The organism is Phaeovulum sp. W22_SRMD_FR3, assembly GCF_052113705.1.
Lineage (GTDB): Bacteria > Pseudomonadota > Alphaproteobacteria > Rhodobacterales > Rhodobacteraceae > JBGQOG01.
Window position 1 is genome coordinate 112157 of the sequence record NZ_JBGQOG010000003.1, and the last position, 226962, is coordinate 339118.

Annotated in this window: 199 protein-coding genes and 2 pseudogenes (2 of these 201 only partly in view); 90 read left to right on the forward strand and 111 right to left on the reverse strand. The window is 64.3% G+C overall.

Features of this window, described 5'->3' with window-relative positions:
* The 8 genes from ACEN2S_RS04990 to hmgA form a co-directional block, all read right to left on the reverse strand.
* Nucleotides 1-1151, reverse strand: the 5' portion of a protein-coding gene (locus ACEN2S_RS04990) for a TRAP transporter large permease (RefSeq protein WP_441863188.1). 160 nt of this gene lie to the left of the window's left edge; 1151 of the gene's 1311 nt are visible here — the first part of the coding sequence; its start codon is at nt 1149-1151; its stop codon lies off the left edge, out of view.
* Nucleotides 1148-1594, reverse strand: coding sequence for a TRAP transporter small permease (locus tag ACEN2S_RS04995; RefSeq protein ID WP_441863191.1), 447 nt, complete (start codon nt 1592-1594; stop codon nt 1148-1150). The genes ACEN2S_RS04990 and ACEN2S_RS04995 overlap by 4 nt, the downstream gene beginning before the upstream one ends.
* Nucleotides 1591-2601, reverse strand: coding sequence for a TRAP transporter substrate-binding protein (locus tag ACEN2S_RS05000; RefSeq protein ID WP_441863194.1), 1011 nt, complete (start codon nt 2599-2601; stop codon nt 1591-1593). Before ACEN2S_RS05000 ends, ACEN2S_RS04995 begins: the two co-directional genes overlap by 4 nt.
* Nucleotides 2602-2699: 98 nt before the next feature.
* Entirely contained in the window at nt 2700-2900 is a 201-nt protein-coding gene (locus ACEN2S_RS05005) for a DUF2783 domain-containing protein (protein WP_441863196.1), read from the reverse strand.
* Nucleotides 2897-4453, reverse strand: coding sequence for an FAD-dependent monooxygenase (locus tag ACEN2S_RS05010; RefSeq protein ID WP_441863199.1), 1557 nt, complete (start codon nt 4451-4453; stop codon nt 2897-2899). The genes ACEN2S_RS05005 and ACEN2S_RS05010 overlap by 4 nt, the downstream gene beginning before the upstream one ends.
* Nucleotides 4454-4474: 21 nt before the next feature.
* Nucleotides 4475-5425 carry an MBL fold metallo-hydrolase gene (locus ACEN2S_RS05015; protein ID WP_441863202.1) on the reverse strand — a complete coding sequence of 317 codons (951 nt, stop codon included), beginning with the start codon at nt 5423-5425 and terminating at the stop codon, nt 4475-4477.
* A 3-nt stretch (nt 5426-5428) separates the two neighbouring features.
* The gene (fahA, locus tag ACEN2S_RS05020) at nt 5429-6670 is read right to left on the reverse strand and encodes a fumarylacetoacetase (RefSeq protein ID WP_441863205.1); all 1242 of its coding nucleotides are present in this window, start codon (nt 6668-6670) and stop codon (nt 5429-5431) included.
* The gene (gene hmgA, locus ACEN2S_RS05025; protein ID WP_441863207.1) at nt 6667-8031 is read right to left on the reverse strand and encodes a homogentisate 1,2-dioxygenase; all 1365 of its coding nucleotides are present in this window, start codon (nt 8029-8031) and stop codon (nt 6667-6669) included. Before hmgA ends, fahA begins: the two co-directional genes overlap by 4 nt.
* A gap of 169 nt (nt 8032-8200) precedes the next feature.
* On the opposite strand from hmgA, the gene ACEN2S_RS05030 reads away from it, so the two are divergent.
* Nucleotides 8201-8650, forward strand: coding sequence for a MarR family winged helix-turn-helix transcriptional regulator (locus ACEN2S_RS05030; RefSeq protein WP_441863210.1), 450 nt, complete (start codon nt 8201-8203; stop codon nt 8648-8650).
* A complete protein-coding gene (maiA, locus tag ACEN2S_RS05035) occupies nt 8647-9264 on the forward strand; it encodes a maleylacetoacetate isomerase (RefSeq protein ID WP_441863213.1) in 618 nt (205 codons plus the stop codon). Before ACEN2S_RS05030 ends, maiA begins: the two co-directional genes overlap by 4 nt.
* Before the next feature lie 121 nt (nt 9265-9385).
* Here the strand turns inward: maiA and ACEN2S_RS05040 are convergent, their stop codons facing one another.
* Genes ACEN2S_RS05040 through leuC form a run of 3 tightly spaced genes read right to left on the reverse strand, consistent with a single transcriptional unit; the run spans nt 9386 to nt 12328 of the window.
* A complete protein-coding gene (locus ACEN2S_RS05040; RefSeq protein ID WP_441863216.1) occupies nt 9386-10294 on the reverse strand; it encodes an alpha/beta fold hydrolase in 909 nt (302 codons plus the stop codon).
* Between the two features lie 4 nt (nt 10295-10298).
* Complete coding sequence (leuD, locus tag ACEN2S_RS05045; protein ID WP_441863218.1) at nt 10299-10904, reverse strand: 3-isopropylmalate dehydratase small subunit; 606 nt, start codon at nt 10902-10904, stop codon at nt 10299-10301.
* Entirely contained in the window at nt 10901-12328 is a 1428-nt protein-coding gene (gene leuC / locus ACEN2S_RS05050; protein ID WP_441863221.1) for a 3-isopropylmalate dehydratase large subunit, read from the reverse strand. The genes leuD and leuC overlap by 4 nt, the downstream gene beginning before the upstream one ends.
* Nucleotides 12329-12470: 142 nt before the next feature.
* On the opposite strand from leuC, the gene ACEN2S_RS05055 reads away from it, so the two are divergent.
* The 7 genes from ACEN2S_RS05055 (at nt 12471) to ACEN2S_RS05085 (ending at nt 19644) form a co-directional block, all read left to right on the forward strand.
* Nucleotides 12471-13349 (forward strand): LysR substrate-binding domain-containing protein, encoded by an 879-nt coding sequence (locus ACEN2S_RS05055; RefSeq protein ID WP_441863223.1) that lies wholly within the window; start codon nt 12471-12473, stop codon nt 13347-13349.
* 286 nt (nt 13350-13635) lie between these two features.
* The gene (locus tag ACEN2S_RS05060) at nt 13636-14727 is read left to right on the forward strand and encodes an extracellular solute-binding protein (RefSeq protein ID WP_441863225.1); all 1092 of its coding nucleotides are present in this window, start codon (nt 13636-13638) and stop codon (nt 14725-14727) included.
* Nucleotides 14728-14743: 16 nt separating this feature from the next.
* Nucleotides 14744-15607 carry an ABC transporter permease gene (locus tag ACEN2S_RS05065; RefSeq protein ID WP_441863227.1) on the forward strand — a complete coding sequence of 288 codons (864 nt, stop codon included), beginning with the start codon at nt 14744-14746 and terminating at the stop codon, nt 15605-15607.
* A gap of 1 nt (nt 15608) precedes the next feature.
* Nucleotides 15609-16451: an ABC transporter permease gene (locus tag ACEN2S_RS05070; RefSeq protein ID WP_441863229.1), complete on the forward strand. Its 843-nt coding sequence runs from the start codon at nt 15609-15611 to the stop codon at nt 16449-16451.
* A gap of 12 nt (nt 16452-16463) precedes the next feature.
* Nucleotides 16464-17531: an ABC transporter ATP-binding protein gene (locus ACEN2S_RS05075; protein ID WP_441863232.1), complete on the forward strand. Its 1068-nt coding sequence runs from the start codon at nt 16464-16466 to the stop codon at nt 17529-17531.
* Between the two features lie 20 nt (nt 17532-17551).
* Nucleotides 17552-18616 carry an agmatinase gene (gene speB, locus ACEN2S_RS05080; protein ID WP_441863234.1) on the forward strand — a complete coding sequence of 355 codons (1065 nt, stop codon included), beginning with the start codon at nt 17552-17554 and terminating at the stop codon, nt 18614-18616.
* Nucleotides 18617-18720: 104 nt separating this feature from the next.
* Nucleotides 18721-19644 (forward strand): LysR family transcriptional regulator, encoded by a 924-nt coding sequence (locus ACEN2S_RS05085; RefSeq protein ID WP_441863236.1) that lies wholly within the window; start codon nt 18721-18723, stop codon nt 19642-19644.
* Nucleotides 19645-19660: 16 nt separating this feature from the next.
* Here the strand turns inward: ACEN2S_RS05085 and ACEN2S_RS05090 are convergent, their stop codons facing one another.
* Entirely contained in the window at nt 19661-20119 is a 459-nt protein-coding gene (locus tag ACEN2S_RS05090) for an Lrp/AsnC family transcriptional regulator (RefSeq protein ID WP_441863238.1), read from the reverse strand.
* 185 nt (nt 20120-20304) lie between these two features.
* On the opposite strand from ACEN2S_RS05090, the gene ACEN2S_RS05095 reads away from it, so the two are divergent.
* Genes ACEN2S_RS05095 through ACEN2S_RS05110 form a run of 4 tightly spaced genes read left to right on the forward strand, consistent with a single transcriptional unit; the run spans nt 20305 to nt 28578 of the window.
* Nucleotides 20305-23766, forward strand: a complete 3462-nt coding sequence (locus tag ACEN2S_RS05095) for an indolepyruvate ferredoxin oxidoreductase family protein (RefSeq protein ID WP_441863240.1) — start codon at nt 20305-20307, stop codon at nt 23764-23766.
* Between the two features lie 12 nt (nt 23767-23778).
* Nucleotides 23779-24945, forward strand: a complete 1167-nt coding sequence (locus tag ACEN2S_RS05100) for an isovaleryl-CoA dehydrogenase (protein ID WP_441863242.1) — start codon at nt 23779-23781, stop codon at nt 24943-24945.
* Nucleotides 24942-26549: a carboxyl transferase domain-containing protein gene (locus tag ACEN2S_RS05105; protein WP_441863244.1), complete on the forward strand. Its 1608-nt coding sequence runs from the start codon at nt 24942-24944 to the stop codon at nt 26547-26549. Before ACEN2S_RS05100 ends, ACEN2S_RS05105 begins: the two co-directional genes overlap by 4 nt.
* A 10-nt stretch (nt 26550-26559) precedes the next feature.
* Nucleotides 26560-28578, forward strand: coding sequence for an ATP-binding protein (locus ACEN2S_RS05110; RefSeq protein WP_441863246.1), 2019 nt, complete (start codon nt 26560-26562; stop codon nt 28576-28578).
* 63 nt (nt 28579-28641) lie between these two features.
* Here the strand turns inward: ACEN2S_RS05110 and ACEN2S_RS05115 are convergent, their stop codons facing one another.
* The 7 genes from ACEN2S_RS05115 to ACEN2S_RS05145 all read right to left on the reverse strand — a co-directional run bounded on the left by ACEN2S_RS05115 (nt 28642) and on the right by ACEN2S_RS05145 (nt 35330).
* The gene (locus ACEN2S_RS05115) at nt 28642-29475 is read right to left on the reverse strand and encodes a DMT family transporter (protein ID WP_441863248.1); all 834 of its coding nucleotides are present in this window, start codon (nt 29473-29475) and stop codon (nt 28642-28644) included.
* Between the two features lie 271 nt (nt 29476-29746).
* Entirely contained in the window at nt 29747-30664 is a 918-nt protein-coding gene (locus ACEN2S_RS05120) for a sugar kinase (RefSeq protein WP_441863251.1), read from the reverse strand.
* A 60-nt stretch (nt 30665-30724) separates the two neighbouring features.
* A complete protein-coding gene (locus ACEN2S_RS05125; protein WP_441863253.1) occupies nt 30725-31996 on the reverse strand; it encodes a TRAP transporter large permease in 1272 nt (423 codons plus the stop codon).
* Nucleotides 31997-32018: 22 nt separating this feature from the next.
* Entirely contained in the window at nt 32019-32495 is a 477-nt protein-coding gene (locus tag ACEN2S_RS05130; protein ID WP_441863255.1) for a TRAP transporter small permease, read from the reverse strand.
* Between the two features lie 104 nt (nt 32496-32599).
* Nucleotides 32600-33574 (reverse strand): C4-dicarboxylate TRAP transporter substrate-binding protein, encoded by a 975-nt coding sequence (locus tag ACEN2S_RS05135; protein WP_441863257.1) that lies wholly within the window; start codon nt 33572-33574, stop codon nt 32600-32602.
* Between the two features lie 29 nt (nt 33575-33603).
* On the reverse strand, nt 33604-34314 hold the full coding sequence (locus tag ACEN2S_RS05140) for a FadR/GntR family transcriptional regulator (RefSeq protein ID WP_441863260.1): 711 nt from the start codon (nt 34312-34314) through the stop codon (nt 33604-33606).
* A 113-nt stretch (nt 34315-34427) separates the two neighbouring features.
* Entirely contained in the window at nt 34428-35330 is a 903-nt protein-coding gene (locus ACEN2S_RS05145) for a GntR family transcriptional regulator (RefSeq protein WP_441863263.1), read from the reverse strand.
* Between the two features lie 152 nt (nt 35331-35482).
* Between ACEN2S_RS05145 and ACEN2S_RS05150 the strand changes: the two genes are divergently transcribed.
* Genes ACEN2S_RS05150 through ACEN2S_RS05160 form a run of 3 tightly spaced genes read left to right on the forward strand, consistent with a single transcriptional unit; the run spans nt 35483 to nt 39067 of the window.
* Nucleotides 35483-36475, forward strand: coding sequence for a zinc-binding alcohol dehydrogenase family protein (locus ACEN2S_RS05150; protein WP_441863265.1), 993 nt, complete (start codon nt 35483-35485; stop codon nt 36473-36475).
* Entirely contained in the window at nt 36468-37568 is a 1101-nt protein-coding gene (locus ACEN2S_RS05155) for a mannitol dehydrogenase family protein (protein ID WP_441863268.1), read from the forward strand. The genes ACEN2S_RS05150 and ACEN2S_RS05155 overlap by 8 nt, the downstream gene beginning before the upstream one ends.
* Nucleotides 37565-39067 carry a UxaA family hydrolase gene (locus ACEN2S_RS05160; protein WP_441863271.1) on the forward strand — a complete coding sequence of 501 codons (1503 nt, stop codon included), beginning with the start codon at nt 37565-37567 and terminating at the stop codon, nt 39065-39067. Before ACEN2S_RS05155 ends, ACEN2S_RS05160 begins: the two co-directional genes overlap by 4 nt.
* A 122-nt stretch (nt 39068-39189) precedes the next feature.
* On the opposite strand, the gene metC is transcribed toward ACEN2S_RS05160, so the two are convergent.
* The 6 genes from metC to ACEN2S_RS05190 all read right to left on the reverse strand — a co-directional run bounded on the left by metC (nt 39190) and on the right by ACEN2S_RS05190 (nt 45631).
* Nucleotides 39190-40368 carry a cystathionine beta-lyase gene (metC, locus tag ACEN2S_RS05165; protein WP_441863274.1) on the reverse strand — a complete coding sequence of 393 codons (1179 nt, stop codon included), beginning with the start codon at nt 40366-40368 and terminating at the stop codon, nt 39190-39192.
* A complete protein-coding gene (locus ACEN2S_RS05170) occupies nt 40358-41959 on the reverse strand; it encodes a rhodanese-like domain-containing protein (protein ID WP_441863277.1) in 1602 nt (533 codons plus the stop codon). Before ACEN2S_RS05170 ends, metC begins: the two co-directional genes overlap by 11 nt.
* A gap of 9 nt (nt 41960-41968) precedes the next feature.
* A complete protein-coding gene (locus ACEN2S_RS05175; RefSeq protein WP_441863278.1) occupies nt 41969-42556 on the reverse strand; it encodes a hypothetical protein in 588 nt (195 codons plus the stop codon).
* Nucleotides 42557-42606: 50 nt separating this feature from the next.
* Entirely contained in the window at nt 42607-44136 is a 1530-nt protein-coding gene (locus ACEN2S_RS05180; protein WP_441863281.1) for a tripartite tricarboxylate transporter permease, read from the reverse strand.
* A 7-nt stretch (nt 44137-44143) separates the two neighbouring features.
* Nucleotides 44144-44608: a tripartite tricarboxylate transporter TctB family protein gene (locus ACEN2S_RS05185; RefSeq protein WP_441863284.1), complete on the reverse strand. Its 465-nt coding sequence runs from the start codon at nt 44606-44608 to the stop codon at nt 44144-44146.
* A gap of 63 nt (nt 44609-44671) precedes the next feature.
* On the reverse strand, nt 44672-45631 hold the full coding sequence (locus ACEN2S_RS05190; RefSeq protein WP_441863287.1) for a tripartite tricarboxylate transporter substrate binding protein: 960 nt from the start codon (nt 45629-45631) through the stop codon (nt 44672-44674).
* Nucleotides 45632-45797: 166 nt separating this feature from the next.
* Here ACEN2S_RS05190 and ACEN2S_RS05195 point away from each other — a divergent pair, with 166 nt between their 5' ends.
* Nucleotides 45798-46652, forward strand: a complete 855-nt coding sequence (locus ACEN2S_RS05195) for a LysR substrate-binding domain-containing protein (RefSeq protein WP_441863290.1) — start codon at nt 45798-45800, stop codon at nt 46650-46652.
* A 162-nt stretch (nt 46653-46814) separates the two neighbouring features.
* Here ACEN2S_RS05195 and ACEN2S_RS05200 read toward each other — a convergent pair whose 3' ends face one another.
* Entirely contained in the window at nt 46815-47618 is an 804-nt protein-coding gene (locus ACEN2S_RS05200; protein ID WP_441863293.1) for a helix-turn-helix transcriptional regulator, read from the reverse strand.
* A gap of 130 nt (nt 47619-47748) precedes the next feature.
* Here ACEN2S_RS05200 and ACEN2S_RS05205 point away from each other — a divergent pair, with 130 nt between their 5' ends.
* Genes ACEN2S_RS05205 through ACEN2S_RS05225 form a run of 5 tightly spaced genes read left to right on the forward strand, consistent with a single transcriptional unit; the run spans nt 47749 to nt 52558 of the window.
* Nucleotides 47749-48903, forward strand: coding sequence for an ABC transporter ATP-binding protein (locus ACEN2S_RS05205; protein ID WP_441863801.1), 1155 nt, complete (start codon nt 47749-47751; stop codon nt 48901-48903).
* A 36-nt stretch (nt 48904-48939) separates the two neighbouring features.
* Entirely contained in the window at nt 48940-50094 is a 1155-nt protein-coding gene (locus tag ACEN2S_RS05210) for an ABC transporter substrate-binding protein (RefSeq protein ID WP_441863296.1), read from the forward strand.
* Nucleotides 50095-50111: 17 nt separating this feature from the next.
* A complete protein-coding gene (locus ACEN2S_RS05215) occupies nt 50112-50969 on the forward strand; it encodes an ABC transporter permease (protein WP_441863299.1) in 858 nt (285 codons plus the stop codon).
* 7 nt (nt 50970-50976) lie between these two features.
* Nucleotides 50977-51783 carry an ABC transporter permease gene (locus ACEN2S_RS05220; protein WP_441863301.1) on the forward strand — a complete coding sequence of 269 codons (807 nt, stop codon included), beginning with the start codon at nt 50977-50979 and terminating at the stop codon, nt 51781-51783.
* A gap of 19 nt (nt 51784-51802) precedes the next feature.
* Nucleotides 51803-52558, forward strand: coding sequence for an SDR family NAD(P)-dependent oxidoreductase (locus ACEN2S_RS05225; protein ID WP_441863304.1), 756 nt, complete (start codon nt 51803-51805; stop codon nt 52556-52558).
* Between the two features lie 70 nt (nt 52559-52628).
* Here the strand turns inward: ACEN2S_RS05225 and ACEN2S_RS05230 are convergent, their stop codons facing one another.
* Nucleotides 52629-53105 carry a MaoC family dehydratase gene (locus ACEN2S_RS05230; RefSeq protein ID WP_441863306.1) on the reverse strand — a complete coding sequence of 159 codons (477 nt, stop codon included), beginning with the start codon at nt 53103-53105 and terminating at the stop codon, nt 52629-52631.
* Nucleotides 53106-53249: 144 nt separating this feature from the next.
* On the opposite strand from ACEN2S_RS05230, the gene ACEN2S_RS05235 reads away from it, so the two are divergent.
* From ACEN2S_RS05235 to ACEN2S_RS05280, 10 genes are all read left to right on the forward strand, one after another.
* Nucleotides 53250-54473: a CaiB/BaiF CoA transferase family protein gene (locus ACEN2S_RS05235; protein WP_441863308.1), complete on the forward strand. Its 1224-nt coding sequence runs from the start codon at nt 53250-53252 to the stop codon at nt 54471-54473.
* Between the two features lie 10 nt (nt 54474-54483).
* Nucleotides 54484-55545 (forward strand): acyl-CoA dehydrogenase family protein, encoded by a 1062-nt coding sequence (locus tag ACEN2S_RS05240; RefSeq protein WP_441863310.1) that lies wholly within the window; start codon nt 54484-54486, stop codon nt 55543-55545.
* A complete protein-coding gene (locus tag ACEN2S_RS05245) occupies nt 55542-56696 on the forward strand; it encodes an acyl-CoA dehydrogenase family protein (protein WP_441863312.1) in 1155 nt (384 codons plus the stop codon). The genes ACEN2S_RS05240 and ACEN2S_RS05245 overlap by 4 nt, the downstream gene beginning before the upstream one ends.
* Nucleotides 56697-56829: 133 nt before the next feature.
* Nucleotides 56830-57960: a TAXI family TRAP transporter solute-binding subunit gene (locus ACEN2S_RS05250; protein ID WP_441863314.1), complete on the forward strand. Its 1131-nt coding sequence runs from the start codon at nt 56830-56832 to the stop codon at nt 57958-57960.
* Between the two features lie 114 nt (nt 57961-58074).
* On the forward strand, nt 58075-60033 hold the full coding sequence (locus ACEN2S_RS05255; RefSeq protein ID WP_441863316.1) for a TRAP transporter permease: 1959 nt from the start codon (nt 58075-58077) through the stop codon (nt 60031-60033).
* Nucleotides 60030-60848, forward strand: coding sequence for an alpha/beta fold hydrolase (locus tag ACEN2S_RS05260; protein WP_441863319.1), 819 nt, complete (start codon nt 60030-60032; stop codon nt 60846-60848). The genes ACEN2S_RS05255 and ACEN2S_RS05260 overlap by 4 nt, the downstream gene beginning before the upstream one ends.
* Nucleotides 60848-62041: a CaiB/BaiF CoA transferase family protein gene (locus ACEN2S_RS05265; protein ID WP_441863320.1), complete on the forward strand. Its 1194-nt coding sequence runs from the start codon at nt 60848-60850 to the stop codon at nt 62039-62041. The genes ACEN2S_RS05260 and ACEN2S_RS05265 overlap by 1 nt, the downstream gene beginning before the upstream one ends.
* Nucleotides 62038-62664 carry a carboxymuconolactone decarboxylase family protein gene (locus ACEN2S_RS05270; protein WP_441863322.1) on the forward strand — a complete coding sequence of 209 codons (627 nt, stop codon included), beginning with the start codon at nt 62038-62040 and terminating at the stop codon, nt 62662-62664. The genes ACEN2S_RS05265 and ACEN2S_RS05270 overlap by 4 nt, the downstream gene beginning before the upstream one ends.
* A gap of 6 nt (nt 62665-62670) precedes the next feature.
* A complete protein-coding gene (locus ACEN2S_RS05275) occupies nt 62671-63297 on the forward strand; it encodes a flavin reductase family protein (protein WP_441863325.1) in 627 nt (208 codons plus the stop codon).
* A gap of 8 nt (nt 63298-63305) precedes the next feature.
* Nucleotides 63306-64073: an enoyl-CoA hydratase/isomerase family protein gene (locus ACEN2S_RS05280; RefSeq protein ID WP_441863327.1), complete on the forward strand. Its 768-nt coding sequence runs from the start codon at nt 63306-63308 to the stop codon at nt 64071-64073.
* Between the two features lie 46 nt (nt 64074-64119).
* On the opposite strand, the gene ACEN2S_RS05285 is transcribed toward ACEN2S_RS05280, so the two are convergent.
* The 3 genes from ACEN2S_RS05285 to ACEN2S_RS05295 all read right to left on the reverse strand — a co-directional run bounded on the left by ACEN2S_RS05285 (nt 64120) and on the right by ACEN2S_RS05295 (nt 67824).
* Nucleotides 64120-64872, reverse strand: coding sequence for a GntR family transcriptional regulator (locus ACEN2S_RS05285; protein WP_441863330.1), 753 nt, complete (start codon nt 64870-64872; stop codon nt 64120-64122).
* Between the two features lie 103 nt (nt 64873-64975).
* A complete protein-coding gene (locus ACEN2S_RS05290; protein ID WP_441863333.1) occupies nt 64976-65641 on the reverse strand; it encodes a glutathione S-transferase in 666 nt (221 codons plus the stop codon).
* Nucleotides 65642-65739: 98 nt separating this feature from the next.
* Nucleotides 65740-67824 carry a 3-hydroxyacyl-CoA dehydrogenase NAD-binding domain-containing protein gene (locus ACEN2S_RS05295; RefSeq protein WP_441863336.1) on the reverse strand — a complete coding sequence of 695 codons (2085 nt, stop codon included), beginning with the start codon at nt 67822-67824 and terminating at the stop codon, nt 65740-65742.
* Between the two features lie 312 nt (nt 67825-68136).
* Between ACEN2S_RS05295 and ACEN2S_RS05300 the strand changes: the two genes are divergently transcribed.
* Together ACEN2S_RS05300 and ACEN2S_RS05305 are read left to right on the forward strand one after the other, a co-directional pair.
* Nucleotides 68137-69345 (forward strand): CaiB/BaiF CoA transferase family protein, encoded by a 1209-nt coding sequence (locus ACEN2S_RS05300; protein ID WP_441863338.1) that lies wholly within the window; start codon nt 68137-68139, stop codon nt 69343-69345.
* 135 nt (nt 69346-69480) lie between these two features.
* A complete protein-coding gene (locus tag ACEN2S_RS05305; protein ID WP_441863341.1) occupies nt 69481-70323 on the forward strand; it encodes an alpha/beta fold hydrolase in 843 nt (280 codons plus the stop codon).
* Nucleotides 70324-70770: 447 nt separating this feature from the next.
* Here the strand turns inward: ACEN2S_RS05305 and ACEN2S_RS05310 are convergent, their stop codons facing one another.
* Nucleotides 70771-71238, reverse strand: a complete 468-nt coding sequence (locus ACEN2S_RS05310) for an L-2-amino-thiazoline-4-carboxylic acid hydrolase (protein ID WP_441863343.1) — start codon at nt 71236-71238, stop codon at nt 70771-70773.
* 1001 nt (nt 71239-72239) lie between these two features.
* Between ACEN2S_RS05310 and ACEN2S_RS05315 the strand changes: the two genes are divergently transcribed.
* On the forward strand, nt 72240-72920 hold the full coding sequence (locus ACEN2S_RS05315) for a type 1 glutamine amidotransferase domain-containing protein (protein ID WP_441863346.1): 681 nt from the start codon (nt 72240-72242) through the stop codon (nt 72918-72920).
* Between the two features lie 310 nt (nt 72921-73230).
* On the opposite strand, the gene ACEN2S_RS05320 is transcribed toward ACEN2S_RS05315, so the two are convergent.
* The 9 genes from ACEN2S_RS05320 to ACEN2S_RS05360 all read right to left on the reverse strand — a co-directional run bounded on the left by ACEN2S_RS05320 (nt 73231) and on the right by ACEN2S_RS05360 (nt 82630).
* Nucleotides 73231-74262: a nucleotidyltransferase family protein gene (locus ACEN2S_RS05320; RefSeq protein WP_441863348.1), complete on the reverse strand. Its 1032-nt coding sequence runs from the start codon at nt 74260-74262 to the stop codon at nt 73231-73233.
* Between the two features lie 264 nt (nt 74263-74526).
* Complete coding sequence (locus tag ACEN2S_RS05325; protein ID WP_441863351.1) at nt 74527-75702, reverse strand: iron-containing alcohol dehydrogenase; 1176 nt, start codon at nt 75700-75702, stop codon at nt 74527-74529.
* A gap of 117 nt (nt 75703-75819) precedes the next feature.
* Nucleotides 75820-76515, reverse strand: a complete 696-nt coding sequence (urtE, locus tag ACEN2S_RS05330) for an urea ABC transporter ATP-binding subunit UrtE (protein WP_441863354.1) — start codon at nt 76513-76515, stop codon at nt 75820-75822.
* Nucleotides 76509-77264 carry an urea ABC transporter ATP-binding protein UrtD gene (gene urtD, locus ACEN2S_RS05335; protein WP_441863356.1) on the reverse strand — a complete coding sequence of 252 codons (756 nt, stop codon included), beginning with the start codon at nt 77262-77264 and terminating at the stop codon, nt 76509-76511. The genes urtE and urtD overlap by 7 nt, the downstream gene beginning before the upstream one ends.
* Nucleotides 77261-78382, reverse strand: a complete 1122-nt coding sequence (gene urtC / locus ACEN2S_RS05340; protein WP_441863359.1) for an urea ABC transporter permease subunit UrtC — start codon at nt 78380-78382, stop codon at nt 77261-77263. Before urtC ends, urtD begins: the two co-directional genes overlap by 4 nt.
* Before the next feature lie 3 nt (nt 78383-78385).
* Entirely contained in the window at nt 78386-79279 is an 894-nt protein-coding gene (gene urtB / locus ACEN2S_RS05345) for an urea ABC transporter permease subunit UrtB (RefSeq protein ID WP_441863361.1), read from the reverse strand.
* Nucleotides 79280-79342: 63 nt separating this feature from the next.
* Entirely contained in the window at nt 79343-80587 is a 1245-nt protein-coding gene (locus tag ACEN2S_RS05350) for a transporter substrate-binding domain-containing protein (RefSeq protein WP_441863364.1), read from the reverse strand.
* Between the two features lie 223 nt (nt 80588-80810).
* Nucleotides 80811-81458 (reverse strand): ANTAR domain-containing response regulator, encoded by a 648-nt coding sequence (locus ACEN2S_RS05355; RefSeq protein ID WP_441863367.1) that lies wholly within the window; start codon nt 81456-81458, stop codon nt 80811-80813.
* An 8-nt stretch (nt 81459-81466) separates the two neighbouring features.
* A complete protein-coding gene (locus ACEN2S_RS05360; RefSeq protein WP_441863370.1) occupies nt 81467-82630 on the reverse strand; it encodes a transporter substrate-binding domain-containing protein in 1164 nt (387 codons plus the stop codon).
* 436 nt (nt 82631-83066) lie between these two features.
* Here ACEN2S_RS05360 and ACEN2S_RS05365 point away from each other — a divergent pair, with 436 nt between their 5' ends.
* Nucleotides 83067-84611, forward strand: a complete 1545-nt coding sequence (locus ACEN2S_RS05365; protein WP_441863372.1) for an amidase — start codon at nt 83067-83069, stop codon at nt 84609-84611.
* 132 nt (nt 84612-84743) lie between these two features.
* On the opposite strand, the gene ACEN2S_RS05370 is transcribed toward ACEN2S_RS05365, so the two are convergent.
* A complete protein-coding gene (locus ACEN2S_RS05370; protein WP_441863375.1) occupies nt 84744-85502 on the reverse strand; it encodes an IclR family transcriptional regulator in 759 nt (252 codons plus the stop codon).
* 19 nt (nt 85503-85521) lie between these two features.
* A complete protein-coding gene (locus ACEN2S_RS05375) occupies nt 85522-85920 on the reverse strand; it encodes a RidA family protein (RefSeq protein WP_441863377.1) in 399 nt (132 codons plus the stop codon).
* A gap of 240 nt (nt 85921-86160) precedes the next feature.
* Between ACEN2S_RS05375 and ACEN2S_RS05380 the strand changes: the two genes are divergently transcribed.
* Nucleotides 86161-87225, forward strand: coding sequence for a D-TA family PLP-dependent enzyme (locus ACEN2S_RS05380; RefSeq protein WP_441863380.1), 1065 nt, complete (start codon nt 86161-86163; stop codon nt 87223-87225).
* 10 nt (nt 87226-87235) lie between these two features.
* Entirely contained in the window at nt 87236-88138 is a 903-nt protein-coding gene (locus ACEN2S_RS05385; RefSeq protein ID WP_441863382.1) for a sugar kinase, read from the forward strand.
* Between the two features lie 6 nt (nt 88139-88144).
* On the opposite strand, the gene ACEN2S_RS05390 is transcribed toward ACEN2S_RS05385, so the two are convergent.
* The gene (locus tag ACEN2S_RS05390; RefSeq protein ID WP_441863385.1) at nt 88145-89008 is read right to left on the reverse strand and encodes a MurR/RpiR family transcriptional regulator; all 864 of its coding nucleotides are present in this window, start codon (nt 89006-89008) and stop codon (nt 88145-88147) included.
* Nucleotides 89009-89058: 50 nt separating this feature from the next.
* On the opposite strand from ACEN2S_RS05390, the gene ACEN2S_RS05395 reads away from it, so the two are divergent.
* The 6 genes from ACEN2S_RS05395 (at nt 89059) to ACEN2S_RS05420 (ending at nt 96197) form a co-directional block, all read left to right on the forward strand.
* Entirely contained in the window at nt 89059-89379 is a 321-nt protein-coding gene (locus ACEN2S_RS05395; RefSeq protein WP_441863386.1) for a hypothetical protein, read from the forward strand.
* Nucleotides 89380-89443: 64 nt separating this feature from the next.
* Nucleotides 89444-90925 carry a M81 family metallopeptidase gene (locus tag ACEN2S_RS05400; protein ID WP_441863389.1) on the forward strand — a complete coding sequence of 494 codons (1482 nt, stop codon included), beginning with the start codon at nt 89444-89446 and terminating at the stop codon, nt 90923-90925.
* A 73-nt stretch (nt 90926-90998) separates the two neighbouring features.
* On the forward strand, nt 90999-92522 hold the full coding sequence (locus ACEN2S_RS05405) for an ABC transporter substrate-binding protein (protein ID WP_441863391.1): 1524 nt from the start codon (nt 90999-91001) through the stop codon (nt 92520-92522).
* A 3-nt stretch (nt 92523-92525) separates the two neighbouring features.
* Nucleotides 92526-93476 carry an ABC transporter permease gene (locus ACEN2S_RS05410; RefSeq protein ID WP_441863393.1) on the forward strand — a complete coding sequence of 317 codons (951 nt, stop codon included), beginning with the start codon at nt 92526-92528 and terminating at the stop codon, nt 93474-93476.
* Nucleotides 93473-94315, forward strand: coding sequence for an ABC transporter permease (locus tag ACEN2S_RS05415; RefSeq protein WP_441863395.1), 843 nt, complete (start codon nt 93473-93475; stop codon nt 94313-94315). Before ACEN2S_RS05410 ends, ACEN2S_RS05415 begins: the two co-directional genes overlap by 4 nt.
* A gap of 1 nt (nt 94316) precedes the next feature.
* Complete coding sequence (locus ACEN2S_RS05420; RefSeq protein ID WP_441863397.1) at nt 94317-96197, forward strand: ABC transporter ATP-binding protein; 1881 nt, start codon at nt 94317-94319, stop codon at nt 96195-96197.
* A gap of 198 nt (nt 96198-96395) precedes the next feature.
* On the opposite strand, the gene ACEN2S_RS05425 is transcribed toward ACEN2S_RS05420, so the two are convergent.
* Nucleotides 96396-97304, reverse strand: coding sequence for a LysR family transcriptional regulator (locus ACEN2S_RS05425; RefSeq protein WP_441863400.1), 909 nt, complete (start codon nt 97302-97304; stop codon nt 96396-96398).
* Between the two features lie 158 nt (nt 97305-97462).
* Between ACEN2S_RS05425 and ACEN2S_RS05430 the strand changes: the two genes are divergently transcribed.
* From ACEN2S_RS05430 to ACEN2S_RS05440, 3 genes are all read left to right on the forward strand, one after another.
* Nucleotides 97463-98260 carry an alpha/beta hydrolase fold domain-containing protein gene (locus ACEN2S_RS05430; protein ID WP_441863402.1) on the forward strand — a complete coding sequence of 266 codons (798 nt, stop codon included), beginning with the start codon at nt 97463-97465 and terminating at the stop codon, nt 98258-98260.
* Nucleotides 98261-98321: 61 nt separating this feature from the next.
* Complete coding sequence (locus tag ACEN2S_RS05435) at nt 98322-99509, forward strand: efflux RND transporter periplasmic adaptor subunit (protein WP_441863405.1); 1188 nt, start codon at nt 98322-98324, stop codon at nt 99507-99509.
* A gap of 213 nt (nt 99510-99722) precedes the next feature.
* Complete coding sequence (locus ACEN2S_RS05440; RefSeq protein ID WP_441863407.1) at nt 99723-102932, forward strand: efflux RND transporter permease subunit; 3210 nt, start codon at nt 99723-99725, stop codon at nt 102930-102932.
* Nucleotides 102933-103057: 125 nt separating this feature from the next.
* On the opposite strand, the gene ACEN2S_RS05445 is transcribed toward ACEN2S_RS05440, so the two are convergent.
* Nucleotides 103058-104191, reverse strand: a complete 1134-nt coding sequence (locus ACEN2S_RS05445; protein ID WP_441863409.1) for an alpha-hydroxy acid oxidase — start codon at nt 104189-104191, stop codon at nt 103058-103060.
* A gap of 7 nt (nt 104192-104198) precedes the next feature.
* Entirely contained in the window at nt 104199-104825 is a 627-nt protein-coding gene (locus tag ACEN2S_RS05450; RefSeq protein ID WP_441863411.1) for a helix-turn-helix domain-containing protein, read from the reverse strand.
* Nucleotides 104826-105242: 417 nt separating this feature from the next.
* On the opposite strand from ACEN2S_RS05450, the gene dapA (ACEN2S_RS05455) reads away from it, so the two are divergent.
* Nucleotides 105243-106145, forward strand: a complete 903-nt coding sequence (gene dapA / locus ACEN2S_RS05455; RefSeq protein ID WP_441863413.1) for a 4-hydroxy-tetrahydrodipicolinate synthase — start codon at nt 105243-105245, stop codon at nt 106143-106145.
* An 11-nt stretch (nt 106146-106156) separates the two neighbouring features.
* A complete protein-coding gene (locus ACEN2S_RS05460; RefSeq protein WP_441863416.1) occupies nt 106157-107575 on the forward strand; it encodes an FAD-binding oxidoreductase in 1419 nt (472 codons plus the stop codon).
* Between the two features lie 103 nt (nt 107576-107678).
* Here the strand turns inward: ACEN2S_RS05460 and dapA (ACEN2S_RS05465) are convergent, their stop codons facing one another.
* The 11 genes from dapA (ACEN2S_RS05465) to ACEN2S_RS05515 all read right to left on the reverse strand — a co-directional run bounded on the left by dapA (ACEN2S_RS05465) (nt 107679) and on the right by ACEN2S_RS05515 (nt 118166).
* A complete protein-coding gene (gene dapA / locus ACEN2S_RS05465) occupies nt 107679-108575 on the reverse strand; it encodes a 4-hydroxy-tetrahydrodipicolinate synthase (protein ID WP_441863418.1) in 897 nt (298 codons plus the stop codon).
* 14 nt (nt 108576-108589) lie between these two features.
* Nucleotides 108590-109891: a TRAP transporter large permease gene (locus ACEN2S_RS05470; protein ID WP_441863421.1), complete on the reverse strand. Its 1302-nt coding sequence runs from the start codon at nt 109889-109891 to the stop codon at nt 108590-108592.
* Nucleotides 109892-109898: 7 nt separating this feature from the next.
* Complete coding sequence (locus ACEN2S_RS05475) at nt 109899-110417, reverse strand: TRAP transporter small permease (RefSeq protein WP_441863423.1); 519 nt, start codon at nt 110415-110417, stop codon at nt 109899-109901.
* Nucleotides 110418-110486: 69 nt separating this feature from the next.
* Entirely contained in the window at nt 110487-111527 is a 1041-nt protein-coding gene (locus ACEN2S_RS05480; RefSeq protein WP_441863425.1) for a TRAP transporter substrate-binding protein, read from the reverse strand.
* 568 nt (nt 111528-112095) lie between these two features.
* Entirely contained in the window at nt 112096-112788 is a 693-nt protein-coding gene (locus ACEN2S_RS05485; protein WP_441863427.1) for a GntR family transcriptional regulator, read from the reverse strand.
* A 434-nt stretch (nt 112789-113222) separates the two neighbouring features.
* Complete coding sequence (locus tag ACEN2S_RS05490; RefSeq protein ID WP_441863429.1) at nt 113223-114404, reverse strand: iron-containing alcohol dehydrogenase; 1182 nt, start codon at nt 114402-114404, stop codon at nt 113223-113225.
* Between the two features lie 28 nt (nt 114405-114432).
* Nucleotides 114433-115182, reverse strand: a complete 750-nt coding sequence (locus tag ACEN2S_RS05495) for an amino acid ABC transporter ATP-binding protein (RefSeq protein ID WP_441863431.1) — start codon at nt 115180-115182, stop codon at nt 114433-114435.
* A gap of 10 nt (nt 115183-115192) precedes the next feature.
* A complete protein-coding gene (locus ACEN2S_RS05500) occupies nt 115193-115882 on the reverse strand; it encodes an amino acid ABC transporter permease (RefSeq protein ID WP_441863433.1) in 690 nt (229 codons plus the stop codon).
* Between the two features lie 66 nt (nt 115883-115948).
* Nucleotides 115949-116737 (reverse strand): transporter substrate-binding domain-containing protein, encoded by a 789-nt coding sequence (locus ACEN2S_RS05505; protein ID WP_441863435.1) that lies wholly within the window; start codon nt 116735-116737, stop codon nt 115949-115951.
* 653 nt (nt 116738-117390) lie between these two features.
* Nucleotides 117391-117726 (reverse strand): YnfA family protein, encoded by a 336-nt coding sequence (locus tag ACEN2S_RS05510; RefSeq protein WP_441863438.1) that lies wholly within the window; start codon nt 117724-117726, stop codon nt 117391-117393.
* On the reverse strand, nt 117723-118166 hold the full coding sequence (locus ACEN2S_RS05515; RefSeq protein WP_441863441.1) for a MerR family transcriptional regulator: 444 nt from the start codon (nt 118164-118166) through the stop codon (nt 117723-117725). The genes ACEN2S_RS05510 and ACEN2S_RS05515 overlap by 4 nt, the downstream gene beginning before the upstream one ends.
* A gap of 95 nt (nt 118167-118261) precedes the next feature.
* Between ACEN2S_RS05515 and ACEN2S_RS05520 the strand changes: the two genes are divergently transcribed.
* A complete protein-coding gene (locus ACEN2S_RS05520; protein WP_441863443.1) occupies nt 118262-120487 on the forward strand; it encodes a heavy metal translocating P-type ATPase in 2226 nt (741 codons plus the stop codon).
* Nucleotides 120488-120774: 287 nt separating this feature from the next.
* Here ACEN2S_RS05520 and ACEN2S_RS05525 read toward each other — a convergent pair whose 3' ends face one another.
* The 3 genes from ACEN2S_RS05525 to ACEN2S_RS05535 form a co-directional block, all read right to left on the reverse strand.
* Nucleotides 120775-121932 (reverse strand): YncE family protein, encoded by a 1158-nt coding sequence (locus tag ACEN2S_RS05525; protein WP_441863445.1) that lies wholly within the window; start codon nt 121930-121932, stop codon nt 120775-120777.
* 11 nt (nt 121933-121943) lie between these two features.
* Nucleotides 121944-124118, reverse strand: coding sequence for a TonB-dependent siderophore receptor (locus ACEN2S_RS05530; protein ID WP_441863447.1), 2175 nt, complete (start codon nt 124116-124118; stop codon nt 121944-121946).
* Nucleotides 124119-124403: 285 nt separating this feature from the next.
* Nucleotides 124404-125414, reverse strand: a complete 1011-nt coding sequence (locus tag ACEN2S_RS05535) for a LacI family DNA-binding transcriptional regulator (RefSeq protein ID WP_441863449.1) — start codon at nt 125412-125414, stop codon at nt 124404-124406.
* Nucleotides 125415-125531: 117 nt separating this feature from the next.
* On the opposite strand from ACEN2S_RS05535, the gene ACEN2S_RS05540 reads away from it, so the two are divergent.
* From ACEN2S_RS05540 to ACEN2S_RS05565, 6 genes are read left to right on the forward strand one after another with little or no spacing between them, the layout of a single operon-like run.
* Nucleotides 125532-126545 carry a TRAP transporter substrate-binding protein gene (locus ACEN2S_RS05540; protein WP_441863451.1) on the forward strand — a complete coding sequence of 338 codons (1014 nt, stop codon included), beginning with the start codon at nt 125532-125534 and terminating at the stop codon, nt 126543-126545.
* Between the two features lie 53 nt (nt 126546-126598).
* Complete coding sequence (locus ACEN2S_RS05545; RefSeq protein WP_441863453.1) at nt 126599-127057, forward strand: TRAP transporter small permease; 459 nt, start codon at nt 126599-126601, stop codon at nt 127055-127057.
* Nucleotides 127054-128331, forward strand: a complete 1278-nt coding sequence (locus ACEN2S_RS05550) for a TRAP transporter large permease (protein WP_441863455.1) — start codon at nt 127054-127056, stop codon at nt 128329-128331. The genes ACEN2S_RS05545 and ACEN2S_RS05550 overlap by 4 nt, the downstream gene beginning before the upstream one ends.
* Before the next feature lie 4 nt (nt 128332-128335).
* Entirely contained in the window at nt 128336-128875 is a 540-nt protein-coding gene (locus ACEN2S_RS05555; RefSeq protein ID WP_441863457.1) for a VOC family protein, read from the forward strand.
* 3 nt (nt 128876-128878) lie between these two features.
* Nucleotides 128879-130135 (forward strand): RuBisCO large subunit C-terminal-like domain-containing protein, encoded by a 1257-nt coding sequence (locus ACEN2S_RS05560; protein WP_441863459.1) that lies wholly within the window; start codon nt 128879-128881, stop codon nt 130133-130135.
* Between the two features lie 6 nt (nt 130136-130141).
* Nucleotides 130142-131365 (forward strand): four-carbon acid sugar kinase family protein, encoded by a 1224-nt coding sequence (locus ACEN2S_RS05565; RefSeq protein ID WP_441863461.1) that lies wholly within the window; start codon nt 130142-130144, stop codon nt 131363-131365.
* A 409-nt stretch (nt 131366-131774) separates the two neighbouring features.
* Here ACEN2S_RS05565 and ACEN2S_RS05570 read toward each other — a convergent pair whose 3' ends face one another.
* The 7 genes from ACEN2S_RS05570 to ACEN2S_RS05600 are packed head-to-tail and all read right to left on the reverse strand — an operon-like array spanning nt 131775 to nt 138430.
* Nucleotides 131775-132794 (reverse strand): TRAP transporter substrate-binding protein, encoded by a 1020-nt coding sequence (locus ACEN2S_RS05570; RefSeq protein ID WP_441863463.1) that lies wholly within the window; start codon nt 132792-132794, stop codon nt 131775-131777.
* A 44-nt stretch (nt 132795-132838) separates the two neighbouring features.
* Entirely contained in the window at nt 132839-134125 is a 1287-nt protein-coding gene (locus tag ACEN2S_RS05575) for a TRAP transporter large permease (protein ID WP_441863465.1), read from the reverse strand.
* A complete protein-coding gene (locus ACEN2S_RS05580; protein ID WP_441863467.1) occupies nt 134122-134706 on the reverse strand; it encodes a TRAP transporter small permease in 585 nt (194 codons plus the stop codon). Before ACEN2S_RS05580 ends, ACEN2S_RS05575 begins: the two co-directional genes overlap by 4 nt.
* A gap of 24 nt (nt 134707-134730) precedes the next feature.
* Complete coding sequence (locus ACEN2S_RS05585) at nt 134731-135588, reverse strand: HpcH/HpaI aldolase/citrate lyase family protein (protein ID WP_441863470.1); 858 nt, start codon at nt 135586-135588, stop codon at nt 134731-134733.
* The gene (locus ACEN2S_RS05590) at nt 135588-136046 is read right to left on the reverse strand and encodes a MaoC family dehydratase (RefSeq protein ID WP_441863472.1); all 459 of its coding nucleotides are present in this window, start codon (nt 136044-136046) and stop codon (nt 135588-135590) included. Before ACEN2S_RS05590 ends, ACEN2S_RS05585 begins: the two co-directional genes overlap by 1 nt.
* 11 nt (nt 136047-136057) lie before the next feature.
* Entirely contained in the window at nt 136058-137224 is a 1167-nt protein-coding gene (locus tag ACEN2S_RS05595) for an acyl-CoA dehydrogenase family protein (RefSeq protein WP_441863474.1), read from the reverse strand.
* A gap of 3 nt (nt 137225-137227) precedes the next feature.
* A complete protein-coding gene (locus ACEN2S_RS05600; RefSeq protein ID WP_441863477.1) occupies nt 137228-138430 on the reverse strand; it encodes a CaiB/BaiF CoA transferase family protein in 1203 nt (400 codons plus the stop codon).
* A gap of 126 nt (nt 138431-138556) precedes the next feature.
* Here ACEN2S_RS05600 and ACEN2S_RS05605 point away from each other — a divergent pair, with 126 nt between their 5' ends.
* Nucleotides 138557-139336, forward strand: a complete 780-nt coding sequence (locus ACEN2S_RS05605) for an IclR family transcriptional regulator (protein ID WP_441863479.1) — start codon at nt 138557-138559, stop codon at nt 139334-139336.
* A gap of 55 nt (nt 139337-139391) precedes the next feature.
* On the opposite strand, the gene ACEN2S_RS05610 is transcribed toward ACEN2S_RS05605, so the two are convergent.
* Nucleotides 139392-139943, reverse strand: coding sequence for a LuxR C-terminal-related transcriptional regulator (locus tag ACEN2S_RS05610; protein ID WP_441863482.1), 552 nt, complete (start codon nt 139941-139943; stop codon nt 139392-139394).
* 83 nt (nt 139944-140026) lie between these two features.
* Between ACEN2S_RS05610 and ACEN2S_RS05615 the strand changes: the two genes are divergently transcribed.
* Nucleotides 140027-141187, forward strand: coding sequence for an acetyl-CoA acetyltransferase (locus ACEN2S_RS05615; protein ID WP_441863485.1), 1161 nt, complete (start codon nt 140027-140029; stop codon nt 141185-141187).
* Nucleotides 141184-142719: an AMP-binding protein gene (locus tag ACEN2S_RS05620; protein WP_441863488.1), complete on the forward strand. Its 1536-nt coding sequence runs from the start codon at nt 141184-141186 to the stop codon at nt 142717-142719. Before ACEN2S_RS05615 ends, ACEN2S_RS05620 begins: the two co-directional genes overlap by 4 nt.
* A 105-nt stretch (nt 142720-142824) precedes the next feature.
* Here the strand turns inward: ACEN2S_RS05620 and ACEN2S_RS05625 are convergent, their stop codons facing one another.
* The 4 genes from ACEN2S_RS05625 to ACEN2S_RS05640 all read right to left on the reverse strand — a co-directional run bounded on the left by ACEN2S_RS05625 (nt 142825) and on the right by ACEN2S_RS05640 (nt 147159).
* Complete coding sequence (locus tag ACEN2S_RS05625; RefSeq protein WP_441863489.1) at nt 142825-144099, reverse strand: TRAP transporter large permease; 1275 nt, start codon at nt 144097-144099, stop codon at nt 142825-142827.
* 10 nt (nt 144100-144109) lie between these two features.
* Nucleotides 144110-144619, reverse strand: coding sequence for a TRAP transporter small permease (locus ACEN2S_RS05630; protein ID WP_441863492.1), 510 nt, complete (start codon nt 144617-144619; stop codon nt 144110-144112).
* 21 nt (nt 144620-144640) lie between these two features.
* Nucleotides 144641-145630: a TRAP transporter substrate-binding protein gene (locus ACEN2S_RS05635; RefSeq protein WP_441863494.1), complete on the reverse strand. Its 990-nt coding sequence runs from the start codon at nt 145628-145630 to the stop codon at nt 144641-144643.
* Nucleotides 145631-145767: 137 nt separating this feature from the next.
* On the reverse strand, nt 145768-147159 hold the full coding sequence (locus ACEN2S_RS05640) for an amidase (protein WP_441863496.1): 1392 nt from the start codon (nt 147157-147159) through the stop codon (nt 145768-145770).
* Between the two features lie 281 nt (nt 147160-147440).
* Between ACEN2S_RS05640 and ACEN2S_RS05645 the strand changes: the two genes are divergently transcribed.
* The gene (locus ACEN2S_RS05645; protein WP_441863499.1) at nt 147441-147926 is read left to right on the forward strand and encodes a RidA family protein; all 486 of its coding nucleotides are present in this window, start codon (nt 147441-147443) and stop codon (nt 147924-147926) included.
* A gap of 64 nt (nt 147927-147990) precedes the next feature.
* On the opposite strand, the gene ACEN2S_RS05650 is transcribed toward ACEN2S_RS05645, so the two are convergent.
* From ACEN2S_RS05650 to ACEN2S_RS05665, 4 genes are all read right to left on the reverse strand, one after another.
* Nucleotides 147991-148950 (reverse strand): LysR family transcriptional regulator, encoded by a 960-nt coding sequence (locus ACEN2S_RS05650; protein WP_441863502.1) that lies wholly within the window; start codon nt 148948-148950, stop codon nt 147991-147993.
* A gap of 193 nt (nt 148951-149143) precedes the next feature.
* Nucleotides 149144-150811, reverse strand: a complete 1668-nt coding sequence (locus tag ACEN2S_RS05655) for a BCCT family transporter (protein ID WP_441863505.1) — start codon at nt 150809-150811, stop codon at nt 149144-149146.
* Between the two features lie 323 nt (nt 150812-151134).
* Nucleotides 151135-152316: a formaldehyde dehydrogenase, glutathione-independent gene (gene fdhA, locus ACEN2S_RS05660; protein WP_441863507.1), complete on the reverse strand. Its 1182-nt coding sequence runs from the start codon at nt 152314-152316 to the stop codon at nt 151135-151137.
* 764 nt (nt 152317-153080) lie between these two features.
* A complete protein-coding gene (locus ACEN2S_RS05665; protein WP_441863510.1) occupies nt 153081-153815 on the reverse strand; it encodes a DeoR family transcriptional regulator in 735 nt (244 codons plus the stop codon).
* Nucleotides 153816-153957: 142 nt separating this feature from the next.
* On the opposite strand from ACEN2S_RS05665, the gene deoC reads away from it, so the two are divergent.
* From deoC to ACEN2S_RS05705, 8 genes are all read left to right on the forward strand, one after another.
* Nucleotides 153958-154956, forward strand: coding sequence for a deoxyribose-phosphate aldolase (gene deoC / locus ACEN2S_RS05670; RefSeq protein ID WP_441863513.1), 999 nt, complete (start codon nt 153958-153960; stop codon nt 154954-154956).
* Between the two features lie 3 nt (nt 154957-154959).
* Nucleotides 154960-157332: an aldehyde dehydrogenase family protein gene (locus ACEN2S_RS05675; RefSeq protein ID WP_441863516.1), complete on the forward strand. Its 2373-nt coding sequence runs from the start codon at nt 154960-154962 to the stop codon at nt 157330-157332.
* A 51-nt stretch (nt 157333-157383) separates the two neighbouring features.
* Entirely contained in the window at nt 157384-158331 is a 948-nt protein-coding gene (locus ACEN2S_RS05680; protein ID WP_441863519.1) for a ribokinase, read from the forward strand.
* On the forward strand, nt 158328-159203 hold the full coding sequence (locus ACEN2S_RS05685) for a carbohydrate ABC transporter permease (protein WP_441863522.1): 876 nt from the start codon (nt 158328-158330) through the stop codon (nt 159201-159203). Before ACEN2S_RS05680 ends, ACEN2S_RS05685 begins: the two co-directional genes overlap by 4 nt.
* Nucleotides 159200-160228: a carbohydrate ABC transporter permease gene (locus tag ACEN2S_RS05690; protein WP_441863525.1), complete on the forward strand. Its 1029-nt coding sequence runs from the start codon at nt 159200-159202 to the stop codon at nt 160226-160228. The genes ACEN2S_RS05685 and ACEN2S_RS05690 overlap by 4 nt, the downstream gene beginning before the upstream one ends.
* Before the next feature lie 55 nt (nt 160229-160283).
* A complete protein-coding gene (locus ACEN2S_RS05695) occupies nt 160284-161741 on the forward strand; it encodes an ABC transporter substrate-binding protein (RefSeq protein WP_441863527.1) in 1458 nt (485 codons plus the stop codon).
* Nucleotides 161742-161840: 99 nt separating this feature from the next.
* Complete coding sequence (locus ACEN2S_RS05700) at nt 161841-162929, forward strand: ABC transporter ATP-binding protein (protein WP_441863529.1); 1089 nt, start codon at nt 161841-161843, stop codon at nt 162927-162929.
* A gap of 12 nt (nt 162930-162941) precedes the next feature.
* On the forward strand, nt 162942-163364 hold the full coding sequence (locus ACEN2S_RS05705) for a hypothetical protein (protein WP_441863532.1): 423 nt from the start codon (nt 162942-162944) through the stop codon (nt 163362-163364).
* Nucleotides 163365-163700: 336 nt separating this feature from the next.
* Here ACEN2S_RS05705 and ACEN2S_RS05710 read toward each other — a convergent pair whose 3' ends face one another.
* The gene (locus ACEN2S_RS05710) at nt 163701-164786 is read right to left on the reverse strand and encodes a PLP-dependent cysteine synthase family protein (protein ID WP_441863534.1); all 1086 of its coding nucleotides are present in this window, start codon (nt 164784-164786) and stop codon (nt 163701-163703) included.
* A gap of 187 nt (nt 164787-164973) precedes the next feature.
* Nucleotides 164974-165882, reverse strand: a complete 909-nt coding sequence (locus ACEN2S_RS05715) for an AraC family transcriptional regulator (RefSeq protein WP_441863537.1) — start codon at nt 165880-165882, stop codon at nt 164974-164976.
* Between the two features lie 97 nt (nt 165883-165979).
* Between ACEN2S_RS05715 and ACEN2S_RS05720 the strand changes: the two genes are divergently transcribed.
* Both ACEN2S_RS05720 and ACEN2S_RS05725 read left to right on the forward strand, forming a co-directional pair.
* Nucleotides 165980-166168 carry a hypothetical protein gene (locus ACEN2S_RS05720; RefSeq protein ID WP_441863540.1) on the forward strand — a complete coding sequence of 63 codons (189 nt, stop codon included), beginning with the start codon at nt 165980-165982 and terminating at the stop codon, nt 166166-166168.
* Nucleotides 166169-166205: 37 nt separating this feature from the next.
* Nucleotides 166206-167162, forward strand: coding sequence for an alpha/beta hydrolase family protein (locus ACEN2S_RS05725; RefSeq protein WP_441863543.1), 957 nt, complete (start codon nt 166206-166208; stop codon nt 167160-167162).
* 97 nt (nt 167163-167259) lie between these two features.
* Here the strand turns inward: ACEN2S_RS05725 and ACEN2S_RS05730 are convergent, their stop codons facing one another.
* Nucleotides 167260-168660 carry a hypothetical protein gene (locus ACEN2S_RS05730; RefSeq protein WP_441863546.1) on the reverse strand — a complete coding sequence of 467 codons (1401 nt, stop codon included), beginning with the start codon at nt 168658-168660 and terminating at the stop codon, nt 167260-167262.
* A gap of 478 nt (nt 168661-169138) precedes the next feature.
* On the opposite strand from ACEN2S_RS05730, the gene ACEN2S_RS05735 reads away from it, so the two are divergent.
* Nucleotides 169139-169684 (forward strand): YaeQ family protein, encoded by a 546-nt coding sequence (locus ACEN2S_RS05735; protein ID WP_441863549.1) that lies wholly within the window; start codon nt 169139-169141, stop codon nt 169682-169684.
* 265 nt (nt 169685-169949) lie between these two features.
* On the opposite strand, the gene ACEN2S_RS05740 is transcribed toward ACEN2S_RS05735, so the two are convergent.
* Genes ACEN2S_RS05740 through dapA (ACEN2S_RS05765) form a run of 6 tightly spaced genes read right to left on the reverse strand, consistent with a single transcriptional unit; the run spans nt 169950 to nt 175656 of the window.
* A complete protein-coding gene (locus ACEN2S_RS05740; protein ID WP_441863552.1) occupies nt 169950-171428 on the reverse strand; it encodes an AMP-binding protein in 1479 nt (492 codons plus the stop codon).
* 15 nt (nt 171429-171443) lie between these two features.
* Nucleotides 171444-171854 carry a DUF3830 family protein gene (locus ACEN2S_RS05745; RefSeq protein WP_441863555.1) on the reverse strand — a complete coding sequence of 137 codons (411 nt, stop codon included), beginning with the start codon at nt 171852-171854 and terminating at the stop codon, nt 171444-171446.
* A 15-nt stretch (nt 171855-171869) separates the two neighbouring features.
* On the reverse strand, nt 171870-173156 hold the full coding sequence (locus ACEN2S_RS05750; protein WP_441863557.1) for a TRAP transporter large permease: 1287 nt from the start codon (nt 173154-173156) through the stop codon (nt 171870-171872).
* Nucleotides 173156-173674: a TRAP transporter small permease gene (locus tag ACEN2S_RS05755; RefSeq protein ID WP_441863560.1), complete on the reverse strand. Its 519-nt coding sequence runs from the start codon at nt 173672-173674 to the stop codon at nt 173156-173158. Before ACEN2S_RS05755 ends, ACEN2S_RS05750 begins: the two co-directional genes overlap by 1 nt.
* Nucleotides 173675-173734: 60 nt before the next feature.
* Entirely contained in the window at nt 173735-174727 is a 993-nt protein-coding gene (locus ACEN2S_RS05760; protein ID WP_441863563.1) for a TRAP transporter substrate-binding protein, read from the reverse strand.
* A 38-nt stretch (nt 174728-174765) separates the two neighbouring features.
* On the reverse strand, nt 174766-175656 hold the full coding sequence (gene dapA, locus ACEN2S_RS05765) for a 4-hydroxy-tetrahydrodipicolinate synthase (protein WP_441863566.1): 891 nt from the start codon (nt 175654-175656) through the stop codon (nt 174766-174768).
* Nucleotides 175657-175787: 131 nt separating this feature from the next.
* Between dapA (ACEN2S_RS05765) and ACEN2S_RS05770 the strand changes: the two genes are divergently transcribed.
* The 4 genes from ACEN2S_RS05770 to ACEN2S_RS05785 all read left to right on the forward strand — a co-directional run bounded on the left by ACEN2S_RS05770 (nt 175788) and on the right by ACEN2S_RS05785 (nt 178491).
* A complete protein-coding gene (locus tag ACEN2S_RS05770) occupies nt 175788-176153 on the forward strand; it encodes a tautomerase family protein (RefSeq protein WP_441863569.1) in 366 nt (121 codons plus the stop codon).
* 63 nt (nt 176154-176216) lie between these two features.
* Complete coding sequence (locus ACEN2S_RS05775; RefSeq protein WP_441863572.1) at nt 176217-177359, forward strand: acyl-CoA dehydrogenase family protein; 1143 nt, start codon at nt 176217-176219, stop codon at nt 177357-177359.
* Entirely contained in the window at nt 177356-177817 is a 462-nt protein-coding gene (locus ACEN2S_RS05780) for a MaoC family dehydratase (protein WP_441863575.1), read from the forward strand. The genes ACEN2S_RS05775 and ACEN2S_RS05780 overlap by 4 nt, the downstream gene beginning before the upstream one ends.
* Nucleotides 177814-178491, forward strand: coding sequence for a GntR family transcriptional regulator (locus tag ACEN2S_RS05785; protein ID WP_441863578.1), 678 nt, complete (start codon nt 177814-177816; stop codon nt 178489-178491). The genes ACEN2S_RS05780 and ACEN2S_RS05785 overlap by 4 nt, the downstream gene beginning before the upstream one ends.
* 83 nt (nt 178492-178574) lie before the next feature.
* Here ACEN2S_RS05785 and hydA read toward each other — a convergent pair whose 3' ends face one another.
* The 4 genes from hydA to ACEN2S_RS05805 are packed head-to-tail and all read right to left on the reverse strand — an operon-like array spanning nt 178575 to nt 182826.
* Entirely contained in the window at nt 178575-179981 is a 1407-nt protein-coding gene (hydA, locus tag ACEN2S_RS05790; RefSeq protein ID WP_441863581.1) for a dihydropyrimidinase, read from the reverse strand.
* Between the two features lie 56 nt (nt 179982-180037).
* Nucleotides 180038-181000: a TRAP transporter substrate-binding protein gene (locus ACEN2S_RS05795; RefSeq protein ID WP_441863583.1), complete on the reverse strand. Its 963-nt coding sequence runs from the start codon at nt 180998-181000 to the stop codon at nt 180038-180040.
* A gap of 54 nt (nt 181001-181054) precedes the next feature.
* Complete coding sequence (locus ACEN2S_RS05800; RefSeq protein WP_441863586.1) at nt 181055-182335, reverse strand: TRAP transporter large permease; 1281 nt, start codon at nt 182333-182335, stop codon at nt 181055-181057.
* Nucleotides 182332-182826, reverse strand: a complete 495-nt coding sequence (locus tag ACEN2S_RS05805) for a TRAP transporter small permease (RefSeq protein WP_441863589.1) — start codon at nt 182824-182826, stop codon at nt 182332-182334. Before ACEN2S_RS05805 ends, ACEN2S_RS05800 begins: the two co-directional genes overlap by 4 nt.
* A gap of 293 nt (nt 182827-183119) precedes the next feature.
* Here ACEN2S_RS05805 and ACEN2S_RS05810 point away from each other — a divergent pair, with 293 nt between their 5' ends.
* Entirely contained in the window at nt 183120-183908 is a 789-nt protein-coding gene (locus ACEN2S_RS05810) for an HpcH/HpaI aldolase family protein (RefSeq protein ID WP_441863591.1), read from the forward strand.
* On the opposite strand, the gene ACEN2S_RS05815 is transcribed toward ACEN2S_RS05810, so the two are convergent.
* Genes ACEN2S_RS05815 through ACEN2S_RS05850 form a run of 8 tightly spaced genes read right to left on the reverse strand, consistent with a single transcriptional unit; the run spans nt 183905 to nt 190258 of the window.
* Entirely contained in the window at nt 183905-184837 is a 933-nt protein-coding gene (locus ACEN2S_RS05815; protein ID WP_441863594.1) for a LysR family transcriptional regulator, read from the reverse strand. The two genes, ACEN2S_RS05810 and ACEN2S_RS05815, sit on opposite strands and share 4 nt — an antisense overlap.
* A gap of 26 nt (nt 184838-184863) precedes the next feature.
* Entirely contained in the window at nt 184864-185130 is a 267-nt protein-coding gene (locus tag ACEN2S_RS05820; RefSeq protein WP_441863596.1) for a hypothetical protein, read from the reverse strand.
* A gap of 20 nt (nt 185131-185150) precedes the next feature.
* Nucleotides 185151-186077, reverse strand: coding sequence for a dihydrodipicolinate synthase family protein (locus tag ACEN2S_RS05825; RefSeq protein WP_441863599.1), 927 nt, complete (start codon nt 186075-186077; stop codon nt 185151-185153).
* Nucleotides 186074-187006, reverse strand: coding sequence for a dihydrodipicolinate synthase family protein (locus tag ACEN2S_RS05830; RefSeq protein ID WP_441863602.1), 933 nt, complete (start codon nt 187004-187006; stop codon nt 186074-186076). The genes ACEN2S_RS05825 and ACEN2S_RS05830 overlap by 4 nt, the downstream gene beginning before the upstream one ends.
* Nucleotides 187003-187437, reverse strand: a complete 435-nt coding sequence (locus ACEN2S_RS05835; RefSeq protein ID WP_441863605.1) for a MaoC family dehydratase — start codon at nt 187435-187437, stop codon at nt 187003-187005. Before ACEN2S_RS05835 ends, ACEN2S_RS05830 begins: the two co-directional genes overlap by 4 nt.
* A gap of 3 nt (nt 187438-187440) precedes the next feature.
* Nucleotides 187441-187845 (reverse strand): hypothetical protein, encoded by a 405-nt coding sequence (locus ACEN2S_RS05840; RefSeq protein ID WP_441863608.1) that lies wholly within the window; start codon nt 187843-187845, stop codon nt 187441-187443.
* A gap of 23 nt (nt 187846-187868) precedes the next feature.
* The gene (locus ACEN2S_RS05845) at nt 187869-189029 is read right to left on the reverse strand and encodes an acyl-CoA dehydrogenase family protein (RefSeq protein WP_441863611.1); all 1161 of its coding nucleotides are present in this window, start codon (nt 189027-189029) and stop codon (nt 187869-187871) included.
* Nucleotides 189030-189055: 26 nt separating this feature from the next.
* On the reverse strand, nt 189056-190258 hold the full coding sequence (locus ACEN2S_RS05850; protein WP_441863614.1) for a CaiB/BaiF CoA transferase family protein: 1203 nt from the start codon (nt 190256-190258) through the stop codon (nt 189056-189058).
* A gap of 462 nt (nt 190259-190720) precedes the next feature.
* Between ACEN2S_RS05850 and ACEN2S_RS05855 the strand changes: the two genes are divergently transcribed.
* The 6 genes from ACEN2S_RS05855 (at nt 190721) to ACEN2S_RS05880 (ending at nt 199542) form a co-directional block, all read left to right on the forward strand.
* Complete coding sequence (locus ACEN2S_RS05855) at nt 190721-193510, forward strand: calcium-binding protein (protein WP_441863617.1); 2790 nt, start codon at nt 190721-190723, stop codon at nt 193508-193510.
* Between the two features lie 518 nt (nt 193511-194028).
* On the forward strand, nt 194029-194427 hold the full coding sequence (locus ACEN2S_RS05860) for an RtcB family protein (RefSeq protein ID WP_441863620.1): 399 nt from the start codon (nt 194029-194031) through the stop codon (nt 194425-194427).
* Nucleotides 194428-195066: 639 nt separating this feature from the next.
* Nucleotides 195067-195471 carry a thiol-disulfide oxidoreductase DCC family protein gene (locus tag ACEN2S_RS05865; RefSeq protein ID WP_441863622.1) on the forward strand — a complete coding sequence of 135 codons (405 nt, stop codon included), beginning with the start codon at nt 195067-195069 and terminating at the stop codon, nt 195469-195471.
* On the forward strand, nt 195468-196730 hold the full coding sequence (locus ACEN2S_RS05870; protein ID WP_441863625.1) for an MFS transporter: 1263 nt from the start codon (nt 195468-195470) through the stop codon (nt 196728-196730). Before ACEN2S_RS05865 ends, ACEN2S_RS05870 begins: the two co-directional genes overlap by 4 nt.
* A gap of 116 nt (nt 196731-196846) precedes the next feature.
* Nucleotides 196847-198070: a putative DNA modification/repair radical SAM protein gene (locus tag ACEN2S_RS05875; protein WP_441863803.1), complete on the forward strand. Its 1224-nt coding sequence runs from the start codon at nt 196847-196849 to the stop codon at nt 198068-198070.
* Nucleotides 198067-199542: a UdgX family uracil-DNA binding protein gene (locus ACEN2S_RS05880; protein ID WP_441863627.1), complete on the forward strand. Its 1476-nt coding sequence runs from the start codon at nt 198067-198069 to the stop codon at nt 199540-199542. The genes ACEN2S_RS05875 and ACEN2S_RS05880 overlap by 4 nt, the downstream gene beginning before the upstream one ends.
* Before the next feature lie 206 nt (nt 199543-199748).
* Here ACEN2S_RS05880 and gcvA (ACEN2S_RS05885) read toward each other — a convergent pair whose 3' ends face one another.
* The 10 genes from gcvA (ACEN2S_RS05885) to ACEN2S_RS05930 form a co-directional block, all read right to left on the reverse strand.
* Nucleotides 199749-200645, reverse strand: coding sequence for a transcriptional regulator GcvA (gene gcvA, locus ACEN2S_RS05885; RefSeq protein ID WP_441863629.1), 897 nt, complete (start codon nt 200643-200645; stop codon nt 199749-199751).
* Nucleotides 200646-200800: 155 nt separating this feature from the next.
* Nucleotides 200801-202003 carry a 3-oxoadipyl-CoA thiolase gene (gene pcaF, locus ACEN2S_RS05890; RefSeq protein WP_441863632.1) on the reverse strand — a complete coding sequence of 401 codons (1203 nt, stop codon included), beginning with the start codon at nt 202001-202003 and terminating at the stop codon, nt 200801-200803.
* 93 nt (nt 202004-202096) lie between these two features.
* Nucleotides 202097-204163, reverse strand: coding sequence for an acetate--CoA ligase family protein (locus ACEN2S_RS05895; protein WP_441863635.1), 2067 nt, complete (start codon nt 204161-204163; stop codon nt 202097-202099).
* A gap of 11 nt (nt 204164-204174) precedes the next feature.
* Complete coding sequence (locus ACEN2S_RS05900) at nt 204175-204975, reverse strand: enoyl-CoA hydratase/isomerase family protein (RefSeq protein ID WP_441863638.1); 801 nt, start codon at nt 204973-204975, stop codon at nt 204175-204177.
* A gap of 31 nt (nt 204976-205006) precedes the next feature.
* Nucleotides 205007-206359, reverse strand: coding sequence for an MmgE/PrpD family protein (locus ACEN2S_RS05905; RefSeq protein ID WP_441863640.1), 1353 nt, complete (start codon nt 206357-206359; stop codon nt 205007-205009).
* Entirely contained in the window at nt 206356-207588 is a 1233-nt protein-coding gene (locus ACEN2S_RS05910) for a CaiB/BaiF CoA transferase family protein (protein WP_441863642.1), read from the reverse strand. Before ACEN2S_RS05910 ends, ACEN2S_RS05905 begins: the two co-directional genes overlap by 4 nt.
* 65 nt (nt 207589-207653) lie before the next feature.
* On the reverse strand, nt 207654-208649 hold the full coding sequence (locus ACEN2S_RS05915) for a Bug family tripartite tricarboxylate transporter substrate binding protein (protein ID WP_441863645.1): 996 nt from the start codon (nt 208647-208649) through the stop codon (nt 207654-207656).
* A 152-nt stretch (nt 208650-208801) separates the two neighbouring features.
* Nucleotides 208802-210298 (reverse strand): tripartite tricarboxylate transporter permease, encoded by a 1497-nt coding sequence (locus ACEN2S_RS05920; protein WP_441863647.1) that lies wholly within the window; start codon nt 210296-210298, stop codon nt 208802-208804.
* Between the two features lie 12 nt (nt 210299-210310).
* Entirely contained in the window at nt 210311-210814 is a 504-nt protein-coding gene (locus ACEN2S_RS05925) for a tripartite tricarboxylate transporter TctB family protein (protein ID WP_441863649.1), read from the reverse strand.
* Between the two features lie 857 nt (nt 210815-211671).
* On the reverse strand, nt 211672-213633 hold the full coding sequence (locus tag ACEN2S_RS05930; protein ID WP_441863652.1) for a 3-hydroxyacyl-CoA dehydrogenase NAD-binding domain-containing protein: 1962 nt from the start codon (nt 213631-213633) through the stop codon (nt 211672-211674).
* Nucleotides 213634-214227: 594 nt separating this feature from the next.
* Here ACEN2S_RS05930 and ACEN2S_RS05935 point away from each other — a divergent pair.
* Both ACEN2S_RS05935 and ACEN2S_RS05940 read left to right on the forward strand, forming a co-directional pair.
* A complete protein-coding gene (locus tag ACEN2S_RS05935) occupies nt 214228-215007 on the forward strand; it encodes an alpha/beta fold hydrolase (RefSeq protein WP_441863655.1) in 780 nt (259 codons plus the stop codon).
* Between the two features lie 217 nt (nt 215008-215224).
* A complete protein-coding gene (locus ACEN2S_RS05940) occupies nt 215225-216277 on the forward strand; it encodes an AbrB family transcriptional regulator (protein ID WP_441863657.1) in 1053 nt (350 codons plus the stop codon).
* 151 nt (nt 216278-216428) lie between these two features.
* Here ACEN2S_RS05940 and gcvA (ACEN2S_RS05945) read toward each other — a convergent pair whose 3' ends face one another.
* Together gcvA (ACEN2S_RS05945) and ACEN2S_RS05950 are read right to left on the reverse strand one after the other, a co-directional pair.
* Nucleotides 216429-217340, reverse strand: coding sequence for a transcriptional regulator GcvA (gene gcvA, locus ACEN2S_RS05945; RefSeq protein ID WP_441863659.1), 912 nt, complete (start codon nt 217338-217340; stop codon nt 216429-216431).
* A 299-nt stretch (nt 217341-217639) separates the two neighbouring features.
* On the reverse strand, nt 217640-219325 hold the full coding sequence (locus tag ACEN2S_RS05950) for a glycoside hydrolase family 3 protein (RefSeq protein ID WP_441863661.1): 1686 nt from the start codon (nt 219323-219325) through the stop codon (nt 217640-217642).
* Nucleotides 219326-219579: 254 nt separating this feature from the next.
* Between ACEN2S_RS05950 and ACEN2S_RS05955 the strand changes: the two genes are divergently transcribed.
* From ACEN2S_RS05955 to ACEN2S_RS05975, 5 genes are all read left to right on the forward strand, one after another.
* Complete coding sequence (locus ACEN2S_RS05955; protein WP_441863663.1) at nt 219580-220797, forward strand: CaiB/BaiF CoA transferase family protein; 1218 nt, start codon at nt 219580-219582, stop codon at nt 220795-220797.
* 225 nt (nt 220798-221022) lie between these two features.
* The gene (locus ACEN2S_RS05960; protein WP_441863665.1) at nt 221023-222261 is read left to right on the forward strand and encodes an ABC transporter substrate-binding protein; all 1239 of its coding nucleotides are present in this window, start codon (nt 221023-221025) and stop codon (nt 222259-222261) included.
* A gap of 75 nt (nt 222262-222336) precedes the next feature.
* Nucleotides 222337-223230 carry a carbohydrate ABC transporter permease gene (locus ACEN2S_RS05965; protein ID WP_441863667.1) on the forward strand — a complete coding sequence of 298 codons (894 nt, stop codon included), beginning with the start codon at nt 222337-222339 and terminating at the stop codon, nt 223228-223230.
* Nucleotides 223223-224140 (forward strand): carbohydrate ABC transporter permease, encoded by a 918-nt coding sequence (locus ACEN2S_RS05970; protein ID WP_441863669.1) that lies wholly within the window; start codon nt 223223-223225, stop codon nt 224138-224140. The genes ACEN2S_RS05965 and ACEN2S_RS05970 overlap by 8 nt, the downstream gene beginning before the upstream one ends.
* 4 nt (nt 224141-224144) lie before the next feature.
* The gene (locus tag ACEN2S_RS05975; RefSeq protein WP_441863671.1) at nt 224145-225221 is read left to right on the forward strand and encodes an ABC transporter ATP-binding protein; all 1077 of its coding nucleotides are present in this window, start codon (nt 224145-224147) and stop codon (nt 225219-225221) included.
* 369 nt (nt 225222-225590) lie between these two features.
* On the opposite strand, the gene ACEN2S_RS05980 is transcribed toward ACEN2S_RS05975, so the two are convergent.
* Together ACEN2S_RS05980 and ACEN2S_RS05985 are read right to left on the reverse strand one after the other, a co-directional pair.
* Nucleotides 225591-226295 (reverse strand): alpha/beta fold hydrolase, encoded by a 705-nt coding sequence (locus ACEN2S_RS05980; RefSeq protein ID WP_441863673.1) that lies wholly within the window; start codon nt 226293-226295, stop codon nt 225591-225593.
* A gap of 330 nt (nt 226296-226625) precedes the next feature.
* Nucleotides 226626-226757 (reverse strand): annotated as a pseudogene (locus ACEN2S_RS05985) (IS110 family transposase); the annotation flags it as partial.
* A 90-nt stretch (nt 226758-226847) separates the two neighbouring features.
* On the opposite strand from ACEN2S_RS05985, the pseudogene ACEN2S_RS05990 reads away from it, so the two are divergent.
* A pseudogene (locus tag ACEN2S_RS05990) lies at nt 226848-226962 on the forward strand (hypothetical protein); its annotated part runs 91 nt beyond the window's last position; the annotation flags it as partial.

Genomic DNA, 226962 nt, shown 5'->3' on the forward strand with positions numbered 1-226962 from the left:
GTGATCAGCGAAATCTCGGTCGCCACCACCACGATCACCGCGAACCAGATCAGCGCGGTATCGGGATCGGCCAAGAGACCAGTGCCGAAATCGAGCTGATAGATCAGCGGATAAAAGACCGGCACCGTCAGCAGGATCATCGACAGGCTTTCCAGCACCGTGCCAAGCAAGAGATAGATCACCACGATGATCACCATCACCGTCCAGGGCCCCAGCCCCAGATGATAGACGAGGTCACCGAGTTCATCGGGCAGCCCGGCGAAGGTAACGAAATTGCCAAAGATTTCCGCGCCGATGATGATCGCAAAGATCATCGCCGAGGAAATCGCTGAATCTCGCAAAGCCTGCCAGAGCGCAGAACGGCTCAGCCCGCCGACCACGAGGGCGATCACCACGGCCGCCGCCGCGCCCATGCCTGCGGCCTCGATCGGGGTGAAGAAACCGCCGTAAATCCCGGCCATGATAAAGGTGAACAGCGCCGCCGTCGCCAGCACCCCGATCAGATCCCTGCGCGAGATCGGCAGCGGCGCGGTGACTTCGGGCGCCAGTGACGGATTGACCCGCACCGCCACCACCACCGCCACCAGATAGAGCACGATCCCCAGCACCCCGGGAATGATGCCTGCGATGAACAGCTTGCCAATGTCGCTTTCGGTCAGGAGACCAAAGATGATCATCACCACTGAGGGCGGGATCAGAATCCCCAGCGTGCCGCCCGCGGCAATCGCGCCGGTGGCCAGACTGTCATGATAGCCAAAACGCCGCATCGAGGGCATCGCCACCTTGGACATCGTTGCCGCCGTCGCCAGTGACGAGCCGCAGACCGCCGAGAACCCGCCACAGCTCAGGATCGTCGCCATCGCGAGGCCGCCGCGCATGCGGCCAAAGATCCGGTCCGCCCCGGTGAACAGCCCCTGCGCGATGCCGGATCCGGCCAGAATATTGCCCATGAAGATGAACAGCGGCACGACCGAGAGGGAATAACTCATCCCGGTCTCGAACACCGCATTGCCGACCATCGCCCCGGCGGCATCAACGCCGCGCAAGGCCGCAAAGCCCGCGCCGCCCACCAGCGCCATGGCAAAGGCAATCGGCACCCGCAGGAACACCATCACCAGCAAGACGGCAAAGCCGATCAGTGAAATGGTCATGTCGGTCTCCGAACCACGGCGATCACCGCCGACACCAGACAGCTTGCAATGCCAAGCACACCGAGCCCCCAGAGTGGCAGGCCAAGGCCCGCGGTGCGGGTGCCCGCCGCGAATTGATCCTCGGTCAGGATGACCAGACGAAAAGCGAAATAGAGAAGCACTACCCCTGCCACCGCACCGCCCAACCGCCCCAGCGTCCGAGAAACGCGCTCGGGCAGCAGCGGCACCAGGAGGTCAACCTCAACATGGCCGCCCGCCGCCGTGGTCAGCGGCAGAGCGACAAATACCAGCGCGCCCAACAAAACCTGCGTCACCTCAAAGGCACCGCTCAGCGGGCTGTTGAACAGATAGCGCCCGATGACATCGGTGCAGGTGACGAGGACAAGCCCCGTCACCAAAACCGCTGCGACCAGTTCGAGCGCGAAACGCGCCCGATAGATCATTGCGCGACACCCGTCATCTGGCGGAAGCTGGCCAAGGCGGCGCGCCCGTCATAGCCCTCTCCCAGACTGTCGGCCCATGCGCCTTCAAGCTCTGCCGCCCGGGTACGGATGGCCGCGACCACTTCGTCGCTGGCCGGGTCTACCTCCATCTTGCCCTCGGCGGCTGCCACGCCGATCTCATCGGCTTTGGTCCAGGCCTCGCCCACACGTTTGGCGAAGGACAGCCCGGAGAGGGCGGTGATGGCCGCCTGATCCTCGGGCGAGATCGCATCCCATTTCGCCTGATTGATCACAAAGAACCAGGTGGTGTTGTAGATGCCGCCCGGCAGTTTGGTGGTGTATTTCAGGTAATCCGCAAGCTTGAACGAGGCGATGGCATCATAGGGAAAGGCCACCCCATCGACGACCCCGCGCGAGAGTTTTTCATAGACCTCGCCCGAGGCCATGAACAAGGGCTCGACCCCGAAACCTTTCAGCAGATCAGCCACATAGCCCCCCGGCACCCGGATCTTGAGACCCTCGAGGTCTTTCAGATCTTTGATCGGGCGCTGGTTGTTGTGCAGCATGCCGGGGCCGTGCATGAACAGGCCCAGAAGATGCGTGCCTGCATGTTCCTCGGCGGCGCCCAGCTGTTCGGTGTAGACCGTCCAGAAGGCCTCGGAATTGGTCACCGCATCATCGCCCAGAAAGCTGAACTGGCCGATCCGGGCGCGCTTGAAGCGGTCGTCTTCGGTGAAGGAATGCAGGCCATAGGTGATGTCGGCAATATCGTCGCGCGCCATGTCGAAATGCGCGGGCGGGCTGCCCAAAGGCTTGGCCAGAACCCGGACCGTCACCCGTCCGTCGGTGGCCTTCGCCACCTCTTCGGCCCAGGGCTTGAAGGCATTTTCCACGATCGGGTGCCGGGGCGGCAGCCAGCTCGACAGCACCAGCTCTTCCGCAAAGGCCGGAAGCCCGCTGGCCAGCGCGAACAGCCCGCCGATCAGGGTCGCTTTCAGTTGTTTCATCCTATCCTCCCTCCAGAGTCTACGCACCGGTCTCCCTCCGGGTTGCGTGCCGCGGGGCGTACCCGCTTTATTAACATGTTAAATAGATGCTTTGCCTGTCAAGACGTTTCCGCGCAACGGGCGGCCAGCGCCAATGCCTGCTCAATAACCGTCATTTCGCCGATATGATTCATCAGGATAAGGATCAGCCGGGCATTCAGTGCCTGGCTCTGATCCGGCGTCAGGCCCTTATGGGCGGCGATCAGTGCGGCATAGGCGGCGTCAGAATCGGTGATGTTCTTTGCGGTGATCAGGCTCATGCCCGGCCCTCCCAAATGGCGGTGACCTCGGCGGTGACCGCTGCCGCCTCTGCCCGCTCCCAGCGCGCGGCAATCACCTGATCGGGGCGCACGAGGTAGAGCGCGCGTTCGGCCTCCCCCAGATAGCGGGCGCGGATTTCGGGCGTCAGATCGGGCGCCAAAACCCGCAGGCCGGTGCCCTCCGGCGCTGCCTGACCCAGCGCAAGCAGCACCATCTCACCGCCAAGCGCGCTCAGCAGCCAGTCATTGCCAAGCGGCGCATCGGGTGCCACGGCCCCCGGACGCGCCAGGGGCGGCAAGTCCTCCGCATCCGGCGCCGCGGGCAGCGGATAGACGCAGGGCACCGACAGACGCCCCGAATTCACCATAGGGCGCGCAAAATCCACCCGATTGGCAAGCGCCAGAACCGCATCGCGGAACCACCGCTCTGCCCCCTCTGCCGGTGACATGAAGCGGGTCGAGCGCGCGGAATTCAGGATGTTCTCATCCGAACCATAGGTCCGCTCTGCATCATACCGGCTGAGCAATGCGGCGGGCGCACGGCCCTGCACCACGGCCGCCAGCCGCCAGCCCAAAGCATCCACATCCTGCAACCCGCCATTGCCGCCGCGCGCCCCGAAGGGCGAGACGACATGCGCGCTGTCACCGACAAAGATCACCCGGCCTTGCACGAAATTCTTCAGCCTGCGGCACTGGAACGTGTAGATCGAGGTCCAGTCGAGGGTGAAATTGCGGTGCCCCACGACCTTTTCGATGCGCGGAATGATCCGCTCGGGCCGCTTTTCCACCTCGGGATCGCTGTCCCAACCCAGTTGCAGATCAATGCGGTAGATGTTGTCGGGTTGCTTGTGCAACAGCGCCGATTGCCCGCTGTGAAACTCGGGCTCAAACCAGAACCAGCGCTCTGACGGCATCTCAGCCTGCATTTCGATGTCGGCGATCAGAAAGCGTTCTTCAAACAGCTCCCCCTCAAATTCCAGCCCCAGCATCTGCCGCAGGGGCGAGCGGGCACCGTCGCAAGCCAGAATGTAGTCGGCCTGCAGCAGATAGGTTCCGTCCGGGGTTTCCACCGAGACCTCTGCACCCGCATCGGTCTGCGACACCCCCGTGACCCGGTTCTTGAACCGCAGATCGATCAGCGGGTTGGCCTCTGCCGCCGCCGCCAGATATTCCTCAACATAATATTGCTGCAGATTGACGAAGGCGGGCATCTTGTGGCCCGGCTCCGGCTGCAGATCAAAATTGAACACCTCGGCCGCGCGGTGAAAGGTGCGCCCCACCTTCCAAGTGACGCCCTTCTCCACGCAGGCCGCGCCGACGCCCAGACGGTCGAGGATCTCGAGCGAGCGTTTCGCCCAGCAAATGGCCCGCGACCCCACGGAGACGACATTATTGTCATCGAGCACCACCGAGGCCGTGCCGTGGCGGGCCAGTTCCAGTGCCGCGGCAAGGCCGACCGGCCCCGCCCCGACAATCACCACCGGATGCCGCGGTTCCGGGCCGGTCAGGCCCGGGGGTGCGACATAGGCGAAGGGCTTGTGATCGTAAGGCATGGTCTCCTCCCCTCGCCCGGCTCAGCCCTGCAACGCCGCCCACATGTCCAGATCGCGCTGCGCGGTCCAGACGCGGGGCGTGTCGATGCCGCGCGCCTCGTCATAGGCACGGGCGACGTTGAACGGCAGGCAATGCTCGTAAATTGCGTAGTCCTTGAATTTCGGGTCGCATTCGGCGCGCACCGCATCCCAGGCCTCTTTCAGGCTACCGCCGCGCGCCACCACCCGCGCCACCGGCTTATAAGTCGAGCGGACGAAATCTTCGGTGGCGGCGAGGGCCTTGGCGACCATCTCTTCGCCCACCAGCGCATCGCCCCGGCCCGGCGCAATCGCCTTTGGCTCAAAGGCGGCGATATTGGCCAAAGTGTCGGCCCAATCGCCAAAATGCCCGTCGCCGCAATAGCAGGCCGAGTGATATTCGACGATATCACCGGTGAACATCACCTCCTGATCCGGCACCCAGATCACCGCATCGCCCGCCGTATGCGCCCGCCCCAGCGTCATGATGTCGACCCGGCGTTTGCCGAGATAGACGGTCATGCTCTCGCTGAAAGTGGTGGTCGGGCGGGTCAGGCCGGGGATTTCCTCATGCCCCTGAAACAGGCGCGGAAAGCGGCCGAACTCGCTGTCCCAGTCTTCCTGCCCGCGCTCTTCCACCATGGCGGCGGCCGCGTCAGACATGATGATCTCGCGCGCGCCGTAGGCCGAGGCGCCGAGCACCCGCACCGCATGGTAATGCGTCAGCACCACATGGCTGATCGGCTTATCCGTCACCGAACGCACGCAGTCGATGACCTTGCGCGCCAGACGCGGGGTGGCCTGCGCCTCGACGATCATAACAGACTCGTCGCCGATGATGACCCCGGTATTGGGATCGCCCTCGGCGGTAAAGGCATAAAGCCCCGCGCCCACTTCGGTGAAGCTGATCTTTTTCTCGCTCATATCGCCTTGCGACGCGAATGCCTTGGCCATGTCTTACTCCTTCGCCCAAGCGGGCAGGTCTGCGGCGGGCAGGATCTGCCCCGCACAATTCCCAAATCCGATGCGATAGCCCGGCCCCTCGGCCGCGCCGCGCAGGGTCAGCCTGTCGCCGTCCTGCAGGAAGGTGCGCGTCTCGCCGGTGTCCAGCGTCAGCGGCTCCTTGCCGCCCCAGCTCAGTTCCAGCAGGCTGCCGCGGCTGTCAGGTCTGGTGCCCGAGATCGTGCCCGAACCCAGCAGATCGCCCACCCGCATTGCACAGCCCGAACTGGTGTGATGCGCCAGTTGCTGCGCGGCGGAATAATACATCTCGCGGTAATTGGTGCGCGAGATGACGGTTTCGGCGCCACCCTCAGGCGCAAGGCCCACCTCCAGCGCGATGTCATACAGCATCGGCCCCGGTTCGCGCAGATAGGGCAAGAGCGGCCGCTCGCGGTCGGGCGTGCTCACCCGGAACGGCTCCAGCGCGGCCGTGGTCACGATCCAGGGCGAAATGGTGGTGGCGGTCGCCTTGGACTGGAACGGACCGAGCGGCTGATACTCCCAAGCCTGAATGTCGCGCGCCGACCAGTCGTTCAAGAGCACATAGCCAAAGATCATCGCATCCGCTTCGGCCACCGAAACCATGCCCGTCGAAGGTTGGCCGACAATCGCGCCCATCTCGAGTTCCAGATCGAAGCGGGCCGAGGGGGCGAGACGCGGCAGCGCCTCATCCGGGCCCTTCACCTGCCCCCAGGGCCGGGGGACCGGCGTGCCCGACACCACCACCGAGGAGGCGCGGCCGTTATAACCGATGGGAATGCTCAGCCAGTTCGGCGGCAGCGCATTTTCCGCGCCACGAAACATCGTGCCGACATTCACCGCATGGTTCTTGCCCGCGTAAAAATCGGTGTATTCGGTGACCGTGAAGGGCATCAGCATCGCGGCCCCCGCCTGCGGCAGCAGATGCGGCTCAACACTTGCACGATGCGCCTCGTCCGAAAGAAGCTCGGTCAGCCGCGCGCGCAGCGCCGCCCAGACCTTTGGCCCCGCCGCCATCACCGCATTCCACGACGGATGTGCGAAAAGCTCCGGGTCGAGCCGGTGATCCACCGCCGCCAGATCAAGGATCTGATCGCCGATCGCCACCCCCATCCGCGGGCCCGCCCCCGCATCAAACACCCCATAGGGCAGGTTGTTCAGCGGAAAATCGGTGGTCCCGCTGTTGGCGCTGGCCACCCAGCTGCGCAGAAGAGTCATGGCTTCAACCCCGGGGTTCCGTCAAATTTCTTGTCGAGGCTGTCCCAGCACTCGACATAATCGTCCTGCAGCGGCGCTTCGGTCGCGGCGAAGGCGGTCAGATGCTGCGGGAACCGCGTCTCGAACATGAATTGCATGGTTTCGGCCTGATAGACCGGCACCATCGGCTCGTTCGAGGCATGTTCAAAGGCGTTGCGGTCCGGCCCATGCGGCAACATCATGTTGTGCAGCGAGATGCCGCCCGGCACGAAGCCCTTCGGTTTGGCATCATAGACGCCGTAAATATTGCCCATCATCTCGGACATGATGTTCTTGTGATACCAGGGCGGGCGGAAGCTGTGCTCGGCCACCATCCAGCGGTCACGGAACAGCACGAAATCAATATTGGCGGTGCCTTCCTGCCCCGAGGGCGCGGTCAGGACCGTGAAAATCGACGGGTCGGGATGGTCGAACAGGATCGCGCCCACCGGCGAATAGGTGCGCAGATCATATTTATAGGCGCAATAATTGCCGTGCCAGGCCACCACATCCAGCGGTGAGTGCCCGATAAAGGTCTCGTGGAACTGGCCGCACCATTTGATGACCACCCGGCTTTCCACTTCGCGGTCCTCAAACGCCGCCACCGGGCATTTGAAGTCACGCGGGTTGGCCATGCAATTCGCGCCAATCGGGCCACGCCCGGGCAGATCGAATTTCTGACCGTAATTCTCGCAGACAAATCCGCGCGCCGGACCCTCCAGCACCTCAACGCGGTAGACCAGCCCGCGCGGCAAGATGGCGATTTCCTTTGGCTCGAGGTCGATCACCCCGAGTTCCGTGCAAAACCGCAACCGGCCCTCTTGCGGCACCACCAACAGCTCGCTGTCGGCCGAATAGAAATATTCATCCTCCATCGAGCGGGTGACCAGATAGACATGGCTCGCCATGCCGATTTGCGTGTTCACATCGCCCGCCGTGGTGATCGTGCGCATCCCCGTGATCCAGGTCAGCGGCGCCTCTCCCACCGGGATCGGATCCCAGCGGTATTGCCCAAGGCTGATGACGTCGGGATCAATGTTCGGCGCCGATTTCCAATAGGGCATGTCGATCTTGTGGAACCGCCCGACATGTTTGACCGAGGGGCGGATGCGGTAGCACCAGGTCCGCTCATTCTGGCCGCGCGGCGCGGTGAAAGCGGTGCCCGAAAGCTGCTCGGCATAGAGCCCGTAATTGACCTTTTGCGGCGAGTTCTGCCCCTGCGGCAGTGCACCGGGCAGCGCCTCGGTCTCAAAATCATTGCCAAAGCCGGGCATATATCCCGGATGCGTCCCGGTCCCGTCCGTCGCGCGGATCATGCCGTCCGGCAGCGTCTGATGTGTCATCGGTGAACCTCCGTCAATGCCGCAAATCGTCTGAGCGGCCTTGGCGGTTATTTTTCGTTGCACGTGCAACGATGTCAAGTTATTTATTGCATCTGCAACGAACACCCCCACAATGGCGGTCAGAAATGCCCCGCCCCATACCCCCTTTCACCCCGCGCAAGGATGCCTGATGACCGCCCGAGAGCCTGTTTTACCTGAGTTTGACCTGATGGGATTCACGCCCTACCGCCTGTCCGTGGCGGCGCAGGCCCTGTCAGAGCAACTGGCGCGGCATTACCGGACAGATTACGGCATTTCGATTCCGGAATGGCGGGTGCTGGTGCATCTGGCCCATTCCGGCGATGTCTCGGTGCGCGACATCGAGATCCGGGTGGCGATGGAGAAATCCAAGGTCAGCCGGGCCGCCTCGCGGCTGGAAACGGCGGGCTATATCGTCAAACGGGTGAACGACAGCGACCGGCGGCTGGTGCAGCTGGCGCTGACCCCGAAAGGCCGGGCGCTGATGGCCGAACTCTTGCCCGTCGCTTTGGCGTTTCAGGCGGAACTTGCCGCGCGTCTGGGGCCTGCGCTGGCCATGCTGGAGGTCGGGCTCGATCAACTCCTCAAGGACCAGACATGATCCGGCTGCACGATTATTGGCGCTCATCTGCCAGCTACCGGGTGCGGATCGCGCTGGGGCTGGCGGGGCTGGAGTGGCAGAGCCTGCCGGTGGATCTGGTCAGCGGGGCGCAGAGCACGCCCGACCATCTGACGCGCAATCCGCAAGGGCTGGTGCCGGTGCTGGATATCGACGGGCAGAGCCTGACGCAATCGCTGGCCATCATCGAATATCTGAACGAGACGCGGGGCCTTGGGCTTTTGCCCGAAACGCCCCTCGCGCGGGCAAGGGTGCGCGCGATGGCGCAGGCCATTGCCGCGGATATCCACCCGGTCTGCAATCTGCGCGTGGTGACCTTCGCGACCACACATTCGCAGGGCGCAATCCGCACCGAAGACTGGATGCGCGCCTTTATCGGGCCCGGGCTTGCCGCCATCGAGACGATGGTGGGCGACGGCACCCATTGCTGTGGCGCCGGGGTGACGCTGGCCGACCTCTGTCTGGTGCCGCAACTCTACAATGCCCGGCGCTGGGGGGTTGATCTTTCCGCGATGCCCCGCCTGAGCCGCATCGGTGCCCATCTGGAAACATTGCCCGCCTTTGCCGCGGCCCATCCCGACCGGACACCCCGCTGATACGCGCCCGTTTCCGACGCCCTGCCACCGCCCCCGGGGACCAGCCCGCCAAAGCGCGCGGCTTTGCGCGCCGCGCCGGCTGCCGCATCTTTCGGCATGAACCGGGAGAGCGCGGGGCCGGTCAGCCGCCGAAAAACCGGCGAAACTCCGCGAGCACCGCTTCGGGGCGTTCCTCCTGCAACGTATGCCCGCAGTCGATCGCCCGGCCACTGACCGTCTCCGCCTTTTCCCGCCAGGTCGCGAGCACGTCATAGAGTTGACCGACCGTCCCCTGCGCGCCCCAGAGCGCGAGCACCGGTGCCGCAATGCGCGCCCCGGCATCGGCGGCGTCATGCTCAAGGTCAATTCCCGCCGCCGCACGGTAATCCTCGCAGATGGCATGGCGGGTCGCCGGATCCCGGTAGCAGCGCAGATATTCCTCGAAAGCGGCGGGTTCGGTTGCCCCCGGCGTCCTGTTCTGGCCGTCAATGTGCTTGCGCAGGAAAAATGCCGGATCAGCGCCGATCATCGTCTCGGGCAAGGGGAATGGCTGGATCAGGAAAAACCACCAGAAGTAGCGGGTGGCAAAGACCTTGTCGGTCCGCGCATACATCGTTGCCGTCGGTGCGATGTCCAAAAGCGCCAGCCGCTCGACCGCCTCGGGGTGGTCAAGCGCGAGCCGGTGCGCCACCCGTCCCCCCCGGTCATGCCCGGCCACGGCAAAGCGCCGATGGCCAAGCGCCGCCATCAGCGCGACCGGATCCCGCGCCATCTCGCGCTTGGAATAGGTGACGTGATCCACCCCGCCGCCGGGCTTGTCGCTGTCGCCATACCCCCGCAGATCGGGCACCACCACGGTGAAATCGCGGGCCAGCGCCGGGGCGATCTTGCGCCACGTCACATGCGTCTGCGGATGCCCGTGCAGCAACAAAAGCGGCTTGCCCTGCCCCGCGATGGCAAAGCGGATGCGGGGGCCGCCGTCCGGCTGAAAGTCGCGCAGCGCGAACCCTTCGAGAAAACGGGACGGGCCACAATCCCTGAAATCTGCCATGCGTTCACCTCAGCCATGGCTGTGCGGCGAAATGACGGTCCTGAAAGGCCAGGATCTCGTCGCGCCAGCGCAGCGTCACATCAACCGTATCCTGCCCCCCGAGCAGCTGCGCGCGCAAGCCCGCCTCGATCTCAAAGCGGACATCCCCGCCCCCGTGAGTGATGCGGCAGGCCTCGAGATCGACAGTCAGTTCAAGGCCGGGATGCGCTTCGGCCGCCTGCATCAGACGCGCATGCGCCGCCGCGCCAAGGCTCAGCGCAGCAAGCCCGTTCCGGCCACAATTGTCAAAGAAGATCCCGGCGAAACTCGTGCTGATCAGCGCCCGGATGCCGTATTGCGCCAGCCCCCAGACCGCATGCTCGCGGCTAGAGCCGCATCCGAAGTTCGGCCCGACAATGAGAAAACGCGCGCCCGCCGCCGCAGGAAGGTTCAGCGCGAAATCGGCACGTTCGGCCCCCGCGGGATCAAACCGCAGATCGTGAAAGAGACCATGGTCCAGACCGGTCCGATCAATACCCTTCAGAAACTGTTTCGGCATGATCACATCGGTGTCGACATTGGCCGCAGGCAGCGCGACAGCACCACCGGTCACGCGGATGAAGGGCGTCATCTCACAATCTCCGGGTCAAGGGTGCGGCTGTCGGTGAGATGGCCGCGGATTGCCGCGGCCGCCACCATGACGGGGCTCATCAGATGCGTGCGGGCACCGCTGCCCTGACGCCCCTCAAAATTGCGGTTGGTCGAGGAGGCACAGCGCTCGCCCGGTCCGAGGACGTCGTCGTTCATTGCCAGACACATGGAGCAGCCCGATTGGCGCCATTCGAATCCGGCCGCGCGGAACACGGCGTCGATCCCTTCCGCCTCGGCCATGCGGCGCACGGCGCTTGAGCCCGGCACGACGATGCCGCGCACGCCGGGCGCGATCCGGCGGCCCTTCAGGATACGGGCGGCATCGCGCAGATCCTCGATCCGGGCATTGGTGCAAGAGCCGATGAAAGCATGGCCGATGCTGATCCCCTCGACAGGTTGCCCCGCTTCGAGTCCCATGTAGCGCAGCGCGCGCTGCAAGTCGCCGCGGCGCCCGGCATCGGGCTCATCCGCCGGATCGGGGAGCCTGTCACTGACGGCAACCGCCTGATCCGGGCTGGTGCCCCAGCTGACCATCGGCGCGATGTCCTGCGCCGCCAAGGCGACCTCGCGGTCAAACACCGCATCCTCATCGGTGACCAGACCGCGCCAGACCGCAACCGCAGCGGCGCGCAGAGCGCCCTGCGGCGCATATCTGCGCCCCTCGAGATAGGCGAAAACCTTGTCATCGGGCGCGATCAGCGCGCCGCGCGCACCGCATTCGACCGCCATGTTGCAGATGGTCATGCGGGCCTCGACCGAGAGGGCCGTGATTGCCGTTCCCGTAAATTCAATGGCATAGCCAGTGGCGCCCGCCGCCCCGATCTGGCGGATCAGCGCCATGACGATGTCCTTGGACCGCACCCCGGCCCCCAGATCGCCCGTCACACGAACCCGCATCGTCTTCAGCCGCGTGTAGACAAGCGTCTGCGTGGCGAGGCAATGCTCGATGTCAGAGGTGCCAATGCCGAAACCAAGTGCCCCAAGGGCGCCGTAGGTGGTGGTGTGGCTGTCGCCCGCACCGATGACCATGCCGGGCAGAACCCGGCCGGTTTCGGTCATCACCACATGCTCGATCCCCTGCAGCGGGTGCAGCACATCATATAGCTCAATCCCGAATATGCGGCAATTCTCGGCAAAATAGCGGGCCTGACGCGCGGCGGCTGCGTCTGGCATCGCGGCACCACGATCGGCCCGCGAGGGATTGACATGATCCACCGTTCCCAGCGCCGCAGCGGGCCGCCAGACCGGGCGCCCAGCCGCGCGCAGGCCGGTGAAAGCTTGTGGCGAAGTATACTCATTCAGCACCGTCCGGTCACTGTAAAGCAGGACCCGCCGCCCCGCCGGATCGAGCCGACGCACCGTATGGCTGTCGACGATTTTGTCATATAATGTACGCGGTGACATCGGGTATCCCTTCTTCGTCTGCCCTTGGTGATACCGCAGCGAACAGGTTTTTCATCATGCCGATCCGGCACCAATCAGAACCGATATTGTCCGACACCGGAGACGGAAACCGGCACCCCGCCCGGGCATCAGGGAGCAGGCGATGAACGAGATCTGGATCGCGGATTTCCTGACACTCGCAGAGACGCGCAACTTCTCGCGCGCGGCGGCGCAGCGCAATGTGACCCAGCCCGCCTTCGGGCGGCGGATCCGGGCATTCGAGGCGTGGTGCGGCCATGCGCTGGTCGACCGCACGACACACCGGCTGGAGCTGACCGCCGCCGGGGTTCTGGTGCTTGCGGCCAGCGAAGATCTGCATCGGCGCATCGGGCGGTTGCGCCACGCGCTCGCCGCGCTCGAAAGCCACGCGAACACCTTGACCTTTGCCGCGACCCAGGCGCTGTCCTTCACGTTTTTTCCCGGCTGGATCGGCCCGCTCAGCGCGGGTGCCGCCGTGCACCTGCTGGCCGACAACATGCAGGCCTGCGAGCGGATCATGGAGGCAGGTGCCGCGCAGTTTCTGCTCTGTCACACGCATCCCGCGATGCCTCTCGATCTGCCGGGCGAGCGGTACCGGACCCGCAGCATCGGGCAGGATCACCTCGTGCCCGTGGCCGCCTTGCGCGATGGGGTGCCGCTGCACCGGCTGGAGGCAGAGGCCGCGCCCCTGCTGCGCTTTGACGAGAAATCGGGTCTTGGCCGCATCCTCGGGGCCGCGCTTGGCCCCGCCCTGTCCCAATTCGACCTGCGGCCGGTCTTCACCTCGCATGTGGCCATGGCGCTCAAGCCGATGATGCTGGAAGGGCGCGGGATCGCCTGGCTGCCGCTGAGCCTGTTGCACGATGACATCGCCGCGGGCCGCTGCGCCGTGATTGGCGACGCCGCCGTGCAGATCGGGCTGTCGGTGTCGCTCCTCCGGCCGCGGCACCGCATGGCCCCGCTTGCCGAAGCCTTCTGGTCGCGGATCCGCGAGGCCAGCTGACGCCCCGCTCCGCGCGCCGCGGCCGGAAAGCGCCAGTCTCCGGCTTCCCTGCGCCCCGGGGCAAGAGCCCGCCCTCAGCGCCGCGCCGCACCCCGTGACCCGAACCCGTCTTGCGCGAAACCCGCCGGATCAACCGCGTTGCGAACGGCGGCCCGCACCGGAACGGGCGGGTGTTGATTGTTGCATCCAGATGCAACCAAACATTTTCAATGCGCGATTTTAGGCAACGCAGGAATCCCCACAATGGCCGGACCACCAAAAAGGTGATCCACGGGGAGTTATAAAAATGGCACTGAAACTCACGCGCCGCGGCGCATTGACCGCCGGGGCCGGCATGGCGGCGGCCCTCGCGATGCCCGCGATCCTGCGCGCACAGGGCATGCAGAATTTCGCGGGCAAAGAGCTGCGCCTGTTGACATGGTCGGACAACACCGGGCTGGCCGTGCTGAACCATATCGCCAAACCGTTTGAGGAGAAAACCGGCGCCCGGGTGATTGCCGACCGCACCGGCTCGACCTCCGAAATGGTTGCCAAACTCCGCGCGGCGGGCAGCCGTCCGCAATATGATGTGATCACACTCGCGGGTGTGGGCGCGGTGGAACTGGCGGGCGATGGCCTTCTGGCAAAACCCGATCTGAACAAGCTGCCCAATCTCGCCGATGTCGATCCGCGCTTTCGCACCGGCGCCGAGGGCCATGGCATCGGCTATCTTTTGTGGACCGGCGGCCTGATCTACAACACCAAGACCTTCCAGACGCCCCCCACCTCCTATGCCGAGATGTGGGAGGCCAGCCATGCGGGCCGCGTCTTCTTGCCGCCCGCCACCTGGACCGATGCGCTCGACACGATCTTTGCCACCGGCAAGATGCTCGGCGGCGATGGCACCAATGCCGAGGCGGCCTTTGCCAAACTGGCCGAGCTGCGCGACAACCTGCTGACCTTCGGCGAAAATCCGGCGCAGTTGACGGAATTGTTCCGCTCGGATGCGCTGGATATCGGCGGCGTCTATGCGCCCGCCTTCTTTGCCGATGAGCTGAAAGATCCGGCCAATTCCAACATGGGTGCCACCTATGATCTGGATGAGGGCTTCTATGCCGATCTGATGTACACGATCACCCCCAAGGCGAAACCGGGCGATGACGATCTGGTGCATGCCTTCATCGACTTCACCCTCGACGCGCATGTGCAGGGCGCGATGGCCGAGGCGGTGCTGAACGGGCCGGTCAACCAAAAGGCGGTGATGAGCGAAGCGGCGAAAGCCTCCCCCTTCATCATCAAGCCCGAGCAGATGGGGGCGAAAGCCGTGGTGCAGGACAAGAGTTTCATCGCTGGTGTGCGTGAAAACTGGATTGCGCAATACACCCAAAGCCTCGCCTGAGCCCGGAGCAGACCCCTTGTATACCCTTCTCTCGCGCAAGCGCGCGCTGGCATTTTCCCTGCCAGCGCTGATCGCCCTCTTGCCCTTTCTCGGGGCCTGCCTCTACATCTTGCGTTTCTCGATCTCGGCCGAAAAGGGCGTGATCGAGGGCTATTCCATCGCCCCCTATCTGGATCTGATGACCGGTTTTTTCGGCCGCTCAGTCTGGATCACGCTGAAACTGGCCACCATCGCCAGTGGCATCGCCATGCTGCTGGCGGTGCCCTTGGCCTTTCTCCTCGTCTCGCTGAAAAGCCCGGCGATGCGGCGGGCGCTGACGGTGGTGATTTTGCTGCCGATGATCCTCAACCTGCTGGTGCAGGCCTATGGCTGGATCCTGCTGCTCGGCCCCAGCGGCGTGCTGAACAGCACACTCAAGGCACTGGGGCTGATCGACCGGCCGCTGTTTTTGCTCTTTAACCAGACCGGGGTGCTGCTCGGCCTCGTGCAGACCTCGCTGCCGCTGGCGGTGTTTCCCATCGTAAGCGCGGTGCGCGGCCTCTCGACCGAGCATCTGGAGGCGGCAAGCTCTCTCGGCGCCAGCCATTGGCGGATCTTTCGCGACGTGACCGTGCCCTTGCTGCGGCCCGGTCTGGTCGCGGCGGGCTCGATCATCTTCGCCTATAACGCCAGCGCCTTTGCGATCCCGCTGCTTCTTGGCGGGCGGCGGGTGCAGATGCTGGGCGTCGCCATCCGAGACATGATTTCGCCGATGTTCAACTGGTCGGGCGCGGCGGCGGCGGGGATGATCCTGATCACCCTCACGCTTCTGGTGCTGACCGGCGCGGCCTGGCTGGTACGGATGACGACCGAGACCACCAACCCGAAACGGAGGGGGTAACATGCGCGTCGGATTGTTCCCGAATGAGGGCGGCGGCAGCTACCGCGCCGCGCTCTGGATCCTGGCCACGCTGGGCGTGCTGATCTCGGCGCTGCCGGTGCTGGTGGTGACGCTGATGTCGTTTGCCGCCAGCGGCACCAGCGGCTTCCCGCCGCAGGAGTTTTCGCTGCACTGGTACGCCGAGGTCTGGGCCCTGTTCACCAGCCCCGATGCCAATGCCGCGCAATCGGTGGTGGATGCGACGCTGACCAGCCTGAGCGTGGCGGCCATCGTCATGGTGATCTCCACCCTCGTCTGCATCCCGCTCGCCTATGCGTTGGCGCGCGGCGAGCGGCAGATCCGCGCCGGGATGGAGCTGTTGTTCACCCTGCCTTTGGTGTTTCCGCTGGTCATCCTCGGCATCGCATTCCTGCTGATCGCCGAGGCGTTGCAGCTGAACATCGGCCTCTGGCGCATCGTCATTCCGCATGTGGCGCTGGTGCTGCCCTTCGTCCTGCGCAACTGTCTTGGCGCGATGAGCGGGATCAGCGTCGAGGTGGAGGAAGCGGCGATTTCGCTCGGCGCAGCGCCGCTCCGCGCGCTTTGGGATGTGGTGATCCCGATGATGAAGGCGGGCATTCTGGCCGGTCTGATCTTTGCCCTGATCCTCAGCTTCAACGAATTCACCATCACCTTCTTCATGTACACGATCGACGTCTCGACGCTGCCGATCTGGATGTACAGCCGCACCGTCTCGTCGCTGGACCCCTCAACCCTTGCGCTTTCGGTTTTCATCATCGGTGCCGATGTCCTGCTGATCCTACTTGTGGACAAGCTGATCGCCGGCCGCGCCAACCTGTTCTGAAAGGGATAACCCATGTCGCAAGACACCCATTTGCAGATCGACGGTATCTGCAAGCGTTTCGGCGCCGTCACCGCGCTGAGCGAGATCAACCTTAGCGTCGAGCGTGGCTCATTTGTCTGTTTGCTGGGGCCCTCGGGCTGCGGCAAGACCACCCTCCTGCGCATCATCGCGGGCTTTGAGAATGCGAGCGCCGGGCGGCTCATTCTGGACGGGCAGGACATCACCGCGCTGCCGCCGCATAAACGCGGCTTTGGCATGGTGTTTCAGTCGCTGGCCCTTTTCCCGCATATGAGCGTGGCGCAGAACATCGCCTATGGGCTGAAACTGCGCCGGGCCAGCGCGGCGGAACAGCGCGACCGGGTCGAAGAACTTCTGAACATCATCGAGCTGCCGCATATCGCCGACCGTCCGGTCTCGGCGCTGTCGGGCGGTCAGCGGCAGCGGGTGGCGATTGCGCGGGCGCTGGCGATCCGGCCCAAGCTTTTCTTGCTGGATGAGCCGCTCTCGGCGCTGGATGCCAAGCTGCGCGACGCGATGCAGATTGAACTGCGGCGCCTGCAGCGCAAATTTGGCGTCACCACCGTGCTGGTCACCCATGACCAGACCGAGGCGATGATGCTCGCCGACCGGCTGGTGGTGATGAAAGACGGCCAGATCCGGCAGGCGGCGGACCCCTCGACCGTGTATCAAAATCCCGCCGACGATTTCGTGGCTGATTTTCTGGGGGCGGCGAATATGATCGCCGCACGGGTCGGCCCTGCGGGAGAGGCCGAGTTTCTGGGCGGCAGCCTGCCGATGGCCCTGCGTCAGGCCCCCGGCACCGCACTGACCCTCGCGGCCCGGCCCGAGCATATCCGGCTGGCCCCGATGCAGGGGGCGGTGGCGGGCGCGCCGCAAGGCCGGGTGATCCAGTCGCGCGATCTGGGCGCTCTGCGCGAATGGCTGGTGGAGGCGGCGGGGACCGAGCTGCGCATCCGCGCGGGGCAGGATGATTTTACCGGTCTGGGTGCCGGGGATGCGGTGGCAATTCTGGTGGATGCCACCAAAGTGTCGGCCTTTCCGGCTTCGGCCAGAGCATGAGAGATCTGGGAGGATCAGACATGGTTTCGAGCGATAAACTTCAGGAATTACAACGGCTCTACGGGGCAGCCAGCGGCGGCCAGATGCTGGACCCCGAGTTTCGCGCGGTGGCCGAGGCGCTGTTCACCGGCGACCGCCGTCCGCCGCCCTATTCGGGCATTTGCACCTTCCTTGATGCGCCCTACCGGCCCGATGCGGCGGCGGCGGGCTTTGCCGGGCTCGATGTCGCGCTGATCGGCGTGCCGATGGACCTCGGCGTCACCAACCGCAACGGGTCGCGCTTTGGCCCGCGCGCGGTGCGCAATGTCGAGCGGATCGGCCCGTTTCACCATGTGCTGCGGACCGCGCCGCTGACCACGCTCAGCGTGGCCGATGTCGGCGATGTGCCCTTCCGCAGCCGCTTTGATCTGACGCAATCCACCGAGGATATTGAAACTTATTACCAGCACCTGGTGGCGAGCGGCGTGGCGCCGCTCAGCGTCGGCGGCGATCATTCGATCTCCTATCCGATCCTGCGCGCATTGGGGGCCAAACGCCCGGTGGGGATGATCCAGATCGACGCGCATTGCGATACGGCAGGCCCCTATGAGGGGCAAAAGTTCCACCACGGCGGCCCGTTCCGCAATGCGGTGCTGGATGGCGTGCTTGACCCCGAGCGGGTGGTGCAGATCGGCATCCGCGGCGGCGGCGAATATCTGTGGGAGTTTTCCTATGCCTCCGGCATGACGGTGATCCATGCCGAAGAGGTGCAGGAAATGGGGCTGGAGGCGGTGATCGCCAAGGCGCGCGCGGTGGTGGGGGACGGGCCGACCTATCTCAGCTTTGACGTCGACGGGCTCGACCCCGCCTTCACCCCCGGCACCGGCACGCCGGAAGTGGGGGGCCTGAGCGCGCGCGAGGCGAATATGATCCTCAATGGCCTGAAAGGCGTGGATTTTATCGGCGGTGATGTGGTCGAAGTGGCGCCGCAATATGATCCGGGCACCAATACCGCACAGGTGGGGGCGCAAATGCTGTTCCAGATCCTCTCCCTGATGGCGCATGCGCCGGGGCTGCAGGCCCGCCACGCCGCGCGACTGCGGTGAGAGCAGAGGCCGCTGCCGCATCCACCCTTGCGGCGGCGGGCCCGATCACGCCATCATTGCCCGACCCATCCCCGCTTTTGGGGGTGGCTGTTAGCGGAGCGCGTATGACCCCGACCCCCCGGCTGAACAAACGCAAACCCGCTTTTGGCCGGGTCAGCGACGCCGATATGCATCTGTTCCGGGTGTTTGTGACCGTGGTCGACTGCGGCGGCTTTTCGGCGGCGCAAAGCGAGCTGGGCGTCGGCCGCTCAACCATTTCGCGGCAGATCTCGGATCTGGAAACCCGCATCGGCTTTGCGCTTTGCTACCGTGGGCGCAGCGGCTTTCGTCTGACCCAGCATGGCGAACAGGCGCTGGTGCAGATGAAGCGGCTGCTGACGGCGGCCGAGGAATTCGCCTCCAACATCGCCGCCATCAACGACAGTTTCATCGGCAAGATTGATGTGGCGATGATGGATGCCAGTTTCACCGATCCCCGCAACCCGATGCTGGCGGCCATCCGCGCCTTTCGCCAACTGGCGCCGCGGGTCAAGATCAACCTCGCCGTCGACAGCCCGAGCGAGATCGAGCGCGGCCTTCTGGAGGGGCGCTATCATCTGGGCCTCCTGCCCTCTTACCGGCGGCTGACCGAGCTGACCTATCAGGAGATCTACCCCGAGACGGTCGCGCTCTTCGCCGGTCCCGCGCATCCGTTGCTGGCGGAATTGCAGGCCGATCCGGCGCTGCCGCTGGAACGGATCTTTGCGCACGAGCTGGTCTATCGCGGCTATCTGGAGGGGGACCGGCTGATGGAGATCAAACAGCAGTTTGAGCGCGGCCCGACGGTGCGGGAAACCGAAGCCGTGGCGGCGCTGATCGAGGCCGGGGCCTATCTGGGGTTTTTGCCCAAACACAGCGCCTCGGCCCGGCTGACGCCGATCCTGCCCGAACGGTTTGACTACAGCGTGCCGATCTGCGTGGTGACCAAGCGCGGGCGCGAGCATTCCATCGTCACCCGCGCCTTTCTGGAAGAACTGCGCCGCGACTGACGGCGCGCAGGGTCGGCTAAACCGGCACCATCAGGCTGTGCTTCACCCGCTTGAGCGTGAAGCTGGTGTTGACCGACTGCACGTTCGGCAGCTCGACAATCGCATTCTTGATCGTCGCCTCATAATCTTTCACGCTGGCCGCGATCACCTGCAGCACATAGTCATATTCACCGCTGAGCGAATAGCATTGCATGATTTCGGGCACATGCTCGACCGCATCTTCAAAGGCCTTCAGCCGCTCACGCTTGTGGTGGGTGATCTTCACAAAGCACATCACCAGAATCTCGAAACCCACCTCTGCCGGGTCGATCACGAATTGCCGCGCACTTACTGCCTTTTCGCTTTGCAGCCGTTGCAAACGGCGCCAGCAGGGCGAATGGCTGAGACCGGTCACCTCGCCCAGCTCGCGCATGGTGATGTCGGGCTGGGCCTGAATGGCCCGCAAGATGCGCCGATCCGAATCATCCAGTTCCATGGCTGCCCTATCCAATTACATCTTTGCCTCTGTGATCCACTCATGGAAACAAATTATCACCAGACAGCCAAATGATGGTACAATGTATCCCATACGCAGACAAGCGCCACGACAATAGAGACCCTGTTTCAGCCATGTCGCGCTATCATTTCAGGGGAGGAAGAGGTGTCGAAGGGGGGAACGTGATGACAATCACGCTGGATGACAAATACACTGCCGAGAGCGGCGCGGTCTATCTTACGGGCACACAGGCGCTGGTCCGGTTGCCGATGACGCAGATGCGGCGGGACCGTGCCGCGGGCTTGAACACCGGCGCCTTCATCTCCGGCTATCGCGGCTCGCCGCTCGGGGGGTACGATCAGCAGCTGGTCCAGGCCAGAAAATACCTCGAGCGTCAGGATGTGGTCTTTCAATCCGGCGTGAATGAGGATCTGGCCGCGACCGCGGTCTGGGGCAGCCAGCAACTGCATCTGTCGCCGGGCGCGCGCAAAGATGGCCTTCTGGGCATCTGGTACGGCAAGGGCCCCGGCCTCGACCGCTCGGGCGATGTCCTCAAACATGCGAATGCGGCGGGCACCGCCCGGCATGGCGGGGTCCTGGCCATTGCCGGCGATGACCACACCTGCAAATCCTCCTCGATCCCGCATCAATCCGATCACACCTTCATCTCGGCACTGGTGCCGATGCTCTACCCCTCTTCGGTGCATGAGTTTCTGGAAATGGGCCTGCTGGGCATTGCCATGTCGCGCTATTCGGGCTGCTGGGTCGGGTTCAAGGTGATCTCGGAAACGGTGGAAACCACCACCGTCGTCGATCTGGCGCAGGAGGGGCGCGAGTTCGTGCTGCCCACGGATTTTGAGCTGCCGCCGGACGGTCTGAACCTGCGCTGGCCGGACCCGCCCCTGGTGCAGGACGAGCGGCTGCAAGAGCACAAGGGCTTTGCCGCCATCGCCTTCGCCCGCGCCAATCAGGTGGACCGCGTCACCCTGGATTGCCCCAGCGCACGTTTTGGCATCGTCGCCTCCGGCAAGGCCTATGAGGATGTGCGTCAGGCCCTCACCGAACTGGGACTGGGCCCTGAAGAGCTGCGCCTCATCGGGCTGCGGCTCTACAAGGTCCGCATGCCCTGGCCGCTGGAGCCGGAGGGGATCCGGGCGTTTTCCCGCGGCCTCGAAGAAGTGCTGATCGTCGAGGAACGCCGCGAGATCATCGAGAACCAGATCAAGGAGCAATTGTTCAACTGGCGCGCCGATGTGCGGCCGCGCATCGTGGGCAAATTCGATGAGGCCGGACACCCGTTCCTCTCGCTGTCGGCGGGGCTGACCATCGCGCGGGTTGCCGGGGCGATGGCCGAACGCATCCTGCGCCTTGATCTGCCCGAGGGTCTGGCGGCGCATATCCGCACCCGCGCGGCGGCGCTGACGGCGGCGGAGGCCAAGGGCGACAGCCATGTGCCGCCCCTGACCCGGCTGCCGCATTACTGTGCCGGATGCCCGCACAACACCTCGACCCGGGTCCCGGAAGGCTCGAAGGCGATGGCGGGCATCGGCTGCCATTTCATGGCGCAATGGATGGACCGGCGCACCGAGACCTTCACCCATATGGGCGCCGAGGGCGTGCCCTGGACCGCGATCAGCCGCTTTACCGATGAGAAGCACCGTTTCGTCAATCTGGGCGACGGCACCTTCTTTCACTCCGGTCACCTCGCCATCCGGCAATCGGTCGCGGCGGGCGCAAACATCACCTACAAGATCCTCTATAATGACGCGGTCGCCATGACCGGCGGGCAGCCGCTGGATGGCATGCTGACGCCGCAACAGATCACCCATCAGATGTATCACGAGCGGGTGGCGCGTATCGTGCTGATGTCGGACCATCCCGAGGTTTACAGCGCCGCCGAATTGGCCCCCGGCACCGAGATCCGCCACCGCGACGACATTGACCCGGTGATGCGCGAGTTGCGCGAGGTGCCGGGGGTGACGATCATCGTCTTTGAACAGACCTGCGCCGCGGAAAAGCGGCGCCGTCGCAAACGCGGCAAGATGGTTGATCCCGACATGCGGCTCTGGATCAACCCGGCGGTCTGCGAAGGCTGTGGCGATTGCTCGGAAAAATCCAATTGTGTCGCCGTGGAGCCGCTGGAAACCCCAATGGGGCGCAAGCGGCGCATCAACCAGTCGATGTGCAACAAGGATTATTCCTGTCTGCAGGGCTTTTGCCCCTCTTTCGTCACCGTGCGGGGCGGGATGCTGCGCAAACCCTCCGGCAAGGCTGGCCCCGATGTGGGCACATTGCCAGAGCCGGTCCTGCCGCAGATTGACCGGGCGTGGAACCTTGCGCTGGCCGGCGTCGGCGGCACCGGCGTGCTGACCATCGGCGGCATCCTCGGCATGGCAGCCCATATCGAGGGCAAGATCCCGATGGTGCTCGACATGGCCGGACTGGCGCAAAAGGGCGGCGCGGTGATGAGCCACATCCGCATCTCGCGCCCGGACCGGCCGGTGACCGAGCCGCGCATTGTCGCGGGCGCGGCGGATCTGCTTTTGGCCGCGGATGCGGTGGTTGCGTCATCGAATGAGGCGGCGCGGCTCTGCAGCCCCGACCGCACCGCGGCGGTGCTGAACACCCACACCACCCCGGTGTCGGATTTCGTCCGCCTGCGGGACTTTGATTTCCGCACCGGCGCGGTGGCGCAAAGCGTCACAAAGTCAGTCAGGTCAACCGCGCATTTTCATGACTTCACCGGTCTCGCCCAACGCCTGACCGGCGACGAGATCGGTGCCAATCTGATGATGCTGGGCTACGCCTGGCAATGCGGGCTGGTGCCGGTTGGGGCCGCCGCAATCTTTGAGGCGATTCAGCTGAACGGTGTCGCGGTCAAAGGCAATATCGAGGCGTTCAACTGGGGCCGTCTGCTCGCGCATGACCCGGCGGGACTGACCGCGCAGGCGGCATCGGGCGAAGACGCTGCGCCCGCCCTCGAAACGGAGACCCCCGAGACCATCATCGCGCATCGCAGCAGACATCTGCAGGCCTATCAGAACACGGCGCTCGCCAACCGCTATCAGGCGCGGCTGGATCAGATCGCCAAAGCCGCCGCTGCCGACCGCATCGGCGAGAATGATCTTTTGCGGCAGGTTGCCATCACCTATGCGCGCGTGCTGGCCTACAAGGACGAATATGAGGTGGCCCGGCTTTACGCTGCCCCCGAATTCCGCCGTGGGCTGGCGGCGGTTTTTGACGGTGATTTCCGCATTTCGCTCAATCTGGCACCGCCCTTCCTGAACGCAAAAACCCAGAATGGCCGCCCGAAAAAGCGGGAATTCGGGCCATGGATCTTGCCGCTGCTCCGGGTTCTGGCCCGGATGAAAGGGCTGCGCGGCACCTGGGCCGATCCGTTTGGCCACAGCCATGACCGCAAGCTGGAGCGGCAGTTGATCGCGCTTTACGAAGAGGATCTCACGCTCGCGCAGGCGGTGCTGAGCAGCGCGACAGCGCCGCTGGTGCGGGAATTGCTGGGCCTGCCCTGGCAGATCCGCGGCTTTGGCCCCGTCAAACAGGCGGCCTTCGACACACAGATGCGGCGGCGGGAAGAGATCCGCAGCCAGTTGCAAAGCCAGGGGCCGCTGGCCCTGGCGGCCGAGTGAGGGGGGGAAATCATGTTCACGGCATCCATGAAATTTGATCTGGGCGACGATGTCAGTGCGTTGCGCGACATGGTGCACCGCTGGGCGCAGGACCGTGTCCGGCCGATGGCGGCGGACATCGACAGGCGCAACGCCTTCCCGGCGGAGCTATGGGCGGAAATGGGCGATCTCGGCCTGTTGGGGATCACCGTCCCCGAGGAATTCGGCGGTGCTGGCATGGGCTATCTGGCGCATGTGGTGGCGGTTGAGGAGATTGCGCGGGCCTCGGCCTCCGTCTCGCTCAGCTATGGCGCGCATTCCAACCTCTGCGTCAATCAGATCACCCTGAACGGCACCGAGGCGCAAAAGCGCAAATACCTGCCGAAACTGGTGTCGGGGGCGCATGTCGGCGCACTGGCGATGTCAGAGGCCAGCGCCGGATCGGATGTGGTGGCGATGAAACTGCGGGCTGAGAAGCGCGACGGCCATTACCTGCTGAACGGCACGAAATACTGGATCACCAACGGTCCGGATGCCGATGTTCTGGTGGTTTATGCCAAGACCAATCCCGCCGCAGGCTCCAAAGGCATGACGGCGTTGGTGGTCGAAAAGACCATGCCGGGCTTCAGCACCTCGCCGCATTTCGACAAGCTGGGGATGCGCGGCTCCAACACCGCCGAACTGGTGTTCGACAATGTCGAAGTGCCCTTTGAAAACGTTCTGGGGGCCGAGGACAAGGGCGTCCGCGTCCTGATGTCGGGGCTGGATTACGAGCGGGTGGTGCTGTCGGGCATTGGCACCGGCATCATGGCCGCCTGCCTCGACGAGATCATGCCCTATGTGGCCGAACGGCGGCAGTTCGGGCAGCGGATCGGGGATTTCCAGCTGATGCAGGGAAAAATTGCCGACATGTACACCAAACTGAATTCCGCGCGCGCCTATGTCTATGAGGTGGCGCGCGCCTGCGACCGCGGCGCGGTCACGCGGCAGGATGCGGCGGCTTGTGTGCTCTATGCCTCGGAAACCGCGATGGAGGTGGCGCATCAGGCGGTGCAGGCCATGGGGGGCGCGGGGTTCATGAATGACACCCCTGTCAGCCGGATCTTCCGCGATGCCAAACTGATGGAGATCGGCGCGGGCACCTCGGAGATCCGCCGCATGCTGATCGGGCGCGAGTTGATGGGGGCGATGACCGCATGACTGTTCTGTCCTCTTCTGTCTCGCCCCGCTCGGAGAGCTATCGCCACAATCGCGCCGCGCATCTGGCCCAGATGGAGAAGGTGCGCTATGCGGCGGCCCTCGCGCAGGCCGGGGGCGGCGAAAAGGCCCGCGCGCTGCATCAAAGCCGTGGGAAACTCCTGCCGCGCGAGCGGATCGCCCGGCTTTTGGATCCGGGCGCGCCCTTTCTGGAAATCGGCATGTTCGCAGCGCATGAGCTTTATGACGGCGCCAGCCCCTGTGCCGGGATGATCACCGGGATCGGCCGTGTCGAAGGGCAAGAGGTCATGATCGTGTGCAACGATGCGACGGTCAAAGGCGGCACCTACTTTCCGATGACGGTGAAAAAACACCTGCGCGCGCAAGAGATTGCCGAGGCGAACCGCTTGCCCTGCGTCTATCTGGTCGACAGCGGCGGTGCCAACCTGCCCAATCAGGACGAGGTGTTTCCTGACCGCGACCATTTCGGGCGCATCTTTTTCAATCAGGCGACCATGTCCGCCAAGGGCATTGCGCAGATCGCGGTGGTGATGGGTTCGTGCACGGCAGGCGGCGCCTATGTGCCCGCGATGTCGGATGTGACCATCATCGTCAAGGATCAGGGCACGATCTTTCTGGCCGGTCCGCCTCTGGTCAAGGCCGCCACCGGCGAGATCGTCTCGGCCGAGGATCTGGGCGGCGGCGATGTGCACACCCGCCTCTCCGGGGTGGCAGACCTGCTGGCGCAGGATGATGCCCATGCTTTGGCACTGGCGCGGCGGGCCGTGGCCAATCTCAACCGGTGCAAACAGCCCCGCGTGGTCCTGCAGACACCCGAAGCGCCGCTCTATGACCCCGAGGACATTCTGGGCGTTGTCCCGGCAGAGCTGAAAACCCCCTATGACATCCGCGAGGTGATCGCCCGCGTCGTGGACGGCTCGCGCTTTGATGAGTTCAAGCCGCGCTATGGCACCACCATCGTCTGCGGCTTTGCCCATGTCTTCGGCATGCCCGTGGGGATCATCGGCAACAACGGGGTGATCTTTTCGGAATCCGCACTCAAGGCCGCGCATTTCATCGAACTCTGCGCGCAGCGCAGCGTCCCCCTGGTGTTCTTGCAAAACATCTCGGGCTTCATGGTGGGGCGCAGCTATGAAAACCGTGGCATCGCCAAGGACGGAGCAAAGCTGGTGACGGCGGTGGCCACCGCGCAGGCGCCCAAGATCACCTTCCTGATCGGCGGCTCGTTCGGGGCGGGCAATTACGGCATGTGCGGGCGCGCCTATGATCCGCGCTTTTTGTGGAGCTGGCCGAACAGCCGCATTTCGGTGATGGGCGGCGAACAGGCGGCGGGCGTTCTGGCCACCGTGCGGCGCGATGCGATCGAGCGCAAGGGCGGCAGCTGGACCCCCGAGGAGGAACAGGCGTTCAAACGCCCCACGGTCGAGATGTTTGAACGCCAGTCGCACCCGCTCTATGCCTCCGCGCGCCTTTGGGATGACGGCATCGTCGACCCGCGCCGCACGCGGGAGGTCTTGGCCCTGTCACTCTCTGCCGCTTTGAACGCACCGATCCCGGAGACGCGTTTCGGCGTCTTCCGGATGTGAGGATCTGCCCATGTTCACCAAAATCCTGATCGCCAACCGGGGCGAAATCGCCTGCCGCGTCATCGCCACCGCCCGCCGGATGGGCATCCGGACGGTGGCGGTCTATTCCGATGCCGATACCACCAGCAAACACACCGAATTGGCCGATGAAGCGGTGCATATCGGCCCCGCCGCCGTGTCCGAAAGCTATCTGCGGGGCGAGGTGATCATTGCCGCCGCCCTGCGCACCGGGGCAGAGGCCATTCACCCCGGCTATGGGTTTCTCTCGGAAAATCCGGACTTTGTGGAGGCGGTCGAGGCCGCAGGTCTGGTCTTTATCGGCCCCAAGGCGCAATCAATCCGGGCGATGGGGCTGAAGGATGCTGCGAAAAGGCTGATGGTTGACGCCGGGGTGCCGGTGGTGCCGGGCTATCACGGCGAAAGTCAGGATCCGGCTTTTCTGGCCGCGGAGGCGGAGAATATCGGCTATCCGGTGATGATCAAGGCCCGGGCGGGCGGCGGCGGCAAGGGGATGCGGCTTGTCGAAGACCCCGCGGGGTTCGCGCAGGCGCTGGAAAGCGCGCAGCGCGAGGCGCGCTCCAGCTTTGGCGATCCCGCCTGCCTGATCGAGAAATATGTGACCCAGCCCCGCCACATCGAGATTCAGGTGTTTGGCGATTCGCAGGGCAATGTGATCCACCTTTTTGAACGCGACTGCTCGCTGCAGCGGCGCCACCAGAAGGTGATCGAAGAGGCCCCCGCCCCCGGCATGCCCGAGGCGGTGCGCGCCGCGATGGGCCGCGCCGCGGTCGAGGCCGCAAAGGCGATCGGCTATCAGGGGGCGGGCACGATCGAGTTCATTGTCGACGGCACCGGCACACCGCGCGAGGACGGTTTCTGGTTCATGGAAATGAACACCCGGCTGCAGGTCGAACATCCGGTTTCCGAAGCGATCACCGGGCTCGATTTCGTGGAATTGCAGCTGCGGATCGCGGCGGGAGAGCCGCTGCCGCTCCGTCAGGATCAGCTGCGGATCGACGGCTGGGCCTTTGAAGCCCGCGTCTATGCCGAGGATGTCCCAAAGGGATTTCTGCCCGCCACCGGCACGCTGGCGCATCTGTCCTTCCCCGACAGCGTGACCTTCGCGCAGGGCGCGGTGCGGATCGACAGTGGTGTGCGGCAGGGGGACACCATCACCCCCTGGTATGATCCGATGATCGCAAAGGTGATCGTGCATGGCCCCACCCGCACCGAGGCGCTGCAGCTGCTCTCTGCCACGCTGGGCGGATGCCGTGTGGCGGGCTCGGCGACCAATCTCGAATTTCTGGGCGCCCTGTCGCGGCATGCGGGATTTGCCCGCGGCGAGGTTGATACCGGGCTGATCGCGCGCGATCTGGCCGCGCTGACCGCCCGGCCGGAGATGTCCGCCGAGATACCCGCCCTTGCTGCCCTTGCGGCGCTGCGGCTGCTGCAGGCCCCCGGGATGAGCGACCCTTGGGATCAGCTGACCGGCTGGCGGATCTGGTCGCAGGCCACGGATCATGTGGCCCTTGAAACGGGCGGTGCGCGGCTGGACCTTTGCGTCACGCATCTTGGCGGCGGCGCCTACCGTATCACATTCGGGGAAGTTTCCTGCAATCTCAAGGTCCTGCGCTGCGAAGGGACGCGGGTGCGGCTTGAGATGGACGGGCGGCATTTCAGCGCTGATGTCATGGCGCGGGCGGGATGGATCACCGTCTTTTGCAACGGTTTTGCCCATGAATTTGCCACGGTGGACCCTTTGAATGCGGCCTTGGGCGATCAGAGCAGCGGTGATTGCGTCTTTGCGCCCATGCCGGGACTTGTCACCGCCGTGCGGACCGTGGCGGGGGCCCGCGTCAGCAAGGGCGAGGCGCTGATGGTGCTCGAGGCGATGAAAATGGAGCATGTGCTGACCGCCCCGCGCGACGGCATCGTCGCCGAGGTTCTGGTGACCGGTCAAGATCAGGTCACCGATGGCACCCTCTTGTTGCGGATGCAGGAGGCCGGGGACAAGGACGGCCACGTCTGACACGATGGCCGGCACTTCCTGTGGCGCTGACGGAACTGACGGACTGACGGCTTGGGCCGCAGCCTAGGCCCGCTGTTTCAGCGACAGGGCGATACCGCCCAGCACCAGCAGCGCCGCGACCCAGAACCGCATGTCGGGCAGTTCGCCCAACATCACGGCCCCACCCAGGGTCGCAATCAACGGGACTGAGAGCTGCGCAACCGCCGCGACACTGGCGGCCAGTTGCGGCAAAACCCGGTACCACAGCGCATAGCCCAGCCCCGAGGTCACCGCGCCGGAGAACAGCGCGGGCCAAATGCCCCAGCTCTGCCCATGCCCCGCATCGCCCGCCAGACCCAGCCAGAGAAGCGCCAGCGGCCAGGCCCCGGCAAAATTCAGCGCCGACAGTGCCAAAGGATCACGCGCACCGCGCCCGGTGAGCGAATAAAGGCCCCAGCCAATGCCCGCAAAAGCCATCGCCGTCAGCCCCAAGGCATCAAGGCGCGCCGCACCACCGGGCCACATCAGCACCACGAGCCCGAGAAAGGCCAATGCAGCGCCGGTCCAACGCCAGCGCCCCACCTGCTCGCGCCCGCGCAGGGCACCCGCAAACATGGTGATCTGCACCGCCCCGAACAGCACCAAAGCGCCCACCCCGGCATCCACCCGGCCACTCGCGATGGAAAAGCCGAAGATATAGGCCGAAAGGCTCGCCACGCCCCTGGCCCAGATGCCGCGCGGCAGGCGGGGCAGGCCCCGTCGCAGCATCAAAAGCAGCAGGACCAAGGCCCCGGCCCCCAACCGCAACACGGCAACGAAGGCGGGATCAAGCCCCGCCACGCCCACCGCCATCCGGTTCAGCACCGAATTTGCCGCAAAGGCGACCATGACCAGCGCTGTGAGCATCAAGATCCGCATGCCGCAACCTCGCACGCCACCCCGGGCGGTGCAACGAGCAGATCGGGCCGCGCGGTCCGAACAACGGGGCGCAGCAGTATCGCCATGGCGCGCCGTAGGGACGCCGTCGGGGCGCGGTTTCTGTGATGCCCCCCGGGCAAGCATCCTGTGGCGCGCGGAGCAAAGCCTTGCCCCGCCGCGCGCCGCAGGGCCGCTCCCCCGCGGCTTTCATTGGCGGCACGTCAGGGCAGCCGCGCTGCCAACGCATGCCCGCTGTCTATCCTCTTAGATTTTATTTCAATGCGTTGCGCAGTTTCTCGGCAGGCATCAGCGCACCCGGATGGCAGACCACTTCCATCGCAACCCGGTGCCCCTGCAAGACTGCAGCCTCCGGGTCCTGCCCGCTGAACCGCGCGGCCAGATAGCCACCGTTGAAACTGTCTCCGGCCCCGGTGGTGTCGAGGGGCTGCACATGTGGCAAGGCGGGAAGCACCTGCGGCAGCGCCCCGGCCCGTCCGAGCACCATCTCGGAACCGCCGTTCTTCACCACGACTTCAACGGCCCCGGCGGCCAGATAGCGCAGCGCGGTTTCCCGCGGCGAGGCATCGCCGAAATAGGTGGCCTCGTCGTCATGGCTCGGCAAAATGATGTCGGCATGCGAGGCCGCCTCCAATGTGGCCATGCACATCGTGTCGGCGTCGGGCCAAAGGCGGGGCCGCAGGTTGGGATCAAAGATCACCTGCCGCCCGGCAGAACGCGCTGCCTCCAGCGCTGCAAACAGCCGTCCGCGCGCTTCGGGCGTCAGAATGCCCAGCGTAATGCCCGAAAAATAGACCGCATCCGCCGCGAGACAGGCCGCCTGCAGGCGCGGAGCATCATCGGCCAGCGTGCGGGCCGCCGAACTGTCGCGCCAATAGGTAAAGGACCGCTCGCCTTCGGTGAGCGTGATCATGTAAAGCCCCGGGCTGCGGCTGGGATGGCGCGCAATATTCCCGGTGCCGATGCCCGCCGCAGCGATGAAATCGCACATGTCGTCCGACACGGGGTCCCGGCCGAGCACGGTGAAATAATCAATGTCCCAGGCATCCGGCGCGAGGGCGCGCAGATACCAGGCGGTGTTCAGCGTATCGCCCGCAAAGCCCGAGCGCCACAGACCGTGCCCGGCGCCCGACAGCTCCACCATGCATTCGCCAATCGACAAAAAGCGCATCGTCGTCTCTTTTCATTGCAGTATGCCGGGCCCGGGCGGCCCGGCGGGCGCGCCAACAGATCAGATCAGCGCGGTCGACAGGAAGGGGACGAAGGTCACCGCCAGCAGGGCCACCACCAATGCCAAGAGGAAAGGCCAGCCATCGCGCAGGAAATCGGTGAGTTTGGCCCCAGTCAGGTTGCAAACCAACAGGAGCACGGTGCCCACCGGCGGTGTCAGCGTCCCGATCGAAAGGTTCAGGATCATGACAATCCCGAAATGCACCGGATCAATGCCGAGTTGTAGCACAACAGGCTTCAGGAGCGGCACCAGAATGATCATCAGCGCCGTGCCCTCGATGAACATGCCCAGCACCAGCAAGAGCACGTTCACCGCCAAGAGGAACAGCCAGGGATTGGTGGTCAGCCCGGTGATGAACTCGGCCATGGTGATCCCGGCACGCTCCATCGAAAAGATCCAGGCCAGCGCCGAGGAGGTCATGATGACCAAGAGCACCGCGGCGGTCTGGCGCGCGGTTTCGGTCAGCGCATCGGCCACATCGCGCAGTTTCATCTCGCGGTAGACAAAGAGGCCGATGAACAGCGTGACCAAGGTGGCAATGGCCCCGGCTTCGGTCGGGGTAAAGATCGACAGCCGGATGCCGCCGACGATCACCACCACCAGAAACAGCGCGGGCCAGGCGCCGAGGAACGTGCTCCCCGCCTCTTTCGCCGTGGGCCAGCTGGTGCGTGAGGGTTGCAGGCCCTTTTGCTTGGCCATCGCGTAAACGGCAAAGAGCAAGAGCCCGGCACAGAGGAGCCCCGGCAGGATCCCCGCCGCGAACATCGAGCCGATGGAGACATCGGCGATCAGCGCATAGATGATCAGCGCGATGCCGGGCGGGATGATCGGGGTGATCAGCGAGGCGCAGGCGGTGATCGCCGCCGCCGCCCCCACCGAATAGCCCTGTTTGCGCATCTCGGGCACCAGCATCCGGCACATCATCGCCGCATCGGCAAGGTTGGAGGCCGAAATGCCGCCCATAAGGGTCGAGAGCATGACATTCGTGTGCCCCAGCCCGCCGGTCAGCCGCCCGACCATCAGATCGGCGAGTTTCAGCAGCCGCGCCGCGATGCCGGTCGAACCCAGAAGCGTGCCCAAAAGCACGAAGAACGGGATTGCCAGCAACGAGGGGTTCTGCGTCGGCGAAATGATCCGCTGCACCGCAATCGGCAGCGGCACCGAGGCGAAGAACAGGAAATAGGCCACCACGGCGGCAAACATGGCGAGATAGAGCCGCATGTTCAGCGCGAACAGCGCGAACATCAGGACGATGATGATGAACCAGGTCATGGGGAGGTCTCCGTCCTGTCGGTCAATGCAGGCTGCTGCGCTGGGTCGGCTCGGGGGTATTGGGACGCAGGAGACGCCAAAGCGTCACCACGGCCGTGCCGCCCGCCCCCACCACCACCGCCAGATCCAGCCAGAACCAGGAGATGCCTAATATCTGGGTTTTCTTGAAGGCGGTGGTCTGCCCGAGTTTCCACGCCTGCCAGGCCATGAAGACCAGCAGCGCGATCGAGGCCAGCGCCACCAGAATGACCAAAACCCGGCGCAGGCGCGGCCGCAGCGCCACTTCCAGCAGGTCGATGGTCAGATGCTGCCGGTTCGCCTCGCAGGCGATGGCGCCCACCATGACGATCCAGATCATCAGCAGGCCCGAGACTTCCTCGGTCCAGGCGATAGGCATGCCCAGAATATAGCGGGCAAAGACCGCGGCGGCGGTGATCAGCACCAAAGCGGCCACGCAAAGCCCGCTGAGGGCAGAGGCGGCAAGGAAAAGGACTCTCATGGCGGGGACTTCCACAGGGGTGGGAAACGGGAGGATGGCGCGCGGCGCAGGGGGCCGCGTGAAATTGACCGGCCGCCCCGTTTTGGGGCGACCGGCCGGGGAGGTTACTTCGCCAGTTCGGCCTGGATCTGGGCGTAGAGCCCTTCCGACCATTCCGGGAACTGGGTGTAGAAGGCCTGCGCCTTCTCTTTGAACGGCGCGAGGTCCGGATAGGTAACGGTGACGCCCGCGGCTTTCATCTCTTCGAGGATCTTGGCTTCCTCGTCCTTGGCGATCTCCTGGCTGTAGAGGCCCGCTTCATAGCCCGTTTTGTGAAGCATCTCGACCACGGCGGGGTCCAGTGTGGCGAAATAGGCCTCACCACCCAGCCAGAGCGAGGTGTTGGTGAGGTAGCTGATCATCGACAGCTCCTTCGCCTGCTCATGCAGCTTTTGGCCATAAAGCACCGGCAGCGGGTTCTCGACACCGTCGATCACACCTTGCGTCAGCGCGGGGTAGACATCGCCCAAGGGCATCGGGGTCGGGGTGCCGCCCATCGCCTCGATCGCCTTGATCTGCATGATGTTGTTGGGCACGCGGATCTTCATGCCAGCCAGATCTTCGGGCTTTTCCACCTTGGTTTTCGACAGCAGCTGGCGGGTGCCATAGAGGTAGTTCGAGATGACGATGTGAATGCCCTTGGCGCGCAGTTCTTCCTGCTTGGTCTTGAACCATTCGCTGTCATAGATCTTGAACAGCTGCTCCGGGCTGTCGGTCAGATAGGGGCCAAAGAGAATGCTCAGATCGGCGTCGTAATCCTTGAGGAAGCCGACATCGGCGATGGTGATCACGTTGACGCCGAGGAGCGCCTGCTCGATCACATCCTGCTTCGCGCCCAGCTGCGACGAGGGGTACAGTTCCAGCGCCACTTTGCCGTCCGAGGCTTCCGTGACCAGATCGGCCCAGCGGTGCATGACCATATCCACCGGCTCGCCGGGGTTGTTTTCATAGGCCACTTTCACCACGACATCTTGCGCGGCGGCCGGCAAAATTGCGGCAGCCGACAGCAGAACGGCCAGGGTCAGGGATTTCAGCTTCATATTCGGTCTCCTCCCGAAGGGTTGATGGATCAGGTGTCGGCGCCCGACGCCGCGGGCAGCGCGGTCATCCGGTCCGAGAGCGCGGCCAGAACCGCGCCCGAATGGTCAAAATGACGGTTGAGGGCAGTGGTCAGCCCCGCCGCATCGCCCGCCTTCAGACGCGCAATGATTTCAGCATGTTCCGCCTCGGATTGCTCGGTCTCCGGCGAGCGTGACTTGCCCACTTCCAGATAGAATTTCAGCGGCACCGAGAGCACGCGGTACATGCGGATCAGCACGGTGTTGCCCGTGGCCTCTACCATCGCCATGTGAAAATCATAGTCATGGCCCGCCGCCTCGGCGGTGGTCAGCGCGCGGCACATGCGGGTGTTCGCCTCGCTCATGCGCTGCAAAAGCGCATCCGTGACGCCCAGAACCGCGAGCGGCGCCGCCCCTGTCTCGACGATGCGGCGAAAGTTCAGCACATCGGTCAGGGTTTTGGCGGAATGGTCGAAATGCTGCGCGAAGATCGAAAAGATCGGATCGAAATTGGGCTGGCAGACGCGGGCACCGCGGCGGGTCTTTTCGATCAGCCCGAAGGCTTCGAGATGGATCATGGTTTCGCGCACCGTGTTGCGGGCGACGCCAAACCGCTCGGCCAGCTCGCGCTCGTTGGGCAAGAGATCACCCACCTGCATCCGCTCCACGATTTCGCGGCGCAGGACTTCCCGGATGTCTTCGACGGCTGATTGTCCTGCCATGGGCCTCCCCTCCGCTGGCTGAGTTTGGTCGTATGGTTGGACCAAAGTCAGGGAAACTGTCAACCCGATTTTCCGGGCTGTGCCGGATTGCCGCGCGGGGCCGGGCGAAAAGCTCAGCCGTCGGACCAGATCACCGAGGCCATGAGCGTGCGGTAGGCGGTGGCCAGATGCGCGTCGAGCGCGTCCGTGGCGGTGGCGGAATCGCCCGCCAGAACCGCCTCGATCACCGCCAGATGTTCGGCCACGGCAGCGCGGTTGCGGCGCAGCTCGTCGCGCTTGTTCCAGCGGTAATGGAAATGCACGATGATCGAGATGGTCCGGCTGAAATCCGAGATAAACCGGTTGTTTGCAGCGGCGCAGAGCAGCTGGTGAAACTCGGCATCCAGCGCAGGAAACCCGGCCAATGCGGCATCCGGCCCCGCCGCCAGCCGCAGATGCGCGGCGTGCAGATGTTCCAGCCTCGCCCTTGTGGGGCCCGGCGCGGCGCAGGCCGCCAGCAGACCCGTCAGCGCCCGCCGTTCAAACATGTCGCGCACGGCAAACATTTCTTCGGCAAAATCGCGGGTGAACCCTTTCAAGATCCAGCTGCGGTTCGGGCGTTTCTCGATCAGCCCCAGCGGTTCAAAGCGAATCAGGAACTCGCGCACCGTCGCCACCGGCACGCCCAGCCGCCGCGCCAGCTCGGCCTCATTGATCGTGGTGCCGGGGGGCAGATCGCCCTGCAGCACCCAGTTCAGAAACGGCTCCTCGACCAGACCCGAGCGGGGCTGCGTCTCTTCGGCGTCAAAGCGATCCTCGGGGCGCGGCGCGCGGAGCAGAAGTTTCTGCCGCCCCTCCCAGGACAGAATCCCCGCCTCCGCCAGATGCGTCAGCACCGCGCGCACGGTGGTGCGGCTCGCCTCCAGCGATGCGGCCAGCTCGCCCTCAGAGCCGAGCGCCGTACCCACCGGCACATCGGCCAGACGGTCCAGCATCCGGTTCACCAGCAGTTTGAACAGATTTTTGTCGCGTGCCATCGCCGCCTCCCCGTCTTGCGACGCCCCCATCCGGTCACAGCATGGCGCATTTTCGCAAGGCGCTGCAAAACCGATTGACGGCGATGGTCGTTATTAAATAAAAAACCAACCAAACCGCAATTGCCTTGCCGCAGATCACCGAAAGATTCTCCATGTCCCTCATGAAAACCCTCGTCTGCGTCGAACCCGGCCGGTTCGAGCAGGGCGAAGCCGCCCGCCCCGCCGCCAAACCGGGCCATATCCGGGTGCGCATCGGCCATATCGGCATCTGCGGCACGGATTATCACATCTATGGCGGCCATCAGCCGTTCCTGGCCTATCCGCGCATCATGGGGCACGAGTTGTCGGGCCATGCGCAGGACGACAGCAGCGACGGGCGGATCAAGGCGGGCGATCTGGTGGTGATCAACCCCTATCTGACCTGTGGCACCTGCCACGCCTGCACCCTCGGCAAACCGAATTGCTGCGAGAATATCGCTGTGCTCGGCGTGCATACCGATGGTGGCATGTGCGAAGAGATCGTGGTGCCGGAGGGGAATATCTATGCGGCCGAGGGGCTGAGCGAGAAAGCCGCCGCGATGGTCGAGTTTCTGGCCATCGGCGCGCATGGGGTGCGGCGCGGCCGGGTGCAGCCGGGCAGTTCGGCGCTGATCGTCGGTGCCGGGCCGATCGGCATCGGCGCGGCTTTGTTCGCGGCCATCGACGGCGCGGCGGTGACGCTGCGCGACACGTCGGCCTCGCGGCTGGATCTCGCGCGCAAGGTGTTGCCCGAGGCGCGGTTTGAACTGGTGGGCGATGAGACCCCCGGCGCCTATGACACGGTTTTTGACGCCACCGGCAACATCCATGCAATGAATGCCGGGCTGCGCTATGTCGCGCATGGCGGCAGCTATGTCCTCCTGTCAGTGGTGAAAGGCGATCTGAATTTCGCCGATCCCGAATTTCACAAGCGTGAAACCACGCTGATCGCCAGCCGCAACGCGCTGAAGGTGGATTTCGAACATGTCATCGCGCAGATCCGCGCCGGTCGCGTGCCGGTCGAGGCGCTGGCGACGCATGAGACGAGCTTTGAAGATGCACTGACCAATCTGCCGCTCTGGGCCGGGGACCGCGGCACGCTGATCAAGGCGATCATCCGTGTCTGAGACCCGTACCCCCATCCTGCAATTCGGCACCTCGCGCTTTCTGCAGGCGCATGCCGATCTGTTCTTCGCCGAGGCCACGCCGCCGCGCGCAGTGACCGTGGTGCAAAGCTCGGGCGATCCGGCACGCGCCGGGCGGCTGGCGGCGCTGGCGGCAGCGGAGGGCTATCCGGTGATCATTCGCGGTCTTGAGAACGGCGCGCCGGTGGAGGCCGAGCGCCGGGTGACGTCGGTGCGGCGGACCCTCTCGACCGCGACCGATTGGGCAGCGCTGGAGGCGGTCTTTTGCGACGAGGCCGAAGTGGTCATCTCAAACACCGGCGATGCGGGCTATGCGCCGCAGCCCACCGACCATGACCCCGCCCCGTCGCAGGCGATGAGTTTCCCCGCGAAGCTCTTTCACCTTCTGGCCGCACGTTTCGCCGCCGGGGGCCGCCCGCTGCAGATCATGCCGATGGAGCTGGTGCCGGAAAACGGCCGGGTTCTGCGCGCGCGCCTGCTGGAAATCGGCGCGGCCAATGGTGCCCCGGCGGCACTCTGTGCCTGGATCGCCGCCCTGCCCTTTGCCAACAGCCTTGTGGACCGCATCGTCTCGGAACCTCTGGAGCCTGCAGGCGCCGTGGCCGAACCCTATGCGCTTTGGGCCATCGAAGCGGCACCGGGCATTACCGCCCCCTGCCTGCATCCTTGCGTGCAGATCGTGCCGGATCTGGAAGAGATCGAACGGCTGAAGCTGCATATTCTCAACTTGGGCCACACCGCGCTGGTGGACATCTGGCAGCACGCGGGCGGTGCCACAGGCGCGCTTGTCCGCGAACTGATGGCAGGCCCCGAAGGTGTGACGCTCGCGCAGATCTATCAGACCGAAGTGATGCCCGGCTTTGCCCATAAGGGCCGGGGCGCGGAGGCCAGTGCCTATCTCGCCACCACGCTTGACCGCTTTCGCAATCCGTTTCTGGACCATAAGATCGCGGATATTGCGCAAAACCACGCGCAAAAGGCCGAGCGTCGCATCGCGGCCTATCTTGACTGGCTGGGGACCGATGCCCCCGCCCAGCCCCTGCTGACCGCCATTCTGGAAAGAGCCCGCGCATGAATGCCAGCCGCCCGTCCTTCCTGCATCTGAACCCTGCCGATACGGTAGGGGTCGCCCTGCGGCCCCTGCAAAAGGGCGAGGCGGCTTTGGGGGTCACCCTCGCCGCCGACATTCCGCTTGGGCATAAATTCGCGCTGACCGCGATGCCTGCGGGGGCGCAGGTGGTGAAGTACGGCCAAGTGATGGCGGTGGCCACCGCGGATATCGCGCCGGGCGAGCATGTGCACAGCCATAATGCCGGCATGTCAGAGAGCCATTCCGACCAATCAAGTCAGACCGGCGTCACACATGCTGCACCCGACCGCACCACGTTTCAGGGCTATCTGCGCCCCGACGGCAGGGTGGGCACCCGCAATTTCATCGGCATTCTCGCCTCGGTGAACTGCTCCTCCACCGTGTGCAATGCGATTGCGGACGCCGCCAACCGCACACTCTTGCCGCGTTTCCCCGGCATCGATGGTTTCGCACCCATCGTGCACGATCAGGGCTGCGGCATGGCCAATGCGGGCGAGGGGTTTGACGCGCTGGTGCGGGTGCTCAAGGGCTACCGCGATCATCCGAATTTCGGCGGCGTGCTGATCGTCGGGCTGGGCTGCGAAGTCAACCAACTGACGCTCTATCAGCGCAGCGACTGGACGCGCGAGCGGTTCGGCGTGTTCAACATTCAGGAGGTGGGCGGCTCGGCCTCGGCCGTGCGCCGCGCGCTGGAACTGCTGGAACCGATCTGCGCGGCGGCCGGATCCGATCAGCGCAGCGAGCAGCCGGTGTCGAAACTGGTTCTGGGCATGCAATGCGGCGGCTCTGACGGGTTCTCCGGCATCACCGCCAATCCGGCGCTTGGCGTCGCCTCGGACATGCTGGTGGCGGCGGGCGGCACCTCGATCCTGTCGGAAACGCCCGAGATCTATGGGGCCGAGCATCTGCTGATCGCCCGCGCTGCCCCCGAAACCGGCGCCAAGATCCGCGCGATGATCGATTGGTGGCGCGATTACACCGACCGCAACGGCGCCTCGCTCGACAACAACCCTTCGCCGGGGAACAAGCGTGGCGGGCTGACGACCATCCTTGAAAAATCGCTGGGCGCGGTGGCCAAGGGCGGGCTGTCGCCGCTTTCCGGCGCCTTTGCCTATGCCGAGCCGATCCGGATTCCCGGCTTTGTCTATATGGACAGCCCCGGTTATGATCCGGTGGCGGCCACCGGGCAGGTCGCCTCGGGGGCAAACCTCATTGCCTTTACCACCGGGCGCGGTTCGTGCTTTGGCGCGAAACCCGCGCCCTCGATCAAGCTTGCCTCGAACAGCACGCTTTACCGCTCGATGCCGGAAGATATGGACATCGATTGCGGCGTGGTGGTCGAAGAAGGGCTGTCGCTGGAAGAAATGGGCGCGCAGATCTATGATCTTCTGCTCGACACCGCCTCGGGCAAAAAGTCGAAATCAGAGGAGTTCGGCTATGGCGACAATGAATTCGTGCCCTGGAAAATCGGCGCGGTTCTGTGATCCAGATATGCTGAGGGCCGGCGAAACCCGGCCCTTTTCTTGTGCCGCATAACGTCTGAAATGCACCTTTGGCCCTTGCCAAACAACGCCTTGCGGATGGGCTACCGCTTCACCGGGTATCGTCAGCCCGTCCCCGCGCATTGGTGGTCAGCACCCGCCACCGCCTCAAAAGCTGCCGTCATATCGGCGATGAGGTCCGAGATATGCTCCAACCCGGCGTGAAACCGTGCCATCGGCCCAGCCGGGGCCGTCTCGAACTGGCGGCCACTGGCGGGTGAGACCGGCATCGCGAGGCTCTCGAACCCGCCCCAGCTGCTGCCTATGGCAAAGAGCTGCAGGTGGTCCAGAAACGGCTCCAGCGCAAAACCGGGGGTGAATTCGACGCTGAAAAGACCGTTGCAGCCCCGCGCATCGCGCCGCCAATGGTCGGCACCGGGATGCCCCGGCAGGCCGGGATGCAAGACGCGCGTCACCTCGGGGCGCGCGGCGCACCATGTGGCCAGCGCCAGCGCATTCTCGCCATGCCGCTCCAGCCGCAGCCCCAGCGTGCGGATGCCGCGCAGGCAGGCATAGGCTTCGTCCGGTGCCAGGGTCTGGCCGCTGATATGCGCCTGTGCGCGCAGCGGTGCCACCGCCGCGCCGCGTGCGCAGGCCGCCCCCATCATCACATCCGCATGGCCGCCCAGATATTTCGTCCCCGCGATCACCGAGACATCACATCCCAGCGCCAGCGGCTGATAGAGCCAGCCCGAGCCATAGGTGTTATCCGCCATCACGATCACCCCCCGGACATGGGCATCCGCGCAGAGTGCGGGCAGATCCATCACCTCAAAGCTTTGCGAGGCGGGGCTTTCGACCAGGACCAGCCGGGTCTGCGGCGTGACATAAGCCGAGAGGTCGGTGCAATCCCAGGGGAAATAGCCCATCGTGACCCCCTGCCGCCGCAGCACGGTTTCGCAATAGCTGCGGGTGGCGGGAAAGACGGTGTCCACGATCAGGATGTGATCCCCCGCCCCCAGATAGGCCTGCAAGGCCCCGGCCAGCGCCGCCACCCCGGTGGGGTAGAGAAAACTGGCCTCTCCCGCCTCGAGATCGGTCACCGCTTCGGCCAGCGCATGCGCCGGGGTGGTGCCACGCCGCCCATAGGACAGCACGCTGTCATCGGTTTCGCGCGCGGCTTTTGTGGCCCGATAGCTCGCCACCGTGTCATGCAGGATGGTCGAGGCGCGCACCACCGGCGGATTGGCCGGGCCGGGCAGGGATTGGCGGCCGTAATGCGCCAGACGGGTCTCACGTTGCATCGGTCAGCTCCCGCACCGGGGTTTTCGGGCGCAGGGGGGCCAGAACGCCGCGCTCTTGCGGGTCCAGCTGCGCCAGAAGGCCGAGTTCCCATTCCAGATAGCGGCGCGCGGCCTCCAGATTGCCGTCATGGCGGTCATGCACGAAAAAGAGGTGGTCAATACAGGCGGCCTCGTCAGGCTGATCCGGCGTCACCTCCACCGCAAGTCCTGCGGCCTGCCAGCGCGCGGGATCACCGCAAATCACCGCCTCGGGCGCGGCGCCGGTCTGCGCGCGCCATTCCGCCACGATCCCCGCCAAAAGGCGCGGGCAGCGCCCGGTGAGCACGACTTGCGCCGGATCACCATAAGCGCCCGCATCCAGCCGCGCCCGGGTCACCCAATCTGCACCCGCCAAATGACCGGAACGATAGGCCATCCCGCGCGACGCATCGAGGAGCCGTGCCCCGGATGCGATGCGGGCGCGCAGCCCCGCCTCATCCAGCGTGTCGGGCTGGCCTGCGGCGGGCAGGTCGGGGCCGGTCGCGGTCATGGCGGCGGCATCGGCGCACAGCACATAGACCTCATGCCCCATTCCCGCGAGCCAGATCGCCGTGGTCGCGGCGCGCAGCCCCGTATCGCAGCTCAGCACCAGCCGCGCGTTGCGCACGGCGAGCTGTTCATCTGTCGCCTGCACCAATTGCCCGCCGGGGGCCGAGCGCGCCTGCGGCACATGCCCCGCCACAAACTCCGCCGCGCTGCGCACGTCAAAGAGATAGGTCGTGCGCGTGGCGTCGGCCTGCCATGCCGCGAGCGTCGTCAGATCCACCTCAGCCAAGGCATAATCCGCGATCAGCGCCCGGGCCTTGGCCCGGTGCGCGGCCAGATCCGCCGCATCGGGCAAGGGCAGCGGCGCGGGTGTCGCGCCCTGCACCAGATCAAACCCCGCGAGCCGCCAGCCCTGCGTGCCATTGCGCAGCGCCACCACCGGATTGGGCACCCCGAGCAGCGCCAGCGTCTGCGCCCCGATGATCGAGCGCGTGCGCCCGGCGCAGTTGATCACCACCGGCGTCGCCGGATCGGGAGCCAGTTTCGGCAAACGGTAGCCAAGTTCGGCATTCGGGCAGGATTGCGCGCCCGGCAGTGACATCTTGTGAAACTCCGGCTCCGAGCGGCCATCGAGCACCAGAAGATCGCCCCCCGCCGCCTGCTGCGCCTTCAGCTCTTCGGCGCTGATCGAGACGGTGCCCAGCTCATGCTCGACCAATTCGCCAAAGGCTTTGGAGGGCACGTTGACGCCCTTGAAGAGCGTATAGCCCGCCGCAACCCAGGCCGGGGCGCCGCCCTCGAGCACCGTCACATCGCTGTAGCCCAGCCGCGCAAGCGCCGCCGCCGCCCGCGCCGCCACACCGTCGCCGTCATCCAGCAGAACGCAACGCGCCGCCTTGTTGGGGACCAGCCGCGCGGGCAGGTCTTCGATGCGGCTGTAGGGCAGGTTCACGCAGAAGAACGGATGGCCCTCGCCATATTGGCCATGCTCGCGCACATCGAGAAAGGCAATTTCCTGCCCATCCGTCAGGAACGGTTTCAGGGCGGCCGCCGAAATGGTTTTCATGGTGGGTCCTCAGCCTTTGGTTTTCACGCCGATGTCCATCACCCGGCAGGTTCCGGCCTCCAGATCATAGGAATAGCGCCCGGTCAGAGTTTCGAGCGGGCGGCCGTAGAAATGCAGATGCCGGATCACCTCGGTGCCGCGGATCTCAACGCTGTGGATGTCATCGGCAAGCATCGCCAGCGCATTGCCGGGCTTCAGCTCGACCACCTGCTCTTCGCGCAGGCTGGCGCGACCGGGGACGGAACCGTCATCGGTGCGGGTGTAGATCGTGTTGATCTCGGCCCCTTCCACCGCGCTGATACAAGCCCAGGTGGTGTGATTGTGCGGCGGGATCTTTTTGCCCGGGCGCATCACGTTGAGGTAAAGGGTCAGCCCCGTCCCGGCATCCTGCGCGATCTGAAAGCGGTTTTGCTTTTCTGCCGGGTCCGGGCTGGCGAAATCCGCCTCGCCCCAAAGCTCGGTCCGGTCCGAGAGCACCGTCAGCGCGGTCTTGATCTGCTCAAGACTGTCGCGGGTCAGCGGGCCCGCCGCGAGGATGGCGCGGGTCTCGGCCATCAGGGATTGTGCCAGTTCCTGGCGGGTGGAAGCTGCGGTCATTGCGGATACCTTTCGCTAAAATTTCAGCCGGTCGGCGGCTGTGTGAGGGGTCAGGATGCGGGGGCGTCGCGCCGCCGCATCAGCATCGGCATCACCCAGAGCAGGAGCGATACCGCCATCATCGCGGCGCTGATCGGATGGCCGACGGGGTCGATGAACACGAACCAATCCCCGCCCGAGATCGACAGAGCATTGGCCAGCGAGGTTTCCAGCTGCGGTCCCAGCACCAGCCCGAGAATGGCCGGCCCCAGCGGCAGCGCCGCCAGCCGCATGAGGAACGCCACCAACCCCGCCACAACCGCGACCCAGATGTTGAACAGGTTGTTGCCGTCGGAATAGGCCCCCATCAGGCACAAGAGCGCGATCACGCCCACCATCGCCTCTTTCGGGATGGCAAAGATGGTGCGCGAGACGGATTTGATCACCATCCAGGCCACCGGCCACATCAGGATATTGGCGGCCAGAAACGCCACGATGATCATCCAGGCGATATTGCCATGCTGGGTGAACAAGAGCGGCCCCGGCACCATGCCATGAATGGCCAGCGCCCCGATGAACATCGCCGAGGTCGAATTGCCCGGAATGCCCAGCGACAAGAGCGGCACCATCGAGCTGGCGGTGACAGCGTTGTTCGCCGCCTCCGGCGCCGCAATGCCTTCGGGTGCGCCATCGCCCCAGTCCGGCTCGCCAGGCTTTCCGGCGAAATGGCGGCGGAAGCGGCGCGAAGCCTGATCATAGGCCAGGAAGATCGCCATCAGCATGCCTGCGCCCGGCAACATGCCAATGACATTGCCGATGGCCGAACTCATTGCCCAGACCGGGGCCAGCCGGCGGATCATGCCTTTGCCGAGCCGCATCGAGCCGATCACCGGCAAAGCCGAGAGGCCCGCCCCGCCCCGGCGTTCACGCCGGATGTCGGTCATCAGCTCCAGCATGGCGGCCACACCGAACAGCCCGACCAGCAGGGGCACGAAGGGAATCCCCTCGATCAGGTTGATGCTGCCAAAGGTGTAGCGGGCAAAGCCTGTGGTCGGGCTGAAGCCGATGTTGGCGGCCAGAAGGCCGATCATCGCCGCCGCCAGCCCCTTGAGCACCGCGCCGCGCAACAGACCCACCACACTGGAGAGGCCCAGAATGGCCAGCGCAAAATTCTCGGCATAGCCGAAATGCAGCGCCATCTTCGCCAGCGACGGCGCGAACAGCAGCAGCACAAAGGCGCTGGCAATGCCGCCGATCACCGAGGAGGTGACGGCCAGCGACAGCGCCCGCCCGGCCTGACCGCGCCGCGCCATCGCATTGCCATCAATCGCGGTCAGCAGCGAGGCTGCCGTGCCCGGCACTTTGATCATGATCGCGGGGATCGCACCGCCGGTCGCGGCCGCGCAATAGACCCCGACCATCAAGGCCAGCGCCTGCTCGGGCGGCATCGAAAAGGAAAACGGAATGAAGACCGCAAAGGCGATATTGTCGTTGATGCCGGGGATCGAGCCGACGATCATCCCCGCCACCACGCCCAGCGTCAGCATCAAGAGGACCATCGGATCGGCGAGGGTGGAAAAACCCAGAAGAATGGACTCCATCGCGCCCTCACAACAGCCAGGGCAGGCGCGCGGACGGCAGCCGCACCTCAAGCCCCAGAACAAAGATCAGATAACCCGCGAAGGTCACCAGCAGCGCGATGGGCAGGGCCCGCCGCAGGGACATCCCGGCCAGCGCCAGAAACGCCAGTTGCATCGCAAGGGTGGGCAGCACAAAGCCCAGGCCGCCGCCCAGAGCCACAATCCACAGGACCAGCACCGCAACGGCAGGCAGAGCGCCCTGCAAGGGGCCGCCAAAATCCTGCTGATCGCCGCGCCGCAGCGCGCCTCGCAGCGCCAGAACCACGCCCACCGCCGCCAAAAGCAGCGCGAGGATCAGCGGATAGCTGCGCGAGGTCGCGTCAAACCCCCGCGCCATCTGCGCCGCGGTCAGGCCCAGCACCGTCAGCACCGCCCCGATCCAGAAATCGCTCCGCGCCGCCCAGCTGCGCGGGTCGCGTGTTGTCGTTGTCATTCACTTCATCCCCATGCCGGTCAGACCGGCCCCGGCCGCAAGCGGTGGCGGGGCCGGCGGGCCTTATTGCGCCAGACCATTCTCGTCGATGATCGCATTCGCCAGCACGGTGTAGCTGTCGATGATCTTCTGGAACCCCGCAGCATCGCGGTAGACCGGATCAAAACCGGCTTCGGTCATTTTGTCGAAATAGGCTTTGTCATTGTACATCTCGAACATCAGATCCGAGAGTTTGGCGACCACCGGCTCCGGCGTGCCCTTGGGCACCGACCATCCGCGGAACGTGGCCCAGACCGGCACATCAATGCCCGCCTCGGGGAAAGTCGGTACGTCGGGATAGCTCGGGTGGCGCTGATCCGAGGCCAGCGCCAAAATCCGCACGCCGCCGCTTTGAACCTGCGCGCTGGCTTCGCCCAGCGACCACAGCGCCCCATCGACATGGCCGCCCAGAACCGCCTGCACTTGTTCGCCAAACCCTTTTGTCGGCACGTAGTTGAACCGCGCGGGCGAGACCTGCTCGATCGCCAGACCGGCCATGTGGTGCGACGTGCCCATGCCCGCCACCACAAGGTTCAGCGGGTGATCCGGGGTGCTCGCGGCCAGAAAATCAGCCGCCGTCTGATAGGGGGATTCTGCGCGCACCACCAGCACTTCGGGGTCAAAGCCATACATGCCCACCGGCACGAAATCCGTGACCTCATAGGGCGCGCCCTTCATCTTGGGATTGGTCACGACCGAACTGGTCATGGCGAGCACGGTGTAGCCATCCGCCGGGGCACTCGCAGCAAAGGCCTGGCCGACAATGCCGCCGCCGCCTGCCTTGTTGAGGACCGTCACCGTGGCGCCGTCCAGCAGACCATTCGCCGCCTCCGCCAGAATGCGCGACGTGATATCGACCGCGCCGCCCGGCTCAAACGGAACGATCAGGTCAATGTCCTGCGCCGGATAATCCTGCGCGGACACCGGGCTGAACAGGCTGGCGGCGCACAAAGCCGCCGCGCTCAGAGTGACAAAATTTCGCATAGCAATCTCCCTTGCTGTGATCCGGCCCCGCCGCGGTCTTGGTGCCGCTTTCGGAGCATTCACGGCACAGTATCGCAATAAAATTCTGTGAAAAATTAATAATACTTGCCAATACATAAGTAAGTTTGATGTATTGACCCGATCTTTTCCCGATTGTGGTGCCTCAATGACTCCCGACATTCAGATCAGCCATCTGAAAACCCTGATCGCGATTGCCGAGGAGGGTGGCTTTGTTGCCGCCGCCGCGCGGGTCGGGCGCACGCAATCGGCGGTGACCCAGCAGATGCAGGCGCTGGAGCAGATCGTGGGCGCGCCGTTGTTTCGCGCGCGGGGACGGCAGCGCGAACTGACCGAAGAGGGGCATATCCTGCTGCGTTACGGGCGCGAGATCGTGTCTTTGTGCAACCATGCCGTCTCGGCTTCCGGGCGCAGCCATCTGAGCGGCACGATCACCATCGGCGCCCCGCAGGAGATTGCCGAAGAACTTTTGCCCAAGGTCCTCGCGCGTTTTGCCAAGGCCTGGCCGAACATGCGCTTGCTGATCCATGTGGACCGCAGCCCCAATCTGATGCAGATGCTGGAGGAGGGGCGGCTGGATCTGACCCTGAGCACCCGGCGCTCCGAGAATTATGACAGCGTGATGCTGATGGTGCTGCCGGTGCTCTGGATCGCGGGCACCGCGTGGCAACGCAGCCCCGGAGAGCCGCTGCAACTGATCCTGGCCGATGAACCCAGCATGTTCCGCCGCATCGCCTTGGCAGCATTGGACCTCAGTGGTCTGCCCTATGTCGAACGTCTGACCTCGCCATCACTGGCGGGGGTACGGCTTGCCATCTCATCAGGGTTGGGGATCACGGCGCGCACCCAAAGCGCGTTTTTCGCCAGCACACAGATCCTGGATGAGCGACATGGCCTGCCGCCGCTGCCCAATATCTCCTACTATCTGTATCGCGCGACGCCGCAGCCCAGCCCGGCGGTACAGGACCTGTTCGAGATGATCGTGGACCATAGCACCGCGTGAGCCTCTGGCCCGGGTGATCGGCCAGGATCTGGGGTGGCGGCCTCTCCGGGCGCGGGCGGCAGGTCCTATCGTGCGGCAATTCGCGCCTGCTCAGCGGCTGTGGCGGCCAGAGCGCGGCCGGAGCGCGGCGGGGGCGCGGCGGGGGCGCGGCGGGGGCGCGGCCTATTCCAGATCTGCCAAAGAGGCAATGAAACTGGAAAACAATTCGCCCTGCGAACTGACCCGCAACTTGGCATAGATATTCCGCCGGTGGATACGCACCGTGCCCGGCGAAATGCCCAAGGCCGCACCGGTCGCTTCGGCGGAATAGCCCTTCAGCACATATTCGACGATCTCGGCCTCGCGCGGGGTCAGCAAGTTGCGCCCAAAACTCTGGAACGCCTGCTCGATCAATTGCGGCAAGCGCGGCGGGCTGACCGGCGGACGATCCGAAAGCTGCGCGCCCAGATCCTTCCAATGATGGCGCGCGGCAGCGGCGATAAAGGGGAACATGTCGTCCAGGTCACGAAATTCCCGCGCGGAAAACACCTTGTTCGCGCGCATCGCCGAGATCACCACGCTGATATTCTCATCGATTCCGACGATAAAGCCCACTTCTTCGGCAAGTCCGGTCTGCACATAGTAGTTGCGGAAATACTCGCCCTGATAAAAGCGGTCTGGCGCCAGATCGCGCAATCGCACCACACGCGAGGCCGTCGGCGCGGCCGAATGCTGATAGAGCGGGTCCAGAAGATAGGGCCCTTCCTGATAGTCATCAATCATCACTCGCCGTTTGGCTTCGGGAAAATCATCATAAAGATCAAGGGGTCGCCTGTCGCTGGGATAGGCAAAGATCACCGTGAATTCAAAGGGCACAACGCGGCGCATCGCCTCGGTGAGAACGCGTGCGAACTCGGGCTTTCCCAAGGCCTCAACCACCCGGGCCCCTGCCGAGAACCAATCCGCCATCTGAATTTTCTTCGTCATCTATGCCCTTTTGGATATATACAGCAATTCGGCATTTCCCTACCGTTTCCCAAAGATACGGCTTAGTCCCGTCAGGGCAACAGGAAAGAAAGCTGGCATGACATTCGATTTCGCCAGCGCAAGGGGCAGCATGACCGAACAGCACGCAACCGCACCGGGCGCACCATCCGACAGTGTCACATCCGCAGATGCCGTCGCCGAGTTTGTCAATGCCAGCAAGCGCTTCGGCTCGGTTCTGGCGGCGGATCGGATCAACCTGCGCATCCGGCGCGGAGAGTTCCTGTCGTTTCTCGGGCCCTCGGGATGCGGGAAAACCACCGCCTTGCGGATGCTCGCGGGGTTTGAGAGCCCGAGCGACGGTGAGGTGATGATCGACGGACAGGCGGCGAGCAACACGCCTGCGCACCGTCGCCCGGTGAACATGGTGTTTCAGCACTACGCGCTGTTTCCGCATATGACCGTGGCGCAGAACGTCGGCTATGGGCTGCGCCAGCGGCGCCCGCGCCTGCCGAAATCCGAGATCGCGGCAAAAGTTGCCAAAGCGCTGGCAAAGGTCCGGCTCGATGACTTCGGTCCGCGACGGATCTGGGAGATGTCCGGCGGCCAACAGCAGCGCGTCGCCCTCGCCCGCGCCATCGTGAACGAGCCGAAGATCTTGTTGCTGGATGAACCGATGGCCGCGCTGGATGCCAAGCTGCGCGGCGAAATGCAGCGCGAACTGCTGGACCTGCAGCGCAGTCTGGGCATCACCTTCGTGCTGGTCACCCATGATCAGGAAGAAGCGCTGAGCATGTCCGACCGGATCTGCATCATGGGAAAGGGCCGCATCGCGCAGGTCGGCACGCCGCAAGATCTCTATGACCGCCCCGCCAACCGTTACGTCGCCGATTTCGTCGGCAAGGCCAATATCCTCACCGGCATGCTGCTGTCGCAACAAGACGGGCTGGCGCAGGTGGCGCTGGCGGACGGCACCCGGGTTCTGGTGCGCGCCGAGGCAAGCGCCGTGCCCGGCCCTGTTGATCTGGCCGTGCGCCCCGAAGTTCTGAACCTCGCACGCCCCGATGCGCCCCTGCCCGAGGGCAGCCGCGCGCTGGCGGCGCGGATCACCCATCGCACCTTTCTGGGCGATCACACCGAATACCTGCTGCAAGCCGATGCGATTGGCGCGCTGCAGGTCAACGTCCCGCGACAGGCCGAAAGAGCCATGGGCGGGCATGATGTGGGCACCATTGTCCATGTCCACTGGGCCACAGGCTCGGGTCTTGTGCTGGCCGCGCAAGACTAAGCCCCGCTCCACCGCGTCCAAACAGGGAAAATTACAATGAATGACGATAACCTGCCGATTTCACGCCAGAAATTCATCGAAGAACTGCGCCGCTATGAAAAGGGCTCCGTCTCACGGCGGCATTTTCTGGGGGTGACGGGCCTTGGCACGGCGATGGCCGTGATGGGCGGCGCCCTGCCGGGCTTCATCCCCGGACGCGCCCGCGCCGAGGGTCTGGGCGACCGCGCCGTTCTGGCCACCTGGCCAAACTATCACGATCCGGCCAATTTTGACCTCTTTGCCGAAGAGAGCGGGGTCTACACGCAGGTCAATGTCTTCGGGTCGAACGAGGAAATGTTGGCCAAGATTCAGGCCGGCGGCTCGGGCTGGGACGTGTTCGTGCCCACCAACTACGCAATCTCAACCTATGTTGACGCCGATCTGATCGAGCCGCTCGACCTGTCGAAACTGCCCAATTATGACGCCGCCGCCAATGATCCGCGCTTTGCGGATGCGGGCACCATCGGCGGCAAAGTCTATGCTGTGCCAAAGAACTGGGGCACGACGGGCATCGCCTTCAATTCGGGCAAGACCGGCGGCGTCGTGAACAGCTGGAAGGCCTTTTTCGACGGCGCGCGCGATCAGTGGACGGGCCGGGCGATGGTGCATGACTATCAGCTGACCACCATCGGCAATGCGCTGGTCTATTTCGGGCACAGCTTTAACTCGATCGACCCGGCGCATCTGGCCGATGCCGAAAGGCTCTTGATCGACGTCAAACCGCATTTGTTCGCGATTTCATCGGATTACCAACCAGCGATGCGCAACGGTGACGCCTGGCTGACCATGTGCTGGACCGGTGACGGCAAGCAGATGAATGCGGACATGCCCGACATCGGCTTTGCCCTTGGCAAGGAAGGCGGCGAGATCTGGTCGGATTATTACGCGATTCCGAAAGACAGCCCGCACCGCGAGGCGGCCTATGCGCTGATCAACTTCCTGCTCAAGCCCGAGGTGGCGGCGCGTGATGCGCTGGCGCATGGCTATCCGGTGGCGGATGCGCGGGTGAACGCGCTGCTGCCCGAGGCGCTGCTGAACGATCCGATCCTGTATCCGGCGGCAGAAAGCCTGAACGCGCTGGAGTTCGGGGCGGCAGTCACACTGACCGATCCCAACCGTGCCGAGCTGATGGCCCGCTTCAAATCGGCCTGAGGAAAGGGAACCGGACGATGGCTATGACGCAAAGCAAGGCGCGCGCGCTGCTGCTGACACCTGCGGGGCTCTGGTATGCGGCGCTTTTGCTGCTGCCTCTGGCCGTCGTCCTGATCTTTTCCTTCGGGGAACGCTCTGCCGTGGGCGGCTACGCCCCCGGCTTTTCGCTGGATCAATATGCCAATCTGCCGGCCCGGTTTGCGGCCTTTTACAACACGCTGACCCTGGCGCCCGTGGGCACCATGGCGGCCTTGCTGATCGCCTATCCGCTCGCCTATTTTCTGGCCGTGAAGGTTGATCCCCGCTGGAAAACCCTGCTTCTGGTGCTGGTGATCGTGCCCTTCTGGACCTCGATCCTGATCCGGTCTTATGCGTGGATATTCTTGCTGGGCGGCAAGGGGATACCGGCGCTGCTGGCCGCTTTCGGGCTCGAGGATCTGCGGCTGATCAACACGCCTTTCGCGGTGCTGGTGGGCATCGTGTACGGATATCTGCCGTTGATGGTGTTCCCGATCTATGTGGCGCTGGAAAAGCTGGACAAGCGCCTGCTGGAGGCCGCCGCCGATCTCGGCACCCCGCCGTGGCGCGCCTTTGTGCAAATCACCCTGCCGCTGTCGATGCCCGGGGTGCTGACCGGATCGATGCTGGTGTTCATCCTGCTGATGGGCGAATTCCTGATCCCCTCGATTCTGGGCGGCGGCAAGGTGTTTTTCGTCGGCAATGCGCTGGTCGATCTGTTCCTGCAATCGCGCAACTGGGCCTTTGGATCGGCGGTCGCGGTGGCACTGGTGGTGATCATGCTGATTGTCGTGGGGATCTATGCGCGCGCGCTGCGCCGGTTCGGCACCGGGCGCGATGATGTCGGCCTGATGTGAGGATGCCATGAGATTATATGCTTTCGCCGTCTACCTGTTCCTCTATCTGCCGATTGGCATCATCGCGCTGTTTTCCTTTTCCGCCGGACGCTCGGCAACCTCGATGCAGGGTTTTTCGCTCAATTGGTACAGCAAGGCGCTGCACAATCCCTTTGTGATGGAGGCGCTTTGGACTTCGGTGCGCGTGGCGCTGATGTCGGCGCTGCTGGCGGCGGTGTTTGGCACCATGGCCGCACTGGCGCTGACCGGCATGCGCGGGCGGCTGCGCAAGGTCTTTGACCTTCTGGTGCAGATCGCGGTGATGATCCCGGGGATTGTGATCGGCATTGCCACGCTGATCGCGCTGGTCACCGTGTTTGACCTCATCAACCCCTGGCTTGAGGCGGCTGTCGGCTGGAAGCTCAGCCTCGGCACCGTCTCCCTGGTGGGCGCGCATGGGCTCTTCACCATGTCGCTGGTGATTTTGCTGGTGCGCGGCCGCATGGAAACCTTCGACAAGGCATTGATCGAAGCTTCCGGAGATCTGGGCGCCAACGCCTTTTCCACCTTCTGGCAGGTGACATTGCCACTGATCGCCCCGGCGATCTTGGCAGGCTTCCTGCTGGCTTTCACCTTCAGCTTTGATGATTTCATCATCGCTTTCTTCGTCTCGGGGTCTGAGACGACGCTGCCGATCTACGTCTTTTCGTCGATCCGCCGCGGTGTCACCCCGGAAATCAACGCGATCGGCACGATGGTGATGGTCGCTTCGCTCGGTGCTCTGATCCTCGCGCAGTTGTTGCTGCGCCGGGGCGGAAGCGGCGCGCGCAACTAATTCAAGTCAGGAGAGACCCATGCTCAAGGATCGTATCGCGCTGGTGACGGCAGCGGGCTCAGGGATCGGGCGCGCAGGCGCCGTGGCCATGGCGCGCGAAGGGGCCTTTGTGGTGGTCAGCGATCTCAACAGCGGGCTGGCGGCGGAGACATTGGCATTGTTGCAAGCCGAGGGGGGCAAAGGCGAAGCTCTTGCCCTTGATGTGCGCGACGATGCCGCGATTGAGGCAGAGATCGCGCGGATCCTGCGCGATCACGGCCGCATCGACATCCTGCACAGCCATGCGGGGATCCAGATCCCGGGCAAGCTCGAAGAGGTCAACGGCGCACAGATGGATGCCGCCTGGGCGCTGAACGTGCGGGCGCATTTCGTGCTGTCGCGCGCGGTGATCGCGCCAATGCGCGCGCAGGGCGGCGGCTCGGTCATCATCACTGCCTCGAATTCGGGCTGCCAGTTCGACCGGGGCATGATTTCCTATGCCACCACCAAACATGCCGCTGTGGCGATGGTGAAACAGATGGCCGCCGATTACGCATCTGAGAACATACGCTTCAACGCTTTGTGCCCGGGCTTTGTCGACACGCCTTTCAATGCCGGGTTTGAAACCCAAATGGGCGGGCGGGCGGCGCTGGAGGGCTATGTCGCGCAGACCATCCCGATGGGGCGTTGGGCAAGCGTCGAGGAGATCGCCGATGGCATCGTTTACCTTGCCTCGCCCCGCTCGAGCTTTGTGACCGGCCTCGCGCTGGTGATTGATGGTGGCGAGATCCTCTGACCCTGCCTGCACCGCAACGGGCGCCGGGGACGAAAACGATTGCGGTCGCGCGGCGAACCCGGTGGCTGCATCAGCTTGCCTGTCCGGACGGGGGGTCGCCGATCAGCAAAATGCCCTGCGCGATCAGCGCCGGCTTGTCCGCGCCCGCGATTTCAACCGTCGCGTTCAACTCGATCCGCGTGCCCGCACGATGGGGCCGGACATCACCCAGACTCTGTCGCAGCCGGATGCTTGCCCCCACGGGAACGGGCGCGGTGAACCGCACCTTTTCATAGCCATAGTTCAGCCCGGCGCCGCGCCGCGCGATGTGAAAGATCTGGCGCTGAAGCCTCGGGATCAGCGCCAGAATATAGAGGCCATGCGCAATGGTTTTGCCACCGGGCTGCTCGCGCGCGGCCCGCGCCACATCCACATGAATCCAATGGTCGTCGCCCGTCAGTTCGGCAAAGCCGGTGATCTGATCCTGCGTGATCACATGCCAATCGGTCACGCCAAGGCTTTGACCGACATAGGCGGCCAGCCCCATCGGCTCGGGTACAGTAATCATCTGCGGAATCCTCCGGGTTTCGGGTGCCTGCCCCGGGAAGCAGGGCCACCCCCTTCAAAGTGATAGAATCATAATTATAATTTTAAGGTTGCGCAAGGCGGGCTGGCGGTAGATGCTCCGCCCCATGAAGAGGGGGAGAAACCGATGGTCGGATGCCTTAGCCATATCCGGGTTCTGGATCTCAGCCGCGTCTTTGCCGGGCCATGGGCCGCCCAGATGCTGGCTGATTTTGGTGCAGATGTCGTCAAACTGGAGCATGTGAAGGGCGGTGATGACGTGCGCCGCATGGGGGTTCCGCATCTGGGACCGGACGGAGAGCCGACGGGAGAGACCTCAAGCTTTCTGGCGATGAACCGCGGCAAGCGATCGGTCGCGCTCGATCTGAAAGCACCCGAGGCACAGGCGCTGGTGCGCAAACTCATCGAGACATCCGACGTGCTGATCGAGAATTTCAAGACCGGCACGCTGGCACGGATGGGTCTGGATTACGAGGCCGTGGCCCGCATCAATCCCCGGCTGGTCTATTGTTCGATCACCGGTTTTGGCCAGACCGGGCCAATGGCGCATTTGCCCGGATATGACCCGATCTTTCAGGCCATGAGCGGGCTGTTGAGCATCACCGGCACAGGCGCGGGCCAACCCGGCGAGGGGCCCGCGCTGGTCGGCTATTCGATCTCGGACATCACCGCGGGGCAATATGCGGTTTCGGCGATTCTGGCCGCGCTCAATCACCGGGACGCCGTTTCGGGCGAAGGCCAGTTCATCGACATCGCGCTGTTGGACACTCAGATCCACGCCGCCTCGCATATGGCGATGAACTACCTGTCCTCCGGCACCTTGCCGCACCGCAACGGCACCGCCTCGCAGATCACCTGCCCCTGGCAGGCGTTCGACTGCGCCGACCGGCCGATCATGATTGCCATCGGCAATGATGCGCAATTCGGGCGCTTTGCCACCTATCTGGGGCTGGACGGCGTGGCGGATGATCCGCGCTATGCGACCAACCTTGCGCGCGTGCAAAATGCGCAAACGCTGGTCCCGATGATCGCAGAGAAATTGGCCCGCCGCTCGGCCGACACGGTCTATGCCGAGCTGGAGGCGATCAGCATTCCGGCGGGGCCGCTGAACGCCTTTGATGACACGTTCCGCATGCCACAGGTGCGGCACCGCGACCTCATCAAGACATTGGATCACCCCAGCGCGGGGCCCGTGCGCTACGTGGGCAATCCGGTGCAGATGTCGGGCTGCGATACGGGTGCCCGGCGGCATCCGCCACTTTTTGCCGAGCATACGGACGAGGTCCTGCGCGAGCTGGGGCTGGATGCGGACGAGATCGACGGTCTGCGGACCATCGGCGCGATCAGGTGAGGAAACAGGCATGGACGGAGCAATGAACGAAGATTGGGCCGAGAACGCCCGGATGATCGTCGACAGCGCGCGGGCCATCGTGCCCGCCGATGGCGCGCTGGAGCGCATCCGGCGCCTGCGCGGTGTCGGACCGGGGTTCGACCGCGCCGTGGTGGCCGAGGCCGGTGCGCTGGGGCTTTTCCTGATGCGGGTCCCCGAGGCGGCTGACGGCCTTGGCCTCGGGATGCGCGAGACCTGCGCGCTGATGCAGGTGCTGGGCCGCGGGCTGGTGCCCGAGCCCATCGGCGCAACGATCATGGCGGGCGCCTTGCTGGGCGCGGCCTTCCCCGAAGCGGCCGCAACCGGCGCGGCGGTGATGGTGACCGCCTGGCAGGACCGCCCCGGCACGCTGGACTGGCACGGTGGTGCGGCGTCGGGGCGTTTGTCCGGCACAAAGATCGCGGTGCCCGGCGCGGCAGGCGCAGACCTTTTTGCGGTGCTGACCGGCGCCGGGGTGGCGATTGTGCCCCGCGATGCCAAGGGCCTGACGGTGGAGAGTGCCGCGACGCTGGACGGCGGCCAGATCGGCGTGCTGCGGATGGATGCGGTCGACGCCCCCCTGCTGCCCTGCCCCACCGCAGGCGCGGTGATCGAAGACGCGGTGCTGGCGCATTCAGCCTATCTCCTTGGCCTCGCGGAACGCGCCTTTGAGATCACCCTCGACTACCTCAAGGTGCGCGAGCAGTTCGGACGGCCCATCGGCAGCTTTCAGGCGCTGCAGCACCGGGCGACCGAGATGAAGATCCGGCTGGAACTGCTGCGCGCCGCGGTTGCCGCAACTGCGCGGCGCTTTGACACCGGGGCCACAGCGGTGATCCGCGCCCGGGATGCCAACCGCTGCAAGCTGCGCGCGGCGGAGACAACCCTGCTGATCCTGCGCGAAGCGGTCCAGATGCATGGCGCGATGGGCATCACGGATGAGGCTGACATTGGCCTTTATGTGCGCAAAGCGATGACGGTGTCGAACCTGTTTGGCGCACCCCATGCGGTGCGCGCGCGACTGTCAACTGCCTTGGAGGAGGACGCGGCATGACCCGGACCACCGACTATAACGCGTTGCGCGATGATGATTTCCGCGCCCTTGTCCGCGGCTTTGTCGAGGCGGAATATCCCGACATACCCCGCTATCCGCTGGAACGGCTGCATTGGGATGTCGTGAAGCCCTGGTACATGGCGTTGGCCCGGCGTGGCTGGCTTTGCCCGACCTGGCCCGTCGCGCAGGGCGGCATGGGCCTTGGCGCAGGCAAGCATCTGATCATGATCGAAGAGCTGGAGCGCTATGGTGCCGCCCGCGTCCATGACATCGGGCCGGTGATGCTGGGACCGCTGTTGCTGAAATACGGAACCGCGGCGCAGAAGGCGCATTTCCTGCCGCGCATCCTGTCGGGTGAGGACATCTGGGCGCAGGGCTATTCCGAACCGGGTGCCGGGTCAGACCTCGCGGCGGTGCGCTGCGAAGCGGTGCAGGATGGCGCGGATTGGGTCATCAACGGTCAAAAGACCTGGACCACTTTGGGCATGGATGCCAATTGGATCTTCATCCTGGCCCGCACCGACAAGACGGTGAAAAAGCAGGCCGGGATCAGCTTTCTTCTGGTGCCGATGGACGCCCCGGGGGTGAGCACGCGGAACATTCGCAACCTTGGCGACGAGGATGAGTTTTGCGAAGTCTTCTTTGACGATGTCCGCGTTCCCCTGGACCATATTGTCGGCGGCGTGAACGAGGGATGGGCGGCCGCCAAGGCGCTTCTTGGCCATGAGCGGGTGTTCATCGGCGCACCCCGCCTCTCGGCCAGCGCCCTGGCACGTCTGGAGCGCCTGGCGCGTCGCGCGGGTCTCTGGGACGATCCGGTGTTCCGCGACCGTTTCGTCGCCCTGCATTGCGACGTGCTGGATCTGAGTGATCTGTTCGAGACCTATATGGACAAGCTGAACGGTGGCGCGCCGATTGGCGCCGATGTCTCCATGCTGAAGATCTTTCAGTCCGAACTTTACCAGCGAATCTCAGAGCTGATGATGGAGGTGGCGGCCGAGGAATCTGGCCTGGCCGCGCCGCCGGACGGGGATCGGCGGCTGCATGCAACCGCCACCTATTTGTCCGCCCGGCCCACCACGATCTTTGGCGGCTCAACCGAGATCCTGCGCAATGTCCTGTCCAAGGCCGTGCTGTGGCTGCCGGGCTGATCGCCCGCAAGCGCTTTTAAATACTAAAAACTATATCATTGATTCTTATGGTTCGATATTGTACCGTAAGCGTCAGGCGGTCTGAGGAGGCCGTGAGCGTTCAGCACAAAGAACGCGTTAGGGAGGAGAACAGATGTTTCATTCGGCTATACTGAGAGGCGCGGTGGTGGCCGTTGCCATGATCGCCGGCCAGACCGCCATCGCGCAGGAGGTCACCCTGCCGCGCACCATGGTCTGGACGTCCTACGATCTCGGCTCAACCGGCTATGTCGAGGCCTCGGCCATGGCGGACGCCCTTGACAAGGCCTATGGCACAACCGTGCGCCTGACGCCGTCGGGCACCGCCATCGGGCGGCTGCTGCCCCTCGTGCGCGGGCGCGCCACCTTTGGCTTCATGGGCAATGAGATCCTGTTTGCCTCCGATGGCACCTTTGAATTTGCCGCCAAGGATTGGGGACCACAGGATCTGCGCGTGCTGATGGGCCGCTCGGCAGCGGTTGGGCTTGTGGCGGGCGGAGATACGGAGATCCAGAGCACCGCGGATCTTGCCGGCGCCTCGGTTGGCTTCGTCGAGGCCAGCCCCTCGACCACGATGAACACCGAAGCCGCGCTGGCCTTCGCCAGGCTGACCCCCAAGGACGTCAAGGTTGTCATGTTCCCCGGCTACGGCGCCATGCTCTCGGCCTTTGTGGCCGGTGAGGTGGATGTGGTCCCGGTCACCACCACCGTCGCCGCGCTGCGCGAAGCAGAGGGCGGCCGCGGGTTCCGCTGGCTCGACATGCCCGCTTCGGACACCGAAGGCTGGAAACGCGTCGCCGCGAGCGCCTCGCTGTTTTCGCCGATTGAGATCACGCAAGGCGCGGGGATTTCGAAGGAAAACCCGGCTGAACTGCTGGGCTACCGCTACCCGCAGCTGACGACCGTGGCCAGCACCGATGATGAAGAGGTCTATAACCTGCTCAAGGCCATCGACCTGACCTTCTCGGCCTATGAAAGCGCCAGCACGGTGATGCCGCTGTGGAAACTCGACATCGCGGGCACCACGCCGGCGAGCGCGCCCTTCCACCCCGGCGCGATCAAATACCTGAAAGAGCGCGGGATCTGGACCGACGCGGACAGCGCCTGGAACGAGCAGCGCCTCGCCGAGATCGACGTTTCCAAGAAGAAATGGGCCGATGCGCTGGCCAAGGCGGATGCCGAAGGCGTCTCGGATGCGGATTGGCCCGCCTATTGGGAAGCCTACCGCACCTCGGCCACCGAGTAATCCGGCCCCGCGCCGCACGGCATAGAGACACCCTCCCCCGCGGTTTGGCGCGGGGGCACGCTTTCCCTGGCCCCCCACGCCTCAGCTGTCGTCCTTCGTTGAAAGGTCAGTTCCATGTCATCCGAAATCTCCCCGGAAGCCCCTGCCCTCGCCCGCTTCTGGCGTGTGCAAGGCCAGCGCATCTCCGGCATCGCCTGGTTCGTCGTCTTTGGTCTGTCGCTGGTGGGCCTGGCGATCATCACCAACCAGGTCTTCAACCTGCAGGTTCTGGGTTTCCGCCCGATCAGCACCGGGTATTACTACATCGTCCTCGGCCTGTTCCTGCCGGTGGCCTTTTTGTGCACGCCCGCCCGCCCGGCGGATCGTGCTTCGGTGCGCTGGTATGACTGGATTCTGGCCGCGGGCGCCTTTGGCACCTGCCTCTATTTTGCCAACCACACCAATGAAATCCTTTACAGTGGCTGGGAATTCGAAGCGCCGCTGCCGGTGATTGGCCTCGCCACGCTTCTGGTGCTGTTCTCGCTGGAGGCCGTGCGCCGCTGCGCGGGTTTCCCGCTGTTTGTCATCTGCGCCGTCTTTGCGGTGTTCCCGCTCTTTGCAGGCTCGATGCCCGGTTTCCTCTGGGGTGTGCAGATGTCGTTCAGCGAAACGATGCTCAGCCATTCGCTGGGTGTCGAGAGCATCATCGGCATTCCGATCCGGGTGATCGCCGACCTGCTGATTGGCTTTATCGTCTTTGGCGTCGCGCTGACCGTCTCCGGCGGTGGTGTCTTCTTCATGGATTTCGCCAGCGCGCTGATGGGGCACAGCCGGGGCGGCCCGGCCAAGGTCGCCATCCTGTCGTCGGGCTTCTTCGGCTCGCTTTCGGGCAGCGTCATCTCAAATGTCATCTCGACCGGGTCGATGACGATCCCCACCATGAAAAGATGCGGCTACCCCGCCTCTTATGCCGCGGCGGTGGAGGCCTGCGCCTCGACGGGCGGGGCGCTGATGCCGCCGGTCATGGGGTCGGTCGCCTTCGTGATGGCCTCGTTCATGAACGTTCCGTATGCCGACATCATGGTGGCGGCGACGGTGCCCGCGCTGCTCTTTTACCTCGTGCTGCTGATCCAGACGGACTTTTACGCCGCGCGCAATGGCCTCAAGGGCCTGCCCAAGGACCAGCTGCCCAAGCTGTGGCTGGTGTTGCGCTCGGGCTGGATTTACCTGCTCAGCCTTGCCGCCCTGGTCTGGCTCCTCCTGGCCACCAACGCCGAGGCAAAGGCGCCTTTCTACATCACCGTCCTTCTGGTCATCGCCGCGATGATCCGCGAGCGCAAGAGCGGGATCCTGACCCCCGTGGTCGGGGTGATCATGGAGGCGGGCGCCACCATCGGCATGCTGGTCGGTGTGCTCGCCGGGGTCGGCATGGTCGTTGGCGCTTTGGCGATCACCGGGGTGGGCAATGCGTTCAGCCGCGAGCTGGTGCAATATGCGGGCGGCAATCCCTATCTGCTGTTGCTGTTCGGCGCGCTCACCAGCTTCATCCTCGGCATGGGGATGACCGTGTCGGCCTGCTACATCTTTCTGGCGGTTGTGCTGGCCCCTGCCCTCGTGGATGCCGGGTTCAGCCAGATGGCCTCGCATCTTTTCATTCTCTACTGGGCGATGCTGTCCTACATCACACCCCCGGTGGCGATGGCGGCGGTGGCGGCGGCCTCGATTGCGCAGGCCCCGGCGATGAAGACGGGCCTGACGGCGATGCGGCTGGGGGCGATCCTCTTTGTGCTGCCCTTCCTCTTTGTGCTGAACCCCAGCCTCATTCTCGAGGGCGATGTGCCCCATATCATGCTGGCGGTCTCCACGGCGATCCTGTCGATCCTGATGCTGGCTGCCGCCTCGGAGCGCTGGATCTACCTTTTGGCGCGCCGGGCGAAGGGCTGGGAGGCGGCGGTGCTGCTGGTCGGCGGTCTCTGCCTGCTGATCCCCGAGCGGATCACCGATCTTCTGGGCCTCGTGGCGCTCGCCATCGTGATGGGTGCGGGCTATGTCACCCGCCCCCGCGCCGCCCTGAGCAAGGAGGCCACAGAATGAGCCGCGCGCTGAGCGTCACCACGCAGGACGGCACAAGGCTGAACGCCCGGATCGACGGGCCGGAGGCAGCTCCCTGGGTGGTCTTTTCGAACTCCGTGCTGACCGATCTCTCGGTCTGGGATGATCAGATCGCGGCCCTGACGGACCGCTACCGCATCCTGCGCTATGACCAGCGCGGCCACGGCGCCTCCGAGGTCACCGCGCGGCCGCTGGATTTCACGGTCTATGGTGGCGATCTGATCGCGGTGATGGACGCCGCCGGGGCCGCGCGCGCCACGCTGGTGGGGCTGTCGATGGGCTGCCCGACGGCGCTTGCCGCCGCGGCCGCGGCACCGTCCCGCATCACGGCTTTCGTGGCGGTCGATGGTGTCGTCAAAAGCGCGGCGGGCCGCGAGGCCTTCTGGGCCGCGCAGCGCGAGAGCGCCCGCACGCAGGGCATGCAGAGCCTCGCAACCGCCACCACCACACGCTGGCTGCCGGGCGTGGACAACGCCGACCCCCGGGCACAACGCCTGAGCCGGATGATTGCGGCCACCCCGGTCGAGGGCTTTGCCGCCGCCACCCATGCGCTGGCCGCTTATGATCAATCGCCCGCGGTTCCCTTGACCTGCCCCGTCCTCGCCATCGCGGGTGAAAACGACGGTGCCATGCCGGGAACGATGCGGGGGCAATTCGGCGCCTTCCCGGATGCCCGGATCGCGATCATTCCCGGCGCGGGCCATCTGCCGAACCTGCAAAATCCCGATGCTTTCAACACCACGCTCGTCGGGTTTCTCGACGCGAATGCCTTTGCGAACGACAAGGAGACCGCATAATGTCAGGTCCGCTTTCCCACATCCGTGTCCTCGACCTCAGCCGGATCATGGCCGGTCCCTGGAGCGGCCAGATCCTCGCCGATCTGGGCGCAGACGTCATCAAGATCGAGCGGACCGGTGAGGGCGATGACACGCGCCGCTGGGGGCCGCCCTTCCTTCAGGATCAGGCGGGAAACCCCACGCAGGAGGCGGGCTACTACCTCTCGGTCAACCGCGGCAAACGCTCGGTCGAGCTGGATCTGAAATCCGCCGAGGGCCGCGCCGCCGTGCGCGCGCTGGCGGCAGAGAGCGACATCGTGCTGGAGAATTTCAAGACCGGGACGCTGGATCAGATGGGCCTTGGCTATGCCGATCTGAAAGCGGTCAATCCCCGGCTGATCTATTGTTCGATCACCGGTTTCGGGCTGACCGGGCCGATGGCGGGGGACGCGGCCTATGACTTCATGATCCAGGGCATGGGCGGGTTGATGAGCGTGACCGGCGGCGCCGATGACACGCCGGGCGGCGGGCCGCAAAAGGTGGGCGTGCCGATCGTGGACATCATGACCGGCATGTATGCCACCATCGGGGTGCTCGCGGCGCTGGCGAACCGGGATCAGACCGGCAAGGGCGACCACATTGATCTGGCGATGCTGGATGTCTCGGTCGCGATGCTGGCAAATCAGGCGATGAACTACCTCGTCTCGGGCCAGCCGCCGGTACGGCGCGGCAACCGGCACCCCAATATCCAGCCGCAGAATGTCTATCCTGTCGCCGATGGCCATATCGTGCTGGCGGTGGGTAATGACGGACAGTTCCGCAAATTTGCCACGGCCATCGGGCGCGCTGAACTGGCTGACGATCCGGATTATGCCACCAATGCCGCGCGGGTCGAAAACCTGCCCGCCCTTGAGGCGCTGCTGATCGCCGCCCTTGCATCGGGGACGGTCGACCATTGGGTCGCCACCTTTGCCAAGGCCGGCGTCCCCTCCGGCCCGATCAACACCGTGGACCGGGTTTTTGAGGAACCGCAGGTCAAACACCGTCAGATGTTGCGCGAGATTCCGCATCCGCTTGGTGGCGCGCTGAAACAGGTGGTGAGCCCGCTGAACTTCGCCAATGCGCCGCTGCGCTATGAGACCGCGCCGCCGCTGCTCGGCCAGCACACGCAAGAGGTTCTCGAGGCCCTCGGACTGGGGAGGGCATGCGCATGAACACCCGCGTGGACAGGCCCCGCGATGCCGGACGCATCAGCTTTCCGACCCCCGACACGATGACGCCCGCGCAGCTCGCGGTCTATGAGCAGATCGTCTCCGGCCCGCGTGGCACCTTGGTCGGCCCGCTGCGGGCGGCCCTGCACAATCCGGTGCTGGCGGACCGCTGGCAAAGGCTGGGGCAGGTGTTGCGGTTTGAAACCTCGATCCCGACGCGGCTGAATGAGCTGGCTATTCTGGTGACAGCCCGGCGCTGGAACAGCGATCTGGAATGGGCGATCCATGCCCGCGACGCAGAGCGCGCCGGGCTCGAGACCGCGATCACCGACGCCATCCGCCTCTGTGCACTGCCGGATTTCGGCACCGATGCTGCGGCATGCGAAGTCTATGAATTCGCGCGCCAGATCCTCGAGACGGGCGATGTCGACCCGCGGACCTACAGCGCCGTGGTGACCCGTTGGGGGGAAGTGGGCGCGGTCGAACTCACAGCGGTGGTGGGCTATTACTCGATGGTGGCGATGACGCTGAATGTGCACCGCATCCCCCTGCCCGAGGAATTTGATGCCTCCCTTCAGCACAGGCAAGGCGATCTCAGCCGCATGCCTGCCGCAAACGGAGCCTGAGACCAGATGTTTTACGACCCCAGAACCGAGGCCCATGGTCTGCCGCACAATCCCTGGCTGGCCCTGATCGTGCCGCGTCCTATCGGCTGGATCTCCACCCTGTCGCGCGACGGGGTGCCGAACCTTGCACCCTATTCTTGCTTCAACGCAATTTCAGGCAAGCCACCCTTTGTGGTGTTTTCCTCTGACAGCCCCAAGGACAGCGTCACCAATGCCGAAGAGACCGGGTATTTCTGCGTCAATATCGCGACCTTTCCGCTGCGCGAACAGATGAACCGGTCGGGGGCGGCATGGCCCCCGGGCACCGATGAATTCGCCCAGACCGGCCTGACCGCCGTCGCCTGCGAAAACATCCCCTGCCCCCGGGTCGGCGAGTCTCCGGTGTCCATCGAATGCCGGTTGTCGCAGATCCTCACGCTGACGCCGTCCAACGGCACGCCCTGCCTGAACCGCGTCGCCATCGGCGAGGTTGTGGGCATCCACATCGACGAGAGCGTGCTTTCGGACGGACTCGTCGATGTCGAGCTTTTGCAGCCCTTGGGGCGCATGGGGTATATGGAATACACCGTGCCCCCCCGCTCTTTCACCATGACGCGGCCGGTTCTGGACACAGCCGCTGCCCAGCAGGATTGAACCCCGACATGAGCCAGTACGACACACTGACCCTTGAGGTGCAGGACCACGTCGCGACACTCACCCTTTCCCGCCCGCCGGTGAATGCGCAAAACAACCGCTTGCGCGAAGAGTTGGCGCAGGTCATCGACATGCTGGGCGACCGGCGGGACGTGCGCGCCATCGTGCTGACCGGCGCGGGCAAGGCCTTCTCGGCCGGGGCCGACCTGTCCGAGCGCCCGACGCAGGATCCCGGACACTACACCGCCCATAACCGCCGTGTGCGCGCCAGTTTTGACTGCCTGCTGGAATGCCCCAAGCCGATCATTGCCGCGGTGAACGGTGCCGCCATTGGTGCCGGCTGCGTGACGGCGCTCTGCTGTGACATCATCGTGACCTCGGACAAGGGCTTTTTGCAGATGACCGAGGTCAATGTTGGCTTGGCGGGCGGTGTCGCCCATGTGCGGCGGCATTTCGGCGAGTCCGATGCCCGGCTTCTGATCCTGACCGCGCGCCGCATCTATGGGCCCGAGCTGTTGCGGATGAACGTGGCCTCGGCCTGCACATCGCCCGAGGATCTGCTGCCGACCGCGCAGGGCATCGCCGCCGAGATTGCCAAGGCCAGCCCCTCGGCCGTGGCCGCCGCCAAAAAGTCATTTCAGGTGACCGAAGGCATGTCGATCTATGACGCCTACCGCTTTGAACAGGGCCAGACCAAGGCGCTCTCGACCTCAGAGGATAGTGCCGAGGCGATGGCCGCTTTCCGGGAAAAGCGCCCACCTGTGTTCAAAGACTGATCCGGCGTTGCAAGGATGAAGCCCTGACGTCGCGCCGGGCGCGGCGTCAGCGCAGCTTGACCGAAATCTTCATCATGTCGCCCCGGTAGGTGCCATCAGCCAGCAAGATGATGTCACCATCCTGATTGACCGCGATCCGCTGCACCTTGGCCACCGGGTCGCCGAGCGAGATGTTCAGCTCGCTCGCCGTCTCCAGATCGGCCGAGCTGATGGTGACGATCTGCACGGCATCCTCAATGGACTGGCCGGGCAGATCCGCGATCAGCCGCATCGCCGTCACCCGGGCATAGGCATCCTCGGGGATCGCCGACAACAGCCGTTCGTCCACGTAGATATCCCCGAGCAGAAAAGCCACGCCATCGCGGCTGTGCCGCCGACGCAGATGGCGATAGGACGCTGCGGGCGTGCCGATCTCGCTCTCGCGGCGGGGCAGCTGCACGCCGCGCTCGTCGCCCTTGATCTCGATCGTGGCATTGTCCCGCGCGATCAGCATCCCAGACCAGTCGGTCTTGACCTCGCACCACAGGTCCCGCTTCGGCCGCTCGATCACAAAGGTGCCCTTGGCGCGCAGGCGCTCGATCAGCCCTTCGCCCTCAAGGATGTTCAGCGCCTGCCGGATCGTCATCGTCGCCACGCCGCATTGCTCGGCGAGTTCCTTGACCGTGGGGATCTGGGTCCCGATGGCCCATTCACCCACCTCAATGCGCTGGCGAAACAGGCTGGCCAGCTGAATATAGCGCGAGACATTGCTCTTTTGGAGCGCCTTTGCCGTCGCGTTCTCGACTTTGCCCTCCGGCATTCCTTATCCCTCGCTTGTCGTGCGCCACCAGTTGACATGTGTCTTCGGCATATACAAAGACTAAATCTAGTTTTACACCACAAACAAAGACCCGGCACGGCTTTCATTTGGCAAAGCGGAGCTTTCCCTGCGTCACATCATTGCCCTGCGGCAGGTCGTCGGACACGGTGGTCGCTGCAACCGATGCGCGCGCAGCCCAGAGCGCCTCGGTTGCCGCAAGACGCGGCGCATGCTGCCGCCAGCCACAGTCTGCCCAGCGAAAATCCAGCTGACCCAAGGCACAGATGACGGCGATCTGCCCGACCCCGAAGGGGGCCGCACGCAAGGCATCCGCCTCGGCTTCCAGCTGCGCGATGACGGCGCGCACCTTGGTTTGCCAGCCCTCCGTGACCGCCTGCCACGGCCCGGTGTCACGCGTCAGTTCGGTCCGCCAGAGCAGGAGAATATCGGTCAGCCCGTCGCCGAGCGCCTCCCAGCGCAGCTGCCGGATCTGCGCTTCGGGATCCGCAGGAACCAGCGCGCCGCCCGCCCGCAGGCTCAGATAGGCGCAGATCACGCGGCTGTCGAACAGCACCAAACCCTCTTCGGTCACCAGCGCCGGAATTTTGCCCAAAGGGTTGTCGGCCAGCACCGCCGGGTTTGGCGGCAGATGCAGGGCAACGACCGAGCGCACCTGCTCGACCTCGGCCAAGAGTTGCGTCTCATGCAGGGCGATCATCACTTTGCGCACAAAGGGAGAGCGCGGTGACCAGTGCAGCTTCATGACCATCAAAACCCCTCCGACGTGATCGTTTTTTCAGGCCCGGCGGTACCGGAATGCCCCGCCCGGGTGCGATTTTGGTCACAAGTGAACATCTTTTGCATCGCTCAATCCTCCGATCCAGCGGTGAGTTGCGCGAGGAACTCCTCCACGGGACCGGCACGGAACCCATGGCCGACCGCCTCCGCCAGCGCCGCCATATCTGCGGCGAGGGCGCCCTGATCCTGCCGCGCCGCCCAATAGAGCGGCCCGCCCCGCCACCGCGGAAACCCATAGCCGTTGGTCAGGACCACATCCACATCCGAAGGCCGCTGCGCAACGCCCTCCGCCAGCAAAAGCGCCGCCTCATTCACAATGGCGGCCATCAGCTGCCGCTGGATCGTCAGCGCATCATAGGTCACCGGGGCGACCCCGGCAGCCGTCCGCGCCTTGGCGATCACCTCGGCAACCTCCGGGTCCGGCATCGGCTTGCCGGTGCCGTAACTGTACCAGCCTTTGCCGGTCTTGCGGCCAAAACGACCCGCCGCGCAGAGGCTGTCAGGGATGGTGACATAGCGCGCCTGAGGGTCGCGCGTGGCGGCCTGCCGTTTGCGCATCGCCCAGGCAATGTCCAGGCCAGACATATCGGCCACCGCGAAGGGCCCCATCGCAAAGCCAAAGGCCTGAATGGCCGCATCCACCTCCTCCGGCGCGGCACCATCCAGCACGAACAGCTCGGCCCGGCGGCGGTAGGCGGCGTAGATGCGGTTGCCGATGAACCCCTCGGCCACGCGCGCGACCACCGGCTGTTTGCCAAGCTTGCGCGCGAAGGACAGTGCCGAGGCCAGAACCGGCGCCGAGGTCTGCGCCGCTCGCACCACTTCCAGCAAAGGCATGATGTCTGCCGGGCTGAAGAAATGCAGCCCCACCACGCGCGCCGGATGTGCCAGCCCTGCGACCATCTCCTCGATGTCAAGATAGGAGGTGTTGGTGGCGATGATCGCCTGCGGTTTCAGCGCCGCATCGAGGCCGGACAGGACAATGCGTTTCACCGCCATCTCTTCGAAAACCGCCTCGATCACCAGATCACATTCGGTCAGCGCCCCATAGCGCACCGCACCGGTGAGAGCGGCTTGCTGCGCACGGGCGGCCTCCGGCGACAGGCGTCCCTTGCCAACCTGCGCCTCAAGGCTGGCGGTGAGGGAGGTCATCGCCTTCTCCAGCATCACCGCATCGCGCTCGACCAAAGTCACCCGCAAACCCGCCGCAAGAAGGGCGCGGACGATCCCCTGCCCCATGGTGCCACCGCCGACAACGCCCACGGAGGCAATTTTCGTGGCAGAGGCCCCGTCGATGCCCGCGACCGACGCCGCGCGGCGCTCGGCAAAGAACAGATAGCGCAGCGCCAGCGCATCTTCGCCCAGACGCAGATCCTGAAAGACCGCGCGCTCATCGCGCAGCGCTTCTGCGCCATCGCCCGCACCGGCAGCCCGGATCAGCCGGATCGCTTCAGCGACATTGGGCCGCCTCTTGCCCCGGCGCAGGGCGCGGGCGGCGGCGGCGTCGATCACCGCCGGCGCTTCGGGGGGCGGGTCCCTCTGGATGATGTGCCGTTTGGGCCGGCCCTGCACCGCCAGAAAATCCAGGGCGCCCTGCAACAGATCCCCCTCGACCACGGCATCGATCAGGCCATCGGCCAACGCGGTCTCGGCGGGGATGCGGGCGGCATCACAGATCAACGCAATCGCACGGCTGACGCCGGTCAGACGCGGCAGGCGCTGGGTGCCCCCAGCCCCCGGCACGAAACCCAATGAAACTTCGGGCAGGCCCAGCATCGTGCCCGGCGCGGCGAGACGGTAATCGCAGCCCAAAGCCAGTTCCAGACCGCCCCCCAAGGCCACACCATGCAGCGCGGCCACCACCGGGAAGGCAGCGGCCTCGATCGCGGCAATCACATCCGGCAATTCCGGCGCCTGCAGCGGCTTGCCAAATTCGCGCAGATCAGAGCCTGCGATGAAGCAACGGCCAGCGCCCATCACCACCGCCGCGGTTGCGCCCGCCGCCACGGCCTGCGCGATCCCCGACACCAGCCCGTCACGTACCGCATGCGCGCCCGCATTGACCGGCGGATTGTCGATGCAGAGCACGGCGACCTCGCCCCGCATCTCAAAGCCGACACGGCCGGTGGCGACGGGGGTGGTTTGGCTTTGCATGGGGGCTCCTCCTTCAGCACGTCCGCGCGGCGCAGGACCGGCGCCGCCTTCGTCGTTGTATAATATCCTAAAAGCTATATGTATAGTTCTTAATGAATCATCCTGCTGCTGCCCCGCCACGCCACCGCCGCTAAACACGTCCTTCGGGAGGGCGGCACCGGCGCACCCTCAACTTCTGCGACGCCGCGGAGCCGAAATCGGCGCCTGCCGCCCCAGCCCGTACCGGTGGTGACATGCCTCTCAAGGTCTGAATGTGAGAGTGCGCGCCGCCCCGACGCCCCCCCCTCAATCGCCAACAGGAGAGAAAACCCGATGCGCCCTTTCGAGACCCTTCGCGTGATCGACGCGACCCATGTGCTGGCAGGGCCTTTTGCCGCCTACCAAATGGCGGTGATGGGTGCTGACGTGATCAAAATCGACCGCCCCGGCGATCCCGATCAGGTGCGCCTTCAGGGCCCGGACCGAGAGCTTGGCGCGGCGGAAATGGGCACGACCTATCTCGCACAGGGAGCGAACAAACGCTCGGTCGCGCTGGATCTGAAGACCAAAGGCGGACAGGAAGCCCTGAAAGCGTTGCTGAAAGACGCCGATGTCTTCGTGGAAAACTACCGCCCCGGGGCGCTGGCGGCGCTCGGCCTAGGGTATGACGCGGTCTCACAGATCAATCCGCGCATCGTCTATTGCTCGGTCTCGGCCTTTGGGCAGCACGGCCCCCGTGGCACGGAGACCGGCTATGATTTCGTGTTTCAGGCCGTCGCCGGGCTGATGGCACTGACCGGGACCGACGCGACAGGACCGCTGAAGACCGGCGCGCCGGTGGTCGATTACGCCACCGGCTACATGACGGCCTTCGCGATCGCCTCGGCGCTGTTCCTGCGCGAACGCACGCAGCGCGGCCAACACATCGACCTCGCCATGTTCGACGCCACGCTGATGCTGATGAGCACGCATGTCACCGCCCTGACCGCCGCTGGCAAAAAACCCCACCCCGAGGGCAACACATTCAATGTTGCGGGCGTTGGCGCCTATGAGACGGCCGATGGTTTGCTGATGCTGGGCGCGGCGAACATGCGCCAGCAAAAGAGGTTGTGGGAGGCACTCGGGCGGCCCGAGATGGTCAAATCCACGCATGCGGCGCGGATTGCGGCCCATGCAGAAGAGGCCGCGATCCTGCGCGCCGAGATGCGGACAAGAACCGCCACGGAATGGGAAGGGTTCCTGCGCGACCATGGCGTGCCCGCGGGCAAAGTGCGTCCGTTGCATGAGGCGCTGGAGGATCCGCAACTGGCCTTTCGGGGCGTGTTGCAGCCCGCGCCAAAACCGCTGGGCCGCGCAGGGACCTATCTCGTTCCTGTGGCGCCCTTTCTGATGTCAGATGGCAGCCCCCATCTCGACCGTCCGGCACCACGGGTGGGTGAACATACGCGCGCCGTGCTGGCCGAGGCGGGATACAGCGCAGCCCATATTGACCAGCTGATCCGGGACGGAGCTGCCGTGCAACACCAGCCCCCGGCCAGCTGAAATCACCGCACAAGCGTATATAAGTTGTAGAATCATATTTATGATCCTAATCTGAACCCCGGGATTGCCGACGGCCGTTCCGCCCGCCATCCGGCCCAGACACCGATGCGGGACGTTCAGTGGAGGAGAACGATGATGAAAACAATGATTGCGGCGATGGGCCTGTCCCTCGCGCTGACGACGGCTGCCCTGGCAACGCCTGTCGAGGAAAAAACCGTGATGAACGGCGATGCGCAGGTCGGGTATTCGGTCCGCGGAAACGGGCCCTTGGTGGTGGTGATCGCCTCGACCGGGCGCAGCGCCGGAGAGCTTGGACCGCTGGCAGACCGTTTGGCCGAACGCGGCTACAGGGTTGCCCTGCCCGAGCCCCGGGGGATCGGACAGAGCACCGGCAAACTCTCGGATGTCAGCTTCCACGACTTTGGCGATGACTTCGCCGCCGTGATCCGGCAGGAAGGCGGTGAGGCCATCGTGGCGGGCCATGCCTATGGTCAGTGGATTGCCAAGACCATCGCCTCTGACCACCCCGAGATGGTGCGCGGGGTGGCGCTGATTGCCGGTGGCGCCAAGACCTGGCCGCCGGAATTGTCCGATGCCATCACGATGATCAACGATCCTGCGTCGACCGACGAACAGCGCATGGCCGGGCTGATGCTGGCCTTCTTCACGGATGAAGAAACCGCCAGGCCATGGTTGGATGGCTGGAACCAGGAGGTGACCCAAAGCCAGCGCGCGGCGCGCAAAGTGACCGAACGCGACAGCTACTGGGCCGGTGGCACCGCCCCCATCCTTGACCTTCAGGCAGGGTCTGATCCGTTCCGCCCCGCAAGCTCCCGCCAGGAGGTGCGCGATGAACTGGGCGCGGATCGTGTGACGGTCGCTGTCATCGAGGGCGCAAGCCATGCGCTGCCCGCCGCAAAACCGGTTGAAACGGCGGATGCGATTGCGGATTGGGCCGAAACGCTGCCGAAGAAATAATGCAACCGGCGCCGGGACAGATCACCGGCGCCGCCAACTCCGTATCGCCAGAGGCGAGAAGACCGGCAGTGCCCATGCCGTGGTCGGGCCCGGCCACGGCGGCTGGCTGGCCCAGCGGGTTGCCGCGATGAACTGGCCCCGAAGGCGGAAGACCGCCCATTCCCCGAAAGAGCTCCGCCGATATGCCGTCAGGGTCAGATTTTGAAGAGCGGGCAACGAAGATTGCCCGCGACACGTTCCCTGTCGGTTCGCAGCAGACCCGATGCTGCGGACCCGTTTGGCAGGGGGGCGGCATTGGCCGCCCTGCCGCCTGATATGGCGTGCTGCGGCGGGGACCCGCGCTGAAGCTGATACGCGCCAGCCCACATATCCCGCAGATCAGCAGACCCGGCGCATCACCGGCACAGGCCCGCGCGGCCGACAGAACCCGCAGGTGCGGCACGAACCTCAGCCTGTCTTTATTTTGTAGCGAAAATCACAATGGCTGGCGCCCTTCATAATCGTTTGCGTCCGCGTCAATTCAATCTCGGGATTGTAGCCGACGCAAAAGTCGCTGTCGCGGTTGCACGAGAGCAGATGCCCGATGTCGCCAAGCCCCATCTCCCGATACATCTCGGCATAGCGGCAGCGGGTGACGTTGAATTCCATCGCTTCCGCATCGCTGCGCAGCACTTCAATCTCCAAGGCACCCTCCCTGGTCCAGTTCGGCAAAATCGCCGCATAATCGAGCAGGTCCGGCGCATGATCCAATGCAGCCGCCATCGCCTGCCCCTGCTCAATGGCCGAGCGCGAGCAGGTCTCGCCGATCACCGCCTCGGCCTCGGCGCGGCCGGAGCGGGCCGTGATCACCTCAAAGGCATGTTTCAGGATCATCGCTTCGATGCGGCGGCGGGCGAGTATGGAAAGATCGGTCATCAAGGTGAGCCTTTTGCTAAGGTCAGATCGTGAAACGGGGCTGGAAGCGTTGCCCGAGGCGCATCAAGATGCCGCAGTCGGGCGCAGTTCAGCGGCACCGCGCGGCCGGCGACGGCGCAGCAGGGCAAAGGATGCGGCTCAGAAACCGAGAGCGCAAGCCCGTGTGATCTTGGCCCCCGCTCCTACCATCCCGCGCCGTGTCAGATGCAGGCAACCGCATGGCTGCCCAGGGCGGCCGGACCTCGGACCTGAGGATGTCAGAGGAAGCGCCGTTTCCGGTGCACCGACCATCAGCCCTTGCAGGCAAATGTGACAATCTGGCCAGCTGAAGGCAAAAAGGTCATTCTGCCGCCGCTTCCGCTCAAGAGAAGCGTTTGGCAAAGCGCTGCTCCCGCGACATTTCGAGACCTATCTGGCCGCACATGGCAGAGATGTTTTCCCGGCCGGACCTCACCGGCCCGAGCAACTGGCGACCGATTGGCTGCAATGGCCACAGTGGCTGCGGGTACAAACGCCGGACGCTCCGCAGCGCAAATGCCGGGTGGTCCGGCTGGCGGACGGGGGCCCGAACCTGTCTGAAGCGATGCGGGGGTGTGTTGCCCCCGGGGGAACGCGCAAGATCAGGCAACACCTGACCGATACGGTTGAGGCTGGCCGTGCCCATGACCCGTTGTCGGGTGCCAGCCCCCCGCATGCGATCGCGACCCCCTCTGTCAGGCGCGGCTTGGGGCGAGCCTGTTGGCACAGATCACCAAAGATAATGCGCCATTGCAGGTAGCACTGATGGCAAGGCGACACCGGCTGGGCCAGGCAGCGGCGGGACGCCATACGGGGTGCCATCAGCGCATGTTGACGCCCCAAAACCAGACGGCCGGTCTGCTGCAGGCGGTGCAACCGGCGCCTGACCCTGCCTGTCGCGCATCCGGCGCCCAGAAATCTCGGAACCCAAACGGGGGTCAAACCCCTTGATCCCGACTGAACACGGCAAAAGGAAGAACGACATGAGAATCCTGATGGTCCTGACCTCGCATGACAAACTCGGCGACACGGGCCGCGACACCGGCTTCTGGCTGGAAGAGCTTGCGGCACCCTACTATGTTTTCAAGGATGCAGGCGCCGAGATCACACTCGCCTCGCCGAAGGGCGGCAAACCGCCGCTTGATCCGGTCAGCAATGCCGCCGATTCCCAGACCGAACAGACCCGCCGCTTTGAGGCCGACCGAGAGGCGACAGCGGCGCTGGCCACCACGCGCAAACTGGCCGATGTGACCGAGGCGGATTATGACGCCGTCTTTTACCCCGGCGGCCATGGTCCGCTGTGGGATCTGACCGCTGACGCGGATTCCATTGCCCTGCTTGAGGCGTTCAATGCGGCGGGCAAACCCTTGGCGCTGGTCTGCCACGCACCGGGCGTTTTGCGCGATGTGAAGGGCACGGACGGCGCGCCGCTGGTCAAGGGGCGCACCGTCACCGGCTTTACCAATTCCGAGGAAGACGGCGTTGGCCTGACCGATATTGTTCCCTACCTCGTCGAGGATGCGCTGAAAGCCAAGGGGGCCAACTTCACCTCCGGGCCGGATTGGGGCGCGTTCACCGTGCAGGACGGCCAGTTGATCACCGGCCAGAATCCCGGCTCATCTGCAGAAACGGCCACCCGCCTGATCGCGGCGCTTGCGGCGTAAAAAACCGCCTGATGCCCGGCGGTAGCGGATGTGCAGGGCGTGGCGGATCATGCCCTGACACCATCGGTCGTCGGCCAGCCTCAAAGCTGGCCGCCCTTGCGGTGCGGCGGAAGGCTTTGAAGGCGCGCGCCGAACGGTCGAAGTGAGGCAGGTCGATGTCAGACTGTGCCCTGCGGCAGCACCTTCACCGGCAGCGCGGTCAAACATCCACCGGCATCCCGGAGGCCAAACCGCGGCTTTCAGGATGACCGATGCGCGCGGGCAATCCATACCGCTTTGGCCACGAGCTGCCGGGGGCTCCGCCGCATGTTCACGGAAGCGACCGAAGTTGCGCCGCCGTTTCGGGCAGTTTGGACAGCGCCGCGTCCAGCGCCTCGCACCAGGCCCGGCCCTTGTCCCGCGCGGCCTGCCAGGCCGCTGCCAGCGCATAGGGGTCCTCATCGGCCAGAACGCCGATCAGGAACCGGGCCTGAGCGCGATCCTTGCGGGCTTTATCCGCCATATCACCCCGGCGCCGCCGCTCCGAAACGATCAGCTTGTGGATCGCATAGCGCTCGGGCCGGGGTATCTGGATCAGGGCCCCCTCACGGTACAGCAACGGCACCGTCAGGGGCTCGGCGATCAGATAGTTCAGAAAATGCAGGGATTGCGCGCTGACCCCCAACGCTGGAAGGTCGCGCAGCCCCTCGTCCTGCTGAAAGGACGGTGTCAGAAATTCAATCAGCGTTTGCTGCCGGGTCTGCCGCCAGCGCCAGACTTTGCGGTCGCCGATGGCCGGCAAGGCCTCAAAATCAAGCGCGCTGAACACCTGGGCGAGATCGGGGTCAACCTGATCCCCCAATGCCAGCGACAGACGCTCAAAGCTGGCAATGTCGATGTCATTGGTCTGCGCGGCCTGATCGGCACCGATCCGCACCCCCAGCACGCCTTCATACTGCCGAAAGGCATGGGTGCCGACCACCGTGCCGCCCAGCCGGAACACCCCGGAGCGCGCCATCGCCATCAGGATCTGGCCCGTCGCAAGGTCGGGTGTCAAATAGCCTTCGCTGCGCAGCAACCGGACCAGCCGCGAGGTTTCGGCGCGGCGATCCCGGGCAGTCTCGCGCAGCGTTTCATGACGCGCGAGATGTTGGCGCAGCTCTTCGGTATCTTCGCCAATGTAGCGCTCAACGATCTGCTCCCCCAGACGGTAGCGATCATACCAATAGCCCCGGGCGTCGCGCAGCCGAAGGGTGGGTTTGCCCCGGATATCGGACACCGCCACCTCTTTCAGCAGGCGCAGCAGGTCCTGCCAGCCGGATTGTCCGGTCAGGGTGTGATGTTTGTAGGACAACGGTGACATGCATACCACACGACAAATTCTTTGTGTGGCAAGATGTACCACACAGGGCCGCACCACACAAAGTATTTTTCGTGTGGTAAGCCGCACCGATGGCCCTGTCCGGGGCACCGGTGCCCGTGAAACGGGGGCCGGGCGTCATCCCCTGTGATCAGGGCCGTGCCGGGCAGCGCGCACCCGGGCGGGGAAAGCCCCCCTCTGCGCAGCCCAGAAAGCAAAGCCGGGGGTCACGGGGAACCGCTGTCGAGCAGCCTGCCTCTTCCCCGCTCAGTAAGCCGCTTGATAGAGCGCGAGCGCATCTGCTTCGGTGACGGGCACAGGGTTATTGCCCAAAAGCCGGGTTTGCAGCATCGCATCCGCCGCCAGCTGCGGCAGCATCTCGCGCGAGACCCCGGCATCGCGCAGGCGACGTGGCGCGCCCGAGGCATCCATCAACGCCTCCATATGCCGGATGAAGCCTTCCGCCCTGATCTCCTGACATGCCGTGTGCGCAGACCCTTCTTGCGCCAGCAGATCCCCCAGCTCCGCATAGAGCGGTGCCGCTGCGCACAGATTGTGCCGCAGCACCGGCCCCAGCATCAGCGCATTCGTCAGGCCATGCGGCAGGTGATAGCGGCCGCCCAAAGGATAGGCCAGGGCATGCACCGCCGCCACCGGGCTGTTGGCAAAGGCCATGCCCGCCAGACAGGCCCCGAGCAGCATCGCCTCGCGCGCGGGGCGGTTGCTGCCATCCCGGCAGGCCGCCACCAGATTGGGCGCGAGAAGACGCAGCGCTTCGCGGGCGTAGAGATCCGACATCGGATTTTTCAGATGGCGGCTCGTATAGGCCTCGATCGCATGCACCATCGCGTCGATCCCGGTGGCCGCGGTCTGCCCCGGCGGCAGGCCCAGCGTCAGCTCGGCATCCAGCAGCACCAGATCGGCATAGAGCTGCCGGGCCACCACCCCCATTTTGGTCGCGGCGCCGGTGGTGAGAATGGTGATATTCGTCACCTCCGAGCCGGTGCCCGCGGTCGTCGGCACCTGCATCAGCGGCAGCCGCCCGCCCTGCACCTTGCCGATGCCATAGAGCGCGGAAAGCTCTTGCGGCGAATGCAGCAGCACCGCCGCGAGCTTGGCAATGTCGAGCGAGGAGCCGCCGCCAAAGCCGATCACCGCCTCCACCCCGCCCGCACGACCCTGCGCCACACAATCGTGCAAAATCTCTTCCGAAGGGTCTGCGACCACCCCGTCAAAGACGGTGACCGCAATACCTGCGGCCTGCAGCGCAGCCTTGGCGGGATCGAGCAGGCCGGTACCGTGCAGCACGGCATCCGTCACCACCAGCACCCGCGTCACCGGCAGATGGCTGGCCAGAATTTCGGCGATCCGCCGCGCGCTGCCCCATTCCACCACCAAACGGCGTGGTGCCTCAAAGCCGAAGTCCGGCAGATGTTCAGTCATGAATGCGTCCTTGAAATGCTGGCTTTCCCGCCCGCGTGCCAACAGATGCGAACTGCGGGGTGCGTGGGCGGGAAAGGTGACCCGGTCAAAGGGTGAATGAACCTGATCGCCGGGGCATCAGATGGTCATATGGCGGTCCACCACCGCATCGGTGAGCAGCTCGATGGGGCCCGCTTCGACCACACTGCCCTTTTCCAGCATGGCAAAACTGCCCGCCGCGCGGCGCAAAAAGCCGATGTTCTGCTCGACCAGCACCACGGTCAGACCGAACTCCTGACTCATCCGCAGGATCACCCGCTCTATCTCTTCGACGATGGAGGGCTGGATGCCCTCGTTCGGCTCATCGAGCAGCACCACATCCGGCTCTGCCGCAAGGGCGCGGGCGATGGCCAGTTGCTGCTGCTGCCCGCCCGACAGCACCCCGCCCGGTCGGTCGAGATGCGCCACGAGATAGGGGAAGAGCTCCGGCACCAGATCGGGAATGCCCCGACGGCCCTGCCGGTTCGCAAAGGCCCCCATCACGATGTTCTCGCGGATGGTGAAATCGGGAATGATCCCGCGCCCCTGCGGCACATAGGCAATGCCTGCGCGGGCGCGCTGATGGGTGGGGGCGGCGGAAATCTCCTCGCCGCGCAGCCGGATAGAGCCGCGCGCGGAATCCGTCAGCCCCATGATCGACTTCAGCAGCGTCGTCTTGCCGGTGCCGTTGCGCCCGGCAATGCCGGTGATCTGCCCCGCCGGGATCTCAAGGCTGATGCCGCTGAGCGCGCGCGAGCGGCCGTAATAGCTTTCCAGATTGCTCAGACTCAGCATGCCGAAATTCCTTGTGTTCCCAGATAGGCGGCCCGCACCTCGGCATTGCCCTCGATCTCGGCCACGCTGCCCTCGGCCAGAACCCGGCCCAGATGCAGCACCGTGATCCGCTCGGCAATGTCGCGGACAAAGGCCATGTCATGCTCCACCACGAGGAGCGTGTGCCGCCCCTTCAGCCGGTTGATGATCGCGGCGGTCTTGCCGGTTTCCGCCTGCGTCATGCCTGCCGTCGGCTCATCCAGCAAAATCACCGGCGGGTTTTGCATCATCAGCATCCCCAGTTCGAGCCATTGCGTCTGCCCATGGCTGAGCGTGCCCGCCTCGACCGCCGCCACCGGGGCCAGACCCACCAGATCCAGCGCCTCATCCACCGCCGCATGATCTTCGCGGCTGCGCCCCAGCCGCAGATTGGCAAAGACGCCGGGATGCTTCGATTGCGCAACCTCGATGTTCTGGCGCACGGTCAGCCCGCCGAACACCGACGGGATCTGGAACTTGCGGCCAATGCCTGCGCGGGCAATGCGGTATTCGCGCAGATTGGTCACATCGCGGCCATTCAGCCGCACCCGGCCCTCGGTCGCGCGGGTGCGACCGCTGATCAGGTCCATCAGCGTGGTCTTGCCCGCGCCATTCGCCCCCAGCAACACCCGCAACTCGCCCTTCGCCACCCGCAAGGAGACGCCATCAACCGCCCGAAACCCCGAGAAACTGACGGCGAGGTCTTCGACCTCCAGTGCATAGGCACTCATTGTTTCGCCTCCTGTTTGAGAGGGCTGGTGTCAATGCGGCACAGACGGCGCAGACGGTCGTGAAAGAATCCGGCCAGACCATTGGGCAAATAGATCACCGCCAGCACAAAGATCAGCCCCAGAATGGCCTTCCATGCCTCGACCAGGGCTTCGGTTTCCGAGACGCGGGCCTCAACCATGTTGATCAGGATTGCGCCGATGCAGGCCCCGAGGATCGACCCCCGGCCCCCCACCGCCGCCCAGACCACCATCGCCACCGAAAAGCTGAGATCGAGAAACGAGGGCGAGGCAAACTCCGCCACCAGCACATAGAGCATGCCCGCCAGCCCCGAGATCGCCGCCGAGACCGCAAAGAAGAAGGTCTGATAGGCGGGCACATCATAGCCGAGGTAGAGCGCACGGGTCTGACTGTCGCGCGTGGCCTGCAGGACGGTGCCCGCCCGGGTGGCCACCAGCAACCGCGCCAGCACGAGCACCACAATCAGCGCCACCGCGATCACATAATAGGTCAGATGCGAATAGGGATCGAGCTCAACGCCAAAGACGGTGAAATAGCCCAGATCCGTCAGCCCGTTGAAACCGTTGGTCATCGGCTGCGCATCGACCAGAACCAGCCGCGCCAAAAGCACCAGCGCCAGCGTCACGATCGAGACGAAAACCCCCGAAATGCGCTGACCAAAGATCAGGCGGCCCAAAAGCCCGGCCAGGATCACCGGCACCACCACCGCCATCGCCACGCCAAACCATTGCGACTGAAACGGCAGCCAGACCCAGGACCCCGGCGTGATGCAGCACAGATCGGTCGAGGCGCCGGGCTGCGCGTTCCACAGCATGAAATCGGGCACAGGCGTGGCCGAGCCTTGTTGCAGGCTGGTGTAGCTGGCCAGCTTCAGCGACATCGCCATCGCATAGGCGCCGATGCCAAAAAACAGCCCCTGTCCGAGGTTGAGAATGCCCGCATAGCCCCAGGTCAGCGCAATGGCCGAGCCGAGCATGCCAAAGCAGAGATATTTCGCCGCGCGGTTCAGCCAGAACTCATCGCCCACCAGCGGCAGGAGCAGGATGGCCGCGAAAAAGACCAGATAGGTCGCGCTCCGATAATTGAAAACCGAGGTCATGCCTTAGCGCCCCTTGAAGCTGAACAGCCCGGCGGGCTTGAGAAGGATGACGACAATGACCACCAGCAAGACCGCCGCGCGGCCTGCGATTTCATTGGCAAAGATGGCGACGAGCGCATTGATCTCGCCCAGCAGGCCCGCCGCGGCGGCCGTGCCCAGAAGGCTGCCCACGCCGCCGGTGACCACGACCATGAAGCCATCGACCACCATCGTCGCCCCCATATCGGGCGAGACGCTGCGAAACCCGGCCATCAGCACGCCCGCAACACCCGCGAGACCTGACCCCAGCGCAAAGGTGATCGCATTGGTCTGCCGCACATCAATGCCACAGGCGGCGGCCATCTGCGGGTTGCGGATGATCGCGCGCACCTTCATGCCCAGCGGCGTGCGGTAGAGCACGGCCCAGGTCAGCCCCGCCAGAACCAGCGTGACCAGCACGATGAACAGCCGGTAGCTGTTCAGCTGCACGCCAAACAGCGCCAGCGTCCCTTGCAGCGCCGCGGGCACCGGCACGTTTTGCAGACCCGAGCCCAGCCCCTCGATGTGAATGCCAAAGAAGGTCAGGCCAAATTCCAGCCGGATCGCCTGTTGCAACAGGATGGCAATGCCCCAGGTGGCCAGCAATGTGTCGAGCAGGCGGCCATAAAGGCGCCGCACCACCAGCCGCTCTACCGCATAGCCGACCAGCGCGGTGACGATAAAGGCAATCGGGATCGCCACGAAGAGATTGGACCCCAGCCAGATATTGGCCAGCACGGCGACATAAGCGCCGAGCATGACCATCTCGCCATGCGCCATATTGATGATCCCCATCGCGCCATAGGTGACCGCCAGGCCAAGCGCCACGAGGAGGAGGATTGAGCTGAGGCTCAATCCGATGAAAATGATGTCGAACACGGGATTCCGGCCTCCGGGATTGGGCAACAAGGGCCGGGCGCGCGAACGCCCGGCCCGCGTCGGTCAAAGCTTGCTGCTGTCCAGCCCTTTGGCGGTGCAGAACAGGTTGTCGGCGGTTTCGCCATAGGCCGAATAGGGCAAGGGCTTGATCGGCTCGGGGTATTCATTGACCACCTTGCTTTGACCATCCGCCTGCCATTGGCCGATGCGCGGCGTCAGCCAGGTGTGCAGGTTGTCGGGGTCCACCTTCACCGGGCCGCCCGGCGCATCGAAGGTCTGGCCGCGCACGCCTTCGCGGATTGCATCGGCGGTGAAATCCCCCGCCTTCTCGACCGCCTGTTTCCACAGATAGACCTGGAAATAGGCCGCCTCCAGCGAGTGGTAGGTGATCGCCTTGGGGTCATTCACATAGGCGCGGTAACGCTCGATGAACGAGGTGTTCGAGGGCAGATCCAGCGACATGAAATAGGGGAAAGAGGTGTAGCTGCCCGCCGCATATTCCGGCCCCATCGCCGCGATCTCGATCTCGGAGGTGACCGTGGCGCAGATCGGGATCTGCTCCTGGCTCAGCCCCTGGTTCTTGAACTCGCGGTAGAAGGAAATGATCGAGTCGCCCACCACGTTGGACAAGACGACATCGGCGCCGGATTCCTTGATCTTGTTGACCGTCACCGCCCATTCCGAATGGCCCAGCTCCAGATATTCATCCGCCACCCATTCGCCGCCATGCGCCTCGATCAGGCTCTTCGAGACTTTGGCCATCTCGCGCGGGTAGACATAGTTCGAGCCGACGATGAAGAATTTCTTCTTGCCCAGCGTCTCGATGATCCAGGGGATGTAATTGCCCAGCTGCTGGTTCGGCACCGCCCCCAGATAGACGACATTGCGCGAGCATTCGAAGCCCTCGTAATGGGTTTGATAAAAGAGCATCGCGTTGCGGCGTTCAAAGATCGGCAGCACTGCCTTGCGGCTGGCCGAGGTGTGGCAGCCAAAGACCGTCTGCACCTTGTCCTTGATCACCAGCTTTTGCGCCTTTTCGGCAAAGGTCTTGGGATCAGAGGCGCCGTCCTCGACCGTCACGGCGATCTGCTTGCCCAGCACCCCGCCGGCGGCATTGATTTCGGCCGCGGCCATCTGCACCGCATCGGCCAGCATCTTCTCGACAACGGAGAGCCCGCCCGTTTGCGAGAACAGCGCGCCCACCTGCACGGTCTCGGCAGAATGGGCGTATTTCAGAAATCCCGGCATCGCCAGCGCACCCGTCGAGAGGGCCGCAGTGGTCAGGAACTGGCGTCGTTTCATGGTCATCGGATCATCCCTGTTGTTGGATCAAAGGCCGCAATTCCCGCGCGCTGGCGCGGCTCGACCTGAGGTTGTTTTTTGAAAACCGGACTCGACGTCGCTGTCGAAACACAAAAAAGCCCGCGCCGTTCTGTGAGAACGTCCGCGGGCACCTTCGCCTATGGGTCAGCCTGCAAACGGCAGGCTTTAGCAGGGTGGCCATGTCGTCTGGGGACCCTGCGAGCACATCCTAATCAGATTCCGTTTCATCCGACAAGAAATTTTCTGCACGATTTTCACCGGCCGCCGGAAAGCGTGCCGCATGCCCGGAAATGATCTCGGCCGCCATCGCCTCAATGGCCAGACGGCGCTGCATCGCCTGTGCCCGCAGCTCCTTATGGGCGCGATCCTCGTCGAAATTGCGCTCGGCCATCAGGATGGTCTTGGCCCGCATCACCGCCTGTTCACCCATCACCTTGCGCTTGTAACGCCGCGCATCGCGCGCCAGATTCTGCGTCTGACACCAGATGTTGCGCGCGATCGCCAGATTGGTCAGCAGGCCAAAGGGCTTGATCGGCCGCCCGATCACCGCCAGCGCCCCGCTTTCCAGCACCAGTTGCAGGGTCGCGGGGTTCTCATAGCTGACAATCGCCAGAATGGTGGGCGCAGGATTGCCCATATTGCGAAAGAGGTTCCGCAACGCCTCGCGCTGATCATCGACGATGGCGACCAGCACGATATTGGTGTGGCGCGGCAACTGCTCGGGCACCGGCCAGACCAGTTGCGGCATACAGCCGATGCGGCGCAGGTGATCGGTCAGCGCGATCCCCTCTTCATCCATCGGGTGCAAGACCACCACCGACAGGTTCCGCAGTTCCTTCAGAAAGGCATAGGACATCATTGACCTCAGAAGTTCATCACGCCGAAGCGGAAATCGGATGGGCTGGCGGTTTCGTTCATGCCGGAAATCTCGACCAGATAGGGATCGGGGGCCACGCGCTGGGGCGGGCTGCTGACAATCTCGTAGCGGCCCTTCTCGCGGATGCGCGCCACGCGCGGCCACAGATGCGTGTGATTCGTCAGCCGGTCGACCCGCACCGCCCCCTGCGGCGCATCCACCTCCACCTCGTATAGCGCGGGCAGCAGACGGTCGATGCCGTCCTCACCCGCGAGCGCCAATGCGGCGGCATAGAGATGCACCGAGAAATAGGCAGCCTCCGCCGGGGCGGTGGCGGGAAACGGCCCGCCCGAGGCCAGCCGGAAGGCGCGGGCAAAGGCCAATGCGCCGGGTGTGCTCAGCGTGTCAAAGAAGGGCGCGGCGATCACATGGCCATCGGCGACGCCCGGCGGCATGCGCGCCACATCCACCTCGGAGGTGGATTGGCTGGCGATGGGCAGGGTTTGGGGATCAAACCCCGCCTCGCGAAAAGCGGTGTAGAAGGGCACGATTCCATCGCCGACCACGGTGGAATAGATCATATCGGGCTTCAAAGCCCGGATCCGGTCGATGATATGGGCGATATGACGGGGGCGCAGATCCAGCGGCACATAGGTCTCATCCAAGACCGTGCCGCCTTTGCTGCGGTGCAGATCAGCGACGATGCGGTTGGATTCGTAGGGGTAGACGTAGTCCGAGCCGACGATGAACAGACGCTGACCGAAATTGGCCTGCAAATATTCCACCAGCGGCACCGAATTCTGGTTCGGCGCGGCGCCGGTGTAGACGCAATGGCGTGAATATTCAAAGCCTTCATAGAGCGTCGGGTAGAACAGCAGCGCGTTATGCGCCTCAATCTCGGGCAACATCGCCTTGCGGGTGCTGGACATATGGCCGCCAAAGATGACCTTGATCCGCTCGTCACGGCACAGCTCCAGCGTGTGGCTGCGGTAGAGCGCGGGCGTCGATTTCGGGTCGCGGTAGACCGCCTGCAGCCTGCGCCCCAGAATGCCCCCCATCGCGTTGATCTCCGCGATGGCCAGACGCGTCGCTGCCAGCTGGTTGCGCTCGATCGCCCCCGTCACGCCGCTCTCCGACATGATCACACCGATCGTCCAAGCATCCATCGTCATTCCGCCACCCGTTGCTGCAAACAAAAAAAGCCCCCGCCCGAAATCAATCGGGAGAGAGCTGCCCTGCTCAAGGATGGGCCCATCAAGACCGAACTGCGGGGCCTTGTCAAACGCTGTCCCCATGCGGGGCCGCAAGAAGCAGGCAAGTGATGAAAAATTCAGCCTTGACGCGGCGGGCTGACCCGGCGCAGATTTTCGCCATGTCCGTCCCCTCACCGCCGCTGGCGGCCCAGGCCACGGACCGGCCGGTGATCCGCAGGAGATCCGGCCTCGGGGCGCCCTCCCCGCCTGACAAGGATGTCAGATCGCTTTCACCCCGGACAAGCCGCGTGCCGCCGTTTTGGGCGCAATCCGCACGCTTTGTTCTGCAATCCGATTTCCGTCCGGGCCCGCCCGGATTTGCGATGCGCCCTGCCCGGCGCAGAAAGGACCCCTGATGACCCTTCCCCAGCCCGAAATGGCGCGCCTTGACGATCTTGGCAGCCTGACGATCCACTCGATCCGTGCGGCTTTTGCCGCCGGAGCCTTCACGGCGGAAGAGCTGACACTGGCCTGCCTTGAGCAGATCAAGCTGCTGAACAAGAAGTATAATGCCATCATTTTCATGGATGATTCCGCGCTGGAAACCGCGCGTTCGGTGGACCGCCGCCGCGCCGCAGGCGAGGCTTTGGGCGCCTTGGCCGGGATTCCGGTGGTGATCAAGGACACGGTCGATATGGTCGGCTTTCCCACCACGGCGGGCTGGTCGCTGCTCTATTCCGGCACCGGCGGCACCGATCTGATGCCCGCGCGGGATGCGCCGGTGGCCGCCCGGATGAAGGCGGCCGATGCCGTCATTCTGGGCAAGACCAACGTGCCGATCCTCAGCTGGACCGGCACCCATGCCAATGACAGCTGGGCCGGCCCCACGCTGAACGTCGTGGCCGAAGACCGCGCCCCCGGCGGCTCGAGCGCGGGCACGGCCAGTGCCGTGGCCGCCCATATGTGCGTGGTGGGGCTGGCCGAAGAGACCGGCGGCTCGATCCAGAACCCCGCCTCGGCGCAGGGGCTGGTCGGGATCAAACCCACGATCGGGCTGGTGCCGAATGCGGGCGTGGTGCCGCTGGCGGGCAACCGCGACGTGGTGGGCCCCATCGCGCGCAACGTGACCGATGCCGCCCTCTGTCTCGATGCCATCGCCGGTTTCACCCCGGAAGATCCGAAAACCCTCGCCTCGGTCGGCCATATCCCCCGGGGTGGCTTTGCCGCGGCGCTCTCACGCGATGGGCTGCAGGGCAAGCGTCTTGGTCTTTACGGCCCGGGCTGGCGCAAGAATGAACTCTCGCCCGAGACCGCCGCGCTCTATGAAAAGGCCAAGGCCGATCTGACCCGCGCCGGGGCGATCCTGATCGAAGACCCCTTTGCCGGGACGGATTTCAGCAGTCTGCGGCAGATCACGCCCGGCACGCCCTTCTTTGACGGAAGGGGGCTGGAATCCATCGCCTATGACATGACCTGCTATCTGCGCCGTCTGGGGCCGGATGCGGCGATCCAGAGCTGGGATGCCTTGGTCGAGGCGACAAAATCGCAAGATCCCTTCGCGAAAGGCGCGATTCTGGGCTATCTGCACGAATTGCCCGATTTTGTTGAGGCGCTGAAATCGCCCGAGACCCCGCCCGCCATGCCCGCCTTCATGGTGCTGAAAGAGGCATATCTGCGCCATGTGGATGAGGTCTTTGCCCGGCATGACCTTGACGGGCTGGTCTATCCGCAAATGCTGTGCGAACTGCCGGGGCTGCATTCGGGCAAGGCCATTCTGGAAACCACAGTGGGCGAGCTGAACATCTCTGGCATGCCGGGGATCACCGTGCCCGCGGGCTACTACGCCTCGGGCGCCCCTTTTGAGCTGATCTTCCTCGGCAAGCTTTGGAGTGATGCTGCCATCATTCGCATGGCCTATGCCTATGAGCAAACCGGCCCGCATCGCCAGCCCGCACTCTAGCGCAAACGGTCCAAAGCCTCTGGGGTTGCCCGGGCACGGGCCTCTGGCCTCCGGCCGGGCAACCGGGGGCGGCCAGAGGCGGCGGCCGTGGGGGGCACCCGGCTCTCTGGCAGGGGAACCCGCGGGGCTGTGTCACACCAACAGCGACAGTTTCTCGGCAGCGCGCAGCAAAACCTCCCGGTACTGCGCATGATGCGCCATCGCATCGGCTTTTGGTGCAACGATGCACAGCGCGGCCACCGGGCGCGCCTGCCGGTCGCGCACGGCGGCGGCAAAGCAATGGGTGAAGGAATCCACCACACTGTCGAAGGAGAAAAAGCCCCCGGCATGGGCCTCGCGCACTTCGCCAATGAAAACGGCGGGCGCCAGTGTGCTGCCATCGGGGAGGATGAAATCGCCCGGCGGGATCAGATCCAGTATCTCGGCATCGCTCAGATGCCCCAGCAGCACCCGCCCCGAGGCGGTCCAGGGAATGGCCGTGCGGTCGCCCAGATCGGCGCTGATCCGGAACGGACGCTGGCCTTCGTGCATCAGCGCGACAGTGTATTTGTCCCCATCCAGCATGCAGAACTGCGAGGTTTCTTGCGTGGCTTGCGTGATCTCGGACAGAATCGCGCCGGCTTCCCGGGCCAGGTCGAACTGATCCAGATAGGCCAGCCCGAGAAAGTACAGCCTGCGCCCCAGATAGACCTCGCCATCCCGGCCCGCAGGTTCCAGCATGCCGTGTTCCGTCAAAGTCCCGACAAGGTCGTAAACCGTCGATTTCGGCGCCCCCAAGGTCTGGGCAATATCGGCGGGCCGCATCGGGCGTCGGACCGCGCGCAGGTGGTCAAGAATGTCAAAAGCACGGTCAAGCCCGCGCGCCCGCTTCCGTTCCTGTCCGTCTTTCACGCGCAGCCCGCCCTCTTGTTTACGTGCGCGCGTCGGGCGCGCGATACGCGATGCAATCGACCTCGACCTTGCAATCCACGACCATGGCCGATTGCACACAGGCACGCGCCGGGGGGTGATCTGCGAAATAGGTCTCGAACACGCCGTTGAAGCTCCAGAAATCGCGCGGGTCATCCAGCCAGACGCCCACACGCATGATGTCTTGCGGACCGTATCCCGCCTCTTCGACAATGGCGAGCATGTTCCGGATCGCAATATGCGCCTGCTCGACGATGCCGTGCCCAACGACTTCCCCGTTCTGCATCGGCGTCTGACCCGACACATACAGCCAGCCATTCGCTTCGGTGGCCTTGGCAAAGGGCAATGCTTTTTGGCCGTTGCCCTTGGCTGCGCCGACGCCGTGTCTTGTGATGGTCATGACATATCCTCTTGGGTTTCGTGTGAAGTTCAACCTGCCGCGGTGGCCGGGCCAGACGCGGGAAGGGCGGGTCCAGAACGCCGCGCCGCGTGGCAGCCCGATCAGGCGTGTAGTCTGATCTTAAAATTCCGTTATAACGGAAGTAATTCTTTTTTACCGGAATGTAGCTAGCGCAGAGCCCGAACACGTGTCAATTAGGAAAGCGAAGATTCACTTTATGGCCACTTCAAGAGGTTGCAGATGACCGACGTCACCCCCCTGCCCGACACGCCTTGCCTGATTGTCGATCTGAATGTGGTCGCGGAAAACATCCGGCGGTTTCAGACCCTCGCGACCGCTGCAGGGCTGAAAGCGCGGCCTCACATCAAGACCCACAAACTGCCCCAGATTGCCCGGATGCAGATAGAGGCCGGTGCCATCGGGCTGACCTGCCAGAAAATCGGGGAGGCCGAGGTGATGGCCGATGCCGGTTTTGACGACATCCTGATCACCTACAACATCCTCGGGGAGAGCAAGCTCGCCCGGCTGGTCGCTTTGGCGGGGCGCTGCCGCCTCTCGGTCACCTGCGACAGCCTGACCGTTGCGCAGGGGCTGTCGGCGGCTTTTGCGGCCCGTGGTGCCAGCCTCGACGTGCTGGTCGAATGTGACACCGGCGCGGGGCGCTGCGGCGTGCAGGATCCGGCGGCAGCGGCGGCGCTGGCCCGGCACATCGCCGATCTGCCGGGGCTGCGCTTTGCCGGGCTGATGACCTACCCGCCGATGAACGCGCCCGAACCCGTCGCAAACTGGCTCGCCAAGGCCGTGGAGGCGGTCGCCGCACAGGGCCTGACCTGCGACGTCATCTCCACCGGCGGCACGCCGAACCTCGGCGATCTGACCTCTTTCGCGCAGGCGACCGAGCACCGCGCGGGCACCTATGTCTACAACGACAAATCGCTGATCGCGCGCGGGGCCTGCAGCGTGGCGGATTGCGCGGGATTGGTGCATGCGACCGTCGTCTCACGCCCGACGCCCGGCCGTGCGATCCTCGATTCCGGGTCGAAAACGCTCAGCTCGGATCAGCTGGGCCTTGCCGGTTACGGGCTGATCCGCGAAGCGCCCGACGCCATGATCGCGGCCTTGTCCGAGGAGCATGCCATCGTCGAGCTCGGTGACAGCGGCTGGCACCCCCGGGTCGGTGACCGCGTGATCATTGTGCCCAATCATATCTGCGTGGTGACCAACCTGTTCGACACGCTTTATCTGCGCCATGCCGACGGGAGCTACGAGGAAGTGGCGATCCCCGCGCGCGGCAAGCTGCGCTGAGGGCCGCAGAATGGTCAAGGTGATCTGCCTCGGCGAGGCAATGGGAGAGCTGGCCTTCGCGCCCGACGGGACCGTCGCGGTGGGCGTGGGCGGGGACACGCTCAACACCGCCGTCTATCTGGCGCGCGCGGGGGTGCGCTGCGGCTTTGCCTCAGCCCTCGGCCGCGATCCGTTCGGGGACCGCATCCGCGCAGTCTGCATGGAAAATGGTGTCGATACAGGGCAATTGCGCCAGATCGACAGCCATGCGACCGGGCTTTATGCGATCACCACGGATGCGTCGGGAGAGCGCAGTTTTCAGTACTGGCGCGACAGTTCTGCCGCGCGTCAGTGCCTGCAGGATGCGCCTGCGGACTGGACGGAGGCCCTTCTCTCGGCCGCATGGCTCTACCTCTCGGGGATCACCCTCTGGGTGCTTCAGGCCGATGCGGACAGGCTGATTGCCGTGCTGGATGCGGTGAAGGCCCGGGGCGGCCGGATTGCCTTTGACGGCAATTACCGCCCCCGGCTCTGGGGAACCGAAACCGCCACCGCGCGCGCCCTCTTCGCCGAGACTATGGCGCGGGCCGACCTGATCCTGCCGACGTTTGAGGATGAGCAGATGCTCTGGGGAGATGCCAGCCCGGAAGCAACACTGGCCCGGCTGCACGGGCTTGGCCCGGCGCAGATCGTGCTGAAACAGGGCGCGGAGGGATGCCTGATCGCGGACGGAACCCAGCCGCCACGGCGCATCGCCATCCCCGAAGCCGTCACCCCGCTGGACACGACCGCCGCAGGCGACAGCTTCAACGCCGGCTATCTCGCGGCCTGGCTGCAGGGTGCCAGCCCCGAGGCCGCCGCCTTGGCCGGGCACCGTCTGGCGGCGCGGGTGATCTGCCACCGGGGCGCGATCCTGCCGCCGGAGGACCGCTGAAGGCCGTCAGTCGCCCAACAGCTGACGGTCATCGCCATCGCGGCTGCGCACCAGCTCTTCCTTGACGCGGCGCAGCATGGTCCGGGCGATTTCGCGGTCGGCATAGGCCACCAGATTGGCAAGGATGTCGATGGCCGCCAGATAGGCATAGCGCGTCGAGGTGGGCCGGAAAATGTTGCGTCCCTCGGGCAGGTCAATCCCGATCAGCACCGTGGCCGCTTCGGCCAGGGGCGTGCCACTCTGGGTCAGCGCAATCGTCGGCACGCCGTGGCTGCGGAAAAGATCGAGACAGCGCACCATCGACGGATCGCGCCCGGTCATCGACGAGACGATCGCAACCGTGCCCGGCAAGGCCGAGGCCGCCAGCATCAGGTTCATCTGCAGATCGTTTGAGCTGTTGATCCGGCAGCCCAGCCGGAACAGCCGGTTGTGCAACTCGTTGGCAATCATCGTCGAATTGCCGCCCGAGCCGAAGGCCTGAATGAATTCTGCCCCGCGCAGCAATCCCGCCGCCTTCTCCAGCGCCTCTGTGTCCAGCTGCTGGAAACAGCGAAACAAGGCCTCCTGCGCCTTGGTCACAATGTCTTTTGCCACCTCGGCCGAGGTGGCCGCAGCGACCTCGGGCTTGAGGTAGCGCAGCCCGACATAGGTGACGCGCGCCAGCTTGACCTTGAAATCCGCATAGCCTGTGCAGCCGATATGGCGGCAAAAGCGCGTCACCGTCGGCGCCGAAACCCCCGCCCGCTCGGCCAGCTCGCTGATCGAGGCGGCGAGTGCGAAATCGACATCATCCAGCACCACCTGCGCCAGTTGTGCGTTCAATTTGCCAAGCTTGCCGTCGCTGTCGGAAAGGATCTGGAAAATATCCATCGGGATCTCACTCTGCCATCGAACTGAAATACCTTTTCTCATTTCGGCGCATGAAACGCCAGAAGCTGCGCAACAATGGGCTGATTCGGTGTATTTTGGAAAATCTTGTTCAAGAATGCCGATCTGCGGCCGCAAAACAGCCCTCTTTGCGCGCGGCCCCGCAGGAAGGCCGAAAATCCCGAAAAAAGTGCTGGAAAAAGAGGCAGCCCTTTGCCGCGGTGATTTTCACGCTTCCGGGCCCTGGCCGCCGCAGCATGAAAATCTCCCGGACCCTGCCCTGGCCGATTTTCACCTATTCTGAAATTCCCTTTCTTTCAATGGCGATATGGCAGCGTTTTATTGACAGAAACGTCCGCATCTGTGGATATTAGGAAAATAATTTTCTCTAAGCCGGTTCGGTCGCTGACCGCCCGGCGGCTCGGATCAAAAAACCACATGCGCATCTTCACCGCTTCCCTGGCCACCGAAACCAACACCTTCTCTCCGGTGCCAACCGACCTGGCGGCGTTCCATGCGGCCTTTTACGCCGGACCGGGCGATCACCCTGACACGCCGACCCTGTGCTCGTCGGTGGTGCCCATCCTGCGCCGTCTGGGGCAAAACGAGGGTTTCACCGTCATTGAAGGCACCGCCTGCTGGGCCGAGCCCGCCGGGCTAATCCAGCGCGAAACCTATGAGACATTGCGCGATGAGATCCTCGGGCAGCTTGCCGCCGCGATGCCGGTCGATGCGGTCGTGCTGGGGCTGCATGGGGCGATGGTCGCGCAGGGGTATCAGGACCCCGAGGGCGATCTGCTGGCACAGGTGCGCGCGCTTGTCGGGCCGAAGGTGCTGGTCTCGGCCGAATTCGACCCGCACAGCCACCTGACGCCCTTGCGGGTCGCCAATCTGGACATCCTCGCCGCCTTCCTCGAATTCCCGCACACCGACTTTGAGGAACGCGGCGAACATGTGGTTGATCTGACGTTGCGCACCCTGCGCGGCGAGATTGCCCCGGTGATCTCGACCTTTGACTGCAAGATGATCACCATCTATCCGACCAGCCGGGAGCCGATGCGCTCTTTCGTTGACCGGTTGCGCGCCCTGCAGGGGCAGGATGGGGTGCTGTCGATTTCGGTGATCCACGGCTTTATGGCGGGCGATGTCCCCGAAATGGGCACGCGGATCGTCGTCGTCACCGATGGCGATGCCGCGGGCGGCGCCGCTTTGGCCCGGCGCCTGGGAGAAGAGCTCTATCGGCTGCGCCGTGACACCGCCTTCCCGATGCTCGACACCGAAGCGGGGCTGGACCGGGCGGCGGCACTGGTCGCCGGGCGCCCCGGGCGGCCGGTCACGCTGGCCGATGTCTGGGATAATCCCGGCGGCGGCGTTGCGGGCGATGCCACGCACATCCTGCGCCGGATGATCGAACGCGGCGTGACCTCGGCCGGGGTTGCCACGATCTGGGACCCGATCGCCGTCTCCTTCGCCCATGCCGCCGGTGAGGGCGCGAAACTGACCCTGCGCATCGGCGGCAAATCCTGCGGCGATGGCGGTGAACCGCTCGACCTGCAGGTCGAGGTGTTGCGGGTGGCGCCCGAAGGCTGGCAAAGCTTCCGCGCCAGCCGGGTGACCTTGGGCCGCAGCGCCGTCGTCCGCGTCGCCGGAACCCAGATCGACATCATCCTGATCACCTCGCGCAGCCAGACCTACGAGCCGGACATTTTCACCAATCTCGGGATCGACTTCGCGTCCAAGGACGTGCTGCTGATCAAATCGACCAACCATTTCTACGCAGGTTTTGAACCCATCGCGGCAGAAGTGGTCTATATCGCAGCCCCAACCTGCTATCCGACCGACCCGGCCCGCAGCGACTACCGTTTCGCCCGACAGGGCATCTGGCCGCGCGAGCCGGACCCCCTCGGCCTGGACGGCTGACCGAGACCCACGCAAGCAATCACCAGACAGGCCGGGACAACCGGCCAAGATCTTCAACAGGAAGGAAAAGACCATGATCACCCGCCGCTCCCTGCTGCTCTCGGGCGCAGCCACCGCCGTCCTTGCCGGCTCTGCAAGCCTTGCCTTCGCCGCCCCGTCGGAGGGCGTGCTGACCATTGCGATGATCGGCGAGCCGCCAACCCTCGACATCATGCAGACCACGACCGACCTCGTGATCACCATCGACCAGCATATCTTCGAGACGCTCTACACCTATGATGCCGAATGGAACACCGCGCCCCTGCTGGCCGCGAATGCGCCGCAAATCTCGGAGGACGGGCTGACCTATACGATCCCGCTGCGCAGCGGTGTGACGTTCCATGACGGCTCGGCCATGACGCCGGAGGATGTGGTCGCCTCGCTGCAACGCTGGATGGCGGTGTCAACCAAGGGCAAACAGGTCGCGGAACTGGTCGCCAGCCTGACGGCCAAGGACAATGCGGTTGAGATCGTGCTGACGAAACGGTTTGCGCCGCTGATCCCGACCCTGACCTATGGCGCGGTGGTGATGCCGAAAGCCACGCTGGCCGAGACGCTCACCGATTTCATCGGCACCGGCCCCTATGCCCTGAAAGAGCGCAAGCCGGATCAGTACATCCAGCTGGTGCGTTTTGACGGCTATGCCTCGCCCGAGGGCGCCAGCAGCAATTATGCGGGCAACCGCGAGGCCATCGCGCGGGAGATCCATTTCGTGCCGGTCCCGGATGCCAACACGCGCCTCGAGGGGCTCTTGTCGGGTCAGTTCGACTTTGCAGATGCGCTGCCCACCAGCGCCTATGGCCGCATCGAAGACAACGACCGCGCCGCGCCGGTGATCTACAAAAACGCCGCCTGGATGTCGATGAACTTCAACCACAAGGACGGCCTGCTGACCAACAAGACTTTGCGCCACGCGGTGCAGCTGGCGCTCAATCCCGCCGACATGATGATGGCGGCCTTTGACGAGGAAAAATTCTACGGCGTCGACGGCTCGATCTATCCCGAGGGCTTTGTCTGGCACACCGAAGCCGGTGTCGCGCGCTATGGCGAGGGCGACAGCGAAGGGGCGATGAAACTCCTGACCGAGGCGGGCTATGACGGCACCCCGCTGCGCATCCTCACCTCGCGCCAGTACGAATTCCACTACAAGGCCGCCGAAGTGGCCAAGGCCTATCTGGAAGCCGCGGGCTTCAAGGTGGATCTGCAGGTGGTGGACTGGGCCACGCTGACCTCGCGGCGCGGCGATGCGGCGCTGTGGGACATCTTCATCACCCATTCGAACTTCCCCGGCGACCCGACCATGCTCAACCTTGTCAGCGACGCCTATCCGGGCTGGTATGTGTCCGAGCAGAAAACGGCCGCGGTCAACGCCTATCTGGAGGCCACAACGCAGGACGACAAGCTGAAAGCCTGGGAAGCCGTCCAGACCGCCGTCTATGAAGATGTGCCGCTCTACAAGGTTGGCTCGTTCAACGCGCTGTCGGGTCTGTCGAAACAGGTTTCGGGCTACACCCCGGCCTATTGGCCGTTCTTCTGGAACGTGACCCCCAAGGAGTAAACCATGGCCCGGATCGCCCATTCCCTCCTGCGACGCCTGTTTGGCATCCTCATCGTGATGCTGATCGTCGCGACAGTGGTCTTCGTGATCGTGCGGATCACGCCGGGCGATCCGGCAGCCGTCATGCTCGGCTCGGATGCAACGCCTGCCGATGTGGCGGCGTTGCGCACCCGGCTGGGGCTGGATGCGCCGATGATCGTGCAATACGGCCATTTCATGCTCGGCCTGTTGCACGGCGATCTGGGCCAGTCGATCTTCCTCGATCAATCGGTCGGCACGGCGCTGCTCAGCCGGGCCGAGCCCTCCTTCTTTCTGACGCTGTTCTCGATCCTGATTGCCTGCGCCATCGCATTGCCCGTCGGGATTCTGTCGGCGGTCAAACGCGGCAGCCTCTTTGATCAGCTGGTGGTGACCTCGACCATGGTCGCCGCCTCGATCCCCAGCTTCTGGCTGGGGCTGATCCTGATCCAGGTTTTCGCGGTCAAGCTGGGCTGGTTTCCCGCCTCTGGCTATGGCGGGCCGGACACGCTGTTCCTCGACCGGCTGGGGCATCTCATCCTGCCCGCCGTTACGCTGGGGGTGGTGAATTCGGCGCTGATCACCCGCTTTACCCGGGCCGCGATGCTGGATGTGCTGAGCGATGACTACATCCGCACCGCCCGCGCCAAGGGGGCCAGCGCCCGCAAGGTGGTGCTGAAACACGCGCTGAAGAACGCGATGATCCCGATCATCACCGTGATCGGCCTGTCGATCGCCATGCTGATCGCCGGTGCCATCGTCACCGAAAGCGTCTTTGGCCTGCCTGGCATCGGCAACCTGGTCGTCTCGGCCGTGCTGCGGCGGGACTATCCGGTGATCCAGGGCACGCTCCTCGTGGTTGCCGCGATCTACATCCTCATCAACTTTATCGTCGACCTGCTCTATGTGCTTGTCGATCCGCGGGTACGCCTATGATTTCGCTTTTCCCTGCCCTGCGGCAGTTGCTGCGCAACCGGGCCGCCACGCTGGGCGCCATCGTGCTGACGCTCATCGTGCTCGCCGCCCTTTTCGCGCCGCTGATCGCCCCCTATGCGCCGACGAAACTGGTGATCATGGACCGGCTGAAGCCGCCCTCGGCCGCGCATCTCTTTGGCACCGACGCCTTCGGACGCGACGTCTTCTCGCGCGCGATCTATGCCGGGCGGGTGTCGCTGCTGGTCAGTCTGGGGGTCGTGGCTTTCTCGACCGTTCTGGGGATCATCCTCGGCGTTGCCGCGGGCTATTCCCGCCGCCTCGATGCGCCGATCTCGCGGCTCATTGATGCGATGATGTCCTTTCCCGACATCTTGCTGGCCATCGCGCTGGTCGCCGCCCTCGGCCCGTCGATGATCACCGTGATCATCGCCCTCGGCATCACCTATGCGCCGCGGCTGGCCCGCATGGTGCGCGGCTCGACGCTGGTGCTGCGCGAACTGCCCTATATCGAAGCCGCGATCACGCTGGGCCTGCCGACGCACAGGGTGATCGGACGCCACCTCCTGCTCAACCTCGCCTCGCCGATCCTCGTGCAGGCCACTTTCGTCTTTGCCGCCGCGATGCTGTCAGAGGCCAGCCTGTCCTTCCTCGGCGTCGGCATATCGACCGACACCCCCACCTGGGGCACCATGCTCGCCTCGGGCCGCGAATATATGAACAACGCGCCCTGGATGATGATCTTTCCCGGCCTTGCCATCGTGATCGCCGTGCTCTCGCTGCAACTGCTGGGCGATGCGTTGCGCGACATGGTCGACCCGCGCCTTTCAAAGGAAACCTGAGATGAGCCCAGACCTCTTGCCGCGCCCCGCAGAGCCGGGCAGCACAGATGCCACCCCGCCCGTCCTGTCCATCCGCGACCTGACCACCTCCTTCCGCACGGCGCAGGGCTGGGTCGACACCGTCCGCAACATCTCGTTTGACGTGCATGCCGGTGAAACCGTTGCCGTGGTCGGCGAAAGCGGCTCGGGAAAAAGCGTGACCGCGCTGTCCACCATGCGGCTTCTGCCGGACCGGATTGCGCGCAGCCGCGGCCAGATCCTGTTGGGGGGGCGCGACCTCCTGCGGTTGCCGGAGGCCGAGATGCGCCGTGTGCGCGGCGGTGAGATCGGGATGATCTTTCAAGAGCCGATGACCTCGCTCAACCCGGTGTTCACGGTCGGGAACCAGCTGGCCGAAGCCCTGGTGCTGCACCGCGACATGAGCTGGGCCGAGGCCGAGGCCGAAGCGTTGCGGCTGATGGAGCGCGTGCGCATTCCCTCGGCCAGGACCCGGCTGCACGAATATCCGAACAAATTCTCCGGCGGGATGCGGCAGCGGGTGATGATCGCCATGGCGCTGGCCTGCCAGCCCAAGCTCCTGATCGCGGATGAGCCGACCACCGCGCTCGACGTGACCATCCAGGCCGAGATCCTGCAGCTGATCCGCGAATTGCAACAAAGCGAGCGGATGGGGGTGTTGTTCATCACCCATGACATGGGCGTGGTGGCCGAGGTCGCCGACCGCACGGTGGTGATGTACCGCGGCGACATGATCGAGACCGGCCGGACCGACCAGATCTTTGCCGCCCCGGCCCAGCCCTACACCCGCGCGCTGCTGGCCTCGATCCCACGGCTGGGCTCCATGCGGGGAAGCGACGTACCGCGGCATTTCCCGCAGGTTGACCCCGAAACAGGTGCCGTGACCGAGGGCCGCGAGATGCTCCCGCCCGCAACAGCCTCCGCCAGGGCATCCGCAACGGACGCAGGCCCGGCCCCGAAGCCCGCCGCCATCATCGACCATCTAACGGTGCGTTTTGACCTGCCGCAGGGCCGGATCCATGCCGTCGAAGATGTCTCCTTCACCATCGCGCCGGGCGAAACACTGGCGCTCGTCGGGGAATCCGGTTGCGGTAAATCCACCATCGGGCGCACGATCATGGGGTTGGGCCGGGCCACATCCGGCACCGTCGAGATCGCGGGTCAGCGCCTCGCCGACACCCGCGGCGCCGATCTGCGCAGTCTGCGGCGGCGCATGCAGATGATTTTTCAGGACCCTTTCGCCAGTCTGAACCCTCGCATCCGGGTGGGCGACGCCATTCTCGAACCGATCCTCAGCCATGGGTTGATGCGCAAGGCCGAGGCGCGCACCCATGTCGCCGGACTGCTGGAGAAGGTGGGCCTGTCGCCGTCCATTGCCCAACGCTTTCCGCATGAATTCTCGGGTGGCCAGCGTCAGCGGATTTCCATCGCGCGGGCCCTGGCGCTGAACCCGAATTTCATCATCGCCGATGAGGCCGTCTCGGCGCTCGACGTGACGGTCAAGGCGCAGATCGCCAATCTGATGATGGACATTCAGGCCGAGCGGGGTCTGGCCTATCTGTTCATCAGCCATGACATGGCAGTGGTCGAACGGATCGCGCATCGGGTGGCGGTGATGTATTTCGGTCAGATCGTCGAAATTGGCAGCCGCAGCGACATTTTCTCCAACCCGCAGCATCCCTACACGCGCCGCCTGATCGACGCGGTGCCGCTGCCCGACCCCGCGCTCCGGGGCAGCCGCAAGCCCGCGGCCCCGGTAGAGGCCCGCTCGCCGATCCGGCCGTTCGACTATGTGCATGTGCCGCCGACCTACCGGGAAGTCTCCCCGGGTCATCTGGTGCAGGTTGCCGAACCTGCGGCGTGACGCGATGTGCTGAAAGACAGCGTCGCGCTGCCCCCGGGTGGCGCGGCCACGGGTTTCCGGCGGTGCGCCGACCCGGCACCCGCTTGCGCGGCGGCAAGACGATTCCCGACGCCGGATCCGTCACCACGTCAGACGGCGGTCAAAGGGCCCTGGCACCCCGGTGACCAGAAAGCCACGGGGGGTGCCATGGGGGTGCGATCATGCGTTGAGGGGCGTCTCGGCCAGCAGCCGGACCAGCCAGTCGACGAACACCCGGACCTTGTTGCTCAGATGCCGGTTCGGCGGGTAGACGATGTAGAGCGGGATCGGCTCAGACGTCCAGTCCGCCAGCACCTGAACAAGCTCGCCGCGCCGCACCTCTTGCGTCACCATGAAACGCGGCACGGTGGCGATGCCCAGCCCGGACAACGTCGCCGTCACAAAGCTGCGCGCATCGTTCAGCGCGACAACATAGGGGGCGTTGATTTCGATTGTCTCGCCGTCCCTCGTAAAATGGAGCGGCATGCTGCGGTAGCTGCGCGCGCTGAAGTAATTCACGCAATGATGCGGCGGGGCAAGCTCGGCCGGATGCCCCGGCGTCCCGAATTTCGCCAGATATTCCGGCGCGGCGCAGGTGATCATCGAGACCTCGGCAACCCGCCGCGCAATCAGCGACTGGTCACCCGGCGGGCCGCCGCGCAGTGCGCAATCGACGTTTTCCGCGAGGTAGTCGACCGTGCGATCTCCGACGCCAAGATCAATGCTGATGTCGGGATATTTCCGGTTGAAATCCGTCAGCGCCGGGATGACCAGCCAATCGGCAAAGGCCCCCGCCATCTCCACGCGCAGCCTGCCGCTGGGGCTTGCCTGCGAATTGGACAGGCTGCCGTCAAGCTCGTCGATCTCGGCAACGATCTGCAAGGCACGCTCATAATAGAGGGCACCGTCGGTGGTTACGATCACCCGCCGCGTCGTGCGGTTGAGAAGCTTGGTTTGCAGATGCGCCTCAAGATTCTGGATCAGATTGGTCACCGTGGCCTTGGGCGTCCCGAGCGCCTCCGAGGCCTTGGTGAAATTGCCCGTCTCAACCACCCGGATGAAAGCGCGCATGGCGGAAAGTTGGTCCAAGCATCATCTCCTGCTGTGAAACGCATCATTGTTCGAAATTACGAATAGTGTAGTCGAAAATACCATACTTATTCAATGCGGCGAATAACGGTATCTATTTGCCATGAACCGCCGCTTGTGGCGGAGAATCCCCATCGGCACCAAGGGAAGCGCGTGCAATGACCGTCGACGTGAAGGACATGCTGCTGGACAAACTGGCCATCGGGCCGGTCAGCGCCCGTGTCTATCAGGGGGCGGATTATGCCAAGGGGCCGCCCGTGCTGCTGTATTTTCACGGCGGCGCGTTTTTGCAATCCGGCCTGACCGAATGCCCGGTTGCCCGGGCGCTGGCCTCGACCGGTGCGATTGTGGTTGTGCCCGATTACAACGCGCCCCTCGGCGGGGTTTTCCCCAAGCCGCTGGAGGTGGGTTTCGAGCTGTTCTCCTATCTGGCCAAGAAGCGTGCCGGATTTGGCGACCGCAAATCCCTGCTGCTGATCGGCGGCGAGGAATCCGGCGGCAATATCGCGGCGGCAATCGCCTTCAAGGCACGGGATCATTTTGCCAATGAGCTGGATGGTCAGGTGCTGATGTCGCCGCTGGTGGATCCCTTCATGGGCTCGGCCTCGTTTCGCAACGCGGATGCCATCGGCATGCGCCAGCGTTGGGCCGAAGGCTGGAGCCATTATCTGAGCGGCGGCGTCTGTCATCCCTATGCCGCGCCCTGCACCTGCTCGCGCCTTTCAGGTGTCGCGCCTGCGCTGCTGCTGACCTCGCAGGACGACCCGTTGCTTGACGAGATCACCGGCTATGCCGACCGGCTGCGCAGCGCCGGGAATACGGTTCACCAGCATGTTCTGCCCGCCGGGACGGGCTGGCCCGCGATATACGGCGGGAAAACCGACGCAGCACCCGGCTGGCACGGGACCGCCTGCGCGCAATTCTCGGACTTTGTCCGCGACATCAGCACTGCATGAATTTTACGTTGACGACATGACCAGAGGCGGCCCCCCCCCAACGGCCGCAAGGAGATAGACAATGACACCGAAGCACAAACGCTGGGCCCTCGCGGGCGCCGGTCTGGGACTTGCTGTTTCCGTTTCCGCGGCAGCCCTGTTTCTCGACATGCCCCTGACCACGAGGGCTGTCGCCGCGACCACGCCGCAAGAGGCACCGGCCATCCCGGTGACCGTTGCGGTCATCGAAAGCCGCGACATTGACACCTGGCAGGAATTTTCCGGCCGCCTCGAGGCCGTTGACCGGGTGCAGATCCGCTCGCGCGTTGCCGGGGCGATCCAATCGGTTGATTTCCGCGAAGGCGCGCTGGTGAAGACGGGTGATCTGCTTTTCACCATTGACCCGGCCCCCTATGAGGCGGCGGTGGCCCAAAGCGCGGGTCTGGTGGCCTCTGCCAGGGCGAAGGTCAGTCTGGCCAGGCTGGAATGGGAGCGCGGGCAGCGGCTGTCCAAGGGTCTCGCGATTTCGCAAAGCGATCTGGACCAGCGCCAGAACGCCCAGACCGCGGCACAGGCCGAATTGCGCAGCGCCGAGGCCGCGCTGCAGGCTGCGGAACTTGAGTTGGGGTATACGCAGGTGCGCGCCCCCGTCACCGGCCGTGTGGGCAAGGTGGAGGTCACCGCAGGCAATCTGGTGGCAGCGGGATCCTCCTCTGCCGTGCTGACCACCCTCGTTTCCGTGGATCCGATCTATGCGAGCTTCAGCGTGGCGGAAGAGGTCGTCGCAAAGGCTCTGGCGAATTTGCCGGAGGCCTCCGGTGCCCTGCGGCCGATTGAACAGATCCCGGTCGAGATCGGGACCCTGGCCGATGAGGGCACGCCGATGCACGGCAGATTGCAGCTGATTGACAATGAGGTGGATGCGGCCAGCGGCACCATTGGCGTCCGGGCGGTCTTTGACAATCCCGGCGGCAAGCTGATCCCGGGCCAGTTCGTGCGGATCCGCATGGGCGAACCCAAGGCCGCGCCGCGCATTCTTGTCAGCGAAAAGGCCATCGGCACCGATCAGGACAAGAAATTCGTCTTTGTCGTCGATGCGGAGAACAAGGTGGCCTACCGCCCGGTGACACTGGGCCGCAGCGCCGGGGGCGCGCGGATCGTCGAAGACGGGCTGGCGGATGGCGACCGCGTGGTGGTCAGCGGTCTGCAGCGTATCCGCCCGGGTGCCGTTGTGGCGCCGCAGGCAGAAGAGACTGCGGCCATTCAATAGCCAAGTCCTTCCCCCAAGCGGCAAGGCGTGCGGGGGAAGCCCCTCGGCTGCGCCCGCAATCGGGTGTGACGCAGCGACCCTACACTTTGCCCGCTGGGCGGCAGGGGCCGGACAATCCGGTGCAGACCCTTCGCAAATCAAACCCTCATCGGCAGCGCGCGCGCAGCCGAGCAGAGCAACTCGTACAAATTTCATGCCGGAGAGGGCTTTGAAATGAACCTATCCCGATTTTTTGTCGACCGGCCGGTCTTTGCCGGTGTCCTATCGATCCTCATCGTGGTCGCGGGCCTGATCGGCATGCGATCCCTGCCGATCTCGGAATATCCCGAGGTCGTACCGCCTTCGATCGTGGTGCGGGCCGTCTATCCGGGCGCCAACCCCGTGGTGATCAGCGAAACCGTGGCCACACCGCTTGAAGAGCAGATCAACGGCGTTGAAAACATGCTCTACATGAACAGTCAGGCGACCTCGGACGGGGTGCTGACGCTGACGGTCACCTTCAAGCTGGGCACCGATCCCGACAAGGCGCAGCAGCTGGTGCAAAACCGCGTGTCGCAGGCGGAACCGCGTCTGCCCGCCGAAGTGCGCGCCCTCGGGGTGACCACGGTCAAAAGCTCGCCCGACTTTATCATGGTGGTCAATCTCGTGTCGGATTCCGACCGCTATGACATCACCTATCTGCGCAACTATGCGACGCTGAACATCAAGGACCGTCTGGCCCGCATCGAAGGCGTCGGGCAGGTGCAGGTGTTCGGTGCCGGGGATTATGCGATGCGCGTGTGGATTGATCCGCAAAAGGCCGCCGCGCATGGCCTGGCCGCCAGCGACATCAGCAACGCCATCCGCCAGCAAAACGTGCAGGCCGCCGCGGGCATCATCGGCGCCTCGCCCACTTCCGAGGGCGTCGATCTTCAGCTCAACGTCAATGCGCAGGGACGCCTGCACACACCCGAGGAATTCGGCGAGATCATCGTGAGAACCGGCGCAGCCGGCGAAATCACCCGCCTGAAGGATGTCGCCCGCGTCGAAATGGGGGCCGCGGATTACACGCTGCGTTCGCTTCTCGATGGGCAGCCTGCGGTGGCCATTGCGGTGCTGCAGGCGCCGGGATCGAACGCGATTGAGATCGCTGACACCGTCAACGCCACCATGAACGACCTGCAGCTTGCCATGCCGGAAGGCGTCAAGTTCGAGATCGTCTATGACACGACCAAATTCGTGCGCGCCTCGATCGAGAAAGTGGTTGATACCCTTCTTGAAGCGGTGGCGCTGGTGGTTCTGGTGGTGATCATCTTCCTGCAGACCTGGCGCGCCTCGATCATTCCGCTGATCGCGGTGCCGGTTTCCATCATCGGCACTTTCGCGGTGATGTATGCCTTTGGCTTCTCGATCAACGCCCTGACATTGTTCGGACTGGTGCTGGCCATCGGGATTGTGGTCGATGACGCCATCGTCGTGGTCGAGAATGTCGAGCGCAACATCGAAAACGGCCTCAATCCGCGTGAGGCGACCTATAAGGCGATGCGCGAAGTTTCCGGCCCGATCATCGCGATTGCCCTCGTGCTGGTTGCGGTCTTTGTGCCGCTGGCCTTCATTTCCGGGCTTTCCGGCCAATTTTACCGCCAGTTCGCGCTGACCATCGCCATCTCGACGGTGATCTCGGCCATCAACTCTCTGACCTTGTCGCCCGCACTGGCCGCGCTTCTGCTGAAGGGGCATCACGCGCCGAAAGACTGGCTGACGCGCAGCATGGACTTTGTCTTTGGCTGGTTCTTCCGTGGCTTCAACCGTCTCTTCGGCTCTGCCTCCACCGTCTATGGCAAAGGCGTGGGTGGCCTCGTGTCGCGCAAAAGCATGGTGATGGTGGTCTATCTGGCGCTGGCCGCGGGCACCTATTCCATGTTCAACCTGATCCCGGGCGGCTTTGTTCCCGCGCAGGACAAGCAATATCTGATCGGCTTTGCTCAGCTGCCGGATGGGGCCACCCTCGACCGCACCGAAGATGTCATCAAGCGGATGAGCGCGATCGCGCTGGACCAGCCGGGTGTCGAACATGCGATTGCCTTTCCGGGCCTGTCGATCAACGGTTTCACCATCGGCTCAAACTCCGGCATCGTCTTTGCCGTGCTCGATGATTTCGAAGACCGTCAGTCACCCGAACTGTCGGGCGGCGCGATTGCCATGCAGCTGAACCAGAAATTTGCCGGCATTCAGGATGCCTTCATCGCGATGTTCCCGCCGCCGCCGGTCAATGGTCTCGGCTCGACCGGGGGGTTCAAGCTGCAGATCGAAGACCGCGCGGGGCTCGGCTATCAGGCCCTGGATGAGGCGACCAAGGCGTTCTTGGGCCAGGCCTATCAGACGCCCGAGCTGGCGGGGCTGTTCTCCAGCTTCCAGATCAACGTGCCGCAGCTTTATGCCGATCTGGACCGCGCCAAGGCCCAGCAGCTGGGCGTCGCCGTAACCGATGTGTTCGAGACGCTACAGATCTATCTCGGCTCGCTCTATGTCAATGACTTCAATGCCTTCGGGCGAACCTACAGCGTGCGCGTTCAGGCGGATGCTGCCTTCCGCGCCAAACCCGAGGACATCGGACAGCTGAAGGTCCGCGCGCAATCCGGCGCCATGATCCCGCTGTCGGCCCTGCTGAAGGTCGACAGCGCCTCCGGGCCGGAACGCACCACCCGTTACAACGGCTTTCTTGCCGCGGATATCAACGGCGGGCCTGCGCCGGGCTTCTCATCCGGGCAGGCACAGGCCGCCATCGAGCGGATCGCTGCCGAAACCCTGCCGCAGGGGATCACCTTTGAATGGACCGATCTGACCTATCAGCAGATCCTTGCGGGGAATTCGAGCCTTGTGGTCTTCCCGCTGGCGCTGCTTCTGGTCTATCTGGTGCTGGCCGCGCAATACGAAAGCCTGACCCTGCCGATTGCGATCATCATGATCGTGCCGATGGGGGTGCTGGCCGCGTTGACCGGCATCTGGCTGACGGGGGGCGACAACAACATCTTCACCCAGATCGGGTTGATGGTGCTGGTGGGGCTATCGGCGAAGAATGCCATCCTGATCGTGGAATTCGCCCGCGAGCTGGAATTCGAGGGGCGAACGCCGGTTCAGGCCGCCATCGAGGCCAGCCGCCTGCGCCTGCGCCCGATCCTGATGACCTCCATGGCCTTTATCATGGGTGTCGTGCCGCTGGTCATTTCGACCGGTGCCGGTGCGGAAATGCGCACGGCAATGGGCGTTGCGGTTTTCTCCGGGATGATCGGGGTGACCTTCTTCGGGATCTTCATGACGCCGGTCTTTTATGTGCTCTTGCGCCGCCTCGCCGGTAACCGCCCGCTGGTCCAGCATGGCGATGCCCGTTTCGGCACGGATGATGCGCCCGAAAAAGGCCCGGTCCGGCTCGCCGCGGAATAAAGCGCGGCATGCAGCCGATGCGCGGAAAACGCCCCCCGCCCCTGCTGTCAGGGGCGGGGGTTTTCATGCCGGAGGCCGCCTGCGCGCCCGTCAGATGCGTGCGGCACGGACCTCTGCGCAATGCCTCACGTCTTCTGCGCCGATGCCTCAGGCGCGCCACCTGAATCGAGCGCCTCGACATATTCCTGACGCAGCACGGCCAAGGCCAGATCAACCCCCGCTTCACCGCCTGCGGCCAGAGCCCACAGCGGCAGACGGCCCAGCATCACCGCCTCGGCACCGCGCAGTTGATAGCGCAGCACATCCAGCCCGCGCCGGATGCCGCTGTCCGCCAGCACGGTGACTCCCGGTGGTGTGGCGGCCCGGATCTGGGAGAGCACCTCAATGGGCGCAGGTGCCGCGTCAAAGTTCCGCGCACCGTGAGAAGAGACAACAATCCCATCGGCGCCAACCTGTGCCGCGCGCTGCGCATCTTCAGCCGTCATCACCCCTTTCAGGATCAGGCGACCGGCCCACCGCTTGCGGACCCAGGCCACGTCTTGCCACCGCAAATCGCGGCGCAAGGCCACGCGCGGCGCGTCTGACCCACCGAGCAGTGACGGGCGCATTCCTTCGGGGTAGTTGCCCAGCCGGGGCATGCCACTGCGGATCAGATGGCGCAGCGCAACCCGCAGCAGCCATCCCGGATGCAGCGCAAAATCCGACAGGCTGCGCGGGCTGAGCCTGAAAGGCATGCCAAAGCCATTGCGGATGTTCCACTCTTTGCGCACGCCGTAGGGCGTGTCGATGGTCATCACCAACACCTTGGCGCCCGCACCCGCCGCGCGGTCCATCAGCCCGGCAGAAAGGTCGAGATCCTGCCAAAGATAGAGCTGCATCCAGATGTCGGCATCCGGCACCTGCCGGGCCAGATCCTCCACCGAGGTGACCGATTGCGTCGAGAGGCAGACCGGCAGCCCGTGCCGCGTGGCCGCGCGGGCCAGAGCAATCTCGCCATCCAGATGAATCAGCCCCGCCATCGCGGTTGGCGCGATGATGAACGGCGCGCCGCAGGATCTGCCAAAGAGCTGCGTCGCCGTCCCGCGCGCTTTCTCCGAGACAAAGGCACGCGGCGCGATCTTCACCGCATCAAGGCTTTGGCGCAGGGCAAGCAGGCTCGCCTCTTCGCCAACGCCGCGGTCCACATAATCGAACAGCCCCCGGGGAAGGCGGCGGCGCGCCCTGTCGCGGGCATCATTGAAGGAATGATACGCGCGCATCCCGGCGTCAGGCCGTCATCACCCAGATCACTTCGGCATCTTCATCGCCGATGGTTGTCCAGCAATGCTCGCCGCTGGCGTCATAATAGACGGAATCGCCCTCGCCCAGCTCCAGCGGCTCGTAGATCCGCGTGTGCAGCAGCATCCGCCCCCGAACGACCCAGAGGAAAATCTCGGCATCAGAGCGCGCCCAGACCGCATATTCCTCGGTCTTGCGCGCGGTCACCTTGGTGCGGATCGGCACCATCCGCTTTTGCGTCAGATCGTTGCACAGCAGATAGTTGACGCAAGACAGGGAGACATGCGACTTGCCCTCTCCGGCGCGGCTGACGGCACGGCGCCCGTGGTTGCCTGCCGCAGGACGGCTGATCGAAAGCAGCTCCGTCACCTCGATGCCGAACCCCACGGCGATCTTCTGAAGCGTCGAAATCGTCGGGGAAAGCTCTCCGCGCTCAATCTTGGACAGCGTCGATGCCGCGACGCCACTCAGCTTGGCGCATTCCTGCAGCGTCAGACCCCGCTCTTTCCGGAGGGTGACAATTCTCTCCGGAACCGCGACGTCACCGCTCTCGGCCATTGCGGAAGCGGTGTCGTTCTTCAGCACCAATGTTTCGCCATTGAGTATCATCCGCATTCCTTTTCTCATACTGACCCGGGGTCGCTTGCTGGCCCGGGCGATCGCCGGGCCTGCCGCGCGACCATATCATAAACGAAAAATCGTCCACCATACGCGACCGATTATCGGCTTGTGACCCGCACGGCCGCAGCATCAGACGCAGCCTATAAGCGAATATGGGGCAGAGACAACCAGAGATGCCCCCCAATATCGCATCATGTATCGTTTATGATATTTTTTTTCGTTTAGGGGATTTTTGTTGACTACGACGATTTGCCCCCACATTCTGCACCCAGAAGCCGACGATCGGCCTGAGCCCTTTGGCCAGAGCACGGCACGGGCGCGCGACCTGGTCGCGCGTTTGCGGTGTCATTTGCCCCAGAAAGGCCGGTTTCCGTTTCGGCTCGAGAAGGCAATGTAAGGAAGCAGCCCCCGATGACGACGCTCACCAAAGATGCATTGAACGGTTTGTTCACCGCGATCGTGACCCCCTTCAACGCAGATGGATCGGTCGATTATGACGGCGTGACATCGCTGGTGCGCCGCCAGATCAAGGCGGGCGCCAAGGGGATCGTGCCGATTGGCGGCACCGGTGAATACCCCGCCTTGTCACGGCAGGAACGGGCTGAAATCGTTGCGGTCTGCGTCGGGGCGGCGGGTGCGGCGCCTGTCATGCCGGGTGTCCTGTCCACCGGGTATCACGACGCCCTGGATGCGGGCCGTGACTTCAAGGACGCCGGGGCGGCGGGCCTGATGCTGGTGACACCTTTCTACTCCCCCGGCACCCAGGACGGCATGCGCCGCTATTTCGGCAATTACCGTGAAGCCATCGACCTGCCGCTGCTGGCCTATCAGATCCCCCGCCGTACCACGGTTGCACTCAGTGCCGATACCTATGGCGCGCTGGCCGAGGACGGCTCGATCATCGGCATGAAATACTCCGACTACGATATGTCCGAATTCATCGCGACCCTGCGCGCATGCGGCGACAAGCTGGCAATCCTGTCCGGGGAAGAGCCGTTGTTTGCGACCCATGTCGCCCTTGGCGCCACCGGGGGGGTCCTGGCTTCCGCCACCATCTACCCCGAGGAATGGATCGAGATCTTTCGCCTTGCCGCATCGGGCGATCTGAAAGGGGCCCTGAAGTATCAGGCCAAACTTGAACCGATGCTGAAAGCGATCTACTCAGAAACCAATCCGGGCCCGCTGAAGTATTTCATGGGCCTCGCCGGTGTCGATGTCGGCGGTGTGCGCCTGCCCCTGACCGACCCCAGACCCGAAACCATCCAACGTCTGAGCGAGGTCTATATGACCCTGAAGACAGCCACCCCTGAATGACATGTGAGCCGATGACGGATCTGACACAAACGCTCTTTGATATCCTCGGGCCCAAGGGCTGCCTGACGGCGGCCGGGGACATCGCCCCTTTCATCACTGAGTTTCGCCACCGCAAAACCGGCACGGCACTGGCCGTCGCTTTGCCCGGATCGGCGGCGGAAACCGCCGCGACGGTGCGGGCGGTCACGGATGCGGGCCTGCCCGTCTTTCCTCAGGGCGGCAACACGGGCCTGTGCTATGGCTCGGTGCCGTCGCGGGGTGTGGTGGTGGGCATGCGCCGCATGCGGCGGATCCGGCAGATCGACGTCGAATCCGGTTTGATGACCGTCGACGCCGGGATCACCCTGGCCGAAGTCCATGCGGCGGCCGAAACGGTCGGGATGCAATTCCCGCTGCATCTGGGCTCGGAAGGCACGGCGCAGATCGGCGGGCTGATCGCCACCAATGCGGGCGGCACCGGGGTGCTGCGCTATGGCGCGATGCGCGATCTCATCGCCGGGGTCGAGATGGTGCTCGCCGACGGGCGGATCCTCAGCGATCTCGACGGGCTCAAGAAAAACAACACCGGCTATAACCTCACGCAGCTTGTCGCGGGCTCTGAGGGGTCGCTCGGGCTGGTGACGGGGGCGGTGTTGCGCCTGTCGCCGCGCATGCAATCGCGCGCCCATGCCTGGCTTGCCTGCGACACCGCCGAAAAGGCCATCGACGTCGGCACCCGTGTCCGGCGGGCCTTTGGCAATCAGGTCGAGGCGCTCGAGCTGCTGGACCGGGCACAGGCCAGCTACGTCGTCCGCCATGTTCGGGGCACCCGCATGCCCCTGACGGCACTGCCCGCCTGGTCCCTCCTGATCGAGCTGGCATCCCCGCGCAGCGATGACGCCCTCACCGCGCAGCTCGAGAGCGTGCTGGCTGCCGCGATGGCGGATGATCTAATCCCGGATGCGGTGATTGCACAAAACGAAAATCAGGCCAAAGAAATCTGGCACTTCCGCCATTCCGTCACGGAAGCGAACAAGATCAATGGCGTGGGCATTGTGATGGACACCTGTGTGCGCACCTCGGCCATCCCCGCTTTCGTGCGGGACGCCGATGCGGTGGTGGCGGCGAAATTCCCGCAGGCCGAGCGCGCGATCACCGCGCATATGGCGGACGGCAACGTCCATCTGATCGTGATGTTTCCCCATGCGGTCTGGTCCGCCCTGCCCGACAAAGATGCCATGGAGCTGGAGGTCGAGCGCGCGATCCACGATGTGGCGGTGGCACATGGCGGGACATTCTCGGCCGAGCATGGCATCGGACGCAAGCTGACCTCCGAAATGGACCGCCTGATCGATCCGGTCAGGCTCGAGCTGATGCAGCGCATCAAGACCGCGTTCGACCCGCGCAACCTGATCAATCCGGGGGTTTTGCTGCCGGCGGCCCGCCCCTGACGCGGCGGAGCCGGAACTGAAAAAACCCAACGCCCACGGAAAACCCGCCTGCCCTGTCAGGGCCGGCGGGTTTTTGGGCACCTCAGGCAAAGGGCCACATTGCTCAGAAAATCTCCGGCGTCTCAGCGATCAGCCGCTGCAACCGGGCCTCCGTCTCCGGCAGGGCGGCGCGCAAAGGTGACCGCACCGGGCCAGCGTCATGACCGGCAATTTTCATCGCGGCCTTGAGCGCGGTGGGGTTGGGCTCGGAAAAGACCGCCTCGATCATCGGGTAGAGTGTCTTGTTGAGAGCGGCGGCGGCGGCCAGTTCGCCCGCCCGACCCTTGCGGAAACAGTCGACCCAGGCCTCCGGACAGAGATTTGCGGTCGCCAGAATGCAGCCCGGCGCGCCCAACAGCATATGCGCGGCCAAGAGACTGTCATCGCCCCCCATCACACTCAGCTTGCTGCCCGCCGCATTCATGACCTGGGTGAATTTCACCACATCGAGATTGGAATATTTGATCCCGATCGCAATGCCCTCCTCGGCCAGCGTCGCCACCGTTTCGGGCGCGTAGCTCACATTGGTGCGACCCGGAATTTCGTAAAGAACAATGGGCAGCCCAACCGCGGCATGGAACTGGCGGTAGTAGTCCAGAAGGCCCGCCTGCCCGCTGATCACATAAAAGGGCGTGACCAGCATGATCGCATCGACCCCGGCGGCGGCAAATTGCTTGCCGGTTTCCACCGCCTCGGCAAAGCCCGGCGACAGCACACCCGCAATGACCGGCCCGCGCCCCCGGGCGGCGTCAACGCAGGTCTCGATCACCGCCAGCCGCTCTGCCGGAGACAGGGCCGTGTATTCCCCCGTCCCCCCCAAAGGCACGATCCCGTCCATGCCCGCGTCGAACATCCGCGCCACGGCCGCCCGCATGCCCGCCGGATCATAGGCACCATCGGCGGTCATCGAGGTTGTCAGCGCGGGAAAGATCCCGTGCAGGTCTTGTGCAGTCAGTGTCATGCGTCTTCCTTGATCTATTTGAAGCCGAAGAGATGCGGCAGCGTGAGGGAGATTGCGGGGATGTAGGTCACCAGCATCAGCACAACCAAACAGGCCCCGAGGAACGGCAATGTCTGCCGGACGATGGCGCCCAATGGCTCGCCGCTGACCGCCGCTCCGAGATAGAGCGCCATCCCGTAAGGTGGTGTCAGCAGCCCGATCATCACATTCATCACCATGATCACGCCAAAATGGATCGGATCAACACCAAGCGCCGCCAGAATGGGCGTGAACAGCGGTGCAAAAAGCAAGAGCTGCACCGAGTCTCCGATCCACAAGCCGTTGATCAGAAAGAACAGATTGATCGCAAGCAACAGAGCCCAGACCGGTATGTCGAGTTTCTCGATCAAGGCGCCCAACTCGCTCGGCAGGCGTTCATTTGCCAGGATCCAGGAGATGACGGTCGCGAAAGCCACGATCAGAAAGATCGATGCCGAGGTGCGGACGGTGCGGTCGGCAATCTGCCAAAGCTGCTTCAGGCTGAGGTTTCGATAGGCCACAAAGCCGACCAGCAGCGCATAGAACACCGCCACGGCCGCGGCCTCGGTTGCCGTGAAGATGCCGGTGGTGATGCCGCCGATGATGATCACCGGCATCAGCAGCGCCCAGGTCGCCTCGAGCACGATGTGCAGCACCATGCGCGGATTCAGGTTCTTGATCGGGTTGGCGGGGAAATTGTCCCGTCGCGCCACGTAAAACACCACGAGCATCATCGAGATGCCCATCAGGATGCCGGGGATGGCCCCGGCGAGGAACAGACCCGCCACCGATGTCTGCGTGAGGCTGGAAAAAATGATGAAGGGGATGCTCGGCGGAATGATCGGCCCCTGCACGGCGGAACTGATGGTCAGCGCGGTCGAGAAATCGGCGCGATAGCCGTCTTTCTTCATCATTTCGATCTCGACCGGCCCCAGCGCGGAAATATCCGCCAGCGCCGAGCCCGAGACGCCGCCGAACAGCATCGAGGCCACGACGTTGACATAGGCAAGACCCCCGCGATACCGCCCGACCAGCAGCCGCGAAAAGCCCAGAAGGCGGTCCGTCATGCCGATCGACCCCATGATCTCGCCCGCCATGATGAACAGCGGGATCGAGAGCCAGATGAAATTGTCCATCCCGGTGAAGATCTTGTGCGCGTAGACCGGCAGCATCGAGAGCATGCCCGGCTCGACAAAGAAATAGGCCAGCCCGGCAAAACCGATGGCAAAGATAACCGGACTGCCCAGCAGCAGCAGACCGACCAGAAGGCCGATGATAACGAGTAGGGAGCAATCCATGGCTACCTCAGATTTCCGCGCGCAGGATGGAGGGGCTCTGATCTTCGGGCACGCCCCGGATCACATCGCGCAGGGTCAGCACGACCATCTGGAACAGCATCAGCACCGCCCCGACCGGGATCGCAAGATAGGGCCAGAACCACGATATCTGGGTGGCCGTGGTGGTGCGGTTCATCGAATAGATCGCCTGATCGAGGCCGTAGTAGAACAGCACCGCCAGCATGATCAGCAGCATCACCCGAAACAGGAGATTGCGGTAAACGATCAGCCGCTTGCTCCAGACCTTGTCGAAGAAATCGACGCAGACGAGCTGTTCGTCCTTCACGAGGATGGACCCGCCAAGCATCACCGCCCAGATCATCAGATAGCGCGACGCCTCCTCTGGCCATGGCAGGGACGCGTTGAAAACATACCGCAAGATCACTTGGCCGAACAGGATAACGGCCACGGCGATCACCACGATCCGCGCCGCGAAACTGGCGGCCACGCCCAGAATATCTGCGACTTTTTCGAGAAAAATCAGCATATTGAGAACCCTTGCTGCAAGTGAGGCCGACGCTTGGTCACAAGCACCGGCCCCGGTTGGCGTGGACGATCAGTTGCTCGCGTCCGTGATCGCCGCTTCCAGCTTGTCGAACCATTGGGCATCGACCTTCTCTTCCAGCACCGCGCGGACCGGGTCCCGGGTCACATCAACGAATTGCTGGAACTCTTCCGGCGTCGGCTTGTAAATTTCGACACCGGCATCGGCGATCTTTTTCAGATCCTGAGTTTCCTTGGCCGTCACCACGCCCATCATCGCAAAACTTGCTGCCCGGCTGGCTTCATCAAAGACCTTGCGGTCCTCTTCGGCGAGGCCCTGATAAAAGTCTTCGTTGATCAGGATGAGCGGCATGTTCACCAGATGGCCGTCCAGCGTGTAGTATTTCTGCACTTCTTCCAGATGGCCGAGCAGGATCACATAGGGCGCATTTTCCTGACCATCGACCACCCCCGTCTGCAATGCGTTGTACAACTCGCCCCAGGCGATGGGTGTCCCCGACGCGCCGAGCGCCTCGATCATCTTGATGTGGATCGGAACCGGCTGCACGCGGATCTTCAGACCGGCCATATCCGCCGGAGATTTGATCGGACGCTGGGAGTTTGAAAAGTTGCGGAATGCCGACGGCAACCAGGAGATGATGCGCACCCCCGACGCTTCTGCCACGCTGTCCGCCAGTTCCTTGCCGAAGGGCCCCCACATCACCTCGCGGGCGGTCTCGAGCGACGCGAAAGTATAGGGCATCTCGACGATCTGGATCGACGGATAATAGCTCGACAGTTGGCCTGCGTTCTGACCGCTGGTCATCTGAATGATCCCGCGCGAGGTCTGCTCGGTCAGAGATTCAAGATCCCCCAATTGCGAGTTCGGGAAAGTCTGCAGCTCGTAGCGGCCGTTCGTGCCCGCTTTCAGAACCTGATTGAAGACTTCGGTATAGGTATAATACGGGCAGCCCATCAGGTCGCCTTCGCAGTCAACCGTCGCGAATTTCACGATGGTCTGCGCCTGCATGGCCGTGGGCGCCGCAGAAAGCGCACCGAATGCGACAACCGCTGCAGCGGCATACCGGCTGAACATTTTGAGGGTCGGTTGCATGGTCTGACTCACCTGTTCCTGTTAGAGGGATAATTTTCATTGCGCTTTGTGGTACCGTCCGGGCTTGGAGCGCAGTCATCTTGCCGGCCGGAACACCGCGAATTTTCTTGAAATCGTCGATAGAGTCAGGTTTGCAAATAAATCCCCAATAAGCAATCTTTTTTATTTTAATGGATTTATGCGCAGAATACGGTTCTTTGCGCATGGGATGCCGGAGGGATCACGCGCGGCAAATATCGCTCAATTTATTGATATTTATATGTTTTCAAGAATGGCCTTGAGGACTGCCTGTCATGGGCCAATCCGCATGCGGAGGACGCCGAGCAGACGAACGCGCGGCGGCCCTGGCCACTTGGCCCCGCAGGCCCTCCAGAGGTGCGGGGGCAGAGCTTGGGTTCAGGAAATCTTTGCCTCGGCGGCCGCGCGCCGCGCGCGGCGCGGCTGGCGCTGGCACCGCCGCCTGTGGGAACCGTCGCATACCCAGCCCCGCGCGTACATCAGCGCTGCTGAATCGGCGGCGCGGCCAGGCGGCCATCAGTCAGACGGCCATCGGTCAGAAGGGTATCGGTCAGCTCTGCTTCAGATCCGCAAAAATCTGCATCGCGATTTCGGCAGCGCTGGCCACATGTTCCGTTGCCACCCGATAGGCGCGCAGGCCGTCGCGGGCGCGGATCGCATCGATGATGGCCGCCATCTGGGCGGGCCCTTCGACTTCGCGGTTGTCCGTCCGGATCGTCATCGACCGGAGGTGATTGATCCGCACCGTCAGCATATTGACGATATCCCAGGCCACATGACGGTTCACCTTCGTGAACAGAACCCGGTAAAATTCAGAAGTGCTGGCCAGAACCTGCCCATGGTCGTTCCCGGTATAGCCCTCGCGGATCCCCGCCAGCGCCGCCTCGAGCGCGGGCACGATCGTCGGGTCATCACTTTCCGCGCAAAGCCGCGCCGCCATGGCCTCGAGCGCACCGCGCACCTCGTAAATCTGCTGTGCGACATCGCTGTCCAGCGGCGCAACGATGGGCCCTTTCCCCAGCTGAACGGAAACCAGACCCTCGGATTCAAGATGACGCAGCACCTCGCGCACGATGGTGCGGCTGACGCCGAGCTGTTCACAAAGCTCACGCTCGACCAGCCGATCTCCCGGCTTGAAAAGGCCGTCCAGAATGGCTTTGCGAAGATTGCCAAGCGCAAGTTCCCGCAGCGTTTTGTTTGGCCGCTCAACCTTCATCCCCGACAGCCCCGTATCGTCATCCATGCTTTGCCCCTCTTCACGCACCAACACGCTGCCATCCTAATACCGTATGCCAAGTACAGCGCGATCACGGCCGCTGGCAACCCGTTTCTGACGCGGCCCAAAACCACACTCGCGCCCGCTGCAAATGCGCGCAAGGGGGGCAAATGCATCAGCCGGGAACAAACCGGACACCGCCGCGAGGGCTTACCGGCAAAGCGGCCCGGGCCCGCCGGACAAAGGCCCTGACCGGCGGGCAGCCCGGCGGTCACCCCACCCCGCCCGGCGCACCGAACGGGCGGAGAGCTGCCCCGGCTGCTCTGCGGCAGCGACGCCCGTCGACCTGGCGCCAAAGCGCCCGCTGCGCCGGTTGCGTCGCGCTCCGTTGCCGCACCGCCGGATGCCGCCAGCCCGCGCCCCAGTCAACACCCCAGTCAGCACTCAGGTCAGCACCCGTCTCAGCACATCGGGTCCAACGCGCCGTCAAAGGCCAGCTTGTAGAGACGCGCCATGTCTGCCGCCGTCGGCACACGCGGGTTGTTCCCCGGTGTTCCGGATGCCAGCCCTTGCCGGGTCATTTCGGGAATGCGTTCCATGTAGCGCTCAGCGTCGATCCCGAAGCTCTTCGGGGTCGGGACGTCCAGACGTTGGTTCATCTCCTGAAACGCTCCGACGAGACGGGCTGCCGCCGTCGCCTCCGAAGCCGTTGCCGGTACGACACCCAAAGCACGCGCGGCCATGGCATATTTCGCGGGCGCCGCGCGCAGCGAGAACTGCGTGACAAGGGGCAGGACCATCGCATTCGACATGCCATGAGGAACATGAAAAAATGCCCCGATGGGCCTGCTGAGCCCGTGGATCAGCGCGGTGGATGTGTTCGACACCGCCATGCCAGCATGGGTGGCACCCAGCATCATCGCCTCGCGCGCAGGGGCATTGTGCGGATCGCGGGCTGCGGTTTCCAGATGTGCCCCGATCAGGCCAAGTGCCGACAATGCAAGCGCATCCGAGTGCGGATTGGCGTTTCGGTTGACCAGCGCCTCCAGCGCATGGGTCAGCGCATCAATGCCGGTATCCACCGTGACCCGGAACGGACAGCTAAAGGTCAGCTCGTAATCGACGATCGCCGCCATTGGCAAAGCGGCCGCACCGAGGATCAGGATTTTCTCCTGCGCCCCGGTATCGGTGATCACCGCGGCGCGTGTCACCTCTGATCCGGTTCCCGCGGTTGTCGGGATCGCGACAAGGGGCATGGTTTCAATATCGACAATCCGCGGCACTTTCAGCGCGCTCAACGCCTCGCCCGTTGCCAGAACGAGGCCCGCGGCCTTAGCCGTGTCAATCGCGCTGCCGCCGCCCAGCGCGACCAGCCCGTCATGATCCCCGGCGGTGGCCTGCGCCACCAGCGCTGCCACCGACAGATCCGTCGGATCCTCGACCACCTCGGCAAACAGACCCATCGGCAGACCGGCGGCGGACATGGCGTCCAGAAGCGCCGCCGCATGCCCGACCCGCACCATGGTCTGATCCGTCACCAACAGGGGGCGCCGGACCCCGCGCGCGCGCAACAAGCCTGCCAGCTCATGGCGCGCGCCGCCGCCAATCAGCAGATCCCGGGGTGTCAGAATATGGTTTATCATCCTATTGCCTTTGCTCGGCCCCGGTGCCTCAGTGCACCAGGATTTTCGACAGGAACGATTTGGCCCGGTCCGTTTGCGGATGATCGAAAAAGGTACCGCGCTCGCCGATTTCCACGATCTCGCCCTCATCCATGAACACGATCCTGTCCGCGACCTTGCGCGCGAAGCCCATTTCATGCGTCACCACCATCATGGTCATGCCCTCCTGCGCCAGTGCTACCATGACATCGAGCACCTCATTGATCATTTCGGGATCCAGCGCCGAGGTCGGCTCGTCAAACAGCATCGCCACAGGATCCATGGCCAAAGCGCGGGCGATCGCCACGCGTTGCTGTTGCCCCCCCGACAGCTGGCCGGGATATTTGCCCGCATGCGCCGCGAGACCGACCCGGTCGAGCAGTTCCTTGGCCTTGGCGATGGCTTCCTCCGCATTGCGCCCCAGAACGGTGCGCTGACCAATGCAGAGGTTTTCGAGAATGGTCATATGCGGAAACAGCTCAAAGCTCTGAAAGACCATGCCGACGCGTGCGCGCAATTTGGGCAGGTTCGTGCGGGCATCCGTCACCTCGACACCGGTGACGGTGATGGTGCCCTTCTGGATCGGCTCCAGCGCATTCACGCATTTGACGAGTGTCGATTTTCCCGAGCCGGACGGCCCGCAGATCACCACGACTTCGCCTTTGGTGACCGCGAGGTTGCAGTTCTTGAGCACCTGAAACGTCTGGCCGTACCATTTGTTGACATCGCGCAGTTCGATGACGGTTTCGCTCTCTGCCATGATTGCTCCCTCAGTGTTTATCGACCGGCATCGGGCCATAGGCCTTGCCGAAGCGGCGCTCAATCCGGCGCTGGATCAGGTCCCAAACCGTGGTCATCGCGAGATAGTAGAGCGCCGCGACAACGAAGAGTTCGAGGACGAGAAATCTTTCCTGAATAAGCACCTGCGTCCGGCGCAGCAGCTCTTCCATCGAGATGATGGAGGCGATGGACGTGGTCTTGAGCACGCTGTTCACCGAATTGCCCAGCGGCGGGATCACGATGCGCAGCGCCTGCGGCGCGATGACATAGCGCATCACCTGCGGCTCGGTCATCCCGATGGCGCGGGCGGCATTGATCTGCCCGGCCGGCACTGCGGAAATGCCTGCCCGCAGGATTTCGGAAAGATAGGCACCTTCGCACATCGCAAGGCCGATCAACACCGACTGCAGAACGGTAAATTTGATGCCGATCTGCGGCAGGCCGGTGTAGATGATGATCAGCTGCACCAGCAGCGGCGTGCCACGGAAAACCCAGATGTAGAAGACGGCGGGCCCTGACAGGAACCGGTGTTTCGACATCCGCATCAGCGCAAGAACGAAGCCGATCACCAGACCGGCGGTCATTGCAAAAACAGTCAGCCCCAGGGTCACCATCGCGCCCTCGAACAGGTAATAATTCGTCAGGTAGTCAAAGAATCCGTCCCAGTTCCAACCTTTCACCCCATGCTCCCTTCTGCAGAATGGTGGTGTGCCCGCCCGCATGGGACGGGCACCTGACCCATCGGGTTATTCGGCAAGCGGCAAATAGCTCAGATCGCCCGGCGCCTCGATCACGCCATAAGCCGCCATCATTTTGTCAAACGTGCCGTCGGCTTTCATTTCCTTCAGGGCGACGGAGACACCCTCGGCCACTTCCGGCGAAATGAAGGAAAGCGAACCCGGGGTTGCGTACAATCCGGACAGCGCCTGTGTGAATTCGCCCCGGTCCTGATATTGTTTGGCCACAGGATCGATTGACACGGCCGCTTCGACCTGCCCGGCGCGCAAAGCCTGATACACGGTCGCATAATTGTCGAAGAGATTGAGCTTCATGGGCTCAAGGCCGCGCTTTGCGAAATCCTCGTTCAGTTCCTTCATCTTCTTTTCGGCATAGCCGCCGATGTCCGTGCTCAGGGTCTTTCCGGCAAGGTCATCAACCGATTTCACCTCTGTGTCCCCGGCCACCGTCGAGATGCTGATCGCGAGGCTTTCATAGGGAAGCATCAGCAGAATTTTGCGGCGGGCCTCTGTCACGAAAAGCCCCGCATTGACCATGTCCCAGCGACTGCCCTGAAGGCCCGGGATCATCGTCGCATATTCGGTGCTGATGTACTGGGGCGTGAGGCACAGGCGCTTGGCGATCTCGATTCCCAGCTCGACGCGCAGGCCCTTCAGCGTCCCGTCCATATCCGCATAGGCCATCGGCGGCAGCGTGGGGCTGGTGGCCATGGTCAGCGTGCCCGGCTCAACCAGAAACTCATCTGCGATGCGGGGCGTGCACTCCTGGGCCCCGGCGGCGGTGGTTGTCAGCGCCATGGCTGCAGCGCAGAGCATGGCACGAAGTGTAAGCCCCGAAGAGCGAGAGGTGGAGCGAAATGGCATCATGGTTCGTTTCCCTGTCGGTCTTGATGAATTTATATATTATGGCATACCATGATATGGCGTTTATTTAAGGTCAAGCTTCCCGGCGCGATCCGTTGCGCTTTTCCGAAATCCGCCGGATCCCGTCACAAATTTGGGCATTTGAGCCGCGCTCCCTGCCGCAGTGGCGCGAAAAGGCGGCAGCATGCCCGGGCGCATTCGTGAGGCAGAGCCTCTCCGCGCCCCGCGCGGCCGCGACTCGTGGAAGGTATCGGGCGTGCAGAAACTCTGGGGAGGGGAATCGCCATATCTCTGCGCGCATGTGATTGCCTATCGCCAGCTTCCGCCCCGGGGATAGGCCCGGCAGCCGGCCCGGCGCGGCCTGCGCGAGCTGCGTCTGGCCCTCCCCCTCCCACAGGGGCGCGCATCATTCGGCGGGCCGGAGCGAGGCGGGCGGTGAGCCTTCGCCCCGCCAATTGCGACGGATACCGGCTACGACAGATGGGGGTGGTGACAGACGCGGAGGGAGAGAGATCCGGGTGACAAAGGGGCGAAGCATGATCAATGCTTCAGCCGGTTCCTTCAGGCGGCGGTTTCAGGTGGCGGCTTCAGGCGGCGCGGGGCGCCAGCAGGATGATCCCGCCACCGATGAGACAGACAACCGCGCCCGTCACGTCCCAAACATCGGGCCGCCGCCCTTCCACCACCCACAGCCACACCAACGACGCCATGATATACACCCCGCCGTAGGCGGCATAGGCGCGTCCGGCAGCCTCTGATGGTGACCATGACAGCAACCAGGCAAAGGCTGCGAGAGACAGAAGCCCGGGAAGCAGCCAAAAGGCCGATGCCCCCTGCCGCATCCACGCCCATACGGCGAAACATCCCGCTATCTCTGCCAAAGCGGCGATGGCATAGAGGGCCAGAGCCGGGACCGCCGTCACTCTGCACCCCCCTCGCCCGTCAGGCCCCGATGGTCATGCGCGCACAGGCCGTGATCGCTCAGCACCTCGATGACACGGCAATCCGCAATCGTCCCTTGGGCGCATTGCGTGATCATTCTTTCCAGTTCGGCCTGCAGCGCGGTCAGCCTCGCGATACGTTCCTTGACGGCAAGCAACTGTTTGCTCGCGATGACATCGGCCGCCGCGCAGGGCTGATTGGGCGTATCGGAAAGACTGAGAAGATCGCGGATCGCCTCCAGCGGAAAACCGAGGTCGCGCGCATGACGGATGAACGCCAGCCTCTCACGCGCCTTGGCGCCGTAGAGACGCTGGTTCCCGGCACTGCGGTCCGGCTCGGGCAGCAGTCCGATTTGCTCGTAATAGCGGATGGTTGGCACCTTCACACCCGCCGCTTCGCCCAACTTTCCGATCGTCAGCATGAAAAACCTCTTGAAGCTATAGTTACTAGAGACATTAGGTTGCAAACGCATTGGAGACAATCGTCGCGTTCGGCGGCACGAAAGGCGTTATAAAGATGGGCAATACGACCAGTTGCGAATGGACGGTCACGGGCATGGACTGCGGGTCCTGCGCAGGCAAGGTCAGGGGCGCCGTTGCGCATCTGCCGGGCGTCAGCGCGGTGGAAGTGACCCTGATGACAGAGCGGCTGCGTCTGACGCTGGACGAAACACAGACCTCCCGGGCGCATGTGGAGGCCGCGGTTCAAAAGCTGGGATTTGGCATCGCACCCAAAGGGCAGGCCGCGCCCCGCACAGGCTTCGTGCTGCCAGAGGGCACCTTTGCCCCGAAGACACCGGACCTGAGCCCAGCCGAACCGGACACCCCCCAGGACATGTCACCACCCGCCTCTGGCACGGCAAGTGCTGATCCCGCCTGGCATCACACCGGCAAGGGGCGGCTGGTGATCGGCACCGGCCTCTTGCTGGTTCTGGCCTGGGCCGTAAAGCTGTTCGCGGCCCCTGATTTTGCACAGGCGGCTTTCGGGCTCGCCACGCTGATCGGCATCGCGCCGGTCGCCCGGCGGGCGGTGAACGCGGCGCGCGCGCGGATGCCGTTCACCATTGAAATGCTGATGACCATCGCGGCAACCGGTGCACTGTTCATCGGGGCCGCCGAGGAGGCCGCATTGGTCGTTTTCCTCTTCGCGGTGGGCGAGGTGCTGGAAGGGGTTGCGGCAAACAAGGCGCGCGATGGCATCCGGGCGCTGGCGCAGCTGGTGCCGAAGACGGCCCTGCTGGAAATCGCGGGGCGCTGGCAGGAAGTTCCCGTCGGGCGCCTGTTGATCGGCCAGACGGTGCTGGTCCGTCCCGGGGACCGGGTGCCTGCCGATGGCGAGGTGATCGAGGGTGTGTCGGGTGTTGATGAGAGCCCTGTGACCGGAGAGAGCGTGCCGAAGGTGAAAGAGCCCGGCCAGCCGGTCTTTGCCGGGTCGATCAACACAGAGGCGGCCCTGCGGATCCGCGTGACGAAGGCGGCAGAGGACAACACGATCGCCCGCATCGTCCGGCTGGTCGAGGAGGCAGAGAGTGCCCGCGCCCCGACCGAGAGATTCATCGACCGCTTCAGCCGCATCTACATGCCCGCCGTGGTCGGCACCGCCTTGCTGGTGGCCATTGTGCCGCCACTGGCCTTTGCAGCGCCCTGGGATGTCTGGGTCTACCGCGCGCTGGCACTTTTGCTCATCGGCTGCCCCTGCGCCCTGGTCATTTCGGTCCCCGCATCCATTGCCTCGGCGCTGTCCGCGGGGGCGCGGCACGGCATCTTGATGAAGGGCGGTGCCGTGATCGAGGCCGTGGCCCGCACGACGCATATCGCCTTTGACAAGACCGGCACGCTGACCCTCGGGCTCCCCCAGATCACCGACATCGTGCCGGTCGGCGGCACACCGGCAGAGGTGCTGGCCCTGGCCGCCGGGATCGAGGCGGGGTCCAGCCACCCGCTGGCGCAGGCGATCCTGTCCCGCGCGGCGGCGGAGGGCGTCGCGCCAGTGGCGGTTACCGCCGCCCGTGCGGTGCCGGGCAAAGGCGCCGAGGCAAGAGTTGGGGATGCGGTCGCTTGGGTCGGCTCGCCCCGTTTCGCCGCGGCCTCCGGGGTTATGGACGCTGCGGCACGCCACAAGGCGACCGAGCTGGAGGAGGCTGGCAAGACGGTCGTCGTGGTCTTTTGGGCGGATCGGCTGGTCGGCCTTGTGGCGCTGCGCGACGCGCCGCGCCCGGACGCGGCCGAGGCCATGCGTCAGCTGAAATCGCTGGGCATCGATGCGGTGATGCTGACCGGTGACAATCAGCGCACCGCCGCTGCGGTGGCGCAGGAGCTTGGGATGGACCACCGCGCCGAACTGATGCCGGAAGACAAGGTGGCGGCGATCCGCGAGATGACCGCGCGCGGGCGGGTGATGATGGTGGGCGACGGGATCAACGACGCGCCCGCGCTCGCCTCGGCGCATGTGGGCGTGGCGATGGGGTCAGGCACCGATGTGGCGCTGGAAACCGCCGATGCCGCGATGCTGCGCAACCGGGTGACGGATGTCGCGGGAACGATCCGGCTTGCCCGGTCCACCATGGCAAACATCCGGCAGAATGTGGCGATTGCGCTGGGGCTGAAGGGGGTCTTTCTGGTCACCACGGTTCTCGGCATGACGGGCCTCTGGCTGGCGATCCTTGCAGATACCGGCGCCACGGTTCTTGTCACGCTGAACGCCCTGCGCCTGCTGGCCTTTGATCCCGACAAGGAGGGATAGGGTCAGGGCCTTCGCTCAGATGCAAAACAGTCCAGACCCTCCGCTGCTGCCCGCGCGCACCCGGTGCCTCGCCCGGGGGGTCTTGCCGCGGGCAGCATCATCAAAACGCGTCGCGCGGCCAAAATCGGGCGCGATCGGCCGCGGTGGTGGGGGCAGCCCGGGCGCGGCTCCCCGGACGGTCCTCGTGAAAACCAGCCGCCGCGGAGACGCGGTGAGGCGGCACCGCAGGGGCAGCTTGCGCCGCCGGAACCGATGCGTCCCGGCGGCGTTCGGGCCGGCGTCCGGGATCACTGGCGGGGCAGCAACGTCGCCAGCTTGTCCAGATCAAAGCGCAGGACGGAATCTCCACCGCCCTCACGATAAAGCGGATGTTCCTTTTCCATCGGTGCCTTGACCGTCACGAACAGGGCGTCACCGCTTTCAGCAAGGACAAGGCTGTTCGGATGGGCGGGCAGCGGAATATCCGCGATGCGCGCATAGTCGGAGGCGTCCAGCACCACGATGCCGCCAGAACCTGATGGCGCCTCCCGGCTGACACCACGGTAGGTCACAAAAATCTGGTCCCTTTTGTCCGAATAAATCACGTCCAACGTGCCAAGCCCGGTCGGCGCCGTGGCGATCACCGCGCCGGTTTCCGTGTCAAAGACATAGAGCGCGCCTTGGTTCGCATCGGCCGCAAACAGCCGCTTGCCCTCGGTGTCCAGCGCGGCATTGACAAAGAAATGCGCTGACGCCTCACCGCCCGCCTCTTTGGTGTCGCCGGTCGAGAAGCTGCCGATGCCTGCGCCGGTCGCAGCGTCTACCACCAGCACTTCGCTGATGCCGCCGCCCGTCGCATAGACACGGCCCCGCGCAGCATCCAGCGCCAGCCCTGCCGACCACAGCCCCGCATCGTCGATCCGCTGCACCGCCCCCTGCCGGTCCGGGTCCACGATCCAGAGCGTGCCGGTGTCCGACGGCGAGGTCACAAAGACCTGACCGCTTCCCGGATCGACCCGCACCATCCGTGTGTGCTCAAAACCCTCGCCATCGGGCTTGCCAAGCTGGATCGTGTCGAGCACCAGCCCGCTGGCGGCGTCCAGCACCGTCAGCGAGCCGTCCAGCGTGTTGCCGACATAGGCGCGCCCGCGGGCCGCGTCCAACGCCAGAGCAAAGGCACGGCGCGGCAGCTCGATCCGGCGCAGGGGGCGCAGATCCGTCGCATCCAGAATGTCGACGAAACCGGGCGTGCCCTGCTCGAAACTGGGGGAAGAGGCGACCCAGAGCTGATTGCGCCCGGGGATCTCAACCGCGCCATAGACCCCTTTCAGCAGATCCTGGCGCAGGGCGGCGGGGGCGATCTGCGCCAGATCCACCTGTGCGGTTGCCTCCTGTGCGGCGGCAGGCACCGCAAGGCTCAGGGCAAGCGCGGTCATCGCGCCGGTGATACGGGTTTTCAGTTGCATCGGTATCATCCTCAAAATTTCGCGCGCAGCACAACTTCGGCGCTGCGGCCCTCGCCGTAGACGACCGTGTCGTAAAAGCCTGTCGTGGCGTAATATTTCCGGTCGAAGAGGTTGTTCACGCTCAGCGAAACCTCGATCTTGTCACTCACCTCGTAGATCGTGTTCAGATCAAAAACCGCATAGCTGGCCTGATGCACATTGGGCTGGGTGGCATCATTGGCGAAATCCATGCTGTCGGTGCCGCTCAGCAGCCGCATCGCGCCGCCCAGCCGCAGCCGGTCATCCAGGATCGCCGGGCGGTAGTCGGTGGCAATCTTCAGCGTGTGCTGCGGCTGATCCGCGTAGAGCGTGTTGCCATCCTTGTCCTTGGAGGTGCGATAGGTATAGCCCCCCGAGATATTCCAGCGGTCGCTCAGCGCCCCCGCCAATTCAATCTCCAGACCACGGGTGGTGGCACCTTCAATGGTCTCATAGACGCTGCGGTTCTCTTCCGGGATCCAGTCGACATAGCGCGCAACGTCCTTCTGCGCCGTCTCAAATACCGCCGCCGAGGCCATCAGCGCGCCGCCCATCAGATCGGCTTTCACCCCCAGCTCATAGTTCCAGCCATAGGTCGGATTGAGATACTGGCGGTTGGCATCCTGCACGAGAGAGGGTTTGTAGATGCTCGAGATGCTGCCATAGGCGGTGTAGGTCGGCGTGATGTCATAGGTAAACCCGAGATAGGGTGTGACTTCGCCCGAAAGCTTGTACGCCGCCGTCGTCGCGGTGCCGTCCCCCTCGTCGCCGTCCCACCAGTTGATCCGCGCGCCGGACAGCAGTTGGAAATTGTCGGTCACGCTGAAGCGGCTGGTGCCATAAATCGCATATTGCCGGGCACTGCTGGCCGAGGTGAAGGTTGCGCTGTCGGACAGGACCGGGGCCGGGTAATTGCCGTTCATCGCATAGAGGTTGACGTCAAACGTGTCGCCCGAGCCATATCCGTAATAGGTGCCCTCGCCCCGTGAGGCCATCGCCCCGACCACGAATTGGTGGGTCCGCCCGAAAAGCTGGAAATCACCGTTCACAATGGCGTTCAGATTGTCCTGCGTGTAGCCGCCGTCATAGCGGGTGCCATAGCCCTGAAGGCCATCGCCGCTCTCGCGGTCCGGCGTGCCATAGATCCAGGCGAGGGTCGCATCCATCTCGTTTTGGACATGGGTGAACACCAGCCGCCCGGCCCAGCCATTGCCGAACTGATGCTCAAGCGCCGCGAAGGCCTCGGTCCGTTCGGTGTTCACATAGGTCCAGTCGGCGCCGGTGCTGGCACCCTTGGCCCAGTCGATCAGGCTGCCATCGGTGTAGAATGGCTGCAAACCGCCCCAGGTGGCGCCATCGGCATTGGTCTTTTGAAAGCTCAGGCCGGTGGTCAGCGTGGTCGCATCGGAGAGATCGTATTCCAACGCTCCATAGAGGGCGAATTTATCCTTGTGATAGCCGTCGAGCGCGCCATCGCGGCTGTCGCCCATCGCGACGAAGCGGCCGCGCAAACTGCCCTCGGCGTTCAGGGGACCCGAGATGTCAGCCTCAACCCGGCCGCCATCGGGAGAGGCCAGAGTCGCGGCAATGCTGCTTTGGACCGTGTCGGTCGGGCGCTTGCGGATAAAGTTGACCGAAGCGCCGGGCTCGCCCGCCCCTTGCATCAGCCCGGTGGCGCCACGGACAATTTCGACATGGTCATAGAGCGCCATGTCGGGGTTGTTGTCGCCAAATTGCCAGGCGCCATCGCGGGGCACCGGCACGCCGTCAAATTGATAGGCGTCGATCTGGAAACCGCGCGCGTAATAATTGATCCGGTCGCTTTCAAAGGCCTGCACCGTGACCCCGGTCGCGGCATCCATCGCCTCTGAGATCGTGGTGATGTTGCGGTCTTTGATCTGTGCATAGGTCAAGGCACTGGTGGATTGCGGGGTTTCCTTTTGGCCAAGGATCAGGCCGGTCGCCGAGCGCATCCAGTCCGTTGTCCAGCTTTGGCTGTCCTCGGTGGTGGTGGCGGGCACGGCAGTCACCGTGATCGGTGCCAGCACGATGTCCTGCTCATCGCGCAGCTCCTGAGCCCGCGCCAGGAAAGGAAAGCTGAGCTGGGCCGCCGCACAAAGCGCGGAGGTCAATACTATTCTCGATTTATCGCTGAAATGTCGTGCCATCTTGTGAACCTGCTGTTGAAGGACAGCTGGCGTCATGCTGGCGTGGGGTTGGGATAAAGCCCCGCAGGCCGGTGTTGCAAGGGTGAAATTGATTTTACGCTTTTCCGTGGCGCGTGTGTCACATGACAGGCCCCGCCGGAGCCGAGGGATGCGCAACGACACCTGCCGCCGCCCGCCCCTGAGCCGTGACGCGGGCAAAGACGCCGCGTCCCCGCGTGTGACAGGACATGCGTGCCGGTCCGACCCGGACGGGATCGCGCGGATGCCGGAAGGGGGCCGCCCCCTTCATTCAGCCGGCAGGTTGGTCGGGAAGATGATCTGCATCGGCAAAGGCAGGGGCGGCGATTTTGCATGCAGCTGATCCAGCATCACCTCCAGCAGGGATTGCGTTCGCTGGGTCAGCACCGCCGTCATGATCCCGCCTTGCAGCATCCGCCGCGTATCAGGGCCAAACCCGTGGCCGATCAGCCGGACCTCGCCCGCACGCCCCGTTCGCGTCAGCGCCATGCCAATCCCCTCGGACGAGCCGCCCACATTGTAGATCCCGCGCAGATCGGGGTGACGTTCCAGCAGATCGAGGGTCATTTTCATGTTGGTAAGCGGGTCATCCTGCCCCTCGAATGTCCCGGCGAATTCCAGATGCGGATGGTCGCGCCGGATCAGTTCCTGAAAGCCCAGTTCGCGCTCAATATGCGCGCGGTAATGGCGGGTGGCCGCGATGATCGCCAGCTTGCCGCCCGCGCGCGGCGACGTGCTCGCCAGCAGATAGGCGGCAGTGCGCCCCGCCGCCAGATTGTCGATGCCGATATAGCCGTGACGGCGCGAGCCGGTGATGTCGCTGATCAGCGTCAGCACAAGCTTGCCCTGCGCCACCAGCGCATCGACCTCATCGCGCACATCGGGATGATCGACGCCGAAGAACGCAATCGCATCCGATTTCTTCCCCAGCCTGCGCAGGCAGCGCGCCATGACATCGGGGTTCATCGAATCCATCAGATAGCTGTGGATCCGCGCGCCGCGATCGCGCACCTGCGCCCAGCTGCGCAGCTCCTGATTAAGGATGCGCAGAAACGGGTTGGCGCTGCTCGGCAAAACCACCGTCAGACGCTGGCGGTCCGGCCTGGCAAGGCGCGCCAATGCGGGCTCTGACAGATAGTTCAGCCCTGCCGTGGCCTGCAACACCCGCTCCACCGTCGCGGCGCGCACATTCGGGCGGCCATGCAGCACACGGTCCACCGTCGCCTCAGAGACGCCCGCGCGCATCGCAATATCCCGAATGCCCGGCCCGTTTTTCATGATCCCTCAAAACCCATCAAAAAACAGCGATTGACGGTTTGGACCATATCCGGAACTTTGGGTCAAGACAGCGGACACGGGAGGTCCGCGGGGATTGAACTCTGGGAGGAGATGACGATGCAGACGAACGGCTTTTCACGGCGCAGACTTTTGATGGCGGGCGGTGCGGCGCTGGTGGCCACGCCTTTTCTGGGCCGGGGCGCGCGGGCGGCGACCACGCTGCGCTATGGCCATATGCACACCCCCAATTCCATCGCGGGGGCGCAGGCCGAATGGTTTGCCAAAGCGGTTGAGGAAAAGACCGGCGGTGAGTTGAACATCCAGATTTTCCCCAATTCCCAGCTCGGGAAACTGCAGGAGCTTGCCGAGGCCGTCTCGACCGGTTCCATCGCCTTCTCGCACAATACCGCGGGCGCCATCGGCTCGCTCTATGCGCCCTTCGCGGCCTTCGACACCCCCTATCTCTACCGCGACATCGACCATCTGATGAAGGTGGTGGACGCGCAAAGCCCGGTGATGCAGGAGCTGAACGAGGGGCTGATCGCGGCGTCGGGCACCCGCGCGCTCTATGCGTTCTACTTCGGCACCCGCAACCTGACCGCAGACCGCGCGGCGAAATCCCCGGCGGATCTGGCGGGCGTCAAGATCCGCTCGATCCCGTTCCCGATCTACATGGCGACGGTGGAAGGGCTCGGCGCGGTGCCGGTGCCGGTGGATTGGTCGGAAGTGCCGACCGCGCTGGCCACCGGCGTGGTGAACGGGCAGGAAAATCCGATGAATGTGCTGGTTTCGGCCAAGCTCTATGAGGTGCAAAGCCATCTGATGCTCACCGGGCATATCTCGGCGGCGCAGGTCGTGATGATGAATGACGATGTGTGGAATGGCCTCTCGGACGCGCATAAAGAGGCCGTGGCCAGTGCCGCGACCGAAACCCGCGACCGCGCCTCGCAAGAGATGCTGGCCGCCGAGGCGACCGATCTGGCCACGCTGCGCGCGCAGGGCATGACGGTGATTGATGCCGATGCGGGGCTGGATCTTGAGAGCTTCCGCAGCAGTGTCAAAGCGCGGGTGTCGAGTGAATTCGACGCCGAATGGGGCGATCTTTACGCCAAAATCGCCGCCATCGCCTGACCATGACCACCCTCCCCCTTCCCTTTGTGCCAGCGCCCCCCCGGGCGCTGGACATGTTGACCCGCGCCCTGTTGGTGATTGCGACCGGGCTGTTGCTGCTGATCGCCAGCTTGATCGTGGCGCAGGTGCTGGCACGGAACCTGTGGAACACCGGCCTGCCGCGCGCCGAGGAGATCACGCGCTACGCCGGCGTTCTGGCGGTCTATCTCACCGCACCGCTTCTGGCGCTGCACGGGCAGCATTTTGCGGTGGATGTGTTCACCAATCTGATGCCGCGCCTGCCACGGCTGATCTGTTTCGTGCTGGCGGAACTGAGCATGGTTGCCTTCAGCCTGCTCACCATCTGGGGGGGCTGGCTCTATCTGCAACGGGCGTGGAAGTTCAAAACCCCCGCGCTGGGGCTGCAGAACATCTGGCTCTTCGGGCCAGTGCTGGTCTGCTTTGCGCTGTTGGCGTTCATCGCGCTGTGGCGCATCGCCGCCGTGCTGCGCCATGAGAGGGCCGCGAAATGACCCTGACCCTTCTGATCCTTTTCGCGCTGTTCTTGATCATCGGCGCGCCGATTGCGGTGGCGCTCGGCCTGTCCTCGGCCGTCACCATCATCGCGCACGGTCTGCCCGCCTCGGTGCTGTTGCAACGCGCGGTCAATTCGATCGACAGCTCGCCGCTTCTGGCGGTGCCGCTGTTCATCATGGCCGCCGCTTTGCTGAGCGCGACCGGCGTCACCACCTATATGTTCGACCTCGTGCGCATGGTGGTCGGGCGGCTGCGCGGCGGGATGGCCTATGTCAACGTCCTCCTCTCGCTGGTGTTCGCGGGCATGTCGGGGGCGGCGCTGGCCGATATCGGCGCGCTCGGCGGCATGCAGGTCCGCGAGATGGAGAAACAGGGTTACACCCGCCGCTTCGCCGCCGGTCTGACCATCGCATCGGCCACCATCGGCCCGATTTTCCCACCTTCGATCCCGCTGATCATCTTTGCGGCAGCGGCCGAGGTCTCGCCGGTGAAACTGCTGCTTGCGGGGATCGTGCCTGCGCTGATGCTGGCCGGGATGCTGATGGGCTATATCGCCCTGATCGCGCGCCGCCAGAACCTGCCGCGCGATGATGTTTCGCCCAGCCTGCCCGCGTTCTTGCGCCTGTCGGTGATCTCGCTGCCCGCGCTGCTGACACCGGTTCTGCTGATCGGCGGCCTCCTCTCGGGCTATTTCGGCCCGACCGAAGCCGCGGGCATCACCGTCGCCTATGCGATCCTGATCGGCACGATCATCTACCGCAAGCTGACGCTGAAAGCGCTGATCGACGCTGCCCGCGAAACCGTGCTGGCGACGGCGAATATCCTCTTTGTGGTGGCCGCCGCCGCGATCTTCGCCTGGGTGCTGACGATGGATCAGATCCCGATGAAGGCCAGCGCCTGGTTGCTCGGGGTGTCGGAGAATCCGCTGGTTCTGCTGCTGATCCTCAATGGGGTGCTGTTGGTTGCGGGCATGTTTCTGGAGGCCATCGCCGCCATCCTGATCATCGCCCCGATCATCACCCCCGCCTTGATCCAGGCGGGCGCCCCGCCCGAGCAGATCGGCGTGGTGATGGTGCTCAACCTGATGATCGGCCTGCTGACGCCGCCAGTGGGGATGAGCCTCTACATGATGTCGATCACCGTCAAACTGCCCTTTGCCGAGGTGGTGCGCGGCACGGCGCCCTTCTTCATCCCGCTTTTTCTGGCGCTTGCGCTGGTGACCTTTTTCCCGGGCCTGACCGCCTGGCTCCCCACCTATCTGATGGAGTAATCTGATGAGCCGTTTTCTGGGGCCGACCCGACAGCTGGGTTTTGTAGTGCCCGATATCGAAGAGGCGATGCGCCACTGGTCCGATGTGATGGGCGTGGGTCCGTTCTTTTACAATCCGCAAGTCCCGATCGAGGATTACACCTATAACGGCCAGCCCTACACGCCGCACAATTCGGTCGCGCTGGCCAATTCCGGTTATATCCAGATTGAGCTGATCCAATGCCGCAATGACGTCCCCTCGATGTACAAGGATTTCACCGATGCCGGACATTGGGGCCTGCAACACACCGCCTATTGGACGCAGGAGTATGACCGCGATCTGGCGCGGATGCTGGCCGAAGGCTTTCGGGTGAAGATGTCGGGCAAGGTCGGCGAGGCCGGGCGTTTTGCCTATTTTGACCGCGACACCCATCCCGGCACGGTGATCGAGCTGTCCGAAGTCAAAGGGCCCAAAGGCCGGATGTTCGATCTGATCCGCGAAGCCTCTGACGGCTGGACCGGCGCCGACCCCGTGCGCCCCTTCCCCAATCTGGCGGAAATCTGACCGATGATCCGCGCAACCTATATCGTTGAGACCCCCTGCCCGATTGATGACGTGGCCGCGATGATGGCCGGAGAGCAAAGTGCCGGCACTTTCGTGCGCGTGGAAGGCGAAACCGAGGCCTTGCGCGCCCGCTTCGGCGCGACCGTCGTCTCAACGCTGGAAATTGGCCGTGCGGAAACTCCCACGCTGCGCTCTGCCTGGGCCGAGCGCAAAGGGCTGACCGGGCCGCGCGGGATCTATCGCGTGGTGATCGACTACCCGGAGGATAATGTCGGGGTGAACCTGCCCACGCTGGCCTCTGTCGTCGCGGGCAACCTTTATGATCTGGGCGAGGTGACCGGTCTCAAGCTGATGGATGTGGAACTGACCCCCGCCTATCGCGCGCGCTATGATCATCCTAGCATGGGGATTGCGGGCACCCGTGCATCCACCTCGGTGGTGGGCCGCCCGCTGTTCGGCACCATCATCAAGCCCAATATCGGCCTGTCGCCCGCAGAGATCGCAGCACTGGTCGGGCGGCTCTGTGCGGCGGGGGCGGATTTCATCAAGGATGACGAGATCGCGGGCACCCACCCCCATGCCCCCGTCCCCGAGCGGATCCGCGCGGTGATGGAGGTCGTGCGCCGCCACCGCGACAAGACTGGCAAGCTGGTCATGGTGGCCTTCAACATCACCGATGAGACCGACGCCATGCGCCGTCACGCCGATCTTCTGGCGCGCGAAGAGGGCAGCTGCGCGATGGTCTCGCTGAACTGGGTGGGCATGTCCGCCGTCCAGACCCTGCGCCGCCACACGGGGCTGGCGATCCACGGCCACCGCAACGGCTATGGCGGGATGGGGCGGCATCCGCTGCTGGGGATGGGGGTGCGTGCCTATCAGACGCTCTACCGTCTGGCGGGTATCGACCATATGCATGTGCATGGCATGGGCGGCAAATTCTCGGATCTTGATGAAGAGGTCACCGAGGCGGCGCGCCATTGCCTGACCCCGCTTGGCGCGGGCGATGACCGGGTGATGCCGATCTTCTCCTCGGGGCAATGGGCGGGCACCCTGCCCCACACGCTTGCCCGGATTGCCTCGGATGACCTGATGTTTCTCTGCGGCGGCGGGATCATGGCGCATCCGGGCGGGCCCGCGGCGGGGCTGCAAAGCCTGCGGCAGGCGCATGAGGCGGTCATCTCCGGCGAAACGCTGGAAACCGCCGCCCGCGCGCAGCCAGAACTGGCGGCCGCGCTGGCGACCTTTGGCGCCGCGGGCTGAGCGGCGATGGCCTATGTCTTTGTCGCCGACGATTTCACCGGTGCGTCCGACGCGCTCGCCACCCTGTCGCGGGGCGGCCTGCGGGCGCGCCTGTTTCGCGACATCCCGACGGAGGCCGATGTCACCGGTCTCGACGCCTGGGGCATCGCCACAGACGCCCGTGCGCTGGGGCCAACAGCGATCGACGCGCTGGCGGCCCGGATCGGCAGCGGGATTGCGCCCTTCGCGCCCGCCTTCGTCCATGTAAAGATCTGCTCTACCTTCGACAGCAGCCTGGACCATGGGAATATCGCGCGGTGGGCCTTGGGCCTTGCCGACGCACTCGGGCTGCGGGATCTGGCGGTGATCGGCGGGCAACCCTCCTTGGGGCGCTATGCGGCATTCGGCACCTTGTTCGCCCGCGCACCGGACGGGGCGATCCACCGGATCGACCGGCATCCGATCATGTCCCGCCATCCCGTCACCCCGATGCATGAGGCCGATCTGCTCCGCCACCTCGCGGCACTCGGGCTGAATGATTTGCAGCTTGTGTTGCGGGGCACGGCGGGGGCGGCATTCCCGCGGTTTTACGACGCCGTCGATCAGGCGGATGTGGCGGCGGCGGGGCGCGATCTTCTGGCCAGCGCGCGGCGCGTTCTGGTGATGGGCGCATCCTCGGTCGCCGAGGCCTGGCTCGCGGCGCAACCTGCCCGCCGCAGCCCGGCACCGCCGCACCACGCGCCTCCCCTGCAGGCCGGGCCGATCTTTGCCTTCGCAGGCTCCCGCTCCTCCCTCACCCTCGCGCAGATCAGCGCGGCGGAGGCGATGGCGCGCCTGCCGGTTGCGCCCAAAGACATTGTCACAGAGGGCGCTGCGCGGCAGGCAGCCCTGCTTTGGGCGCGAGAGAGGCTCGGCCGGGGGCAGAGCTGCCTTGTCTATCTCACCGCCGAGACCGCCGCAGATGTCACGCCCGCGCGCCTCGCGCTGGAAAGCGCGCGCTTCACCGATGAGGTGTTGCAGGCCGCCCGCCCGCGCGGACTTGTGGTCGCAGGGGGCGACACCTCCAGCGCGATTGTCCAGCGCCTCGCGCCGGATTACCTCGATTGCGCGGGGGCGCTTTGCCCCGGCGTTCCGATCCTGCGCGCGCGGGTGCAGGGGCATGACCTCGCCTTGGCGCTCAAAGGCGGGCAAATGGGCGGAACAGATTTCTTCGGCCGCGCGGTGATGGCCATGACGCAGGCACCCGCCTGAGGCGGGACCGCTGCCCCGGGCGGGCTGCGGTGTCTCGCGGTGCCGCCCCCCCAAAGACGGCGCGGCAAGGCAAAGGCACCGCGCCAAGGGCGGCCCCGGTTTCTTGCCAAGCCCCTGCAACACTGGGCCATGAGATGACGCGCGGCATGACGGCGCGCCGCCTCCGGCCCCGTTGACTGACGAGTATTGCGCCCGGCACTTGCTTGCGCGGTCACTTTCGATGCATCCCGTTGGAACCGGCCTTTCAGCCCCCTCGCGCAGGGCGTTTCTGCTGCCGACGGTCCGCCGCACCCTTTTCCGGCGGCGTATTGGCAGTCACCGGGCAAAGCTCTGCCGCCACCCGGTGCTGCACAAACCAGCAGCTGCGCGGTGGGTGACGCCGCATTGCGCCGCCACCCGGGCCGGAAAATCACTCGGCAGCGAGCGCGGCGCGGAAGGCTTGCAGGATCTGCGTTGCAGGTTTGCCGCGCGTATCGAGATCGGCGGCCCATTCATCACCAACGGCGGCCATTGTTCCGTCGAGCCTCTGCATATCCGCCTCCGGCAAGGTCACGAAGGTGACGCCCGCGTCAATAATCGCCTGCTTTTCCGCCGCATCCGCCGCGTCGGTTTCCTTGCAGCCGTTGAGCGTGGCAGCAGCACCCGCATCGGTCAGCGCCTTTTGCACATCGGCAGGCAGACTGTCATATTTCGACTGGCTGATCATCCAGGTCGCGACGAAAGAGCCGAAATTGGTGCCCTCGGTCGCGGTCTTGAGGTGGGGCGCCAGATCATAGGGCTGGATCGACCCGATCGGGAAGGCAACGGCATCAACGGTCCCGCGCGACAGTGCCTCGCGGGTTTCGGGAGCGGACATCGAGACCGGCACCGCGCCAAGTTTGCTGAGCGCGATCTGTTTGGCCGCCCCGGTTGCGCGGACCTTGAGCCCTTTCAGATCGTCGAGGCCGCTGATCTGGCCCGTCGAAAACACCTGATAGGGCGGCAGCACCAGAACGGCCAGCGCACGGACACCCTGCGGCGCATATTCGGCCTGATCCAGAACGCCGCCCGGCTTGGCGATCTCCCAAAAAGCAACCGTGCCTTCGCAGGAATTTGTGAAGGCTTCCGGCAGTTCACCGACCGAACTCAGCGGGAGCTTGTCGGCCACATATGAGGCCCCGACATAGGCGATATCCGCCACACCGGTCTGCGCCAGAGAGAGCATGTCACCGGCCTTGCCAAGCTGACTTGCGGGAAAATGCTCGAATGCGACGGCATCGCCGGTGGCATCGCGGGTCTGGGCCATCAGCGGCTCCAGCACACCGGTGGTCATGTAATGGCCGACCGGCAGGCTGTCGGCGACGCGCAGGGTGATGTCCGCCGCGGCGGCGGCCGTCGCCCCAAGCCCCAAGGTCAGGGCCGTCGTCAGTGTAGCATTCAATCTTTTCATGGTCTTCTCTCCTCCTCAGGTGACCGGATCAGATGGGCGCGCGGCTATCGCATGGTGGACGGGAGCCAGAGCGTGATGGCGGGAAAGGCGGCGAGGATCGCGATGACGATCAGATGCGCCCAGACATGGGGCGCCACACCGCGAAAGATCTCGGCTAGGGGACGGCGCGTATAGCGCGCGACGACAAAGACGTTCATCCCAAGGGGCGGGGTGACCATCCCGACCTCGGCCGTCACCACGATCAAGACACCGAACCAGATCGGATCGAAACCCAGCTGCAGGATCAGCGGCAGCACAACCGGCACGGTCAGGATCAGGATCGCGATCTGATCCATGAAAAAGCCCAGGATCAGATAGCCCAGCAAGATCACCCCAAGGATCAGCCAGCGCGAGGCGTCCAGCGCGCCGACCCAGATTGTGATGTCATTGGTGACGCGCGTCAGGGTGAAGAAATAGCCAAAGATATGGGCACCCATGATGATGAAGAGGACCATGCAGGTCGTCTGCGCGGCCGACCGGAGCGCCTGCAGCAGGGCGCGCATCGTCAACTGGCGTTCCCATGCCGCGATCAGCATGGCGGCAAAGGCGCCGATCCCCGATGCTTCGGTCGGCGTGCCGATGCCGGAATAGATCGTGCCGGTGACGGCAAAGAACAGGATCAGCACCAGCCCCACCCGCTTCAGCGAGGCGAATTTTTCCCGCATCGTGTAGGATTGACCGCGCGGCGCCGCGGCGGGGTCACGCCAGACAAGAAAAGCGACGGTCAGGATGATCGTGACGGTGACCAGGATGCCCGGAATGACCCCGCCGACCAGCAATGCGCCAATGGGAATATCGGCGATGATGCCGTACAGGATCAATGCGATAGAGGGCGGTATCAGCATGGCCAGCGTGCCCGAAATTGCCACCACGCCGCAGGCGAGCTTTGGGTCATACCCCTGTTTCAGCATCGCCGGGATCGAGGTGGAGGCCAGCGTGGCCGCGGCTGCCGTCGACGAGCCGGATATGGCGCCAAATCCCGCCCCCGCCAGCGCCGTGGCCATCGCCACGCCGCCGCGCAACCGCCCGACCCAGATGGTTGCCGCCTTGAACAGATCGTTGGCGACCCCCGAGATAATCACGAACTCGGCCATCAGCAGGAACATCGGGATGGTGATGATCTCGTATTCACTGGCCGTGGACAAAGGCGTGGTCTTGAGGATGCCCTGAAGGACCGGCCAGCCGCCAAAGAGGTAAAGCCCGGCTGCGCCCGACACACCCATCGCCAGGGCCACCGGCAGGCCGAAAATCAGCATCAGCACCAGAATCAAAAGCGCAACGGTGACGGTCATTCTGCATGCTCCCCTGCACCCGCGGAAATCGGCGGCGGCGGCAGCTCGACCAGATCGCGCCCCGCCACGGCAGAGGCGGCATGGAACACCGCCCTGTAGAGGCAGCGCAGGCCCAGCACGCTCATGCCGAGCGTCAACACCCCATGCGCCACCCAGGTCGGAAACGGCACCACCCCGGCGATACGGTCATCCGCCAGAAGGGCCGCAGCGGCCTGTTCGTATTCCAGCACGGTGATCGCGCCGACCAATGCGGCCGATGCCACAAAGCCTGCGCTTTGCACCGCATGGCGCAACCGCAGCGGGATGAACGGGACGAAAACATCGAGCGCGATATGGCCATGCTGCTGCATCGTGTCCGACAGCGCGAAGAAAAAGACTATGCCGACAAGATAGAGGCCGATGATGTCATAGGACCAGACCAGCGGCGCGTTGAAGGCGTAGCGCATCACCACATCCAGCATGACGATGCACATGATTGCCGCCATCGCCAGCGCGGAGAGGGCGACCAGCGCCGTCTCGATCCGCGCCAGCAGCGCAGAGGTCTGGTTCAGTGGTTCCTGATACGCTCCCGGTGCTGACATCTCACTCCCCCCGCCTTGTCCAAATCACTTGCTGTTGCCGGCTGCCGCCATGATCGCGCGCGCGGCACGTTCATGCGGCTTGTCGATCATCTGCCCGTTGATGCGCACCACCCCCGCGGCGGGATCGGCGGCAAAGGCCGCGAGCACCTGCCGGGCCCAGTTCACGTCGGCCTCCGTCGGGGCGAAGGCGGTGTTGACCACCGCGACATGGTTGGGATGGATCACGGCCTTGGCGCCGAAACCATCACGCCGGGCCTCACCGGCCTCCCGCGCGACGACCGAGAGGTCATCCAGCACGGCGCAGATGGTGTCCACGGCCACGACACCCGCCGCAGCCGCCCCGGCAAGACAAAGGCTCCGCGCGAGGCGGAAAGGGTAGTGATACCCCTGTGCTGCACCATTTTCGCGGGCCCCAAGCGACGCCGAAAGATCCTCGGCGCCCCACATCATGCCCCAAAGGCGCTCATCGACCCCGGCATATTGGCCGAGGGTGAACAGCGACGCAGCGGTTTCGGTGACAATCGCCAGGATTTTCGTCGGGCCCAGCCCCTGCGCCGCCTCAAAGGCCGCCAGATAATGCGCGACCTGCCGCAGACCGGCGGGGCCCTCGCATTTCGGCAGCACGATCCCGTCGGGACGGTGCGGCATGACGGCCGCAAGATCGGCCAATGTCAGCCCGGTGTCGAGCGCATTGACCCGCACGAAAACGGCTTGTCCGTCCCGCGGCGCAGTCAGCATCCCGGCCACCATCGCGCGGGCCGTCTCCTTTTCAGCGGCGGCGACGGAATCCTCCAGGTCAAGGATCAGCGCATCGGCATCGCCCGCGCGGGCCTTGGCAAATTTGCGTTCGCTGTCGCCCGGCACGAAAAGAAAGCTGCGCATCAGACCGCCTCCCCACGCTTTTTCATCAGCGCCTGACGCTTGCATCTGGCGACCAGAGTGCCGTCCTGTTGAAAGCAGAAATGCTCAAACTCCACGATCCCTTGCGTGGGCCGCGATTTGCTGGGCCGCAGCGACAGCACTTTGGTCTCGGCGCGCAGGGTGTCGCCGTGAAAGACCGGGGCGGGAAAGGTTACTTCGGAAAAGCCCAGATTGCCGATCGTGGTGCCAAGGGTCGTATCCTGCACCGACAGCCCGACCATGATCGCGAAGGTGAACATCGAGTTGAACAGACGCTGCCCCCACTCGGTACCGGCAGAGAAATGCGCATCAATGTGCAGCGGCTGCGGGTTCATCGACATCAGGCTGAACAGGGTGTTGTCGGCCTCGCTCACCGTGCGGGCCAATTCGTGCCGGAAATGCTGACCGACGTGGAATTCTTCAAAGTAAAGACCGGGCAAGGCGCGTTCCTTCAATAGGATTTCGGCAGGCCGAGCACACGCTCGGCAATGTAGCACAGGGCAAGCTGGGGCGAGATCGGGGCGATGCGCGGGATCAGACTTTCGCGCAGGTAACGCTCGACGTGGTATTCCTTGGCATAGCCAAAGCCGCCATGGGTCATCACCGCCTGGGTGCAAGCCTTGAACCCGGCCTCGCCCGCAAGATATTTCGCCATATTCGCCGAGGCGCCGCAGGGCAGGTCGTTGTCATATTCCCACGCGGCTTTCAGCGTAAGCAGCCATGCGGCCTCAAGCTCGGACTGGCAGATCGCAAGGGGGTGCTGGATGCTCTGGTTCTGGCCGATCGCGCGGTTGAAGACGCGGCGCTCTTTCGCATAGGCGGTGGCCTTGCGCAGGGCGGCAAAGCCCAGACCCACGGCCTCTGCCGCGATGAGCACGCGCTCCGGGTTCATGCCATGCAGGATGTAGTGAAACCCCCTGCCCTCTTCCCCGATGCGATCCTGTTCGGGGATCACGAAATCCTCAAAGAAAAGCTCGTTGGAATCCACGCATTTGCGGCCCATTTTCTTGATTTCTGCAACCGTGATGCGCGCACGGTCAAGGGGCGTGTAGAACAGCGACAGGCCCTCGGTCGGTTTGGCCACCTGATCCAGCGGGGTGGTGCGTGCGAGGAGCAGGATGTTGTCTGCCACCTGCGCCGTCGAGATCCAGACCTTCTGACCATTGACGACATAGCTGTCGCCGCGCTTGTCGGCCCGCAGTTTCAACTGGGTGGTATTCAGCCCGGTGTTGGGCTCGGTCACCCCAAAGCAGGCCTTGGCGCTGCCCGTCGCCATCGGGCGGATCATCCGGGCCTTTTGCGCTTCTGTACCAAAGACCTCGACCGGCTTCAGACCGAAAATATTGATGTGAACCGCCGAGGCGCCGGAGAGCCCCGCCCCGCTTTCGGCAATCTGGCGCATCATGATCGCGGCTTCGGTGATGCCAAGCCCAGCACCGCCCTGTTTCTCGGAGGTGCAAATGCCGAGCCAGCCGTCACGGGCGAGCGCGTCGTAAAAATCCAGCGGAAAGTCGCCGCTGCGGTCCTTCTCCAACCAGTAGTCGTCGCCAAAGCTGTCACAGATACGGGCCACCGCGTCGCGCACCATCCGCTGATCATCGGTCAGGGTAAAATCCATGGGTCATTCCTTTTCAGGCAGGCGCAGGGCACCCGCGCGGCCGAGCGCCGCGATCTCTTCATCAGCAAAACCGGCGCGGCTCAGCACGCTGACGCCATCCGCACCGGCGCCGGGCGCCAGACGGCCGGGCCGGGCCGGACTGCGCGAAAACTGCGCGGGCACAGCCATCTGCCGGATGCGCCCCTCGGTCGGATGCTCGACCGTCTCGAAAAAGCCGATGGCCTGCAGATGCGGATCTTCCATCGCTGAGGCATAGGAATGCATGGGCATCGCAGGCACATCCGCCGCGTCAAAAAGGTCAAGCCACTCGCGCGTGGTTTTGGTCAGCATGATCTGCCCCAGCTCGGCATAGACCTCATCAATATGGGCCATGCGCGCGGCAAAGCTGGCATAGCGCGGATCAGCGGCGGGCATCTCGGGCCGCCCCAGTTCACGGAAAAAGCGCTGCCAGTGGCCATCGTTGTAGATCAGCGCGCAGACATAGCCGTCCTGTGTGGCGTAGGGGCGGCGCTCGGGCGAGAGGTGGCGGCGATAGCCCCCCTCATCCAGCGGCGGCTCGAACGTCAGCCCGCCCATGTGATCGGCCATGATCATCGAGAGCATGGTTTCAAACATCGGCACTTCGACCCTTTGGCCAAGCCCCGAGCGTTCGCGCTCCAGCACCGCCGCCAGAATGGCGTTCACCGCCGACATGCCAACGATGCGGTCGGCAATGGCCGCCGGCACATAGGAGGGCGGTTGCCCGGCGCGGATGAAGGAATAGGGAATACAGGCGCCGCCCTGAATCAGGTCATCATAGGCGGGGCGCCCCGCATAGGGGCCGCGCTGGTCAAAGCCAACGAGCGCCGCGAAGATCAGGCGCGGGTTTGCTGCCGACACGGCCTCCCAGGACAGGCCCAGCCGGGCCATCGCCTTTGGCCGCACATTGGAGACCAGCACGTCGCAGCTCTGTGCGAGCCGCAGCACCGCATCCCGCCCCTCCGGCGTTTTGAGATCCAGCTGAATGCTCTGTTTTGAACGGTTGCTGTTGAGAAACATCGCCCCCATGCCCGGCGTCCGGGCGGGCAGAATCTGACGCACCAGATCACCACCCGGCGCTTCGACCTTGATCACCTCGGCCCCGTAATCGCCGAGGATCTGGGTCGCGTATGGCCCCATCAGAACCGAGCTGAGATCAAGGACACGAAGTCCTGTCAAAGGTCCCACTTTGCCGCTCCTCCCTCATTTGTACATATATATGGACAAATTCAACAGCATGTGGAATAAAGATGCGAGACTTCCCCCCGCATGTCAACACGGCTTGCGGGCTTGGCACCCGACGGGAGACGCGGCATGACCGTAAAGCAGATTGAAAATGCCATCGCGCTGCTGGAATATTTCGCGGAACGCCAAGCGCCCGCGACACTGGCCGACATCGTGCGTGACTTCGGGTGGCCACGTTCAAGCGCCTTCAACATACTGACAACGCTTGTGGAAAACGGATACCTCTATGAGCCGACCGCGCGGGGCGGCTTTTACCCCTCGTCGCGGTGGATGCAACTGGCGCATGCTTTTGCGGAGGGCGAGCCGGTGCCGGAACCGCTGCATGCCATCATCGCCGATCTGAGCGCCACAACCGGGGAGACCGTCTGGGTCTCGGCCCCCAGCGGCCTTTACGCGCTGTTTCTGGACGTCATCGAATCGTCGGCCGCGGTGCGATACGCGGCCAAGCCGGGCAAACGGGTCCCGATTCACATCACCGCCTCGGGCCAGGCCTTGCTGTCGCAAATGCCCGCCCGGGACCGGGACGTTTTGCTACGCAAGGCCAGTTTCGGCAATTGGGGGGCCAATGCGCCGCGCGATCTTGAAGCGCTCGAGCAGGAAATGCAGGCGGGCCGGGCGCGCGGCTGGTTCCGCTCCGCCTCGAATTACTCACCGGACCTGGGCGGGGTCGCGGTGCCCGTCATCTTGCGCGACCGGATCTTCTCGGTCACCGTCGCGGGCCCGCTGTTCCGGGTTGCCGAAAAGGCCGAAGCCCATGCGATGGCCATTCACGCCGCCATCGCCCGCGAACTCGGGGCGGACTACAGCACGCGCACCCTGCGCGACATCACCCTGCCCCCGGTGTCCTGAAAGCGCCGCCCTGAACGCGCCGCCCTGAGAGCGCAGGCGCAACGCGCCCGGCCCCCTAGCCCGGCGTCGAGGTCAGGCACCGCACCAGCTCCAGCGAGTTGCGCACGCCAAAGCGCGTCATCAGCCGATTCTTGTGGACATGAACGGTGCGCGGCGAGATGTCCAGCCGACGGGCGATTTCCTTCGCGGTCAGCCCTTCCACCAGCAACATGCCAACCTGACGTTCGCGTCGCGACAAGGCGGCAACCGGGCGCTCGGCCGAGATATCGGCAAAGGTCCAGACCGCGCGGGTCAGCGGGTGGGCGCGGTCAATCGACTGGCCCCGGACCCTGCACCAGAACAACGAACCGCCCTTGCGCCGCATGATCCGCTCATCGGCATATTGACCGTGCAACCCGAGTTCGCGGGTCCAGTGCAGGCCCGTATGATCAAATTCATCACGGCTGGGATAGAGGATGGCCAGCGACTCTCCGGTCAGCTCGCTTGGCACATAGTCAAAGATCGCGGCAAAGCGGCTGTTGAAGCGCAGGATGGTGCGGTCTTCGGTATAGAGCAAACCGATCGGCGCGCAGTCGAATATTTCGGTATCGAGGGGCGGAACGGTCATCGGCGGGCCTCCCCGTTAGGTAACTTTGCGGAATATCCTCACCGGGCCGCCCCGGTATGATGGCACCCGAACGGGAGGACATCATGCAACCATGTATCACCGGCTGGGGCCACACCAAATTCGGCGCATTGCACGATCAGAGCCTTGAGGCGCTGATCTGCAGCGCCGCGCGCGAAGCCCTGGATCACGCCGGGGTCGCGGCGGCGGATGTCGACGGCATCTGGCTGGGGCATTTCAATTCGGGCATGGTCCCCGATGCCTTTGCCGCCTCTTTGGTGCTGGGCACGGATGACGCGCTGCGGTTCACCCCTGCGACGCGCTGCGAGAATGCCTGCGCCTCCGGTTCTGCCGCGATCTATGCGGCGCTGGAGGCGGTGCGCAGCGGATCGGCGAAAATCGCGCTGGTGGTCGGGGTCGAGAAAATGACCGGGCTGGACACCGCGGGCGTCACACAAGCGCTCGCCGGGGCTTCGTATCAAAAAGAGGAGCAGGGTGTCAGCTTTCCGCAGATCTTCGGGCGCATCGCCGGGCAGTATTTCCAGCTCTTCGGCGATCAGTCCGAGGCGCTGGCCCATATCGCGGTGAAGAACCACGCCAATGCGCTGGCGAACCCGTTGGCGCATCTGCACAAGGCCGTGTCCTTTGCCTTCTGCAACACCGTGTCGGAGAAAAATCCGATGATCGCCGCCCCCTTGCGCATGACCGATTGCTCGCTCATTTCGGACGGCGCGGCGGCGCTGGTGATCGTGGCACCCGAATTGGCGGCGGCGTTTCCGCGGGCGGTGAGCTTCCGCGCGGCGGTTCAGGTGAATGACTTTCTGCCGATGTCACGCCGCGACATGACCGAGCTGACCGGGCCGAAGGTGGCGTTTGAGCGGGCTTTTGACAGGGCAGGCGTGACGCTTGCGGACATCGGCTTTGCCGAAGTGCATGATTGTTTCACCATCGCGGAACTGATGATTTACGAAGCCATGGGGCTGAAACCCAAGGGCCGCGGCGCCGAGGCCCTGCGTGAGGGGATTGTGGTGAAAGGCGGCCGTCTGCCGGTAAACCTGTCGGGGGGGCTGAAGGCCAAGGGCCATCCGGTGGGGGCGACCGGTGTGTCGATGCATGTCATGGCGGCGCGGCAACTGACCCGCACGGCAGGTGCCATGCAAGCCGAGAACACAGATCTGGGCCTCGTCTTCAACATGGGCGGCTCGGGCGTGGCGAATTACTGCTCGATCCTGGAGCCCGCGCGATGAATCCGGCGGAATGGCTGGCGCGCACCGCACGCTCGAGCCCGCAGGCCCCGGCGCTGTTTCAGGGCACGCGGCAAGTGGCCGACTACGCAGGCTTCGCCCGCCGCGCCGCGGGCATTGCCGCCGATCTGCGCGCCCGCGGCATCGGGCGCGGCGACCGTGTGGCAATCTGCCTGCCCAATTGCGCCGACTATCTGCCCATCCTCTATGGCATCCTCTGGGCCGGTGCATCAACGGTGCCGGTGAACCACAAGCTGCACGCGCGTGAGGTCGCCTGGATCGTCAATGCCGCGTCCTGCAAGCTGGTTTTCATCCATGATTCCCATGGATTGCAGGCCGCCTGCCCCCTTGGCGCGCCGCCCTGCATCGCTCCGGACAGCGCCGCTTTTGCCGCGATGAAGGCCTCTGCGCCGCTGCCCTGGCCTGTGGCGATGGACCCCGACGATCCCGCCTGGCTCTTCTATACATCCGGCACCACCGGGCGGCCCAAAGGCGCCATCCTCAGTGCGGGAAATCTGCTGGCGATGTCGCTGTCTTACCTCGCGGATGTGGATGCGGTCGCGCCGGAGGATGCCGCGCTATATGCCGCGCCGATGTCGCATGGTGCAGGGCTGTACAACTTCATCCATGTCCAGCGCGGCGCGCGCCATGTGATCCCCGAGAGCGGCGGCTTTGAGCCGGCCGAAATCCTGACGCTGGCGCGCGCGCTGCGCAATATCTCGATGTTTGCGGCCCCCACGATGGTCAAACGGCTGATCGATGCCGCCCGCGCCACCGGCGCGACGGGCGACGGGATCAAGACCATCGTTTACGGCGGCGGGCCGATGTATGTTGCCGATATTCAGACCGCCCTCGAGGTCTTTGGCCCCAAATTCGTCCAGATATACGGGCAGGGGGAATCTCCGATGACGATATCCGCCCTGTCGCGCGCCGATCTGGCCAACCGCACGCATCCTGACTGGACCCGGCACCTTGCCTCCGTCGGGCGGGCGCATAGCGTTGCCGAGCTGCAGGTTGTCTCGTCGGACCTTACCCCGCTGGCCGCAGGCGAAATCGGTGAAATCGCCGTGCGCGGCCCCCAGGTGATGCAGGGCTATCTCGACAACCCCGAGGCCACCGCGCAAGCGTTGCGCGACGGATGGCTGATGACCGGCGATCTGGGCTATCTGGACCCCGAAGGCTATCTGCACCTGCAAGACAGGGCCAGGGATCTGGTGATCTCGGGCGGATCGAACATCTATCCGCGCGAAGTGGAGGAGGCCCTGCTGACGCATGCCGGGGTCAGCGAGGTCTCCGTGATCGGCGCGCCGGATCCGGACTGGGGGGAAATCGTGGTGGCCTTTGTCGTGCCCCACGGCGCGACCCCGCCGGAGCCTCAGGCGCTCGACGCGGCATGCAGCGGGATGATCGCCCGTTTCAAAAAGCCAAAACGCTATGTTTTCGTGACCGAATTGCCCAAGAACAGCTACGGCAAGGTGCTGAAGACCGAGCTGCGGGCGCGGCTGCTGGCCATGTCGCCGCAAGTGGCGGGCTGATCGGGCCTGAAACCTGACCCGCGCTGCAGCCAACCCGCAGAGGGCCGCGCAGATCACGGCCGGGAACCGGCACCCCTTGCTCAAGGGGCGCCAGCCGCAAGGCCCTCAGAACATCAGCGACGGCAGGAGCATGCTGAAGAACGGCACATAGGACAGCACGATCAGCGCCACCAGCATCAGCACGATTGTCGGCAGGGCGGCGCGGAAGATCTCGAAGAGGGTCATCTTCGCCACGCCCATCGCCACGAACAGGTTGAGCCCAACCGGAGGCGTCAGCATCCCCACCGAGAGGTTCACCAGCATGATGATCCCGAAATGGATCGGATCCACCCCGACCTGCGCCGCGATCGGCTGCATGAGCGGGCCGAGGATGATGATGGCCGAGGCGCTGTCCAGAAAACAGCCCGCAATCAGCAAGATCACGTTGAACAGCGCGACAACGACAATCGGATTGTCGGTCCCCGACAGGATGTAGCCCGCCAGATCCGACGGCGCCCCCGTGCTGGCCAAAAGCCAGGAAAAGGCCGATGCCCCCGCCGTGATCAGCAACAACGGACCGGAGATGAGACCGGTGTTGCGCAGCACGACCAGCATCTCGCGCAAGGATATGCTGCGATAGATGATGGCCCCCACGAACCAGCCATAAAGGCAGGCGGTGGCGGCGGATTCCGTGGGCGTGAAAACGCCCGTGTAAATCCCGCCGAGCAGGATCACCGGCAGCCCCAGCCCCCAGGCGGCGCGCTTGAACGCCGTCAGGATGGAGCGCAGCGTCGGGAAAGCATCGCGCGGATAGCCTTTGTGCACCGAATACCAGCAGGCATAGGCAATCAGGATCCCGCCGATCAACAGCGCGGGCAGCAGCCCTGCCGCGAACAATTTGCCCACGGAAGTGCCGGTGACCGAACCGTAGATGATCAGGGCGATTGACGGGGGCACGATCGGCCCCAATGTGCCCGCAGTGGTGATCAGCCCGATCGAGAAGAACTTGTCATAGCCCGCCGCCACCATCGCCGGATACATGATCGTGCCAATCGCGATCACCGTGGCGGGCGACGAGCCGGAGATGGAGCCGAACATCAGGCAGGCGACCACCGCCGCCGCCGCCAGACCGCCCGGCAGCCAGCCGATCAGCGCCCGTGCAAGGCCGATCAGGCGGTCAGAGAGCCCGCCGATCCGCATCAGCTCTGCCGCCAGAATGAAGAAGGGGATCGACATCAGCGAGAAGTTGTTCATCCCCGAGAACATGCGCATCGGCACGACGACGGGATCAATACCGCCGATGAAATAGAAGACCAGCGCCACCGACATTGCCAATGCGGCAAAGATCGGCAGGCCGAACAACAGCAGCCCGAAGAAGGCCGGAACCAGTGCAGAAACCATGGATACGCCCTCAGCTTGTTTTGATGTCGACCGGCGGCGCGACATAGGCCCGCCCGGTCACAATGGATTGCAGCACCAGCAGATAGCGCAGCGCCATCAGCCCGCCCGAGACCGGGATGATCAGATAGATATACCCCACCGGGATCCGCATCGCGGGAGAGAGCTGCCCCATCCGCATCGTATTGATCGACAGCTTGATGCCGTAAAAGACCAGCACGCTGGCAAAAGCCAGACCGAGGCAGGCCGCCCCGATCTGAAGGGCGCGTGCCATGCGGGGACCGGCGACGGCGTAAATCGCCTCGACGCTGATATGCGAGGCATAGCGCACCCCCATGCCCATGGTCAGAAAACTCATGGTGATCAGCGAATACAGGATCAACTCCTCGGACCAATAGAGCGAGTTGTTGAACACATAGCGTGCGATCACCTGCCCGATGGCCACCAGTGTCGCGGTCAGGATAAGCACCGTGACGAGGATATTCTCGATCCAGTCAATGATGCGGTTCACGCCTTTGATCATCGTTCCGGCCCCCATTCCGGATCAGCCTTTCGCTGCGGCGATGGCCTTGTCCAGAAGCTCTTGCGTCACCTTCGGCGCAAACTCTTCATAGATCGGCTTGGAGGCCTCGATGAAGGCGGCGCGGCCCTCGTCCGACAGCGGCAGGATCTCGATCTGATCCTTGATCGCCTCAAGGATCTTCGCCTCGTCCTCATCGGTATATTGGCGCGCGGCATCGCGGCCCACGATCATCGCATCCGCCACGATGGCCTGCAGATCTTCCGGCAGGCTGTCCCATTTGTTCTTGTTCATCACTGCGGCATAGGTGTGATAGGCATGGCCCGTCAGCGTCATGTATTTCTGCACCTCGTAGAACTTCATCGAGGCAATATTGGCGAGCGGGTTTTCCTGCCCCTCGACCACGCCCTGCTGCAGGCCGTTGTAAACCTCGACATAGGCCATGGCGGTGGGGTTGGCACCGTAGGCGCGGTAGGTCGACAGGATCGTCGGCGCCTGCAGGGTGCGCATCTTGATGCCCTTGAGGTCATCCGGGCCGGTGATCGGGCGGACGTTGTTGGTCATGTGGCGAAAGCCCGCGCCCCACATCGCAATGCCGTGCAGGTTGTTGCTTTCCAGCGTGCCGAGCAGCTCGGTCCCGACCTCGCCATCCAGCACCCGCGCCATTGCGGCGTTATCGGTCATCAGGAACGGCAGATCGAAGAGGTACATTTTCTCGTTGAAATTCGCGAGGTTGCCGGTGGGCGGGATGGCAATATCGACAAGACCCATCTGGGTCTGCTCGATGATCTCCACATCGCCGCCCAGCTGCGCGGCGGGACGGATATTGACCTCGATCCGGCCCTCGGATTTCGCCTCGACCTCTTCCTTGAACTTCACCGCCGCGCGGGCGTTCGGGGTGTCTTCGGTCAGCACATGTGCGAAGGTCAGCGTGAAATCGGCGCCATAGGCGGCGGTGGTCAGCGCCAGGCCAAGCAGGGTCGCTGCGGACAGGTTGAGCACTTTGATGGACATGATATCTCCTGTTGGTTTTATCGTTCGGTGTCGTTTCGGGACCTGCCGGGCGATCTTGTGATGCCGCCCGCGTCGTCAGGCCTGTCTCTTGCGCCTGCCCCCGGCGGTTCGGGGCGCAGGCAGATTGCTATGCGTGGTCAGGCGGGACGTGCGGCGCGCGGGGCGGGGCCCAGCAGATCGGGCCCACGCCCGAGGGCGGCCTCCACCCCCAAAGCCATCGCCAGCAGCGCTTCCTCCTGCCGCGGCGGCGCGATCATCTGCAGCCCGACCGGGATGCCGTTGTGATCAAGGCCCGTGGGCAGCGAGAGCGCGCACCAGCCAAAAAGATTCACGAAGGCGGTGTTGCGCAACGTCAGCATGTTCGCCTGGCGATAGGCGTCGGGATCGGCCAGATCCGCCAGCAGCGGTGCGCTGATCGGCACCGTCGGCGTGACCAGCACATCGACGGTGTCAAAGACCGCGGCCGCCGCCTGCGCCGCCGCGCTCAGCACCGCCGCGCGGCGCAGATACTCGACGGCCGGCAGCTGATCGGCCATCTCCACCCGGGCGCGCACCATCGGATCGAGCCGCGCGATCCGCTCGGGGAAAGTCATCTCCATGAAAGCGCGCAGTTCCGCCGCCGCCAGCCCGCCCTGACCAAAGATCTCCAGCGCGGTGTCCAGATGCGGAAGCGTGATGTCGGTCACTGCCGCACCATTGCGTTCGAGCCTGGCGAGGGCCGCGCGGGTGGTCTCGGCAATGCTCGGATCCGCCCCGTCCCAGACAATGTTCTGCACCGCACCGATCCGCATCCCGGAGAGCGCGCGCGCCTGCACGGCCTGCGGCCTGCCGGGATCAATCGCCCCGAAAGCAAAGGCCAGATCCTCCACCGTGCGGCACAGGATGCCGGGGGAATCGAGCGAGGGCGAGAGCGGCACGATCCCCGCGCGCGACCAGCGGCCGCGCGTGGTTTGCAGCGCGCATTGACCGGTGAGGGCGGCAGGCACCCGCACCGATCCGGCCGTATCGGTCCCCAGCGCCACAAGACAGGACCCCTGCGCCAACGCGACCCCGGCCCCCGCACTCGACCCGCCCGGCGCGCGCGGCGCATTCGCGGCCGACCACGGATTGACCGGCGCCCCCCAATGCGCATTCGTGCCCATGCCACCATAGGCAAATTCAACCGTATGCGTCTTGCCCGAAATCAGCCCCAGCTGCCCGGTCACCGCCTGCACAACCGGCCCCGCCGCTTGCCATGCCGCGGGCAAGGCCGCATCGGTTCCGGCGAAAATGGGCATGTTGGGCACGCCGTAAAGGTCCTTGGCCGAGACCGGCATCCCCATCAGCGGCCCGTGATCCTGACCGCTTTTGACGAAGAGATCGACCGCCTCCGCCTGCGCCAGCATCTGCGCGCCCGCCCAATGTTTATAGGCATTCAACGCGGGCTCGGATGCGTCATGGGCGGCGCAGGCCGCCTCGGCCAACTGGCGGGCCGTCAGGGTCCCGTCGCGCAGATTCTGCGCGATCCGGGAAAGCGGTTGGTGGGTCACGGGATGTGTCACAGGCGGCCTTTCACGCTGAGGTCTTGGCCCGAACCTTATGGTCGGATCACGATTACGCCAGCGCTGAAATTCTTGCTGCACCACGCCCATCACTTGCTGCGCCCGCGAAACGCACCCTACAAGCATCTGAAAAATATACATTTCAACAGAAGAGATTGGGTCACGACATGCGGCGCGTTGCGATTTCGGCAAAGCACCGTTGCCGTTTACTCACGTCAGGCGGTCTCAGTTCCCGCTAGGTTCAGGGGCGGTCAACAGAGAGAAAGTACATGCCGCATCTTATCGAATCCCGCCTGAACGACATGGGCATCATTCTTCCCCGTCCCCCCAAGCCGATCGGGAATTATCTCCCCGGTGTGGTCGTCGGGAATCTGCTTTTCACCTCCGGCACGCTGGGGACAAAACCGGACGAGCATGACAATGACGTGCTGCCCTATGTCGGCAAACTCGGCTCTGATCTGACGATTGAAGAGGGCTATGCTTCGGCGCGGCTGATGGCGATCAATCACCTTGCGATGATGAAGGCGGTGCTCGGCGATCTGGACCGCGTGAAACGGATCGTGAAGATGATCGGCTATGTCTCCTGTGCGCCCGGCTTTACCGAACCGCATCTGGTGCTCAACGGGGTGTCGGATCTGTTCGTGGCGCTCTGGGGCCCGGAAAACGGCAAACATGCGCGCGCCGCGCTGACACAGCACGAGCTGGGCCTGAACGCCCCCATCGAAGCTGACATCACGGTGGAACTGCACGTCTGACCTGCAGCAGACAGCAGACGGGGGGCGGCGGGTTCTGACGCGCCTGCCGCCCGCCTTCGTCGCCTCATCCCGGCGCGCCGCGGGGCTGGGCGTCCCGAAGCGCCGCGAGAAGTTCGGCGTCCAGCTTCTCACCTTCGGCAAACGCCGAGAGGATGAAGCGCAAAAAGGCCGCCGCCGCCGGTGGCAGCTGCTGATCCCGCCGCGTCACGGCGTAGATATAGCGGTACTCGAACTCCTTGCAGTGCAGGTTCATGGGCACCACCTGCCCCGATTGAACCTCGGTCAAAGCGGCCTGCAAGGGCAGGAAGATGATCGCGCCCGTCCGCAGCGCATGGTCGATCAGAAAATGGAACTGATCCGCCATCAACACCGCATTGGGCCGCGCGCCCAGCTTGGCATAGACGCGGTTGACGAGGTGGTGGATGCCAAAACTGTCATCCGGCATCACGCAGGGCAGCGCGATGATGTCATCCAGCTGCACCACCCGCCCATCCGCGAAGGGATGATCCCGGGGCACCAGCGCCAAAAGGGGTTGGTGCCATTTTCCCACCGTCTCGATGATCGGATGCGAGAAGTGATCGTAGAGAATCCCGATCTGGCAGATATGTTGCTCCAGCGCCTCCAGCACCCGCTCGCGGCCACGGATACGGACCCGCATTTCGATGGACGGGAAATCGCGGCGGAAGGCGGCGATCTTTTCGGACAAGAACGGCCGCGTCACACCTTCAACCGTTGCCACCGAAACCTGCCCGCGTTTCAACCCTTTGAGATCGGCAATCTCGCCTTTGGCCAGATCAATCCGATCAAAAACCACTGCGAGATGGGCGTTCAGCAAGGCACCCGCTTCAGTCAGTCGCACGCCATTGGCGTGGCGTTCCAGAAGCTGCACATCCAACTCATGCTCCAGTTTTGAAATCTGGCGGCTGATCGCCGAGGGGGCGACGTGAAGACGGTCAGCCGCTGCGCGCAACGACCCGTGCCGCGCGACCTCCGAAAAATACCGGCAAGCAACGAGATTGAGCATGGCAGGCCTCCGGAAGAACGGCTGGGACTGATCCCCTATCGCTCTATGCGGCGCGCACGGCAAGGCTTTCCCGGCCCCCTCCCTTCCGCATGGCTTGCAATGCCCGCGATGGCCTGACCCAGTACAAGGGCCGTGGAGCGGCATTGGTCGGGCGGCGCGCAGACAACGGCGCCGCCCGACCTTTCGGTGTGGATTATTTCGCGCGCGGTAGTGCTGTCGCAGCCTCGGTCCCGGCATCAGCGGACTGACGGTCGCGCAGCGCATCGCGCCAGATCGCCTTGATCAGCGCCACACCCATCAGCGCCAGCACAAAGCTGAAGGGCAAAGCACCAATGATCATCGCCGTCTGGATCGCCGAGAGGCCCCCCGCCAGCAGCAGCGCCGAGATCACCAGCGTCAGCGCCAGCCCCCAGACGACGATATGCGCGCGCCCTTTCGGGGTTTCATCGCCCGCCGCGTTGATCGTGTTGATGATGAGGATCGCGGAATCCGCCGACGTGACCAGATAGGTCAGCAGCAAGACGACCAGCAGCGCCGACATGACAGCGGCAAGGCCCGGCGACAGCAACTGGTTGACGGTCGCAAAAAGCTGGCTCGACAGTCCGGCATTGAGGATCGCGCGCCCCGCACCGCCATTGAGTTCGAGATCAATGGCCGTACCGCCGGCCATTGCGAACCAGATGAAGCACATGAGCGACGGCACGATCATCGCGCCCAGCACATATTCGCGCAGGGTACGGCCCTTGGAAATCCGCGCCAGAAACAGACCGACGAAGGGGGCAAAGGCGATCCACCAGGCCCAGTAGAAAATGGTCCAGTCCCCCTGCCATTTGGCCAGAGCATCACCGGTTTCGGTGCCATCGGGATGCCAGACGGTGAACATCATGCCGGGCAACGCCAGCAGATAGTCCCACATCCCGACAAAAAGCGCCTTCAGCGCAAAGGTGGTGGAGCCGAAGACCAGAAGGAAGGCCAGAAAGAAGAAGGTCAGCCCCATGTTCAGGTTCGACAGCCATTTGATGCCTTTGCCCACGCCCGACAGCGCCGACAGGGTCGACAGGCCCATGATGACCACCAGCGCAAGGATCATTGCCAGAGTCGTCGGATTGCCCTCGGGCGTCATCAGCCAATCAGAGCCGGTGATGTTGTAAAGACCGCTGGAGAATTGCGACACGCCAAAGCCAATGGTCACAGCCACGCCCAGAACCGTGGCGATCACCGCGACGATATCGACCGAATGGCCCAGCCAGCCCGACAGGCTGCGCCCAAAGAGCGGCGTCAGACCGGAGCGGATGGTCAGCGGCAGCCCGCGCCGGTAGCTGAAGAAGGCCAGCGCCAGACCGGTCAGCGCATAGCAGCCCCAGGCCGACATGCCCCAATGCAGGAATGACCATTTGAAGGCCATGCGCACCACCTCGGGGCTTTCACCGGCCATCTTGCCCATGATCACATCGGGATTGGTCGCGAAGTGATAGATCGGCTCGCCGGTGGCATAGGTCAGCATGCCGATGCCGATGCCCGCGCCAAACATCATCGAGAACCAGGAGAAGGTCGAGAATTCCGGCCCCTCGCCCTCCGCCGAAAGCCGGATCCGGCCCGTCGTCGGCCAGATCGCCAGGATGAGACAGGTGAGCAGATAAAAGGCCATCACATAGATGTACCAGGTGCCAAAGGACTTCAGCAGCAGGCCGCTGACCACCGAAAGCGCGGCACCCGCCTTTACCGGAAAGGCCGCGGCCCAGATGATCAGAAGACCGACGAGGATTTTCGATCCGACGGTGACGATGGTGTTGAACCCTTCGTAAAACCCCTTGCTGGCGGTCTTGATGGGCAGATCTGTTAAAGGTGGTTTGATGGACATCACATGTTCCCTGCGAATGTGGCGCGGCGTATTTCGATGCTCTTATGTCGGCCCGAAAATGCGCGGCTATCCCCCGTGGCGCGGGAACGAGATGGACATTTTTGGCGACAAAAGCGACAAGGCAAGGCTTTATGTAACCATTTGATTACCAATGTATAATTTGAAAAAATCAATGGAAAACACCCCGTTTCCGACAACCGGAAACGGGGTCTGCACGGCCCTGCCGCGCGGGTCTTTCCTGGCTTGCCACACGCCCGGAGCGCAGGCAGACCGGGCGCTTGCGGCACCGGATCCCGGTGCCGGACGGGCCCGGGCAGCCCGGATTACGAGGCCAGCAGCCCGTGCGGGTCGAGCACGAATTTCTTCGCGACGCCGCTGTCGAAACTTGCATAGCCTTCCGCTGCACGCTCGAGCGGCATGACCGTGGCATTCACGATATCGGCGATGGGCAGCCGGTCGTGCAGAATGGCCTGCATCAGCTGACGGTTGTATTTCAGCACCGGCGTCTGGCCGGTGTGAAAGCTGTGCGCCTTGGCCCAGCCGAGGCCGAAGCGCATCGACAGGTTGCCGGTCTTGGCCGCGGCATCGACCGCACCCGGATCCTCGGTCACATAGAGGCCGGGAATGCCGATCCGGCCCGCAACGCGGGTGATCTCCATCATCTGGTTCAGCACGATGGCAGGCTGCTCGCCGCCCGAATGACCGCGCGCTTCAAAGCCCACCGCATCAATTGCGGCATCCACTTCCGGCGTGCCGATGATGTCGGCGATCATCTCGGGCAGGTTGTCCCCCAGCGACAAATCCACCGGGGTGAAGCCGACGCGGGCGGCATGTTCCAGCCGTTCCTTGTTGAAATCGCCGATCATCACCACCGCTGCGCCCAAGATCCGCGCCGAGGCCGCCGCGGCCAGCCCGACCGGGCCCGCGCCCGCGACATAGACGATGGAGCCGACGCCCACCCCGGCCTGCAGCGCACCGTGAAAGCCGGTGGGCAGGATGTCCGACAGCATGGTCAGATCGCGGATCTTTTCCATGGCGCGGTCGCGGTCGGGGAATTTTAGCAGGTTGAAATCGGCATAGGGCACGGTGACATAGCGGGCCTGACCGCCAATCCATCCCCCCATATCGACGTAGCCATAGGCGCCGCCGGCGCGCTCCGGGTTCACGGTCAGGCAGACCCCGGTATCGCCTTCGCGGCAGCAGCGGCAGCGGCCACAAGCGACGTTGAACGGCACCGAGACCACATCGCCGATCTCGAGCATTTCGACATCCGAGCCCTTTTCGATCACTTCGCCGGTGATCTCATGGCCCAGCACCAGCCCGGCCTGCGCCGTGGTCCGCCCGCGCACCATATGCTGGTCCGAGCCGCAGATATTGGTCGAGAGGACCTTCAGGATGACCGCATGTTCGAGCTTGCGCCCGTTCGGTGCCGCCAGTTTCGGATCGTCGATCTTCTGGACTTCGACCTTGCCTGCGCCCGTGTAAACCACACCAATATTGCTCATCTGCTGCTCCTCCTCCGAGCGTCAGTTATCTGAAGTTGCCGAAATTAATCAATGATGACAGTACGTTGCATGCAGGAAGCCAAAGGCATCCATGCGGGCATCGCCGATCGTTTCCGGGGTGGCTGCCAGCGCTGACAGCGGCGATCCCTTGAGGTGACTTCGACAGGAATATGCGCGGCCGCGCATGCTGGAAACCGACAACGGCGGTCAAAGATGCGACGGCGATGCCGGTTTGTTGTCGCGCCCACCCGGTGGCGACGGTGCGCTGCTGATGTGGCATCAAGGGGGCGGCGGCCGCTCCCGGCGCGGCGCGCGGGGTGCGTGCGGCCGCCCGCAATGCTGTCGCGGTGGCATCTGGGAACGGAGGCCACGGCGTGATGCGTGGGCCGCTCCACGGGATCGCGCGGTTGCGCAAAGCGCTGCGCGCGGCGGGACAAAACCAATCAAACCCGCGCCGGGGCCGGAGAGCGTCATCCGCGGGGCATATCTGCCGCAGAGCGGCGCGGCGGTCCGCAGCGGGGTTCAGGCAGCGAGGACCAGACACCTTACCCAAAGCCCCGAAATCGCACCGATCCCCGGAAGGGCGCAGGCGGGGCAGATCAACGCGACCGCAGACTTTCGATCTGCCCGCGCGGCCCCAGGGATCATGGAGCCTCACCCCTCCCCGAGGTCAAAAGGCGACAGTGCCCCCGGGGAGCGTCCCCGCGCCACCCCGGCAATCCGGGCAACGACAACCCGGCCCCGGCCCGCGCGCGCCTTGGCGTTCAACCGTCCTGCGGCAGCTTGAGAGGCCCCTCTTCCGTGATGATCTTTTCAAAATCAGCCGCCTGCGCAAAGCAGGCGGCCTTGACCTGGCCCAATTTGCTGCTGTCGATCACAAGATAGCTGCGCTGCGCCCGCGCCATGGCCGCACGTTTCAGCGCCGCCTCGTGCATGGTGGTGCAGGTTGCGCCCAACCGCAGATCCAGACCTGCCGCCGAAAAGAACGCCGTGTTGATGGCAAGATTGGGCAAGAGCGGTTCTTGCTGCAGCGGATAAAACGACGCCGTTGTCGGATGATAGACGCCCCCCAACAGGATCAGATGCGCCTTTGGCTTGCGGATCACCAGATCAGCAATGTTAAAAGCGTAACATATAATTGTTACTTCCATATCAGGAGAGAGCGCACTGACCAGATGCGCCAGCGTGGTGCCGCAATCGATGAAGATGACATCCTTGGGTCGGATCAGGTCGATGCAATAGCTGCAAGCGGCCTGTTTCGCCGCCGGATTCACCTCATTGGCCAGCGAGAGCTCATAAGGCGCGCGCTGCATCCCGCTGCCGGGCAGCATGATATGACCGCCAATAAATTCAAATAAATCAGGGTTTTCCCGCACATCCCGCCGCACCGTCATCTCGGAAACGTCCAGAATCTCGGCGGCATCGCGCACATGCAATGTCTTGCTCTCGGCCACTGCGACCGTGAGCCGCTTCAGTCGCGTCTCTTTTCTGGGACTCATCAGGCCTGCTCCGTTCTCTGCACGCTGGCGCGATCAATGTTTGAATGATCACAAATACTGTTGACAATGCGACAATGCATGTGATTGTTAGCACAAGTTGGCGGCGCGACAAACATCTCGCAAGCCCGAGGGAGGAAAAATGATGGAGCAGTTGGTAGCTGGCGCCGAAGGCCGCACGGCCGGGCATCAGGCCCTTTCGCGCAATGCGGGCATTCCGCTGGACCTGTCTTTGGTGGAGGCAATCCGCGTCAACCGCTCTGCCGTTGAGCGCCGCATCGACGCCCTGCCGGGACGCCGCGCGGTGAAAGGCGCGGCGCAGGCCGCCTGGCTGCTCAAAGCTGTCACCTGCATCGACCTGACCACGCTGAACGGCGACGATACCGAGGCCCGGGTGCGCCGTCTCTGTGCGAAAGCCGCCCAGCCGGTCCGCCCGGAGATTCTGGACGCACTCGGCATGGGCGCACGGCAGATCCACACCGGCGCGGTCTGCGTGTACCACCGCTTTGTCGCCGCTGCCGTTGACGCGCTGCAGGGGACCGGCATCCCGGTCGCAGCGGTGTCGACCGGCTTTCCGGCGGGGCTCTCGCCGCACAGCACCAAGCTGGCCGAGATCGCGGCTTCGGTCGCGGATGGCGCGCAGGAAATCGACATCGTCATCACCCGCGAGCATGTGCTGACCGGCAACTGGCAGGCGCTGTATGACGAGATGCGCGATTTCCGCGCCGCCTGCGGCGATGCCCATGTCAAAGCCATTCTGGCCACGGGCGATCTGAAAACCCTGCGCAATGTCGCCCGCGCCAGCATGATCTGCATGATGGCAGGCGCCGATTTCATCAAGACATCGACCGGCAAAGAGGGGGTGAACGCCACGCTTCCGGTCTCCCTCGTCATGCTGCGCGCGATCCGCGATTACCACGACCTGACCGGCTACCGCATCGGCTACAAGCCGGCGGGCGGGGTCAGCAAGGCCAAGGATGTGCTGAACTACCTTGCGCTGATGAAAGAGGAACTGGGGAATGACTGGCTGACGCCGGATCTGTTCCGCGTCGGCGCCTCGTCGCTGCTGGCCGATATCGAACGCCAGCTCGAACACCATGTCGAGGGTGCCTACAGCGCCTTCAATCGCCATCCGATCGGATAAGCCATGACCGTTGAAAGATTTTTTGATACGATGGATTACCTGTCCAACTCTGAAGATGACCGCGCGGCCCGCGCCTGGCTTGCGGGTCGCGGCGCGGCCTTCGGGCATTTCATCGAGGGGCAGTTCACCGCCCCGGTCGAGGCTGGCAGCTTCACCACATCGGAACCTGCCACCGGCAAGGTGCTGGCGCAAATCTCGCTGGCGGGCAAGGACGAGGTGGATGCCGCCGTCAAAGCCGCGCGCAAAGGCCAAAAGGCCTGGGCGGCGCTGGCCGGGCATGAGCGGGCACTGAAGCTCTATGCGCTGGCGCGGGTGATCCAGCGCAATGCGCGGCTGATCGCCGTGATCGAGGCCCTGGACAACGGCAAGCCGATCCGCGAGACCCGGGACATTGATGTGCCACTGGCCGCCCGTCATTTCTATCACCATGCGGGCTGGGCGCAGCTGGCCGAGAGCCAGTTCCCCGATCATCGCCCGCTGGGTGTGGTGGGCCAGATCATCCCCTGGAACTTCCCCTTCCTGATGCTGGCGTGGAAAATCGCCCCGGCTTTGGCCATGGGCAATGCCGTGGTGCTGAAACCGGCCGAAGCCACGCCGCTGACCGCGCTCCTCTTTGCCGAGCTGAGCCAGAGCGCCGGGATTCCCGCCGGTGTCATCAACATCATCACCGGCGACGGCAGCACCGGCGCGCTGATGACGGCGCATCCGGGCATTGACAAGATCGCCTTCACCGGCTCGACCGAGGTGGGGCGGCTGATCCGCGAAAAAACCGCAGGCACGGGCAAATCACTGACGCTCGAACTGGGCGGCAAATCGCCCTTCATCGTCTTCGAGGATGCCGATCTGGATGCGGCGGTTGAGGGGGTCGTGGATGCGATCTGGTTCAATCAGGGGCAAGTTTGCTGCGCCGGGTCGCGCCTTCTGGTGCAAGAAGGTATCGCGCCCCGCTTTCATGAAAAGCTGATTGCCCGGATGGGCAAGCTGCGGCTCGGCGGCTCGCTGGACAAAACGATCGACATGGCGGCGGTGATTGATGCCGCGCAACTGGCCCGCATCCGCAGCATGGTGGATGAAAGCGTGGCCGCCGGGGCCAGCCTGCATCAGGCGCCGATGACGGTGCCTGAGGGCGGGACGTTCTACCCGCCCACCTTGCTGTGCAACGTGCCGCAAACCGCCCGCGCCGCCTTTGAGGAAATCTTTGGACCGGTCGCGGTCTCGAGCACCTTCCGCACCGTGGATGAGGCGATCGAACTGGCCAACCACAGCCGCTATGGTCTTTCGGCCAGCATCTGGAGTGAATCCGTCAATCTGGCACTGGAAGTGGCGGCGGCGGTCGATGCCGGGGTGGTCTGGGTCAATGCCACCAACCTCCTGGACGCGGCCGTGGGCTTTGGCGGCCGCAAGGAAAGCGGCTTTGGCCGCGAAGGCGGTCGTGAGGGCTGCTTTGACTACCTCAAACCCGCGGCCTGGGCCGCAAACCCGGTGCGCACGGCGGTAGAGCGCCCGACGCCCGGCGCGGCGCGCCCGACGCTGATCGACCGCACGGCCAAGCTTTTCATCGGCGGCAAGCAGGCCCGGCCCGATGGCAATTACGCCGAGCCGGTTCTGGCGCCCGATGGCAGCATTCTGGGCGAGGTCGGCCTTGGCAACCGCAAGGACATCCGCAACGCGGTTGAGGCAGCGCTGGCGGTGGCCTCCTGGGGGCGCAAATCGGCGCATAATCGCGCGCAGATCCTGTACTACATCGCCGAGAACCTCTCGGGCCGTGCGGCGGAATTTGCCGAGCGTCTGCGCGACATGACTGGCGTCTCGGCCGCCCGCGCCAAGGCCGAGGTCGAGGCGAGCCTGTCGCGCCTGTTCACCTATGGGGCCTGGGCCGACAAGCATGAGGGGGCCGTTCACCTGCCGCCGATGCGCGGTGCGGTGCTGGCGCTCCCCGAACCTTTGGGCGTCGTGGGTGCGATCTGCCCGCCCGAGGCGCCGCTTTTGGGGCTGGTCAGCGCCATCGCGCCGCTGATTGCCACCGGCAACCGCGTGGTGGCGGTCCCGTCCGAGCCGCATCCGCTGGCCGCCACGGATTTCTACAGCGTGCTGGAAACCTCGGATCTGCCGGGCGGCGTGGTGAACATCGTCACCGGCAATGCCGCCGAGCTGTCGGTGGTGCTGGCGCGCCACAAGGCGGTGAATGCGGTCTGGGCCTTTGGCTCGGCGGAGCTGTCGCAATCGGTCGAGGCGCATTCCGCCAGCAACCTGAAACGGACCTTCGTGGATTACGGCCGCCGGATCGACTGGTTCGACCCCAAAGCCGCGGAGGGCGAGATTTTCCTGCGCCGCGCAACCGAGGTCAAAAACATCTGGGTGCCCTACGGCGAGTAGGGCGCCGGTCACCCAAGACGATAGCGCGCATGATGACCTGGGGAGGGCAGAATGGACGGCAGAAGCAAAATCGCGATCCTCGGCATTTATGTGGCCGACACCGCCTATACGGCGGCACGGATGCCCGCGAATGGCGAGACGATTTCGGGGTCGGGCTTTTCGCTCGGACCGGGGGGCAAGGGGTCGAACCAGGCGGTGGCCGCGGCCCGCGCCGGGGCGGGCGTGGATTTCATCTCCAAGATCGGCAAGGATGCCTTTGGTGACATGGCGTTGAAGATCTACGCCGAAGCCGGGGTCACCGCGCAGGTTGACGTGATGGAGGACATGCCCTCGGGCGCCGCCTTCATCTTCGTGAATGAACGGACCGGCGAGAATGCGATCATCGTCTATCCCGGCGCTGCGGGCACGATCACGGCTGCCGATGTCGAGCGTCAGCAAGAGGTGATCCGGCGCGCGGGCCTCTTTGTGACGCAGCTTGAGCAACCGGCGGATGCGGCGCTGCGCGGGCTGCAGATTGCGCGCGAGGCCGGTGTGGTGACGGTATTCAACCCGGCCCCCGCCAATCCGTTTGATCCGGCGGTCTATCCCCTGTGCGATTTCATCGTGCCGAACGAAACCGAAGCCGCCGCGCTGGTCGGTTTTGAGATCACCACCGATGAGGAGGCGCGCCGGGCGGCAGAAATTCTGGTGGCCAAAGGGGTCGGCACTGCGCTGATCACGCTGGGCGGCCGGGGCGTCTATGTGCATGGGCGCGGCATCAGCCAGCGGGTGCCCGCCGTGGCGGGCGGCGAGGTGATCGACACCGCCGGTGCGGGCGACGCGTTCATCGGCGGCTTTACCGCCGCGCTGGCCGAAGGGCGCGACGTGATTGCCGCCGTGCAGTTCGGCTGCGCCACCGCGGGCATCGCCGTGACGCGCCGCGGCACCGCCCCCGCGATGCCCAGCCGCGCCGAGGCCCTCGCGCTGTTCAATCAGGCCTTTCAGGAGGCTGACGCATGAGGCGCGATGATCCGGTAAAATACTTCTTCATCTGGCCTGCTTTCTTGATCGTGCTGGCCATCGCCATCTTTCCGTTGATTTTCTCGCTGGCCAACAGCTTTACCAGCTATCGGCTGGTGCCGCCCTCACCGCAGCGCTTCGTGGGCGTGGCCAACTATGTTGATCTTTTGTCAAACCCGCGCTTCTGGCACACGGTCCGCACCACGGCGCTGATCGCTCTGACCTCGGTGGCGCTGCAATATGTGATCGGCTTTGCCATCGCCGTGGCGCTGGCCCGGCGCGTGAAGGGCGTTGAGTTTTTCCGCGCAAGCTTTCTGATCCCCATGCTGGTGGCGCCGGTGGCCGTTGCCCTTGTGGCGCGGCAGATCCTGAACCCCTCTCTTGGTCCGCTGAACCAGCTGACCAGCCTGTTTGGTTTTTCCAACCTGCCCTTCCTCACCGATGCCAAATGGGCGCTGGGATCGCTCATCGCGGTTGAGGTCTGGCAATGGACACCCTTCGTGATCCTGCTGTTGCTTGCGGGCCTGCAGGGGCTGCCCGACGATGTCTATGAAGCCGCCGAACTGGAGCAGGCGAGCGGCTGGCAACAGTTCTGGAGCATCACCTTTCCGATGATGCTGCCCATCTCGGTGGCGGTGGTCTTCATTCGCATCGTGGAAAGCTTCAAGATCATCGACACCGTTTTCGTAATGACCGGCGGCGGTCCCGGCATCGCCACGGAAACACTCACGCTCTTTGCCTATCAGGAGGGGTTCAAGAAGTTCAATCTGGGCTACACTTCGGCGCTGTCCTTCCTGTTCCTGATCGTCGTGATGATCCTGAGCATGATCTATCTGGCACTGCTCAAGCCCTATCTGGAGAAGTACAAATGAGCGTGCGCAGCCTGCGCGGCCGTGGCCGCATGATCGCCTTCGCCGGATGTCTGCTCTGGTTCGTTCTCACGATTTTCCCGATCTATTGGGTGGCGATCACCTCGTTCAAATCGCCGCGCGATGTGGTCAGCGGGCCGACCTATCTGCCCTTCGTGGACTTCATGCCGACGCTGAATGCCTGGCGCGATCTTCTGAGCGGGATCCGGGGCGAGTTCTTCTCGACCTTCTGGTCCTCGGCGATCATCGCCCTGTCCTCCTCGGTGCTGGCCACGCTGATCGGCACGATGGCGGCCTATGCGCTGGTGCGGTTTGAATTCCGCGTGCGCATGATGTCGGGCGTGATCTTCTTTGCCATCGCCATGGGCGGTTTTCTCGGCCTGCGGTTCGGGATGCACACCGGGCCTGCCGTGGCCTCGATCCTGGCCTTTGCGGTGGCGCTTGCGGTCTCGGTCATCGTCAACCGCTACAAGCTGCCGGGCAAGGTGCTGGGCAATGAGGATATCGTCTTCTGGTTCGTCAGCCAGCGGCTGTTCCCGCCCATCGTCGTCGCCTTCGCCCTCTATCTGCTCTATTCCGAGATCGGCAAACTCGGGTTCAAGCTGAACGACACCTATACCGGCATGTGTCTGGCCTATATCGCCTTTTCGCTGCCCATCGTGATCTGGCTGATGCGGGATTTCATCATGGGCCTGCCCGCCGATGTCGAAGAGGCGGCGCTGGTGGACAATGTGCCGCAATGGCGAATCTTTTTCGGCATCGTGCTGCCGATGGCGCGGCCGGGGCTGATCGCCACCTTCGTGATCATCCTCGCGTTCACCTGGAACGAGTTCTTGTTCGCGCTGTTCCTGACCAACAGCAAATGGCAGACGCTGCCCATTCTGATCGCGGGGCAGAACAGCCAGCGCGGCGATGAATGGTGGGCGATTTCGGCCGCCGCGCTCGTCGCCATCATTCCGATGATCATCATCGCCGGGCTTCTGGGGCGGCTGATGCGCTCGGGGCTGCTGGCGGGGGCGGTGAAATAACCACGTCACCAATAATCTCAGAGTGGAGCTGAGATTTCTTCAGGGAGGAAGACCAATGAAAAGAACGTCAATGCTGCTGATCGGCACGGCGATGCTGTCTCTGGGCGCCGCACAGGGCGCGCTGGCACAATGCTCGCCCGATTACACCGGGGTCGAGATCACCGCGACCACCCAGACGGGCCCCTATATCGCCTCAGCGCTGGCGCTGGCGGCGAAGGGCTGGGCCGAGAAAACCTGCGGCACCGTCAAGGTTGTCGAATTCCCGTGGTCCGAGCTTTACCCCAAACTGGTCACCACGCTGACCAGCGGCGACGATTCCTTTGACGTCATCGCCTTTGCCCCGGCCTGGGCGCCGGACCTGACCCCCTATCTGACCGAAATGCCCGCCGCGATGCGCGAAGGCAGCGCCTGGGACGATATCGCGCCGGTCTACCGCAATGCGCTGATGGTCTGGGATGGCAAGGTGCTGTCGCAAACGATGGACGGCGACGTGCACACCTACAGCTACCGCATCGACCTGTTCGAGGATGCCGACAACAAGGCCGCCTTCAAGGAAAAATACGGCTATGATCTGGCCGTCCCGAAGACCTGGACGCAATATCTCGACATCGCGGAATTCTTCCAGAACCAGGGCAAGGGCGTTTATGGCACCGCCGAGGCCTTCCGCCGGGGGGGCCAGCAATTCTGGTTCTTGTTCAGCCATGTGGCAGCCTATGCGGCACATCCGGACAATCCGGGCTCGATGTTCTTTGACCCCGACACGATGGATGCACAGGTCAACAACCCGGCCTGGGTGCGCGGGCTGGAGGAATATATCCGCGCCTCGAAACTGGCACCGCCCTCGGCCCTGAACTTCTCGTTCGGCGAGGTCAATGCGGCCTTTGCCGGCGGGCAGGTGGCGGAATCGATCGGCTGGGGCGATACCGGCGTGATCGCGGCAGATCCCAAGCAATCCGTGGTCGCGGGCAAGGTGGGCTCGGCCGTGCTGCCCAGCTCGGATGAGGTCTACAACTACAAGACCAAAACCTGGGACAAGTTCGACGCGCCGCTCGAAACCTCCTTCATGGCCTTTGGGGGCTGGCAAGCGGCGGTGCCGCAATCCTCGACCAAGCAAGAGGCGGCCTGGGATTTCATTTCCTACCTGACCAGCCCCGAAGTGTCGGGGGAGGCCACCGTGACCGGGGGCACCGGGGTGAACCCCTACCGCATCTCGCACACCACGAACATGGACCGCTGGTCCACGATCTTCTCGGACCGCGAGGCGCAGGAATATCTGGGCGCACAGAAATCCGCGATCACGGCCAAGAACGTGGTGCTCGACATGCGTCTGCCCGCCTATTTCTCCTACACCGAGATCCTCGAGATCGAACTGTCGCGCGCGCTGGCGGGCGAGGTCACACCGCAAGAAGCGCTGGATAAGGTTGCCGCCGACTGGAACGAGCTGACGGATTCGCTCGGCCGGGACAGCCAGCTTGCCGCCTATCGCAACGCCATGGGTCTGCCCGCCAAGTGAGGGCGCAATGACCAAGGACAGGGCCGTGCAAAACGGCCCTGTCACCGCGGGGGCGCTGCTGCCCTCGCCATTCAGAAGCAAAGACGACGCGGGGCACATATGGCTGGCATTAATCTCAAGGGAATCCGCAAGGCTTATGGAGAGGTCGAGGTGATCCCTTCGATCGATCTGCAGATTGCGGATGGTGAATTTGTCGTGCTGGTCGGGCCGTCGGGCTGCGGCAAATCCACGACGTTGCGGATGATCGCGGGGCTGGAGACCAGCTCGGGCGGCCAGTTGTTCATCGGCGACAAGGACGTTACCGACCTGCGCCCCGGCCTGCGCAACTGCGCGATGGTGTTCCAAAGCTATGCGCTTTACCCGCATATGACGGTCCGTGAAAACATCGGCTATGGCATGAAGGTGCGCGGCGTGGACAAGGCAACCGCGAAGGAAGCCGTCGGGCGCGCGGCACAGATCCTGAACCTGACCGATTATCTTGATCGCAAACCGGCCGCACTGTCGGGCGGACAGCGCCAGCGTGTGGCCATCGGGCGCGCCATCGTCCGCGACCCCGATGTTTTCCTGTTCGATGAGCCGCTCTCCAATCTGGATGCGAAACTGCGGGTCGACATGCGGGTCGAGATCAAGCAACTCCACCGCCGCCTGAAGACCACCATGGTCTATGTGACCCACGATCAGGTCGAGGCGATGACCATGGCCGACCGCGTGGTGGTGATGCGCGCCGGGCGCATCGAGCAGGCGGCCGATCCGATCACACTCTATGAGCGGCCGGTGAACCGCTTTGTGGCGGGATTCATTGGCGCGCCGAGCATGAATTTCATTCAGGGCAAGATCGTTCTGGCCAACGGCAGTGCCGCCTTCGAGAGCCGGGAAGGGCAGCGCATCACCCTGCCGCAAGACCGTGCGGCAATCCTTGCCGACTATGTGGGCGAGGCTTTTGAACTGGGCATCCGCCCCGAGCACACGGCGCTGGCGCAAGACGCCGCCGCGCATATGTCCCTGCGCGTGATCGAGACGGAACCGCTCGGCCCGCACACCCTCGTCATCGGCGAAATTGAGGGCGAGAAGTTCACGGCACAGGTTCATTCCTCGGTGCGCCCCGCGCCGGGCGACATGATCCCCCTGACGTTTGAAACGGAAAAACTGCACCTCTTTCGCGCGGTTGATGAACGCGCCATTCGCTAAAGGATCCTTCAGATGACCGCATCACCGCACCGGACCGCAGGCATTATTGTCCTGGAAGCCTATGAATATGTTCACCTTGACCGTCAGGCAGACTATGAAGCCGCGGGCATCGTGATTGACGCGATCTGTGCCGACGCCGAGCCGGGGATGCTGGTCCATGCCCTGAGCCAGGTTGGCACGGCAAAGGGTGTCGTGACCTATCGCTGGCTGGAGGTTTTTCAGGGCCTGCCGCAGTTGCGGGCGCATCTGAACAGCCCGCATGTGGCCAAACATGTGTCGGCATTGCAAGAGGGCACCCTCGCGGCACCGACGGATCTGGTGATCTATGGCGATGTATCGGCCGAAGACCGCGCCACGCTCTCCGCCGAACTCGGCCCTGACCGCGTCACTTTCAGTGCGACGGTAACCTCGTTCTTTCGGCAAGCCGAGGGCTGAGCCCCCGGGGCGCGGGGACAGATCTGCGGTTTTGTACGCGGCCGCAGGGCGACCTTCGCCGCCCGGCGCCGCCGGACCGGCCCGATCGGTATCATCTGCAGATGACGGCCAACCTCCCGCCGCCGCGCGCGCAGCGAGGCCCGTGATCGTCAGAAGACCGCCCCGCGGGCCGGGCCTGCGGCCTTGCGCATCCGCGCGGCAACCACGAAGGGAAGGCGCGATTGCCGGTGGTGGTCCCGGATCCCGTGAGCGCATACCAGCCCGACAGAGGGGCGCAAAAGGCCCGCTCCCCGCCCATGCATCGGGTGACGACCTTCCCCCTGCGGTGATCTGATCTCAACCCGCGGGCATCCGGTACCCGGGCGTGGAATCCGACAGGGCGCGTTCGTCATCGTCCATGTCTTCGGGTATCTCCGCGAAAAGCGGGGTCGACAGATAGCGCTCGCCGGTATCGGGAAGCATGGCCAGGATAACCGCGCCTGCCTCGGCCTGCGCGGCAACCTGCATTGCCACCGCGAAGCTGGAACCGCCCGAAATGCCGGTCAGGATACCCTCGCGCGCGGCCAACTTTCTGGCCCAGGCGATGCCATCCGCAGCCGCCACCGGGATCAAGGCGTCATAGCCGCCGTTGTCCAGCGCCTCCTGCAGCACGAGCGGAATGAAATCAGGTGTCCAACCCTGAATTGCATGGGGGGCGAAGGCCGGGTGGCTGCCCGCAGGCGCGCCATCCGCGCCACGCTGCTGGGGAACACCGCTGGCGATCATCGCCGCATTTGCGGGCTCGCTCAGGATGATTTTCGTCTCCGGCCGCTCTTTGCGCAACACGCGGGAAAGCCCGGTGACCGTGCCGCCCGTGCCGAACCCCGTCACCACGTAATCCAGCCGACCACCTGCGAAATCGTTGATGATCTCGCGCGCCGTGGTCGCTTCGTGGATGTCGGCATTGGCGGTCGTCTCGAACTGGCGCGCCAGGAACCAACCATGCTTTTGCGCCAGTTCAACCGCCTTGTTGTACATGCCCGTGCCCTTCTCTGCGCGGGGCGTCAGCACCACTTTCGCCCCCAGCATCCGCATCAACCGCCGCCGCTCGACAGAAAAGCTTTCGGCCATTGTCACCACCAGCGGATAGCCCTTTTGCGCACAGACCATCGCCAGACCGATGCCGGTGTTGCCGCTGGTTGCCTCGACAACCGTCTGACCCGGCTTCAGCGTGCCCGCGCGCTCCGCCGCCTCGATGATGTTCAAGGCCAGCCGATCTTTCACCGATGCCGCCGGGTTGAAAAACTCGGCCTTGACGTAGAGGCGGACACCCTCGGGCGCGAGGTTGTTGATGCGAATGACGGGCGTGTCGCCCACCGTTTCGAGGATGGACTCGAACAGGCGTCCGCGTCCCTGCGTCGTCCGGATCGTGGTGGCGGTCATGGTGGTCTCCCTGCTTTGTCGCCGAATCGCGCGGCACATGGCCATTGCCCAATTGCTGTCGAGTATAGGGGCATCCGGGGTGGCGCGCTTGCCGCAGATCCGCAGATCCCGCGCCGCAGCGCAAAAACCTGCGGGACAGGGGTCCGCATGGCGGTGGTTTTCGGCACACATCGGCACCGGGGCCCGGTCATCCCTGCCCGCTGGCGAAGGCACCCGGCGAGAGGCCCGCGTGTCGGGCAAAGGCCATTCCGAAGGCGCTGGCGGATCCATATCCCACCCTCAGGGCGATCTCGGTATTGGTCAGCCCGCCCTGCCGCAGCAAGGTCTTGGCAAGCGCCATGCGCCAGTCGGTCACATATTCCATCGGCGCGCGGCCTACCTGCTTGCGGAAGCGTTCAAAGAAACCCGACCGCGACATGCCCGCCGCCTTTGCCAATGCGGTCACGGACAGGGCATTGCCCGCCCCCGCGTGGATGCGCTGGAGGGCGCTGGCCAATTGCGGATCTGCAAGGCCGCGCAGTAGCCCCGGCGGCAAAGCCGCCGCGGGACCCGAGCGCAGGGCCTCAATCAACAGTACCTCCAGCAGACGCTGCAAAACCATCTCGCGTCCCGGCCGCGCTTCACGGGTTTCCTCATGGATCACCGGGACCAAAGCGCTCAGACGGTCCTGGCCCGACACATGGATCATCTCGGGCAAAAGCGACACCAGCAGGCCACGCGCCGGCGTGTCAAACCGGCAATGCCCGACCAGCGCGCGGATATCCACCGGCGCGCCGGACGGCCCCAACCGGAACCTTCCGGGGCCGGTTTCCAGCGGCAGCCGCGGCACATGCGGCGGCGGCGGCACGGCGCTCGACATGGTGAAACCCTGCGCATGGGGGATCAGCACGAAATCGCCCGCCTTCAGCGTGACGGGATCGCGCCCGGTGATCTGAAGCTGGCAGCACCCTTCGACAAGCGCACAGTAAAAGGGGCTGGCCATGTCGCGGCGCTCCACCTGCCATGGGCCTCCGGCCTCGACCATCTTGGAAATCGAGACCGCGGGGTTGAGCAGGGTAACGACACTGGAAAGGGCATCTGCAGCGCTGTCGGGCATGAATCTGGACGTTCGATGAAAGATTGCGGACCCATGCATATAGAACGACCAGCGCCTGCCGTCTATCTCTGCGTCTTGAGAGACAAGGAGGTCTGAAATGCCCCGAACCCGCATCACCGGCTGTTCCTCCGGTTTCGGCCAGGGCATCGCCGAGCCGTTCCACGATCAGGGATGGCAGGTCATCACCACGATGCCCCGCCCCGCCGCCGCAGGGCGGCCCGCCTCTGACCGTCTGCAGTCGCTGCCTCGCGATGTGACCAACCCCGGGAGCGTCGCGACAGCGTGACCTTCGCCCTCGCCCCCACCCAACAGGAAACGCCCAGATGAACAGACTGATCAACCATGCCCGCGCGCTGCCGACACCCGCGCCCGAGACCACCGTGGCCTATACGCCGATCCGGCTGCCGATGCCGGGGCGCCAAGAGCTTGAGCTGCGTCTGACCGCCCCAGCGGCGGGCACCAACCTGCCCATCGTGATCCTGTCACATGGCTTTGGTCCCTCGCGGTATATCCCCTCCAAGGACGGTTACGCCCCGCTTGCGCAATTCTGGGCCGAACGCGGGCTGGCGGTCATTCAGCCAACGCAGGCCAGCTCGCGGATCGGCGGGCTGGACCCCGATCTGCCGAATGGGCCGTTCTTCTGGCGTGAGCGGGTCCTCGAAATACGCGCCATCCTCGACCAGCTGGCCGAGGTGGAACGGCAGGCCCCCGCCGTCGCCGGACGGCTGGAGCATGGCCGGATCGCCGTGGCCGGGCATTCCTTCGGTGGTTTCACCTGCAGCCTGCTGCTGGGCGCGCGCCTGCAGGGCGAGGATTTCTCTGATCCGCGCATCCGTGCCGGTGTTCTCCTGGCCACGCCGGGCCGGGGCGGTGCCGATCTGACACCCGAAAATGCCGAACGCTTTCCGTTTTTCGATGTGGACTTCAGCGGAATCCGCGTGCCGACCCTCGTGGTCTGCGGGGCGGAGGACAATCCGCATTTCACCCCCCGTGGCCCCGAGTGGCACGCGGATGCCTTTCACGACGCACCCGGTGCCGATGCGCTGGTGACGATCAACCGCGTCGGCCATGGCTTGGGAGGGATCGCGGGATGGGACGCGCGCGAAACCGAAGCCGAAGACCCGGACGCGCTGGAAGCAACCCGTCGGCTGACGCTGGCTTGGTTGCGGAGCCGGTTTGACATCGACCCCGCGGCCTGGACGCACTGCCAGTCCGCCCTCAGGGAGCGCGCGTCAACCCTGGCCGAGATTGCCCTGCGCCCCCTTGCCGCGCAATCTTGAACTGCGAAGGCGGGCCCTGGCGCCCGCCGGAAGCCCGCTGCCCCGTCGGCGCGAGAACCGCCCCGATAAGCCCGGGTGGCAGGTCAACAAGGCGCGCTCAGAACTGGGCGTAGCAGAGCACCCAGATCGACAGAATGACCGCCGTTGTCAGGAAATACCCACGGTTCCAAACCACCCCGACATGCCGCGCGCTAACCTCGCCAAAGGATCCGACAAGCAGCGTTGTCGCCGTGAAGGGAGAGGTCACGCCGGACAGGGCCCATCCGGCAGCAATGGCGACCACGATGGCCGTCGGCGCGACGCCGAGGGTTTCAGCCGATGGAATAAGCGGCGCCATCAGCGTTACCGCCAGGATGGGGTTCATGCCGATCTGGCCCGCCAGCGGAATGAGCCAAACGCAGAGCACAAGGAAGACGGGCGTGGGCAGGAGCGACAGATCAACCCCGAAAGTTGCGAGAACGGGCCCCAGAAGCGCGGCGCCGAGCGTTCCGATATATCCCGCCATCATCAGCAGCACGACTTCGCCCTTCACCTCCGGCAATTCGGTGAAAACATAGCCCTTCAGCCAACTGCGTATCCCGGGAAGGCCCGGTGTCCCAGACACATCCGGGCGCCCTTGCAGAATGGCCCAAAGCGCGGCCACCACCGGCACGATCAGAATGACCAGGCCCACGACATGGATGCCGGTCAGCAGATAGAGCACCGCGACACTGCCGAGGATGACCCCCAACAGGATGATCAGCGGCGACATTAAGAGCCAGCTGCCCTCCGGGCGCTGCCGTGAGGGCGCGGGGACTGAAAGCTTGGGCTTGAAGATGGTGTCCAGCGCCCAGCCGGTCCCTGCCATCAGGACCGAAGTTATCATGCCGGGAAGGGCCACGGTGGCCCAGCTCGTGCCCGGGATCAATGCCGTCGTGATGGCGATTGCAAACGACAAGGGGGACCAGGGCAGGGTCGAGGCAAACCCACGCTGTATGGCCAAGAGCATCCGCCGCCTGCGGTGCTGCCGAATTTCCGCATTCTGTTCCGTTCCGGCGCTGGCCCTCGCCAGACCGCCGAGCAGGGCGATGGCCCCGTAATTGAGGACAAGCGCGAACATCTGACCGCCGAATGTCAGCGCCAGATAGCGGCGGCCCGGAGGTTGCCGGGCCAGAAACCGGCCAGCCTCCTGTATTGCCGTTGAGCGCTGCGCCACGCTGCGCAGGCTCGCAAGTGCGCAGAAAAAGGCCCCGATGAACGCCGCCTTTTGCAAACCGGCGAGCGCATAACGCCCCCAGTCGGCTGTTTGAAATGCCAGGGCGACGGTCAGGGCGACGCCGACAACGACGAAACATTGCCTCCCGCGCCGGACTTGCGGGGTTAGAACGATCAGCAATGCAAGGGTAAGGTAAGGCAGAACGCGGGACACCGCGGCACCTGCCCCCCATTCCACCAGTATCATGCCAACGGTGACGCACATCAGCCCAAGGCCGTTCACCCCCGCCAGCATCCGCGTCATATGTTGCTATCCACAAGAAATGGCCCCAGGTCGCGTTGATAGTGCATAATCCTGCCCAGCTGCGCCACCCTTACTTTAAGGCCAAAGGCGGGCGTCCGGCACCTCCGGCGCAAGCGCTATGGCTGTCAAAACCGCCCCCGTGCGGCGGAACCGCACGCGAAAAGCTGCGTAGGGGCAAGCTGCAAGCGCACCGAACCGGGACGCATTCTGGCGCTGCCGGACCAGAACCACGCACCTGCGCCCAGCCTTGACCGGGGACAGATCAGGGACGCCTTGCCGCCACGCTCTGCCGCAAAATCTGAAACCACGCATCAGAGTATCCCGCTGGCGCAGAGCGGCGGCGCACCTTTCGCGGAAGGGTCAGATGTCATGCAAACCGGGCCATCGCCGCAAGCCTGACAACGGCCCGCCCCAATCCGCTTTCCAAAGCGGGGCAGACGGGGTAGGCATCACGATCATTGCAGGTTTGGGGCAGATCATGGCGCAGAACGCCACCATTTACAAAGTTGAACTCTCCGTTTCCGACATGGATCGTCACTATTACGAGACCCATAAACTGACGGTGGCCAAACATCCCTCCGAGACGGATGAACGGCTGATGGTGCGCCTGATCGCCTTTGCGCTGAATGCCCATGAGCATCTGGAAATGACCAAGGGCCTGTCCACTGATGACGAGCCGGACATCTGGCAAAAGAGCCTGAGCGGAGAGCTGGACGTCTGGGTGGCGCTGGGACTTCCCAGCGAAAAGGTGATGCGGCAATCGTGCAACAAAGCCGCCAAGGTGGTGGTCTATCCCTATGGCGGCCGGACGGCCGAAATGTGGTGGGACAAGATCAAAAGCAGCACAACCCGGTTTGACAACCTTCAGGTGATCAGTTTCTCCGAGGCGGACACCGACGCATTGGCCAAACTGGCCAGCCGCGCGATGAAGCTGCAGGTCAATATTCAGGACGGCGAGGTGATGGTCAGTGTTGATGATCGCATCACCTATGTGACCCCCGTCGAATGGAAAGCGGCGGCCTAGCACCGGGACCTGTCAGCACGCCGCGACCGCGCATCTTTGCCGGTTTTGTGCACGGCGCCCGCGCGGGTGACGGGCTTTCCGGCGGCAATTGTGATGTTGACCCGGCGCAGCTTTCCAGCCGCGCGGCGGCGATCTGCGGCGCGCCTGAGGCGTGAAAGCTGATCGCCGCGCGGCAGACCGCCTCGAACGTCACCGGCCTCGGGGCGCGTCCCCGACCAAGCCGAAGCACATGTGGCGCATGGTCAGCGCCACCCCCGGCCACAGCTCAGCCGAGCGCCGCCGCCAGGGCCTTGCGTTTGATCTTGCCAAAGCCGTCGCGCGGCAGGCTCTCCCGGAACAGGATGGCCTTGGGCGTCTGCGCCGGCCCGAGGTCCCGCGCGCAAAAGGCGATATAGGGCGCGGCGACGGGCAGCACCCCGGCCCGCAGCACCACACAGGCCACCAGCTTTTGCCCCCATTCCCGGTCCTCGACACCAAAGGCCACCGCATCCAGAATGTCCGGGTGCTGCAACAGGCGCGCCTCAATGGCCTCGGGGTGGATCTTCACGCCCCCGGTGTTGATCACATCGTCGCGCCGCCCCCCGAGATAGAGGTAACCCTCGGCATCCAGCCAGCCGGTGTCGCCAATGCTCTGATACCCCTCTCTGTCGCGCAGAGGCTGCGGCGCATCAGACCCCAGATATTCACTTCGGCCCGCCAGATCATCGGGGCGCATGAAGATCTCGCCCGATTGTCCGGCCGCCACCCGTCCCTCAGGCCCATAGATCCGGATGTCGGTTTCAAAACCCCGGCCGACCGAGCCGCGATGCGTCAGCCATTCCGTGCCCGAAATCACCGTCTGGCCGGTATTCTCGCCAGAGCCATACATTTCAAAGACCCGCTCCGCGCCCAGCTGCGCAATCCATGCCGCCTTCAGCCAGTCTGCGCAGGGCGCACCGGTGTGGTAGAGGGCGTGCAAGCTGCTCAGGGAAACCCCGCTGCCCGGCAGTGCATCCAGCATCCGCACCATCATCGTCGGCACCAGCATGACAAATCCAACCTGATGTTGCGCAATCACCTGCAAGGCACGGCCCGCGTCAAATCGCTCCATCAGCACCAGCTGATTGCCCTCAAACAGGCCGTTCTGTGCCCAGGTGAAGGGCGCGTTATGAGACATCGCGGCGCAGACAAGCTGCACCTGATCGGTACGGAACCCCAGGCGCGGCGCCACCCGCCCCCAGCTTTGCCCCGGCACCCGCACAAAGGGGCGTGCATCCGCCATCATCTTGGGCAAGCCGGTAGAGCCGCCCGACAGGACGATCTTCCCGGGCAGCGAGATCTGGTCAGGCACAGGCGTGTCGGGCTGCCCGGCCGCCCGCTGCGCAAAGGCCGCCAGCGTGACATCGCCGACGCCCGCCCCTTCGGCAATGATCAGCGCGGCGCCGCTGCGCGCTTTCATCTGCGCCGCCAGTTGTGGCGAAAGCGCGGGGTCCATCACCAGTGTCGTGGCCCCCAGCCGCCAGATTGCCAGCGCCAGCACCAGATGCGCGGGGCCATTGCCCAAGGCAAATCCCACAATGCTGCCCCGCCGCACGCCCAAGGCCACAAGCGTATGGGCATAGCGGTTGCAAAGCCCATCCATCTCGGCCCAGGTCAGGGTCTGCGCGGGCCCGGCCTGCGGCACAAACACCACCGCCACCTGCGAGGGCCGCATTTGCGCTATGGCGCGCAACCGCGCCCCATAGCTGATGGCAGCGTCGCTCATGTGTCTATCCTCAGCTCAGGCGCTTTCAAACAAGATGTCTTGCGCGCCGCTCCACAGCACCTTGGTGCCGATCTCCATCAACCGATCCAGATTGGATGTGATGGTGATGAAATGGTTGCCCGCCAACTGCCCCATCTTGGAGGAAAAACTGACACCGCTATAGGCCAGCAAGATTTCCGTTTCGCTGATCCCTCCCGGATACAGCAGGAAATGCCCCGGCGCCGGATGGCTGGTGTGGTTTTCGTAGCCGACGCCAAATTCGGTATCGCCGAGCGGAATCCAGACCCCCTCGCCGCTCCAGCGCACATGCACGACCTGACTGCGGTAGGGCAGTTGCGCGCGGAAGGCCGCAACGGTTTTCGGCGCCGCCTCTTCGAATTTCGCGTCAAAGACAATGCCCGCGATGGTAATTTTCAAGTCAGTCATAGGTACCTTCCAAGGTTAGTTGATCAGCCCGACGATGCGGGGCAGAAACAGCGACAGATCCGGAACAAAGGTGACGATCACCAGCATGACGAACAGGCCCAGCAGGGGCCAAATCAGTTTGCGCGCCACGGTCATCACCGGGCGGCCCGCCACGCTGGCCGCCACGAACAACGAGACGCCATAGGGCGGCGTCACGGTGCCAATCGCGCAATTCACCACCACCAGCAGTGAGAAATGAACGGGGTTGATGCCGAGCTGCAAGGCGATCGGCAACATGACCGGGACGAGGATCAGGATCGCGGCGATGGTTTCGAGGAACATCCCGACCACGAGCAAAATCACATTGGTGATCAGCAGGAATACCAACGGGCTTGAGGAGACCTCGCTCAGCCATGCTCCCAGCATTTGCGGCACATTGGCATTCGCGATCAGCCAGGAAAACACCGAGGCTGTGCCAATGATCAGCATGACCGCAGAGGACAGCGAAACCGTGCGCAAAATCAGGCCCGGCAGGCTGGCAAGCTTGAGATCGCGGTAGATGAACGCCCCGACGAGCGCGCCATAAAAACCCGAGACGGCGGCGGCTTCGGTTGGGGTGAACACCCCGCCCAGAATACCCCCGAGGATCAGCACCGGCATCCCGGCAGCGGGCAAGGCCGCAAAACCCGTCTGGCCCAACCGCCGCAGGGTGAAGGGCTGGCGCGTCCGGTAAGCCTCGCCGCCTTTGCGGGCGTGGACATAGGAGATGACCATCAGCATCACGATGCACATCAGCCCCGGCACGATCCCCGACAGGAACAAGGCCCCGATCGAGACATTGGAAATCACCGCGATCACCACCATCGTCAGGCTGGGCGGAATGATCTGCGCCATTGACCCGGCGCAGGCAATCACCGCAGCGCCAAAATCGACGTCATAGCCTTTGCGCCGCAGTTGCGGCTGCATGATTGCCGAGATCGCCGCCGTATCGGCCGAACCAGATCCCGAAATCGCCGCGAGTCCGGCAGCGGCGACACAGGCCACCTGCAGCAGGCTTCCCACCACCCAGCCGATCAACGCTGAGGCAAAGTCGACAATCCGCCGCGAGATGCCGCCCGCATCCATGATGACCCCGGCGAAAACGAAGAACGGAATGGCCATCAGCGTAAAGGAATTCAGCCCCGCGAAGACCCGCTGGCTGACGATACCCACCGGAACGTCGGTGGTGGTGACCAGCGCCAAGACCGCCGAAGCGCCCAGAACGAACACCACCGGCACGCCGCAGGCCAAAAGCGCCAGAAATGCACAGCCAATGACCAGCATCACAGAGCCTCCTCTTCATCCAATGTGATCGGGGGAAACGGGTCGGGCCAGCGCTGCACCAGCGACAATGCCAGTTCGCACAGCATGTAAAACGCACTGATCGGCAGGCAGAGATAGATGTATTGCATGGGAATGCGCAGCGTCGCCGAAAGCTGAAACGCCCCCATCCGCAGCAAGGGCAGGCTGCCATATCCCAGCACCAGCAAGAAGGCCGCCGACACCGCCACAATCGCCAGCAGGGCCCCCCGCTGCATCGGGCGCGGCAGCATCGCGGGCAGCAGGTCAATCGCCACATGCTGGCCGCGCGCCAGAGCGACCCCGGCCCCCAGCATCACCAGCCAGATCTGGGCATAGGTGGCAATTTCAGCGGCCTGCGCGATCGAGAAATTGAAAAGATAGCGCCCGGCCACCTGCACCAGCACCGCAGTCATCATGATGATGAACAGTAAAATCGCGGCGGCCGAGGCCAGCTGCCGCATTCGAAGACAGGCTCTTTCAAGCAGATAAATCGCGCGCATGGCATCATCCAATCGGGATGACCGGCGATCTGGGCGCCGCCGGTCATGAAGCGGTTGCGTTTATTTCACGGCTTCGATCAGCGAGAAGATCTGCTTTTGCGCATCGGTCTCGACGTATTTGGCCTGAATGTCAGCGGCAACGGCACGGAACGGCGCGACATCGGGCGTGGTCACGGTGACGCCCGAGGCCTTGATGTCCGACAGGCGGGCAAGATCGCTGTCGCGGTAGGTCTTGCGCTGGAATTTGCCTGCCTCAAGCCCGGCGGCGTCCAGTTCGGCCTGCGTTTCCGGCGGCAGGGCATCATAGGCGGCTTTGCCCATGATCACCGGCGCCACCAGTTCGAGCCAGCCGATCATCGCCCAATCGGGGGCCACCTCGTAAAATTTCTTGGCGTAGAAATTGGTGTTGGCGGCTTCGGCCCCGTCCACAACATTGGTTTCCAGCGCACCGTAAAGCTCGGTATAGGCCAGCGGCGTCGGGTTCGCGCCAAAGGCCTTGAACGTGTCGACATGCGCGGGGTTCTGCATCGTGCGGATCTTCAGCCCTGCCATATCTTCCATCTTGGTGATCGGCGTTTTTGTCATCACATGCCGCGTACCGGCCGAAAAGACCGACAAAAGGTGAAAGCCTTTGTCCTCCAGCGCGGCCTGCATCGCCGCCACCACGGCCGGATCGCTCAGCGCCCGGTCCATCTGCTCGGCATCCTGGAAGAGGAAGGGCAAGGAGAACACGGTCAGATCCGGCACGAAATTCGCCAGCGTCTCATTCGCGGTCACCGCGATGTCGACACTGCCCATTTGCGTGCCCTGAATGCTCTCCATTTCATCGCCCAGCTGGGCGTTGTCATAGACCTCGATCCGGGCGGCGCCGTTCGAGCTGGCATCGAGAATTTCCGCCATTTTGCGCAGGCCAAGTCCATAAGGCTCATCCGCATTGGCGTTGTGGCTGGCCTTGAGGGTGATGGTATCGGCCTGCGCAGTGGCAAAACCGCCCGCCGTGCCAAGCGCAGTGGCGCCCATCAGGGAGGAGACGATGAAATGTTTCAGAATCATGTGGTCTTCCTTGGATTGAGGGGAAAAGAATGGCGCCGTCAGGCACCGGTCGGCATTCCGGCGGGAATCCCGAGTGTCGCCAAAATCTGGCGCAGCTCGGCCTTGCGATCCTGCGGCAAGGGCAGGCGCGGCGGACGCGGGTCGCCCATCGGCTGACCGATCATCGCCATCGCCGCCTTGGTCGCCGAGACATAGAGATCGCCCGCCAGCGCATTGATGAGCGGCAGAGACCTGAGATAGATCGCCCGCCCCTCGCCGGAGCCGTCCACCGTTCGGGCGAACATCTGCGCCGAGAGTGCCGGCGCAATATTGGACATGACCGAGCTGTAGCCCTCGGCCCCCGCCAGATAGCTTTCCCAGGGGTAATAGCCGGCAAACACCGTCATGCGTCCCTGACACTGATCCAGCAGTTCGGTCACCCGATGCACGTTCTTCGACGTGTCCTTGATGTAGGCGATGTTCTCAACGCGCGACAACCGCGCCACCAAGGGCGCCGTCAGATCGATATTGGCGGTGAACGGGTTGTTGTAGAGCATCACCGGAATGCCGATCGCCTCGGCGATCCTGGTGAAATGCACCACCACTTCCTCATCGGTGGGCGAGGAGTAATAGGGCGGGACCACCATCACCCCATCGGCACCCAGCGCCTCGGCCTCTCGGCTCAGCGCGACGGCCTCCGCTGTCCATTCGGCGGCGGTGCCGATCAAGACGGGCACCCTGCCCGCCGCGGCCTCGATCACCGTTTGCGCCACGGCGCTGCGCTCATCCCGGGTCAGCGACAAAAATTCGCCGGTGCTGCCCAAGGGGATCAGCCCATCCACCCCCTCGGCGATCTGCCAGTCCACATAGCGGCGCAGCGCCGTCAGATCGAGCTGACCCTGCGCATCGAAGGGGGTGACGCAAACCGTATAGCTGCCTTTGAAGGTCATTGAGGTCCCTGCTTAGCGATTTTAGTTGTGATCAAATATTATTGCATTCAGGTTTCATTAGATCATTCCTTGAGTCAAGAAAAACACATCACCCCTCGGCGTGAACCGCGCCAGATCATCAGGAGAGAGCCATGCCCTTCATCGAAGTCATTGATCCCGCGTCGGCCCAGCAAATACGGGAAGTTGCGACAGAACGCATGACCCATGCTCTGTGCCGGGCCTATGGAATCAAGCCGGAAATCGTCACCTGCTATTATTTCTCGGCCCCCAACTATTCCTACGGACATGCTGGAAAACATGGCGAAAATGCCGAAAAGTTCCGCATCTTTATAAAAGTACATGCCTTTCCGCGCGCCCAAAATCTGAAGGAACGCGCAGCATCGGACATCACGGATGCGGTGTCCGATGCCTATGGCGTCGATGCGAAATCCGTCGTCCTGTATTTTTTCGACACGCAGCAAAGCGATGCATTCCACGCGGGTGTCGCCGCGACTTGACCGATCACCTGCGCGGTGGCTACAAGCTTCACAAAGATCAAATTTACAGAATTGGACACTAAATTGGATCAACTATACTCGGAAGAGCATCGCATGGTGCGCGACACGGCGCTCCGGCTCGGCCGCGACCTCGTCGCCCCCGCCGCCGCAGAGATCGACCGGCGGGACGAATTCCCACGGGCGGTCTATACGGCCCTGGCCGCACAGGGTCTTTTTGGCGTCGCGCTGCCCGAGGAGGCGGGCGGCAGCGGGATGGATGCGATGGCCGCCTGCATCGTGATGGAAGAGATCGCCAAAGGCTCGGGCGCGGTCGGCAATGCCTATGCGATCCCGGTCGAGGCCGCGCTGTTCCTGCACCACCATGGCACAGCGGCGCAGCAGGCCCTGATTCCCGGCATTCTGGACGGCAGTGTGATTCCGGCCACTGCCGTAACCGAACCCAATTTCGGATCGGATGTGGCCAGCATGACCACCACCGCGCGCCGGGACGGCGAGGATTATATCCTGAAGGGCACCAAGGCCTGGGTGACCTTCGGGCAGATTGCCGATGTGATCATGGTCTTTGCCAAGACCGATCCCGCCGCCGGTCATCGCGGCATTTCCTGCATTCTGGTGGAAACCAACCGGCCAGGCGTCGTGCGCGGCAAATCCGAAGAACTGCTGGGGATGCACGGGCTTGCGGAATGCATGATCAGCTTTGACGAGGTGCGCGTGCCGGTAAGCAACCGAGTCGGGCCGGAACATGGCGCCTTCAAGATGGCGATGGAGAATTTCAACTTCTCACGCCTGATGATGTCTTCCATGGCCCTCGGGATGACGCAGGCGGCGATGGAGGATGCCATCGCCTACGCCCATGACCGGACCCAGTTCGGCAAACCGATCTTTGAGTTTCAGGCCGTGCAGTTCATGATCGCGGATATGGCCAAGGACATTGCCGCCGCGCGCCTGCTGATCCATCATGCGGCACGGCTCTATGATGCGGGGCAGCCCATCGCGCTGGAGGCGGCGCAGGCCAAGCTGTTCACCACCGACATGGCGCAGGGCCATATTTCCAACGCCTTGCAGATCCACGGCGGCAATGGCTATTCACGCGAATTCCGCATTGAACGGCTGTTCCGCGACGTACGGCTGAGCCAGATCTACGAAGGCACCAATCAGATCCAGCGCATCATCATCGCGCGCCAGATGCAAAAGGCCTATGCATGAGCCTGTATTATGAAGATGTCGACATCGGTCACAGCTACACGACCGCGGCCCATCAGATCACGTCACAGGACATTGCCGATTTCTGCCGCCTGACACGGGACCATCACCCCTTGCACACCGATGAGGCCTATGCCCGCACGGCGGGTTTTTCGGGCATCATTGCGCATGGCCTCTATGGGCTCGCGCTGATGGAGGGGCTGAAGACGCAGCTGCACCTTTATGACGCAAGCTCGATTGCCTCCCTCGGCTGGAATGATGTGCGGTTCCTGCAGCCGATGGTGGCGGGCGACCGCCTGCATGTGGAAATGACCTTCACCGCCAAGCGCAAAAGCGGATCGCGTCCGGCGGGCATCATCACCGAAAAGGTCAGCCTCATGTTTGACGATGGCCGGGTGGCAATCACCGGCGCGCATATCTCCTTGATTCAGATCGCACCGCAAGGAATGGTCAGCGCATGACGCATGATTCCCCGATTGCCAGCCCCGCAGCCCCTGCCGATGAAAACTCGGTTGATCAGGTCACCCGCTTGATCCGAGAGGATATTTTATCCGGCAGGTTGCGGCCCGGCGACCGGTTGAAGACCGCGGAACTGGCACAACGGCTGGGCTTTTCGACCATGCCGCTGCGCGAGGCATTGCGCAAACTCGAGGGGGAAGGGCTGGTCGAGATTGAGCCGAACCGCGGCGCCACCGTGCGTCAGCTCGACCGCTCCTACGTGACCGATCTCTATGAGCTGAACACCGAATTGCGCATTTTCGCCATGCGGCGGGGCATGGCAACGCTGACGCTGGCGCGGATCGACGAGCTGGAGACGCTGGCCGCCGAGTATCACGACAAGATCACCAGCGGCGCGGATGATGCCGCGCTTGAGATCAACCGCCGGTTCAATGCGCGGCTGGTAGAATTTGGCGGCAACAAAGAGGCGCTGCGGGTGTTCTTGCGCGGTTGGGACACGATTTTTGCCTTTCGCCGCAGCTATGGCTACGGCAGCGGGCGGCGGCGGATCATGGCGCAGGAAATGAAACTGCTGCTGGAGGCGATGCGCCGCCAGGACGTGGCGGGCGCCGAGGCCATTTTGCGGATGCAAAATGCCGCGATGATGGAAGATCTGGTGGCGCGGCTGCCGGGTTGAGGCCCCCGCCTGCCCACCGCCGCCACCGGCGGCACCGGCACAACAGGGTGCGGGCCGCCGCCCCGGCTGCGGCCCGGCCTCACTTACCGGAAGGCCTGACTGGTGCCACGGTCGAGATAGAGCCCCGCCCCCATCGCGCCCGTCACCTTCTGCCCATCCCAGACGGTCTGCCCGCGCAGGATGGTGCGCACCGGCCAGCCGGTCACCTGCATCCCCTCATAGGGGGTATAGTCACAATCGTGGTGCAGCAGGCTTTGCGACAGCGTCACCTCACGCGCGGGATCCCACAGGGTGATGTCGGCATCCGCGCCCACCGCAATCGTCCCTTTGCGCGGATAGAGCCCGAAGAGCCGTGCCGGATTGGTCGCGGTCAGCGCCACGAACCGCTCGGCCGAGATCCGGCTTTTCGAGACGCCTTCGGAAAACAGGATCGGCAGCCGCGTCTCGATGCCCGGAATGCCATTGGGCACCCAGCGAAAGGCCGTGCGGGCCCCCGCCACGTCCTTGCCCTTGGGGTCGTCGAACCGGAACGGGCAATGGTCCGAGGAGAATATGTCAAAGGTGCCATCGCGCAGCCCTTCCCATATCGCCTCCTGGCTGTCGCGGTCACGCGGCGGGGGCGAGCAGACATATTTCGCCCCTTCAAAATCCATGTTCAGACCCTTCAGGTCATCGGCCTCAAGCGCGATATACTGCGGGCAGGTTTCGGCCCAGATGTTCATGCCGCGCCGCTTGGCCCATTGGATCTGTTCCATCGGCTCGCGCCCGGAGACATGCACAATCGTGATCGGCACATCGGTCAGCTCCGCATGCGAGATCGCCCGGTGAGTCGCCTCCCTCTCCACGCTTTGCGGGCGGCTTTTGGCATGAAAATAGGGGGCGGTCTGCCCCGCCTCTTCGAGGCGCCGGGTCATGTAGCGGATGGCGTCATAGCCCTCGGCATGCACCATCACCATCGCCTTTTCGCGCCGCGCCAGATCAAAAACCTCCAACAGCTGCGCATCATTCAGGACCATGTCATCATAGGTCATGAACACCTTGAATGAGGTATAGCCGTCCTTCACCAACGCGGGCAGCTCTTGTCCCATCACCTGCGGCGTCGGGTCGGTGATGATCAGATGAAACGAGGTATCCACATAGCATTTCCCGTCCGCCGCCGCGTGATAGGCCGCAACGGCCGCGCGCAGCGATTGCCCCTTTTGCTGCAGGGCAAAGGGCATCACCGTCGTGGTCCCCCCTGCCGCCGCCGAGCGGGTGCCGCTTTCAAAGCCATCGGCCATCACCACGCCGCCGCCCTGATATTGCTCCAGATGCACATGAGCGTCGATCCCGCCGGGCAGGGCCAACAGCCCGGCGGCATCAATCTCGGTGCGTGCAGCGCCGACATCTTCGGCAACCGCAACAATCCGGCCGTCCCGGATGCCGATTTCGGCCCGGAAGCGGTCGCCCGCGGTGACAATTTCTGCGTTGCGAATGGCGGTGTCCAGCATCGTGCCCCTCATGGTCAAGAAATGGGCGGCGCGGGCAGGCCCAGCGCCGCCGGGAATTATTCCGTCATCGCCTTGAACAGGGCTTTTTGCCCGTCGGTGGTCAGCGCGCTCTCATAGAGCGGCTTGGACGCGGCCACGAAGGGCGCCAGATCCGGATAGGTAACCGTCACACCCTGCGCTTCAAAAGATTTGATCAGCGGCGTTTCCTGCTCTTCGACATAGCCGCGTTGCCACTGCGCCGCCTCGCGGCCCGCATCCATCAACGCGGTCTGGATCTCTGCCGGCAAGGCGTCAAAGGCGGATTTCTGCATCGAAACGGGCGCGGTCATGTTCAGCCAGCCGATCGGCGCGAAATCCGGCGCCACTTCGTAAAACTTCATCCCCTCATAGCCGGTCGAGGCCCCCTCCGCGCCGTCAACCACCCCTGCCTGCAGCGCGCCGTAAAGCTCGGAATAGGACATCGGAGTCGGATTGGCGCCATAGGCCCGGAAGGCCTCGACATGCACCGGGTTTTGCATGGTGCGGATTTTCATCCCCGCCAGATCCTCCATGCTGTTCACCGGCTTCGAGGTCATCAAATGCCGCATCCCCGAGGAGAATACCGCGATCAGTTGCAGGTTCTTGGCATTGGCATCCGCCTCCATCAGATCCATATGCGCATCCACTTTCTCACCCAGACCGGAAACCGAGGGGAAGAGGAAAGGCAGGTCAAAAACCTTGAATGAATCGACATAGTTGGACAGCATCGCGTTCGAGGTCATCGCCATATCGAGCGAGCCGAGCATCACGCCTTCGATCAGCTGCTGTTCGTCGCCCAGCTGGCCGCCGGGGAAGATTTCAAGGGTGGCCGCGCCATTGGTCTTGGCCTCCAGCAGCGCGCGCATTTTCTGCAGGCCGACATCTTGCACCTCGTTGGCGGCATTGGTGTGCGCGACGCGCAGCGTGTAATCGGCGGCATATACCGGCAGCGCCAGAAGCGTTGCGGCGGCGGTCAGGGCAATCAGGGTTCTGTTGGACATGGTCGTTTCTTTCATTTTTTGGGTGGGGAGAACGCGGGAAAGGCAGCCCCGCCCTCAGGGGATCAGCACCGAGGGCAGCCACAGCGAGATGGCGGGGACGAAAGTCACAAGCAGCAGGGCCGCCAGCATGCAGACGAAGGGCAGCAAGACCTTTCGGGAGACTTGCTCGATCCGCCGCTCTGCCACCGAGGCGGCGACATAGAGGCAAATTCCATAGGGCGGGGTGATCAGCCCGATCGACAGGTTCAGCGCGGTGATGATGCCGAATTGGGCCGGGTGGATGCCAAAGCTCTGCGCAATCGGCAAAAGGATCGGCAGCAGGATCAGCACGGCGGAAATGCTCTCCATGAACATGCCCACCACCAGCAACAGCAGGTTGACGATCAGCAAGAACACCACTCGGCTGTCGGTCAGCCCGGTCAGCCAGTCCCGCAGCATCTGCGGAAAGCCCTGGGTTGCGATGATCCAGGTGAAAACGCTGGCCGTCGAGATGATGATCAGCACGGTGGCTGACAGGCTGATCGCGCGCATGAAGATCCGGGGCAGATCGCGGGGCTTCAGCTCACGGTAGATCACCATCGTCACGACGAGCGTGGTGAACAGCGCGACGCAGGCCGCCTCGGTCGCCGTGAAGACGCCGCCGACAATGCCGCCAATGATGATTGCCGGAACGGCCATGCCGGGCAGCGCATCCCAAAACCCAAGCAGCAACCGCCCCAGCGTGAAGGCTTCGGTATCGCGGTAGGCGGCGCCGTGGCGCTTGGCATAGAGCCAGCAGCCCAACAGCAGGCCCGCCACGACGATCAACCCCGGGATCACGCCGCCCAGAAACATCGCGCCGATGGATTGGTTGGCGGTTACCGCGATCACGATCAACACGATCGAGGGGGGGATGATCGAGGCGAGCGCGCCAGAGGCCGCAATCACCGCCGCCGCCAGGTCAATATCATAGCCGCGTTTGCGCATCTCTGGCGTCATCACGGCCGCAATGGCCGCCGTATCGGCCGAACCAGAGCCCGAGATCGCGGCCAGACCGGTGCCGGTGACAATCGCCACCAGATAGAGGCTGCCGGTGATCCAGCCCACCAGCGCGCCCGCCAGGGTCACGAAACGGCGCGCGATGCCGCCCGCTTCCATCAACAGGCCCGCCGCCACGAAGAAAGGAATGGCCATCAGTGTGAAGGAGTTGATGCCGCCATAGACGCGCTGCGCGACGATCGACAAAGGGACGGTCGTGGTCAGTTCAATCGCCAGAAGCGCGGCAATACCAAGCGCCAGAACAATCGGTGTGCCCGAAAACAGCAGGACCAAAAATCCGGTGACCGCGACGATCATAGACCCGTCCCCCCGGACACCGCGCCCCGCGGCCGCAAAACCTTTGGCACGCTGGCCAGCGCGAATTCCAGCAGGAAGTAGCCAAAGCCCACCGGCAAAGCCATGTAGGGCACCGCCATCGGCATTTGCAGCGCGGGCGATTTCACCATGAACCCGATGGCCACCATCGCGGTGGAGGCCACCGCAACCACGCCCAGAAACCACATGCCCAAGATCAGGCTGAGGCTGCCAAACAGGCGCTGCACGGCCACCGGTGCCTTCTGGATCAGGAAATTCACGCCGACATGCTGGTTGTGCCGCATGGCGATCCCCGCCCCCAGAAGGGTCAGCCAGATCTGCGCGAAAGTTGCGGTCTCTTCGCTCCAGGCGATGGAGTAATTGAACAGGTACCGTCCCAGAATTTGGAACAGGATGGCACAGGCCATATAGGCCAGCGCGGACAGGGCCAGCACATCGACACAGCGGCGCAAAAGCCGCAAAGCCCGCGTCATCACGCGCCCGAACTTTTGAAAAAATTCTCTACCAAACAATACGTTACGAATGTGACCAGTCCGGCGATCCGCCATGACGTCATTCCTTTTTTCAGGGATCTCGCGTGAGTCCGACCAGCAACCTATCGCTGCCTTCACGTTATCCGCTCCGTCACAATGCAGAAGGCCAGCGACTATAAATTAATCAGGGCCAACTATTTAACGGCCGGTTTTTCCAGATATTCCCGCGAATGCTCGGTTAGATTTGACGCAGGCCATCAGGCCGACGAACACAGATCGGGCAAAAAATGAGCATGAGACCAAATTCCGTGCAGGCAGAAAACGCCACCCTCCCGTCACAAGATCCGCAGCTGGGATTGGCGTTTTGCATTTTGGGCCGCGCCGAATCCATTCTGCTGGCGCGCGGCGCGGGCTTTGATTTCGCCGTGGTGGATATGGAGCACGGCCCGCTGGGTCTGGACCAATTGGGGCAGATGGCAGCGGTGGGCCGGGCCCTGCACATGCCGGTCTATGGCCGCGTCACCGGGCCGCGTTCACCCGATCTGGCGCGCGTGCTCGATTGCGGCGCGACCGGGGTCATCATCCCCCATGTGGACAGTGTGGAAGACGCCCGCCACATCGCCGCGCAATGCCGTTTCGCGCCCATCGGGCAACGGGCGCTGCCCGGCCCCCTGCCGCTGGCGGACTACCGGCTGGCCGCAGCGGCCGAACTCTGTGCCGCCGCAGAGACGGAAGTGCAGCTGTTTGCGATGATCGAAAGCGCCGCGGGCCTGTCCGCGGTCACCGGCATTGCCGCCACGGCGGGGATCAGCGGCTTGATCATCGGCACCAATGATCTGGCCGACGGCCTCGGGTTGCGCGGGCAGCCGGAGCATCCCGCCGTGCTGGACGCGTTCAGGGTGATTGCACAGGCGGCGCGGGCGCAGGGCTGCCGCTTTGGCATCATGGGCCTGCCCCCTGCCCTGTGGCGCAGCCACGGCAAAGATCTGGGGGCCGATCTGATCGTCCTGACCAATGACACCAATCTGATCCACGAGGCCGGCCAGGCACAGCTGACCGCCGCGCGCGCCCGGCTGGCTTAGGGCGCGCTGTCTGACGCCGCCGCTTGCCCGGCCATCTCCGCCAGACGCTGGCTCACGCGCCGGCCGAAATCCGCGATGAACCGCTGTGTCTGGCGCGAGGGGTCTTTGGACTTCAGCAGGGCCGCGGACAAATCGAACGTCAGGTCGGGACCATAGGGGCGGATCACCAACCCCGGCCGCAATGCGTCATAGGCCGTCAGCTCATCCACCAAGGCCACGCCCCAGCCTTCCCGTACGATCCGCGCGGCGGCATTCATGAAACGGGTTTCGATGTTGGGGCGGTAGTCCAACCCATTGGCCCGAAAGCTTTCGGCCATCACGAGGCCAATGCGGTTGGCCACCTGCGGCCCCACCAAAGGCCGCCGCACCAGATCCCGCGGCAGGATCACATCCATCTGCGCCATCGGATCGTCCTGCGCGCACAGGCACACCAGCCGCAAAGGCCGGATCAGCTGATATTGCAGCGCCTGCCGCTCGTAAGCGGCCATGATGAAGCCCACATCCGCCACACCATTTTCAACGATCTGCAGCACGCTGTCCAACGGCCGGGTCTCGAGCGAGACCTGAACCCGGGGATATTTGCGCGCGTAATCCGCAATCACCCCCGGCAGGACGGATTCACTGATTTCCGCCGTGGCTGCCACCCGAACGCGGCCGATCTGGCCCTTTTGCAGATCGGTCGCCCGCTGGTTCACCGCATCGCGCAGCAAGAACAAAGGCTCCGCCTGCTCCAGCAGGATCATCGCCTCTTCGGTCGGTGTCAGACGGTTGTTCACCCGCTCAAAGAGCGCGAAGCCAAGCACCGTTTCCGTGTGACGAATGGTGTTGGAGATCGAGGGCTGCGACATGCCCAGCCGTTCCGCCGCGCCGACCGTCGTGCGAAACTGCACCACCGCACGGAGAATTTCGAGCTGTCGAAGATTAAGCATTGGTCCGCCCCGCCGTCAAAGCCCCCTCAGCTTTTGGTCATCCGCACCCGGTGAAAGTTGCGCACCTTGTCGCTGAAGGGTCCAAATCCTTTGATAGCGTTGAATTCGGGCGTTTCATAGGCTTCGGGTCCGGTGATCGTGTAAATCGCCACGAAGCGCGCCCCCCCTTCAAGGCAGATTTCCCGGCGCGCATCGATCCAGCCGGGACAGGCCAGAATGTCGGGCAGGTGCTGATGCTCATACCAGTGATCAAATGCCGCCACATGCTCGGGGTCGATATCGACGAAAACCATGTGCGTTTGATGCTGTTGGCTCATGTTCCAAAGTCCAGACAGGGGCGCAGGGCCGCCATCAGGCGGGCGCTTTCGGCGGCAGAAATGCCGGGGGTGGGCGCCCGGCAGGCAGGGCTCGCGATCCGGCCCAAGGCCGCGAGGCAGGCCTTGATCCGCGCGGCGGCCAGATGTCCCGGGGCGGCATAGATCAGCCGCGCAAGGTCAAAGATCACGCCATGGATCGCCCGGGCCTGCGCGATATCGCCCTGCCGCACCGCGCCATCCAGCGCCGAGATCAGATGCGGGATCAGCGCCGACAGGCTGACGGCGCTGCCATCGCTGCCCAACATGTAGCAGGGGAACAGATGCTCATCCCCCGAGGCCATCACCGCCACATCCGGGCGCGCAGCGCGGGCGATCCTGCGCGTCAGGTCATAAGCACGGGTTTCCCAGCTGCCCTCCTTGATGCCAACGACAGCCTCAATCGCCAGCAGACGCTGCAGAACCTCTTCACCATAGGCCGTGCGGCCCGCACCCACCGCACCCTGAAACAGATAGATCGGGGCGCCGGTGGCGCTGGCAATCGCCCGGTGATGGGCTTCGATCGCACGCGGATCTGCGCCCAGCGCCCAGGAAAACGGCGCAAAGACCATGATGGCATCGGCACCGGCCCGCAGCGCCGCCACCGCATCGAGACAGGCCGCATGGCTGGCCTCGGCACTCACCGCCGCAATGATCCGCTTGCCGGGCGCCAGCGCCCGGGCGGCCGCGACCACGTCGCTTTGCTCGGCACGCCCCAGAAAGACGCCCTCCCCCGCATGACCATTCAGCAACAGCCCGTCTTGCAAAGGGTCGGCCAGCACTGCGCTGAAATGTCGTTCAAGGCTGGAAAGGTCCAGCGCGCCGTCCTCCGTCATCGGGCAGATCGTCGCGGCGAAAAGGCCGCCGTGGTCAGCGGGCGCGCTCATGCCAGCACCCCGGCCGTCTGCAATGCCGCGCGCAGCGTCGCGCGGAGGGCATCGGTTTGTGGCAACAGCGGCAGGCGCGGGGCGGCGTTCTTGATCACCCCCATCATCTGCAGGCCATCTTTCATGCGGGTGTGCATGTCGATCACCGGCGCGGGTCCGTAAACCGCGCGGACCACCGGATAGAGGCGGTCATTGGCCGCGCGCATCCGGGCCAGATCCATCGCCTGCGATGCCTGCCACAATTCGGCAATCAACTCCGGCACAAGGCTGGTCAGGCCCGACAGGATCCCGTCGCCCCCCAGCGCCACCTGCGCAAAGAACCAATGGAAATTCGAGGGCAGCAACGCGGTGTCGGGCGCAGATCTGGCAATCGCCCGCCGGTTTTCATCATAGGCCAACAGCGTGGCGCTGCCTTCCTTGACCGCGATCACCTCGGGGATTTGCACCACTTCGCTCAGCACCTCCGTCGACAGCCCGAAACCGGAGGCAATCGGGAACTGGAAATGCGAGAGCGGCATCCCGACTTCCCGCGCGAGGCGTTCAAACAGATGGACCGCGGCCTTCGTAGTGGTATTGCCCCCGCCCAGCGCCTCGGCGGGAAAGATCACCGCCACATCGGCACCCGCCTGGCGGGCGGTTTCGGCCTGCCGCAAAGCGTCGGGCAGGCCCGTCGGGATGATCCCCGCCAGCAACGGCCGCCCCGCGCCGATATGATCGCGCGTGCGGCGGATCACCTCAAAGCGTTCGGTGTCGCTGAGCGCGGTGGCCTCGCCCGCATGGCCATTGACGAAAACGCAATCGGTGGTCTGCGGGCGCGCGCAATGCTCCAGCACCGCCGCATATCCGTCCCAGTCAATTGCGCCGGTCTCGTCAAAGGGCAGCACAGTGGCCACGGTCACGCCGTGAAGATCTTTGCCGGTCAGCGTCATGCAGTCACCTTTTTGCGCGGAAATTTCAACGTGGCATCGGCTTTTAACACCTGCACCCCCTCTTCATTCGTGGCACTGGCCTGCCAGTCCACCGTGCGGTTTTCCGCGTCGATGGCGGCAATCCAGATGTCAAAGCGGATGGTGTCCCCGTAGCGCACCGCCCCGGTGAACCAAAAGCTGTCGCGGATGGAGACCCCCAGCGTTCCCACCAGATCCGAGGTCAGCACCGAAGTGCAAATTCCCGCGACAAGGATGCCCGGCGCCAGCCGCGCACCAAAGCGTGTCCCGGCGGCATAGTCATCATCCACATGCACGGGGCCAAAATCGCCGGTGGCGGCGATATACATGGCGCCATCCGCCTCGGTCACGGTCTTTGAGACCGAAACACGGTCGCCCACGGAGAGCGCATCAATCGGTGTCAGCTCATACATCGCCTAGCCCCCGTTGACCGGGCGCAACCGCGCCTCGCCGGTCATCACGCTTTCCGTGCCGACCTGACCGAGGAGCGCGCACAGGACGTCACCCTCATCCGTGAACCCGGTCACCCGCACGGTGGCGGCCAGCGTTTCCCCAAGGAGCACCGGGCGGGCGAAAACAAAACCGATCTGCGCGATGCAATGGCCCGCACCGCCGATCTGCGCCAGCCCGGTGGTGAACAGCGCCCCCGCCACCAGCTCAAAGGCAAGGGAAGTGGAAAAGCCCTGCGCCACCGCCCGCGTGCGGTCCACGTAGAGCGCGCCGAGATTGCCGGATATGCCGGTGAAGAACCCCTGATCGGCCACGCTCAGGGTTTTGCGAAAGCTGGCCGATTGGCCAACGGTGGGGGATGCCTGTGTCATGAATAGCTCTCGTGCCGGGGGGATCAGAGGGTGAGGCCCCGTTTGATGACCGAGCGGGCGATCAACATCCGGTGGACTTCAGAGGTGCCATCGTAAATGCGGGTGACGCGGGCATCGCGGTAGATGCGCTCCAGCGGCAGTTCCTTGGTGAAGCCGTAGCCGCCGAACATCTGGATGCCGCGATCCGCGACGCGCCCCAGCATTTCGGACGCATGCACCTTGACCATCGACACCTTGTCGCGCGGGTCCAAGCCCTGATCGACTTCCCAAGCGGTGTTCAGGACCATCATCCGTGTCGCGAAGATGTCAATCGCGCTGTCGGCGACCATTTGCTGCACCATCTGGAAGTCGCCAATCGGCTGGCCAAATTGCTGGCGCGTGGCCGCGTGCTGCCGCATCATCTCCAGCACCCGCCCGGCCATGCCCACCGCCCGCGCGCCGATATGGCCCAGACGGATGCCGCCCACATTGGCCATCATCACCCGAAAGCCATCGCCCACCGCGCCCAGGACATTGTCCCGGGGGATGCGCACATCGTCGAAGGTCAGCTCGGCGTGACCATAGCCGCGATGGCCCATCATCTTTTGATTGCGCACCACGTTGAAACCCGGTGTATTCTTGTCAACGAGCAACAAGGTGATCCCGCCACGCGCGCGCTTTTCGGCATCCGTCACCGCCATGACGATCACGTAATCCGCGATATCGCCATCGGAGATGAAATGCTTGGTGCCGTTCAACACCCAGCTGTCGCCGTCCAGATGCGCATGGGTCTTGATCGCCGCCGCATCTGAACCCGCGCCGGGTTCGGTGATTGCCATCGCACAGATCTTTTCCCCCCGGACGGTGGGATAGAGATAGGTTTCACGCAGATCCCCGGTAAGGTGATCCAGCATCGGGTAAACCTGACCGAAAATCCGCCGGATCAACGCATCCGAGGTCTGGCCCAACTGCTCTTCGACCAGACACATGTCCATGACGCCAAGTCCGGCACCGCCGGACGCGGCCGACATGTTCATCGCATAAAAGCCCAGCGCCTGCGCCTCGGCCTTGACCGTGGCCAATTTCGCAGGCGGGATCTGCGCCGCCTCTTCGGTCTCCATTTCCAGGGGCTGTACTTTGTCCCGGACAAAGCGCCCCACCGCATCGGTGATCATGCGTATGTCGTCTGACTGTGAAAAATCCACAATGATCTCTCCTGTTGCGGCCCGGATCAGCCGCGCATTCTGTCGGTTTCGGCAACCGCCCCTTGGGCGATCAGCGCCTCAATTTCGGCCTCTGACAGGCCCGCTTCGCGCAAAATCTCGCGGCTTTGGCCGCCAAGCGCGGGCGGCAAACGCCGCACGCCGGGGCTGGCACCGTCATAGCGCACCGGATGCGTCAGCATGACCAGCGGCGTGCCTGCCGGGGTCGCAACCGTGGTAAATGCCGCCAGATGCTGCACCTGCGGATTGGTGCGCAATCCATCGTAATCTTCGATTTTCTCGTGCCAGATCCCGGCGGCCGACAGGGCAAGCAATGCCGCCTCCGTGCTCAGAGCCGCCATCCCCTGCGCCACCTTGCGCGAGATTTCACCCCGGCGCTCAAATCCGTCGGTTGCGGTGAAATCGGCCAGTTCCGGCAGGTCCAGCGCACGGCTCAGATCTGCCGGGGTGGACATCGAAATCATCACATGCCCATCGCGGGTCGCATAGACCCCATAGGGGCCGGGGCTGAACCAATTGGCCATGCCCTCGGCGCCCCGCGGACCGGCATGTTCGGCACCGTTCATCCAGGCGGTGATCGATTCCCCCTGCAGGTCCATCGCCGCCTGCAGCATGTTCACCTCCACCCGGCGCGCCACACCCGTGCGTTCGCGCTCAAAGAGCGCCGCCACAATCCCCGCCACGGTCAGGGCCGCGGCATGGTGGTCAATCGGCACCGAGCCCACGGCGACCGGACCGCCTTCCATACTGCCCGTATGCGCCGCCATCCCGGTCATCGCCTGCAGCAAGATGTCCTGACCGGGGCGCTTGGCAAAGGGCCCGTCGGCACCATAGCCCGTGGTTGCCGCATAGATGACGCCGGGGTTGATCTTGCGCATCTCGGCCTCGGAGAGGCCCAGCTTCTCCAGCGTGCCCGGCCGGAAATTCTCCATCACCACATCGGCGGTGGCGATCAACCGGCGCACCGTTGCCAGCCCGGCTTCGGATTTCAGATCCACCGCGATCGAGCGTTTGTTGCGCCCGGTGGTCACATGATTGACCGAGATATCCTCGACAAAGCGGTTGCCCACCGCCCAATTGCGCTGAAAGGCCCCGGTAAGCGGCTCGACCGCAATCACATCCGCGCCGATGTCCCCGAGATGCTGCGCCGCAGCGGGTCCCGACAGAAAGTGGTTGAAGCTTAAAACCCGGATACCGTCCAACGCGCCCATTTGGTGCCTTTCTGCTGTCAGTCGGGCAAGGCTAGGTCAAGGTCATCGCACTGTGAATATAGGAAACTATGCTAATCCTGCGGTATAGAATTGGTTATGCGAATACTCTGATCTGCTGTATCGCCCCGCGGGCCACGAACGGGGTGAAGAAACCAGGGCAGGTTGCGGAACTGGCGGCGCCCGCGCAAAGCCTTGGCGCTGTCACGGCCTGAGGCTGCCGCAGCGATATCAAGTCTGGCGGTGACATCCGCGGCCCGCATGCCATGACGGCGCGTCCGGCAGGTGACGCCGCCTGTCAGCTGACCTCAGGGGAGAGGGCCGACGCGGCGCGAGGGGCGTGAAGGACGCTTTTCGGTTTCGGCAGACGCGCGCGTTGAGCGGGGCTTGCGCCGGGCCTCGTCTCAGGTGCAGGCTGTGTTTGCCCGGAGCAGGTGCCGCCAGAAAATCCGGCACGGGCTTTCGATGCGCTTTTATTTTTTCTTTGGTTTCAGAGGCTTTCGATTGCCAGCTCCGATCATCATGCCCGTATCGCCCGTGGTATTTCCCCTCGATTCCCCCTTTTCGAACAGAACCGAAGTCAGACAAACAGCGCTGTCGGATGGACGGTTTCTGATCACCTGGCGAGAGATCGTTGTCGAGGCGGACGGAAGTGACATTTTTGGCTGTCTGCTCGACGATCGGGGACAGCCGCTGGGAGAGCCGTTCCGGGTCAACAGCACAGCAGAGGCCGCGCAGACGCAGGCGACGTCTATCGCGCTGGCGAATGGCGGGTTTGTGGTGGTGTGGGAATCTTTCGGGCAGGACGATTTTCAGCCGTCCAGCAGTTTTTCCAGCTCTTCTGATTTCAACCGTGCCCGACAGCGCGGGGTGTATCAGCAGGTTTACGACGCCGACGGCAACCCTGTCGGCGGCGAGGTTCTGGTCAACACCGGGCTGGTCTACGCCGACCAACATGATCACCGGATCACGGCGCTGGATGACGGCGGCTATGTGGTCACATGGCAAAGCGCGGATTTCAGATTTCAGAACGCCGATCTGTATCAACAGCGCTTTGACGCCACAGGCCAGCCCCTGGGCGGGAATGTCCGCGTAGAAACCTCGTTTGATGTCAGCATCGGAACAAGCGTCTTTCCTGACCGAGTTCCCTATGAGGCCCCGCCGGCAATTCAGACCGACGCCGATACGCTGACCCGCGTTTGGGGAAACTCATCCTACAGCAACGTCTTGTTGTTTCAAAACGATATGGGCGGTGTCTCTCAGCGCGTCGTCAATCTTGGGCCTGGCAACTCCCCAGACATGGTGCTGCTGGCGGATGGTTCTTTGTTTATTGCCTGGGTGACGCACGTGCCCGAAAGCACGAGCAATACGCGCATCGTGGCGGGGCGGTTTTCGGCAGACGGGGTGGCATTGCAACCCATGGTGTCGCTGGACACCACCGTCAGGGAGTGGGAGAGCAATCCTCAGATCCTGCTGCTTCAGAGCGGCGCCATTCTTGTCACTTGGTATAACCAAGAAAATCACACCGTTCAGGGGCGCTTGGTGTCGGCAGACGGAACCACCCTGACGGACGAAATACAGATGGCCCCGGAGGGGCTGCGCCCCTCCCGTTGGGCGCTGTCGGAGAATACCGATGGTACAATCTCTCTGGCAATGAACTACGATATGTTGAGCGGGGGATCCGTCAACAATTCCAACTTGGGCACGGATATTGCTGTTCAGACCTTCGTTGTCGATCTGGCCCTGCCGGTCCGGGTGCTGAGCAGTGGCGCCGACGCCTTTACCGCTTCCGCCTCGGTCTGGTTTGTCGAGGGGCGTGGCGGCAATGACACCATCACCGGCGGCGCGGAAGACAATGTGTTCTACGGCCAGGCCGGGGATGACAGCCTCGTCGGGGCGGGCGGGAACGACTCCCTTTGGGGCGGGGCTGGCAACGACGTCATGATCGGCGGCGCGGGCGACGACCTGCTGCAGGGCGGCGACGGGGATGACACCCTTTCTGGTGGGGCCGGCGACGACCAGTTGTTCGGCGGTGTCGGTTTAAATCACCTCTACGGCCATACGGGGAATGACCTGCTCGTCGCGCGCCACAATGATTATCACCCCTACGTTGGGGGCGGCTACACGGCCATCCTCGACGGGGGGAGCGGCAATGACACTTTGCGCGGCGACGTCATGAACACTTACGCAGCCGGGGGCGATGGCGATGACCTGATCACCCACGCCAGAGTGGTGCGCGCGGGGGAGGGGAATGACACGATTGTCGGCGGCACCTTGATTGTCAGCGGCGCCTCGTTTGACGGCGGCGGCGGGATTGATGTTCTGGTGCTGCAAGACACTTTTGTCGACCTGCAGACAGGCGATTTCGGCACCAATAACTATCGGCGCGACCCGACAATCTCTGGCCATTTCGAAGGGATCGAGGTGGTGGTCCTGACCGGAGCTTCGTCGACACGCAACGTGATCGGCAGCACGGGAGATGATATCGTCTACTTTTCCAAATTCTACTTCGTCGCCTCGGGCAATGACGGCGACGACTATTTCGAATGCACCTATCAGCTGGGCTTGTCGCGCCCGGCGCAGGATTTCTACGGGTCATTGCGCACGGCGACGATTGACGGCGGTGCGGGCAATGACACGATCATCGGCGGGTTGATGGACAGTACCTTCACCGGCGGCACGGGCAACGACTGGCTTCAGGGCCACCATTTCAACGACACGCTGACGGGCGACAGTGGCAATGACACGCTGATCGGCGGTGCCGGGCGCGACAGCCTCATCGGTGGCTCTGGCAACGATCTGCTGCTGGGCGGCGAGGGTCGCGACACGCTGCGGGGCGGCAGTGGTGCCGACACGCTGGACGGGGGGGCCGGGCTGGATGTGCTCTATGCCGAAGGCGGACAGAATGTGCTGACCGGGGGCGGGGCCGCCGATGTCTTCGTCTTCAGCAGCGCCGAGGCCCAAACCGTGGTGACCGACTTCACCCCCGGCGTGGACCAACTGGATTTTTCAGGCCTGACGGGCAACGCCGGGTTCCTCGCGATGACCTGGGGAGATCTGACCTATTCCCGGATCGGCGATTTTGGCACAGCCGGGCCTGCGTACCGTGGCCTCCGCATCTCGCAGGTTGGTGACGACGTCCAGATCGAGGTCACAACGGCCCCCGGGAATGAGGCCAAGAACGACCTCCCCCTCAGCATTCTGCTGCAAGGCGTATCATTGGACGCGCTGACGGCAGGCGACTTCCTGTTTTGAGCTCCCCGGGCATGGGGCCCGCGCCACCTGCGGCACAAACCGTGCCTTTGGGGCATTGAGGCAACGGGTCTGGCGGCGGTTTGGTGCGGGTCCCCGTGGTCGGGTCATGTGCCGCGCAAGGAGAGGCTGTCCTGCAGACAGGGGGGGCCGCGGCGCGACCGCCCTCCCCCGCCCTCAGCAACACAAGGGCCTGCCACCGGCGGCGCCCTTCTTTCAACCGGCAACCGTCGTCCAATCCAGGCCAAAGCGGTTGAGATATTTCCGCCAAAAGAACCGCATCATCATCCTGCGCAGCGGCGTCCCACGGCGCACAGTCTTGCGATCTCAGCCTCGACCATGGTCACAGTGACGCGCCCGTATCCGGCCAGCACAGACATCCGGCGCGCCGGGGCCTGAAGATCGCGCAGATTTCCCGGCCAGACCGTCGCGGGGCTTGCGCAAAGCGCAGATAGCGGTCGAGCGCGTCGAGGTTTGGAACCGGTTTTGCGGTCCAGAACCCGTTTCTCTGCGGGAACAGAGTGCCGCATGCCGCACAGACGCAAATGGGCGCGCAGGGCGACGGCAACCACTGTCTGTTCATCGGCCGCTCGCGTGCTACCGGGCGGGTGGCGATGGTGACGCATCACGGGTCGCGCGGCTTGGGCCGGCTGCTCTGCAAGGAAGCGAGGGCGGTGGCGGAACAGGTCCGTGAGGCGCGCACTCCCGAGACGCGGCGGCAAAACGCTAGGATCCCCGCGGACACCGAAGAAGGGCAGAATTATGGGGCCGCGCTGCAGATCAGTCGCAGCTGGACCAAGGCGCACCACAACGCTCGGAATCAGGCGGTGGTGGAACAGCTGCGCGCCAGGCCATGGGACAGCCACCGGAACGGGCCGAATTTCACCCTTCGCCGGGGTGACCTGTTTTTGTCACGGTAAGGGGGCAACGCCCGCCTGAGGCGGCTATGCCGAGGATGCAACGGGTCTGACCCTGATCCCGCTGAACGTGGCAGAGCCGGATCAGATGGTGAAGGGGCACGGCGCAGGCCATGCGCTTGGCTTTGCGCCGCATGGGGCGGGGCGCAAATTCTCGTGCTGCGGGCACCGGTGCCGCATGGGATCAACGACACCGGCACAGATGCTTGTGGCGGCGACGGCGGCGCCCGACATCAGGTTTCATGCCGCAAAGGCCGACGCTTGCGAACTGCCGTCACGTTGCAATCGCGCGGGCGCGGTGATGGCGCAGATCCGCGATCTATGGTCTGGCGGATGTGGTCGACTGCATATTTCCGTCCGGCTGCATCATGGCGGGCGATGTACCCCCCGGGGCAAGGACGGCGGACCCTGCCGTAACCGTGTCCGGTCAGGAAGCCAGAAGGCCATCCTAACGGCCCCGGATCTGCTGCCGGTCACAAGGCGCGCAGGGTTCCGGGCCTCAGGGTTCCGGGCGCTGCACCCATTGGCCCTCGTCCGGGCGAGGCAGGCGGCAGGAGGAATGCCGTCCACAACAAAAATCCGGGATGAAAGATCCTGAAAGCCCTCAACCGCGTAACCTCAGGGAGCAGGGAAGAGGTGATGATGAGCCTGAGACATCCGGCCGGGGACGAAACCGCAGGCGCGACCGTTTTCTACGACGGGGCCTGCCCCCTTTGCCGTGCCGAAATCGGGATCTACCGCAAGGCAGCGGGCGCGGATGCGCTGCGCTTTGTGGATCTGTCGGACCCGGCGGCAGCGCCTCCCGAAGGGGTGAGCCGTGCCGAGGCGCTCGCGCGGTTCCATGTTCGCGCAAGCGATGGCCGCCTCGTGTCAGGGGCGGCGGCCTTCGCGGAACTCTGGGCGCAGCTGCCGCGCTGGCGCGGGCTTGCGTGGGTGGCGCGCAGACCGGGGCTGCGTCGACTGCTCGAATGGACCTACCGGGGCTTCTTGCACCTGCGCCCCTGCATCGTCTGGCTCTGCGTGCGAACCTTCGGGGCGCGAATATGATGAACCCGCCGCCGCAGACCCCGGCGCAGGGCTATTGGCGCGTCAGCCTGCTCGCCACGGCATTGGCCACCGCGAGCATCCCGATCTACATCCATCTGCCGGGATTTGCCGCGATGCGGTTCGGCCTGTCGCTCCGCGAGGTCGGGACGATCCTGCTGGTGATCCGCATCGTGGATTTTCTGCAAGACCCGCTCCTGGGCTGGATGACCGACCGCTGGCCCGCGCATCGCGCCCGCTTCGCGGCCCTCGCGATGGGCACGCTGGCGGTGGGATGCCTCGCGGTATTCACGCTGCCGCCGATGGGGGGGCCGGCGCTCTGGCTCTTGCTCGGGCTGGTCATCGCCTTCACCGGATACAGCCTGGGCACGATCCTGCTCTATGGTCAAAGTGCGGCTTTCGCGGGCACGGGACAGGCTTCTGCCCAGTTCGGCCTTGCCGCCTGGCGCGAAACAGGCGTGTTGATCGGGGTCACCCTCGGGGCCATCGCGCCGACCGTGCTGGCGCGCATCTTGCCTGACAGCGACGGCTATGCCGCCTTCGGAGCGCTGGTCGCCGTGCTCGCAGTCATCGCGGTTGTGCTGGCGCGACCGCTCTGGCGCAGAACGCAAGCTGCCTCACTCCGGCTGAACTGGCGGGATCTGCGCGGGTCGGGCGCGGGCTGGTTGTTGCTGCTGGCCTTTGTCAACAGCCTGCCGGTGGCCGTGACCTCAACGTTGTTTCTGTTTTTCGTGGGCGATCGCCTCGGCCTCCCCGATCTTGCGGGGGGCTTCCTGATCCTGTTCTTCATCGCCGCCGGGGCCAGCGCGCCGGTCTGGGGACGAATGGCCCGGCGCTTTGGCGCGCGGCGGGTTCTGCTGGCCGCGATGACCCTCGCCATTGCGAGCTTTATCGGAGCCTTTGCCCTTCCCCCCGGCGCGGCGCTGGCCTTTGCCGCGATCTGCATCGGCTCGGGCCTGGCGCTTGGGGCCGATATGGTCATTCTGTCGGGGCTTTTCACCGCGGCCCTCGCGCGGGCGGGGCTGCAGGCGGGACAGGCTTTCGGCTTTTGGAACTTTAGCGCCAAGGCGACGCTGGCGATTGCCGCGGGCGTAATGTTGCCGCTGCTGCAGCACTACGGCTACCGCCCCGGGGCGGAAAACACCCCGGCCGCGCTGCAGGCGCTCAACCTCAGCTATGCGCTTGTGCCCTGCGCGCTCAAGCTGGCCTCCATTGCCCTCCTGCTGCGATTGCCGCGCGAGACGCTTGACCCCGCGCCCTGACCCGGCGCGGCAGAGAGGTCACGGCATCCCCCGGTGATTGCGCGCAAAGTTGCGCGCGCTGACACCGCGCCATTGACGAACATAAAGAGAACACTACATTCAGCGCCATGACCAGAATGACCCTTCAGAGCAAGCTCGCAATCCTGTCGGATGCCGCGAAATATGACGCCTCCTGCGCCTCTTCGGGGGGTGAGAAGCGGGATTCCCGCAAAGGGGGCCTCGGCTCCTCCGGCGGCAGCGGCATCTGTCACGCCTATACGCCGGACGGGCGCTGCATCTCCTTGCTGAAAATCCTGATGACCAATTTCTGCATCTTCGACTGCGCCTATTGCATCAACCGCGTGTCGTCGAATGTCGAGCGGGCGCGGTTTTCGGTGGAAGAGGTGGTGACGCTGACGCTGGAATTCTACCGGCGCAACTATATCGAGGGGCTGTTCCTGTCCTCCGGCATCATCCGCTCGCCGGATCAGACCATGGCCGATATGGTGCGCATCGCCCGGACCCTGCGGCAAGAGCATGGCTTTCGCGGCTATATCCATCTGAAAACCATCCCCGATGCCGCGGAAGAGCTGATCCGCGAGGCGGGGCTTTATGCTGACCGTCTGTCGATCAATGTCGAGCTGCCGCAGGATGCCTCCTTGCGCAAATTCGCGCCGGAAAAGCGGCCCGAGACGATCCGCACCACCATGGCACAGGTGCGGCTGGCGGGCGAAGAAGCCAAGGATGTGTCACATACCGGGCGCAAGGCCCCGCGTTTTGCGCCCGCCGGGCAAAGCACGCAGATGATCATCGGGGCGGATGGCACCGATGATGTGACGATCCTGACCAGTGCCACGCGGCTCTACAGCGGCTATAAACTGCGCCGGGTCTATTACTCGGCCTTTTCGCCCATCCCCGATGCCTCGGCGATGCTGCCGCTGATCCAGCCGCCCTTGCTGCGCGAGCATCGGCTTTATCAGGCCGATTGGCTCTTGCGGTTCTACGGTTTCAGCGCCGATGAGATTGCGACAGGGGCCAAGGCCGGGCATCTCGACCTCGATCTGGACCCGAAACTGGCCTGGGCCTTGCAGCACCGCGGCCTGTTTCCGCTGGATGTGAACCGCGCCGGCAAAGAGATGCTGCTGCGGGTGCCCGGCTTTGGCACCCGAACGGTGGAGCGTATTCTGGCTGCCCGCCGTCACCATAGCTTGCGCTATGAGGATCTGGTGCGCATCGGGGCGCAGATGAAAAAGGCCAAGGCCTTTGTCACCCTGCCGGGCTGGACCCCCGGCGCGCTGACCGATGGTGCCAATCTGCGCGCCCGCTTTGCCCCGCCACCGCAACAGCTGAGCCTGCTGTGATCTATGCCACCACCCTGCCCGAGCGCGGCACCTTTGAGGCCTGGCGCGCGGCAGCCCGACGGGCCATTTCGCACCGCATTCCGCCGCAGGATATGGCGTGGGAGGGCGCGGGAGGGCTCTTTGCCGCGCATCCCCTGCCCGCGGACCCCGGCCCGCATCAGGTGCGGGTCGGTGCGGGTTTTCTCAAACTGGCGGGCTCGGTCATCTGGCATTCGGAGCCGGAGCGCTTCGCCCTCCTCTATCAGGCCCTGTGGCGGCTGGACCGGCAGGAGGGCGACCCGCTGTCGCAGGCCGATCCGCTCGGGCGTCGCCTGCACTTGCTGGCCAAGAACGTGGGCCGCGACATTCACAAGATGCACGCCTTTGTCCGCTTTCGCGAATGCCCCACGGACGGCCCGCGCCGCCGCTTCGCGGCCTGGTTTGAGCCGGAGCACAACACGCTGGAACCGGGCTCTGCGTTCTTCGTCCGGCGTTTTGCCGATATGGATTGGATGATCGCCACCCCGCGTCTGACCGCGCGGTTTGAGGATGGCAGGCTGACCTTCGGCCCCGCCGCCCGCCGCCCGGCCTTGCCGGATGACGCCGCAGAGGGGCTCTGGGCCACCTATTTTGCCAATATTTTCAATCCCGCCCGGATCAAACTGGACGCGATGCGATCGGAAATGCCCAAGAAATACTGGAAGCACCTGCCTGAAACCCGTCTGATCCCCGACATGCTGAAAGATGCCGAGGCGCGGGTGGCGCGGATGCGGGCGGCGGGGGCATCGCAGGCGCGGCCCGGGGCGGCGGCGATCTCCACCCGCTACCGCGCGGCAATGCCGCAGGCTGTGGCGGCCGAGGGCCTGCCCGAAACGCTGGATGCGGCACGCGCGGCGGCCCTGCAGTGCCAACGCTGCGCGCTCTGCAGCGCGGCAACCCAGACCGTCTGGGGCAGCGGCGCGGTGGACGCGCGGCTGATGATCGTGGGCGAGCAGCCCGGCGATCACGAGGATCTGACGGGCCGCCCCTTTGTCGGCCCGGCGGGTCAGGTGCTGCATCAGGCGCTGGCGGCAGCGGGCGCATCGGCCGAGACGGTCTGGCTGACCAATGCCGTCAAACATTTCAAATTCACGACCCGTGGCAAGCAGCGCCTGCACAATAGCCCCGACCGCTATGAGGTGGAGCAATGCCGCTGGTGGCTCGGGCTGGAACTGGCCTTCATCCGCCCGAGGGTGACATTGGCGCTGGGTGCCTCGGCGGCGCTTGCCCTGACGGGCGATGCCTCGCCGCTGGCCGCACGGCGGGGAACGGTTGAACGCGGGTTGCATGAGGGCCCGGTGCTGATCTCGTGGCACCCTGCATATGTCCTGCGCCTCAGGGATCCGGCCCGTCAGAGCCGCGCTTTGGCGGAATTGACCGAGGATCTGCGCGCGGCGCTTGTCATGGCGCAGTCCGATCTGGCCGCTCCCCTGCCGGGCACCAGATCCGGCTGATGCGGCGGCACCCGCAGAACCAACCGATGCCCCGGGCACGACAAAGCCCTGTTCTCCCGACCACGGCCTGCCCGCCCGGTGCGCCCCGGTTCGGGTAAAAGCCGGGAACCCGAACGACATGGCGATGGTATCCCTGAACCGCTGCAATGCCGCCGCGCGCAGTCATGCGGCAACGCCAGTGAGGTCGTGCCCGCCCGCAAGGCGGGTCAGGTTTTCTCGGCCTCGACGGCGATTTTTTCCCGTATCCAACCCAGAAACTTGATCAGCGTCTGCGAGGGCTGCACCTTTTTGGGCCAGGTCAGGAAATACCCCTCGCCGCTGTAGCAGGTTTCCGCAAAGGGTGAGACCAGACTGCCATTTTGCAATTGCCGCTGCACAAACAGCTTTACCGCAATCGCCACGCCGCCATCCAGCGACGCGGCCTCATAGGCAAGCGCCGAACTCTCAAACCGGATGCCCGGCTCGGTGTCCACCCGCGCGCCAACCCGCTTGATCCAGGCGGCCCAATCGGTGGGCCGTGCCATGGAATGCAGCAACCGCACGCGCGACAGGTCTTCAACATCCCGCAACCGATGTTCGCGCTGATAATCCGGCGAGCAAATCGGGATCAGCTCGATGTCGAGCAGCTTCTCCGAATGCAGCTCGGGCCAATTGCCTTTCCCGGCCCGAATGGCGGCATCCAGATTCTGGGTTTCAAAATCAACCGGCGCGATTGAGGAACTCAGCCGCACCTCAATGCGTGGAAAGGTGTCATGGAAATGGGTCAGACGCGGGATCAGCCAGCGCTGTGAAAAGGTGGTGTAGGATTGAATGGCCAGAATATCGCGGCGACCCCGCCGCGAGACCCGCCGCGACGCATTGGCGATGGCGTGAAAGGCGCCGGTCACGCCTTCGTAAAGCTGCCGCCCCTCCTCGGTCAGCTCAACCCCGCGGTGCATGCGCCGGAACAATGTGACGCCGAAGTAATCCTCCAGCGTTTTCACCTGTCGGCTCACGGCCACCTGACTGACGTTCAACTCCTCTGCGGCCAGGGTCAGGCTGCACAAACGTGCGGCGACCTCGAACGTGCGCAACGGATTTAGCGGAGGGATCGGGCTGCTCATCTCATTTTCATTCTCTAACCGCGGCTCCGGCACCGAAGGGGCGAACGGCCACATGGTGTTGCAGGACTATTGTTTGCTTAACGCCTCGATTTTGGTCACGCTATCAGGAAATCGTCCCCCGGGAAGCAGGGGCCGTGCGACGCACGACCGAACCCTCAGACGCGCTCCAGTGCCACGGCAATCCCCTGCCCCACGCCGATGCACATGGTGGCGAGCGCCCGGCGGCGGCCGGTGTTGCGCAGCTCCAGCGCCGCCGAGCCCGCGATCCGCGCGCCGGACATGCCGAGGGGATGCCCCAAGGCAATCGCGCCGCCGTTCGGGTTCACCCGCGCATCATCATCGGCGATGCCGAGATCGCGCAACGTCGCCAGGCCCTGGCTGGCAAAGGCCTCATTCAGCTCGATCACGTCGAAATCGGCCGCCGTCAGCCCCAGCCGCGCCATCAGCTTTTTCGAGGCGGGCGCCGGGCCAAAGCCCATGATCCGCGGCGCCACCCCGGCGGTGGCCCCGCCGAGCACCCGCACGATCGGCGTCAGGCCATATTTCCGCGCGGCCTCAGCGCTGGCCACGATCAGCGCCGCCGCCCCGTCGTTCACGCCGCTCGCATTGCCCGCCGTGACCGAGCCGCCCTTGCGGAAGGGCGCCTTCAGCCCCGCCAGAGCCTCGAGCGTCGTCGCGCGCGGATGCTCGTCGCGGTCGACGATCTTCGGATCACCCTTGCGCTGCGCAATGCTGACCGGGGTGATTTCCTGCGCCAAACGGCCATTGGCCTGCGCCGCCGCGGCCTTGTCTTGCGAGCGCAGCGCGAAAGCGTCCTGATCGGCACGGCTGATGGCGAAATCCTCGGCCACATTCTCGGCGGTCTCGGGCATGGAATCGACGCCATATTGCGCCTGCATCACCGGGTTGACGAAACGCCAGCCGATGGTGGTGTCGTGGATCTCGGCCGCGCGGGAATAGGCGCTCTCGGCTTTCGGCATCACGAAGGGCGCGCGGCTCATGCTTTCGACGCCGCCTGCCACGATCAGCCCGGCCTCGCCCGATTTGATCGCCCGCGCGGCGGTGATCAGCGCGTCCATGCCCGAGCCGCAGAGACGGTTCATCGTGGTGCCCGGCACTTCGACCGGCAGCCCGGCCAGAAGCGCGGACATCCGCGCGACATTGCGGTTATCCTCACCCGCCTGATTGGCGCAGCCAAAGATCACCTCATCCACCGCGGCCCAATCGACATTCGGGTTCCGCGCCATCAGCGCGCGCAAGGGGATCGCCCCCAGATCATCCGCCCGCACCGAGGCCAGAGCGCCGCCGAAACGCCCGATCGGCGTGCGGATATAGTCGCAGATGTAAACCTCGGTCATGGCGCTTCTCCTGATGTGCATTCGCATGGCTGTGATCGCGCTCCCCGCCGGGGCGGAGAGCGCATTGATATCGGATTTGGGTAGGTCTGCGGGTTAGCTCAGGACCACGAGACTGTCGCCCGCGCGGGTGCCCTCGCCTTCGGGCAGCACGAAAACCGGGTTGATTTCGGCCTCCTGAATGCGGTCATCCAGCGTTTCCGCCATGGCGGAAAAGGCGATCATCGTGTCGATCAGCGCGTCGATATCCGCCTTCGGGCTGCCTCGGAAGCCTTTCAGCAGCGCCCCGGCCTTGATCTCATCAATCATGTCGCGGGCAGCGCTGCGGTCCAGCGGCAACAGGCGGATGGCCACATCCTTATATAGCTCGGTGGTCACCCCGCCCGCGCCCAACAGCGCATAGGCGCCGAGCTGCGGATCGCGGTTAAAACCTAGGATCATCTCGACGCCGCCCTTGACCATCTCCTGCACAAGGAACCCCTCGATCCGCGCCGGGGTCGCGGCCCGCACCCGTACCAGCATGGCTTCACAGGCCCGGCCCACGTCCGCCGGGGCCACATTCAGCGCCACGCCGCCGACTTCGGATTTGTGCAGGATCTCGCCCGACAGGATCTTGATCACCACCGGACCGCTGAAGGCCTCGGCGGCCTTGGCGGCGGCTTCCGGCGTCTCGGCGGTAACTTCCCGGGTGACCGGCACGCCAAAGCGGGCAAAGAGCTTTTTCGCTTCGGCCTCGTTCAGCGAACCGGCGGCGATATCAGAGCAATCCACCGCCCGGATATTGGCCGCCGCCCCCCCGGCCTTGACCGCGCGCGGCAGCAGGCCCTTCAGCGCCGAGGCGCAGCTTTCGGGCGCGGCAAAGGCCGGAATGCCGCTGGCGTTCAGATGGCGCACGATATTGGGCGCATCCGGGCTGACATAGACCAGCATCGGCTTTTCGGTCAGGGCCAGCGATTCCAGCACCGGCTGCGCCACCAGATCGGGCTGCGCGATGGAGGAGGACCCCGCCACCACAACAATCGCGTCATAAGACGGGCTTTCCGCCAGAATCCGCAGGATCGAGCGGAAGAGATCCGGCCGCAGCCCCGCCAGCGTCACGTCGATCGGGTTGCGGTCAAGCTCGGCCTCTTTCAGCTCCAGCGCCAGGAGTTTTTCCGAGGTTTCCTTGTCTGGTTTCGGCATTTCCAGTCCCATCAGCCCGACGTTATCCGCCACCACGGTGGCCGCACCGCCGGTCGAGGTCACGATGGCCACGCGCGGCCCCGCCATGCGGCGCCCCTGTGCCAAAGCCGCCGGAATGTCGAGAAGATCGGCAAAGGTCTGCGCGCGGATCACACCCAGCTGATTGAAGAGCGCGTCATAGACCTCATCCGCACCGGCCAGCGCGCCGGTATGCGATACTGCCGATTGCGCGCCCGATTCCGAGCGGCCCACCTTATAGGCCACGATGCTCTTGCCCGCCGCGATCACCTTGGCGGCGGCGCTGCGGAACTTGGTCACATTGCGGATGGTTTCGAGATAGAGCGCCACCACCTGCGTCGCCTCGTCTTCGGCCAGCGCCCCGAGGAAATCCGACACTTCCAGATCGGCCTCATTCCCCGTTGCCACCAGCTTGGAGAAACCGATGCCCCGCGCCACGGCCCGCGACAAGAGCGAGCCGAGAATCCCGCCCGATTGCGACAAAAGCGCGATCGACCCCATCGGGAAAGTGTCGGATTCCATCGCGCCGCTGGCAGTTAGCGGGATCTTGTCGGTGATGTTGACCAGACCGATTGTGTTCGGCCCGAGGATGCGCATCTCCCCCGCCGCCTCCAGCAGCTGTTCCTGCCGCTTGCGCCCTTCCGGTCCCTGCTCGCCAAAGCCCGAAGCGAGCACGACCGCCGCCCTGGTGCCGCGGGCGGCAAGATCGCGCACCGCTTCAATGACGCGGTTCGCCCCGACGAGGACGAGGCCCAGATCCGGCGCCTCGGGCAGGTCGGCGGCACTGGCATAGCTCTTCAGCCCGGCGATTTCGGCGTAACGCGGGTTGATCGGATAGATCTTCCCGGCAAAGTTCTGGCTCTGAAGATAGGCAATCGGGCGGCCGGTCAGTTTGGCGGCATCATTCGATGCGCCGACCACGGCAACGGATTTCGGATTCAGGATCGCATGAATGGCTGACATCTGCGCCCCCCTCACTTCGCGGTCTTGTTGAGGAAATCCTCAACCGATTTGCGATGCTCGGCGGTGGTGTAGCACATGGCCTGCGCCTCGCGGCCCATCGCAAAGATCTCTTCGTCGCTGCGCTCAAAGGTCTTGTCCATGATCTCCTTGGTCAGGGCGACGGCGGTGGCCGAACCGATGGTCAGTTCCTTGGCCCAGGCATGCGCCGCCGCGAGCAGGGATTCCGGCGCGGCAATGCGGTCGATCATCCCGAGGGCGAGCGCCTCGGCGGGCTCCACCACGCGGGCGGTAAAGATCAGCTCTTTCGCTTTCGACAGCCCGACGCGGCGCGGCAGGAAATACATGCCGCCGCCGTCCGAGACGAGCCCGCGTTTCACAAAGCTCATGCTCATCTTGGCGCCCTCGGCGGCGATGATGAAGTCGCAGGCCAGCGCCATGTCGAGGCCCAGCCCGAAGGCCGCACCATTCACCGCCGCGATCACCGGCTTGGAGACGCCATGAATCGCCGCAACGCCACGATGGGTGCTTTTCTGCCGTTTCCAGCCATTGAATGCGACCTCGCCCGCCGGGGCGTCGAGGCGCGCGCGCATGCCGCCGATATCGCCGCCCGAGCAAAAGCCCTTGCCCGCCCCGGTCAGGATGATCGCCCGCACTGCCGGATCAACGTCGGCGGCCGCGAAGGCTGCGATCAGTTCGGCGCGCATCTGGTCGTTGATGGCATTGCGCAGATCGGGCCGGTTCAAGGTGATCGTCGCGACGGCGTCATGCTGAGAGACCGTGATGAATTCGGGCAGTTTAACGGCAGTATTCATGGCATATTCCTTTGTATGCATGGCGGTTGCTTCAGGCGACGGCACGCCTTTTGCTCAATTCTTGCGGCAGGTCTTGTCCGTTCAGGATCAGATCCCGCAGGGCGTTCAGATCGTCGGGCGCCAGCACGGGCCCTGCGAGTTCGTCGAATTTGGCGATGAGCTCCGCGCGCTGGATCGGCTGCTCCGGGTCACCGCGCCGGGTGGGCTGAAACAGCGAGAAGCTGCGGCCATCGGTCAGCGTCAGATGCAGCCGCGCCATGCGGCGGCGCGGATAGGCGGCGGCAAGATCCTCGGCGCGCGCTACGGTGATGCGCGGCATGATCGCCCGGATGGCCGGGTCCGCCAGCGCGCGCTCCTCGAAAGCGGCCAGACGCACCCCCCCGAGGATCATCTGCGCCGCAAGGCAATATTGCAGCGAGAAGCGCGCCTCTTGCGCAATCGTGGGATTGGGCCGGTCGCAGATATCCTTGGTCGCGCCATAGCCTTCCACATGGATGCGGGCGATGTCATCGGGGCCGAAACCATGCTCGGCCCGCAGGCGCGCGAGGGCATCGAGCGCCGCAAAGATATGGCCGCAGCAGCCATGGATCTTGACCGTCATCCGGGTGATCGGCGTCCAGTCCCCCGCCCCCGCCAGCGCGGCCTGCCAATCGCCGGTGCCCGCACTCGTGGCCGCCGCATAGCCCTTTGGTCCCTCAAGGCTGTCGGGCGCGCCCATCGCCCCCGCCGCCGCGGCACAGGCGGCCAGAAGGCCGGCATCGGCGGCATGGCCCGGATGCATCGCCTTGACCATGCTCTGGCCCTGCAGGTTCTGCTGATGGCCCCCGGCAAAGCTGCTGGCGATGGCAATCGCATGGGCAATCCCCTCGCGGTCGCAGCCCAACAGCATGGACCCGGCGGCAGCGGCCCCAAGCGTGCCCACGGTGGCGGTGATATGCCAATGTTCGTAATGGCTGGGCTGCAGCGCCATCGCGATGCGGCAGCCAACCTCATAGCCACCGATCACCGCGCGGTCGAAAGCCTCGCGCGGGGCGCCGATTTCCTGCGCCAGAGCAAGGGCCGCCGCGATGGTGGGAGAGCCGGGGTGATAGCCGCCATCCCGGAAGATGTCATCAAATTCAACGGTATGGCTTGCGGTCCCGTTGATGAAGGCCGCCCAGCGCGCGCTGACCCGCTTGCCGCTGACATAGCAGAGCGCCTTGCCGGACCCCGCCCCCAGCGATGCCGCCGCCAGCATGGTGGCGGGCGCGCGCACGGTGCCGGGCAATGTCGTTGCAAACCAGTCAAGCGTTGCATGGCGCACTGCCTGCACGACCTCGGCGCTGAGGGGTTCGCGCTGCCAATCCGCCGCCAATCCGGCCAGCGTCATCAAGGGAGCATTCATGGTGCAACCCCGCTCGCCGCGTCGTTTGCGGGCGCGGCCTGTTTGGCAATCCCCGCCGCACAGAGCGCATCAATCTCCGCGGTGGTCATGCCCAGCCCCTGCAGAACCTCATAGGTTTGGGCGCCCACGGCCTGAGGGGCGCAGGACAGGCCGGTCTCGGCCCCCGACAGGCGAAAGGCCGAGGTGACCACGCGCAGCCCGTCGACATGCCCGGCCGGATCCTCCAGTTGCTTGACCTGTTCACGCGCCTGCATCTGCGGATCGGCCATCGCTTCGCCCATCCGCCGCACGCGCGCGGCGGGGATCCGGCGCTCGTTGAGAAAGGTCTCCCAGAAGGCCGCCGGCATCGTGTTGATCATCCCGGCCAGGACCGTCTGCTCACGGGTAAAGTCATCCAGCCGTTCGAGATTGGTTTTCTTCACCAGATCCTCGCGCCCCAAGGCAATCCACAGCCGCTTTTGCTGGCGCAGGTTTGAGGCGGCGATCATCAGGTCGGCATCCGACGCGCGGTACATGCCCAGCGTGGCAAAGGCATACTGGTTGCCCTTGGCCTTGGGGTGCTTGCCGGACCACATGTAATCCGTCGCATGCGAGGTCAGCAATGTCATCGCAACCTCCAGCATGGAAACGTCGATATGCTGGCCACGGCCGGTCTGGTTGCGGTGAACCAGCGCCGCACTGATGGCAAAGGCGGCGGTCATGCCGGTGGCATAATCCACCGCCGGTGCGCCCGATTTCAGCGGCCGGTCGTCGCCATGCCCCGTCAGATCCATGATGCCGGAAAATGCCTGAATGACATTGTCGTATCCGGTCTGCTCGCGCCGTGGCCCGCTGGCGCCAAAGGCGGAAATCGAACAATAGATCAGCTTGGGGTTCAGCCGCGCCAAAGCCTCATGGCCCAGGCCCAGCGCCTCGAAAGCACCCGGGCGGTAGTTTTCCACAAAGACATCTGCGGTGGCGAGCAGCCGGCACAGCGCATCGCGCCCTGCACCGGTTTTCAGATCGAGCGCAATCGCCTTTTTGCCAGCACCTTGCGACAGAAACGCAGTGCCCATCGCCGCTTTGACCATATCGCGGTCCGACCCCTGAAAACGTGCCTGATCCGGATCCTGTGGCGATTCCACCTTGATCACTTCGGCGCCCAGCAGCGCCATCTGATAGCTCGCGAAGGGTCCGGCAAGGACATGCGTCGTATCGACGACACGCAATCCGGAAAAAGGTCCGCTCATGGCCCGCTCCTTAAATTCTGAAACCTGCGTCGCTCCCCGCGCCGATGCGGGCGGGGAGCACGCGATCAGTTGCTGGTCAGCCCGGCATCCGTCAGCTGCTTTTCGGCAACGACAAGCAGGTCCTTCACAAACTGCGTGTATTCTTTCGGGCCGTAGTCACTGTCTTCAACGCCGGAAGCACGGGCGTATTGCTGATAGCTTTCCGTCGCCATTGCCTTGTGGATCGCATCCGCGATCTGCTGTTGCAGCTCCATCGGCATGCCCTTGGGGCCAAAGACACCGCGCGCTTGAATCCAATTGGTGTCGACGTCAAAACCCTGCTCGGCAAAGGTCTGCATCTCGGGCAGGCTCGACAACCGCTTGGTGCCCAGAACGCCCAGACCCTTCAGGCGGTCGGCCTCAAAGAACGACAAGACGGGCCCGAGGTTCGAGACACCCACGTCCACATGGCCACCAAGGACCGCGGCGATGATGTCGGGGGTGGATTCAAACGCCACCCAGTTGAATTTCACCCCCGAGGCCTGCTCCAGCATCGTCATCCCGATGTTTTGCATCGAACCCACCGGCCCAAAGCCACCAACATTGACCTCGCCACCCTTTTCTTTCGCGAGAGCGACCAGATCCTTCATGCTGCTGATCGGCGACTCCTTGGCCGCGAAGAACATGATCGGATCTTCCTGCGACAGCGCGATCCAGTCGAAATCATCCGGCGAGAAGGTGCCCTTGAGATTGGTGAGCATCGAGGTGAGATGCGTCACCGTATTCACGCCCAGCGTCAGCCCGTCGGGCTTGGCCGCGCGCACCTTGGCCATCTGTGCGGCACCGCCGCCGCCGGGGGTGTTCACGATGACGATGGTCTGGCCGATGATCGGCTCCAGCTCTTTCGCGAGCGTGCGCGCATAGACGTCAACGCCGCCCCCCGGCTTGGTGTGCAGCACGATATTGACCGGGCCTTCCGGCTTCCAGCTTTCCTGCGCCGCCGCTGAAGACACCAGGCCAACCGCCAGCATGGCGGCCCCTGCAACGCCGAAAACGGCATGTCTGAACGTCGTGATTTTCATTCTTGGTTCCTCCCTTGGTCGTGCTGCGGAGCACTGCATTTTCGCCCGCTCCGCCAATTTCGACGTTCCGCCTCCCGGCGTGAACTGAGTATTGGTCAGTCAATCGAGACGTTTTCTTGGGTCTGAAAGTTCTGGCGTGTGAAAGGGCCAGGTTACACAGCCCGGGCCAGCGCGCGCCGCCGCCGCCATGCGCCGAGCCCCGGCAGGACAAAAGCCAGCACGGCCACCAACAACAGCACGAGGGTCAGGGGCGATGTGTAGAAAATATCCCAGTCGCCCTGATTGGAGATCAGCGCCCGGCGGAAGTTCACTTCCATCAACTGTCCCAGCACCATGGCGAGGATGATCGGCGCCAGCGGAATGCCCACCTTGCGCAACAAATATCCCGCGATGCCGCAGACGGCCATCACATGCACCGGGAACATCGTGGTTTCCGACGCATAGGCCCCGACAAAGCAGATCCCGGCAACGATGGCGGCAATCGCCGGGCGAGGGATATTGGCCACCTGCGCCCAGACACGCGCCCCGGCCAGACCAATGAAGATCATCACCGGAATGCCGATAAAGAGTGAGGCAAAAACCGTATACGGGATCTCGGGTGTGCGGGTGAACAGCAGCGGTCCGGGCTGGATCCCCTGCACCATCAGCGCGCCGATCATCACCGCCGTGGTGGCCGATCCGGGAATGCCCAGCGCCAGCAGAGGTGCCATTGCCCCGGCAACCGCGGCATTGTTCGACGATTCCGACGAGGCAACCCCCTCCAGCGCGCCTTTGCCGAACATTTCCGGGCGTTTCGAGAAATGCTTGGAGACCGCATAAGAGACGAAAGAGGCGATCGAGGCCCCGGCGCCGGGAATGACGCCAATCACATAGCCCAGCAGCGAGCTGCGCAGCACCACCACTTTCAGGCCCTTCATCGCGTGATAGGGGATCGTGGTCAGCCCGCCGACTTTCGCGCTTTTGACTTTCTCCGACGCGCCGTCTTCGATCATGAACAGCACCTCGGACAGGGCATAGAGCCCCAGCAAAACCGGCACCAGCGGCAGACCCTCAAACAACTCGTAATTGCCGCCGGTAAAGCGCGGTACGCCGACCTGAACATCGAGGCCAATGGTGGCCATCGCAAGGCCGATGCCCATCGCCACCATGCCTTTGAGCGGCGAGCCGTCGGAAAGACCGGCGACGAGGCTGAGCCCGACCAGCGCCAATGCGAAATACTCGCCCGCGCCAAAGTTCAGCGCGAATTCCGAGAGCGGCACCGCGGTCAGGATCAGCAGGCAGGTCGAGATGAAGATGCCCACGCCCGACGACAGGATCGAGACGGTCAGCGCCTCGCCTGCCCGGCCCTGCTGGGTCAGCGGATAGCCATCCCAGGCCGTGGCCACCGCCGCCGCCGTCCCGGGAGAGTTGATCAGCACCGCGGTGATCGCGCCGCCATATTCGGCGGCGGCATAGAGCGCGACGAGACCCACGATGGAAACCACCGGCTCCATCCCATAGGTGAAGGGGATCAGCAGCGCGACGCCAAGGCTGGGCCCAAGCCCGGGAATGGCGCCGATCAGATAGCCGACGAGCGCCCCGAAGACCAGGGCAGCCCAGACCATCGGGTCGGCGAATGCAGAGAAACCAAGGGCGAGATTGTCAAGCATGGCAGGGTTTCCTCACGGCAGGTTGACTTGCAGCGCCAGAACGAAGACGCCGTAGATGAAAGCAGCCAAGGCGAGCGGAACCCCGGCCAGATGCGCGATGCGGCGCTCGCCACAGGCGATCATGATGCCGACCGACAGGGCCAGAACCGTGGGCAATGCGCCGAGGGCCTCGAGGTAAATCGACTGCAGGGTCAGCAGGACCATGGTCAGCGCCACCCAGAGCGGCCGCCGGATCGACACCCATTCCACCGGAGCTTTGTCGGTCAGCCGGATCACAGCGCTGAGTGCGACAGCGCCCAGCGCCAGAAGCGCGGCAATCGCCAGCATATAGGGGAAGCCACCCGGCCCCGGATCGATCTTGTTCATCGGGGGCGGCAGCGCGCGCGCGCTCTGCAGATAGGACCAGAACACCGCGACAAGCATGGCGCAGGCAAACAGATCGATCACAGGCAAAGCGCCGCGCAGAACATCCGGTCTGCACCGCCAGCCCCTGGTCTGGCTCAAGTCATAGGTCATCCGATCCTCCCAAATCTGTACCCGACGGTGACGTCGCCTACAGGCCTCTCTCCACCATCGTTCAGACCGGAGCGGGCGGGAAAGGTGAACTGAGTTTTGGTTAGTCCAGAGCGACCCATCGCTTTGGGCGAAAAATTATCGTTTTTAGTCAAAGCGATAATGACCGGATCAGGGTCGATTGCGGGAAAGTTCCGGGGCTTTTCCTGCTTTGGCAAGCAGCCACTCCGTTAACTTTCGCCTCTTGGTGCTGACCGACAGCGCCGTGGGCCAGATGATGTGAGCGGCCTGACCGATGGGAAGGGGCCGGACCAAGGGGGCCATCCGTCGATTCGCGGTCCTTTCATCTGCCAGCACATCAATCTGCCCTATCGCCCGTCCAAAGCCCTGACGGGTGGCGCGATCGGTCGAGAGCGCGCTGTCAGAACCGACGTCCTGCCAAAGGCTGATGCGGATCCCCTGATGCTCTGCCCCGGCGCCCCGGGGCATGGGCAGTGGCGCGCCTGCGGCCGCTCCCCCTTTTCCCATCCGCCGGTGCCGCCAGCGGGGTCGGTGCGGGCCGCATTGCCGGGCGAACAATCCCATCCCCCCGCGCGCCCGACAGTCTGTGCGCCCGAGGCGCGGGCCAGGGCCATCGCCAATCCGGCCTCGCAACAAAGCGGGGTATTTTGCCGCCCATGAAGCGCTGCAGATCATGGGCGGGGCGGGCTGTTTCAGCACAAAGCCCGGCGCAATAGTATCTGCGCCGCAGCCGGGGCTGGATGAATGCGGGACGACTCGGTCGGGATCCGGCAGAACCTTGTCGCCGCGGGCATCGTTGCGCGCCGTTGCCCGCAACATCCGCCGCAAACCATCTGAGGTCAGGTCTCGGCCCGGCTGCGGCCCATGAACATCGGCCCGCCCCGATGCCGCGGAAAGCCATAGCCGGTGACCATGACCACATCGATGTCATCGGCGCTTTGCGCAATCCCCTCTTCCAGGATCGCCTGCCCCTCGGATTGCATGATCGCCAGAATGCGGCTCATGATCTCTTCGGCGGTAAAGCGGTGACGGCTGCGGCCGGCCCTGGCGCTTTCTTCCTCGATGATCTGCTGCACTTGCGGGTCAGGCTGCGCGGTGCCGCTGGCGTAATCGTACCAGCCCTTGCCCGTCTTGCGCCCCAGACGCCCGGCTTCGCAAAGACGGTCGGCGATATGGGCATAACGCTCGGTCGCGGGGCGGCTGGCGGCGCGGGCCTTGCGCTGCGCCCAGGCGATGTCGAGGCCGCTCATGTCCTGCGTCGCATAGATGCCCATGGCAAAGCCAAAGCCCTCCATCGCCGCATCGATCTCTTGCGGCAGGGCGCCCTCTTCCAGCATGAATTCGCAATCGCGCCGATAGGCGGCCATGATCCGGTTGCCGATAAAGCCGTCGCAGACCCCCGCGACCACCGCAACCTTGCGCAAGAGTTTCGCCAGCGCCGCCCCGGTGGCCAGCGCCCGTGCCCCCGTCGCATCGGCGCGCACCACCTCCAGCAGTTTCATCACATGCGCGGGCGAGAAGAAATGCAGCCCCAGAATCCGCGACGGATCGCGGGTGGTGGCGGCCAGCACATTCACATCGAGATAAGAGGTGTTGGTGGCCAGCACCGCCTCGGCGGGCATCACTGCATCCAGTTTCGAAAAGACCTCGCGCTTGACGCCCATCTCTTCAAAGACCGCTTCGATCACCAGCGGACAGCGCGCAAGATCCACGTAATCCGACCCGACGGTCAGCCGCCCCCGGGCCGCATCGGCAGCCGGTTGCGAGATGACTCCCCGGGCCTGGCTGGCCATGATGGTGTCGGCCACGCGCTGCGCGGCGGCGGTGGCGGCGGGCGCGTCCCGCTCGACCAGATGCACGCGCGACCCGGCCAGCAGGATCGCCGTGGCAATCCCCGCCCCCATCGTGCCGCCGCCGATCACCCCCACCTGCGCGAGGTCGGCGGGGTCGGCCTGTGCCCGGCGCAGGGCTTCGCCCGCCCGGCGCTCGGCAAAGAAAATGTTGCGCAGGGCCGCCGCCTCCGGCGAGGCCGACAGCCGCAAGAACCGCGCGCGCTCCGCGGCCAGCGCCTCTGCGGCGGGCAGAGCCGCCGTGTCGCACAGGGCGGCCAGCGCCTCCAGCGGTGCCGCGGCCCCCCGCCCGCGCTTGCGCAGACGCGCCTCCCAGGCCGCCCAGTCCACCGGCTCCCCCGCCACGAGATCGCGCGCGCGGGCGGGCACAGGCGCGCCCTGCCCGGCCAGTTCCAGCGCAAAGGCCTCGGCCTCGGCGATGAGATCGCCGTGGCTGATCCGGTCGATCAGGCCGATGCGTTGCGCGGTGGCGGCATCGACGGGCTTGCCCCCGGTCACCAGCGGCACCGCCTCGGCCATCGGCACAAGGCGCGGCAAGCGCACCGTGCCGCCCGCCCCCGGGATGATCCCCAGCGTGACCTCGGGCAGGCCGAGCCTGGCCGCCGCCGTCGCGATCCGGCCATGACAGGCCATCGCCAGCTCAAGCCCGCCGCCCAGTGCCGTGCCATGCACCGCCGCAACCCACGGCAGCCGCCACCCCTCGATGGCGGCCAGAACATCGGGCAGACAGGGGTCAACCGGGGTCTTGCCCAGCTCACGGATGTCCGCCCCCGCGACGAAGCTGCGCCCGGCGCAGGTCAGAACCACCGCCCGCACCCCCTCAGCCCCGGCCAGCGCGTGGCAGGCGGCCAACAGCCCCGCGCGCACCTCCTGACCAAGCGCGTTGACGGGCGGGTTGTCGATGGTCACCCGCGCCAGCGGCCCCAGAATATCAACGGTCACGGTGGTCATGGCATTCCTCCTCGCAATGCGGGGCCTGGCGGTCAGTCGGCCCCTCGGTGCAGCAGGTATAGGTGCCGCTGGGTTATGCGTAATCAAACTAAAGGTTGGGTTTAGCCCAGCCCTGACTTGGGTATGATGGCCTCTCGGGGGGGCGCCGGGCGGCACATATCCCCCGGGGGAGGGAACCATGAACAGCCAGAACCAGCCATTGCCCCGCCGCCCTTGCAGCGACTGCCGCTGATGCGGCAGCGCGCTTCATCCCCGCCGAACATTCCCGCCCGTCGCCCGGTCGCAAGGCCTGCTGCCGCCACGCCAGGACATGCGGTTTGCGGCGGCGTGCGACTGCGCCGGAGCGGTCGTGCCGCAGCCTGCCCAGCCGCCCGCAGGTCGGACCGGCAGAGGGCGGCAAGCCCCGTGAAGGACACGGTCTTTAACCCGCCCGTAAAGGCCGTGAACGGGGCCACGCCCGGTGCCGCTCTGATCACAATGGGCCTTGCCGACGGGGCCCGCGGACCTGACAACGTGACACCACACAATTACATTCTTGTTGCCCCAGCCACGCCCGGGCAGCCCATCCCCGTTATTGATGAGGCCCATTGAACCATGCTCCAACTCGCGTATTTTGCCGATCCCGAGAGCGATTTGCCGCCGCTGCTGCTCGTGCATGGCATTCTGGTCAGCCACCGCACCTGGGACCCCAATGTCGCGCTGTCCGCGCAATTCAGGCGCATCTGCGTCGACCTGCCGGGGCATGGTGCCAGCCCGGCCGCCGTCACCGCCGCCGAGGCGCATCCGGATGTGCTGATACAGGCGTTGGATCGGGTGCGTACCCGGCTGAACATTCCGCGCTGGCATGTTTGCGGCCAAAGCTTTGGGGCGGCGCTGGCCTTGCGCTACGCGCTGTCCATGCCCGGGCACTGTGCCACCGTGACGATCACCAACGCCAATGCCGCCTTGCGTGCGCAGTGGACCGAAGAGGCCGAACGGGCCAACAGCGCGCAGGTGGCGCAGATCCGCAGCGAGGGGCACGCCGCAATCCGCCAGATGATCTATCATCCGGCAAAAGCACGCCATTTTGCGCCCGACATTCGCGAAATCCTGAGCGCCGAAGCCGAGAGGACCGATCCGGAGAGCATCGCGCTTTTGCTGCAAGAAGCCATCCCGCGCCTCTCGGTGCAGGCGCGCCTTGCCGAACTTGCCTGTCCGGCGCTGCTGGTGAATGGTCTGCGCGAGCGCCGCTTTCAGGCCGCCCGCGCCTGGTTGGCCGCCACACATCCGGCCTTCCGGATCGTCGATCTGCCGGGAGGGCATTCGATCAATGTGGAATGCCCGCAGGGTTTCAATGCAGCACTCTCGGGCTTTGCAGCCGAGCATCCGCTGTAAAGCCCGACATCTCCCCCGGCAGGCGCCAGCAAAAGCTGCTCTCCGGCACCGACGCGACAAGGCCATGATCTGAAACATGTTTTATTCACATCACCACACGACCGTCGCCCGAAGGGCGTTGCCATCTCTGCCGGTTGGTCTGGCGCCAAGTCATGTCCGGGGTGCTGGCGCCCTGGCGGCGGTGCCCATCGGAATGTGACAGGAAAGGATGCGGTTCGTGCCATTGCACCTGAGATCTGCGCTGAATTTGATCTGCCTTTATGCGCTGGCCACGGGCGCAGGCTGGGTCCTGTCCCGCCTCGGCGTGCCCCTTCCCTGGATGATCGGCCCGCTCATCCTCTCGGCGGCGACCTACATGAGTGGCCTGATGACGCAAAGGGTGCCGGTCAAGACCCGGCCCTTTGGCCAGATGACCATCGCAGCGCAGGTCGGGCTGGCGTTTACCCCTGCGGCGCTGTCGGCGCTCCTCTCGCTGGCACCGCTGATGATCGGCGCGGCCCTGGTCACCGCGGTTCTGGCCAGCGCTGTCGCCATCCTGACGGCGCGGATCGGTCACATGCGGTTGCCACAAGCCTTTCTGGCGACCTTTCCGACCAGCCCCGTTGAGGCGGCGGTCATGGCCGAAAAACTGGGCTGCGACCCCGCGCCCATCGTCCTGTCCCAGACGATGCGGATCGCGGCGGTGGTCATTCTGGTGCCGCTCTCGGTCTATGCGGTGGATGGCTGGCCGGACCGCAGCGGCTTTGTGCGCGGCGGGGCCTTTGACCCGCTTGGCAACGGCTTTCTGGCCGCGCTGGCCCTGACGGGGGCGCTTGTGTTCCGGAAGCTGCGGATCTCCAATCCCTATTTTCTGGGGCCTCTGGCGTTTTCTGCCGCCTCGGCCGCGGCGGGTCTGCACCCAACCGCCTTTCCGCCGATGATCCTCTCGGCCGCTCAGATCGTGCTGGGAACCTGGCTGGGCAGCACTTTCCGGCGCGACCTCTTGCTGACAGGCCATCGTCTCATCGCCACCGCGGCAATGGGCACGCTGTTGCTGCTGGGGCTGATTTCGGCCTTTGCTCTGGCGCTCGCCGCCGCAACCGGGCTGGACTGGGAGATTCTGGTGCTGGGCCTTGCCCCCGGCGGTGTCACCGAGATGGCGCTGACCGCAAAATTCCTGGGCGTTGATCTGGCACTGGTCACCGCCTTCCAACTGACCCGCATCTTTGTGTTCATGCCCAATATTCCATGGATGATCAGACTGATAGATCGGTTCGAAAGACGCCACTGACCCAAACTTTGGGACGGCAATGCCCAAAAGGCTGCCAGTTCGGGCGGGTGACCCGCAGGATGACCGCGGCGCAGGTGTGGCGCGCGCGGCACGCTTGCGCGCAACGCGCCTTTCGCTTCGCGGATCGCATCATCAAACCATGGCAAGACCCCTAGCGCAGATCATGCGCGGCGCTTTCCGAGATGTGCTTTCTGATCCACGCAAGAAACTTGAGCAGCGGCGGCGAGGGCGTCTCGTCCTTTTCCCAGGTCAGATAATAGCTCTCGCCTGTCCGGCACCCCTCTGCAAAGGGTGTCAGCAGCGCCCCGGATTTCAATTGCTGCTGAACGAAATGGCGGTTCGCGATGGCAACGCCCATGTCCATCAGCGCGCCCTCATAGGCGAGCGAGCTGTTCTCGAACAGCAACCGGTTCTTCATCTCGATCCTGGCATTTCTGGAGGTGAGCCAGGATTGCCAATCATGCGGCCGCGCCATGGAATGCAACAGCTTCACCTTCGCCAGATCCTCGATCCGGCCGATGGGATGCGCGGCCAGAAAGGCGGGGGAGCACACAGGTATCAGCTCCATATCCGCCAGTTTCTCAACGTGCAGCCCGGGCCAGTTGCCGTCGCCTCCGCGGATGGCGGCATCGAGGTTGTCGGTGTCGAAATTCGTGGCATCGGGCGATGACGACAGCCGCACTTCGATGCGCGGATGCTCTTCGTGAAAGTCGTTGAGCCGGGGCATCAGCCAGCGGTGGGAAAACGTCACATAGGACCGAATTGCCAGAATGTTACGCTGCCCGCGGCGTGACACCTGCCGGGTCGTGTTCTCGATCGCCTGAAATGCGTTTGCGACGCCCGCATAAAGGGTCACACCTTCGCGCGTCAGCTCAAGCCCGCGGTTCAGCCGCTTGAACAAGATCACGCCCAGATACTCCTCCAGCACCCTGACCTGCCTGCTGACCGCAACCTGGCTCACATTCAATTCTTCCGCGGCAACCGTCAGGCTGTTGTGACGCGCTGCAGCTTCAAAAGCCTTCAGCGGGTTCATCGGCGGCAGAACGCGATTGGGGGTATTCATCTCTCACTTCCCGTCCTTTGCTGCCGTGCATCTTCTGCCGCAGGTGATGTAAATGCACATAGGATCGCATCCACGACAGCCGACTATGTCTTGGCAAAGATATCACGTCAATCAATCCAGACAGTCTGCACTCTGGCGAGAGGATTGCATCCTAATGCCCCCTCAATTGATGCCACATTGAATGCATCCGGACGCCCCCGACAGGCGGGGCCGCCCCATTGGTCACCGCAGGCCAACGTCCGACGCGAAGAGCGCTGCGACATGCTGAGATCAGGTCCCGGTGGCTGCCAGAGCCGACGCTAAAAGAAGGGCAGCCCGCAGCGCAGATCCACCGGCGTCTGACCGCGGAACGGTATTTCGCCGGTAAGGGCGGCAACAACTGCCTGCTGTACCGGAAGCACCGCGCTATAGGCGTTCACATAGGTCGGGCAGTCGGGCATGTGGAACAGCAAGAAGGGCGAGCCGAGCGAGACATAAAGCGTCGGCAGATGTTGCCACATGCGCTGCATGCTCAGCGGGAAGGCGCCGTGCAGCCGCTCCCACTGAGGGCCCAGAACTTCTTTGCCCGAAAGCCCTTCGTCAGCCATGAGATAGAGCCCCAGATCCTGATCGCGCACATCAAGGGGCGCACCTGGCATCACCCGCGTGATCTCGAAACCCAATGTTTCCAGCAGCGCCGGAATCTGCAGGTCCGGCAGCGCGGCCGAGGGGCTGCGGCGGTCCAGGGTTTCGGCCAGCAGGATCCGGCGGTGACGCTGCGGCGACAGGGGCAGAAGACCCTGCTTGTCCCTGACCAGCGTCACGCAGCTTTCCGCCACGTTGCGCGCCCATCGCTGATGCTCCGCACTGCCCAGCCGCTCCTCGCGCAGCGCCGGTGCCGGAAGCCCCGCGCGCGGATGATGCAGCCCCATCGACGCTTTGAGCGCCAGGATACGCAAGACAGCCTCATCGAGGCGCCGATGCGACAGCGCCCCGCGCGCAAGCCCGTCACGCAGGTGGCCGATGTCTTCTGGCGTGTTCTGCGGGAACAACAGGATGTCACAGCCACTTTCGATGCACAAAGGCACGATGTCCCGGCGCGCACCGCAGGAGGTGAATCCCGCCATGCCCGTCGCATCCGAGACGATGACACCGTTATAGCCCATCCGGCCCCGCAACAGCCCCTGCAATAGGTCGGCATTGAGCGAGGCAGGGAGGTGCGCTTCGCTCAATGCCGCATCGCCCAGATCCGCGTGGTAGGCGGAGAGGGTGATGTGTCCTGCCATGACCATGCGTATGTCCTTGCGGATCGCTGCGGCATAAATCCGGCCGAAACTGGCCTGCCAGTCCGGCAGGGTCTGGGTGTTGTTGGTGGTAACAAAATGCTGGTCGCGCTCATCCAGCCCCTCGCCGGGAAAATGCTTGATGCAGGCCACAAGACCATTGTCCCGCATGCCGTCCAGATAGGCAGAGACAAAGGAAATTGTCTGCGCGACATCATCCGAGAAGGCCCGCGTATTGACCGCATTCGCCCTGAAATTCAGCGCCAGATCTGCGACGGGCGTCCAGCTGACACCAAAGCCCAGATACCCCGCCTCCCGGGCAGCGATCGCCCCCATGCGATAGGCATTCTGCGGATCGCCGGTTGCCGCCACCGCCATTTGATTGGGGAACAGCGTGCCGCATTTGACACTGGCCTTTTCTGACATCTCGATATCGGCCGTCAAGAGCGGCGGAATCGCGGAATGCTGCAGCAAACGCGCGGCCGAGTGCCGCAATTCTTCTTCGGTGTAGCTGGGGAAACGGTGGACGCCGCCCAGCCCCAGCGCGACCACCGCGTCAATCGCGGCATCCGACAGATCGCGGCACATCGGCAGCACGACCTGCGCAATTTTCCCCTCGGTATCCAGACCGAGAAACCGCGCCTTCACCCAGTCCAGACCTGCCGCATCAAGATGAAACGGGGCAGCAGCCAGACAGGCATCGCTCAGGGGAAGGCCGGACATAGCTACACCGCTTTCTTGCGTCATTTTCGGTTGATGCGTTCTGATATCTTACAACAATCGGTCCGGTTTCCGAGGCCGCAGAGGTCAGTCCCGACCCAACTTTTTCGCAACAATCGCGGCCCTGAATGGCGTTGATTGTTCCGCGCTGCCAACCTTCAATAGACCGACCTTCAATCGGAGCCTCCCCCGAGGCGCCCCACCCCCGTTTGATGTCGGTGCGGCATCCGACTTGGCAAGCACTGCCGGAGCAGATCATGAAAAAAGCGTTTGAGAACTTTCGCGTCGTCGATACGACGCATGTATTGGCCGGTCCGTTTGCCGCGTTTCAGCTGGCAACGCTCGGAGCCGAGGTGATCAAGGTTGAGGACCCCAACGACCCCGATCAGGCCCGCGCTCAGGGACCGGACCGTGCCATGAATGATCGTGGCATGGGCACCGCCTTTCTGGGGCAGGCGTCCAACAAATCCTGCGTGGCGATCGATCTCAAAACACCTCAGGGCCGCGAGGCCATGCTGCGCCTGATCGACACCGCGGATGTTTTCATCGAAAACTACCGCCCCGGCGCCTTTGACGCTTTGGGCCTCGGCTATGCCGACATGAAGGCACGCAATCCGCGGCTGATCTATTGCTCATTGTCGGCTTTCGGTGCCACCGGGCCGCGCCGGGAACAGCGGGGATATGACAACATCATTCAGGCGTTTTCCGGCTTTATGGCGATGACCGGCAATGATCCGGCGCAGCCTTTCAAATGTGGCGCGCCAATCATGGATTACGCTGCGGGCACCACGACAGCCTATGCAATCGCAGCGGCCCTGCTGCAGCGCGAGCGCAATCAGGGCAACGGCGTGCAGATCGACGTCTCGATGCTGGATGTTGCGATGATGTTTGCGACCTCACATGTCGCCGCCTATTTCTGGAACGGCAAGGCGCCGCAGCCCAAGGGCAACACCTATGCTTTCGCCACCATCGGCATGTACCACGCGAGCGATGCGCCAATGATGGTTTCCGCCTCAAACCTCCAGCAACAGCGCAAGCTTTGGATGTTGCTGGGGCGGCCGGAGATGATCAAGGACACCAACAATCAGCGGCTTGATGACCATGCCGGTGAAGCCGAGGCACTGTGTCAGGCCTTCGCCGCACGGACCGCCGATCATTGGGAAACCCATTTGAACGCCGCGGGCATCCCCTGTTCGCGCATTCGCGGTTTTGATGAGGCGCTCGCAGATCCACAGATCAAAGCGCGGCCGGTCTTGCACCGCTTTGCCGGGGACAGCGGCACCGTCGCCGGGATGACCACGACACTGGCCGGTTTCACCATGTCCGAAGGCGGCCCGTCGCTTGAGCATGTGCCGCAACCGGTCGGAGCGCAGACCCATAGTGTTCTTGCCAGCCTCGGGTACCGCGATGCCGAAATCGCCGAACTGCAGCGGCTTGGTGTGATCTCGGGATACGCCCCCGCACAGACCCTGTGACATGGCCGGGACATCCCGTTTCACGCCCAGCACGCTCCAATAATACTCGCATCAAAACAATAGCTTAAACAAATTGTTTTGACGGGCCAAATCTAGATGGCGTTGACGACTGCCGGTCATTTCAAGCTGATTGTGACCAGAAATGACAAAACTGCGACGCCATTTCGCAAACAGATAAACCGCGCCCCGCACAAGCGGGCGCACCGTCGGGGAGATACTTTCAACATGAGAAAAATCACGCAAACAGCCATCGGTGTGGTGATGCTTGGGGCGGTTCACCCCGCCGCGACGCAAGCGGCCGATCTTGAGGTTACCCATTGGTGGACCTCGGGATCCGAGGCCGCGGCGATCCGGGTGATTGCGGATGCTTTCGAGAAATCGGGCAACAAATGGGTGGACGGCGCCATCGCGGGGGCGGGCGGCGTCGCCCGCCCCCTGATCACCAGCCGGATCACCGGCGGCGATCCGATGGCTGCGACGCAATTCACCCACAGCTCGGCCATGCGCGAGCTGATCGAAGCCGGGTTCATGCGCGACGTGACCGCCCTCGCGGAATCCGAAGGCTGGAAGGACAAGATCTTTCCGCAGGAATTGCTCGACAGCTGCACCTTTGAGGGCAAACTTTACTGCGTGCCTTCCAACATCCATTCGCAGCAATGGCTTTGGCTGAACAATTCGGTCTTCGTCAATGCCGGCCTTGCCGTGCCGCAAAACTGGAACGAGCTGGTGGCCGCCGCGCCGGCGCTGCGCGAAAAGGGCATCATTCCGCTGGCGCAGGGGCAGCAGGCCTGGCAGCAACAGCTGATGTTCAACGTGCTGATGGTGTCGATCGGCGGGCCGGATCTGTTCAAGCGGGTCTATGGCGACCTCGATGCGGATTATGCGGCGGGCCCGGAAGTGGCCAAGGTATTCGCGGCGGCCGCCGAGGCCCGCGACATGATGCAGGGCTCCAATGTGCAGGAATGGAACCTCGCCACCCGTCTGGTGATTGACGGCCGGGCCGCGGGACAGGTCATGGGCGACTGGGTTCAGGGTGAGTTCACGCAATCGGGCATGACGGCGGGCGCGGATTTCACCTGCCTGCCCGGTCTGGGCGTGCATGAATATATCACCGCCGCGGGCGATGCCTTCTATTTCCCCAAGATCGATACCCCCGACATCATGGCCGCGCAGGATGCGCTGGCCAGCGCCATCGTGGATCCGAAGACTCAGGTTGCCTTCACCATGGCCAAAGGCGCGCTGCCGATCCGCCGCGATGTCGAGCTGACGGATGCGACGCCCTGCATGCGCAAAGGGATGGACATCCTGCAAGAAGGCCATGTGATCGAAAGCATCAACACGATGGTCTCGCCCGATACCGTGGGCCGGATCACCGATCTGGTGGTCGAGTTTTTCGCCGACCCGGGGTTCAAGCCTGAAACGGCCCAGGAAGAATTTTCCAAGATCATCGCCACGGCCGATTGACGCAGCACCCTTTGTGACTTGGCGCGGCCGCGGCTGCGCCAGTCCTTTCCCTTTTCTGAAACCGGAGGTTACCCGATGTCGCACAGCGGCAAACCGGCGGGGCTGTTCAAAAACCTGAGCGCAAAAGTCGCTGCCATCCCGATGGTGGTGACCGCGCTGGTGGTCTTTGTCGGGTTCTCTGTCTGGACCATCATCTATTCCTTCACCAACTCCCGTCTGCTGCCGAGCACGAAATGGGTGGGGCTGGCGCAATATGAGCGGCTTTGGGAGACCCGCCGCTGGTTGATTTCAATCGAAAATCTGGCGATCTATGGCGCGCTGATGCTGGTGCTCTCGCTGGTGGTGGGTTTCCTGCTGGCCGCGCTGATTGATCAGAAGATCCGCTTTGAGGATGGGTTCCGCACCATCTTTCTCTATCCCTATGCGCTCAGCTTCATCGTTACAGGGCTGGTCTGGCAATGGATGCTCAATCCGGAGTTCGGCATCCAGCAGACGGTGCGCAGCTTTGGTTTCGAGAGCTTCACCTTCGATCCGCTCTACAACCCGGAACTGGTGCTTTATGGCGTGCTGATTGCCGGGCTCTGGCATGGCAGCGGGCTGGTCATGTGCCTGATGCTCGCCGGTCTGCGCGGGATCGACGAAGACGTCTGGAAAGCCACCAGGGTTGACGGGATTCCGGCGTGGAAAACCTATCTGCTGGTGGTCATCCCGATGATGCGCCCGGTTTTCGTGACCACGCTGGTGCTGATCACCTCGTCGATCATCAAGCTCTACGATCTTGTCATTGCGCAAACCGGCGGCGGCCCGGGCCTGTCGTCCGAAGTGCCCGCCAAATTCGTTTTCGACTCCATGTTCGTCTCACAAAACCTCGCGCAGGGCTTTGCTGCCTCGGCGATGATGCTGGTCGCGGTGATCTTCGTGATCATTCCCTGGGCCTATCTGGAATTCGGAGGCAAGAAAAATGGCTGATGTATCTGTGACTTCCGCGCGCCGCAGCACAGCAGCTGCCGCAGGCCCAAGGCCGCGCCCTGCCCTGTCGCGCCGCAATATCATCGTCTACGGCATTCTCGGCCTGCTGGCCTTCTATTACCTGCTGCCGATCTATGTGATGATCATGACCTCGCTCAAAGGCATGCCCGAGATCCGGGTGGGCAATATCTTTGCTCCGCCCGTGGCCATCACCTTTGAGCCCTGGGTCAAGGCCTGGTCTTCGGTCTGCACCGGGCTGAACTGTGACGGGCTGTCGCGCGGCTTTCTGAACTCGATCAAGATCACCGTGCCCTCGGTCTTCTTCTCGATCGCGGTGGCTTCGGTGAATGGCTATGCGCTGTCGATGTGGCGCTTCAAAGGTGCCAATATCTTCTTCACCATCCTGATCATCGGCGCCTTCATCCCCTATCAGGTGATGATCTATCCGATGGTGATCTTGCTGCGCGAAATCGGGCTTTACGGCGATCTGGCGGGGCTGGTTCTGGTGCATACGATCTTCGGGATGCCGATCCTGACCCTGCTCTTTCGCAACTACTTCTCATCGGTCCCCGAGGAACTCTTCAAGGCCGCCCGCGTCGATGGTGCGGGGTTCTGGGTGATCTTCTTCAAGATCATGCTGCCGATGGCCCTGCCGATCTTTGTCGTGGCCGTCATCCTGCAGACCACGGCGATCTGGAATGACTTTCTCTTCGGGGTGATCTTCACCAAGCCGGACAACTACCCGATGACGGTTCAGCTGAACAACATCGTCAACTCCGTGACGGGCGTCAAAGAATACAACGTCAACATGGCCGCAACCCTGCTGTCCGGCGTCGTCCCCCTCACCATCTATTTCCTCTCAGGCAAACTCTTCGTGCGTGGCATCGCTGCTGGCGCGGTGAAAGGATAAAGACATGCAGCCGAGTGTTTCCATTCAGAATATCAAACTTGATTTCGGCAATGTATCCGTACTCAAAGACCTCAACCTCGACATCGGACAGGGCGAGTTTCTGGTTTTGCTCGGGTCATCGGGCTGCGGCAAGTCGACCTTGCTGAATTGCATCGCGGGTCTGCTGGAGCCGACGGAGGGCAGCATCTTCATCAATGGAGAGAATGTCACCTGGGCCGAGCCGTCCGAGCGCGGCATCGGCATGGTGTTCCAATCCTATGCGCTTTATCCGCAGATGACCGTCGAGGGGAACCTGACCTTTGGCCTGAAGAACGCCAAAGTCGCGAAGGATGAGATCAAGCGGCGGGTGGCGCGGGCGGCCTCGATCCTGCAAATCGAACCGCTGCTGAAGCGCAAGCCTGCGGCCCTGTCGGGCGGTCAGCGCCAGCGGGTCGCCATCGGGCGCGCGCTGGTGCGCGATGTGGATGTGTTCCTCTTCGACGAGCCGTTGTCGAACCTCGATGCAAAGCTGCGCGCCGATCTGCGGGTGGAAATCAAACGTCTGCATCAAACCCTGAAGAACACGATGATCTATGTGACGCATGATCAGGTGGAGGCGATGACGCTGGCGGACCGGATCGCCATCATGAAAGGTGGCGTGGTGATGCAGCTGGCCGCGCCGGGCGTGATCTACAACAAACCCGCGAACAAATATGTGGCGGATTTCATCGGCTCACCTTCGATGAACTTTCTCGAAGGCACGTTGTCCAATGGCCAGGTGGCCCTGGGCGATCTGATGGTCCCGACCGGCGGCTATGAATTCTGCCGTCCGGCCTATCAGGGGCCGATATGGTTCGGGATCCGGCCGGAACATATCCTGACCGGAAACGCCGCCTTGGACGCCCCGGTCAAGCTGCAGGCGCGGGCGGATCTGGTGGAACCGATGGGTGCCGAAACCCTGATCTGGAGCACCGTCCATGGCCGGCCGTTCCGCTTCCGCATGGAGGGTCAGGCAGTGGTGGCGCCGGGCGATACGCTCGATATCGGCTTTGACCCGGCGCGGGCCTCGATGTTCGACACGGCGGAAGAGCTGCGGATCTGACGCAAGCAGCGCGCGGCGGTCATGCCGCCGCCGAAAACCTCCCGAGAACCTCGCGAAAGCAGGGCGCCGTGGCGCTCTGCTTTTTGCATGTCAGATCACCCCGCTCAGGGCCACCGCACCAGAACGCCCCGGCACAAACGCAGCACCGCGGTCACCGGGGGGATCAAGCCTGCACCTATCACGAGGCGGGAAACGGCGCGCGGCCCCCCTGCCCCCGCATGGGCCTCTGGCCCGCGGCGCGGCATGAAAAAGCCCGGCTCCCGCAGACCGCGGGGCCGGGCTTGGCGCATGTCATCTTCGGCACCGGATCTGGACAATCTAGCGCCGATCCGGTGCTACGGGCGGCCCCTGCGGGGCCACCCTGACAGCTCAGCGGATCGCCTTGCGGTCCAGCCAGTCGGTAACGGTTTCCAGCACGGCCTGCGGCTGCTCAAAGGGCAGCAGATGGCCCGAACCCGGGATCACCCGCGATTCCGCATCTTTCATCTGCGCCGCAATCGCGCCATGCACTTCTTCGGTGGCCAGATGGTCCTGATCGCCGGTCACCAGCAGCACCGGAAAGTCAAAATTACCGATATAGCTGGTGGCATCCGGCCGGTGCAGCAGCGCGATGTTCTGGCGGGCATGGACCTCGGCCGGGCAATCCTCGACCATCTGACGGACCCGCGCGACCAGTTCGGCATTCTGCGCATTGGCCGTGGAGAGGACTTTCGGCGCCCAGTTGCGGGCATAGCCGACCATATCAGCGTTGGCCTCTGCAATCCGCGCCTCGCGCTTGGCTTGTTCATCGGCCGCGGGCCCTTCGGCTCCGGTGCTCGACAGGATCATCGCGCGGATCCGCTCAGGCGCCTGCCGCCCCATCTCAAGCGCGACACGTCCCCCCATCGAATGCGCCGCCACGATCAGCGGACCGTGGGTCTGCGCCAATGCGCGCGCCGCCATCCCGGACAGGGTGTCGTCAAGCGTCGTGTCGGCAAGATGGACGGCGCTGACCCGGTCCTTCAGCCCCTCGGCCAGAGGCGCCCATGTGCGGGCATCGGACATGATGCCAGGAATGGTGACAAGGGTCGTCATGGGGTGGGTCTCCTGCAACATTGAGCTGAATCTGCGGCGAAACTATCGGAATTGCGCCCCTTCCCCACCTGACAATATGTTTGGCGTGGTCAAATGAAACGGGCGGCGGCCAGATGGTCCATCCCGTGCGGGCCAGGACGCCGCGCATTTTCTGAAAAGTGCAGCGACGTGATCCCTTGTTCGGCCAATGTGGATGCATCGGGCATGATCGGCTGCGCGCAACTGCCAGCAGCTGCAAGCGACCCGGCTCAAGGAACCCCATGATCGCCACGCGTTGCCTGCCCCCACGGCCACAGGCGGCCAAGAACCGCAATGGCCGTGTCCGATGTATTGGCTGAAGAAGGCCAGCACTGGATCCCGCCGCAGCGTCTTGCGCAACTCCGCCCGACCCGAGGCGTCAGTCCCACGGACCTGAAACACATTCTTCGCCAGGCCGAGCCCGGCCGTGGCAATCTCAGACATGACCGCTCTCATTTGTGACTCCTCACAGAGCTGCCGTGGCACATGGATGCCGTCGGGGGGGGGCGGCCACTTCATCAAAGCCCCGTTGCGCGCCGCTGCCACAAGGCTATCAGCGAAAAGCAAGCCGTTCCGATCGTCCCGATCCGCAAGAACGGGCAGCGATGGAAGGATGACTGTCCGGCGGCACGCACCCAAAACGCAACCC

What these genes read in the sequence shown, in the direction of transcription:
- ACEN2S_RS04995 (WP_441863191.1), bottom strand. Translation starts at nt 1,594, where the DNA reads ATGATCTATCGGGCGCGTTTCGCGCTCGAACTGGTCGCAGCGGTTTTG.
- ACEN2S_RS05000 (WP_441863194.1), bottom strand. Translation starts at nt 2,601, where the DNA reads ATGAAACAACTGAAAGCGACCCTGATCGGCGGGCTGTTCGCGCTGGCC.
- ACEN2S_RS05005 (WP_441863196.1), bottom strand. Translation starts at nt 2,900, where the DNA reads ATGAGCCTGATCACCGCAAAGAACATCACCGATTCTGACGCCGCCTAT.
- ACEN2S_RS05010 (WP_441863199.1), bottom strand. Translation starts at nt 4,453, where the DNA reads ATGCCTTACGATCACAAGCCCTTCGCCTATGTCGCACCCCCGGGCCTG.
- ACEN2S_RS05015 (WP_441863202.1), bottom strand. Translation starts at nt 5,425, where the DNA reads ATGGCCAAGGCATTCGCGTCGCAAGGCGATATGAGCGAGAAAAAGATC.
- fahA (WP_441863205.1), bottom strand. Translation starts at nt 6,670, where the DNA reads ATGACTCTTCTGCGCAGCTGGGTGGCCAGCGCCAACAGCGGGACCACC.
- hmgA (WP_441863207.1), bottom strand. Translation starts at nt 8,031, where the DNA reads ATGACACATCAGACGCTGCCGGACGGCATGATCCGCGCGACGGACGGG.
- ACEN2S_RS05030 (WP_441863210.1), top strand. Translation starts at nt 8,201, where the DNA reads ATGACCGCCCGAGAGCCTGTTTTACCTGAGTTTGACCTGATGGGATTC.
- maiA (WP_441863213.1), top strand. Translation starts at nt 8,647, where the DNA reads ATGATCCGGCTGCACGATTATTGGCGCTCATCTGCCAGCTACCGGGTG.
- ACEN2S_RS05040 (WP_441863216.1), bottom strand. Translation starts at nt 10,294, where the DNA reads ATGGCAGATTTCAGGGATTGTGGCCCGTCCCGTTTTCTCGAAGGGTTC.
- leuD (WP_441863218.1), bottom strand. Translation starts at nt 10,904, where the DNA reads ATGACGCCCTTCATCCGCGTGACCGGTGGTGCTGTCGCGCTGCCTGCG.
- leuC (WP_441863221.1), bottom strand. Translation starts at nt 12,328, where the DNA reads ATGTCACCGCGTACATTATATGACAAAATCGTCGACAGCCATACGGTG.
- ACEN2S_RS05055 (WP_441863223.1), top strand. Translation starts at nt 12,471, where the DNA reads ATGAACGAGATCTGGATCGCGGATTTCCTGACACTCGCAGAGACGCGC.
- ACEN2S_RS05060 (WP_441863225.1), top strand. Translation starts at nt 13,636, where the DNA reads ATGGCACTGAAACTCACGCGCCGCGGCGCATTGACCGCCGGGGCCGGC.
- ACEN2S_RS05070 (WP_441863229.1), top strand. Translation starts at nt 15,609, where the DNA reads ATGCGCGTCGGATTGTTCCCGAATGAGGGCGGCGGCAGCTACCGCGCC.
- ACEN2S_RS05075 (WP_441863232.1), top strand. Translation starts at nt 16,464, where the DNA reads ATGTCGCAAGACACCCATTTGCAGATCGACGGTATCTGCAAGCGTTTC.
- speB (WP_441863234.1), top strand. Translation starts at nt 17,552, where the DNA reads ATGGTTTCGAGCGATAAACTTCAGGAATTACAACGGCTCTACGGGGCA.
- ACEN2S_RS05085 (WP_441863236.1), top strand. Translation starts at nt 18,721, where the DNA reads ATGACCCCGACCCCCCGGCTGAACAAACGCAAACCCGCTTTTGGCCGG.
- ACEN2S_RS05090 (WP_441863238.1), bottom strand. Translation starts at nt 20,119, where the DNA reads ATGGAACTGGATGATTCGGATCGGCGCATCTTGCGGGCCATTCAGGCC.
- ACEN2S_RS05095 (WP_441863240.1), top strand. Translation starts at nt 20,305, where the DNA reads ATGACAATCACGCTGGATGACAAATACACTGCCGAGAGCGGCGCGGTC.
- ACEN2S_RS05100 (WP_441863242.1), top strand. Translation starts at nt 23,779, where the DNA reads ATGTTCACGGCATCCATGAAATTTGATCTGGGCGACGATGTCAGTGCG.
- ACEN2S_RS05105 (WP_441863244.1), top strand. Translation starts at nt 24,942, where the DNA reads ATGACTGTTCTGTCCTCTTCTGTCTCGCCCCGCTCGGAGAGCTATCGC.
- ACEN2S_RS05110 (WP_441863246.1), top strand. Translation starts at nt 26,560, where the DNA reads ATGTTCACCAAAATCCTGATCGCCAACCGGGGCGAAATCGCCTGCCGC.
- ACEN2S_RS05115 (WP_441863248.1), bottom strand. Translation starts at nt 29,475, where the DNA reads ATGCGGATCTTGATGCTCACAGCGCTGGTCATGGTCGCCTTTGCGGCA.
- ACEN2S_RS05120 (WP_441863251.1), bottom strand. Translation starts at nt 30,664, where the DNA reads ATGCGCTTTTTGTCGATTGGCGAATGCATGGTGGAGCTGTCGGGCGCC.
- ACEN2S_RS05125 (WP_441863253.1), bottom strand. Translation starts at nt 31,996, where the DNA reads ATGACCTGGTTCATCATCATCGTCCTGATGTTCGCGCTGTTCGCGCTG.
- ACEN2S_RS05130 (WP_441863255.1), bottom strand. Translation starts at nt 32,495, where the DNA reads ATGAGAGTCCTTTTCCTTGCCGCCTCTGCCCTCAGCGGGCTTTGCGTG.
- ACEN2S_RS05135 (WP_441863257.1), bottom strand. Translation starts at nt 33,574, where the DNA reads ATGAAGCTGAAATCCCTGACCCTGGCCGTTCTGCTGTCGGCTGCCGCA.
- ACEN2S_RS05140 (WP_441863260.1), bottom strand. Translation starts at nt 34,314, where the DNA reads ATGGCAGGACAATCAGCCGTCGAAGACATCCGGGAAGTCCTGCGCCGC.
- ACEN2S_RS05145 (WP_441863263.1), bottom strand. Translation starts at nt 35,330, where the DNA reads ATGGCACGCGACAAAAATCTGTTCAAACTGCTGGTGAACCGGATGCTG.
- ACEN2S_RS05150 (WP_441863265.1), top strand. Translation starts at nt 35,483, where the DNA reads ATGTCCCTCATGAAAACCCTCGTCTGCGTCGAACCCGGCCGGTTCGAG.
- ACEN2S_RS05160 (WP_441863271.1), top strand. Translation starts at nt 37,565, where the DNA reads ATGAATGCCAGCCGCCCGTCCTTCCTGCATCTGAACCCTGCCGATACG.
- metC (WP_441863274.1), bottom strand. Translation starts at nt 40,368, where the DNA reads ATGCAACGTGAGACCCGTCTGGCGCATTACGGCCGCCAATCCCTGCCC.
- ACEN2S_RS05170 (WP_441863277.1), bottom strand. Translation starts at nt 41,959, where the DNA reads ATGAAAACCATTTCGGCGGCCGCCCTGAAACCGTTCCTGACGGATGGG.
- ACEN2S_RS05175 (WP_441863278.1), bottom strand. Translation starts at nt 42,556, where the DNA reads ATGACCGCAGCTTCCACCCGCCAGGAACTGGCACAATCCCTGATGGCC.
- ACEN2S_RS05180 (WP_441863281.1), bottom strand. Translation starts at nt 44,136, where the DNA reads ATGGAGTCCATTCTTCTGGGTTTTTCCACCCTCGCCGATCCGATGGTC.
- ACEN2S_RS05185 (WP_441863284.1), bottom strand. Translation starts at nt 44,608, where the DNA reads ATGACAACGACAACACGCGACCCGCGCAGCTGGGCGGCGCGGAGCGAT.
- ACEN2S_RS05190 (WP_441863287.1), bottom strand. Translation starts at nt 45,631, where the DNA reads ATGCGAAATTTTGTCACTCTGAGCGCGGCGGCTTTGTGCGCCGCCAGC.
- ACEN2S_RS05195 (WP_441863290.1), top strand. Translation starts at nt 45,798, where the DNA reads ATGACTCCCGACATTCAGATCAGCCATCTGAAAACCCTGATCGCGATT.
- ACEN2S_RS05200 (WP_441863293.1), bottom strand. Translation starts at nt 47,618, where the DNA reads ATGACGAAGAAAATTCAGATGGCGGATTGGTTCTCGGCAGGGGCCCGG.
- ACEN2S_RS05205 (WP_441863801.1), top strand. Translation starts at nt 47,749, where the DNA reads ATGACCGAACAGCACGCAACCGCACCGGGCGCACCATCCGACAGTGTC.
- ACEN2S_RS05210 (WP_441863296.1), top strand. Translation starts at nt 48,940, where the DNA reads ATGAATGACGATAACCTGCCGATTTCACGCCAGAAATTCATCGAAGAA.
- ACEN2S_RS05215 (WP_441863299.1), top strand. Translation starts at nt 50,112, where the DNA reads ATGGCTATGACGCAAAGCAAGGCGCGCGCGCTGCTGCTGACACCTGCG.
- ACEN2S_RS05220 (WP_441863301.1), top strand. Translation starts at nt 50,977, where the DNA reads ATGAGATTATATGCTTTCGCCGTCTACCTGTTCCTCTATCTGCCGATT.
- ACEN2S_RS05225 (WP_441863304.1), top strand. Translation starts at nt 51,803, where the DNA reads ATGCTCAAGGATCGTATCGCGCTGGTGACGGCAGCGGGCTCAGGGATC.
- ACEN2S_RS05230 (WP_441863306.1), bottom strand. Translation starts at nt 53,105, where the DNA reads ATGATTACTGTACCCGAGCCGATGGGGCTGGCCGCCTATGTCGGTCAA.
- ACEN2S_RS05235 (WP_441863308.1), top strand. Translation starts at nt 53,250, where the DNA reads ATGGTCGGATGCCTTAGCCATATCCGGGTTCTGGATCTCAGCCGCGTC.
- ACEN2S_RS05240 (WP_441863310.1), top strand. Translation starts at nt 54,484, where the DNA reads ATGGACGGAGCAATGAACGAAGATTGGGCCGAGAACGCCCGGATGATC.
- ACEN2S_RS05245 (WP_441863312.1), top strand. Translation starts at nt 55,542, where the DNA reads ATGACCCGGACCACCGACTATAACGCGTTGCGCGATGATGATTTCCGC.
- ACEN2S_RS05250 (WP_441863314.1), top strand. Translation starts at nt 56,830, where the DNA reads ATGTTTCATTCGGCTATACTGAGAGGCGCGGTGGTGGCCGTTGCCATG.
- ACEN2S_RS05255 (WP_441863316.1), top strand. Translation starts at nt 58,075, where the DNA reads ATGTCATCCGAAATCTCCCCGGAAGCCCCTGCCCTCGCCCGCTTCTGG.
- ACEN2S_RS05260 (WP_441863319.1), top strand. Translation starts at nt 60,030, where the DNA reads ATGAGCCGCGCGCTGAGCGTCACCACGCAGGACGGCACAAGGCTGAAC.
- ACEN2S_RS05265 (WP_441863320.1), top strand. Translation starts at nt 60,848, where the DNA reads ATGTCAGGTCCGCTTTCCCACATCCGTGTCCTCGACCTCAGCCGGATC.
- ACEN2S_RS05270 (WP_441863322.1), top strand. Translation starts at nt 62,038, where the DNA reads ATGAACACCCGCGTGGACAGGCCCCGCGATGCCGGACGCATCAGCTTT.
- ACEN2S_RS05275 (WP_441863325.1), top strand. Translation starts at nt 62,671, where the DNA reads ATGTTTTACGACCCCAGAACCGAGGCCCATGGTCTGCCGCACAATCCC.
- ACEN2S_RS05280 (WP_441863327.1), top strand. Translation starts at nt 63,306, where the DNA reads ATGAGCCAGTACGACACACTGACCCTTGAGGTGCAGGACCACGTCGCG.
- ACEN2S_RS05285 (WP_441863330.1), bottom strand. Translation starts at nt 64,872, where the DNA reads ATGCCGGAGGGCAAAGTCGAGAACGCGACGGCAAAGGCGCTCCAAAAG.
- ACEN2S_RS05290 (WP_441863333.1), bottom strand. Translation starts at nt 65,641, where the DNA reads ATGGTCATGAAGCTGCACTGGTCACCGCGCTCTCCCTTTGTGCGCAAA.
- ACEN2S_RS05295 (WP_441863336.1), bottom strand. Translation starts at nt 67,824, where the DNA reads ATGCAAAGCCAAACCACCCCCGTCGCCACCGGCCGTGTCGGCTTTGAG.
- ACEN2S_RS05300 (WP_441863338.1), top strand. Translation starts at nt 68,137, where the DNA reads ATGCGCCCTTTCGAGACCCTTCGCGTGATCGACGCGACCCATGTGCTG.
- ACEN2S_RS05305 (WP_441863341.1), top strand. Translation starts at nt 69,481, where the DNA reads ATGAAAACAATGATTGCGGCGATGGGCCTGTCCCTCGCGCTGACGACG.
- ACEN2S_RS05310 (WP_441863343.1), bottom strand. Translation starts at nt 71,238, where the DNA reads ATGACCGATCTTTCCATACTCGCCCGCCGCCGCATCGAAGCGATGATC.
- ACEN2S_RS05315 (WP_441863346.1), top strand. Translation starts at nt 72,240, where the DNA reads ATGAGAATCCTGATGGTCCTGACCTCGCATGACAAACTCGGCGACACG.
- ACEN2S_RS05320 (WP_441863348.1), bottom strand. Translation starts at nt 74,262, where the DNA reads ATGTCACCGTTGTCCTACAAACATCACACCCTGACCGGACAATCCGGC.
- ACEN2S_RS05325 (WP_441863351.1), bottom strand. Translation starts at nt 75,702, where the DNA reads ATGACTGAACATCTGCCGGACTTCGGCTTTGAGGCACCACGCCGTTTG.
- urtE (WP_441863354.1), bottom strand. Translation starts at nt 76,515, where the DNA reads ATGCTGAGTCTGAGCAATCTGGAAAGCTATTACGGCCGCTCGCGCGCG.
- urtD (WP_441863356.1), bottom strand. Translation starts at nt 77,264, where the DNA reads ATGAGTGCCTATGCACTGGAGGTCGAAGACCTCGCCGTCAGTTTCTCG.
- urtC (WP_441863359.1), bottom strand. Translation starts at nt 78,382, where the DNA reads ATGACCTCGGTTTTCAATTATCGGAGCGCGACCTATCTGGTCTTTTTC.
- ACEN2S_RS05350 (WP_441863364.1), bottom strand. Translation starts at nt 80,587, where the DNA reads ATGACCATGAAACGACGCCAGTTCCTGACCACTGCGGCCCTCTCGACG.
- ACEN2S_RS05355 (WP_441863367.1), bottom strand. Translation starts at nt 81,458, where the DNA reads ATGTCCTATGCCTTTCTGAAGGAACTGCGGAACCTGTCGGTGGTGGTC.
- ACEN2S_RS05360 (WP_441863370.1), bottom strand. Translation starts at nt 82,630, where the DNA reads ATGACGATGGATGCTTGGACGATCGGTGTGATCATGTCGGAGAGCGGC.
- ACEN2S_RS05365 (WP_441863372.1), top strand. Translation starts at nt 83,067, where the DNA reads ATGACCCTTCCCCAGCCCGAAATGGCGCGCCTTGACGATCTTGGCAGC.
- ACEN2S_RS05375 (WP_441863377.1), bottom strand. Translation starts at nt 85,920, where the DNA reads ATGACCATCACAAGACACGGCGTCGGCGCAGCCAAGGGCAACGGCCAA.
- ACEN2S_RS05380 (WP_441863380.1), top strand. Translation starts at nt 86,161, where the DNA reads ATGACCGACGTCACCCCCCTGCCCGACACGCCTTGCCTGATTGTCGAT.
- ACEN2S_RS05385 (WP_441863382.1), top strand. Translation starts at nt 87,236, where the DNA reads ATGGTCAAGGTGATCTGCCTCGGCGAGGCAATGGGAGAGCTGGCCTTC.
- ACEN2S_RS05390 (WP_441863385.1), bottom strand. Translation starts at nt 89,008, where the DNA reads ATGGATATTTTCCAGATCCTTTCCGACAGCGACGGCAAGCTTGGCAAA.
- ACEN2S_RS05395 (WP_441863386.1), top strand. Translation starts at nt 89,059, where the DNA reads ATGAAACGCCAGAAGCTGCGCAACAATGGGCTGATTCGGTGTATTTTG.
- ACEN2S_RS05400 (WP_441863389.1), top strand. Translation starts at nt 89,444, where the DNA reads ATGCGCATCTTCACCGCTTCCCTGGCCACCGAAACCAACACCTTCTCT.
- ACEN2S_RS05405 (WP_441863391.1), top strand. Translation starts at nt 90,999, where the DNA reads ATGATCACCCGCCGCTCCCTGCTGCTCTCGGGCGCAGCCACCGCCGTC.
- ACEN2S_RS05410 (WP_441863393.1), top strand. Translation starts at nt 92,526, where the DNA reads ATGGCCCGGATCGCCCATTCCCTCCTGCGACGCCTGTTTGGCATCCTC.
- ACEN2S_RS05415 (WP_441863395.1), top strand. Translation starts at nt 93,473, where the DNA reads ATGATTTCGCTTTTCCCTGCCCTGCGGCAGTTGCTGCGCAACCGGGCC.
- ACEN2S_RS05420 (WP_441863397.1), top strand. Translation starts at nt 94,317, where the DNA reads ATGAGCCCAGACCTCTTGCCGCGCCCCGCAGAGCCGGGCAGCACAGAT.
- ACEN2S_RS05430 (WP_441863402.1), top strand. Translation starts at nt 97,463, where the DNA reads ATGACCGTCGACGTGAAGGACATGCTGCTGGACAAACTGGCCATCGGG.
- ACEN2S_RS05435 (WP_441863405.1), top strand. Translation starts at nt 98,322, where the DNA reads ATGACACCGAAGCACAAACGCTGGGCCCTCGCGGGCGCCGGTCTGGGA.
- ACEN2S_RS05440 (WP_441863407.1), top strand. Translation starts at nt 99,723, where the DNA reads ATGAACCTATCCCGATTTTTTGTCGACCGGCCGGTCTTTGCCGGTGTC.
- ACEN2S_RS05445 (WP_441863409.1), bottom strand. Translation starts at nt 104,191, where the DNA reads ATGCGCGCGTATCATTCCTTCAATGATGCCCGCGACAGGGCGCGCCGC.
- ACEN2S_RS05450 (WP_441863411.1), bottom strand. Translation starts at nt 104,825, where the DNA reads ATGCGGATGATACTCAATGGCGAAACATTGGTGCTGAAGAACGACACC.
- dapA (WP_441863413.1), top strand. Translation starts at nt 105,243, where the DNA reads ATGACGACGCTCACCAAAGATGCATTGAACGGTTTGTTCACCGCGATC.
- ACEN2S_RS05460 (WP_441863416.1), top strand. Translation starts at nt 106,157, where the DNA reads ATGACGGATCTGACACAAACGCTCTTTGATATCCTCGGGCCCAAGGGC.
- dapA (WP_441863418.1), bottom strand. Translation starts at nt 108,575, where the DNA reads ATGACACTGACTGCACAAGACCTGCACGGGATCTTTCCCGCGCTGACA.
- ACEN2S_RS05470 (WP_441863421.1), bottom strand. Translation starts at nt 109,891, where the DNA reads ATGGATTGCTCCCTACTCGTTATCATCGGCCTTCTGGTCGGTCTGCTG.
- ACEN2S_RS05475 (WP_441863423.1), bottom strand. Translation starts at nt 110,417, where the DNA reads ATGCTGATTTTTCTCGAAAAAGTCGCAGATATTCTGGGCGTGGCCGCC.
- ACEN2S_RS05480 (WP_441863425.1), bottom strand. Translation starts at nt 111,527, where the DNA reads ATGCAACCGACCCTCAAAATGTTCAGCCGGTATGCCGCTGCAGCGGTT.
- ACEN2S_RS05485 (WP_441863427.1), bottom strand. Translation starts at nt 112,788, where the DNA reads ATGGATGACGATACGGGGCTGTCGGGGATGAAGGTTGAGCGGCCAAAC.
- ACEN2S_RS05490 (WP_441863429.1), bottom strand. Translation starts at nt 114,404, where the DNA reads ATGATAAACCATATTCTGACACCCCGGGATCTGCTGATTGGCGGCGGC.
- ACEN2S_RS05495 (WP_441863431.1), bottom strand. Translation starts at nt 115,182, where the DNA reads ATGGCAGAGAGCGAAACCGTCATCGAACTGCGCGATGTCAACAAATGG.
- ACEN2S_RS05505 (WP_441863435.1), bottom strand. Translation starts at nt 116,737, where the DNA reads ATGGCGCTGACAACCACCGCCGCCGGGGCCCAGGAGTGCACGCCCCGC.
- ACEN2S_RS05515 (WP_441863441.1), bottom strand. Translation starts at nt 118,166, where the DNA reads ATGCTGACGATCGGAAAGTTGGGCGAAGCGGCGGGTGTGAAGGTGCCA.
- ACEN2S_RS05520 (WP_441863443.1), top strand. Translation starts at nt 118,262, where the DNA reads ATGGGCAATACGACCAGTTGCGAATGGACGGTCACGGGCATGGACTGC.
- ACEN2S_RS05525 (WP_441863445.1), bottom strand. Translation starts at nt 121,932, where the DNA reads ATGCAACTGAAAACCCGTATCACCGGCGCGATGACCGCGCTTGCCCTG.
- ACEN2S_RS05530 (WP_441863447.1), bottom strand. Translation starts at nt 124,118, where the DNA reads ATGGCACGACATTTCAGCGATAAATCGAGAATAGTATTGACCTCCGCG.
- ACEN2S_RS05535 (WP_441863449.1), bottom strand. Translation starts at nt 125,414, where the DNA reads ATGAAAAACGGGCCGGGCATTCGGGATATTGCGATGCGCGCGGGCGTC.
- ACEN2S_RS05540 (WP_441863451.1), top strand. Translation starts at nt 125,532, where the DNA reads ATGCAGACGAACGGCTTTTCACGGCGCAGACTTTTGATGGCGGGCGGT.
- ACEN2S_RS05545 (WP_441863453.1), top strand. Translation starts at nt 126,599, where the DNA reads ATGTTGACCCGCGCCCTGTTGGTGATTGCGACCGGGCTGTTGCTGCTG.
- ACEN2S_RS05550 (WP_441863455.1), top strand. Translation starts at nt 127,054, where the DNA reads ATGACCCTGACCCTTCTGATCCTTTTCGCGCTGTTCTTGATCATCGGC.
- ACEN2S_RS05555 (WP_441863457.1), top strand. Translation starts at nt 128,336, where the DNA reads ATGAGCCGTTTTCTGGGGCCGACCCGACAGCTGGGTTTTGTAGTGCCC.
- ACEN2S_RS05560 (WP_441863459.1), top strand. Translation starts at nt 128,879, where the DNA reads ATGATCCGCGCAACCTATATCGTTGAGACCCCCTGCCCGATTGATGAC.
- ACEN2S_RS05565 (WP_441863461.1), top strand. Translation starts at nt 130,142, where the DNA reads ATGGCCTATGTCTTTGTCGCCGACGATTTCACCGGTGCGTCCGACGCG.
- ACEN2S_RS05570 (WP_441863463.1), bottom strand. Translation starts at nt 132,794, where the DNA reads ATGAAAAGATTGAATGCTACACTGACGACGGCCCTGACCTTGGGGCTT.
- ACEN2S_RS05575 (WP_441863465.1), bottom strand. Translation starts at nt 134,125, where the DNA reads ATGACCGTCACCGTTGCGCTTTTGATTCTGGTGCTGATGCTGATTTTC.
- ACEN2S_RS05580 (WP_441863467.1), bottom strand. Translation starts at nt 134,706, where the DNA reads ATGTCAGCACCGGGAGCGTATCAGGAACCACTGAACCAGACCTCTGCG.
- ACEN2S_RS05585 (WP_441863470.1), bottom strand. Translation starts at nt 135,588, where the DNA reads ATGCGCAGCTTTCTTTTCGTGCCGGGCGACAGCGAACGCAAATTTGCC.
- ACEN2S_RS05595 (WP_441863474.1), bottom strand. Translation starts at nt 137,224, where the DNA reads ATGGATTTTACCCTGACCGATGATCAGCGGATGGTGCGCGACGCGGTG.
- ACEN2S_RS05605 (WP_441863479.1), top strand. Translation starts at nt 138,557, where the DNA reads ATGACCGTAAAGCAGATTGAAAATGCCATCGCGCTGCTGGAATATTTC.
- ACEN2S_RS05610 (WP_441863482.1), bottom strand. Translation starts at nt 139,943, where the DNA reads ATGACCGTTCCGCCCCTCGATACCGAAATATTCGACTGCGCGCCGATC.
- ACEN2S_RS05615 (WP_441863485.1), top strand. Translation starts at nt 140,027, where the DNA reads ATGCAACCATGTATCACCGGCTGGGGCCACACCAAATTCGGCGCATTG.
- ACEN2S_RS05620 (WP_441863488.1), top strand. Translation starts at nt 141,184, where the DNA reads ATGAATCCGGCGGAATGGCTGGCGCGCACCGCACGCTCGAGCCCGCAG.
- ACEN2S_RS05625 (WP_441863489.1), bottom strand. Translation starts at nt 144,099, where the DNA reads ATGGTTTCTGCACTGGTTCCGGCCTTCTTCGGGCTGCTGTTGTTCGGC.
- ACEN2S_RS05630 (WP_441863492.1), bottom strand. Translation starts at nt 144,619, where the DNA reads ATGATCAAAGGCGTGAACCGCATCATTGACTGGATCGAGAATATCCTC.
- ACEN2S_RS05635 (WP_441863494.1), bottom strand. Translation starts at nt 145,630, where the DNA reads ATGTCCATCAAAGTGCTCAACCTGTCCGCAGCGACCCTGCTTGGCCTG.
- ACEN2S_RS05645 (WP_441863499.1), top strand. Translation starts at nt 147,441, where the DNA reads ATGCCGCATCTTATCGAATCCCGCCTGAACGACATGGGCATCATTCTT.
- ACEN2S_RS05650 (WP_441863502.1), bottom strand. Translation starts at nt 148,950, where the DNA reads ATGCTCAATCTCGTTGCTTGCCGGTATTTTTCGGAGGTCGCGCGGCAC.
- ACEN2S_RS05655 (WP_441863505.1), bottom strand. Translation starts at nt 150,811, where the DNA reads ATGTCCATCAAACCACCTTTAACAGATCTGCCCATCAAGACCGCCAGC.
- fdhA (WP_441863507.1), bottom strand. Translation starts at nt 152,316, where the DNA reads ATGAGCAATATTGGTGTGGTTTACACGGGCGCAGGCAAGGTCGAAGTC.
- ACEN2S_RS05665 (WP_441863510.1), bottom strand. Translation starts at nt 153,815, where the DNA reads ATGAGTCCCAGAAAAGAGACGCGACTGAAGCGGCTCACGGTCGCAGTG.
- deoC (WP_441863513.1), top strand. Translation starts at nt 153,958, where the DNA reads ATGGAGCAGTTGGTAGCTGGCGCCGAAGGCCGCACGGCCGGGCATCAG.
- ACEN2S_RS05675 (WP_441863516.1), top strand. Translation starts at nt 154,960, where the DNA reads ATGACCGTTGAAAGATTTTTTGATACGATGGATTACCTGTCCAACTCT.
- ACEN2S_RS05680 (WP_441863519.1), top strand. Translation starts at nt 157,384, where the DNA reads ATGGACGGCAGAAGCAAAATCGCGATCCTCGGCATTTATGTGGCCGAC.
- ACEN2S_RS05685 (WP_441863522.1), top strand. Translation starts at nt 158,328, where the DNA reads ATGAGGCGCGATGATCCGGTAAAATACTTCTTCATCTGGCCTGCTTTC.
- ACEN2S_RS05690 (WP_441863525.1), top strand. Translation starts at nt 159,200, where the DNA reads ATGAGCGTGCGCAGCCTGCGCGGCCGTGGCCGCATGATCGCCTTCGCC.
- ACEN2S_RS05695 (WP_441863527.1), top strand. Translation starts at nt 160,284, where the DNA reads ATGAAAAGAACGTCAATGCTGCTGATCGGCACGGCGATGCTGTCTCTG.
- ACEN2S_RS05700 (WP_441863529.1), top strand. Translation starts at nt 161,841, where the DNA reads ATGGCTGGCATTAATCTCAAGGGAATCCGCAAGGCTTATGGAGAGGTC.
- ACEN2S_RS05705 (WP_441863532.1), top strand. Translation starts at nt 162,942, where the DNA reads ATGACCGCATCACCGCACCGGACCGCAGGCATTATTGTCCTGGAAGCC.
- ACEN2S_RS05710 (WP_441863534.1), bottom strand. Translation starts at nt 164,786, where the DNA reads ATGACCGCCACCACGATCCGGACGACGCAGGGACGCGGACGCCTGTTC.
- ACEN2S_RS05715 (WP_441863537.1), bottom strand. Translation starts at nt 165,882, where the DNA reads ATGCCCGACAGCGCTGCAGATGCCCTTTCCAGTGTCGTTACCCTGCTC.
- ACEN2S_RS05720 (WP_441863540.1), top strand. Translation starts at nt 165,980, where the DNA reads ATGCCCCGAACCCGCATCACCGGCTGTTCCTCCGGTTTCGGCCAGGGC.
- ACEN2S_RS05725 (WP_441863543.1), top strand. Translation starts at nt 166,206, where the DNA reads ATGAACAGACTGATCAACCATGCCCGCGCGCTGCCGACACCCGCGCCC.
- ACEN2S_RS05730 (WP_441863546.1), bottom strand. Translation starts at nt 168,660, where the DNA reads ATGACGCGGATGCTGGCGGGGGTGAACGGCCTTGGGCTGATGTGCGTC.
- ACEN2S_RS05735 (WP_441863549.1), top strand. Translation starts at nt 169,139, where the DNA reads ATGGCGCAGAACGCCACCATTTACAAAGTTGAACTCTCCGTTTCCGAC.
- ACEN2S_RS05740 (WP_441863552.1), bottom strand. Translation starts at nt 171,428, where the DNA reads ATGAGCGACGCTGCCATCAGCTATGGGGCGCGGTTGCGCGCCATAGCG.
- ACEN2S_RS05745 (WP_441863555.1), bottom strand. Translation starts at nt 171,854, where the DNA reads ATGACTGACTTGAAAATTACCATCGCGGGCATTGTCTTTGACGCGAAA.
- ACEN2S_RS05750 (WP_441863557.1), bottom strand. Translation starts at nt 173,156, where the DNA reads ATGCTGGTCATTGGCTGTGCATTTCTGGCGCTTTTGGCCTGCGGCGTG.
- ACEN2S_RS05755 (WP_441863560.1), bottom strand. Translation starts at nt 173,674, where the DNA reads ATGCGCGCGATTTATCTGCTTGAAAGAGCCTGTCTTCGAATGCGGCAG.
- ACEN2S_RS05760 (WP_441863563.1), bottom strand. Translation starts at nt 174,727, where the DNA reads ATGATTCTGAAACATTTCATCGTCTCCTCCCTGATGGGCGCCACTGCG.
- dapA (WP_441863566.1), bottom strand. Translation starts at nt 175,656, where the DNA reads ATGACCTTCAAAGGCAGCTATACGGTTTGCGTCACCCCCTTCGATGCG.
- ACEN2S_RS05770 (WP_441863569.1), top strand. Translation starts at nt 175,788, where the DNA reads ATGCCCTTCATCGAAGTCATTGATCCCGCGTCGGCCCAGCAAATACGG.
- ACEN2S_RS05780 (WP_441863575.1), top strand. Translation starts at nt 177,356, where the DNA reads ATGAGCCTGTATTATGAAGATGTCGACATCGGTCACAGCTACACGACC.
- ACEN2S_RS05785 (WP_441863578.1), top strand. Translation starts at nt 177,814, where the DNA reads ATGACGCATGATTCCCCGATTGCCAGCCCCGCAGCCCCTGCCGATGAA.
- hydA (WP_441863581.1), bottom strand. Translation starts at nt 179,981, where the DNA reads ATGCTGGACACCGCCATTCGCAACGCAGAAATTGTCACCGCGGGCGAC.
- ACEN2S_RS05795 (WP_441863583.1), bottom strand. Translation starts at nt 181,000, where the DNA reads ATGTCCAACAGAACCCTGATTGCCCTGACCGCCGCCGCAACGCTTCTG.
- ACEN2S_RS05800 (WP_441863586.1), bottom strand. Translation starts at nt 182,335, where the DNA reads ATGATCGTCGCGGTCACCGGATTTTTGGTCCTGCTGTTTTCGGGCACA.
- ACEN2S_RS05805 (WP_441863589.1), bottom strand. Translation starts at nt 182,826, where the DNA reads ATGACGCGGGCTTTGCGGCTTTTGCGCCGCTGTGTCGATGTGCTGGCC.
- ACEN2S_RS05810 (WP_441863591.1), top strand. Translation starts at nt 183,120, where the DNA reads ATGAGACCAAATTCCGTGCAGGCAGAAAACGCCACCCTCCCGTCACAA.
- ACEN2S_RS05815 (WP_441863594.1), bottom strand. Translation starts at nt 184,837, where the DNA reads ATGCTTAATCTTCGACAGCTCGAAATTCTCCGTGCGGTGGTGCAGTTT.
- ACEN2S_RS05820 (WP_441863596.1), bottom strand. Translation starts at nt 185,130, where the DNA reads ATGGTTTTCGTCGATATCGACCCCGAGCATGTGGCGGCATTTGATCAC.
- ACEN2S_RS05825 (WP_441863599.1), bottom strand. Translation starts at nt 186,077, where the DNA reads ATGAGCGCGCCCGCTGACCACGGCGGCCTTTTCGCCGCGACGATCTGC.
- ACEN2S_RS05830 (WP_441863602.1), bottom strand. Translation starts at nt 187,006, where the DNA reads ATGACGCTGACCGGCAAAGATCTTCACGGCGTGACCGTGGCCACTGTG.
- ACEN2S_RS05835 (WP_441863605.1), bottom strand. Translation starts at nt 187,437, where the DNA reads ATGTATGAGCTGACACCGATTGATGCGCTCTCCGTGGGCGACCGTGTT.
- ACEN2S_RS05840 (WP_441863608.1), bottom strand. Translation starts at nt 187,845, where the DNA reads ATGACACAGGCATCCCCCACCGTTGGCCAATCGGCCAGCTTTCGCAAA.
- ACEN2S_RS05850 (WP_441863614.1), bottom strand. Translation starts at nt 190,258, where the DNA reads ATGGGCGCGTTGGACGGTATCCGGGTTTTAAGCTTCAACCACTTTCTG.
- ACEN2S_RS05855 (WP_441863617.1), top strand. Translation starts at nt 190,721, where the DNA reads ATGCGCTTTTATTTTTTCTTTGGTTTCAGAGGCTTTCGATTGCCAGCT.
- ACEN2S_RS05865 (WP_441863622.1), top strand. Translation starts at nt 195,067, where the DNA reads ATGAGCCTGAGACATCCGGCCGGGGACGAAACCGCAGGCGCGACCGTT.
- ACEN2S_RS05870 (WP_441863625.1), top strand. Translation starts at nt 195,468, where the DNA reads ATGATGAACCCGCCGCCGCAGACCCCGGCGCAGGGCTATTGGCGCGTC.
- ACEN2S_RS05875 (WP_441863803.1), top strand. Translation starts at nt 196,847, where the DNA reads ATGACCCTTCAGAGCAAGCTCGCAATCCTGTCGGATGCCGCGAAATAT.
- gcvA (WP_441863629.1), bottom strand. Translation starts at nt 200,645, where the DNA reads ATGAGCAGCCCGATCCCTCCGCTAAATCCGTTGCGCACGTTCGAGGTC.
- pcaF (WP_441863632.1), bottom strand. Translation starts at nt 202,003, where the DNA reads ATGACCGAGGTTTACATCTGCGACTATATCCGCACGCCGATCGGGCGT.
- ACEN2S_RS05895 (WP_441863635.1), bottom strand. Translation starts at nt 204,163, where the DNA reads ATGTCAGCCATTCATGCGATCCTGAATCCGAAATCCGTTGCCGTGGTC.
- ACEN2S_RS05900 (WP_441863638.1), bottom strand. Translation starts at nt 204,975, where the DNA reads ATGAATACTGCCGTTAAACTGCCCGAATTCATCACGGTCTCTCAGCAT.
- ACEN2S_RS05905 (WP_441863640.1), bottom strand. Translation starts at nt 206,359, where the DNA reads ATGAATGCTCCCTTGATGACGCTGGCCGGATTGGCGGCGGATTGGCAG.
- ACEN2S_RS05910 (WP_441863642.1), bottom strand. Translation starts at nt 207,588, where the DNA reads ATGAGCGGACCTTTTTCCGGATTGCGTGTCGTCGATACGACGCATGTC.
- ACEN2S_RS05915 (WP_441863645.1), bottom strand. Translation starts at nt 208,649, where the DNA reads ATGAAAATCACGACGTTCAGACATGCCGTTTTCGGCGTTGCAGGGGCC.
- ACEN2S_RS05920 (WP_441863647.1), bottom strand. Translation starts at nt 210,298, where the DNA reads ATGCTTGACAATCTCGCCCTTGGTTTCTCTGCATTCGCCGACCCGATG.
- ACEN2S_RS05925 (WP_441863649.1), bottom strand. Translation starts at nt 210,814, where the DNA reads ATGACCTATGACTTGAGCCAGACCAGGGGCTGGCGGTGCAGACCGGAT.
- ACEN2S_RS05930 (WP_441863652.1), bottom strand. Translation starts at nt 213,633, where the DNA reads ATGACCACCGTGACCGTTGATATTCTGGGGCCGCTGGCGCGGGTGACC.
- ACEN2S_RS05935 (WP_441863655.1), top strand. Translation starts at nt 214,228, where the DNA reads ATGCTCCAACTCGCGTATTTTGCCGATCCCGAGAGCGATTTGCCGCCG.
- gcvA (WP_441863659.1), bottom strand. Translation starts at nt 217,340, where the DNA reads ATGAATACCCCCAATCGCGTTCTGCCGCCGATGAACCCGCTGAAGGCT.
- ACEN2S_RS05950 (WP_441863661.1), bottom strand. Translation starts at nt 219,325, where the DNA reads ATGTCCGGCCTTCCCCTGAGCGATGCCTGTCTGGCTGCTGCCCCGTTT.
- ACEN2S_RS05955 (WP_441863663.1), top strand. Translation starts at nt 219,580, where the DNA reads ATGAAAAAAGCGTTTGAGAACTTTCGCGTCGTCGATACGACGCATGTA.
- ACEN2S_RS05960 (WP_441863665.1), top strand. Translation starts at nt 221,023, where the DNA reads ATGAGAAAAATCACGCAAACAGCCATCGGTGTGGTGATGCTTGGGGCG.
- ACEN2S_RS05965 (WP_441863667.1), top strand. Translation starts at nt 222,337, where the DNA reads ATGTCGCACAGCGGCAAACCGGCGGGGCTGTTCAAAAACCTGAGCGCA.
- ACEN2S_RS05970 (WP_441863669.1), top strand. Translation starts at nt 223,223, where the DNA reads ATGGCTGATGTATCTGTGACTTCCGCGCGCCGCAGCACAGCAGCTGCC.
- ACEN2S_RS05975 (WP_441863671.1), top strand. Translation starts at nt 224,145, where the DNA reads ATGCAGCCGAGTGTTTCCATTCAGAATATCAAACTTGATTTCGGCAAT.
- ACEN2S_RS05980 (WP_441863673.1), bottom strand. Translation starts at nt 226,295, where the DNA reads ATGACGACCCTTGTCACCATTCCTGGCATCATGTCCGATGCCCGCACA.